This is a genomic window from Streptomyces sp. NPDC050145 (assembly GCF_044460245.1).
In the GTDB taxonomy this organism is placed as follows: domain Bacteria; phylum Actinomycetota; class Actinomycetes; order Streptomycetales; family Streptomycetaceae; genus Streptomyces.
This window is the reverse complement of record NZ_JBITJS010000004.1, coordinates 228,264-456,505: the sequence shown is the minus strand read 5'-3', so window position 1 is coordinate 456,505 and position 228,242 is coordinate 228,264. Positions and strand designations below refer to the sequence as shown.

The 228,242-nt window shown below is 71.7% G+C and carries 196 protein-coding genes, 5 tRNA genes and 2 pseudogenes (2 of these 203 cut by a window edge); 113 read left to right on the top strand and 90 right to left on the bottom strand.

The features are described from left to right. From ACIBTU_RS11355 to ACIBTU_RS11300, 12 genes are all read left to right on the top strand, one after another. Positions 1–1,271, top strand: partial view of an ABC transporter substrate-binding protein gene (locus tag ACIBTU_RS11355; RefSeq protein ID WP_399125762.1) — the 3' portion only. Its footprint begins 64 nt before the window's first position; the window shows 1,271 of its 1,335 coding nt (coding positions 65–1,335); its start codon lies off the left edge, out of view; the stop codon is at positions 1,269–1,271. A 5-nt stretch (positions 1,272–1,276) separates the two neighbouring features. Then, on the top strand, positions 1,277–2,224 hold the full coding sequence (locus ACIBTU_RS11350; protein WP_399125761.1) for a carbohydrate ABC transporter permease: 948 nt from the start codon (positions 1,277–1,279) through the stop codon (positions 2,222–2,224). A 6-nt stretch (positions 2,225–2,230) separates the two neighbouring features. Further along, a complete protein-coding gene (locus ACIBTU_RS11345; RefSeq protein WP_399125760.1) occupies positions 2,231–3,124 on the top strand; it encodes a carbohydrate ABC transporter permease in 894 nt (297 codons plus the stop codon). Positions 3,125–3,132: 8 nt separating this feature from the next. Continuing rightward, positions 3,133–4,398 (top strand): 6-phospho-beta-glucosidase, encoded by a 1,266-nt coding sequence (locus ACIBTU_RS11340; protein ID WP_399125759.1) that lies wholly within the window; start codon positions 3,133–3,135, stop codon positions 4,396–4,398. Next, positions 4,395–5,369, top strand: coding sequence for an N-acetylglucosamine kinase (locus ACIBTU_RS11335; protein WP_399125757.1), 975 nt, complete (start codon positions 4,395–4,397; stop codon positions 5,367–5,369). Before ACIBTU_RS11340 ends, ACIBTU_RS11335 begins: the two co-directional genes overlap by 4 nt. A 294-nt stretch (positions 5,370–5,663) precedes the next feature. After that, positions 5,664–7,070, top strand: a complete 1,407-nt coding sequence (locus ACIBTU_RS11330; protein WP_399125810.1) for a hypothetical protein — start codon at positions 5,664–5,666, stop codon at positions 7,068–7,070. Positions 7,071–7,084: 14 nt separating this feature from the next. Next, positions 7,085–8,122, top strand: coding sequence for a glutamate ABC transporter substrate-binding protein (locus tag ACIBTU_RS11325; protein ID WP_399125756.1), 1,038 nt, complete (start codon positions 7,085–7,087; stop codon positions 8,120–8,122). A gap of 46 nt (positions 8,123–8,168) precedes the next feature. After that, positions 8,169–9,491 carry a hypothetical protein gene (locus tag ACIBTU_RS11320; protein ID WP_399125755.1) on the top strand — a complete coding sequence of 441 codons (1,323 nt, stop codon included), beginning with the start codon at positions 8,169–8,171 and terminating at the stop codon, positions 9,489–9,491. Between the two features lie 44 nt (positions 9,492–9,535). Further along, positions 9,536–12,187, top strand: a complete 2,652-nt coding sequence (locus ACIBTU_RS11315; protein WP_399125809.1) for a tetratricopeptide repeat protein — start codon at positions 9,536–9,538, stop codon at positions 12,185–12,187. Between the two features lie 31 nt (positions 12,188–12,218). Further along, on the top strand, positions 12,219–13,520 hold the full coding sequence (locus ACIBTU_RS11310; protein ID WP_399125753.1) for a PP2C family serine/threonine-protein phosphatase: 1,302 nt from the start codon (positions 12,219–12,221) through the stop codon (positions 13,518–13,520). 56 nt (positions 13,521–13,576) lie between these two features. Continuing rightward, on the top strand, positions 13,577–14,944 hold the full coding sequence (locus ACIBTU_RS11305) for a VWA domain-containing protein (RefSeq protein WP_399125752.1): 1,368 nt from the start codon (positions 13,577–13,579) through the stop codon (positions 14,942–14,944). 76 nt (positions 14,945–15,020) lie between these two features. Then, on the top strand, positions 15,021–16,136 hold the full coding sequence (locus ACIBTU_RS11300) for an FHA domain-containing protein (RefSeq protein WP_399125751.1): 1,116 nt from the start codon (positions 15,021–15,023) through the stop codon (positions 16,134–16,136). 124 nt (positions 16,137–16,260) lie between these two features. Here ACIBTU_RS11300 and ACIBTU_RS11295 read toward each other — a convergent pair whose 3' ends face one another. After that, positions 16,261–17,280, bottom strand: coding sequence for a methyltransferase domain-containing protein (locus tag ACIBTU_RS11295; RefSeq protein ID WP_399125750.1), 1,020 nt, complete (start codon positions 17,278–17,280; stop codon positions 16,261–16,263). A gap of 93 nt (positions 17,281–17,373) precedes the next feature. Here ACIBTU_RS11295 and ACIBTU_RS11290 point away from each other — a divergent pair, with 93 nt between their 5' ends. From ACIBTU_RS11290 to ACIBTU_RS11275, 4 genes are all read left to right on the top strand, one after another. Continuing rightward, entirely contained in the window at positions 17,374–17,778 is a 405-nt protein-coding gene (locus ACIBTU_RS11290; protein WP_188338887.1) for a globin, read from the top strand. A gap of 185 nt (positions 17,779–17,963) precedes the next feature. Next, positions 17,964–21,245: an FtsX-like permease family protein gene (locus ACIBTU_RS11285; protein ID WP_399125748.1), complete on the top strand. Its 3,282-nt coding sequence runs from the start codon at positions 17,964–17,966 to the stop codon at positions 21,243–21,245. A 1-nt stretch (position 21,246) separates the two neighbouring features. Further along, complete coding sequence (locus tag ACIBTU_RS11280; protein WP_399125747.1) at positions 21,247–23,973, top strand: FtsX-like permease family protein; 2,727 nt, start codon at positions 21,247–21,249, stop codon at positions 23,971–23,973. A gap of 52 nt (positions 23,974–24,025) precedes the next feature. Further along, positions 24,026–24,997, top strand: coding sequence for an ABC transporter ATP-binding protein (locus tag ACIBTU_RS11275; RefSeq protein ID WP_399125746.1), 972 nt, complete (start codon positions 24,026–24,028; stop codon positions 24,995–24,997). A gap of 278 nt (positions 24,998–25,275) precedes the next feature. On the opposite strand, the gene ACIBTU_RS11270 is transcribed toward ACIBTU_RS11275, so the two are convergent. The 3 genes from ACIBTU_RS11270 to ettA are packed head-to-tail and all read right to left on the bottom strand — an operon-like array spanning position 25,276 to position 28,051. Next, positions 25,276–25,968, bottom strand: a complete 693-nt coding sequence (locus tag ACIBTU_RS11270; RefSeq protein ID WP_399125745.1) for a hypothetical protein — start codon at positions 25,966–25,968, stop codon at positions 25,276–25,278. Beyond that, positions 25,965–26,387, bottom strand: coding sequence for an acyl-CoA thioesterase (locus ACIBTU_RS11265; protein ID WP_399125744.1), 423 nt, complete (start codon positions 26,385–26,387; stop codon positions 25,965–25,967). Before ACIBTU_RS11265 ends, ACIBTU_RS11270 begins: the two co-directional genes overlap by 4 nt. Next, complete coding sequence (gene ettA / locus ACIBTU_RS11260) at positions 26,387–28,051, bottom strand: energy-dependent translational throttle protein EttA (RefSeq protein WP_399125743.1); 1,665 nt, start codon at positions 28,049–28,051, stop codon at positions 26,387–26,389. Before ettA ends, ACIBTU_RS11265 begins: the two co-directional genes overlap by 1 nt. Positions 28,052–28,252: 201 nt before the next feature. On the opposite strand from ettA, the gene ACIBTU_RS11255 reads away from it, so the two are divergent. Continuing rightward, positions 28,253–28,771: an HAD domain-containing protein gene (locus ACIBTU_RS11255; RefSeq protein ID WP_399125742.1), complete on the top strand. Its 519-nt coding sequence runs from the start codon at positions 28,253–28,255 to the stop codon at positions 28,769–28,771. Between the two features lie 6 nt (positions 28,772–28,777). Here ACIBTU_RS11255 and ACIBTU_RS11250 read toward each other — a convergent pair whose 3' ends face one another. Then, positions 28,778–29,374, bottom strand: coding sequence for a hypothetical protein (locus ACIBTU_RS11250; protein ID WP_399125741.1), 597 nt, complete (start codon positions 29,372–29,374; stop codon positions 28,778–28,780). Between the two features lie 122 nt (positions 29,375–29,496). On the opposite strand from ACIBTU_RS11250, the gene ACIBTU_RS11245 reads away from it, so the two are divergent. Next, positions 29,497–29,988 carry a hypothetical protein gene (locus ACIBTU_RS11245; protein ID WP_399125740.1) on the top strand — a complete coding sequence of 164 codons (492 nt, stop codon included), beginning with the start codon at positions 29,497–29,499 and terminating at the stop codon, positions 29,986–29,988. Then, a complete protein-coding gene (locus ACIBTU_RS11240) occupies positions 29,985–30,317 on the top strand; it encodes a transcriptional regulator (protein ID WP_399125739.1) in 333 nt (110 codons plus the stop codon). The genes ACIBTU_RS11245 and ACIBTU_RS11240 overlap by 4 nt, the downstream gene beginning before the upstream one ends. 12 nt (positions 30,318–30,329) lie before the next feature. Here ACIBTU_RS11240 and ACIBTU_RS11235 read toward each other — a convergent pair whose 3' ends face one another. From ACIBTU_RS11235 to ACIBTU_RS11220, 4 genes are all read right to left on the bottom strand, one after another. Next, complete coding sequence (locus ACIBTU_RS11235; RefSeq protein ID WP_399125808.1) at positions 30,330–31,766, bottom strand: Cys-Gln thioester bond-forming surface protein; 1,437 nt, start codon at positions 31,764–31,766, stop codon at positions 30,330–30,332. 380 nt (positions 31,767–32,146) lie between these two features. Further along, complete coding sequence (locus ACIBTU_RS11230) at positions 32,147–32,602, bottom strand: single-stranded DNA-binding protein (protein WP_399125738.1); 456 nt, start codon at positions 32,600–32,602, stop codon at positions 32,147–32,149. 121 nt (positions 32,603–32,723) lie between these two features. Next, positions 32,724–34,664, bottom strand: a complete 1,941-nt coding sequence (locus ACIBTU_RS11225) for a GTP-binding protein (RefSeq protein ID WP_399125737.1) — start codon at positions 34,662–34,664, stop codon at positions 32,724–32,726. Between the two features lie 5 nt (positions 34,665–34,669). Then, positions 34,670–36,319: a dynamin family protein gene (locus ACIBTU_RS11220; RefSeq protein ID WP_399125736.1), complete on the bottom strand. Its 1,650-nt coding sequence runs from the start codon at positions 36,317–36,319 to the stop codon at positions 34,670–34,672. 346 nt (positions 36,320–36,665) lie between these two features. On the opposite strand from ACIBTU_RS11220, the gene ACIBTU_RS11215 reads away from it, so the two are divergent. The 4 genes from ACIBTU_RS11215 (at position 36,666) to ACIBTU_RS11200 (ending at position 39,509) form a co-directional block, all read left to right on the top strand. Beyond that, positions 36,666–36,738 (top strand) — tRNA-Arg (locus ACIBTU_RS11215). A 190-nt stretch (positions 36,739–36,928) separates the two neighbouring features. Next, positions 36,929–38,605: a tetratricopeptide repeat protein gene (locus ACIBTU_RS11210; RefSeq protein ID WP_399125735.1), complete on the top strand. Its 1,677-nt coding sequence runs from the start codon at positions 36,929–36,931 to the stop codon at positions 38,603–38,605. A gap of 36 nt (positions 38,606–38,641) precedes the next feature. Then, entirely contained in the window at positions 38,642–39,157 is a 516-nt protein-coding gene (locus ACIBTU_RS11205; protein ID WP_399125734.1) for a putative immunity protein, read from the top strand. A 145-nt stretch (positions 39,158–39,302) separates the two neighbouring features. Further along, the gene (locus ACIBTU_RS11200; protein WP_399125733.1) at positions 39,303–39,509 is read left to right on the top strand and encodes a hypothetical protein; all 207 of its coding nucleotides are present in this window, start codon (positions 39,303–39,305) and stop codon (positions 39,507–39,509) included. 45 nt (positions 39,510–39,554) lie between these two features. Here the strand turns inward: ACIBTU_RS11200 and ACIBTU_RS11195 are convergent, their stop codons facing one another. After that, positions 39,555–40,457 (bottom strand): alpha/beta fold hydrolase, encoded by a 903-nt coding sequence (locus ACIBTU_RS11195; protein ID WP_399125732.1) that lies wholly within the window; start codon positions 40,455–40,457, stop codon positions 39,555–39,557. Between the two features lie 111 nt (positions 40,458–40,568). On the opposite strand from ACIBTU_RS11195, the gene ACIBTU_RS11190 reads away from it, so the two are divergent. Next, positions 40,569–41,087: a hypothetical protein gene (locus ACIBTU_RS11190; protein ID WP_399125731.1), complete on the top strand. Its 519-nt coding sequence runs from the start codon at positions 40,569–40,571 to the stop codon at positions 41,085–41,087. Here ACIBTU_RS11190 and ACIBTU_RS11185 read toward each other — a convergent pair. Beyond that, on the bottom strand, positions 41,064–41,630 hold the full coding sequence (locus ACIBTU_RS11185) for an RNA polymerase sigma factor (protein WP_399125729.1): 567 nt from the start codon (positions 41,628–41,630) through the stop codon (positions 41,064–41,066). The genes ACIBTU_RS11190 and ACIBTU_RS11185 overlap by 24 nt on opposite strands. Before the next feature lie 679 nt (positions 41,631–42,309). Between ACIBTU_RS11185 and ACIBTU_RS11180 the strand changes: the two genes are divergently transcribed. From ACIBTU_RS11180 to ACIBTU_RS11165, 4 genes are all read left to right on the top strand, one after another. Next, on the top strand, positions 42,310–42,831 hold the full coding sequence (locus ACIBTU_RS11180; protein ID WP_399125728.1) for a toxin-antitoxin system HicB family antitoxin: 522 nt from the start codon (positions 42,310–42,312) through the stop codon (positions 42,829–42,831). Between the two features lie 121 nt (positions 42,832–42,952). Further along, the gene (locus ACIBTU_RS11175) at positions 42,953–43,795 is read left to right on the top strand and encodes a DUF4097 family beta strand repeat-containing protein (protein ID WP_399125727.1); all 843 of its coding nucleotides are present in this window, start codon (positions 42,953–42,955) and stop codon (positions 43,793–43,795) included. Between the two features lie 176 nt (positions 43,796–43,971). After that, a complete protein-coding gene (locus ACIBTU_RS11170; RefSeq protein WP_399125807.1) occupies positions 43,972–44,979 on the top strand; it encodes an ATP-binding cassette domain-containing protein in 1,008 nt (335 codons plus the stop codon). Next, entirely contained in the window at positions 44,976–45,758 is a 783-nt protein-coding gene (locus ACIBTU_RS11165) for an ABC transporter permease (RefSeq protein WP_399125726.1), read from the top strand. Before ACIBTU_RS11170 ends, ACIBTU_RS11165 begins: the two co-directional genes overlap by 4 nt. A gap of 81 nt (positions 45,759–45,839) precedes the next feature. Here ACIBTU_RS11165 and ACIBTU_RS11160 read toward each other — a convergent pair whose 3' ends face one another. The 3 genes from ACIBTU_RS11160 to ACIBTU_RS11150 form a co-directional block, all read right to left on the bottom strand. Then, a complete protein-coding gene (locus ACIBTU_RS11160) occupies positions 45,840–47,588 on the bottom strand; it encodes a GMC family oxidoreductase N-terminal domain-containing protein (protein WP_399125806.1) in 1,749 nt (582 codons plus the stop codon). Positions 47,589–47,592: 4 nt separating this feature from the next. Beyond that, a complete protein-coding gene (locus ACIBTU_RS11155; protein WP_399125724.1) occupies positions 47,593–49,524 on the bottom strand; it encodes an AMP-dependent synthetase/ligase in 1,932 nt (643 codons plus the stop codon). Positions 49,525–49,660: 136 nt separating this feature from the next. Further along, on the bottom strand, positions 49,661–50,281 hold the full coding sequence (locus tag ACIBTU_RS11150; RefSeq protein WP_399125723.1) for a TetR/AcrR family transcriptional regulator: 621 nt from the start codon (positions 50,279–50,281) through the stop codon (positions 49,661–49,663). A 137-nt stretch (positions 50,282–50,418) separates the two neighbouring features. On the opposite strand from ACIBTU_RS11150, the gene ACIBTU_RS11145 reads away from it, so the two are divergent. The 4 genes from ACIBTU_RS11145 to ACIBTU_RS11130 all read left to right on the top strand — a co-directional run bounded on the left by ACIBTU_RS11145 (position 50,419) and on the right by ACIBTU_RS11130 (position 54,739). Next, positions 50,419–50,886: an SCP2 sterol-binding domain-containing protein gene (locus ACIBTU_RS11145; RefSeq protein ID WP_399125722.1), complete on the top strand. Its 468-nt coding sequence runs from the start codon at positions 50,419–50,421 to the stop codon at positions 50,884–50,886. A 14-nt stretch (positions 50,887–50,900) separates the two neighbouring features. Then, on the top strand, positions 50,901–52,115 hold the full coding sequence (locus ACIBTU_RS11140; RefSeq protein ID WP_399125720.1) for an acyl-CoA dehydrogenase family protein: 1,215 nt from the start codon (positions 50,901–50,903) through the stop codon (positions 52,113–52,115). Between the two features lie 308 nt (positions 52,116–52,423). Next, positions 52,424–53,656, top strand: a complete 1,233-nt coding sequence (locus tag ACIBTU_RS11135) for an LLM class flavin-dependent oxidoreductase (protein ID WP_399125719.1) — start codon at positions 52,424–52,426, stop codon at positions 53,654–53,656. Between the two features lie 3 nt (positions 53,657–53,659). Further along, on the top strand, positions 53,660–54,739 hold the full coding sequence (locus ACIBTU_RS11130) for an alcohol dehydrogenase catalytic domain-containing protein (protein WP_399125718.1): 1,080 nt from the start codon (positions 53,660–53,662) through the stop codon (positions 54,737–54,739). Between the two features lie 25 nt (positions 54,740–54,764). On the opposite strand, the gene ACIBTU_RS11125 is transcribed toward ACIBTU_RS11130, so the two are convergent. From ACIBTU_RS11125 to tnpB, 6 genes are all read right to left on the bottom strand, one after another. Then, the gene (locus tag ACIBTU_RS11125; protein ID WP_399125717.1) at positions 54,765–55,403 is read right to left on the bottom strand and encodes a TetR/AcrR family transcriptional regulator; all 639 of its coding nucleotides are present in this window, start codon (positions 55,401–55,403) and stop codon (positions 54,765–54,767) included. A 98-nt stretch (positions 55,404–55,501) separates the two neighbouring features. Beyond that, positions 55,502–57,049 carry a von Willebrand factor type A domain-containing protein gene (locus ACIBTU_RS11120; protein WP_399125716.1) on the bottom strand — a complete coding sequence of 516 codons (1,548 nt, stop codon included), beginning with the start codon at positions 57,047–57,049 and terminating at the stop codon, positions 55,502–55,504. A gap of 168 nt (positions 57,050–57,217) precedes the next feature. Continuing rightward, positions 57,218–58,087 carry an ABC transporter permease gene (locus ACIBTU_RS11115; RefSeq protein ID WP_399125715.1) on the bottom strand — a complete coding sequence of 290 codons (870 nt, stop codon included), beginning with the start codon at positions 58,085–58,087 and terminating at the stop codon, positions 57,218–57,220. Further along, positions 58,084–60,777: an alpha/beta fold hydrolase gene (locus ACIBTU_RS11110; protein WP_399125714.1), complete on the bottom strand. Its 2,694-nt coding sequence runs from the start codon at positions 60,775–60,777 to the stop codon at positions 58,084–58,086. The genes ACIBTU_RS11115 and ACIBTU_RS11110 overlap by 4 nt, the downstream gene beginning before the upstream one ends. 219 nt (positions 60,778–60,996) lie before the next feature. Further along, positions 60,997–61,362 (bottom strand): zinc ribbon domain-containing protein, encoded by a 366-nt coding sequence (locus ACIBTU_RS11105; protein WP_399125805.1) that lies wholly within the window; start codon positions 61,360–61,362, stop codon positions 60,997–60,999. Positions 61,363–61,368: 6 nt separating this feature from the next. Further along, positions 61,369–62,421, bottom strand: a complete 1,053-nt coding sequence (tnpB, locus tag ACIBTU_RS11100) for an IS607 family element RNA-guided endonuclease TnpB (protein WP_399125713.1) — start codon at positions 62,419–62,421, stop codon at positions 61,369–61,371. Positions 62,422–62,823: 402 nt separating this feature from the next. Between tnpB and ACIBTU_RS11095 the strand changes: the two genes are divergently transcribed. Beyond that, positions 62,824–63,249, top strand: coding sequence for a GNAT family N-acetyltransferase (locus ACIBTU_RS11095; protein WP_399125712.1), 426 nt, complete (start codon positions 62,824–62,826; stop codon positions 63,247–63,249). Here ACIBTU_RS11095 and ACIBTU_RS11090 read toward each other — a convergent pair. Both ACIBTU_RS11090 and ACIBTU_RS11085 read right to left on the bottom strand, forming a co-directional pair. Further along, positions 63,231–63,557, bottom strand: coding sequence for a cupin domain-containing protein (locus ACIBTU_RS11090; RefSeq protein WP_399125711.1), 327 nt, complete (start codon positions 63,555–63,557; stop codon positions 63,231–63,233). The genes ACIBTU_RS11095 and ACIBTU_RS11090 overlap by 19 nt on opposite strands. A 108-nt stretch (positions 63,558–63,665) precedes the next feature. After that, positions 63,666–65,081 carry an APC family permease gene (locus ACIBTU_RS11085; protein ID WP_399125710.1) on the bottom strand — a complete coding sequence of 472 codons (1,416 nt, stop codon included), beginning with the start codon at positions 65,079–65,081 and terminating at the stop codon, positions 63,666–63,668. Between the two features lie 502 nt (positions 65,082–65,583). On the opposite strand from ACIBTU_RS11085, the gene ACIBTU_RS11080 reads away from it, so the two are divergent. Then, positions 65,584–66,438 carry a hypothetical protein gene (locus ACIBTU_RS11080; RefSeq protein ID WP_399125709.1) on the top strand — a complete coding sequence of 285 codons (855 nt, stop codon included), beginning with the start codon at positions 65,584–65,586 and terminating at the stop codon, positions 66,436–66,438. Positions 66,439–66,466: 28 nt separating this feature from the next. Here ACIBTU_RS11080 and mmsA read toward each other — a convergent pair whose 3' ends face one another. The 5 genes and pseudogenes from mmsA to iolC all read right to left on the bottom strand — a co-directional run. Further along, complete coding sequence (gene mmsA / locus ACIBTU_RS11075; protein WP_399125708.1) at positions 66,467–67,990, bottom strand: CoA-acylating methylmalonate-semialdehyde dehydrogenase; 1,524 nt, start codon at positions 67,988–67,990, stop codon at positions 66,467–66,469. Positions 67,991–68,012: 22 nt separating this feature from the next. Continuing rightward, a complete protein-coding gene (gene iolD, locus ACIBTU_RS11070) occupies positions 68,013–69,926 on the bottom strand; it encodes a 3D-(3,5/4)-trihydroxycyclohexane-1,2-dione acylhydrolase (decyclizing) (protein ID WP_399125707.1) in 1,914 nt (637 codons plus the stop codon). After that, positions 69,923–70,729 carry a 5-deoxy-glucuronate isomerase gene (iolB, locus tag ACIBTU_RS11065; RefSeq protein ID WP_399125706.1) on the bottom strand — a complete coding sequence of 269 codons (807 nt, stop codon included), beginning with the start codon at positions 70,727–70,729 and terminating at the stop codon, positions 69,923–69,925. The genes iolD and iolB overlap by 4 nt, the downstream gene beginning before the upstream one ends. A 31-nt stretch (positions 70,730–70,760) precedes the next feature. After that, positions 70,761–71,540, bottom strand: coding sequence for a deoxyribose-phosphate aldolase (locus tag ACIBTU_RS11060; RefSeq protein ID WP_399125804.1), 780 nt, complete (start codon positions 71,538–71,540; stop codon positions 70,761–70,763). Positions 71,541–71,825: 285 nt separating this feature from the next. Continuing rightward, positions 71,826–72,788 (bottom strand): annotated as a pseudogene (iolC, locus tag ACIBTU_RS11055) (5-dehydro-2-deoxygluconokinase); the annotation flags it as partial. 140 nt (positions 72,789–72,928) lie between these two features. On the opposite strand from iolC, the gene ACIBTU_RS11050 reads away from it, so the two are divergent. The 6 genes from ACIBTU_RS11050 (at position 72,929) to ACIBTU_RS11025 (ending at position 79,445) form a co-directional block, all read left to right on the top strand. Next, positions 72,929–73,876 (top strand): sugar phosphate isomerase/epimerase family protein, encoded by a 948-nt coding sequence (locus tag ACIBTU_RS11050; RefSeq protein ID WP_399125705.1) that lies wholly within the window; start codon positions 72,929–72,931, stop codon positions 73,874–73,876. Between the two features lie 12 nt (positions 73,877–73,888). Then, positions 73,889–74,872: a helix-turn-helix domain-containing protein gene (locus ACIBTU_RS11045; protein WP_399125703.1), complete on the top strand. Its 984-nt coding sequence runs from the start codon at positions 73,889–73,891 to the stop codon at positions 74,870–74,872. A 618-nt stretch (positions 74,873–75,490) separates the two neighbouring features. Continuing rightward, a complete protein-coding gene (locus ACIBTU_RS11040) occupies positions 75,491–75,691 on the top strand; it encodes a helix-turn-helix transcriptional regulator (RefSeq protein WP_399125702.1) in 201 nt (66 codons plus the stop codon). A gap of 91 nt (positions 75,692–75,782) precedes the next feature. After that, complete coding sequence (locus ACIBTU_RS11035; RefSeq protein WP_399125701.1) at positions 75,783–76,727, top strand: PrsW family intramembrane metalloprotease; 945 nt, start codon at positions 75,783–75,785, stop codon at positions 76,725–76,727. A gap of 88 nt (positions 76,728–76,815) precedes the next feature. Further along, on the top strand, positions 76,816–77,121 hold the full coding sequence (locus ACIBTU_RS11030; RefSeq protein WP_399125700.1) for a heavy-metal-associated domain-containing protein: 306 nt from the start codon (positions 76,816–76,818) through the stop codon (positions 77,119–77,121). A gap of 62 nt (positions 77,122–77,183) precedes the next feature. Further along, positions 77,184–79,445 carry a heavy metal translocating P-type ATPase gene (locus ACIBTU_RS11025; protein WP_399125699.1) on the top strand — a complete coding sequence of 754 codons (2,262 nt, stop codon included), beginning with the start codon at positions 77,184–77,186 and terminating at the stop codon, positions 79,443–79,445. Positions 79,446–79,973: 528 nt separating this feature from the next. On the opposite strand, the gene ACIBTU_RS11020 is transcribed toward ACIBTU_RS11025, so the two are convergent. From ACIBTU_RS11020 to ACIBTU_RS10995, 6 genes are all read right to left on the bottom strand, one after another. Then, on the bottom strand, positions 79,974–81,263 hold the full coding sequence (locus ACIBTU_RS11020; protein ID WP_399125698.1) for a citrate synthase: 1,290 nt from the start codon (positions 81,261–81,263) through the stop codon (positions 79,974–79,976). 197 nt (positions 81,264–81,460) lie between these two features. Continuing rightward, on the bottom strand, positions 81,461–83,719 hold the full coding sequence (locus ACIBTU_RS11015; protein WP_399125697.1) for an ATP-dependent RecD-like DNA helicase: 2,259 nt from the start codon (positions 83,717–83,719) through the stop codon (positions 81,461–81,463). Positions 83,720–83,765: 46 nt separating this feature from the next. Continuing rightward, positions 83,766–84,230 (bottom strand): MaoC family dehydratase, encoded by a 465-nt coding sequence (locus ACIBTU_RS11010; protein WP_399125695.1) that lies wholly within the window; start codon positions 84,228–84,230, stop codon positions 83,766–83,768. Between the two features lie 13 nt (positions 84,231–84,243). Continuing rightward, positions 84,244–85,749: an o-succinylbenzoate--CoA ligase gene (gene menE, locus ACIBTU_RS11005; RefSeq protein ID WP_399125694.1), complete on the bottom strand. Its 1,506-nt coding sequence runs from the start codon at positions 85,747–85,749 to the stop codon at positions 84,244–84,246. Between the two features lie 52 nt (positions 85,750–85,801). Further along, positions 85,802–86,692: an amidohydrolase family protein gene (locus ACIBTU_RS11000; RefSeq protein ID WP_399125693.1), complete on the bottom strand. Its 891-nt coding sequence runs from the start codon at positions 86,690–86,692 to the stop codon at positions 85,802–85,804. 1 nt (position 86,693) lies between these two features. Continuing rightward, positions 86,694–87,608, bottom strand: coding sequence for an SDR family NAD(P)-dependent oxidoreductase (locus ACIBTU_RS10995; protein WP_399125692.1), 915 nt, complete (start codon positions 87,606–87,608; stop codon positions 86,694–86,696). Positions 87,609–87,779: 171 nt separating this feature from the next. Here ACIBTU_RS10995 and ACIBTU_RS10990 point away from each other — a divergent pair, with 171 nt between their 5' ends. The 5 genes and pseudogenes from ACIBTU_RS10990 (at position 87,780) to ACIBTU_RS10970 (ending at position 89,729) form a co-directional block, all read left to right on the top strand. Beyond that, the gene (locus ACIBTU_RS10990) at positions 87,780–88,205 is read left to right on the top strand and encodes a MarR family winged helix-turn-helix transcriptional regulator (RefSeq protein ID WP_399125691.1); all 426 of its coding nucleotides are present in this window, start codon (positions 87,780–87,782) and stop codon (positions 88,203–88,205) included. A 120-nt stretch (positions 88,206–88,325) separates the two neighbouring features. Then, positions 88,326–88,535 (top strand): annotated as a pseudogene (locus ACIBTU_RS10985) (SCO4225 family membrane protein); the annotation flags it as partial. A gap of 165 nt (positions 88,536–88,700) precedes the next feature. Further along, positions 88,701–88,910: a DUF4287 domain-containing protein gene (locus ACIBTU_RS10980; protein WP_399125803.1), complete on the top strand. Its 210-nt coding sequence runs from the start codon at positions 88,701–88,703 to the stop codon at positions 88,908–88,910. A gap of 31 nt (positions 88,911–88,941) precedes the next feature. Then, positions 88,942–89,232, top strand: a complete 291-nt coding sequence (locus ACIBTU_RS10975; RefSeq protein ID WP_399125690.1) for a hypothetical protein — start codon at positions 88,942–88,944, stop codon at positions 89,230–89,232. A 23-nt stretch (positions 89,233–89,255) separates the two neighbouring features. Further along, a complete protein-coding gene (locus tag ACIBTU_RS10970; RefSeq protein WP_399125689.1) occupies positions 89,256–89,729 on the top strand; it encodes an NUDIX hydrolase in 474 nt (157 codons plus the stop codon). 182 nt (positions 89,730–89,911) lie between these two features. Here the strand turns inward: ACIBTU_RS10970 and ACIBTU_RS10965 are convergent, their stop codons facing one another. Further along, entirely contained in the window at positions 89,912–90,487 is a 576-nt protein-coding gene (locus ACIBTU_RS10965) for a hypothetical protein (protein ID WP_399125688.1), read from the bottom strand. A gap of 313 nt (positions 90,488–90,800) precedes the next feature. Continuing rightward, positions 90,801–91,373 (bottom strand): hypothetical protein, encoded by a 573-nt coding sequence (locus ACIBTU_RS10960; RefSeq protein WP_188338834.1) that lies wholly within the window; start codon positions 91,371–91,373, stop codon positions 90,801–90,803. A gap of 317 nt (positions 91,374–91,690) precedes the next feature. On the opposite strand from ACIBTU_RS10960, the gene ACIBTU_RS10955 reads away from it, so the two are divergent. The 6 genes from ACIBTU_RS10955 (at position 91,691) to ACIBTU_RS10930 (ending at position 98,304) form a co-directional block, all read left to right on the top strand. Further along, positions 91,691–92,746, top strand: coding sequence for a LacI family DNA-binding transcriptional regulator (locus ACIBTU_RS10955; RefSeq protein ID WP_399125687.1), 1,056 nt, complete (start codon positions 91,691–91,693; stop codon positions 92,744–92,746). Further along, entirely contained in the window at positions 92,743–94,317 is a 1,575-nt protein-coding gene (locus tag ACIBTU_RS10950) for a sugar ABC transporter ATP-binding protein (protein ID WP_399125686.1), read from the top strand. Before ACIBTU_RS10955 ends, ACIBTU_RS10950 begins: the two co-directional genes overlap by 4 nt. Further along, a complete protein-coding gene (locus ACIBTU_RS10945; protein WP_399125685.1) occupies positions 94,307–96,259 on the top strand; it encodes a substrate-binding domain-containing protein in 1,953 nt (650 codons plus the stop codon). Before ACIBTU_RS10950 ends, ACIBTU_RS10945 begins: the two co-directional genes overlap by 11 nt. A gap of 76 nt (positions 96,260–96,335) precedes the next feature. Continuing rightward, the gene (locus ACIBTU_RS10940; protein WP_399125802.1) at positions 96,336–97,235 is read left to right on the top strand and encodes a ribokinase; all 900 of its coding nucleotides are present in this window, start codon (positions 96,336–96,338) and stop codon (positions 97,233–97,235) included. After that, positions 97,232–97,621: a D-ribose pyranase gene (gene rbsD / locus ACIBTU_RS10935; RefSeq protein WP_399125684.1), complete on the top strand. Its 390-nt coding sequence runs from the start codon at positions 97,232–97,234 to the stop codon at positions 97,619–97,621. The genes ACIBTU_RS10940 and rbsD overlap by 4 nt, the downstream gene beginning before the upstream one ends. Positions 97,622–97,866: 245 nt before the next feature. Continuing rightward, a complete protein-coding gene (locus ACIBTU_RS10930) occupies positions 97,867–98,304 on the top strand; it encodes a DUF937 domain-containing protein (RefSeq protein WP_399125683.1) in 438 nt (145 codons plus the stop codon). Positions 98,305–98,365: 61 nt separating this feature from the next. On the opposite strand, the gene ACIBTU_RS10925 is transcribed toward ACIBTU_RS10930, so the two are convergent. Genes ACIBTU_RS10925 through ACIBTU_RS10915 form a run of 3 tightly spaced genes read right to left on the bottom strand, consistent with a single transcriptional unit; the run spans position 98,366 to position 101,528 of the window. Beyond that, entirely contained in the window at positions 98,366–99,220 is an 855-nt protein-coding gene (locus ACIBTU_RS10925) for a sugar phosphate isomerase/epimerase family protein (protein WP_399125682.1), read from the bottom strand. After that, the gene (locus ACIBTU_RS10920; RefSeq protein ID WP_399125681.1) at positions 99,217–100,374 is read right to left on the bottom strand and encodes a dihydrodipicolinate synthase family protein; all 1,158 of its coding nucleotides are present in this window, start codon (positions 100,372–100,374) and stop codon (positions 99,217–99,219) included. Before ACIBTU_RS10920 ends, ACIBTU_RS10925 begins: the two co-directional genes overlap by 4 nt. Further along, positions 100,371–101,528, bottom strand: a complete 1,158-nt coding sequence (locus tag ACIBTU_RS10915; protein ID WP_399125680.1) for a Gfo/Idh/MocA family protein — start codon at positions 101,526–101,528, stop codon at positions 100,371–100,373. Before ACIBTU_RS10915 ends, ACIBTU_RS10920 begins: the two co-directional genes overlap by 4 nt. Before the next feature lie 235 nt (positions 101,529–101,763). Here ACIBTU_RS10915 and ACIBTU_RS10910 point away from each other — a divergent pair, with 235 nt between their 5' ends. After that, positions 101,764–102,810 (top strand): LacI family DNA-binding transcriptional regulator, encoded by a 1,047-nt coding sequence (locus ACIBTU_RS10910; protein ID WP_399125679.1) that lies wholly within the window; start codon positions 101,764–101,766, stop codon positions 102,808–102,810. Between the two features lie 31 nt (positions 102,811–102,841). Here the strand turns inward: ACIBTU_RS10910 and ACIBTU_RS10905 are convergent, their stop codons facing one another. The 3 genes from ACIBTU_RS10905 to ACIBTU_RS10895 form a co-directional block, all read right to left on the bottom strand. Next, complete coding sequence (locus ACIBTU_RS10905) at positions 102,842–103,900, bottom strand: VWA domain-containing protein (protein WP_399125678.1); 1,059 nt, start codon at positions 103,898–103,900, stop codon at positions 102,842–102,844. A 123-nt stretch (positions 103,901–104,023) separates the two neighbouring features. Then, positions 104,024–104,560, bottom strand: a complete 537-nt coding sequence (locus tag ACIBTU_RS10900; protein ID WP_399125677.1) for a GNAT family N-acetyltransferase — start codon at positions 104,558–104,560, stop codon at positions 104,024–104,026. Positions 104,561–104,569: 9 nt separating this feature from the next. Further along, positions 104,570–105,310, bottom strand: coding sequence for an SAM-dependent methyltransferase (locus tag ACIBTU_RS10895; protein WP_399125675.1), 741 nt, complete (start codon positions 105,308–105,310; stop codon positions 104,570–104,572). 75 nt (positions 105,311–105,385) lie between these two features. Here ACIBTU_RS10895 and ACIBTU_RS10890 point away from each other — a divergent pair, with 75 nt between their 5' ends. After that, complete coding sequence (locus ACIBTU_RS10890) at positions 105,386–106,036, top strand: M15 family metallopeptidase (RefSeq protein ID WP_399125673.1); 651 nt, start codon at positions 105,386–105,388, stop codon at positions 106,034–106,036. Between the two features lie 16 nt (positions 106,037–106,052). On the opposite strand, the gene ACIBTU_RS10885 is transcribed toward ACIBTU_RS10890, so the two are convergent. Further along, the gene (locus ACIBTU_RS10885; RefSeq protein WP_399125671.1) at positions 106,053–106,871 is read right to left on the bottom strand and encodes an alpha/beta fold hydrolase; all 819 of its coding nucleotides are present in this window, start codon (positions 106,869–106,871) and stop codon (positions 106,053–106,055) included. 31 nt (positions 106,872–106,902) lie between these two features. Further along, entirely contained in the window at positions 106,903–107,658 is a 756-nt protein-coding gene (locus ACIBTU_RS10880) for a VOC family protein (RefSeq protein ID WP_399125670.1), read from the bottom strand. 52 nt (positions 107,659–107,710) lie between these two features. On the opposite strand from ACIBTU_RS10880, the gene ACIBTU_RS10875 reads away from it, so the two are divergent. Next, positions 107,711–108,589, top strand: a complete 879-nt coding sequence (locus tag ACIBTU_RS10875; RefSeq protein WP_399125669.1) for an inositol monophosphatase family protein — start codon at positions 107,711–107,713, stop codon at positions 108,587–108,589. Here ACIBTU_RS10875 and ACIBTU_RS10870 read toward each other — a convergent pair. Further along, positions 108,579–111,785 (bottom strand): glycosyl hydrolase family 95 catalytic domain-containing protein, encoded by a 3,207-nt coding sequence (locus ACIBTU_RS10870; RefSeq protein ID WP_399125668.1) that lies wholly within the window; start codon positions 111,783–111,785, stop codon positions 108,579–108,581. The genes ACIBTU_RS10875 and ACIBTU_RS10870 overlap by 11 nt on opposite strands. 236 nt (positions 111,786–112,021) lie before the next feature. Here ACIBTU_RS10870 and ACIBTU_RS10865 point away from each other — a divergent pair, with 236 nt between their 5' ends. The 3 genes from ACIBTU_RS10865 to ACIBTU_RS10855 all read left to right on the top strand — a co-directional run bounded on the left by ACIBTU_RS10865 (position 112,022) and on the right by ACIBTU_RS10855 (position 115,933). Next, positions 112,022–112,960, top strand: a complete 939-nt coding sequence (locus ACIBTU_RS10865) for a GNAT family N-acetyltransferase (protein WP_399125667.1) — start codon at positions 112,022–112,024, stop codon at positions 112,958–112,960. A gap of 10 nt (positions 112,961–112,970) precedes the next feature. Then, complete coding sequence (locus ACIBTU_RS10860; RefSeq protein WP_399125666.1) at positions 112,971–113,771, top strand: sugar phosphate isomerase/epimerase family protein; 801 nt, start codon at positions 112,971–112,973, stop codon at positions 113,769–113,771. 332 nt (positions 113,772–114,103) lie between these two features. Then, positions 114,104–115,933 (top strand): glycoside hydrolase family 3 protein, encoded by a 1,830-nt coding sequence (locus ACIBTU_RS10855; RefSeq protein WP_399125665.1) that lies wholly within the window; start codon positions 114,104–114,106, stop codon positions 115,931–115,933. Positions 115,934–116,091: 158 nt separating this feature from the next. Here the strand turns inward: ACIBTU_RS10855 and ACIBTU_RS10850 are convergent, their stop codons facing one another. The 3 genes from ACIBTU_RS10850 to ACIBTU_RS10840 form a co-directional block, all read right to left on the bottom strand. After that, positions 116,092–117,504, bottom strand: a complete 1,413-nt coding sequence (locus tag ACIBTU_RS10850; RefSeq protein ID WP_399125664.1) for a S28 family serine protease — start codon at positions 117,502–117,504, stop codon at positions 116,092–116,094. Between the two features lie 115 nt (positions 117,505–117,619). Continuing rightward, positions 117,620–118,030 carry a hypothetical protein gene (locus tag ACIBTU_RS10845; protein WP_399125663.1) on the bottom strand — a complete coding sequence of 137 codons (411 nt, stop codon included), beginning with the start codon at positions 118,028–118,030 and terminating at the stop codon, positions 117,620–117,622. A gap of 127 nt (positions 118,031–118,157) precedes the next feature. After that, positions 118,158–121,895 (bottom strand): ABC transporter ATP-binding protein, encoded by a 3,738-nt coding sequence (locus tag ACIBTU_RS10840; protein WP_399125662.1) that lies wholly within the window; start codon positions 121,893–121,895, stop codon positions 118,158–118,160. 258 nt (positions 121,896–122,153) lie between these two features. On the opposite strand from ACIBTU_RS10840, the gene ACIBTU_RS10835 reads away from it, so the two are divergent. Further along, a complete protein-coding gene (locus ACIBTU_RS10835) occupies positions 122,154–122,945 on the top strand; it encodes an endonuclease I family protein (RefSeq protein WP_399125661.1) in 792 nt (263 codons plus the stop codon). Positions 122,946–123,236: 291 nt separating this feature from the next. Here the strand turns inward: ACIBTU_RS10835 and ACIBTU_RS10830 are convergent, their stop codons facing one another. Further along, on the bottom strand, positions 123,237–123,899 hold the full coding sequence (locus ACIBTU_RS10830) for an HAD family hydrolase (protein ID WP_399125660.1): 663 nt from the start codon (positions 123,897–123,899) through the stop codon (positions 123,237–123,239). 110 nt (positions 123,900–124,009) lie between these two features. Next, complete coding sequence (locus tag ACIBTU_RS10825; protein WP_399125659.1) at positions 124,010–124,360, bottom strand: hypothetical protein; 351 nt, start codon at positions 124,358–124,360, stop codon at positions 124,010–124,012. A gap of 527 nt (positions 124,361–124,887) precedes the next feature. Between ACIBTU_RS10825 and ACIBTU_RS10820 the strand changes: the two genes are divergently transcribed. The 9 genes from ACIBTU_RS10820 (at position 124,888) to ACIBTU_RS10780 (ending at position 131,146) form a co-directional block, all read left to right on the top strand. Further along, positions 124,888–125,682, top strand: coding sequence for a helix-turn-helix domain-containing protein (locus ACIBTU_RS10820; protein WP_399125658.1), 795 nt, complete (start codon positions 124,888–124,890; stop codon positions 125,680–125,682). After that, a complete protein-coding gene (locus tag ACIBTU_RS10815; RefSeq protein ID WP_399125657.1) occupies positions 125,675–125,902 on the top strand; it encodes a DUF397 domain-containing protein in 228 nt (75 codons plus the stop codon). The genes ACIBTU_RS10820 and ACIBTU_RS10815 overlap by 8 nt, the downstream gene beginning before the upstream one ends. Before the next feature lie 370 nt (positions 125,903–126,272). Continuing rightward, positions 126,273–126,680, top strand: coding sequence for a WXG100 family type VII secretion target (locus ACIBTU_RS10810; protein ID WP_399125656.1), 408 nt, complete (start codon positions 126,273–126,275; stop codon positions 126,678–126,680). A gap of 54 nt (positions 126,681–126,734) precedes the next feature. Next, positions 126,735–127,046 carry a WXG100 family type VII secretion target gene (locus tag ACIBTU_RS10805; protein ID WP_399125655.1) on the top strand — a complete coding sequence of 104 codons (312 nt, stop codon included), beginning with the start codon at positions 126,735–126,737 and terminating at the stop codon, positions 127,044–127,046. After that, complete coding sequence (locus ACIBTU_RS10800) at positions 127,046–128,782, top strand: RNase A-like domain-containing protein (RefSeq protein ID WP_399125654.1); 1,737 nt, start codon at positions 127,046–127,048, stop codon at positions 128,780–128,782. Before ACIBTU_RS10805 ends, ACIBTU_RS10800 begins: the two co-directional genes overlap by 1 nt. A 63-nt stretch (positions 128,783–128,845) precedes the next feature. Next, entirely contained in the window at positions 128,846–129,472 is a 627-nt protein-coding gene (locus ACIBTU_RS10795; RefSeq protein WP_399125653.1) for a hypothetical protein, read from the top strand. Further along, the gene (locus ACIBTU_RS10790) at positions 129,465–130,121 is read left to right on the top strand and encodes a Fic family protein (RefSeq protein ID WP_399125652.1); all 657 of its coding nucleotides are present in this window, start codon (positions 129,465–129,467) and stop codon (positions 130,119–130,121) included. Before ACIBTU_RS10795 ends, ACIBTU_RS10790 begins: the two co-directional genes overlap by 8 nt. A 2-nt stretch (positions 130,122–130,123) precedes the next feature. Next, a complete protein-coding gene (locus tag ACIBTU_RS10785; RefSeq protein WP_399125651.1) occupies positions 130,124–130,441 on the top strand; it encodes an RNase A-like domain-containing protein in 318 nt (105 codons plus the stop codon). Between the two features lie 18 nt (positions 130,442–130,459). Then, positions 130,460–131,146 carry a contact-dependent growth inhibition system immunity protein gene (locus ACIBTU_RS10780; protein WP_399125650.1) on the top strand — a complete coding sequence of 229 codons (687 nt, stop codon included), beginning with the start codon at positions 130,460–130,462 and terminating at the stop codon, positions 131,144–131,146. Between the two features lie 25 nt (positions 131,147–131,171). Here ACIBTU_RS10780 and ACIBTU_RS10775 read toward each other — a convergent pair whose 3' ends face one another. The 4 genes from ACIBTU_RS10775 to ACIBTU_RS10760 all read right to left on the bottom strand — a co-directional run bounded on the left by ACIBTU_RS10775 (position 131,172) and on the right by ACIBTU_RS10760 (position 136,426). Then, positions 131,172–131,993, bottom strand: a complete 822-nt coding sequence (locus ACIBTU_RS10775; RefSeq protein ID WP_399125649.1) for a nitrilase-related carbon-nitrogen hydrolase — start codon at positions 131,991–131,993, stop codon at positions 131,172–131,174. Positions 131,994–132,007: 14 nt separating this feature from the next. Next, positions 132,008–133,681, bottom strand: coding sequence for a thiamine pyrophosphate-binding protein (locus tag ACIBTU_RS10770; RefSeq protein ID WP_399125648.1), 1,674 nt, complete (start codon positions 133,679–133,681; stop codon positions 132,008–132,010). A 228-nt stretch (positions 133,682–133,909) separates the two neighbouring features. After that, entirely contained in the window at positions 133,910–134,905 is a 996-nt protein-coding gene (gene speB / locus ACIBTU_RS10765; RefSeq protein WP_384620787.1) for an agmatinase, read from the bottom strand. A 48-nt stretch (positions 134,906–134,953) separates the two neighbouring features. After that, positions 134,954–136,426 (bottom strand): sodium:solute symporter, encoded by a 1,473-nt coding sequence (locus ACIBTU_RS10760; RefSeq protein WP_399125647.1) that lies wholly within the window; start codon positions 136,424–136,426, stop codon positions 134,954–134,956. A gap of 208 nt (positions 136,427–136,634) precedes the next feature. Between ACIBTU_RS10760 and ACIBTU_RS10755 the strand changes: the two genes are divergently transcribed. Together ACIBTU_RS10755 and ACIBTU_RS10750 are read left to right on the top strand one after the other, a co-directional pair. After that, positions 136,635–138,047, top strand: a complete 1,413-nt coding sequence (locus tag ACIBTU_RS10755) for a PucR family transcriptional regulator (protein WP_399125646.1) — start codon at positions 136,635–136,637, stop codon at positions 138,045–138,047. Between the two features lie 226 nt (positions 138,048–138,273). After that, complete coding sequence (locus ACIBTU_RS10750) at positions 138,274–139,080, top strand: phosphatase (RefSeq protein ID WP_399125645.1); 807 nt, start codon at positions 138,274–138,276, stop codon at positions 139,078–139,080. Between the two features lie 10 nt (positions 139,081–139,090). On the opposite strand, the gene ACIBTU_RS10745 is transcribed toward ACIBTU_RS10750, so the two are convergent. The 6 genes from ACIBTU_RS10745 to ACIBTU_RS10720 all read right to left on the bottom strand — a co-directional run bounded on the left by ACIBTU_RS10745 (position 139,091) and on the right by ACIBTU_RS10720 (position 145,613). Further along, entirely contained in the window at positions 139,091–141,037 is a 1,947-nt protein-coding gene (locus ACIBTU_RS10745; RefSeq protein WP_399125644.1) for an FAD-dependent oxidoreductase, read from the bottom strand. Between the two features lie 113 nt (positions 141,038–141,150). After that, entirely contained in the window at positions 141,151–141,759 is a 609-nt protein-coding gene (locus ACIBTU_RS10740; RefSeq protein WP_399125643.1) for a TetR/AcrR family transcriptional regulator, read from the bottom strand. 66 nt (positions 141,760–141,825) lie between these two features. Next, entirely contained in the window at positions 141,826–142,815 is a 990-nt protein-coding gene (locus ACIBTU_RS10735) for a cation diffusion facilitator family transporter (protein WP_399125642.1), read from the bottom strand. Positions 142,816–142,835: 20 nt separating this feature from the next. After that, complete coding sequence (locus ACIBTU_RS10730) at positions 142,836–143,708, bottom strand: acyl-CoA thioesterase (RefSeq protein ID WP_399125641.1); 873 nt, start codon at positions 143,706–143,708, stop codon at positions 142,836–142,838. A 35-nt stretch (positions 143,709–143,743) separates the two neighbouring features. After that, positions 143,744–144,901 (bottom strand): acyl-CoA dehydrogenase family protein, encoded by a 1,158-nt coding sequence (locus ACIBTU_RS10725; protein ID WP_399125640.1) that lies wholly within the window; start codon positions 144,899–144,901, stop codon positions 143,744–143,746. A 121-nt stretch (positions 144,902–145,022) separates the two neighbouring features. After that, positions 145,023–145,613: a TetR/AcrR family transcriptional regulator gene (locus tag ACIBTU_RS10720; protein ID WP_399125639.1), complete on the bottom strand. Its 591-nt coding sequence runs from the start codon at positions 145,611–145,613 to the stop codon at positions 145,023–145,025. A 119-nt stretch (positions 145,614–145,732) separates the two neighbouring features. Here ACIBTU_RS10720 and ACIBTU_RS10715 point away from each other — a divergent pair, with 119 nt between their 5' ends. The 11 genes from ACIBTU_RS10715 to ACIBTU_RS10665 all read left to right on the top strand — a co-directional run bounded on the left by ACIBTU_RS10715 (position 145,733) and on the right by ACIBTU_RS10665 (position 159,280). Then, complete coding sequence (locus tag ACIBTU_RS10715) at positions 145,733–147,355, top strand: carboxyl transferase domain-containing protein (RefSeq protein ID WP_399125638.1); 1,623 nt, start codon at positions 145,733–145,735, stop codon at positions 147,353–147,355. Between the two features lie 77 nt (positions 147,356–147,432). Next, positions 147,433–149,370 (top strand): biotin carboxylase N-terminal domain-containing protein, encoded by a 1,938-nt coding sequence (locus tag ACIBTU_RS10710; protein ID WP_399125801.1) that lies wholly within the window; start codon positions 147,433–147,435, stop codon positions 149,368–149,370. Continuing rightward, complete coding sequence (locus ACIBTU_RS10705; RefSeq protein ID WP_399125637.1) at positions 149,370–150,323, top strand: hydroxymethylglutaryl-CoA lyase; 954 nt, start codon at positions 149,370–149,372, stop codon at positions 150,321–150,323. The genes ACIBTU_RS10710 and ACIBTU_RS10705 overlap by 1 nt, the downstream gene beginning before the upstream one ends. A gap of 5 nt (positions 150,324–150,328) precedes the next feature. Beyond that, positions 150,329–151,489, top strand: coding sequence for an acyl-CoA dehydrogenase family protein (locus ACIBTU_RS10700; RefSeq protein ID WP_399125636.1), 1,161 nt, complete (start codon positions 150,329–150,331; stop codon positions 151,487–151,489). Between the two features lie 91 nt (positions 151,490–151,580). Continuing rightward, positions 151,581–152,060 (top strand): SUKH-3 domain-containing protein, encoded by a 480-nt coding sequence (locus tag ACIBTU_RS10695; protein ID WP_399125635.1) that lies wholly within the window; start codon positions 151,581–151,583, stop codon positions 152,058–152,060. 126 nt (positions 152,061–152,186) lie between these two features. Next, entirely contained in the window at positions 152,187–153,230 is a 1,044-nt protein-coding gene (locus tag ACIBTU_RS10690) for an ABC transporter substrate-binding protein (protein ID WP_399125634.1), read from the top strand. Positions 153,231–153,234: 4 nt separating this feature from the next. Next, positions 153,235–154,104 (top strand): siderophore-interacting protein, encoded by an 870-nt coding sequence (locus tag ACIBTU_RS10685; protein WP_399125633.1) that lies wholly within the window; start codon positions 153,235–153,237, stop codon positions 154,102–154,104. 137 nt (positions 154,105–154,241) lie between these two features. Beyond that, positions 154,242–155,684 (top strand): lysine decarboxylase DesA, encoded by a 1,443-nt coding sequence (gene desA, locus ACIBTU_RS10680; protein ID WP_399125632.1) that lies wholly within the window; start codon positions 154,242–154,244, stop codon positions 155,682–155,684. After that, positions 155,668–156,942: a lysine N(6)-hydroxylase/L-ornithine N(5)-oxygenase family protein gene (locus ACIBTU_RS10675; RefSeq protein ID WP_399125631.1), complete on the top strand. Its 1,275-nt coding sequence runs from the start codon at positions 155,668–155,670 to the stop codon at positions 156,940–156,942. Before desA ends, ACIBTU_RS10675 begins: the two co-directional genes overlap by 17 nt. Next, positions 156,939–157,511, top strand: coding sequence for a GNAT family N-acetyltransferase (locus ACIBTU_RS10670; protein ID WP_399125630.1), 573 nt, complete (start codon positions 156,939–156,941; stop codon positions 157,509–157,511). The genes ACIBTU_RS10675 and ACIBTU_RS10670 overlap by 4 nt, the downstream gene beginning before the upstream one ends. Continuing rightward, complete coding sequence (locus ACIBTU_RS10665) at positions 157,508–159,280, top strand: IucA/IucC family protein (protein ID WP_399125629.1); 1,773 nt, start codon at positions 157,508–157,510, stop codon at positions 159,278–159,280. Before ACIBTU_RS10670 ends, ACIBTU_RS10665 begins: the two co-directional genes overlap by 4 nt. A gap of 84 nt (positions 159,281–159,364) precedes the next feature. Here ACIBTU_RS10665 and ACIBTU_RS10660 read toward each other — a convergent pair whose 3' ends face one another. Beyond that, a complete protein-coding gene (locus ACIBTU_RS10660; RefSeq protein WP_399125628.1) occupies positions 159,365–160,975 on the bottom strand; it encodes a beta-N-acetylhexosaminidase in 1,611 nt (536 codons plus the stop codon). A gap of 399 nt (positions 160,976–161,374) precedes the next feature. Here ACIBTU_RS10660 and ACIBTU_RS10655 point away from each other — a divergent pair, with 399 nt between their 5' ends. Together ACIBTU_RS10655 and uraD are read left to right on the top strand one after the other, a co-directional pair. Next, on the top strand, positions 161,375–162,730 hold the full coding sequence (locus ACIBTU_RS10655) for an MFS transporter (RefSeq protein WP_399125627.1): 1,356 nt from the start codon (positions 161,375–161,377) through the stop codon (positions 162,728–162,730). Further along, a complete protein-coding gene (gene uraD / locus ACIBTU_RS10650; RefSeq protein ID WP_399125626.1) occupies positions 162,727–163,254 on the top strand; it encodes a 2-oxo-4-hydroxy-4-carboxy-5-ureidoimidazoline decarboxylase in 528 nt (175 codons plus the stop codon). The genes ACIBTU_RS10655 and uraD overlap by 4 nt, the downstream gene beginning before the upstream one ends. Positions 163,255–163,416: 162 nt before the next feature. Here the strand turns inward: uraD and ACIBTU_RS10645 are convergent, their stop codons facing one another. Beyond that, positions 163,417–165,000: a purple acid phosphatase family protein gene (locus tag ACIBTU_RS10645; RefSeq protein ID WP_399125625.1), complete on the bottom strand. Its 1,584-nt coding sequence runs from the start codon at positions 164,998–165,000 to the stop codon at positions 163,417–163,419. A 207-nt stretch (positions 165,001–165,207) separates the two neighbouring features. Between ACIBTU_RS10645 and ACIBTU_RS10640 the strand changes: the two genes are divergently transcribed. After that, positions 165,208–165,465 carry a hypothetical protein gene (locus ACIBTU_RS10640; protein WP_188338785.1) on the top strand — a complete coding sequence of 86 codons (258 nt, stop codon included), beginning with the start codon at positions 165,208–165,210 and terminating at the stop codon, positions 165,463–165,465. A 31-nt stretch (positions 165,466–165,496) separates the two neighbouring features. Next, entirely contained in the window at positions 165,497–167,314 is a 1,818-nt protein-coding gene (glmS, locus tag ACIBTU_RS10635) for a glutamine--fructose-6-phosphate transaminase (isomerizing) (protein WP_399125624.1), read from the top strand. Positions 167,315–167,521: 207 nt separating this feature from the next. On the opposite strand, the gene ACIBTU_RS10630 is transcribed toward glmS, so the two are convergent. Beyond that, on the bottom strand, positions 167,522–168,112 hold the full coding sequence (locus tag ACIBTU_RS10630; protein WP_399125623.1) for a GPR1/FUN34/YaaH family transporter: 591 nt from the start codon (positions 168,110–168,112) through the stop codon (positions 167,522–167,524). A 182-nt stretch (positions 168,113–168,294) separates the two neighbouring features. Beyond that, entirely contained in the window at positions 168,295–168,819 is a 525-nt protein-coding gene (locus tag ACIBTU_RS10625) for a universal stress protein (protein ID WP_399125622.1), read from the bottom strand. A gap of 1,087 nt (positions 168,820–169,906) precedes the next feature. Between ACIBTU_RS10625 and ACIBTU_RS10620 the strand changes: the two genes are divergently transcribed. From ACIBTU_RS10620 to ACIBTU_RS10610, 3 genes are all read left to right on the top strand, one after another. Further along, positions 169,907–171,151: a helix-turn-helix domain-containing protein gene (locus ACIBTU_RS10620; RefSeq protein WP_399125621.1), complete on the top strand. Its 1,245-nt coding sequence runs from the start codon at positions 169,907–169,909 to the stop codon at positions 171,149–171,151. Positions 171,152–171,215: 64 nt separating this feature from the next. Then, positions 171,216–171,818: an oligoribonuclease gene (orn, locus tag ACIBTU_RS10615; RefSeq protein ID WP_399125620.1), complete on the top strand. Its 603-nt coding sequence runs from the start codon at positions 171,216–171,218 to the stop codon at positions 171,816–171,818. 122 nt (positions 171,819–171,940) lie between these two features. After that, positions 171,941–172,013, top strand: a tRNA-His gene (locus ACIBTU_RS10610). Positions 172,014–172,088: 75 nt separating this feature from the next. Here ACIBTU_RS10610 and ACIBTU_RS10605 read toward each other — a convergent pair. After that, on the bottom strand, positions 172,089–173,144 hold the full coding sequence (locus tag ACIBTU_RS10605) for a LacI family DNA-binding transcriptional regulator (protein WP_399125619.1): 1,056 nt from the start codon (positions 173,142–173,144) through the stop codon (positions 172,089–172,091). A 278-nt stretch (positions 173,145–173,422) separates the two neighbouring features. Here ACIBTU_RS10605 and ACIBTU_RS10600 point away from each other — a divergent pair, with 278 nt between their 5' ends. The 4 genes from ACIBTU_RS10600 to ACIBTU_RS10585 all read left to right on the top strand — a co-directional run bounded on the left by ACIBTU_RS10600 (position 173,423) and on the right by ACIBTU_RS10585 (position 178,502). Beyond that, complete coding sequence (locus ACIBTU_RS10600) at positions 173,423–174,754, top strand: ABC transporter substrate-binding protein (RefSeq protein WP_399125618.1); 1,332 nt, start codon at positions 173,423–173,425, stop codon at positions 174,752–174,754. Beyond that, on the top strand, positions 174,751–175,791 hold the full coding sequence (locus ACIBTU_RS10595; protein WP_399125617.1) for a carbohydrate ABC transporter permease: 1,041 nt from the start codon (positions 174,751–174,753) through the stop codon (positions 175,789–175,791). The genes ACIBTU_RS10600 and ACIBTU_RS10595 overlap by 4 nt, the downstream gene beginning before the upstream one ends. Next, complete coding sequence (locus ACIBTU_RS10590; protein ID WP_399125616.1) at positions 175,788–176,714, top strand: carbohydrate ABC transporter permease; 927 nt, start codon at positions 175,788–175,790, stop codon at positions 176,712–176,714. Before ACIBTU_RS10595 ends, ACIBTU_RS10590 begins: the two co-directional genes overlap by 4 nt. Positions 176,715–177,041: 327 nt before the next feature. Further along, on the top strand, positions 177,042–178,502 hold the full coding sequence (locus ACIBTU_RS10585) for a GH1 family beta-glucosidase (protein ID WP_399125614.1): 1,461 nt from the start codon (positions 177,042–177,044) through the stop codon (positions 178,500–178,502). 195 nt (positions 178,503–178,697) lie between these two features. Here ACIBTU_RS10585 and ACIBTU_RS10580 read toward each other — a convergent pair whose 3' ends face one another. From ACIBTU_RS10580 to ACIBTU_RS10570, 3 genes are all read right to left on the bottom strand, one after another. Further along, on the bottom strand, positions 178,698–180,185 hold the full coding sequence (locus ACIBTU_RS10580) for a cellulose binding domain-containing protein (protein WP_399125613.1): 1,488 nt from the start codon (positions 180,183–180,185) through the stop codon (positions 178,698–178,700). A gap of 121 nt (positions 180,186–180,306) precedes the next feature. Further along, positions 180,307–181,704, bottom strand: coding sequence for a sensor histidine kinase (locus ACIBTU_RS10575; RefSeq protein WP_399125612.1), 1,398 nt, complete (start codon positions 181,702–181,704; stop codon positions 180,307–180,309). Further along, complete coding sequence (locus ACIBTU_RS10570; RefSeq protein WP_399125611.1) at positions 181,701–182,405, bottom strand: response regulator transcription factor; 705 nt, start codon at positions 182,403–182,405, stop codon at positions 181,701–181,703. The genes ACIBTU_RS10575 and ACIBTU_RS10570 overlap by 4 nt, the downstream gene beginning before the upstream one ends. Before the next feature lie 180 nt (positions 182,406–182,585). On the opposite strand from ACIBTU_RS10570, the gene ACIBTU_RS10565 reads away from it, so the two are divergent. Beyond that, a complete protein-coding gene (locus ACIBTU_RS10565; protein WP_399125800.1) occupies positions 182,586–183,122 on the top strand; it encodes a hypothetical protein in 537 nt (178 codons plus the stop codon). A gap of 33 nt (positions 183,123–183,155) precedes the next feature. Here the strand turns inward: ACIBTU_RS10565 and ACIBTU_RS10560 are convergent, their stop codons facing one another. Together ACIBTU_RS10560 and ACIBTU_RS10555 are read right to left on the bottom strand one after the other, a co-directional pair. After that, the gene (locus ACIBTU_RS10560) at positions 183,156–184,052 is read right to left on the bottom strand and encodes a spermidine synthase (RefSeq protein ID WP_399125610.1); all 897 of its coding nucleotides are present in this window, start codon (positions 184,050–184,052) and stop codon (positions 183,156–183,158) included. 719 nt (positions 184,053–184,771) lie between these two features. Continuing rightward, entirely contained in the window at positions 184,772–185,245 is a 474-nt protein-coding gene (locus ACIBTU_RS10555) for a hypothetical protein (protein WP_399125609.1), read from the bottom strand. Between the two features lie 203 nt (positions 185,246–185,448). Here ACIBTU_RS10555 and ACIBTU_RS10550 point away from each other — a divergent pair, with 203 nt between their 5' ends. Continuing rightward, positions 185,449–186,954 carry a tetratricopeptide repeat protein gene (locus ACIBTU_RS10550; protein ID WP_399125608.1) on the top strand — a complete coding sequence of 502 codons (1,506 nt, stop codon included), beginning with the start codon at positions 185,449–185,451 and terminating at the stop codon, positions 186,952–186,954. A 196-nt stretch (positions 186,955–187,150) separates the two neighbouring features. Here ACIBTU_RS10550 and ACIBTU_RS10545 read toward each other — a convergent pair whose 3' ends face one another. Then, the gene (locus ACIBTU_RS10545; protein WP_399125607.1) at positions 187,151–187,750 is read right to left on the bottom strand and encodes a histidine phosphatase family protein; all 600 of its coding nucleotides are present in this window, start codon (positions 187,748–187,750) and stop codon (positions 187,151–187,153) included. Positions 187,751–187,952: 202 nt separating this feature from the next. Here ACIBTU_RS10545 and ACIBTU_RS10540 point away from each other — a divergent pair, with 202 nt between their 5' ends. The 7 genes from ACIBTU_RS10540 (at position 187,953) to ACIBTU_RS10510 (ending at position 194,168) form a co-directional block, all read left to right on the top strand. Further along, complete coding sequence (locus ACIBTU_RS10540) at positions 187,953–188,888, top strand: phosphatase PAP2 family protein (protein WP_399125606.1); 936 nt, start codon at positions 187,953–187,955, stop codon at positions 188,886–188,888. Continuing rightward, a complete protein-coding gene (locus ACIBTU_RS10535) occupies positions 188,839–189,984 on the top strand; it encodes a hypothetical protein (RefSeq protein WP_399125605.1) in 1,146 nt (381 codons plus the stop codon). The genes ACIBTU_RS10540 and ACIBTU_RS10535 overlap by 50 nt, the downstream gene beginning before the upstream one ends. Next, positions 189,981–191,561, top strand: coding sequence for a hypothetical protein (locus tag ACIBTU_RS10530; RefSeq protein WP_399125604.1), 1,581 nt, complete (start codon positions 189,981–189,983; stop codon positions 191,559–191,561). The genes ACIBTU_RS10535 and ACIBTU_RS10530 overlap by 4 nt, the downstream gene beginning before the upstream one ends. Next, a complete protein-coding gene (locus ACIBTU_RS10525; RefSeq protein ID WP_399125603.1) occupies positions 191,558–192,907 on the top strand; it encodes an AAA domain-containing protein in 1,350 nt (449 codons plus the stop codon). Before ACIBTU_RS10530 ends, ACIBTU_RS10525 begins: the two co-directional genes overlap by 4 nt. 115 nt (positions 192,908–193,022) lie before the next feature. Next, on the top strand, positions 193,023–193,379 hold the full coding sequence (locus ACIBTU_RS10520) for a hypothetical protein (protein WP_399125602.1): 357 nt from the start codon (positions 193,023–193,025) through the stop codon (positions 193,377–193,379). A 122-nt stretch (positions 193,380–193,501) separates the two neighbouring features. Then, on the top strand, positions 193,502–194,104 hold the full coding sequence (locus tag ACIBTU_RS10515) for a bifunctional DNA primase/polymerase (protein ID WP_399125601.1): 603 nt from the start codon (positions 193,502–193,504) through the stop codon (positions 194,102–194,104). Further along, positions 194,095–194,168: transfer RNA gene (locus tag ACIBTU_RS10510), tRNA-Lys, on the top strand. The genes ACIBTU_RS10515 and ACIBTU_RS10510 overlap by 10 nt, the downstream gene beginning before the upstream one ends. Positions 194,169–194,376: 208 nt before the next feature. Here ACIBTU_RS10510 and ACIBTU_RS10505 read toward each other — a convergent pair. Beyond that, positions 194,377–195,633, bottom strand: coding sequence for a M6 family metalloprotease domain-containing protein (locus ACIBTU_RS10505; RefSeq protein WP_399125600.1), 1,257 nt, complete (start codon positions 195,631–195,633; stop codon positions 194,377–194,379). A 336-nt stretch (positions 195,634–195,969) separates the two neighbouring features. Between ACIBTU_RS10505 and ACIBTU_RS10500 the strand changes: the two genes are divergently transcribed. Next, positions 195,970–197,850, top strand: a complete 1,881-nt coding sequence (locus ACIBTU_RS10500; protein WP_399125599.1) for a putative bifunctional diguanylate cyclase/phosphodiesterase — start codon at positions 195,970–195,972, stop codon at positions 197,848–197,850. A 28-nt stretch (positions 197,851–197,878) separates the two neighbouring features. On the opposite strand, the gene ACIBTU_RS10495 is transcribed toward ACIBTU_RS10500, so the two are convergent. From ACIBTU_RS10495 to ACIBTU_RS10485, 3 genes are all read right to left on the bottom strand, one after another. Further along, complete coding sequence (locus ACIBTU_RS10495; RefSeq protein WP_399125597.1) at positions 197,879–198,982, bottom strand: LLM class flavin-dependent oxidoreductase; 1,104 nt, start codon at positions 198,980–198,982, stop codon at positions 197,879–197,881. Between the two features lie 262 nt (positions 198,983–199,244). Further along, on the bottom strand, positions 199,245–199,976 hold the full coding sequence (locus ACIBTU_RS10490) for a decarboxylase (protein ID WP_399125596.1): 732 nt from the start codon (positions 199,974–199,976) through the stop codon (positions 199,245–199,247). Further along, a complete protein-coding gene (locus ACIBTU_RS10485) occupies positions 199,973–200,779 on the bottom strand; it encodes an aspartate/glutamate racemase family protein (protein WP_399125595.1) in 807 nt (268 codons plus the stop codon). The genes ACIBTU_RS10490 and ACIBTU_RS10485 overlap by 4 nt, the downstream gene beginning before the upstream one ends. Positions 200,780–201,050: 271 nt before the next feature. Here ACIBTU_RS10485 and ACIBTU_RS10480 point away from each other — a divergent pair, with 271 nt between their 5' ends. Further along, positions 201,051–202,028, top strand: coding sequence for a D-2-hydroxyacid dehydrogenase (locus ACIBTU_RS10480; RefSeq protein WP_399125594.1), 978 nt, complete (start codon positions 201,051–201,053; stop codon positions 202,026–202,028). 29 nt (positions 202,029–202,057) lie between these two features. After that, positions 202,058–203,455: an amidase gene (locus tag ACIBTU_RS10475; protein ID WP_399125593.1), complete on the top strand. Its 1,398-nt coding sequence runs from the start codon at positions 202,058–202,060 to the stop codon at positions 203,453–203,455. 228 nt (positions 203,456–203,683) lie between these two features. On the opposite strand, the gene ACIBTU_RS10470 is transcribed toward ACIBTU_RS10475, so the two are convergent. Beyond that, positions 203,684–204,217, bottom strand: a complete 534-nt coding sequence (locus ACIBTU_RS10470) for a DUF3830 family protein (RefSeq protein ID WP_399125592.1) — start codon at positions 204,215–204,217, stop codon at positions 203,684–203,686. A gap of 133 nt (positions 204,218–204,350) precedes the next feature. Here ACIBTU_RS10470 and ehuB point away from each other — a divergent pair, with 133 nt between their 5' ends. The 5 genes from ehuB (at position 204,351) to ACIBTU_RS10445 (ending at position 208,414) form a co-directional block, all read left to right on the top strand. Continuing rightward, positions 204,351–205,247, top strand: coding sequence for an ectoine/hydroxyectoine ABC transporter substrate-binding protein EhuB (gene ehuB, locus ACIBTU_RS10465; RefSeq protein WP_399125591.1), 897 nt, complete (start codon positions 204,351–204,353; stop codon positions 205,245–205,247). Continuing rightward, positions 205,244–205,990, top strand: coding sequence for an ectoine/hydroxyectoine ABC transporter permease subunit EhuC (gene ehuC / locus ACIBTU_RS10460; protein WP_399125590.1), 747 nt, complete (start codon positions 205,244–205,246; stop codon positions 205,988–205,990). The genes ehuB and ehuC overlap by 4 nt, the downstream gene beginning before the upstream one ends. A 47-nt stretch (positions 205,991–206,037) precedes the next feature. Continuing rightward, positions 206,038–206,655, top strand: coding sequence for an ectoine/hydroxyectoine ABC transporter permease subunit EhuD (ehuD, locus tag ACIBTU_RS10455; protein ID WP_399125798.1), 618 nt, complete (start codon positions 206,038–206,040; stop codon positions 206,653–206,655). A 34-nt stretch (positions 206,656–206,689) separates the two neighbouring features. After that, positions 206,690–207,460, top strand: a complete 771-nt coding sequence (ehuA, locus tag ACIBTU_RS10450) for an ectoine/hydroxyectoine ABC transporter ATP-binding protein EhuA (protein WP_399125797.1) — start codon at positions 206,690–206,692, stop codon at positions 207,458–207,460. A 183-nt stretch (positions 207,461–207,643) separates the two neighbouring features. Beyond that, a complete protein-coding gene (locus ACIBTU_RS10445) occupies positions 207,644–208,414 on the top strand; it encodes an IclR family transcriptional regulator (protein ID WP_399125589.1) in 771 nt (256 codons plus the stop codon). Between the two features lie 325 nt (positions 208,415–208,739). Here ACIBTU_RS10445 and ACIBTU_RS10440 read toward each other — a convergent pair. Then, a tRNA-Lys gene (locus tag ACIBTU_RS10440) sits at positions 208,740–208,813 on the bottom strand. Positions 208,814–208,959: 146 nt separating this feature from the next. Here ACIBTU_RS10440 and ACIBTU_RS10435 point away from each other — a divergent pair. Then, entirely contained in the window at positions 208,960–209,310 is a 351-nt protein-coding gene (locus tag ACIBTU_RS10435) for a YrdB family protein (protein WP_399125588.1), read from the top strand. A 16-nt stretch (positions 209,311–209,326) separates the two neighbouring features. On the opposite strand, the gene ACIBTU_RS10430 is transcribed toward ACIBTU_RS10435, so the two are convergent. The 6 genes from ACIBTU_RS10430 to ACIBTU_RS10405 form a co-directional block, all read right to left on the bottom strand. After that, positions 209,327–210,991: a long-chain-fatty-acid--CoA ligase gene (locus ACIBTU_RS10430; protein WP_399125587.1), complete on the bottom strand. Its 1,665-nt coding sequence runs from the start codon at positions 210,989–210,991 to the stop codon at positions 209,327–209,329. A gap of 94 nt (positions 210,992–211,085) precedes the next feature. Next, entirely contained in the window at positions 211,086–211,514 is a 429-nt protein-coding gene (locus ACIBTU_RS10425) for a DUF3592 domain-containing protein (RefSeq protein ID WP_399125586.1), read from the bottom strand. Between the two features lie 26 nt (positions 211,515–211,540). After that, entirely contained in the window at positions 211,541–211,987 is a 447-nt protein-coding gene (locus ACIBTU_RS10420) for a DUF3592 domain-containing protein (RefSeq protein ID WP_399125585.1), read from the bottom strand. Positions 211,988–212,098: 111 nt separating this feature from the next. Next, positions 212,099–212,695 (bottom strand): lytic polysaccharide monooxygenase, encoded by a 597-nt coding sequence (locus ACIBTU_RS10415; protein ID WP_399125584.1) that lies wholly within the window; start codon positions 212,693–212,695, stop codon positions 212,099–212,101. Positions 212,696–212,874: 179 nt separating this feature from the next. Beyond that, positions 212,875–214,095, bottom strand: coding sequence for an SPFH domain-containing protein (locus ACIBTU_RS10410; protein WP_399125583.1), 1,221 nt, complete (start codon positions 214,093–214,095; stop codon positions 212,875–212,877). Positions 214,096–214,171: 76 nt separating this feature from the next. Then, on the bottom strand, positions 214,172–215,470 hold the full coding sequence (locus tag ACIBTU_RS10405) for a peptidoglycan-binding protein (RefSeq protein WP_399125796.1): 1,299 nt from the start codon (positions 215,468–215,470) through the stop codon (positions 214,172–214,174). A 211-nt stretch (positions 215,471–215,681) separates the two neighbouring features. Here ACIBTU_RS10405 and ACIBTU_RS10400 point away from each other — a divergent pair. From ACIBTU_RS10400 to ACIBTU_RS10390, 3 genes are all read left to right on the top strand, one after another. Then, positions 215,682–215,755: transfer RNA gene (locus ACIBTU_RS10400), tRNA-Lys, on the top strand. 508 nt (positions 215,756–216,263) lie between these two features. After that, positions 216,264–218,225, top strand: coding sequence for a glycosyltransferase family 2 protein (locus ACIBTU_RS10395; RefSeq protein ID WP_399125582.1), 1,962 nt, complete (start codon positions 216,264–216,266; stop codon positions 218,223–218,225). Then, positions 218,222–220,159, top strand: a complete 1,938-nt coding sequence (locus tag ACIBTU_RS10390; protein WP_399125581.1) for a galactose oxidase-like domain-containing protein — start codon at positions 218,222–218,224, stop codon at positions 220,157–220,159. Before ACIBTU_RS10395 ends, ACIBTU_RS10390 begins: the two co-directional genes overlap by 4 nt. A 68-nt stretch (positions 220,160–220,227) precedes the next feature. On the opposite strand, the gene ACIBTU_RS10385 is transcribed toward ACIBTU_RS10390, so the two are convergent. Further along, on the bottom strand, positions 220,228–221,211 hold the full coding sequence (locus ACIBTU_RS10385) for a glycoside hydrolase family 6 protein (RefSeq protein WP_399125580.1): 984 nt from the start codon (positions 221,209–221,211) through the stop codon (positions 220,228–220,230). 178 nt (positions 221,212–221,389) lie between these two features. On the opposite strand from ACIBTU_RS10385, the gene ACIBTU_RS10380 reads away from it, so the two are divergent. After that, entirely contained in the window at positions 221,390–222,178 is a 789-nt protein-coding gene (locus ACIBTU_RS10380) for a GAF and ANTAR domain-containing protein (RefSeq protein WP_399125579.1), read from the top strand. Here ACIBTU_RS10380 and ACIBTU_RS10375 read toward each other — a convergent pair. The 7 genes from ACIBTU_RS10375 to ACIBTU_RS10345 form a co-directional block, all read right to left on the bottom strand. Then, positions 222,111–222,830 (bottom strand): class F sortase, encoded by a 720-nt coding sequence (locus ACIBTU_RS10375; RefSeq protein WP_399125578.1) that lies wholly within the window; start codon positions 222,828–222,830, stop codon positions 222,111–222,113. The genes ACIBTU_RS10380 and ACIBTU_RS10375 overlap by 68 nt on opposite strands. A gap of 6 nt (positions 222,831–222,836) precedes the next feature. Beyond that, entirely contained in the window at positions 222,837–223,415 is a 579-nt protein-coding gene (locus tag ACIBTU_RS10370) for a hypothetical protein (RefSeq protein WP_399125577.1), read from the bottom strand. Between the two features lie 101 nt (positions 223,416–223,516). Then, the gene (locus ACIBTU_RS10365; protein WP_384618671.1) at positions 223,517–224,296 is read right to left on the bottom strand and encodes an HAD-IIA family hydrolase; all 780 of its coding nucleotides are present in this window, start codon (positions 224,294–224,296) and stop codon (positions 223,517–223,519) included. A gap of 102 nt (positions 224,297–224,398) precedes the next feature. Further along, positions 224,399–225,910: an alkaline phosphatase family protein gene (locus ACIBTU_RS10360; protein WP_399125576.1), complete on the bottom strand. Its 1,512-nt coding sequence runs from the start codon at positions 225,908–225,910 to the stop codon at positions 224,399–224,401. 175 nt (positions 225,911–226,085) lie between these two features. After that, positions 226,086–227,159, bottom strand: a complete 1,074-nt coding sequence (locus ACIBTU_RS10355) for a 2-aminoethylphosphonate ABC transporter substrate-binding protein (protein WP_399125575.1) — start codon at positions 227,157–227,159, stop codon at positions 226,086–226,088. 40 nt (positions 227,160–227,199) lie between these two features. Next, positions 227,200–227,997 carry an ABC transporter permease gene (locus ACIBTU_RS10350; RefSeq protein ID WP_399125574.1) on the bottom strand — a complete coding sequence of 266 codons (798 nt, stop codon included), beginning with the start codon at positions 227,995–227,997 and terminating at the stop codon, positions 227,200–227,202. Next, on the bottom strand, positions 227,984–228,242 hold the final stretch of the coding sequence (locus tag ACIBTU_RS10345; RefSeq protein WP_399125573.1) for a 2-aminoethylphosphonate ABC transporter permease subunit. 617 nt of this gene lie beyond the right edge of the window; the window shows 259 of its 876 coding nt (coding positions 618–876); its start codon lies off the right edge, out of view; it ends in the stop codon at positions 227,984–227,986. Before ACIBTU_RS10345 ends, ACIBTU_RS10350 begins: the two co-directional genes overlap by 14 nt.

The following is a 228,242-nucleotide window of genomic DNA, read 5'->3' as shown; positions in this document are numbered from 1 at the left end:
CCGCCTGTACGGGCACCTCCTCGTCCGGCGCGGACGACGACGCGTCCGCGGAGACGACGATCAACTTCTGGCACGCATGGTCCGAGCCGTCCGAGCTGAAGGCCGTGAAGTCGATGGTCTCCGGGTTCGAGAAGGCGCACCCGAACATCCACGTCAACGTCGTCGGCGGGATGACCGACGACAAGATGAACCAGGCGCTGCGCGCCGGCGGCGACAAGGCCCCCGACGTCATCTCGTCGTTCACCACGAACAACGTCGGCAAGTTCTGCTCGTCCGGCGCGCTCGTCGACCTGAACCCGTTCTTCGAGAAGTCGGACATCGACCCGGCGACGACGTTCCCGAAGGCGATGAACGAGTACACCCAGTTCGACGGGAACCGCTGCGCCGCGCCGCTCCTCGGCGACGCGTACGGCCTCTACTACAACAAGGACGCCTTCAAGAAGGCCGGCATCAAGAACCCGCCGAAGACCTGGACCGAGTTCACCGAGGACGCCAAGAAGCTGACGATCGACGACGGCGACAGCTACAAGCAGCTCGGCTTCATGCCCAACTACCACGGCTGGGAGTCGACGACCGAGCACTACTTCGGCCAGTTCTCACCGACGTACTTCGACAAGAACGGCAAGTCGCATCTCGCCGAGGACCCCGCGTTCGAGGAGGGCTTCACGCTGCAGAAGAAGCTCGTCGACACGCTCGGCGGCTTCAAGAAGCTGGAGACGTACCGCTCCAAGCTGGGTGACGAGTGGGGCCCCAAGCACCCGTTCCACACCGGTCAGGTCGCCATGCAGCTCGACGGCGAGTGGCGGCTCGGCATGGCCGAGAACACCAAGCCGGAGTTCGAGATCGGCATCGCGCCGCTGCCGGTCCCCGACGACCAGGCGGACACGTACGGCAAGGGCTACATCACCGGCACCATCGCGGGCATCGCGGCCACCAGCAAGAAGCAGAACGCCGCCTGGGAGCTGCTGAAGCACATGACCACGGACACGGATGCGGTGGTCTCCTTCGCCAACGACATCCACAACGTGCCGTCCACGCTGGCCGCGCTCAAGTCGCCGAAGCTGAAGTACGACCCGCGCTACAAGACGTTCCTCGACATCGCCGCGAACCCCGGCTCCACGACGACGCCCGCCTCCGTCAACGGCGGCACCTACCTCGCGACCATCCAGCAGTTCGGCTACGACTACGAGTCCGGCAAGGTCACCGACCTCAAGGCGGGCCTGAAGAAGACGGCCGCCCAGATCGACACCGACATCGCACAGGCCAAGTAGGACAGATGAGCTCCCACACCCACGTGCTGCGTGCGAAACGGCGCCGCTCGGCGCTGACCACAGCCGCCTTCATGTCCCCGTGGCTGATCGGCTTCGCGGTCTTCTTCGCGTACCCGCTGATCTCGACCGTCTACTTCTCCTTCATGCACTACGACGGCTTCAGGCCGCCGACGTTCAGCGGCCTGAAGAACTGGAGTTACGTCTTCCAGCACTACCCGCTGTTCTGGCCCGCCCTGCGCAACACCCTGTGGCTCGTCGTCGTCATGGTGAGCCTGCGGGTGCTGTTCGGGCTCGGCATCGGCATGCTGATCACGAAGATCAAGACGGGCGTCGGGGTCTTCCGCACGCTCTTCTACCTGCCCTACCTCGCCCCGCCTGTGGCGGCGACGATGGCGTTCGCGTTCCTGCTCAACCCCGGGACCGGGCCGGCCAATTCGATCCTCGAATCGATCGGCCTCCCGGCGCCCGGCTGGTTCAACGACCCGTCCTGGTCCAAGCCGGCACTGACCATGCTCGCGCTGTGGGGCGTCGGCGACCTGATGGTCATCTTCATGGCCGCGCTGCTCGACGTCCCGAAGGAGCAGTACGAGGCGGCGGAGCTGGACGGGGCGTCGCCCTGGCAGCGGTTCCGCTTCGTGACGCTGCCGAACATCTCGCCGATCGTGCTGTTCGCCGTCGTCACCGGGGTGATCCAGACGATGCAGTACTACACGCAGCCACTGGTCGCCGGGAAGGTCGCCTCCGGTGTCATCCAGGGAGCGGGCACCCAGTTCGAGCCCGGCTATCCGGACAAGTCGACACTGACGCTGCCGCAGCTCGTCTACAACCTCGGGTTCCAGCGGTTCGACTACGGCTCGGCCTGCGTGGTCGCGCTGGTTCTCTTCGCCCTCTCCATGGCGTTCACGGCTCTGCTGATGCGCCGCAAGAGCGGCCTCATGCAGGCAGGTGACTGACCGATCATGACTCAACTACTCGACAAACCAGTGCGGTTGGAGACCCCGGTCACGCCCGCCGCGCGCAGCGCACGGCGCCGCGCTCTCCTCCAATGGATCGCCGTCCACGCGCTCGGCATCGCCGCCGCGCTCTTCTTCGTGCTTCCCTTCGTGTTCGTGGTGCTGACGTCGCTGATGAGCGACAGCCAGGCGCTCAGCCGCGACCTGATCCCGCACACCTGGGAGTGGGGCAACTACCGGAAGGTCTTCGACACCCCGGGCTTCCTGACCTGGTGGCGCAACACCTTGATCTACGCGGGTCTGGGCACCGTTCTCACGGTCGCGTCCTCGATCCCCGTGGCGTACGCGCTCGCCAAGTTCCGCTTCCGGGGCCGGAACCTGTCGCTGATGCTGGTCATCTCGATGATGATGCTGCCACCCCAGGTCATCGTCATCCCGATGTATCTGTTCTGGGCCAAGCAGCTGGGCCTGTCCGGCACGCTGTGGCCGCTGATCATCCCGATGGCCTTCGGTGACGCGTTCTCCATCTTCCTGCTGCGGCAGTTCCTGATGACGATCCCGAACGAATATCTCGACGCCGCGAAGGTCGACGGCTGCGGCGAGCTGAAGACCCTGGTGCGGGTGGTGCTGCCGATGGCGAAGCCCGGCATCGCCGCCGTGGCACTGTTCCAGTTCTTCTACGCCTGGAACGACTACTTCGGGCCGCAGATCTACGCGTCCGAGAACCCGGGTGCCTGGACGCTGAGTTACGGCCTGGAGTCCTTCAAGGGCGCGCACCACACCGACTGGAATCTGACGATGGCCGCGACCGTGCTGGTCATGGCTCCCGTGATCCTCGTCTTCTTTTTCGCACAGAAGGCCTTCGTCGAAGGCGTCACCCTCACCGGAGTAAAGGGCTGAGAACCGATATGAAGCTCGCTGTGGTCGGCGGAGGGTCGACCTACACCCCCGAACTCATCGACGGATTCGCGCGGCTGAGGGACACGCTGCCGATCGAGGAGCTCGTCCTCGTCGACCCCGCGGCGGACCGTCTGGAACTCGTCGGCGGCCTCGCCCGGCGCATCTTCGCCAGGCAGGGCCACCCCGGCGTCATCCGCACCACGTCGGACGTGGACGCGGGCATCGCCGGCGCCGACGCGGTGCTGCTGCAACTGCGCGTCGGCGGTCAGGCCGCACGCAACCAGGACGAGACCTGGCCGCTGGACTGCGGCTGCGTCGGCCAGGAGACGACCGGCGCGGGCGGCCTCGCCAAGGCGCTGCGCACGGTGCCGGTCGTCCTGGACATCGCCGAGCGCGTCCGGCGCGCCAACCCGGACGCCTGGATCATCGACTTCACCAACCCGGTCGGCATCGTCACAAGGGCATTGCTCCAGGCGGGACACAAGGCGGTCGGCCTGTGCAACGTGGCCATCGGCTTCCAGCGCAAGTTCGCGAAGCTCCTCGACGTGACGCCGGGCGAGGTCCACCTGGACCACGTCGGCCTCAACCACCTCACGTGGGAGCTCGGCGTACGGCTCGGCGGCCCGGACGGCGAGAACGTGCTGCCGCGCCTGATCGCCGAGCACGGTGACGCGATCGCCGAGGACCTGCACATGCCGCGCCCGCTGGTCGACCGGCTCGGCGTCGTCCCCTCGTACTACCTGCGCTACTACTACCAGCACGACGCGGTGGTCTCCGAGCTGCGCACCAAGCCGTCCCGCGCCGCGCAGGTCGCCGAGATGGAGCGCGAACTCCTCCAGATGTACGGGGACCCGACGCTCGACGAGAAGCCGGCGCTGCTCGCCAAGCGCGGCGGCGCGTTCTACAGCGAGGCCGCGGTCGACCTGGCCGCGTCGCTGCTCGGCGGGGGCGGCTCCCCGCACCAGGTCGTGAACACGTACAACAACGGCACGCTGCCGTTCCTGCCCGACGACGCCGTCGTCGAGGTGCAGGCCGCCGTCGACTCCAAGGGCGCGCGCCCGCTGCCCGTCCCGGCGCTCGACCCGCTGTACGCGGGGCTGATCGCCAGCGTCACCGCGTACGAGGACCTGGCCCTGGAGGCGGCCCTGCGCGGCGGCCGGGACCGGGTCTTCAGGGCGCTGCTCGCCCACCCGCTGATCGGCCAGATCGAGTACGCCGACCGGCTCACCGACCAGTTGATCGCGCACAACCGGGAGCACCTCGCGTGGGCATGAGCGTCCTTGCCATCGACGCGGGCAACAGCAAGACCGACGTCGCGGTGGTCGCGGCCGACGGCACCGTCGTCGCCGAGGCCCGCGGCGGCGGGTTCCAGCCGCCCCGGGTCGGCGTCCGCGAGGCCGTCGACGTGCTGGCGGAGGTGGTCGGGCGGGCCTTCGCGCAGGCCGGCGCCGACGCGGTCGAGCATGTCTCGGCGTGTCTGGCCAACGCGGACCTGCCCGTCGAGGAGCGGGAGTTGGCGGCCGAGGTGCGGCGGCGCGGCTGGTCGGCGGCGGACCGGGTGGAGGTGCGCAACGACACGTTCGCGGTGCTGCGGGCCGGGCTCCTGGAGGACGCGGAGCCGCGCGGCGTCGCGGTCGTCTGCGGGGCCGGCGTCAACTGTGTCGGCATGCTGCCCGACGGGCGCACCGCCCGCTTCCCCGCCATCGGCAAGATCTCCGGGGACTGGGGCGGCGGGGGCGGCCTCGCCGAGGAGGCCCTCTGGTTCGCGGCGCGGGCCGAGGACGGGCGCGGCGAGCCGACGGCCCTGATGCGGGCGCTGCCCGCGCACTTCGGGCTCGGGTCCATGTACGCGCTGATCGAGGCGATGCATCTGGGGCGGATCTCCGTGGCGCGGCGGCACGAGTGCACGCCCGTGCTGTTCGCGGTCGCCGCCGAGGGTGATCCGGTGGCCCGGAGCGTCGTGGAGCGGATGGCCGAGGAGATCGTGGCCATGTCGGTGGTGGCGCTGCGGCGGCTCGACCTGCTGGAGGCGGAGGTTCCGGTGCTGCTCGGGGGGTCGGTCCTCGCGGCGCGGCACGCGTTGCTGGATCGCCGGATCGGGGAGCTGCTGTCCGCGCAGGCCCCGAAGGCCCGCCCCCGCGTCGTGACGGAGCCGCCCGTTCTGGGGTCGGTGTTGTTGGGCCTGGACGCGGTGGGCTCCGCCCCGGACGCGTACACGAAGGTCCGGGGTCACTACGCCCGTTGAGCGATGCCCCGACGCCCGATGAGATCGCGCACGGAGTGCGCATCTCAGGGGCGCGGGGAACTGCGCGAGAAGCCCCACCGGGCCGCGGGCGGCGACGAACCGGTGGGGCTACGGCGCGCGGCCGGACGGAACCGCGGAGCGCCCGATCACGTGTTCCACAGCGGGGGGTTCACACAAGATCCAGGGAAGCCCTGTGCGGATACCCATCGCGGCAGCGATAATCGCGGCGACCGGACGACCATGGGGGAGGGGCGAGTGACACACCCGCCGAACGGGAGCGCGGCTCCGCCGACGATGCCGAGCGTGCCGCCACAGACCCGGGGCCCGGCCCCGGCCCCACCGACGAACGCCCCGGCACCCACACCTGCCCCGGCCCCGCCGAGACGTACGGCCTGGGCCGAGGGCGTCGACCGCCTGAAGGCGGCCGCGATCACGGAGCCGGGCCGGCTCCGCATCATCGGCGCCGTGCTCGCGCTGCTCGTCGTCGCGTTCGGCGCGACGACGGCCTGGCAGATGACGGACCGTTCGAGCGCCGCGGACGACGTGCTGCACTCCAGCCAGCCGCTGAGCGCCGACGCCGCCGACATCTACCGCTCGCTCGCGGACGCGAACACCGCCGCGTCCAGCGGCTTCCTGGCGGGGGGCCAGGAACCGGCGGCCGTGCGCGACCGGTACGAGAAGGACATCCGCCGGGCCGCCGACAAGCTGGTGCGGGCCGCGGCCAGCACCGATCCCGACACGCCCTCGGCCCGCACGATCGCGCGGCTGAACACGCTGCTGCCCCAGTACAAGGGCCTCATCGAGCGCGCCCGGGCCAACAACCGGCAGGGCTTCCCGCTGGGCGGCGCGTATCTGCGGTACGCGAACCAGAAGATGCAGACCGAGATGCTCCCGGCCGCCGAGGACCTGTACACGAAGGAGAACCAGCGGCTGCGGGACGACTACGACGCGGCGACCCCGTACCCGTGGATCGCGATCGCGCTCGGCGTCCTCGCGCTCGGCGCCCTCGGCTGGGCCCAGCACCGCAACTACCGCCGCACGAACCGGGTGTTCAACCAGGGCCTGCTCGGCGCGACCGCCGCGACGACGGTGGTGCTGCTGTGGCTGGTGGTGGGTCACACGGTGGCGCGCAGCGGGCTCGACTCCTCGTACGACCACGGGGTGCGCTCGCTGAACGTGCTGCACGACGCGAGCATCGCCTCCCTGAAGGCGCGGGGCAACGAGAACCTGACGCTGGTCAGCCGGGGCGCCGAGACGGTGTCGGTCAAGGGCGAGACCAAGGACAAGTACGACGTCGACTTCCAGAAGCAGATGGATCTGCTCGGCGGCCGGCTGAAGGACGCCGCGGCGCTCGCCGACGACACCTCGGGCCGCACCCCGGTCGGCACCGCGAACAGCGGTATGAAGGAATGGCTGAAGCGGCACGAGGACGCCCGGGCGCAGGACGACTCCGGCAACTACCAGGGCGCCCTCGACAAGATCATCGGTTCGAAGCAGGAGAAGCCGACGGGTGAGTGCTTCGACCAGGTCGACCAGAGCCTCGACAAGGCGCTGGCGCACGAGCAGCGGCAGTTCGACACGTACGCGAAGGACGGGCGCGGTGCGATGACGGGTCTCGTGGTCGGCTCGGCGGTCCTCGCGGTGCTCGCGGCGGCGGCCGCCGTGCTCGGCATCGGACGCCGGCTTTCGGAATACCGGTGAGAGGGGGTGCGGTGATGGACGAGCGGCGGGCACGGAAGGTGAGTCTGCGCGGCTGGGGCGGCGTGGCGGCGATGGCGGTGGTGTGCGCCCTGACGGCGGTGTTCGCGCTGCTGCTCCCCCTGACGCAGCGCACGGCGGCGAAGGACGACGGCGCGGGCGTGGGCTCGGCGGGTGTCGCCGACGGCACGCAGGTGCGGGCGACGGACTGCGAGGCGGGCGTGGACGGCAAGGAGCCGGAGCGCAGCCTGCGTCCCAGCGGCGACGAGTCCGGGGACGCGGTGCGGGAGATCAAGGACCGCGGCTATCTGTCGGTCGGCGTCGACCAGAACAGCTACCGCTGGGGCTACCGCGACCCCAACAACCAGGACAAGAAGAGCGAGCTGGAGGGCTTCGACATCGATCTCGCGCACGAGATCGCGGACGAGATCCTCGGCGACCCGAACGCGGTGCGTCTCAAGGCCATCCCGACGAACGAGCGGATCCCCGCGATCCAGCGCGGCGACGTCGACATGGTCGTGCGCACGATGACGATCAGCTGCACGCGCCTGGACGAGGTGGCGTTCTCCACCGCCTACTTCCAGACGGGTCAGCAGGTCCTCGCGCCGAAGACCGACCAGGACATCAAGGGCTTCGGTCCGTCGCTCGCGGACAAGCGGATCTGCACGGCGACCGGTTCGACCGCGTTCGAGACGCTGGACACCGCGAAGAAGTCCGGCAAGCTGCCCGGCAGCGCCGACATCTCGACGACGGTGCCGAACCAGCTGGACTGCCTGGTGCGCCTGCAGCTCGGTGAGGTCGACGCGGTGGTGACGGACGGCGCGCTCGCCGCGAGCCAGGCCGCGCAGGACCCGACGGTGGAGCTGAGGGGCGACCCGTTCACCGAGGAGTACTACGGCGTCGCGATGAAGAAGGACGCGGACGGTCTGGTGCGCCGGGTCAACAAGGTCCTGGAGGACTACCGCGAGGACGGCGGCTGGCAGAAGTCGTACGACTTCTGGCTCAAGCCGGCGCTCGGCGCGTCCGACGGGCCGCCCGCACCGAAGTACAAGTGACCCGCACACGGCAACGACGAGCACGACACACAGCGAGAGGTGATCGATGGGCGACGCGGGACCCCCTGGTCCGGTGATGGACCGGGACGAGGTGGACCGTGCTCTGGCCCGGCTCGGCGCCGAGCACGAGGCGGTCGAGACGTCGCTGCTCGCGCTCCAGGACCACGCGGGACGCCGCCTGCTCGAGGGCGCCGAGCTGACCGGGACGACCCGGGACCGCTGGGCGTCGGCCGAGCAGGCGATCACGCTGCTGTGGACGTACTTCGACGCGTACGCGGGCACGCTGCGCACGGCGCGGGAGATCCGTTCGCGGCGCCGCTGGTCCAGCCGGGACGACCTGGTGGAGCTGACCGAGCTGCTGCGCGGCGAGTGCGTGACCGTGGCCTCCGGCGCGGGCGGCTCCGCGCCGTCCTCGATCACCGGCCCGGCGAAGCTGTCGGAGCGGTTCACGCTGGCCGCGCTGGTGGAGCGGATGAACGCGCTGTACGCGTCGTCGCTCGACATGGTGGTGTCCGCGGACGCGGTCTGGTCGGCGCTGCCCGCCCGGATAGACCTGCTCGCGGCCGAGCTGGGGCGCACCCGGCAGCTGGCGCACTCGGTGGGGGTGCGCCCGGGTGAGCATCCGGCGGGCGACGACCTGGAGCGGATCACCGGCGCGCTGACCCGGCTGCGCGCCGAGGTCGTGTCGGACCCGCTCACGTACTGGCAGAAGGCGCCGGGGAGTTCGGCGCCGGGCGGCGGCCGTCCGGACACGGCCGCGTACGACCGGCAGGCGCGGGCGCTCGACGAGGTGCGGCGCGAGATCGAGGCCGTGCTGACGGTGCGGCAGGACGCGGAGGCGCGGCTCACCAAGCTGCGGGACGTGCTGTCACGGGCGGACCGGACGCTCTCGGAGGCCCGGTCGGCGCGCGGCGAGGTCCTCGCGAAGATCGCCGCGTCGGAGGTGCCCGCGGTGTCGGGTCCGCCGACGGCGCTGCAGGAGCAGCTGGCGGCCGCGGCCGACTACCGGCGGCACGGCCAGTGGCACCGCCTGTCGCCGCTCCTGGAGTCCCTGGAGTCGAAGGCCGAGGACGAACTGCTGCGCGCCCGCGAGTCGTTGACGGCGGTGACGGCGCCGCTGGCGGTGCGCGCGGAGCTGCGCGGCCGGCTGGACGCGTACAAGGCGAAGGTGGCGCGGCTCGGTTTCGCGGAGGATCCGTTCCTGGTGGAGCGGTACGACGCGGCGCGCCGCATGCTGTGGAGCGCGCCCTGCGATCTGCGGGCGGCCGAGGCGGCGGTGCTGCGCTATCAGCGGGCGGCGGCCGAGGCGCTGTCGTCACCGGGCGGGCCCGCGGGGGCCGCGCCCACGGACCGGAGGGGGGAGCCGTAGCCGTGAAGTGCACGCGGCCCGGTTGCACGGGCAGTTACGAGGACATGGGCGGGGAGCTGTACTGCGACACGTGCGGCCTCAAGCCGGCGGGGGCGCCCGCGGGGGCCCTGGCGGAGGGCTCGTCGCGCAGTGCGGCGACGCATGCCTCGGCCTCGCCCGCGCCCCGGCCTCCGGGCACCTGTCAGCGGCCCGGCTGCGGCGGCCGTTACGAGGACGTGGGCGGCGGCGAGCTGTACTGCGACACGTGCGGGCTGGCCCCGGTGGTGTCGCCGACGGGGATGGTGTCGTCGCCGCCGACCGGGATCGCGGGCGGTGGTTCGCGGGGATCGCAGAGTTCGGCGAGCGCGCGGGCGTCCTCGCGGACCTCGTCGCGGTCCTCGCAGTCGCGCCGCTCGGTGTCGGGCCGGCTGTCGCGTTCCCTGTCGGGTGCTTCGACGTCGCGGTCGGTGTCGGTGCGCAGTTCGGGCGCCTCGGCGAGCAGTTCGGGCCGGGCGCGGCTGGGTGCCGGTCTGGTGCGGGTGCCGGACGTGCCGCGGCCCGACCCGCGCGCGATGGTGCAGAAGCATCCGGAGGTGCCCGAGCGGAAGCGATTCTGCTCGCGTTCGGACTGCGGGGCGCCGGTGGGCCGGGCGCGCGGTGAGCGGCCGGGCCGGACGGAGGGGTTCTGCACCAAGTGCGGGCACCCGTACTCGTTCGTGCCGAAGCTGGACGCGGGCGACATCGTGCACGGCCAGTACGAGGTCGTGGGCTGTCTGGCGCACGGCGGGCTCGGCTGGGTGTACCTGGCGATCGACCGCGCGGTGTCGGACCGCTGGGTGGTCCTCAAGGGTCTGCTCGACACGGGCGACCAGGACGCGATGGCGGCGGCGATCTCGGAGCGCCGCTTCCTGGCGGAGATCGAGCACAGCAACATCGTGCGGATCTACAACTTCGTCGAGCACCTGGACCAGCGCACCGGCTCCATGGATGGCTACATCGTCATGGAGTACGTGGGCGGCAAGTCCCTCAAGGAGATCGCCAACGAGCGGCGCACCCCGGACGGCAAGCGGGATCCGCTGCCGGTGGAGCAGGCGTGCGCGTACGGGATCGAGGCGCTGGAGGCGCTCGGTCATCTGCACAGCCGCAATCTCCTGTACTGCGACTTCAAGGTCGACAACGCGATCCAGACCGAGGATCAGCTCAAGGTCATCGACATGGGCGCGGTCCGGCGGATGGACGACGACGAGTCGGCGATCTACGGGACGGTCGGCTACCAGGCGCCGGAGGTCGCCGAGCTCGGCCCGTCGGTCGCCTCCGACCTCTACACGGTGGCGCGCACCCTCGCGGTGCTGACCTTCGACTTCCAGGGCTACACGAACGTGTTCGTGGACTCCCTGCCGGACCCGGACAACATCGAGGTCTTCCGCCGTTACGAGTCGTTCTACCGGCTCCTCGTGCGGGCCACGGACCCGGACCCGGCGCGCCGGTTCGCGTCCGCGCAGGAGATGGCGGAGCAGCTGACGGGTGTGCTGCGCGAGGTCGTGGCGCTGCAGACGAACCGGCCGCGGCCCGCCCTGTCGACGCTGTTCGGTCCCGAGGTGAAGGTGACGGACACCGAGCTGTTCCGCGGTCTGGACGGTGACGTGTCCCAGCTCGGGGTGCGGACCGTGCCGCAGCGCGGACGGCGCGGGTCCGCGGCGGCGGCACTGCCCGCGGCCCCCGCGCGGCCTGCCCTGCCGCCCTCCCCCGCCGAGCTGGTCCGCCCCCTCGCGGCGGCCGCCACGGCGCTGGCCCTGCCGGTGCCGCGGGTCGACCCGGGCGATCCGAACGCCGGGTTCCTGGCGGGCCTGATGGCGTCGGCTCCGGCCGAGCTGATCGCGGCGCTGCACGCGGCCCCGACCGGCTCCCTGGAGCTGCGCCTGCGCGAGCTGCGGGCCCGCCTGGAGATGGGCGAGACGGACTCGGCGCACCGGGGCCTGACGGCCCTGGAGGCGGACCATCCGGACGACTGGCGGGTGGTCTGGTACCGGGGCGCGGCCTCGCTCGCGACGGGCGACCACGCGAACGCGGCGCTGTCGTTCGACGCGATCTACGACGCGTTCCCGGGCGAGCCGGCGCCGAAGCTGGCGCTCGGCGTGTGCGCGGAGGTGCTCGGCCAGTTGGACAACGCGGCGGAGTACTACCGCCTCGTGTGGGCGACGGACCCGAGTTATGTGAGCGCCGCGTTCGGTCTCGCCCGGGTGCAGTGGGCGGCCGGGGACCGGGGCGGCGCGGTGCGCACCCTGGAGTCGGTGCCGGAGGCGTCGATCCACTACACGGCGGCGCGGGTCGCGGCCGTACGGGCCCGGCTGCGCGGCCGGACGGCGGGGGGCGCCCCGCAGGGGGACCCGTTGCTCGGTGATCTGACGGCGGCGGCGGGGCAGGTGGAGGCGCTCGACGCGTTCGGCCTGGACGCCGTGCGCCGCGAGGAGTTGTCCACCGAGGTCCTCGGCACGGCGCTCGACTGGGTACTCTCCGGTAGGCAGGGTTCCGCTCCGCCGCAGGCCTCCGCCGGCGGCGCCGGTGCGGTGGTGCTCGGCAGCGACCTGGACGAGCGCGGCCTGCGCCTGGGCCTGGAGCGTTCGTACCGGACACTGGCCAGGCTCGCCCGGAGGGGCGAGGAGAGGATCGAACTGGTGGAGCGGGCCAACCGTTACCGCCCCCGGACGTGGGTGTGAGTTGATGTCGCAGACGCAGAAGGCGGCCGCCATGTCAGTGTGTCCCAGCTGCGCGGAACCGCTCGAGGAGAGCGACCGCTTCTGCGGCGCGTGCGGGTACGACCTGTCGGCGGGGCCGGACGACCGGCCGACGCTGACGATGGCCGCACCCGACCTCGGACCGGAGAGCGAGCCGGAGCCCGGCTCGGTCGCGTGGCCGGCCGCGCAGGAGGTGGACAGCTCGGACACGCCCGCGCCGGTGCACCTGCCGACCGATCTGGAGGGCACGGACTCGGCGGGCGGTGAACTGCCCACGGCGGTCCGCTTCGACGGGCCGGACGCGGCGGCGGACGACGCCGGTGAGGACTTCCCGCTCGCGGCGCCCGACCCGCGGACGGCGACGACGCAGGAGCTGGAGGCGGCGACCCCGCCGGCCGGCACCAAGCTGTGCGTGGCGTGCCGGTCCGGGCAGGTCGACCCGGACGGCTACTGCGAGAACTGCGGGCACGCCCAGCCGCGTGAACGCGACCACATGGAGCAGGAGTTGGGCGCGGTCGCCGCGGTCAGCGACCGGGGTCTGCGCCACCACCGCAACGAGGACGCGTTCGCGATCTCCTCGGCGGCGCTGCCCGACGGCTCCCCCGCGGTGGTCGCCGTGGTCTGCGACGGGGTGTCCTCGGCGACCCGGCCGGACGACGCGTCCCTGGCCGCGTCCCGGGCGGCCAACGAGGCGCTGCACGAGTCGCTGCCGCGCGGCACGCACCCGCAGCAGGCGCTGCACGAGGCGATCGTGGCGTCGGCCGACGCGGTGAACGCGCTGGCGGCGGAGCCGGAGACGGCCCGCGAGCACCAGCCGCACCAGAACGCGCCGGCCTGCACCTTCGTCGGCTCGGTCGTCACCAAGGAGCTGCTCGTCGTCGGCTGGGTCGGCGACTCGCGCGCCTACTGGGTGCCGGACGACCGGACCGCGCCCGCCGCCCGGCTCACCGAGGACGACTCGTGGGCGGCGCAGATGGTGGCGGCCGGACTGATGAACGAGGCGGAGGCGTACGCGGACGAGCGGGCGCACGCGATCACGGGCTGGCTCGGCGCGGACGCGTACGAACTGGAGCCGCACACCGCCTCGTTCAAGCCGGACCGGCCCGGGGTGGTCGTGGTGTGCACGGACGGGCTGTGGAACTACGCGGAGTCGGCGCAGGACATGGCGCGGGTCGTCCCGGCCGACGCCGCCGCGCGGCCGCTGCACGCGGCGCAGGTTCTGGTCGGTCACGCCCTGGACGGCGGCGGCCACGACAACGTAACAGTGGCGGTGCTGCCGTTCCCCGTCCCGCCGGCGGGGGCAGGATCGGCCTGACCCGGTCTGAACCGGTCTGCCACAGAAGGCCTGAAACAGCAGGGGGGACTTGTCACATGGCCAACTTCTCGAAATCGAACGCCCCGCAGTTCTCGGTGGAGGTCTACCAGAACGAGTACCTGCCGGAGGGGGGCCGTGAGGTCAACGCGATCGTCACGGTCACCTCCACCGGCGGCGGCACCGTCGGCGCGGCGAGCGGCGCGGTGGGGGCGCCGAACCAGTACAGCGCGGGCGGGGGCCCGGACGCGGCGGTCGCGCTGATGGTGGACTGCTCGGGCTCGATGGACTATCCGCCGACGAAGATGCGCGGCGCCCGGGAGGCGTCGGCTGCGGCGATCGACACGCTGCGCGACGGGGTGCGCTTCGCGGTGATCGACGGCACGCACGTGGCGCGGGAGGTGTATCCGGGCGGCGGGCGGCTCGCCGTGGCCGATCCGACGACCCGCGAGGCGGCCAAGCAGGCGCTGCGCAAGCTGTCGGCGGGCGGCGGCACCGCGATCGGCACCTGGCTGCGCCTCGCCGACCGCCTCCTGTCCTCGCCGGAGGTGTCCCCGACGGCGGTGCGGCACGGCATCCTGCTGACGGACGGGCGCAACGAGCACGAGTCGCCGGAGGACCTGAAGGCCGCGCTCGACCACTGCTCGGGCCGCTTCACGTGCGATGCGCGCGGGGTCGGCACCGACTGGGAGGTGAAAGAGGTCACAGGGATCGCCTCCGCGCTGCTCGGCACGGCCGACATCGTCGCGGATCCGGCGCATCTGGCCGGGGACTTCACGCAGATGATGGAGACGGCGATGGGCAAGGAGGTCGCGGACGTGGCGCTGCGCCTGTGGACCCCGCTCGGCTCCGAGATCAAGTTCGTCAAGCAGGTGGCGCCCGCGGTCGAGGAGCTGACCGACCGCCGCACGGAGGCGGGTCCGCGCGCCGGGGACTATCCGACGGGCTCGTGGGGCGACGAGTCCCGCGACTACCACGTGTGTGTGCAGGTGCCGAACGCGGAGCTGGGCCGGGAGATGCTCGCGGCCCGGGTCTCGCTGGTGATCCCGCAGCCCGACGGCACGGCGCAGACGCTGTCGCAGGGTCTGGTGCGGGCGGTGTGGACGGACGACATGGTGGCGTCCACGTCGATCAATCCGCAGGTCGCGCACTACACGGGCCAGGCCGAACTGGCGCAGGTCATCCAGCAGGGACTGGATGCCCGCAAGGCCGGTGACGTGGACGGGGCGACCGCGAAGCTGGGCCGCGCGGTGCAGCTGGCGGCGCTCTCCGGAAACGCGGACACCGCGAAACTGCTTTCGAAGGTGGTGGACGTGGTGGATGCCGCGGAAGGTACTGTTCGATTGAAGGCGAAGGTCGCGGAGGCCGACGAGATGACTCTCGAGACCCGGTCCACCAAGACGGTTCGCGTGAAGAAGCAAGCCTGAAGCAGCACGCCGAAGCAGTACGCCGAAGCAGTACGCCTGACAGCCAGGCACGTGAAGGAGAGGGGGAAGCGCCGACATGCCGACCTGCCCGAACGGACACCAGTCGGGTTCCGACGACTGGTGCGAGGTCTGCGGTCACCGCATGGCCGGTGCCGTGCCCCCGCCCCCGCCGCCGCCCCCGGCCGCCGGTTACGGATATCCCGGACCGTCGGTGCCGCAGGCGCCGCAGGGCGGCGGACCGGGCGCGCCCGAACTGTGCCCGCAGTGCCGTACCCCGCGTGAGGGCGGTGCGCCGTTCTGCGAGGAGTGCCGCTGGAACTTCCTCACGAACACGGCGACGTCGTACACGCCGGCCGCGCCGAACCCGCCGCTGCCGCACACCTCCGGTGGTCCGCAGGGGGCGCAGGGCGCCAATCCGGCGCTGCGTTTCCAGCAGCCGCCGCAGGGGCCCGACCCGTACGAGTACCAGGGTTCGCGGCCCTCTCAGATGAACCGGCCGGCCGAGCCGATCCCGCCGAACCCGTTCGGCGGCGAGCCGCAGGGTCCGCACGCGACCGGCGGCGGTGTCCCGCAGGCGTTCCAGCAGCAGCCGCCGCCTCCCCCGGCGCCGGTGCAGCCGGGTCCGCCCGGTCCGCCCGCGCCGCCCGCGCCGTCCTTCGGTGGCGGGGACGACTGGGTGATCTCGCCCCCGTCCTCGCAGCAGCCGGGCCCGCCCGCGCCGCCGCCGCACGGTTTCCAGCAGCAGCCGCCGCCGATGCAGATGCCTCCGGCGCCGCAGCCCGGTCCGGTGACCTGGTCGGCGACGATCGGTCCGGACCGCGAGTACTTCATGGCGATGATGCAGCGCAGCGGGCCCGAGGCCTCGGGTCTGAACCTGCCCGCGTACTCGCCGGAGCAGCGCCGTGAGCTGGTGGGCAACCAGATCTCGATCGGCCGCCGCCGGCACTCGACCGGGGACACCCCGGACGTCGACCTGTCGGTGCCGCCGGAGGATCCGGGGGTCTCGCACCAGCACGCGGTGCTCGTGCAGCAGCCGGACGGTTCGTGGGCGGTCGTCGACCAGAACTCGACGAACGGTACGACGGTCAACGGCGGCGACGAGCCCATCCAGCCCTTCGTCCCCATCCCCCTCCAGGACGGCGACCGCGTCCACGTCGGCGCATGGACGACGATCACGATCCATCGCGGCTGACCCCTTCTGGTCCCCCGAGCCCCCGAGATGCCACCCGAAGGGTGTGCATCTCAGGGGCGCGGGGAACTGCGCGACCAGCCACGACGAAAGCCGCACCCGCCGACGGCGAACAAGCGGCTCCCCCCTAGGCGGCCCCTCGCAGCGGCCACACATACGGCCCCGACGGATCGTCCAGCCACGCATAGGCCCGGCCCCGATCCAGGGTCACCCCGAACCGCTCGCGCCCGGGCCGCCCCTCCCGCTCCCACACCCGGAGCACCTCCCGCGCGTCCACACCCCCGTACTCGCCGACCAGCGTGAGCACGAACCGGAACAGCTCGTCCCGCACGAGACTCCGCGGCAGCCTCCCGGCCCACCCGGACCCGGCCTCCCCACCGCCGGCCCCCCGCAGCGCCACGAAGTACGCCGGGGTGTGCAGGAACCTCCCCTCCGCGAATCCCGCGTCCCGCACCGTGAGCACGACGATCCCGGTGGAGAGCGGCGCCAGGATCCGCGCCCCCGGCCGGCACTGCTCCAGCCACACGGACGGCACCCCCCGCAGCGCGCACGTCACGATGATCCGGTCGAACGGCGCCCGCTCGGGGCATCCGCGCGCCCCGTCCCCGGTGACGACGACCGCCCGGTACCCCGCGGCGGCGAGATGCGCCCGCGCCGTCTCGGTGATCTCGGGGTCGAGGTCGACGGTCGTGACGGCGTCGGGCCCGAGCCGGTGCGCGAGCAGCGCCGCGTTGTACCCGGTGCCGGCGCCGATCTCCAGGACCCGGTCCCCGTCCTCCACCCCGAGCTCGACGAGCATGGTCGCCATCAGGGAGGGCTGGCTGCTGGAGGAGATCAGCTCCCCGTCCCGCATCCGGGTGGCCAGCGGCTGGTCCGTGTAGGCCCCCTCGAGCCAGCGAAGGCGCCGTCGCGGGTCGGGATCCTGCCCCCACAGCCGCTCGTAGCCGCCGGGGACGCCGACGATGTAGGAGGGCACGAAGAGGTGGCGCGGCACGGCGGCGAACGCCTCCCGCCAGCGCGGGTCGGCGGCGAAGGCCCCGCTCAGCTCGATCTCGCGCACGAGTGCGGCCCGTGCCCGCTCCGCACGGACCGCGAGGTCACCGTCGCTGTCGCCACCGCCATCGGCATCGGCGTGCTCTGCACCCATATGTCCACCCTGCCCCGGCGGCCACGGTTCGGCGAGCCCCGGGCGAGTCCTAAGGCTCAGGTCCTCGGCCGGGGTGTCTGAGACGATGGACGGGTGACTGAGATCCCGCGCGACACGCTTCAGGAGCTGACGTTCTACGAGCAGGTGGGTGGCGAGGAGACGTTCCGCCGCCTGGTGCACCGCTTCTACGAGGGCGTGGCCGCGGACCCGCTGCTGCGTCCGATGTACCCGGAGGAGGACCTGGGCCCGGCCGAGGAGCGGCTCGTGCTGTTCCTGATGCAGTACTGGGGCGGCCCGCGCACGTACAGCGAGCACCGGGGTCATCCGCGGCTGCGGATGCGGCACGCCCCGTTCCAGGTGGACCGGGCGGCGCACGACGCGTGGCTGCGGCACATGCGGGACGCGGTGGACGAGCTCGGCCTGTCCGAGGAGCACGAGCGCACGCTGTGGAACTACCTGACGTACGCGGCGGCCTCGATGGTGAACACCGCGGGCTGAGCCCGGCACACCCCCCGCGCCCCGGGCGGAGGCACCGCCTCCGCCCGATCTCCGGCACACGGACTCCACATTCCGGTCACGATCCGGTCCAGACCTCTTCCGCAATGCGTACCGCCTCTGACAACATCCGGACAGACTTTCGGGGATGTACGGCGTAGAGCGCAGGGAATACGGGGGCGGCCGGCATGTGGGATTTTGTCCTCCTACGGGTGCGGGCACACCGCCTGCTGCTGACCGCGGCCGTCCTCGCCGTCCTGCTCACGACCTCCGTCCTCGCCATGCTCAGCGCGTTCTCCGGGGCGATCGGCGACGCCTCGCTGCGGCACATGCTGCGGACCCGGGACGCGACGACGACCGCGCTCGTGGTGAAGGCGGACGTGCTCGCGTCGGGCCGCGACGCCGCCGCGAGCGCCGTCCGCAAGGGCACGGACCGCGCCTTCGACGGACTTCCGGTGCGCTGGCAGTCGCTCACCTCCTCGGGCGCGTACGCGCTGCCGGGACCGGACCGGGACCGGCCGGATCTGACCAGGTTCGCCGTCCTCGACCGTTCCGAGGTGAAGCTGACCGACGGCCGGCTCCCCCGGGCCCGCGCCGGGAAGGTGGTCGAGGCGGCGCTGCCGCAGGCCGCCGCGCAGCAGCTCAAGCTCACGCCCGGTGACCGTCTCGTCCTCACCGACCGGCTCGCCGGCAGGAAGCTCACCGTCGAACTGACCGGCGTCTACCGCCCGGCCCGCCCGCAGTCCCCGTACTGGGCGCTCGACGAGCTCGGCGGGCACGGTGTGCAGAAGGTGAGCTTCACGACGTACGGGCCGCTGATGGCGGACCCGTCGCTGCTGTCCGGGGGCAGGGTCGGCGCGGGCGAGTCGGCGTGGCTGGCCGCCGCGGACTTCTCGGCGGTGACCACCGGGCGGATCGACGCGCTGCGCGACGCAGCGCGGGCGGGCACCCGGCAGCTGGAGCACGACCCCGCGCTGGCGGGTTCGGTGACCGTGACCGGTTCGCTGCCCGACGTGCTGACCCGGGCCGAGCGGGCGCTGCTCGTGTCGCGGTCCACGCTGCTGATCGTGGCGCTGCAACTGGTGCTGCTCGCCGGGTACGCGCTGCTGCTCGTGGCGCGGCTGCTGAGCGCCGAACGGGCCGGGGAGACCTGGACGTTGCGGGCCCGCGGCGGTTCCCGGGGGCGGATCGCCTCGCTCGCGGCCCGGGAGGCGCTGCTGCTCGCGCTGCCCGCCGCGGTGTGCGCGCCGCTGCTCGCGGGCCCGCTGACCCGGCTCGTCGCCGCGCAGGGCGCCCTGTCCCGGATCGGCCTGAAGCTCGACGTGGGGGTGAGCGCCGCCTCGGTGTGGCTGGTCGGCATCGGCGTCGCGGTGGGATGCGCGCTCGCCGTGACGCTGCCCGCGCTGACCTCACAGGGCCCCGGCGGCGGCCGGGCCAGGGCGCTGCCCGCGCCGCTGCGGGCCGGCGCCGACGTGGGTCTGCTCGTCGTCGCGGCCGTCGCCTACTGGCAGTTGGACCAGCAGACCTCGGGCACGGGCGCGCTGAGCAGCGACAGCAAGGGCAGTCTCGGCATCGATCCGCTGCTCGTGGTGGCGCCCGCGCTGGCGCTGCTCGCCGGCACGGTGCTCACGCTGCGGCTGCTGCCGCCGGTGGCGCGGCTCGCGGAGCGCGGCGCGGCCCGTGGCAAGGGGCTCTCGATGGCGCTCGCGGGCTGGCAGTTCAGCCGCCGCCCGATGCGCGGCGCGGGCCCGGTGCTGCTCCTCGTCCTCGCTTCCGCGATGGGCATGCTCGCGGTCGGCCAGGGCGCCTCGTGGGACCGTTCGCAGCGGGACCAGGCAGACTTCCGGGCGGGCGCGTCGGTGCGGGTGCAGGGCACGGAGCCCGGCATGGCGCAGGCGGCCGCGTATCCGGCGGTGCCCGGCGTCAAGGACGCGGCGCCCGCGCGGCGGATCGAGGTGCCGCTGCAGAGCGGCCGGACCAGTACCGCGCTGGCGCTGGACACGGCCCGCGTCCACGACGGGATGCTGATGCGCGGCGACCTCTCCGGCTCGACGCCCGAGAAGGTGCTCGGCGCGGTGCGTCCGGCGCGGGCCGGTGACCCGGGTGTGCCGGTGCCGAAGGACGCGCGCGGCCTGTCGTTCGCGCTCCGCGCGGTGAACGTCCGGGGCCAGAAGGGCGCGCCGCCGAACGAGACGACGTCGGTGGCGGCCACGGTCGTCGACCGGTTCGGCCTGCCGTACCGGCTCGCCCTCGGCGCGCTGCCCGTCGACGGCCGGGAGCACCGGCTCGACGCGGAGCTGGGACGGGCCGCGCATCCGCTGCGGCTGATGGGCCTGGAGTTCGTGACGGAGCGGCACATCGGCTCGGACGCCTCGCAGAAGGTCACCCTGGGGTCCGTGCGGGCCCGCTCGGCGGCGGGCGCCGACCGGCCGCTCGACCTGTCGGTCACGAAGTGGCGCACCCAGCTCCCGGACCCCGAGGGCACGACGAGCGGGGACGGTTCCGCTGCGGGGAGCGGCGCCCCGGCGACGGCGCCGCGCGTCGAGCGGGCCGGATCCGGGCTCACGTTCACGTACAACACCGGGTTCGTCCCCGCCGGCGACGCCGGGTTCTTCGTGACGGCGCCGAGCACGACGGTGCGGCTCACGGTGCGCCAGCGGGTGGCGCTCACCGTCCCGGCGGTGGCCACCGACCGGTTCCTGGCCTCGGCCGACCTGAAGAAGGGCGACACGATGGACCTGCCGGTGCCCACCGGCACCGTACGGATCCGGATCGCCGGATCGGTCCGTGCCCTGCCGACGACCGGCGCCGCCGACCCCGAGCGCGACGGCGGAGCCGTCCTCCTCGACCTGCACGCGGCGAACCGGGCCCTCACCGAGGTCGGTTACCCGGCGCTCGATCCCGACGAGTGGTGGCTGGCCACGAAGCCGGGCGGTGACGCGCGCGCCGCCGCGGCCGCGCGGGACCTGCCCGGCATCGACGCCTCGCAGGTGACCTCGCGCGCCGAGCTGGTCGACGCGCTGCGCGACGACCCGCTGGGCGCGGGCCCGCAGTCCGCGCTGTCGGCGGCGGCCCTGGTCGCGGCGGCGCTCGCGGCGGTCGGCTTCGCCGTCAACACGGTGGGCTCGCTGCGCGAACGCGGCGACGAGTTCGCGGTCCTCACCGCGCTCGGCGCGTCCCGCCGCCGGCTCACCCGGCTCGTCGCGGCCGAGCAGGGCGTGCTCGTCGCGATCGGCCTGCTGGTGGGCGCGGCGCTCGGCGCGTTCCTGACCCGGGCCGTGGTGCCGCTGATCGTGCTGACCGGCGACGCGACCCGGCCCGTCCCCGAGGTCGCGATCCAACTGCCGCCGTCACAGGTGGCGTTGCTGCTCGGCGGCGTCGCCCTGACCCCCGTACTGATCATCGCGGCGCTCGCGCTGCGCCGGCCGCCGCAGCTCGCGTCCGTGCTGCGCACGCAGGGAGGCGAGTGACATGAAGGCTCCCACCGCTCCTTGGGTGCGCACCCGGCTGCGCACCGCGCCCGGTACGGCCGCCGCGCTCGGCGTGCTCGTCCTGCTCGCCGCGTTCCTCGCCGCCGCGTTCCCGCGCGCCGTCGCGGGCTACGAGGACGACGGACTGCGCCGCACCGTCGCCGAACTCCCGCCGCACCGCGCCGTACTGGCCGTCACGACCGCCGAGCCCGGCATCGGCCGGCCCGACTCCGAGCGGGCCGGGCTGATGCGTGAGGACGTCGTCCGCGACGCGTTCGGCACGGTCCACGGCCTGCTGCCCGCACCGTTCGAGATCGACGCGCACGCCTCCTCGTACGGGGTGCGCTCGACGAACGCGCCGGCCGCCGACGAGCGGTGGCTGCCCCGGCCCGACCGGCGGCCCGCCCGCTTCCAGCTCTACGCGCAGGGCGCCCTCGCCGGCCACACCACCGAGGTGACGGGCCGGCTGCCGCGCAAGACCGCGACCGCCACCGAGGTGGAGGCCGCCGTGACCCGGCCGGTCGCCGAGCGGATGCGGCTCAAGCCGGGCTCGGTGCTGCACCTCCCGGCGGGCGGCGAGAAGCGGATCACCGTACGGATCACGGGCGTCGTCACGCCCGACGACCCGGCCGGCGGCTACTGGGGCATCGACACCCTGCTGCACACGCCCGAGCTCAAGCACGAGGACCCCCGCGACCCCGAGTCGCCCCGCTACTGGTTGGCCGGACTGATCCTGGCCCCGGACGCGGCCCCCGTCCTGCTGCAGATGGACGCCAAGCCCGAGCAGTACCTCCAGTACCTGCCGGACGGCTCGGACCTGACCGCGTCCGACCTACCCCGGCTGCGCGACATGCTCGCGAACATGACCGCGGGGCCGGGCCTGTTGAAGGCGCGCGAGGCGACGAACGCGCCCTACACGTTCATCGCGTCCGGCCTCGGCGACGCCCTCACCTCCTACGAGCGGCTGCGCTCCGGCATCTCGCCGGTCGTGTCGGTCGCCGCGTACGGGACGGCGACGGTCGCCTGCATCGTGCTGCTGATGGCGGGCGGCCTCGGCGCGGACCGGCGCCGGGGCGAGTTCGCCCTGCTGCGTTCGCGCGGCGCCTCCCTGAAGGGGATCGCCGGGCGGCTCGGCGCGGAGACCGCCGTGGTGGCGGTGCCCGCCGCGGCCCTCGGCTGCTACCTCGCCCTCCGCACGGTGGACCACGGCAGCCTGCCGCCCGCCGTGCTGGGAGCGGCGGCCTTCGCGGTGCTCGCGTGCGCGGCGCTGCCGGTGCGGGCCCTGTTCGCGCACCGCACGGTGCGGATGCAGGCCGAGCGCGACGACGTGGCCACCGCCCGCCCCTCGGCCCGCCGCACGGTCGCCGAACTGACCGTCCTCGTCCTGGCGATCGGCGCGATCGTGGCACTGCGCCGGCGCGGCACCGGCGAGGGCGACAGCCTGGTGGCGCTCGCCCCGGTCCTGGTGGGGATCGTCGCCGCGTTCCTCCTGGTCCGGCTCTACCCGCTGCCGCTGCGCCGGCTGACCGGCCCGATGTCCCGGCTGCGCGGCGCGGTCGGCTATCTGTCGCTGGCCCGCGCGGGCCGCGCGCAGGCGGGCGCGGGCACGGCGGTACTGCCGCTGCTGGCCCTCCTGACGGCGCTGACCACGGCGGCGTTCGGCGGCAGCGTGCTCGCCGGGATCGACGCGGCCCGGGACCGGGCCGCCCTCCTGGCGACCGGCGCGGACGCCCGGGTCGCCCTGTCCCAGCCGCTGCCCGAGGGAACCGCGGCCCGCGTGAAGGCGGTGCCCGGCGTCCGGGACGTCGCCCCGGTGGCGCTGCGCACCGACCTGCGCACCGGCGCGGGCCGCGCGGTGAGCGTGGCGGCGGTGGACCGCGCCGCGTACGCCCGGCTGTCCCGGCACACGGGCCTCGGCGCGTTCCCGGCGGACGCGCTGGCCCCGGCCGCGGGCGGCAAGGGCCCGGTCCCGGCGCTCGCCTCGTCCGCCCTGGCCCACCGCTTCCCGGACGGCCGCCTGACCCTCCAGGTCAACGGTCAGGAGCTGCCCGTCCGCATCACCGTCATCCGTTCCACGACGCCGGCCCTGGCGGACGACACACGCGACTTCCTCGTCATGGACGCCGCCGGGTTCGGCCGGGCGAGCGGCACGACCACCGCCCCGAGCACCCTGCTGCTGACCGGCGACGCCATCGACGGCGCCGCGCTGCGCAAGGCGGCGGGCAGCGGCGTCGTCGTCCAGACCCTCGCCGCGGAGCGCGCCCGGTACGTCGACTCGCCGCTGCAGTCCGGGGCGACCGGCGTGTACGTGTCGGCGGTCGCCGCGGGCGCCGGGTTCGCGGTGCTGGCGCTGATGCTGTCGCTGGCCCGGGCCACCCCGGAGCGGCTCGCGCTCCTGGCCCGGCTGCGCACCCTCGGCCTCACCCGCCGCCAGGGCCGCCGGCTGCTGATCCTGGAGGCGCTGCCGCAGGCGCTGCTCGCGGCGGCGGGCGGCACGCTCACCGGCTGGGCCGCGATCCGTCTGCTGGCCCCCGGCCTCGACCTGTCGACGCTGGCCCTGGCCGACGCCCGCGGCGCCGCCGCCTCCCGCCTCACCACCGACCCGCTCTCCCTCGCCGTACCGGCCGTGTGCGTGCTCGGCATCGCGATCGGGGTCGCGGCGCTGCAGGCCTGGTGGGCGGGGCGGCGCGGCTCGGTGAAGGAGCTGCGGGCGGGTGAGTCCGCATGACACACGACGACTCGAACGAGCTGACGTCGACGAACGGGGAGGCCGTACAGCCATGACGACAGAGAGCACCACGACCGGCGCCGGCCCCACCCTCGCCGACCTCGAACAGCGGGCCACCGCCCACCGGGACCGGCCGGCCTTCGGGCACGACGCGCTGATCAGCTGCGACCGTCTGGTCCGCATCTTCACGACGGACGGCGTCGAGGTCCAGGCCCTCCAGGGTCTCGATCTCCTGGTCCGCGAGGGCGAGTTGATGGCCCTGGTCGGCGCCTCGGGCAGCGGCAAGTCGACCCTGATGAACATCCTGGCCGGCCTCGACGAGCCCACGGCCGGGGCGGCCAAGGTCGCCGGGTACGACCTGCTCGCCATGACCGCGAAAGACCGCCTGCGTTACCGCCGTGAGGCCGTCGGCTTCGTCTGGCAGCAGACCGCCCGCAACCTGCTCCCGTACCTCACGGCCAGTCAGAACGTGGCCCTGCCCATGCAGTTGCGCGGCCGCACCAGCCGCTCGAAGAAGGCGGCCCGCGCGGCCGAACTCCTCGACCTGCTGGGCGTCGCCGACTGCCGCGACCGCCGCCCGCAGCAGATGTCCGGCGGTCAGCAGCAGCGCGTGGCGATCGCGGTGGCCCTCGCCAACGAGCCGAAGGTGCTCCTCGCCGACGAGCCGACCGGTGAGCTGGACTCGCACACGGGTGAGCAGATCTTCGCCGCGTTCCGCACGGCGAACGAGGAGCTGGGCACGACGGTCGTCATCGTCACGCACGACCAGACGGTGGCGACGGAGGTACGCCGTACGGTGGCCATCCGCGACGGCCGCACCTCGACGGAGGTGCTCCGCCACACCCAGGTCGACGCGACGACGGGCCAGGAATCCCTGATCTCCCGCGAATACGCCATGCTCGACCGCGCCGGCCGCCTCCAACTCCCCGCCGAATACACGGAGTCCCTGGAAATGCGGGACCGCGTGATGCTGGAACTGGAGTCGGACCACATCCAGATCTGGCCGGACGACCAGGAGAGATAACCGTCGTCCGCGGGCCCGGTGGGGGCTGGTCGCGCAGTTCCCCGCGCCCCTGAAATGCACGCCCTGCGGGCGGCATTTCCCCGATGAAGGCGCGGCAAAGCCGCAGGCCCTCAGGGGCGCGGGGCTGTATCCGATCAGCGACTCCGTCGCGGGGCGCGAGCAACAAGCCCCTGGGGCGCACGAAGTGTGCCCTTCAGGGGCGCGGGGAACTGCGCGAGAAGCCCCACCGGGCCGCACCCGCAGACGAACGCCCGAAGCTACGGCGCGCAGCGCGAGCCTCAGACGGGGCTGACGGTCAGACCGCCGAGCCCGGCCGACGGTCGCCGATAGACAACCGCCCCGTAAGCCGTCCGCATCCGAACCCACGCCCCGGCGACGAGCAGATCAACAGACTCTCCGCGCAGAAATCCCAGCGAAACCGCCGCGTGAGCGACCCGCACGGGAACCCCACTGGCCCCGATCTCCCGCGACCAGATCTCCCGCCCGACCCGATCGAGCGCACTCCGGGTCCGCGCCTCGGGATCGAGCCCCTCGACCCGCTCCCGGAACTCGACGACCGCGGCCCGCACGAGCCCCCGCAGCGCCTCCCCACCGGGAAAGTCCTCGACGACCCGCCACCCCCCACGAGGGGGAAGGACCCCGGCCCAGGGCGGCCCGGTCAACGCCGCCGGAACAAGCGCCGTCGCGGCCGCCTCGTCCACGGCCTCCAGGAGCTCCCCCGCGGAGACGGTGACGTCGAGCGCGTCCTCGACCCCGTTCTCGTACGGCTTGAGCAGCCGCACGGCCCGCACGGCCAGCACCTCGAAGGAGGGCGGCCGGCCGAACACGGCGAGCGCCTGCCCGCCGGCCTGCGCCTGGAGCCGTACCGCGGCGGCCTTGTCGTAGTGCAGCAGCCGGCCGAGGAAGGCGGCGAGGTCCGCCGCCTCCCCGGCATCGGCGAAGTGCAGCACAGGCGCTGCGGTCCCGCTCATGCGGCGAGCGCCCCCGCACGATCCACGTCGTCGTCCCGGTACTCCTCGAGGAACTCGCGCTCCTCGGCGGTGATCCGGCGCGGCCGCTGCGCCTCGAAGTCGAACGGCACGATGACCGTCGCGGCCCGGACGTACACCTGGTCCGGGTCCTTGACCTCGTAGGCGAGCGTGAACGACGCGGCCTTTATCTCGGTGACCCACAGCTCGATGCTGACCGGGGTGTGCCGGTGCACGAGCTGCCGCTTGTAGTCGATCTCATGGCGTGCCACGACAGACCCCTGCTGGAAGTCCTTGTCCGGGCGGAACAGGAAATCGATGCGCGCCTCCTCCAGGTACCGGAGGAACACGACGTTGTTGACGTGTCCGTACGCATCCATGTCCGCCCAGCGCAGGGGGCAGGCGTATACGTGGCGAGCCATCAGCCGCGGGTCAGCTTCTTGTAGGTGGCACGGTGCGGACGGGCCGCGTCCGGGCCGAGCCGCTCGATCTTGTTCTTCTCGTACGACTCGAAGTTGCCCTCGAACCAGAACCACTTGGACTCACCCTCGTAGGCGAGGATGTGCGTGGCGACCCGGTCCAGGAACCACCGGTCGTGGGAGACGACCACAGCGGCACCGGGGAACTCGAGCAGCGCGTTCTCCAGGGAGCTGAGGGTCTCGACGTCGAGGTCGTTCGTCGGCTCGTCGAGGAGCAGCAGGTTGCCGCCCTGCTTGAGGGTCAGCGCGAGGTTGAGGCGGTTGCGCTCACCACCGGAGAGCACGCCCGCGGGCTTCTGCTGGTCCGGGCCCTTGAAGCCGAAGGCGCTGACGTACGCGCGCGACGGCATCTCGACCTGCCCGACGTTGATGTAGTCGAGCTCGTCGCTCACCACGGCCCAAAGAGTCTTCTTCGGGTCGATGTTGGAGCGGTTCTGGTCGACGTACGAGATCTTGACGGTCTCGCCGACCTTGATGGAACCGGAGTCCGGGGTCTCCAGACCCTGGATCATCTTGAACAGGGTCGTCTTACCGGCACCGTTCGGACCGATGACACCCACGATGCCGTTGCGCGGCAGCGTGAAGCTGAGGTCGTCGATGAGGACCTTCTCGCCGAACGCCTTGCCGAGGTTCTGGACCTCGACGACGATGCTGCCCAGACGCGGGCCCGGCGGGATCTGGATCTCCTCGAAGTCCAGCTTCCGCATCTTCTCGGCCTCGGCGGCCATCTCCTCGTAGCGCGCGAGACGCGACTTGGACTTGGTCTGCCGCCCCTTGGCGTTGGACCGCACCCACTCCAGCTCTTCCTTGAGCCGCTTCTGCCGCTTCTCGTCCTTCTTGCCCTCGACCTTGAGGCGCTCGGACTTCTTCTCCAGGTACGTGGAGTAGTTGCCCTGGTACGGGATGGCGCGACCGCGGTCGAGCTCGAGGATCCACTCCGCGACGTTGTCGAGGAAGTACCGGTCGTGGGTGACGGCCACGACGGCGCCCTTGTACTGGGCCAGGTGCTGCTCCAGCCAGTTCACGGACTCGGCGTCGAGGTGGTTGGTGGGCTCGTCGAGGAGCAGCAGGTCGGGCGCCTCGATGAGCAGCTTGCAGAGCGCGACGCGGCGCTTCTCACCACCGGAGAGGTTGGTGACGGGCCAGTCGCCGGGCGGGCAGCCCAGGGCGTCCATGGCCTGCTCCAGCTGACCGTCGAGGTCCCACGCGTTGGCGTGGTCGAGGTCCTCCTGGAGCTTGCCCATCTCCTCCATCAGCTCGTCGCTGTAGTCGGTCGCCATGAGCTCGGCGACCTCGTTGAAGCGCTTGAGCTTGCCCATGATCTCGGCGGCGCCGTCCTGCACGTTCTCCAGGACGGTCTTCGACTCGTCGAGCTTCGGCTCCTGCATGAGGATGCCGACGCTGTAGCCGGGCGAGATGAACGCGTCACCGTTCGACGGCTGCTCGAGGCCCGCCATGATCTTCAGGACCGTCGACTTACCGGCACCGTTCGGGCCGACGACGCCGATCTTCGCTCCGGGAAGGAAGTTCAGGGTGACGTCGTCGAGGATCACCTTGTCGCCGTGCGCCTTGCGCGTCTTGCGCATGGTGTAGATGAACTCAGCCAAGAGAAACCGTCCGGCAGTCGATGTACGGGTCCGCATCAAGCGGCTCCACCGCGTGAGGGCAGATACACCCCATCTTGCCGCATCGCCAGTGCCGGGCGGAAACCCGTATCGGATCGGGCCCTTGAACTGGGCTCCTTCCCCGCACCCCAGGTAACCCGGGCATCACTGTGGGCGATCTCGCGGGTGCCCTATCGTGCGGCCGTGACCCACGCCACGGCCCACCCCCTCCCTCCCAGCCTCCCTTTCCCCCTCCCCTTCCTCTTTCTGGACATCGACGGTCCGCTGATCCCCTTCGGCGTCCGGTCCGGGCCTGCCGACCCCCTGGACCGGCTCGATCCCGCGGCCGGGGCACGGCTGCTGGAGCTGGACTGCCGGATGGTGTGGGCCACGACCTGGATGGAGGACGCCAACGAGATCGTCGGTCCGCGTCTCGGGCTCCCCCGGCTCCCGGTGCTGTCCGGGCCGGACAGCAATGCCGACTCCGTCCCGAGCCTGCGGGGTCTGCACTGGAAGACGCCGCTGATCGTCGAGTGGGCGGCGGCGGAGCCCTTCATCTGGGTCGACGACGAGATCGGGGCTCTCGACCGGGACTGGGTCGCCGCCGCGCACCCCGGGCCGTTCCTGCTGCACCGGGTGGACCCGGCTCGGGGACTGACCGACGCCGACTTCGCCGCGCTCGGCGACTGGCTGCGCGCCCTCGCCCGGCGCGGCCCGGCCTGATCGCTGTCACCACCCGCAGTCCAGTTCGGCCAGGCCGCCGTCGAGGACCGGGTCGGTGCCCGTGCCGGAGACGCGGAGCAGGCCGCTGTCCGCACCCCAGGTCAGTGCGTAGGTGCCGAACTCGACGGGCCGGTACGCGTCGTCCACGTGCCAGGACCCGGCCTTCCCCACAGCCCAGCCGCTACGCCCCACCGCGTACGCCTCCCCCGCACCGAGCACCAGGAACGCCGTCTCCCGCACCACGGCCCGGCAGCCGTCCCGCCCCTCGGGACGCAGCACGTGGTAGCGCGCCCCGTTCAGCACGTCCCCCGCCACGCCGGCCAACGTGCCGAGCACCGCGGCGCCGATCAGCGCCCGCTGCCCCCACCGCACCAGTGCGCTCCGCCTAGGCCGCCCCGCCACCCGCCGGAACCCGAGCGCCAGTACGAGCAGCACCGCACTCACGCCCCACCCCGGCACGACCCGCCCTCCCACGAGCACCAGCCCGCTCGTCCAGCCGGCGACCGCGGCCAGCGCGAGGGCCCCGGTGCCCGCCACCGTGATCGGGACGGGGGCCGGCGGCCGGTCTGCGGGCAGGGTCCGCGAAGCGGGGGAGGTGATCACGGGGACTACGACGATCCGGGCGCGTCCAGGGTTGCGGCACCGGCCAGCTGGCCCAGGCGCCACTTTCCATCACGGAAACCTGACTCTTTCCAGATGGGAAAGTGAGGGCTACTCTTTCCACCATGGAAACCAACGGGGTCCCTCTCACACCGGCACAGGCCCGCGCCGCTCTGGCCGACACCGAGCACGTCCGCGCGAGCACGGAAAGACGTTCGGCCACACCGTGGCCGACCTGGTTCTTCCTCACCCTGACGCTCTACATCGGCGCGTTCCCGTTCGTGTACGGCGGGGTCATGGCCGGCCGGGACTGGCTGCTACCCGGCCCCGCCTGGACCGGCATCGCCCTCGCGCTCACCGCGCTGTACCTGGCACTCTTCGCCGTCGCGGCCCGGTCCTGGCGCGCGCGGACGGGCGTGGCGCTGCGCTTCGACGTCCTGCCGAAGCGGGTCGTCGCGCCGGGCGCGATCGGCCTGCCGGCGGTGCTCGTGGGTTCGGCGTTCCTGTTCCGCTTCACCGAGCAACCGCTGTGGCTGGCCGCCGCTTCCCTGATCGGGGTCGCCGTGTCCGTCGCCTTCCACTTCACGTTCGTACGACTGCACCGGAAGGCCGCATGAGTGCGGGCGGCGCGCACGGCGCGGACCCCATGGCCGGCTTCGACAGCATCGTCCACGCCCCGAACCGGCTGCGGGTCTGCGCACTCCTCGACGCGGCGGAGGAGGCCGAGTTCGGCACGGTCCAGCAGGAACTGGGCTTGTCCGCCTCGGCGTTGAGCAAGCACGTGACGGTGCTGATGGAGGCCGGATACGTGGAACAGCGCAAGGCCGTCCGTGCCACCCGCCAGCGGGTGTGGCTCAGCCTGACCAAGGCGGGGCGGGAGGCGTACCGGGGGCATCTGGCAGCGCTCCGGGCGATCGTCGGGGGGACGGACGGCCCGGAACTCTGATCCTCCTCCGGTCTAGTCGTTCTGCTGGTCCGGCGTCTTCTTGCGGCGGGAGAGGAACAGGGCGCCGCCGCCGATGACCACGAAGGCGATGGCCGCTCCCGCGATGATCGGGGTCGTGTTCGAGCTGCCGGTCTCGGCGAGGTCCTGGCCGGGGGTGCCGGCGCCGCCGACGGAGGCGGGGCTCGGGCGGGTCGTGGCCTGCGGGCGCAGGCCGCCGTCGTCGGAGGTGACGGCGAGGGCCGCCGACGCGGTGCGGCAGTCCAGGACGCCGCGCATGCGCTTGGTGAAGCCGTGCGGGCCCCGGATCGTGAAGTCGTAGGCCTGGTCCTCCTGCAGCGGGATCGTCACCGTCTGCGTGGACTCGGCGGGGATGGAGTACTCGGTGTCCATCAGGGTGAAGGTGAAGGGCGCGTCGCCCTTGTTCACCGCGGTGATGTCGACGCCGCCCTTCGCGCAGTTCTCCCGGGCGGACAGTGCGGGCACGGGCCCCTTGGCGGCCCAGGTCGCGGTCGCGGTCGCGGAGACGGCGGACTCGCTGGAGCCGGCGAGGATCTGGGTCTGGCTGCGGCTGTCGGAGGTGAAGGCGCGGCCGACGGGCACGGTCGTCGAGCCCTGCACGGTCAGCGCGGCCGAGCCTGCGGCGGCGTCCTCGGGCACGTCGAAGTAGATCTTGCTGCCGTTGGAGGCCGAGACGACGGGCTTGCCCTTGGCGTCGACGAGCTTCACCCCGGCGGAGGCCGCCTCGGCGGGCGGGGTGACGGTGAGCGCGTCCGCGTTCGTCCGCACGGTGACCGGGCCGAGCCGCTCGCCCGGGTGCCCGGACACGGCGGACGGCACGAGGCTCAGCGAAGCGGTCGGCTCGGTGAGGTCACGGGCGCCGCGCTGCAGATAGTCGGCGAGCTTCTCGGCGGCGGGGCTCTCCGCGTCGACGTCCGCCCCGTCCGAGTACCGCCAGATCGCGACCTGGGTACCGGTCGCCGCGTCCTGCTCGGTGAGGCTGCCGGCGCCGGCCTTGCGGGCGAGCGCGGCCAGGTCGTTCACCTGCGGGTAGGAGTTCTGCAGGATCCAGCGGATACGGCCCGCGTCCTTGTTCTGGCTCAGGGACGTGCCGCTCCAGGGGGTCTCCTGGTACCTGGCGTCGGCCTGCGTCGGGTTGTGGAGGTCGATGCAGTACGTCTGCAGCATGCCGCCGCCATCGACGGTCATCCGGAACAGGCCCGCGGGGATCTTCTCGTCGCCACCGCTGTCGTGCAGCACGGCCGTTCCGTAGGTCTCGAGGCCGCCCAGGGTGGCCCCGGCGCCACCGTCCTGCTGGGTGCCGTCGTCGGCCTGGGCCGCTCCGGCGCCGGATATCGCCCCGGCGGCCAGGAGGCCGGACACGGCGACCGCCGCGGCGGCCCGGGCACAGGCCCGCCCGCGCCACGAGGCCCGCACGGCCCGCGAGAACACAGAAAACACGTAATCCCCTTCAGGCGGAACGCGTCGACACATGGGGGGTGGTGTCCCGCCGGCAGATCGAGGTCACTTCGTCGCCAACCACAGTGACCCGGGCGACATCTGAGGCTCCGTGAACCCGCTGAGCCGCCTCGATTCGCTCGAGCCACGCCCGGCATCCTAGGTAAGCGGCTGTTCACGATCCCCGCAGCGGCCGCCCGGCAACCGATCCGAATCGCAATCGTTATCGCCGACACGCGCCCCGAGCTGGACTTGTCGACAAATCACCGGCACGCAAGGCGCGATAGGCCGCACTTCGGGCATCCGGAGCGCGCGCATCCGGAAACTCCAGGTCAGCCGCCTGCGTCAGGGACCCACCCCCGCGACCGACCGCCTCAGCCGACCGGCTCCGGCTGAGGCTGCGGCTCCCGCTCCGGCTCGATCGCGAACGACGGTTCGTCCCGGGCCGGTTGCCCCTCCGCGGCCGCCTTGCGGGCCGTCGCCCGGCGGAAGGCGGCGGTGCCCCGCGCCAGGTCGTGCCCGACGGCCGTCGCCTGGATGTCGGCCGACGTCCAGTGCTGGCCGCCCCGCTCCTCGTCGCGCACCTTCAACCGGCCCTGCACGATGACCGGTTCACCGATCGACACCGACCCCTGCACGTTCGCCCCCAGATTCCCCCAGGCCCACACCGTGAAGAAGTTCGTGTGGCTGTCCACCCATGTCCCTTGCCCCGCGTCGAAACGGCGCGACGTCACCGCGAGCCGGAACCGGGCCACCGGCCCCGTCGGCAGCTCCCGGTACACCGGCGTCGTCGCCACGTTCCCCACGACCGTCAGCAGCGTCTCGTTCATGTCCGCTCCCCCTCCCGTCCCGCGCCGGTCCCTGCCCAGGCGCGCGATCGCGGCCCGAGCCCTTCCCGGACCGCGATCCCCAGACTGCCCCCGCCCCCGCTCCCCCGTTCCGGCCTGTGACCTACCGGCCGGTTGTGGAAAACCCCGTCACCCTTACGTACTGCTCCCTGACCTCGCGGTAGCGCAGCAGCTCCGCCGCGACGGGGTCCAGGACCCGGGCCCGGCCGCACGCCGACGCCGCGTCCCGCAGCCGCCGCTCCGCCTCCTGCCCGTACCGCCGCGCCGGGCCCTTCGCCGCGGCCCGGCAGGCCCATTCCACGCACGGCCCGCCGACGATCCCGGTCAGCATCATCAGCACCGGCACGCCCAGGTTCGGCGAGACGGCCCCGACGATCTGCGCCACCAGCCAGAGCCCGCCCAGGAGTTGGAGCAGCGTCATCGCGACCTGGACGAGCACGGCGAACGGCCACCACTTGGGTCGCGGCGGGCGCGCCCCCGGCGTGTACGCGGCGCGCTGCCTGCGCGAACCGCCCTGGGGCGAGGCGGCCGAGGCGGCCAGCTCGTCGAGCGCCTCCGGGAGGCCCTCGGCGCCCCGCGCGGCGGCGTCCCGTACGGACTGCGCCCAACTGGCAGGCAGGCCCGTGGCGGCCTCGTCGCCGACCTCACGTACGGCGTGCTCGACGCGCTGGCGGGCCGTGATCTCGTCGTCGGCCGGAGCCGAGGGCGTCGGGATCGCGGAGGCGAGGGAGCGCCGGGCGTCGTACCAGCGCCACAGGCGCAGCCACGGGGTGCCGCAGGCGCGGTTGGCGCCGCGGGCCCAGGCACGTTCGGCGGCCTGGCCCGCGGCCGCGGCACCGACGGCCTCGGCGAGCCGGTCGGTGAACTCCTCGCGGGCCAACTCGCTCAGCCCGACCTGCCGGCCCGCCGCGTACAGCGGCCGCAGCCGGTCGGCGGTCGCGTCGATGTCGGCGGCGATGCGGCGCTCGGCGGCCCGCCGGGTCGCGGTGAACTGGTCCAGGGCGTCGCGCAGTTCGCCCACACCCTCGCCGGTGAGGGCGGACAGCGGGAGCACGGTCGCGCCCGGTTCGCCGTACTCGCCGAGCGCGATGCCGTCCTCGTCGAGGAGGCGGCGCAGGTCGTCCAGGACCTGTTCGGCGGCCTCGTCGGGCAGCCGGTCGACCTGGTTGAGCACCACGAACATCACCTCGGCGTGCCCCGCCATGGGCCGCAGGTAGCGCTCGTGGAGCATCGCGTCGGCGTACTTCTCCGGGTCGACGACCCAGATCACGGCGTCGACGAGGTCGAGGACCCGGTCGACGGTGTGCCGGTGCTCGGGGGCGGCCGAGTCGTGGTCGGGCAGGTCGACGAGGACGAGCCCGTCGAGGGAGCCGGGGGCGCCCTGCTGGATCGGACGGCGGCGGGAGCGGCCCGGGATGCCGAGGCGGTCGAGGAGGGCGGCGGCCCCGTCGGTCCAGCTGCACGCGATGGGCGCGGAGGTGGTGGGCCGGCGCAGGCCGGTCTCCGAGAGGGGGACGCCGGCGAGGGCGTTGAACAGGGTCGACTTGCCGCTGCCGGTCGCTCCGGCGACGGCGACGACGGTGTGCCGGGACGACAGGCGGCGCCGGGCCGCGGCCTCGTCCAGGACCCGGCCCGCCTCGGCGAGGGTTCCGGCGTCGAGCCGGGCCCGGGACAGGCCGACGAGTTCGCGCAGGGCCTCCAGCCGGCCGCTGAGCGGGTCCGTCGTGTCCGGGGCGTGTGCCGGGGCCGTGGTCAGGGCGTCGGCCGGGCGGCCCTCGGCGCGCCGGGCGATGAGCCCGTCCCCCCAGGACCCACCCTTCTCGCCCCGCTGGCCCCGCTCGCCCTGCTCGTCTCGTTCTCCCCGTTCTCCCCGGGCGGCCTTCTTTCCTGCCCGGCCCGCCCGCGCCGAGCACTCGGGCTGCTCGGCCGGATCGGCCTGAGCGGTGTTCCCGGGGTGCCCGGCGCTCCCCGTGTGCTCGGCGTTCCCGGTGCGCTCTTCGGTCTTCTGTTCGGTCTTCTCGGTCGAATCCGTGACGGTGGTCACCGCCCTCACCTCTCCTTCTGCAGCAGCGACAGGGCCGCGATGAGTTCGGCCTGGGGCTCGGGGCCGACGCCGAGTGCGTCCATGGGGGCGAGCCGGCGCTCGCGTTCCGTGCCGAGCACGCTGTCGACGTACTCGGTGAGCAGCCGGCCGCCGCGGTCGCGCAGGCGCAGGGCTCCCTGGGCGCCGATCCGTTCGGCGAGGTGCTCGCCCGCGGCCTTGGCGCGGCGGCCGCCGAGCAGGGCGGTGGCGACGAGCGCGGCGACGGCCTCCGGGTCGGGCGGGGTGACGCCGGTCAGCTCGGCGACACCGCGCACCTGTTCCTCCGCGTACTCCTCCAGGACACGCCGCCAGCGCCGTACGGCCAGCCCGATGCGGTGCTCGGCGCTCTCCAGTCCCCGGTCGCGCCCGGTCAGTTCGGGCGCGTCGCCGCCCGGTTCGCGGCGCCAGGCCGCCTCCACGCGCGCGTCCGCGGCGGTCACGGCGCAGAGCAGGAGCGACCCCAGGCTCTCCACCAGAGCGTCGAGCAACTCCCCCGCCGAGCAGTCCAGCGGATAGCTGCGCCACCGCTTGAGCGCGTCCCCGGCGAGCACGGCGCCGCTCTGCAACCGCTCCTTCACGCGCGCGTGCTCGTCGTCGTACACCTCCTCGGCGGCGGTCGTGAGCCGTACGGTCGCGGAGTACTGGAGGGCGACGGCGGAGGCCAGTTCGGGCATCCGAACGCGCAGGGACTCCAGGACGCCGCGGGCGGTGCGGGCCAGGGCGAGGCCGCGGGCGGCCGGGTCCTGGGCGCGGTGGGCGAGCCAGGCGCGCAGCGGGGCGACGGCGGTGGCCGGCAGCAGTCCGCCGTCGCGGGTCGACTCGGGCAGCTCGGGCACGGTGTACATCGGGACCTCGCCGAGCCCCGCCTTGGTGAGCAGGGCGCCGTACTGCTGCGACACCTCGGCGAGCACCTGATGCGGCACCCGGTCGAGGACGGTGACGAGGCTGGCGTTGTACTCCTTCGCGGTACGGAGCATGCGCCAGGGCACGGCGTCGGCGTAGCGGGCGGCGGTGGTCACCATGACCCACACGTCGGCGGCGCTGATCAGGCGGGCGGCGAGCACGCGGTTCTCGGCGATCAGGGAGTCGACGTCGGGGGCGTCGAGGAGGGCGAGGCCGCGCGGCACGCTGCCGGCGGTCTCCACCCGCAGGGCGCGTTCGCCGTCCTCCACGAGCGGTACGAGCGCGTCCTCGTCCGGCTCCCGCTCCGCGCCGTCGCCCTCGCCCTCGGTCTGGCGGGGCATCCACACGCGGGTGAGGTCGGGCAGGACCCGCATCCCGGAGAACCAGTGGTGGTCGTCCGGATGGCAGACCAGCACAGGGGTGCGGGTCGTCGGGCGCAACACGCCCGCCTCGCTCACCACCCGTCCCACGAGCGAGTTCACGAGGGTCGACTTGCCCGAGCCCGTGGATCCGCCGATCACGGCGAGCAGGGGGGCTTCGGGCGCCCGCAGGCGGGGCACGAGATAGTCGTCGAGCTGGGCGAGCAACTCACCGCGGTTGGCGCGCGCGCGTGGCGCCCCCGGCAGGGGGAGCGGGAACCGCGCGGCGGCGACACGGTCGCGCAGCACGGTGAGAGCGTCGAGCAGCTGAGGCCGTACGTCCAAGGTCACCACATGCGAAGAATGCCCAATTTTGGTGGCTTTCTGAAGCATATGACCCCACCTGCGCGCCGATAAGTCGTGCGATACGACACAGGAAGCGCACAGCGGGCACGGAGGGACAAGTGGGGGCGCAGGCATAACGAGTGCACAACACCCGTGGCGCGAGGCACCAAAAGCACTGCAGGATTCGTACCCATCTGCGATTATCAGGTCCGCTTCACCGAACCTCCACATCGAGCCACAGCGACGAAACGGAGGCGAAGCAGCAGGGACAGGGACCAAGGAGCTCTATCCTTGTCCCCGGCAAGGTCACGGATCTCCCCCACATCCGTCCGTCCGAGCCACCGGCCACACACCGGCCCCCGTAGCTCAGTGGATAGAGCAGGCGCCTTCTAAGCGCTTGGCCGCAGGTTCGAGTCCTGCCGGGGGCGCCGTCCGATCCAAGTCGGCTCCGCTGCCGCGCCCTCCCTCCGGGAGGGCATTTTCTATGCCCCTCTCCCTCTTTGCCCCCCCTTTTCTTTGCCCCTCTTCCCGCAGGCACTCCCGAATGCTCTCGGATGCTCTCGGGGTGCAACATCCGCCTGTTCTCCGGCACTTGGCTGGTCCTGACACGATGTGATCATGACGACCACCACGCAGGACATACAGGCGCGCGGTGAGGCTCTGGTCGCCGCTGCCGTTTCCGGGGACGCTCAGGGTGCTCGGCGGGGGACCGACTTCTTCGTGCTCAATTCGTACGTGGACGAGGGCATCCCCTTCTGGGAGCAGGCCGTGGCGGCCGGGGACGCCTTCTCGCACTACACGCTGGCCCGGTACCGGAAGGTCCGGGGCGACCGGGCGGGGGCGGACGCGCTGTACCGGGCCGTCGCCGACCGGCACGCGCCGAGCGCGTACGGGCTCGGGATGCTGCTGCGGGAGAACGGGGATCCCGAGGCCGTCGAGTGGTTCCGGCGCGGGTGGGAGGACGGGCGGCATCTCGACTGCAAGATCGAGCTCGGCAAGCTGCTCGCGGCCGAGGGGAAGCCCGCCGAGGCCTCGAAGTTCCTGATGAGCGACATCGAGCTCGGCGACATCGCGGTCTTCCGCTGGTCGCAGCTCTTCGACTCGTTCCGCGCGGACCTCGACCGCGTCGCGGCGGACCTCGACGCCGCCGAGGCCGAGGAGGACGAGGACGCAGCGGTCGAGGCACTGCGCCCGCTCTTCGACCTGGAGAAGCACTTCCACACCTATCCGGGCCTGACCACCGAGGCCGCCGCCCTGTACCGGCGGGCGTCCGCGCTCTCCGCGTCCGCCCGGGTGGACCACGCCGTGTTCCTGACGGAGACGGGCGGCGACGCGGCCTGGCCCGAGGCGCTGGGGCTCTTGCACAGCGCGCACGAGTCGGGATACCAGGGGGCCTCGTACGCACTCGGGGTCCTGCACGAGCAGCGCGGCGATCTCGTCGGGGCCGAACGCTGGTACGAGGTCGCGACCGGGTACGGCCATCAGACGGCACAGTGGAACCTCGCCCTCCTGTGCAAGCGGCAGCGGCGCTACGAGGAGGCCGAGCGCTGGTTCCGGACCGTCGGCGCGGACGACGAGGACGTCGTCGAGCAGCTCGCGCACATCGCGGCGCTCCGCGCGGGCGAGGCCGGCGCCCCCGGCAAGGACCTGGACCGGCTGCCCGGGCTGCGCGAGCGGGCCGAGGCGGGCGACATCCAGGCCGGGTTCGCGTACGCGCGGATCGTCCGCGACTGGGGCGGCGCGGACGCGGCGCAGCTGTTCCGGCTGATCGAGCCCGCCGCGCTGGCCGGCGACCCGCAGGCGGCGCACGACCTCGCCGAGGTGTACGACAAGCGGCGCCGGCCCGTGCTGCGCGATCAGTGGTACCGGACGGCCGCCGAGGCGGGGCACCACGACGCGTGCCACCACATGGGCTGGCTCTCCGAGTACCACCGGGACTATCGGGAGGCCGAGCGCTGGTACGTGCGCGCCGCCGAGGACGGGTCCGCGCTCAACAGCATGCTCGCGGGCAAGCTGAAGGCCCAGCGCGGCGCACACCACGAGGCGGAGCCCTTCCTGCGCGCGGCCTGGGAGCAGGGCGGCGACGCCGTGTACCGCTGGGAGGCGGCCGGGTACTACGGGCTGGTGCTACACCGGCTCGGCCGGCTCGAGGAGGCCGTCGAACCCCTGCGGGCCGCCGCCGAGCACTGGGCCGACGTACGCGCCCGCTACGACCGTGACGACCTGGAGGTCCTGTCCCGGATGGCCAAACCGGCCGATGAACTGGCCGCGGTGGAGGAGAAGTTGGCTGCCTGATCCGCGCCGGCAGGCGTCGGCCGCTACCGTGCGGGCATGATCCTTCCCAAGGTCAGGGACCCTCGGTTCATCACGATCCGACGCGGCGGGACGCTCACCGACGACGATCACCATCTGCTCGCCCTGTGGGCGGCCGACTGCGCCGAGCACGTGCTGCCCCTGTTCGAGGCGGAGCGGCCCGACGATCCGCGCCCCCGGGAGGCGATCGCGTACGCGCGGGCCTGGGTGCGCGGGGAGTTCAAGATGATGGAGACCCGGGCGGCGGGCGGCCACGCGATGGGGGCGGCGCGGGATCTGAAGGGTGCCGCCCGGAACGCCGCGTACGCCGCCGGGCAGGCCGCCGTCGTCGCCCATGTCGCAGCCCACGAACTCGGCGCGGCCGCGTACGCGATCAAGGCCGCCCGAGCCGCCGCGCCGAAGAGCGAGGCGGAGGCTGCCGGACGCCGCGAATGCCGGTGGCAGCGGGACCGCCTGCCGGACGCGATCCGCGCCCTCGTGCTCGACGACCAGCGGCTGCGGAACGACATCTGCTGGTCCGTCTTCGAGTGCTGAGGCGGGGTGGGGTGCGGTGGCTTGGGGTTCTGTGGCTTGGGGTTCTGCGGCCTCCTCGTCCCCACCCTCGCCTTCGTACACATTTTCCAAACGTTCCCCCTGAATTCGACGTGGCTGGAAAGATCACCCCGACAACGACGTTGCTATGACGAGGGATCAGATGGAGCAGCCCAAGCCGACCACGCGCGCCAGATTCAACTGGTGGCTGCCGACCGTGTACGCCGCCGCCATCGTGCTCACGGGAGCGGTCGGCAGTGGGCGGGCCACCGGAATCGTCGCCGCTGTCGGGGGCGTGCTGCTCGGTCTCTACTACGGATTCGGAGCGCGTCTGCTGGGGCGGCAGCGCGACTGAGTTCTGGGCACGGCCCCACGCCCTCGCCGGCGACTCGGTCGGCGGTCAGCGCCCGAAGAGGGTCCGGGCCGCCTCTGCCACCGCGTCGGGGCGTTCCTCGTGCACGTAGTGGCCGGCGTCCGGCAGCACCTCTATGCGGAGGTCGCTCGCGCGAGCCGCGCCCGGAGGTGTGAGGACGGACGGGGGCAGCATGAAGTCCCGTTCGCCTCCGAGGATCACGGTGGGCGTGGTGAGGCGCAGCTTCTTGTAGCGGCCCAGGGCCAGGCGGGCGATGTCGCGCAGGGCGAAGGCCCGGTGGAGGGCCTCGCCGGCGCGGGCCCGGTCGGGCTCGGCGCTGGAGCGCGTGTACTCGTCGAGCTCGGCGGGCGCCCAGACCGCCTGATCCACCACTCCTCTGCGCAGGAGGTAGCGGGTGAACGCCGGGCGCTTGCGGAGCAACCAGCGGCCCAGGAGCGGCTGTTCGAGCAGGGCCGTGTACCAGAAGCGCCAGGCCTGCGGCAGCAGTCTGCGGTGGCGGGGCCAGGGATGCATCATGTTCAGCGCCAGGAAGCGCGTCACGCGCCGGGGTGCGCGCAGGCACAGATGGAAGCCCGTCCAGGCGCCCCAGTCGTGCCCTATGAGGTGGACCCGGTCGAGATCGAGCGCGTCGAGCAGGGCGATGACGTCGGCGACGCGGGTGTCCGTGTCGTAGCCGGTGCGCGGCGCGTCGGAGCGGCCGAAGCCTCGCTGGTCCACGCAGATCAGGCGGTACTGATCGCCGAGGAGCGGGATCAGGCGGCGCCAGGCGTGCCCGTCCTGCGGGAACCCGTGCAGGAGGAGCACGGGCTCGCCCTGTCCGGCCTCGGCGATGTGCAGGCGCAGGCCACCTCGTACGGTCACGTACCGGTGCCGCGTGCCCTGCGGCTCGTCCGGCTCGGTTGATTTCGGTCGGCTCTCGAAGGTCTCCATGGGGTCTCCCGGGGTGCGGTTGTCTGGTCTCATGGAGGAAGGGGCCGGCGGACGGCGAAGCACTCCCTCGGATTCCGAGAATTTCTGTGAGACAGGAAAGGGGCACCGGCGATGAGCGGTGGCGGCTGGCCCACGGCCGAGCTGGATCCGGTGCGCCGGTTGAAGGTCATCGCGGCCGCGTCGGGGCGACCCGTCTACGCGGAGCGCCGCTTCGCGTTCCCTGTCGAGCGAGTGTGGGCCGTCGCCTCTGACCTCGAGAACGAACTGCCCCTGCTCGTCTCCGGCTTGCGCTCCTTCGCCGTGGCGCCTGCGGGTGAGGGCGGACGTGCCGCTGCCGGGGACCGTTTCGAAGGGCGGGCGGTCAGCGCGCTGGGGCACCGGGAGCGGTTCGACATCGTGCTGCGGCCCGGCTGGTGCCTGATGCAGAGCGCCGTGCTGGGCAGCGGCATGGCGGCCAGGGCGGACGGTGACGACGGCTGCCTCTTCGCCTTCTACAGCAGCCTGCGGATTCCCGGCGGGCAGCTCGCGGACCGGGTCCGGGCCCCGTGGTCCGCGCGCCGCGCCGAACGGATGCTGGACCGGCTGGCCGAACGGGTCGCCTCCGGGTCAGTCCCACCCCGAGCGGAATGACCTACGGGCCCGGAAGAGCCGGGACCTGACCGTCCCGACGGGGACCTCGAGCAGCTCCGCGACCTCCTGCTCGCCGAGTCCTTCCACGTGCCGCAGCACCAGGACCGCGCGGTGCTCGGGGGCCAGGCGCCGCAGCACATCCGCGATGTCGGAGGCCAGTTCGGGATCTTCCCCGGTCGTCGTGGGCAGCTCGTCCCACTCCGCCCGCTCCACCGGCACGGTCTGGCGGCGACGGCGCCGCTCCGCCCATCTGATCGCCTCCCGCACCGCGATCGCCCGAACCCAACCGAACAGCGCGGCCGGCTCCTTGAGCCGGCCGATCCCCCGGAAGACCGCGATCAGCGCCTCCTGCGCCGCGTCCGGCCCGTCCTGCAGCGCGATCGGCCCGCAGATCCGGCCCACGTACGGAGCGAGAACGCCGAGCAGCTCGTCCATGGCCAGCGCGTCGCCGCTCTGCGCGCCCCGCACCAACTCCGCGACCGCCTCGGGCCCCGGCCCGGACCCAGGCCCTGGCCCCGCCCCACCCGTCCCGTCGAAAGGCATGGGGGTGACCCTAGTGCGGAGAGCGGGGGCCGGGTGGGGCTCGCCCTCGGCCGCCGCGTCACGCGGGCTTCGCCCCGGTCGGCATGGGGCCCTCGTCGGGACATGCCGCCGAGACCCGACGGAGTGTCCGGGACCGCTCCGATGCGAGGAGGTGGCACTCGTCAGTCCGACGACGGCTCCCTCCCGATGACAGCGGGCGCAGCCCTGCCCAACCCCTGCACGACTCCGGCACCAGCCGGCACCGTCCGACGTCGCGTGACCCCCATGTGCACCGTCCGACGTCGCGTGGCACCCGGTGGCACCACCTGGCATCACGTGGCACCAGAGGGTGCCACCAGTGACATCTCGCGCGCCCGTGGGCGCCGCCCACCCCCGGCCGCCGCCACCTCTCCCCACGTCTCCCTCCACGCTCCGACGCCACCCGTGACGACGACCGTCCCGCCCCATCAAGCCTCCCTCAGCCCATCAACTCCCGCCCGCCGTACGGGCATAACACCTGAACCGCACCGAATCCCGACCCGCAGCACCTCCCATCCAGCCCTGCCGGTCACACCCGCCCGAACCTCAACCTCCCCTCCAGATGCCACGCGGCACCGGATGGCACCACCGAGCGCCACCGTGGCACCAAATTTCCCCACACGGCTTGCGTATGGCGCCATAGTGGTGCCACTATGACGTCATGGACCTGAAGCCGTACGTCGAGTCGCTCCAACGGGAGCTCGCGGTGGCCGCCGAAGCCGGTGGCGACGAAGCCCGCGCCCTGGCCGAGCGCCTCACCGCCCCTCTGGAGTCGGCGACCCGACTGACCCTGCTCAACGCCCTGTCCGCCGCGATGGACGAGATCACCGTCGAGCTCGCCCCGGGTTCGGTCGACGTACGGCTGCGCGGGCTCGACCCCGACTTCGTGGTGACTCCACCCCCGAGCGACGCCCCGCGCGCCGAGCCCCCGGTGGCGGCCCCTGTCCTGCCCACGCCCGTGCCCGTCGCCGAGACGGACGAGGGCGGGACGGCCCGGGTCAATCTGCGACTGCCGGCGCACCTCAAGGCCCGCGCCGAGGAGGCGGCGAACCGTGAGGGACTGTCGGTCAACGCCTGGCTCGTCCGCGCCGTGTCGGGCGCCCTCGACGCCGGCGGCACCACCCCGCGCCCCCAGGAGAAGAGCCGCTCCGCAGGACAGAGCTTCACCGGCTGGGTGCGCTGACCGGGCCCGCTCCCGAACACACACACCTCACCTGACGCCACCCCGCCCGACTCCACCCCCCTCACTTCCACCACGTCCCACCAGCAGGGACGCCCACCCGACCCAGAAGGACGGAACAGCCATGCCTTCTTTCGACACTCCGGACCCGATCTCCGTCACCGCTCACGTGGGCGCCGGCTCCATCCGGTTCACCGCGAGCGACCGGCCCGACACCGTCGTCGAGGTCCGTCCCGCCGGTCCGAAGCGGGACAAGGACATCAAGGCCGCCGAGCAGACCGAGGTCTCGTACACGGGCGGCGTCCTGACCGTGCGGACGCGGGAGCGGCGCTTCATCGGCCCCAGCGGCGCCGTCGACGTGACGGTCGAACTGCCCACCGGCTCCCGCGTCGACGTGACCGGGTCCTGGACCCAGGTGCTCGGCGACGGGCGGCTCGGCGAGGTCCACGTGAAGACCTCCGGCGGGAACATCCGTCTCGACGAGACCGGGCCGCTCCAGGTCAGCGCCGCGCACGGCGCGATCCACGTCACCCGCGTCGAGGGTGCCGCCGACCTCTCCACAAGCTCCGGCAACGTGCGCGTCGGCGTCATCGACGGCACCGCCGTCCTCAAGAACTCCCACGGCAACATCACCGTCGGCACCGTGACCGGCGAGCTCCGGGCCAGCGGCGCGCACGGCGAGGTCGACATCACCCGCGCCGAGGACTCGGTCACCGCCACCACGGCGTACGGCACTCTGCGGCTCGGCGAAGTCGCCTCCGGGGTCGTCCAGCTGGACACCGGATACGGCAGCATCGACGTCGGGGTCCGCGAGGGCACCGCCGCCTGGCTCGACGTCAACTCGGCGCACGGGCAGGTGCACAACACCCTCGCCGACGCCGCCCCGCCCGCGGAGACGGAGGGCACCGTCAAGATCCACGCCCGCACCCGCGCGGGCAACATCGAGGTCCGCCGCGCCCGCCCCTGAGCCCCGCCACCCGCGAGCGGCCCCCGCACCAGCGCCCCGACCCCGGCTTTCACCTGCGCCACCCGGCGCACCATCACCTTCATCATCACGGCCACTTTCACCATCACGGCCACCTTCACCTTCACCCTCACCTTCACCCCGGCCCCCACCAGGAGGGCTCCATGCCTTCATCTGTCATGCCCACGTCCACAGCAGTCACCTCGGCCTCTACCGCCCCCGCCATCTCCGCCGTCGGCCTCCGCAAGTCCTACGGCGACAAGACCGTCCTCGACGGCATCGATCTGCGTATCCCCGCCGGCAGTGTCTTCGCCCTGCTCGGGCCGAACGGCGCCGGCAAGACCACCACCGTGGAGATCCTCTCCACCCTGGTCGGCGCGGACGGCGGCCACGCCCAGGTCGCGGGCCACGACATCGCCGCCGAACCCGACGCCGTACGTGCCGCGATCGGCGTCACCGGCCAGTTCGCCGCGCTCGACAATCTCCTCAGCGCCGAGGAGAACCTGCTGCTCATGGCCGACCTGCTGCGCCTCGGCCGACGCGAGGGCCGGGCCCGCACCCAGGCGCTCCTCGAACGGTTCGACATCGCGGACGTCGCCAAGAACCGCGCCGCGACCTTCTCCGGCGGCATGCGCCGCCGACTCGACCTTGCGATGACCCTGGTCGGCGACCCTCAGGTGATCTTCCTGGACGAGCCGACGACCGGGCTCGACCCGCGCAGCCGCCGCACCATGTGGGACACCGTGCGCGGGCTCGTAGCGAACGGCACCACCGTCTTCCTGACCACCCAATATCTTGAGGAGGCCGACCAGTTGGCCGACCGGATCGCCGTGCTCGACGGCGGCCGGATCGTCGCCGAGGGCACCGCCGACGAGCTCAAGGCGCAGATCCCCGGCAGTCACGTCCGCCTGCGCTTCGACGACCTCGCCGCCTACGAACAGGCGGGAGCCGCCTTCCCGAGCGCGGCCCGTGACGACGAGAACCTCGCCCTGCGGCTCGCGGGCGGCGGTGACCTCGACGCGCTGCGCGCCCTCTTCGACCGGCTCGACGCCGCCGGGGTCCATACCGCCGACTTCTCCGTGCACACCCCCGACCTGGACGACGTGTTCCTCGCCCTGACCGGCGAGGGCACGGGCACCACCGACCCCGCCGCCGCCCAGCTGCACATCAAGGAGACCCTGCGATGAGTTCACTCGCCTACGCCGTGCACGACTCCCGGATCATGCTGCGGCGCAACCTCAAGCACGCCGTCCGCTACCCGGCGGTGGGCTTCGGCAGCGCCCTGACGCCGATCCTGATGCTGCTGCTGTTCGCGTACGCCTTCGGTGACTCGATCGGCGCCGGCATGGGCGGCGGTCGCGACACCTACGTGAACTATCTGACGCCCGGCATCATCATCATGGGCGTCGCGTCCGGGTCGATGTCGACCTCGATCGCGGTCTGCCAGGACATGACCGAAGGCATCATCAACCGCTTCCGCACCATGCCCATCACCCGCTCCTCGTTCATGACCGGGCATGTGATCGGCAGCGTCGTACAGACGATGGCGTGTCTCGTGCCGGTCGTCGGTGTCGCGTTCGCCGTCGGCTTCCGCTCGGACGCGACCGCGCTGGAGTGGCTGGCGGCGGCCGGGCTCCTGGCCGCGATCGCGTTCGCCGTGACCTGGCTGTCGGCGGCGCTCGGTCTGATCTCCAAGACGGTCGAGTCCGCGAGCAACAAGCCGCTGCTCGTCCAGTTCCTCCCCTTCCTCGGCTCCGCCTTCGTGCCGGCCGACTCCATGTCACCGGGCCTGCGCTGGTTCGCCGAGAACCAGCCCTTCACCCCCATGACGGAGACGCTGCGCGGGCTGCTGTCGGGTACGGAGATCGGCAACAGCGGGTGGATCTCGCTGGCCTGGTGCACGGTCATCGCCTCCATCGGCTACGTCTGGTCCCGCTCGAGGTTCAACAGCACCACCAAGCGCTGACCGAACGCTGTCCATTCGCTGACCGTCCGCTGACCGGCCCCCCGCGCACCACCGGCCGAAGGCCGTCTCACCGCCGCCGGCTCACCACCTCAGCGCGCCGAACGCCCCCGCCGGAACGGTCGGGGCCTTCGGCATGACGGGGCTCAGGTCCGCGTACGCGGCCCCCGGTTCTGGCCGCGGGTCCTTCTCCCCTTTGTTCGGCCAGTACGACATGGCCCGCTCGGCCTGCGCCGTGATCGTCAGGGACGGATTGACCCCGAGGTTCGCGGAGACCGCCGAACCGTCCACCACCGAGATCCCCGGGTGCCCGTGCAGCCGGTGATAGGCGTCGACGACCCCGCGCTCCGGCGTCGCGCCGATCGGGCAGCCGCCGAGGAAGTGGGCGGTGAGCGGCTTGCCGAGCAGTTCACCGAGGTTCGTGCCGGCGAAGCCGTTGATGGACTCGGCGATCAGGCCCGCCGCCTCCCAGCCCTCCGGGATGTGCACGGGGTTGGGCGTGCCGTGGCCCTGTTCGGCGGTGAGCAGCCCGCGCCGGGTCAGGCTCGTGGTGAGGGAGTTGTCGTGGGTCTGCATGACGAGGCCGATGATGGTCCGCTCGGACCAGCGGCGCAGTACGACGGTGCGGGCGACGAGGACCGGGTGGGAGAGGAAGGCGAGGGCGGCGGCGAGCGGCTTGGGCAGGTTCTGGCGGTACTGCGGGACGCAGATGAGGGCCATGAGGTTGGAGCCCTTGCCGTAGCGGACGTTCTCGATGTGGGTGGTGGGGTTCGGGTGGACGGACGAGGTGATGGCGACGCCGCGGGTGAAGTCGATGTCCTTGCGGCCGAGCCGGCGTGGCCAGGTCAGGGCGCCGACCAGGGCCTCGGAGTTGGTGCGGGTGAGCACGCCGAGCCGGTCCGAGAGGCGGGGCAGGGTTCCGTCGGCTTTCATGCGGTGCAGCAGGGTCTGGGTGCCGTAGGTGCCGGCGGCGAGGACGACGCGGCGGGCGCGCAGCACGGTGCGGCGGCCGCGGCGCTGTCTGTTCGTGGGCACGGTGGTGATCTCGTGCGTGCCGTCGGTGAGTTCGCGGACGGAGGTGACCGTGGTCATGGGGCGGACCTCGGCGCCGGCCCGTTCGGCGAGGTGGAGGTAGTTCTCGGTGAGGGTGTTCTTGGCGCCGACGCGGCAGCCGGTCATGCAGGATCCGCACTCGGTGCAGGCGGTGCGGGCGGGTCCGGCACCGCCGAAGTAGGGATCGGGAACTTCCGTGCCGGGCCCGGCCGTTGTCGAACCGTCGGCGTCCTCACCGTCGCCGAAGAACACGCCCACGGGCGTGAGCCGGAAGGTGTCCCCCGCGCCCATCCGTCCGGCCGCGTCCCGCAGCAGTTCGTCGGCCTCGGTGGTGGTGGGGTTGGTGCGCACGCCGAGCATGCGGCGGGCCTGGTCGTAGTACGGAGCGAGTTCGCGCTGCCAGTCGGTGATGTCGGCCCACTGGCGGTCGCGGAAGAAGGGGGTCGGGGGTACGTAGAGAGTGTTGGCGTAGTTGAGGGATCCGCCGCCCACGCCGGCGCCGGCGAGCACCATGACGTTCTTCATCAGGTGGATGCGCTGGATGCCGTACATGCCGAGGCGGGGTGCCCAGAGGTAGTCGCGGAGGGTGAGGGAGGTGCGGGGCAGGGTGTCGCGGGTGTGGCGGCGGCCGGCTTCGAGGACGGCGACGCGGTAGCCCTTCTCGGTGAGCCGGAGGGCGGAGACGGAGCCGCCGAATCCGGAGCCCACGACGACGACGTCGTAGTCGGTGCCGGGCTCGCACTGAGACTCGGGCTCGCACTGAGACTCGGGCTCGGGCACAGACTCAGGCACCGTAGAGCTCCTCGATCTCGCGGGCGTACGCCGTCATGACCGCTGTTCGTTTGATCTTCAGGGAGGGGGTGAGCAGTCCGTTGTCCTCGGTGAACTCGCCGTCGACCAGGGTGAACTTGCGGATGGACTCGGCGCGGGAGACGGCCTCGTTGGCGTAGTCGACGGCCTTCTGGACGGCGGCGACGATGCGCGGGTCGGCGATCACCTCGGAGATGGGGGTGTCGGCGGGCAGTTTGCGCACGCTGAGCCAGTGGGCGACGGACTCGGGTTCCAGGGTGATGAGGGCGGCGATGTACGAGCGGTTGTCGCCGACGACGATGCACTGGCCGACGGGTGAGCGGCTGCGCAGGCGGTCCTCCAGGACGGCCGGGGAGACGTTCTTGCCGCCGCTGGTGACGAGGATGTCCTTCTTGCGGCCGGTGATGCGGAGGTAGCCGTCGGCGTCGAGTTCGCCGAGGTCGCCGGTGGCGAACCAGCCGTCGGAGTCGAGGACTTCGTCGGTCGCCGTGCGGTTCTGCCAGTAGGCGCCGAAGACGATGCCGCCCTTGACGAGCACCTCGCCGTCGTCGGCGATCCGGATCGTGGTGCCGGGCACGGGGAGGCCGACGGTGCCGGGGCGCGGGCGCAGGGGTGGGGTGATGGTGGCGGCGGCCGAGGTCTCGGTGAGGCCGTAGCCCTCGTAGACGACGATGCCGGCTGTGTAGAAGAAGAGGTTGAGATTGCGGTCGAGGGGGGAGCCGCCGCTGATGGCGTAGCGCAGGCGGCCGCCGAGTTCCTTGCGGACGCGGCGGTAGACGAGGAGGTCGTAGAGGCCGGTGGCGAGCCGGAGGGCGGGGGCCGGGCCCTGGCCGCCGTCCAGGAAGCGGGTGAGGTGGGCTTCGGCGAACCGGACGGCGATGCGGTCGGCCCGTTCGAAGGAGGCGCCGCGTCCGATCTTCTCTGCTGTGGCGCGTCCGGTCTCGTGGATCTTCTCGAAGAGGTAGGGGACGCCGACGACGAAGGTGGGGCGGAAGGAGCGGAGTTCCGGGCGGAGCTCGTCGGGCTTGATGCTCGGGCAGTGGCCGAGTTCGATGCGGGCGAGCTGGCAGGCGATCTGGATGGTGCGGCCGAGGATGTGGGCGAGGGGGAGGAAGAGGAGGGTGGAGGCGGTCTGGCCGGTGATGGCCTTGAAGATGGGGTGGAGGAGCTCGACGGTGTTGGCGGCCTCGGCGTGGAGGTTGCCGTGGGTGAGGACGCAGCCCTTGGGGCGTCCGGTGGTGCCGGAGGTGTAGCAGACGGTGGCGATGGTGTCGGGGGTGAGGGCGGTGCGCCTCTTGGTGACTTCCTCGTCGGGTATGTCGCGGCCCAGCGTGGCGAGTTCGAGCACGGCGCCGGCGTCGAGCTGCCGGACGGTGGGGCGGTCGGCTTCGGGGAGCGCGGCGAGGGCGGTCTCGGCGGCCGCGGCGTTCTCCGGGGTCTCGACGATGAGGTGGCGGGCGCCGGAGTCCCGCAGGATCCATTCGATCTGCTCGGGTGAGGAGGTGGCGTAGACGGGGACGGTCTGGCCGCCGGCGGCCCAGATCGCGAAGTCGAGGACGGACCACTCGTAGCGGGTGCGGGACATGAGGGCGACGCGGCCGCCGGGTTCGAGTCCGGTGGCGATCAGCCCCTTGGCGGCGGCGGTGATCTCGCGGGCGAAGGCGGCCGCGGTGACCGGCTTCCACTCCCCCGCCTCCTTGCGGCGCAGGACGACGGCGCCCGGGTCCTCGGCGGCGTTCGTGTACGGGATGTCGGCGGGGGTGGAGCCGTCGGCGGGTGGTGCGGCGAGCGGGGCGACGTGCGCCTGCCGGACGGTTCCGTTTTCGTCCCTGACGAGTTCGGGTCTGGCCCGTTCGGCGAGGTCGCCTCGCTTCCCGGCCCGCTTCAGATCCTTGCGTACGCCCATGACGGCTCCCGGTCGCGCGGCTGCTGGACTCCGGTGCTTGCTCGTACTTACTGGGAGGTCAACTTACCCACGCGTAAGGAAAATTCAACGGGTCACGCAGGAATCCGTACGGGAGGACGGGAAGACGGGAGGGGAGTCAGTCGCGGGGCAGCCAGGCCTCGCCGTCGAGCACGTCGCGCATGCCCACCCACACCATGTTCATGAGCCGCAGGGCGACGCCCTCGGGCGACTGGCCCGGGTTCTGCTCGGTCCAGTCGGTGAGCGAGTCGGCGGCGCCGACCAGGGCGTGGGCGACGAAGTCGGCGTCCTGGTCGCGCAGTCGCTCGCCGCGACCGCTGTCGCTGATGCCGTCGCTGATCAGCCCGGCCACCTCGGCCATCACCGCGCGGCGCGCCTCGGCGACGGTCGCGGCGATCGCCTCGCTGAGCTCGGAGGCCTGGCGGTGGAGTACGACCCAGCTGTCGCGGTGCTCGGCGACGAAGGCGAAGAACGCCGAGAGGCCCGCGTAGAGCCGCAGTTCGGGGGCGGCGCCGGCGCCCCGTGCCGCGTCCTGGAACGCGGTGACCAGACGGGCGGCCTCGCGCCGCAGGCAGGCCAGGAACAGGCCCTCTTTGGAATCGAGGTAGAGATAGACCATCGGCTTGGAGATCCCGGCGAGTTCGGCGATCTCGTCGACACTGGCCGCGTGATATCCGCGCTTGGCGAAGACGTGCACGGCCACGTCGATGATCTGCTGCTCGCGCACTTCGCGCGGCACGCGCTTGCGCCGTCCTGCCGTGCGCCCTTGAGTCGCTCCCCGTGTCCCCGTCACCCTTGTCAGCCTATCTACGTCGCCGTAACCTTACCAAGCAGTAATCTTACTGATTAGTAAGAACCTTAACGAGGGAGACTTCCATGAGCGGTGCCGACGAGATCGCGGGCCTCGACTTCGCGAGCGTCACACCCCAGGAGTTCGCACGGATCGTCAAGGGCCTGTCCGCGAAGGAGATCAACGAGATCGCGCAGGACGCCGAGCTGCGCGGCCGCGTCCTGAAGGAGGTCTTCGGGCGCATGGAGCGGCAGTTCAAGCCCGAGGTCGCCGGGCAGCTCGAGGCGCTGATCCGGTGGAAGGTCACGGGTCAGGGCGACCAGCCGGAGGCCGTCTACGAGACGCACGTCTCGAAGGGCACCTGCACGGTCACCGAGGGCCGTTCGGACGCGGAGCCGCGCGTCACGCTCATCATGGGCGACGCCGACTTCCTCAAGCTGGTCTCGGGCAACTCCTCGCCCGTCACCATGTTCATGATGCGCAAGGTCAAGATCGCGGGCGATGTCGCGCTCGCCTCCGGCCTGACCCGCTACTTCGACATCCCGAAGGCCTAGGGGGCGCGGCCGGCATGGTGTTCTCTCTCGAACTGGACGAGGAGCAGCGGGAGCTGCGGGACTGGGTGCACGGATTCGCGGCAGAGGTCGTGCGTCCCGCTGCCGCCGAGTGGGACGAGCGCGAGGAGACTCCCTGGCCGGTGATCCGGGAGGCCGCGAAGATCGGCCTGTACGGGTTCGAGTCGCTGGCCGAGCTGTTCGGCGACCCGACCGGGATCTCCTTGCAGATCGCCAACGAGGAGCTGTTCTGGGGCGACGCGGGCATCGGCATGTCACTGTTCGGCACCTCGCTCGCGGTGGCCGGGATCTTCTCGTCCGGGACGCCCGACCAGCTGGCCGAGTGGGTGCCGCAGTGCTTCGGCGACGAGGCGGACCCGAAGCTCGCCGCGTTCTGCGTGTCCGAGCCGCAGGCCGGTTCGGACGTGTCGGCGATGCGGACGCGCGCCCGCTACGACGAAGCCCGGGACGAGTGGGTTCTGAACGGCCAGAAGGCCTGGATCACCAACGGCGGCATCGCGAACGTGCACGTGGTCGTCGCCTCCGTCGACCCGGAACTGGGCTCGCGCGGCCAGGCCGCGTTCATCGTGCCGCCGGGCACCCCGGGCCTCGAAGGCGCCCGCAAGATCAAGAAGCTGGGCCTGCGCGCCTCGCACACCGCCGACGTCTTCCTCGACGACGTACGGGTCCCGGGCCACTGCCTGCTCGGCGGCAAGGAGAAGCTCGACGCCCGCCTCGCGCGGGCCCGCGAGGGCACCCGGGGCGGTCGCGGACAGGCCGCGATGTCCACGTTCGAGGTCAGCCGTCCGACGGTCGGCGCCCAGGCACTCGGCATCGCCCGCGCCGCGTACGAGTACGCCCTCGACTACGCGGGCGAGCGCGAGGCGTTCGGCCGCCCGATCATCGACAACCAGGCCATCGCCTTCGCCCTCGCGGACATCCGTACGGAGATCGAGGCCTGCCGCCTCCTCATCTGGCAGGCCGCGTGGATGGCCCGCAACAACAAGACCTTCGACGCGGGCCAGGGCTCGATGTCGAAGCTCCGCGCGGGCGAGCTGGCGGTCTCGGCGACGGAGAAGGCGATCCAGGTCCTCGGCGGCGCCGGCTACAGCCGCGAGCACCCGGTGGAGCGCATGTACCGGGACGCGAAGATCTACACCATTTTCGAGGGCACGAGCGAGATCCAGCGCCTGGTCATCGCCCGGGCGATCTCGGGGCGGCACATCCGGTAGACGCTCCACACGTCCGGTAGACCCACCGGGCGTCCCGCAGACCCACCACATCCGAGAGAAGTCGATTCAGGCCCGCGCTGGTTCCCCACGCAGCGCGGGCCTGAGGCATGCCCGGGGGGCGGTCCCGGTCAGCGGTAAAAGTTCTATCACGTGATTGAAATGCGTGATACACAACCAGGCGTCGGGCCCGCTTCGCCAGGGATGCCCGAGTGCTCCCGTGACCGCTCTGCCAGACGCACCCAGGCGCAACCAGGTGCAACCAGGTGCAACCAGGTGCAACGCAGCGTCAAGTGAGGGGAAGTTCAACGATGTGGACGGCCGAATCACTGAAGTTCGGGGCCTTCCTCGCCCCGTTCCACCCGCTGGACGCGGATCCCGCGCTCCAGTTGCGGCGGGACATCGATCTCATGACCCATCTGGACCACCTCGGGTTCGAGGAGGCGTGGATGGGTGAGCACCATTCGACGGGGGCCGAGATCGTGCCCGCGCCGGACCAGTTCATCGCGGCGGCGGCCGAGCGGACGTCCCGGATCCGGTTCGGCACGGGTGTGGTCTCGCTGCCGTACCACCATCCGCTGATCACCGTCGACCGCATCACGCAGCTCGATCTGCAGACCCGGGGCCGGGTGATCCTGGGGACCGGTCCGGGGAAGATCCCGCTGGACGCGCGCATGATGGGCATCGACCCGGCCGAGCAGCGGCGCATGCAGGGCGAGGCGCTGGAGGTCGTGCTGCCGCTGCTGCGCGGCGAGGTGGTGTCGCGGGAGACGGACTGGTTCACGCTGTGCGAGGCCCGCGCCCAGTTGCCGACGTACGATCCGGCCGGCATCGAGGTCGTCGCCGCCTCCACCGTCTCCCCGAACGGCTCGGTGCTCGCGGGGAGGCACGGCCTGTCGCTGCTGTCGCTCGCCGCGAGCTCGCCCGCCGGGTTCGACGCGCTCGACCGCAACTGGGAGATCTACGAGAAGGTCTCCGCCGAGCACGGACATGTCGCCGACCGCTCCCGCTGGCGCCTGGTCAACCCGATGTTCCTCGCCGAGACGCAGGCCGACGCCGAGCGCGCGGTCAGCCGCCGTATCCAGGCCATGGCCGCGTACGCGAACCGGCAGAACGGCCGCTACCCCGACTGGGCCGACACCCCGCAGGGCGTCATCGACTTCTGGCGCCACAACTCCCTCGGCGAGTTCGGACAGGCCGTCATCGGCACCCCGGACCAGGCCATCGCCCGGATCGAGGCGCTCATCGAGAAGACGGGCGGCTTCGGCACGATGCTGGTGCTGCACGTCGACATGGCCAACTGGGAGGACACCAAGCGCAGTTACGAGCTGTTCGCCTCCGAGGTCGTCCCGCACTTCCGCAACCGGAACCGGAACCGTCAGGCCAGCCTCCAGTTCGCCGAGGACCACCGCGAGCAGCTGATCGGGCAGCTGGCCGGGGCGATCACCAAGGCGCACACCGAGTACTACGGCGAGCCCAGGACATCCGGCGAGGCACCGGCCGGGGCCTCCACTGAGGCGCCGGTCGGCGTGAAGGAGGCCTGAGCCATGCGCGCGGTGCAGTTCCTCAAGGGCGAGTTCCGCCTCGCCGACGTGCCCGAACTCCCGCCTCTCGGCCCGCGTCAGCTCCGCGTCGAGGTCGCCGCGTGCGGCATCTGCGGCAGCGATCTGACGGTGTCGAAGGACGCGGACCGGTTCTGCGAGGTGATCGAGGGCGCCGACTATCCGCTCGCCCGGTTCGATCCGGAGCGCCCGATCGTGCTCGGCCACGAGTTTTCCGGCGTCGTCACGGAGGCGGGCGCCGAGGTGGGTGACTTCTCCGTCGGCGACCGCGTCGCGGGCCTCGGCATCGTCACCGATCCGGCCACCGGCGTCCCGACGATCATCGGCTACTCGAACACGTACCACGGGGCGTTTGGCGACTTCATCACCGTCGACGCGTTCTGGGCCCGTCACGTGCCCGACGGGCTCTCCCTGGAGCACGCGGCGCTCGCCGAACCGCTGCACGTCGGCGAGATGCACGTCCAGCGCTCCGGGCTCACCGCCGCGGACTCGGCACTGGTGATCGGCTGCGGCACGATCGGCCTCGGCGCGATCGTCGCGGCGAAGGCCCGCGGCGTCCGTACGGTCATCGCCTCCGAGCCCTCGCCCAAGCGCCGCGAACTCGCCGCGAGGATGGGCGCGGACCATGTCGTCGACCCCGCCGAGCAGGACCCGATCGAGCTCTACAACTCCCTTGTCCAGCAAGGCGAGGCAACGGGGACGGGCGGCGGGATCCTCATCGCGTACGAGTGCAGCGGGCGGGCCGGGATGCTGGGCGGGCTGCTGCACCGGCTCCCGTACGACTCACGGATCCAGGTCCTCGCGGCGCCGTTCGCCGACGAGACGATCATCCCCGTGGTCGGTCAACTGCGGCGCATCGCCGTGAACTTCGGCCACGGGCCCACCGAGAACGCGTACGAGACGGTGCTGCGGCGCCTGGCCGACGGCGAGATCGACGCCGAGGCGATCATCACGTCCCGCATTCCCCTCGACGAGGTCCCCGAGGCCTTCGCCGCTCTGCGCTCCCCCGCCGAACACGTGAAGATCCTCGTGCTCCCCCACGGCACAGGCCACCAGCAGGACTGATCCGGCAACGTCCCAACCGCGGGGCTCAGCCGAGCATGCGTTCGGCGCCGCCGATGACGAAGGTGACCAGGTCCTCGTAGAACTCGACGAGTTCGTCGCGGCCGAGGCGGGCGCCCCGGCCGCCGAGCCCGTCGGCGTGGCTGAGCATCTGGAGGAAGCCCATCACCACCAACGGCCAGCGCAGGTCGATCCGTTCGGCGTCGCAGTCGGGGAAGGCACGGCCCACCTGCTCGCGCAGGCTCGCGGCGACGGCGTCCTGGCCGGTGGACTCGATGGCCGGGCGGCCGTCGCGCGAGATCTGCACCACGATCTGCACCCAGCGCATGCCGCGCACCCGGTGGCGCAGCAGCAGGGCGAGGTACGGGTCGGTGAGGGCGCGCACCACCTCGGCGGGCGTGGGCGCCTCGCGCCGCTCGGCCAGGGCCTCGCAGTTCGCCGCGATCTCGTCGCGGACGGCGGCGCCGACGCCGAGGAGGACGGCCGCCACCAGGTTCTCCTTCGAACCGAAGTGGTAGTGCACGGAGGCCGGTCCCTGGCCCGCCGCGGCGTTGACCGCGCGGACCGAGACGGCGTCCACGCCCTGGGTGGCGAAGAGGCGCTCCGCCGCCTTGATCAACTGCTGCCGGGTGGCGTCACCCTGCCGGTTCGCTGCGCTGGAGGCCATGCCCGGCAGCATAGACCAGCGGCTTCCGACATCCATCGATCGATTGAATCAGTTGATCAAAAACTGATCAGCGACAGGAACGACCGGAATCTACCTGCCTAGGCCCGCCGTAGCCCATCCGCCTCCTCGATCGCCTGGGCCAGGTCCCGCACGTCCGGGTCCTCGGTGGACGCGCCCAACTCCCGTACGTGTGCGGCGAGTCGGTCGAGGGACGGCTCGCCGGGGAACGGGGTGCTGCCCGAGCCGCCGAGGCGGTGGGCGAAGTAGGCGGCGGCCGCGGACAGGCGCAGCCGGGGCGGGGTCTCCTCCGACCACAGGGGGCGGTCGAGGGCGGCGGCCGAGACGGTGCCGCTGCGCTCGCGCGGGGCCCGGCTGTCGGGGTCGAGCCAGCGGACGGTGGCCCGGGCGACGCGGCCCTCGGCGCCCTCGCGGAGCTTGACGGCGTAGAGAGCGGTCACGGTGTGGCCGGGGCCGACCTCGCCGCCGTCGACGGTGTCGTCGCGGAAGTCGTCGTCGGCGACGCGCCGGTCGTCGTAGCCGAGGAGCCGGAAGTCGGTGACGTTCTCGCGGTCGAAGACGACCTGGGCCTTGGCGTCGCGGGCGCGCAGCTGCACGGTGGCGGGCAGCTGGTCGACGAAGACCTTGCGGGCGTCGGCGGGGGTGGAGACGTAGGTGGTGTGGCCGTCGCCCTTGTCGGCGAGCCGCTCCATCAGGGCGTCGCCGTAGTCGCTGCCGACGCCGACGCCGAACAGGGTGATGCCGTGCTCGCGGCGGGCGTCCCCGATCCGTTCGAGGATGGCGTCGGCGGAGGTCTCGCCGGTGTTGGCGAGGGCGTCGGACAGCAGCACGACGCGGTTGGTGGCGCCGTGCCGCACGCCTTCGACGGCGGTGTCGTAGCCGGTGCGGATGCCCGCGTCGAGGTTGGTGGAGTCGGTGGGTTCGAGCCGGTCGACGGCCTGGTGGACGCGGTCGCGGGCGGAGCCGTCGCGGGCGCCGAGACGGGTCATCGGCAGGACGGTCTCGGCCTCGTCGCTGAAGGTGACGACGGCGATGGAGTCGTCGGCGCCGAGCTGGTCGGTGAGCGTGCCGAGGGACTCCTTGACGAGGTCGAGGCGTCCCGGTTCGGCCATGGAGCCGGAGATGTCGATGACGAACGTGAGGGCGGCGGGCGGGCGTTCGCCGGAGGCGGAGGCCTGGGCCGTGGCGAGGCCGACCCGCATGAGCCGCCAGCCGTCGGCGCCGGAGCGGGCGCCGTCCACGGTCACCGAGAAGCCGTTGCCGTCGGGGCGCCGGTAGCCCTGCCGGAAGCTGTTGACGAACTCCTCGGGGCGCACGGTGTGCGGCTCCGGCAGCCGGCCGTCGGCGAGGGTGCGCCGGGCGTAGCCGTAGGAGGCGGTGTCGACATCGAGGGCGAAGGTCGAGCGGTTGTCGCTCATGTCGCGGTGCTCGTCGTCGGGGGCGACGGAGGCGGCCGCGCCACCGGGGCCCGAGCCGACGGCCGGCATCCGCTTGCTCTCGTCGGAGGCCAGGTTGTCGCCCGACGCGCCGCAGCCGGTGAGCAGCAGCCCGCCGGCGAGCGCGGCCGCGGCCAGCGCGCCGCCGCGGCGCCTCCTCCGGCCGCGGGCCCTGTCCGTACGGTCTTCCATGCCGCTCCTCCCGTCGCGTCACACGCCGGCGTCACCGGCGTCCTTGTGACTGTGACGTGGGAGGCGGCCGGAATGTTCGTCCCGGGCGGTTGCGCCTTGGCCTCGAAGGGGTCACGGCGGGCGCCTGTCGTGACCGGTGGGTGATCCTCCGGAGACCGGACCGTCGTGTCAGGACACCACGTCCTTGCGGGCGAACCCCCGGAAGGCCAGGGCGAACAGGACCACCGCGTACGCCACCGACACGGCCGTGCCCTGGATCATTCCGCTCCATTCGGGCTGCGGCTGGATGACGTCCGCCCAGGCGAACTGCCAGTGCGCGGGCAGGAAGTCGCGCCAGTCGCCGAGGGCGGTGACGGCGTCCAGGACGTTCCCCACGATGGTGAGGAAGACCGCTCCGCCGACCGCGCCCAGCGGGTTGTCCGTCTTCGTCGACAGCCAGAACGCGAGCCCGGCGGTGACCAGTTGGGACACGAAGAGGTACGCGATGACGACGAGGAGGCGCTGTGCCGCGGTGCCGGCGTCGAGCGCGCCGCCGGTCGGGATCTCCAGCGGCCCCCAGCCGTAGGCGGCGGTGCCGACGCCGAGGGCGACGACGGGGAGCAGCACCATCGCGGCCAGGCTCATGCCGAGCGCGACGACGAGCTTGGACCACAGCAGCCGGGCGCGCGGCACGGGCGCGGCGAGGAGGTAGCGCAGGCTCGACCAGTTGGCCTCGGAGGCGACGGTGTCGCCGCAGAACAGGGCGACGGGGATGACGAGCAGGAATCCGGCGGACACGAACAGGCAGGTCGCGGCGAAGTTCGCGCCGGACGCGGTGGCCGTGTCCATCAGCGTCACCCGCCCGTTGCGCCCGCCCGGTTCGCCGCCGATGGCGAACGCGGCGACGAGCACGAACGGCAGCAGGGCGAGCACCGCGCCCATGACGAGGGTGCGGCGCCGCTTGACCTGCCGGACGAGCTCGACCCGCAGGGGCAGGGTGCGGCCGGGGCGGTAGCCGGCGGCCGTCGGGGTCGCGGGGGCGGGGGCGGTGGCGGTCATGCGGGGGTCCCTCCGATCAGCGTGAGGAACGCGTCCTCCAGGCGGCGGTGCGGGCCGACGGACGCCACGGGCACGTCGAGCCGGACGAGGTCCGCGACGAGCCCGGTGGCACTGCCGTCGCCGGTCAGCCGGACGAGCAGGCCGAGCCCGTCCTCGGCGCGGACCGCCGAGTCGACGCCGTCCAGCGCGGCGATCTTCTCCACCACCGGGTCGGCGATCTCGCCGCCCAGGCCGACGAGGAGGGTGTCGCCGGATCCGACGATCTCGGCGACGGGACCGGCCTGGACGAGCCGCCCGCGGTCCATGACGACGAGGTGCGTGCAGGACTGCTCGACCTCGGCGAGCAGATGGCTGGAGACGATCACGGTGCGGCCGCCGCGCGCGTACCGGATCATCACCTCGCGCATCTCGCGGATCTGCGGCGGGTCGAGCCCGTTGGTCGGCTCGTCGAGGATCAGCAGGTCGGGCAGGCCGAGCATGGCCTGGGCGAGGGCGAGGCGCTGGCGCATGCCCTGCGAGTAGGTGCGCACGGCGCGGGCCAGCGCGTCGCCGAGCCCGGCGATCTCCAGGGCCTCGTCGAGGTGCGCGTCCTCGGCGGGGCGGCCGGTGGCCCGCCAGTACAGCTCCAGGTTCTCCCGGCCCGACAGGTGCGGCAGGAATCCGGCGCCCTCGACGAAGGCGCCGACCCGGGACAGCACGGGGGCGCCGGGCCGGATCGCGTGCCCGAAGACGCGGATCTCGCCCGCGTCGGGGCGGATGAGCCCCATGAGCATGCGCAGGGTCGTGGTCTTGCCCGCGCCGTTGGGCCCGAGCAGGCCGAGGACCTGGCCCTGCTCGACGCGGAAGGACACGTCGCGCACGGCGTACCGGTCGGTGGACTTCGCGTACTTCTTGCTCAGGTCCGTGATGACGAGCGGGACGTCGGCGAGCTCCGGGTCCGGTGCGGGGGCGCTCGCGCGGCGGCGGGCGGTCAGCACGAGGGCGGCGGCGACGAGGGCGGCGCCGGCCGGCAGCCACCACACCCAGGAGGGCAGCGGCGCGGCGGCGGTCTCGACGCCGGGCGCGGTCGGCAGGCTCAGTGCGCCGCCGGACAGGCTCACCTCGTACGTGGCGGGCGCGGCCGGTGACGCGTACCCGAGGTCCGTCGAGGACAGGACGAGCCGCAGCCGGTGCCCCTTCTGCACCTCGTGGTCGATCGCGGGCAGGGTGATCGTGACGTCCTTGCCGGCGCCGCCCGCGCCGGTCACCTTCAGCGGGGTGACGAGCTGGGAGGGCAGCACCTCGCGCGCGCCGCCGGGCCCGGCGTCGTAGACCTTGGCGAACAGGACGGCTGTGCCGGTGGACGAGGTCACGTGCGCGGTGACGGTCGGTGAGCCGGTGACGTGCACGGAGCGGTCCAGGGGCGCCGAGTCGAAGCGGGCGAACTGGCCGGGGAAGTCGAGCGCGACGCTCAGCCCGAGCGAGGAGGACAGCGAGGAGACGCTGCCAAGTCCGGGGACGGCGGAGATCGAGGGCGGGCCGCCGCCCGGCGGGTTCTCGAAGGTCTCGGTGCCGGACTTCAGCGGTACCGACACGCGGCGCTCGCCGCGCAGTCCCGGGTACGTGGCTCCGCTCGCGCCGCGCAGGGTGGCGGCGCCGTCGGTGGAGTCGACGCCTCCGGTGCGGGTGACGCGGAAGGCGGGGCCGGTGCCGGCGCTCTTGTCGCCCTTCAGGTAGCGGTCGAACCACGCGGTGACGCGCCCGGTGACCCGGTCCACCTCCATGTCGCCGCCGTCGTGGCCGCCGGCGAGCCAGTCGACGTCGACGGGTGCGCCGTTGGCCTTGATCTGCCGGGCCATCGCGTCGGCCTGGCCGAGCGGGAACAGGGAGTCGGTCTGCCCCTGCGCGATGAGCGTGGGCACTTTGATGCGCTCCCCGACGGCCGACGGGCTGCGCTCCTCGAGCAGCTTGCGCGCGACGGCGTCCGGCTCCCCGGACACGGCCACCCGCCGGTACATGGCGCACAGGTCCTTCTCGAACCGCCCGCACCCGGTCCCGGCCGCACTCGTGCGCGCACCGAGGTCCGCGGACCCGGAGGTGAAGAAGATCCCGGTCCACAGCTTCTTGAACACCCCGTCGGGGAACAGGGCGTCGGCGAGGTTCCAGTACGTGATCTGCGGGGCGATCGCGTCGACCCGGTCGTCGTGGGCGGCGGCGAGCAGGGACACCGCGCCGCCGTACGAGGCGCCGGTCACGCCGACGCGCGGGTCGCCCGCCTTGTCGAGCCGTACCTCGGAGCGGCCGGCCAGCCAGTCGACGAGCCGGGACACGTCGGCGACCTCGGCGTCCGCGCTGTTGAGCCCGATCTTGCCGCCGGACCGGCCGAATCCGCGTGCCGACCAGGTCAGCACCGCGTACCCGCCGCGCGCGAGCCGCTCGGCCTCGCCGCGCACGTCGGCCTTGCTGCCGCCGAACCCGTGCGCGAGCAGCACGGCGGGCCGCTTCTCCCCGCCGTCGCCGGCGGTGAAGTACGAGGTGTCGACCCGTACCCCGCCGCCCATCGTCATCATGCGGTCCTGCCGGTGCACGGTGGGCTCCCCGTCGGAGGCCACCGCGGACCAGGTCCCCGCTCCCGCGAGCAGCACGGCGACGGCCGCGCCGGCGGCCCACCGCCGGCCGCGACGCCACGCACCGCCCAGTCGTAGATCCATGCGTCCACGCTAAAGCCCGCCTCCTCCTCCTACGTCCCACCGGGGGGCTGAACCGGGCGCCCTCCCCGGGGAGTACGCTCCGCGCCCCGTGTACGCCGACCGCAGTAGGCGCTGCGTAATCGCGATCGCTGGTGTCGGCGGCGGCTGCTAGAACTCCGTTGCCGAGGCCATAGTCAGGTCTCGGCATCCCGGGCATTTCGGCCCGGGAGGTCCGTTTCGTCACCAGAGCGTGAGGGCTTCGGTTTGAGTACGGTCTCTCGTTTCTGTCTGCCGCTGGTGCGGCAGGGTTGCGCCACCTGCCCGCCCCGGCCCTGCCTTGCGGCGGGGGCGGGTGGTGCGGGTCTTGTGGTCGGCTCCACGAGGCTTCGACACCGGCTGTGAGGTGTCCTGGTCTCCGGCCACTCCGGTACCAGTTACTGCGGTTGCCGCGAGTGCGGCGAGGTTGAGTGCGGCGTTGGCGTCCCGGTCGATGACCAGGCCGCAGGCGTCGCATTCAAACGTCCGGATGTGCAGCGGCAGTTTGGCTTTCACCGCGCCGCACCCGGAACATGTCTTGGAGGAGGGATACCAGCGGTCGGCGGCCAGGACGCTTCAGCCGTTGCGCCGGGATTTGTAGCCGAGCCGGCGGCGGATCTCGCCGAATCCGGCGTCTGCGATCCGGCGGGCCAGTCGCCGGTTGCGGAGCATTCCAGCGACGTTGAGGTCCTCGACCACGACCGTGCCGTACGTGCGGGTCACGGCGGTGGTGAGCTTGTGCAGGGCATCCGAGCGGAGCTGCGCCACCCGGTGGTGCACCTTGTTCCGGGCGGCGTTGGCCTTCTCCCACCGCTTCGACGGCTTCTGTCCGGTCCTGCGGTCGGGGCCCCGGCGCCGGGACACGGCGCGGGAGGCGTGGCGCAAGTGGGTCAGGGCCTTGTCGTAGTGCCGGGGGTTGGCGACGGTGCGGATCTCGCCGGTGCTGTCGGCCATCACCGCGAGGGTCTTCACGCCGAGATCGATCCCGACCACCACGTCTGGACGGGTGACGCGCTGGATGTCGCGCTTCACCTCGGTCTGGAAGGACACGAACCATCGGCCGCGTTCGTGGCGGACGGTCGCGGACAGGATCCGCGCCGTCCCGGCCTGGATGCGCGCGAGGAGCTTCACCGTGGGTTCGTGGGTGCGGATCGTGCCCAGACGGGGCAGTGTCACATGTCGGCCGTCGGCATCCACGCGGATGGTTCCGGTGGTGAACCGGCAGGCCAGGCGCGCCTTCCGCTTCGACTTGAACCGCGGCGCACCCATCCCCTTGCCACGCCGCTTGCCGTTCTTGGACTTGGCGTAGTTGTCGAACGCGGCCGACGCGTTCGCCAGACCCGTGTTGTAGGCCTCCTTGGAGTTGTCCTCCCACCAGTCTGCGAACCTGGGATCGGTGTGCTTGACCCGGTTGAACTCCTTGCGCAGCGCGGGCAGCGACCACGGTCGCCACCCGGTCAGTTCCGCGTCAGGGACGCCGTATGACGCTTCGGCCCGGCGCTGCCACCAGGAGGCGGTCACCCACGCGACCGCCCAGTTGTACGCGGCCCGCGCCGCACCGCAATGCGAACGCAGCGCACGTTCCTGACCCGCGCTCGGGTCCAGGGCGAACCGGTACGCCTGCACCACGAAACCGGACCGCGGCCGGAACCCCTTCACTCGCCCGCCCCGCCCCGGGCGTGGCGGTGCCTCTCCTCGAAGGGCGTCTCCCGACCGGGGAAGTGACCTGCGACCATGCCCCGACCGTAAGACGGGAACCGGCGGATGCCGAGGGACACCGGCCTCGCCCACCAGAACGAGTGGCGGAGTTATCCACAACCCGCCAGTAATCCGCAGCAGTTCGCCAGTCAAGCCGCATGCCGGACCTGCCCGACACACAGGGACCGGCACACGGCCCCCGCCGACCCACGACTACGCGGTCCGGAAGCGCACGCCAATGCACGCAACCCACTCGGAAAGCCTCACCCGACCAGAACAAAAGACGAGAAAGGATGAGATTCGCTCATGAACAGCGCAACAGTTGGCAGCCCCATGCAGATCGACCGAGCGACCACCGTGCCCGAAATCCTCGCCGCATCCCCCCTGTTCGACGCCCCGGCCCGCCCCGAGTGGGCCGCCGACTTCCTCGCGACACCGGGCCACCACCTCTTCCTCGCCTACGAGGACGCCACCCCCGTCGGCTTCGTCAGCGGCGTCGAGACGCTCCACCCGGACAAGGGCCGCGAGATGTTCCTCTACGAGCTGGCGGTCGCCGAGGGCCACCGCCGCCGGGGCACGGCCCGCGCCCTGATCCGCACCCTGGCCGATCTGGCCCGGGAGCGCGGCTGTTACGGGATGTGGGTGGGCGTCGACCCGGACAACGCTCCCGCGCTCGCGGCGTACCGGAGCGCGGGCGGCGTGTCCGAGGGGCCGTGCACGGTGATGGCCTGGAGTTTCTCTCAGCCTCGCGAGCCGTAGGCGGGGCCGAACACCACCAGCAGGGCCAGGTCCTCCGTCACCTCGACGAAGCGGTGCTGCTCGCCCGCCGGCACGAAGATCACCGCCCCCGGGCCGACCTCGGCGCTGCGGCCCGGTGTCTCGATCGTCGCGCGGCCCGCCGTGACCACGTAGATCTCGTCCTCCGTGTGCGGGCTCTGGGTGTCCTTGCCCCCGGCCGGGATGCAGTACGTCCCGACGGACAGGTCCGGCCTGCGCAGCTGCTCGACCCAGTCCGTGCCTTCGCTCCCGGGCTGCTTCCAGGCCCCGGCCCCCTCGATGATCTCCATGCGGCGAGCCTAGCGACGGCCGGCGGGGTCGCCGGGGGCTTCGGGGGAACACGACGGCGCCGGGCCCCCGCACTCGCGGGGGCCCGGCGCCGAAGTGGAAGGAGTGGCTTACGCCGGGGCCTCCTGGGTGTCCTCCGGGAGGGTCACCAGCCAGCGGGTCTCCTTGCGGGGGCGCAGGTAGATGGCCCAGTAGAGGGTGGCGGCGGCGGTGATGCCGCCGGTCCACAGGAGGTAGGTGACCTCCTGCTGGCTGAGGATGTAGGCCATGACCGCGATCAGGATCGCGGGGACGGCGGGCCACAGCGGCATGCGCCAGGCCGGCTGGTGGCGGTGGCTGCCGCGGCGGGACATCAGGGCGGCGACGGCGACGAGCAGGTACATGCCGGTCACGGAGACGCCGGTGACGCCGTAGAGGGTGTCGAGGTTGACGAAGCACAGGGCCGCGCCGGGGACGCCGACGACGAGGGTGGCGACCCAGGGGGAGCCGAAGCGGCCCAGCTTGGCGAGGGCGCGGTTGACCGGCGAGGGCCAGGCCTTGTCGCGGGCGGAGGCGAACAGGACGCGGGAGTTCTGGATCACCATGACGATGCCCGCGTTGATGATGGCGAGGGCGACGCACAGGGAGACGAAGGTGCCGACGGCCGAGTTCGACCAGGCCTCGACCATGCTGCTGATGTCGCCGGAGGTGAGCGCGGAGAGGTCCTTGGCGCCCATCGTGATCGCGATGACGGGGACAATGATGATGACCGTGGAGATGGCGAGGGTCGCGAGGACCGTGCGGGCCACGGACTTGCGGGGGTTCTCGAGTTCCTCGGAGAGGTAGACCGCGGTGGAGAAGCCCTGGGTGATGAAGAGGGCGATGGCGAGGCCGGAGACGACGAGCATCGCGGTGACCGTGTCGTGGTGGCCGCCCGAGCCCGCGACCTGCATGGAGACGAGGGAGCCCGCGCCGCGCTCGGAGTGGGCGAAGCCGAGGACGGCGACGACGGCCGCGGCGATGACCTCCAGGACGAGGAAGACGCCGGTGATCCAGGCGTTGGCACGCAGGTCGAGCAGGCCGGCGAGGGTCGCGAGGAGCATGACGCCGGCGCCCGCGATCGACGGGTTCAGGTGGACCAGCGGGGCCAGGTAGTCGGCCGTGCCCATGGCGATCACGGGCGGCACGATCATCACGACCAGGAGCGACAGGACGAAGACCAGCCAGCCGGCGAGGCGGCCGGAGAGCGTGGAGACCATGGCGTACTCGCCGCCCGCGCTGGGGATCAGGGTGCCCAGCTCCGAGTAGCAGAACGCGACGCCGATACAGAGCAGCGAGCCGATGGCGATGGTGAGCGCGGTGGCCGTGCCGAGCGAGCCGAAGAGGTCGGGGACGACGACGAAGAGCGTGGAGGCGGGCGTCACGCACGACAGCGTGAGCAAGGTGCCGCCGACGACGCCGATGGAACGCTTGAGCTTCTGGGGCGGTGCCGAGTTCGGCAGGGGCTCCACCGCGGGTGCGGCGGCAGGGCGAAGCGTGTCGGTCATGGAGGTTCCGATCGACTCGTGCGGCAGGTGGTTCGGCGGGGAGCGCTATCGCCTCCGAGGGCAGTGAGGTGCGCGTGGTGCAGTGACAAGGTTCGTGTCGCTCCCGGCGCGGTCATAGAACATCGCCGATATCCGGAACGTCAACGGCCGTTTCCCTGCGGATTCCGCAGTTCGCGCCGCGCCCGGTCCGCCTCTCTTCCTAAGGCTTCTGTAAAGTTCAGCGCCTTCTACGCAGCCCCGTCGAACTTCGACCTTGACTTCCAAGGCGTACCGCCGGGTACACCTACGTCGACCGGTTTGTCGCCTCCGTACGGGAACCGTTGCCCCGGCGCCGAACTTCTTCGGAAAAAGTCCGGAGTCCGGACGTCTCGCTCTCCGCTACCACATCCCAGCTCGTGCGGAACCCCGGGAACCGGACCGGCCCCTTTTCGCATCTTCGTACGATGCACAGCTGACGCACAGCGCGCACAGCGGCCATACACACAGGGGACAGGGGCGGGACATGAAGCACATACGGAGCGTGGCCTGGGCGGGGATCGCCGTAGCGGCGCTGGCCACGACCACGGCCTGCAGCGCCGAGACCGCGAAGAAGACGGCCGACGCCGTCGGCAACGCCGACACGATCATGGCGGCGCTGACCCGCGCCTCGGACAGAACGAAGGACCTCGGCTCGGCCGAGATCGAGTCCACGACGGACCTGGGCACGGGGGCGGGCCCGGTCTCGATGGACGGCACGTACTCGTGGGGCGACGGCGCCGCGTACGACGTCATGATGGACACGAAGGCCGCGCAGATGCAGTCGGTCCAGGACGACCCGACGCTGCGCGCCAAGATGGTCGACGGCGCCTACTTCTACAACGTGGACCCGCAGCCGAGCGGTCCGCTCGCGGGCAAGCACTGGATGCGCGTCGACGTCTCCGCGGTGCTCGGCGAGTCCGGCGCCGCCGCGGCCGACAAGAACGCCGACCCGACGGCGGGCCTGCGCTACATCGGCCTGTCGAAGAGCGTGAAGGACCTCGGCGAGGAGACGATCCGCGGCAAGAAGGCCACGCACTACCGCGGTTCGATCACCCCGGAGAGCGTGAACAAGTCCGGCTCCGGGCTGTCCCAGACGGACAAGGACGGCCTCATGGGGTCCTTCACCGGGGACGTCGACAAGGTCACGTACGACATCTGGGTCGACGGTGACGATCTGCCGGTGCGGATGAACCAGTCGATGGGCCGGGTGAGCATCTCGATGGACTTCGTGAAGTTCGGCTCCACCAAGCCGGTCACGGCGCCGCCGGTCTCCGACACGGCGGACCTGACGGAGCAGGTGAAGCAGCAGGGCGCGGGCGGCACCGCCCCGCAGGGCTGAGCCGGCCGCGCCCGTGTCATGACCCCGCTCAGTGGTTGCGCGGGAAGCCCAGGTCGACGCCCGCCGGGGCGTCGGCCGGGTCGGGCCAGCGGGTGGTGACGACCTTGCCGCGGGTGTAGAAGTGCGTGCCGTCGTTGCCGTAGATGTGGTGGTCGCCGAAGAGGCTGTCCTTCCAGCCACCGAAGGAGTGGTAGCCGACGGGGACCGGGATCGGCACGTTGACGCCGACCATGCCGGCCTCGATCTCCAGCTGGAAGCGGCGGGCCGCGCCGCCGTCCCGGGTGAAGATCGCGGTGCCGTTGCCGAACGGCGAGGCGTTCATGAGCGCCACGCCCTCCTCGTACGTGTCCACGCGCAGCACGCACAGGACCGGGCCGAAGATCTCGTCCTGGTAGGCCTTGGCGGAGGTCGGGACGCGGTCCAGGAGGGACAGGCCGATCCAGTGGCCGTTCTCGTGGCCCTCCACCGTGTAGCCGGTGCCGTCGAGGACGACCTCGCAGCCGTCGGCGGCGGCGCCCTCCACGTAGGAGGCGACCTTGTCGCGGTGGGCGGCCGTGATGAGCGGGCCCATCTCGGACGTCGGGTCGTTGCCCGGGCCGATCTTGATCTTCTCGGCGCGGTCCTTGATCTTCGCGACCAGCTCGTCGGCGATCGAGCCGACGGCCACGACGGCGGAGATCGCCATGCAGCGCTCACCGGCCGAGCCGTACGCGGCGGAGACCGCGGCGTCGGCGGCGGCGTCCAGGTCGGCGTCGGGCAGCACCAGCATGTGGTTCTTGGCGCCGCCGAGGGCCTGCACGCGCTTGCCGTTGGCGGCGGCGGTGGTGTGGATGTGACGGGCGATCGGGGTCGAGCCGACGAAGGAGACGGCGGCGACGTCCGGGTGCTCCAGGAGACGGTCGACGGCGACCTTGTCCCCGTGCAGGACGTTGAAGACGCCGTCGGGCAGACCGGCCTCGGCCAGCAGCTCGGCGATCTTGAGGGAGGCCGACGGGTCCTTCTCGGACGGCTTGAGCACGAACGTGTTGCCGCACGCGATGGCCATCGGGAACATCCACATCGGCACCATGGCCGGGAAGTTGAACGGCGTGATGCCGGCGACGACACCGAGCGGCTGGCGGATCGAGGCCACGTCGACGCGGGTCGCGACGGAGGTGGACAGCTCGCCCTTGAGCTGGACGTTGATCCCGCAGGCCAGGTCGACGATCTCCAGGCCGCGGGCGACCTCGCCGAGGGCGTCGGAGTGCACCTTGCCGTGCTCGGCGGTGATCAGCTCGGCGATCGCGTCACGGTTGGCGTCGAGCAGCGCGCGGAAGCGGAAGAGGATCTCGGTGCGCTTGGCGAGGGAGGACTGGCCCCACGTCGCGTACGCCTCCTTGGCGGCGGCGACGGCGGCGTCCACCTCCTCGACGGAGGCGAAGTCGACCCGGGTGGTGACGACGCCGGTCGCGGGGTCGGTCACCGGGCCGTGATTGCCCGACGTGCCCTCGACGGTCTTGCCGCCGATCCAGTGGTGGACCGACTTCGTCTCGGAGAGATTCGTGTCAGACATACGGTGCAACTCCTGTTACGTCTCAGAGGTGGCGGCGTCGAGCGGTGACGTGCCGGTCGTACTCCTCGCGGGCTCTGACCGCCGACGGACGGTCGGCTGTCTCGGCCACGGGCACATCCCACCACGCCTGCGCCGGGGGCGGGCCCGACACTGTGTCTGCCGTTTCGGTCTCGACGTAGACACATGTGGGACGCTCGGCGGCGCGGGCCGCGGCGAGCGCCTCGCGCAGGTCGCGGACGGTCTTGGCGCGGTGGACCTCCATGCCGAGGCTCGCCGCGTTGGCCGCGAGGTCGACGGGGAGCGGGGCGCCCGTGTAGGTGCCGACACGGTCCTTGTAGCGGTACGCGGTCGCGAAGCCCTCGGCGCCGACGGACGCGGAGAGCCCGCCGATGGACGCGTACCCGTGGTTCTGGAGGATGACGAGCTTGACCGGGATGTTCTCCTGCACGGCCGTGACGATCTCGGTCGGCATCATCAGGTACGTGCCGTCGCCGACCAGCGCCCACACGGGCCGGCCGGGCGCGGCGAGGCTGACGCCGAGCGAGGCCGGGATCTCGTAGCCCATGCAGGAGTAGCCGTACTCGACGTGGTACTGGTCGCGGGACCGGGTCCGCCACAGTTTGTGCAGGTCGCCGGGGAGCGAGCCCGCCGCGTTGATCAGGATGTCCTCGCCCGTGACCAGCGCGTCGAGGGCGCCGAGCACCTGGGCCTGTGTCGGGCGCACGAGGTCGTCCTCGGCGGTGAGGCAGGCGTCGACGCGCCGCTCCCAGCGCTCCTTGTCCTCGGTGTACGTGGTGACGTACGCGGTGTCGGCGCGCACCCCGCGCACGGCCTCGCGCAGTGCGGTCAGGCCGGCGCGGGCGTCGGCGACGAGTGGCAGCGCGGCCTGCTTGTGGGCGTCGAACGCCGCGATGTTCACGTTCAGGAAGCGGACGTCCGGCGCGGCGAAGAGGGTGCCGGAGGCGGTGGTGAAGTCGGTGTAGCGGGTGCCGACGCCGATGACCAGGTCGGCGGCGCGCGCCAGCTCGTTCGCCGGCGCGGTGCCGGTGTGGCCGATCCCGCCCACGTCGGCGGGGTGGTCGTACGGCAGGGCGCCCTTGCCGGCCTGCGTCGACGCGACGGGGATGCCGGTGGCCTCGGCGAACTCCCGCAGCGCGTCCTCGGCGGCGCTGTGCCGCACGCCGCCGCCCGCGATCAGCAGCGGGCGCCGCGCCTGGCGCAACGCCTGTGCGGCGGCCGCGAGTTCGCCCTCGTCCGGGCGGGGCCTGCGCACGGTCCACACGCGCTCGGCGAAGAACTCCTCCGGCCAGTCGTACGCCTCCGCCTGCACGTCCTGCGGCAGCGCGAGCGTCACCGCGCCCGTGTCGACGGGGTCGGCGAGCACCCGCATCGCCTCCAGGGCGGCGGGGATCAGCTGCTCGGGCCGGCCGATCCGGTCGAAGTACCGGGACACGGGCCGCAGGCAGTCGTTGACCGACATGTCTCCCGCGTACGGGACCTGCAGCTGCTGGAGCACGGGGTCGGCGGGCCGGGCCGCGAACACGTCTCCGGGGAGCAGCAGGACGGGCAGGTGGTTGATGGTGGCGAGGGCAGCGCCGGTGACCAGGTTGGTGGCGCCGGGGCCGATCGACGTGGTGACGGCGTGCGTGGCGAGCCGGCCGCTCTGGCGTGCGAAGCCGACGGCCGCGTGCACCATCGCCTGCTCGTTGCGCCCCTGGTGGAAGGGCATGGCGTCCGCGTACTGCACGAGCGCCTGGCCGATCCCCGCCACGTTCCCGTGCCCGAAGATGCCCCAGGTCGCCGGGATCAGCCGCTGCCGGACGCCGTCCCGCTCGGTGTGCTGGCGGGCGAGGAAGCGGACCAGGGCCTGCGCCGTGGTGAGCCGCCTCGTCCCGGCCGCCGGCCCCTTTCCTGTCTCCGTCCCCGTGCCCGTCATCGGTATCCCTCCGTCGCGTGGTCCGGGTGGAAGCGGATCCGCCACTCCCGCTCCGGGCCCGGTCCCGCCATCACGTTCAGGTAGTACATGGCGTGCCCCGGCTGGGCGATGGACGGCCCGTGCCAGCCGTCCGGCACCAGGACCGCGTCGCCGCTGCGGACCTCGGCGAGCAGCTCGGTGCCGCCGGGCCGCGAGGGCGACACCCGCTGGTACCCGTAGCCGCCGTCCCCGTCGATCTCGAAGTAGTAGATCTCCTCCAGCTCGGTCTCGACGCCGGGCCGGTGCTCGTCGTGCTTGTGCGGCGGGTACGAGGACCAGTGCCCGCCCGGGGTGATCACCTCGACGGCGATGAGCTGGTCGCAGTCGAAGGTGTCGGCGGCCGCGAAGTTCCGCACCTGACGGGCGGTCGAGCCGCTGCCGCGGGCCTCGACGGGAACCTCCGGCGCGGGACCGTGACGGACGGGGAGTCGTCGCCCGCATTTCGCTCCTGCCAGGGCGAACCGGCCTCCCGCGCCGGAGGAGAGCTCCGCGCGGGTCTCGCGCGGAAGATACGCGAAGTCGCTCGCGCCGCTGAACACGCTTTCCCTGCCCAGCAGTTCGATGATCCGCCCTGTCACCTCGACGGAGCAAGCACCCGACAGCGGCAGAACGATCCATTCACTCGCGCCGGTGTCGAACACGTGCCGCTGCCCGGCTCCCAGTTCGAGCACCTTGAGCGCGGCGCGGGACCAGCCCGCCTGGTCGGGGTCGACGACGAGCGCGTACGTCCCGTCGCCCGCGCTGCCGCTGGGAAGGTAGGTCATGCCCCCACTCTCCTCTCCCTCTCCCCCGCCGCTACAGCAGCCCGACGGCCGTGTCGACCGCCTGCTCGACATCGCCGTCCGCCGGGTACAGGAGCGAACGGCCCACCACCAGGCCCTGAACGGTGGGCAGTCGGAGCGCGGCCCGCCACTTCTCGAACGTGGCGTCCTGGTCGCCGTCCTTGATGTCGCCGCCGAGCAGGACGGTGGGCAGCGAGGAGGCCTCCATGACGCGGGCCATCCCGTCCGGGTCGTCAGTGACGGGCAGCTTCAGCCACGTGTACGCGGAGGTGCCGCCGAGCCCGGAGGCGACGGCGACGGACCGGATGACGGCGTCGGCGCTCAGATCCGCGCGGGGTGTCCCCGAGCCGGGGTCCCGCCGCATCACGAACGGCTCGACGAACACGGGCAGTCGCAGCGCCGCCATCGCGTCCACGGACCGCGCCGCCGCCTCCAGGGTCCGTACGGAACCGGAGCCCGGGTCGTCGTAGCCGATCCGCAGCAGCAGCTTCCCGGCGTCGAACCGCAGCCGGGCCAGGTCCTGCGGCCGGTGCCCGGTGAACCGGTCGTCGAGCTCGAACGAGGCTCCGGCGAGCCCTCCCCGGTTCAGCGACCCGATGACGACCTTGCCCTCCAGCGCCCCGAGCAGCAGCAGGTCGTCGAGCACGTCGGCCGAGCCCAGCACCCCGTCGACGCCCGGCCTGCTCAGCGCCCGGCACAAGCGCTCCAGCAACTCCCCCCGGTCCGCCATCGCCATCCCCTCCTCCCCGACCCCCAGCACTCCCCGCGCCGGATGATCGGCGGCCACGATCATCAACCGCCCGGACTCCCCCAACAGCCCGTCAGGCCGCCCCCGCCCAGCAGCCACCCGCCCCACAACCTCCGGCTCCCGAGCCCGCACCCGAGCCAGCCCAGCCAAAATTCCAGCCCCGCCCTGGGGCGCACGGGTCGCTCCTTCAGACGCGCGAGGATCTGCGCCCTGGGGCGCACGAAGTGCGCCTTCAGGGGCGCGGGGAACTGCGCGAGAACCCCCACGAACCCGCAGCCGCGATCCAGACCCCAATCCCCCCACCCCCCTAGGCGCCCCACCCGCACCAAAGACCCGCCCAGCCTCAAGAACCCGCTCAACCTCCGGAGGAAACGGCATGGCGGAGGAACACTCGAGCCGCCCCGCGACAATCGCCCCGGCCGCATTCGCAAACTCCACCACCCTCCGCACCCCCCACCCTCCGAGCAACCCGTGACACAAGCCGCCACCGAACGCGTCGCCCGCCCCCAGCCCGTTCACCACATCCACCGGCAACGGCGGCACCACCACACACTCCCCGTCCGAGGAAAGGGCCAGCACCCCACCCGGCCCCTGCTTCACGACGGCGAGCCGAACCCCGTACACAGAGACCAACTCCCGGGCGGCGCCCAAAGGTTCCCGCACACCCGTGGCGACTTCGACCTCGTCCAGATTCCCGACCGCAACGGTCGCGTACCGCAGCGCCTCCCGGTAGAACGGCCGCGCCTCCTCCGGGCCGCCGTCCCAGAACATCGGCCGCCAGTCCAGGTCGAAGACGGTCGGCCCGTCGGACCCGGCCCGCGCCGCGAGCGCCGCGAGCGTCGCGCTCCGGCTGGGCTCCGCGCTCAGCCCCGTCCCGGTCATCCAGAAGATTCGCGCGTCCGCGATCGCGCCGAGGTCCAGCTCGTCCGCCGCGATCTCCAGATCCGGCGCCTTGGGCCGCCGGTAGAAGTAGAGCGGGAAGTCGTCGGGCGGGAAGATCTCGCAGAAGGTGACGGGCGTCGGCGGTCCGTCCACGGCGCTCACCCACCGCGCGTCGACCCCGAACTCCGCCAACTGCCCCCGCAGCCAGTCACCGAACGGATCCCGTCCCGTACGGGTGATCGTCGCGACGCGCCGTCCGAGCCGGGCCGCCGCGACCGCGACGTTGGACGAGGACCCGCCGAGGAACTTCCCGAACGAGGTCACGTCGGCGAGTCCGACCCCGGTCTGCAGGGGGTACAGGTCGACGCCGATACGCCCCATCGTGATCAGGTCGAACTCGCTGCGGGCCATGCGGGGAGTCCCTCCGACGCCTTCGTCCTGCGCCCAGATCTAGTCCCGGCCCGCCCCTCTGTCAACATTTTGTCCTGACATTCGGACCAGATTCGGGCCCCGCCTTGACACCCCTCTCGCGGCACGCCAAGGCTGATTCCATGACGACGCCGGCACCTCGACCGTCCAGCCCGTCCCGACCCGCCGCGCCCTCCGGCCCCTCGCGCATCCGCGTCGGCTCGGCCCCCGACTCCTGGGGCGTCTGGTTCCCCGACGATCCCCGGCAGACCCCCTGGCGGCGCTTCCTCGACGAGGTCGCCGAGGCCGGTTACGCGTGGATCGAGCTGGGCCCGTACGGGTATCTGCCGACGGATCCGCGCGTGCTGGCCGAGGAGACCGGGCGGCGGGGGCTGCGGGTGTCGGCCGGGACCGTCTTCACCGGGCTGCACCACGGCCCCGCCGTGTGGGACCGCACCTGGGAGCACGTGGCGTCGGTCGCCGCGCTGGCCCGGGACACGGGCGCGCGCCATCTCGTCGTCATCCCCTCCTTCTGGCGCGACGACAAGACGGGCGAGATCCTGGAGGACGCGACGCTGACCGCCGAGCAGTGGGGTCATCTCGCCACGCAGACGGAGCGGCTGGCCCGCGAGGTCGGCGACCGGTTCGGGCTGCGGATCGTCGTCCACCCGCACGCGGACACCCACATCGACACCGAGGAGAACGTCACCCGCTTCCTCGACGCGACCGACCCCGACCTCGTGTCGCTGTGCCTGGACACGGGGCACTACGCGTACTGCGGCGGCGACAGCGTCGAGCTCATCAAGACGTACGGGGAACGCATCGGGTACCTGCACCTCAAGCAGGTCGACCCGGAGGTGCTCGCCTCGGTGCGGGCGCAGGGGACGCCGTTCGGTCCCGCCGTCGCGCAGGGGGTGATGTGCGAACCGCCGCGCGGGGTGCCGGAGTTGGCGCCGGTGCTCGCGGCGGCCGAGGCGCTCGGCGTGGACCTCTTCGCGATCGTCGAGCAGGACATGTACCCGTGCGACCCGGAGCGCCCGCTTCCGATCGCACGCCGTACGCGGGGCTATCTCCGGTCGTGCGGCGTGTAGCACTATCGGCGCATGAGACGGTCGAGCGCGCCGCGCCAGACGAGTCAGCCGCGCCGGGCGGGGCGCCCCGCCCGCGCCCCCGACGGGTCCTGGGAGACGGCCTCCGCGCTGCCGCATCCGCGACTGCGGCCGGGGGTCATCGGCTACCGCGGGTTCCGGCTGGCCTTCCCCGGGCCGCGGGCCCGCCTGGAGGCGCCGATCGGCGCGGTGACGCTGATGCTCGGTTTCGAGGGGGCGGTCCGGATCACGGAGGCGGGCGGCGGCTGGGTGGACGTGCGGTCGACGGGTGGCGGCGCGGTCGTCCCGCCGGCGCGGGCGCGCACGGTGGAGCTGCGGTCCGTGCTCTCGGGGCTCACGACGACGCCGGTGCTCGGGGAGCACGACGGGCGGCTCGCGGGGGTGGAGGTGCTGCTCACGCCGTGGGCGGCGTTCCGGATCCTCGACCTGCCGCTGCGCGAGCTGGCCGGGCGGCAACTGGATCCGGACACATTGGGAGCGCTCCCTTCCGCTGCCGTGGCCCGGCTCGCCCATGAACTGGCCGGTGCTCCCAGTTGGCCGGCCCGGTTCCGGCTGCTCGACGCGGCGCTGGGCCGTTGGCTGGAATCGGGCCCGCACTGCGCGGACGGTACGGTCCGCGCCTGGTACGCGCTGTGCCACAGCGGCGGGACGGTCCCGGTGACCGAGCTCGCGGAGGAGGCGGGGTGGAGCGTACGGCAGTTGGAGAACCGGTTCCGTGAGCAGATCGGGCTCAGCCCGAAGGCGGCCGCGCGGGTGCTGCGGTCGCAGCGGGCGCGGCGGTTGCTGTGTGCGGGGAGCAGTCAGGCCGAGGCGGCGGCGGTCTGCGGCTTCTACGACCAGGCGCATCTGAGCGGTGAGTTCAAGGCGATGACGGGGTGTACGCCGCGCGAGTTCGTACGGGCCCATGGGAGGCCTCCGGCGGTTGATCGGTTGACCGGCGAAGCCACGAGCCTCCTGCTGAGGCCGGGCCACCCGTAGCGGGCCCGCGGCTTTCATCGCCGCCCGGCCCATGCTCGCGCCGTAGCCGTTCTCGCCACCTCGCGCCTGCGGCCCCGGCGGATATCGCCGCCGCGCGCATCCTTTGCCGCCCGGGGCGAACGCCCGCGCCGTAGGCATGCGCGTTCGCCTCGCGCCTGCGGCCCGGTGGGGCTTCTCGCGCAGTTCCCCGCGCCCCTGAAGGCGCACTCCGTGCGCCCCAGGGGCGATTGGTCGTGCCCGGCGCGGGGCCGACGCCCCCGGAGGGGGCGGGTGGGTGGGATAGGGGTCAGGGCGAAGGCGGGGACGCCGGGTGCCAAGCGGCGTGGCCCCCTCGGCCAAGCCGGGCATCGCCCCAGGGCCGCACGATCACGTGCGGGCCGATACAGGCTCATGTCCCGGGACGGGACGGTTCATGCGGGCGCGGGGCGTCCTCTTTGCATCATTCGCGTCACAAACGCCCCCTTCGTGTCACACATGTCAGCCCTACGCGGGTTCTGCGTCACAGGCGTCACACAGGCCCTCCCTTCATCACGGGTCCCCTCGTTCACCGGGGACAGGGTGGGTGATCGTCGGCGGACACCCCCGCGCCGCCGCGTCGCCCGTCAGGGAGGAGCCACCATGAGCGACCACCGGCTCTGGTCGTACAAGGACATCGCCGCGCACATCCGGGTGCAGCCCGACACCGTCCGCTCGTACCGCAAACACGGACTGCTGCCGCCGCCCGACCATGTCGAGGGCGGCAAGCCCTACTGGTACGCCGACACCGTGCGGGCCTGGGTGGCCGCCCGCCCGAGGAACCGGGGCCGCTCCCTGGACTGAACGCCGCTGCGCCGGGCCGCCGTTCTGCGGCCCGGCGCACCCCTGCATAGGATTCGGGCAAATCACCCCATCCGGTGCGAGGGAGCCCGTCGTGACTCACCCCCAGCCCCCGGGATCCCCCCAGGCCCGCATCCCGCGGCAGCCACCCCCGCCGGGCCCTCAGGTCCGGGCGGGACTGTGGAGGCGCTGCCTGTGGGGCGGCCTGACCCTGTGGGTGCTGACCGCACTGGTCACGTACGCCACGAAGAACACCACGCTGCTCCCCACCCTCATCCTGCTCGGCAGCTTCCTCGTCCCGGCGGTCTTCGTCCTGTGGGCGTACGAGCGGCACGGCCGGGATCTCGGCGTGCACCTGATCCTGGGCTGCTTCCTGGTGGGCGGGGTCCTCGGCGTCCTGGGCGCGTCGGTCATGGAGTACTACCTGCTGCACCCCTCCCTCTGGATCTTCCTGGGCGTCGGCCTGATCGAGGAGGCGGTCAAGCTCCTCGCCCTCATGTACGTACTGCACCAGCACCCGCACATCCGGGGCCTGCGCGCGGGTCTCGTCCTGGGCGCGACGGTCGGCTTCGGCTTCGCGGCGTTCGAGAGCGCGGGATACGCGTTCAACGCGGCGGTCACCATGAAGGGCATCGACCTGCGCTCCCTCCTGGAGACGGAGGTGCTGCGCGGCCTGCTCGCCCCGTTCGGGCACGGGCTGTGGACGGCGATCGCCGGCGCCGCGCTGCTCGCCTTCCGCCGCCCGAGCGGCCGCTACCGCTTCGCCGCGCCCGTCGTCGCGACGTACCTCGGCGTGTCCCTGCTGCACGCGTTGTGGGACTCGATGCACGGGATCGCCCTCTGGCTCGTCGCCCGCGTCACGGGCACCGGCCTGGACCGCACGCTCTTCGCGGAGGGCTACCTGCCCGATCCCACCGCCACGCAGGAGCATCTCTTCACGCTCTTCTCGATCGGCGGCCTGGCCGCGGTCTCGCTCCTCGGCATCGGCTGGGCGCGTTCGCTCGCGCGCCGCGATCCCTCTTGGAGAAATACCCCCTAGGGGTATAGAGTCGGAGACGTCAGGAGGCGCCGGGGACATCCCGGCCCCCTTCCGACGCACACCCACGAGGCATTCCGAGGAGAACGACATGAGCGCCCAGACCGAGCTCCCCCAGATCGACTCCGAGACGTCCGGTTCCTGCTGCGGCGGAGCGTGCCACACGGACGCCTCGGCCCCCGCCGCCGAGGGCGCCGTCACCACCGTCTACCAGGTCAAGGGCATGACCTGCGGTCACTGCGAGGGCGCGGTCTCCAGTGAGATCTCCGAGATCGCCGGCGTCGCCTCCGTCACCGCGGTCGCCGCCACCGGCCAGGTGACCGTGGTCTCCGCGGCCCCGCTCGACGAGGCGGCCGTCCGCGCCGCCGTCGACGAGGCGGGCTACGAGCTGGTCTGACCGCTCACCACTTCGGGGGCCGGGGACATCCCCGGCCCCCGCGCCGTACGCTCGACAGCACCATGACGGACGTACCACCTCTCGACGCACCACCGCCGCTCACGGAGATCGGCCTCTCCATCGGCGGCATGACCTGCGCCTCCTGCTCCTCGCGCATCGAGCGCAAGCTCAACCGCATCGAGGGCGTCACCGCGACGGTCAACCTCGCGACCGAACGCGCGAAGATCTCCTACGCCCCCGAGGTCACCCCGGACCAGCTGATCGCCACGATCACCGGACTGGGCTACACGGCGACCCCGGAGATTCAGGAGACCCAGGAGATCCAGGGGGCTCAGGAGACCCACGGCGAGGTGACCTCCGAAGGCGCGGCGGACGACGCCGGGGCCCGGCCGCCCGCGGGGCGGGGCTCCCGTGCCGGTGACCTCCGGCGCCGCCTGATCACGGCCGCCGTCCTGACCGCCCCGGTGATCGCGCTCTCCATGATCCCGGCCCTCCGGTTCCCGGGCTGGGACTGGCCGGCCCTGATCCTGGCGACCCCCGTCGTCCTGGGCTGCGGCGCGGACTTCTACCGGGCCGCCTGGGCGAACGCCCGGCACGGCGCGGCCACGATGGACACCCTGGTGTCGCTCGGTGTCCTCGCCGCGTACGGCTGGTCCCTGTGGGCCCTGGCCTCCGGCACCTCGCACACGTACCTGGAAGTCGCCGCGGGCGTCGTCACCTTCATCCTCCTGGGCCGCTATCTGGAGGCCCGCGCCAAGCGGAGCGCGGGCGCCGCCCTGCGCAGCCTGCTCGAACTCGGCGCGAAGGACGTCGCCCTGATCGCCCCGGACGGCACCGAGACCCGCGTCCCCGCGCAGCGCCTGCGCCCCGGCGACCGGTTCGTCGTACGGCCCGGCGAGAAGATCGCGACGGACGGCACGGTCGTCGAGGGGCACTCGGCCGTCGACGCCTCCCTGCTCACAGGCGAGTCCGTGCCGATCGACGTGACCGTCGGCGACGCCGTCACCGGCGCCACGGTCAACGCGGGCGGCCGCATCGTCGTCGAGGCCACCCGGGTCGGCGCCGACACCCAGCTGGCCCGTATGGCGTGGCTCGTCGAGGACGCGCAGACCGGCAAGGCGAAGGTGCAGCGGCTCGCGGACCGGATCTCGGCGGTGTTCGTGCCCGCCGTGCTGGTCATCGCGCTCGGCACCCTGCTCGTACGGCTTCTCGTGACGGACGATGTCACCGGCGCGTTCACCGCGGCCGTCGCCGTACTGATCATCGCCTGTCCCTGCGCCCTGGGTCTCGCCACGCCGACCGCGCTCATGGTCGGTACGGGGCGCGGAGCCCAGCTCGGCATCCTGATCAAGGGGCCGGAGGCGCTGGAGTCGACGCGCACGGTCGACACGGTCGTCCTGGACAAGACCGGAACGGTCACCACCGGCCGGATGACGCTCGACGCCGTGCACACCGCCGAGGGTGTCGACGAGAAAGAGCTGCTGCGGTTCGCCGGGGCCGTGGAGCACGCCTCCGAGCATCCCGTCGGGCGCGCGGTCGCCGCCGGGGCCGCGGACCGCGCGGGCGAACTGCCGCGGGTCACGGGCTTCGCGAACGTGCCGGGGCTCGGCGTGCGCGGCACCGTCGAGGGGCACGCGGTGCTCGTCGGCCGCGAGGGGCTGCTCGCCGAAGCCGGGATCGCGGCGCCGGCCGCGCTCACCGAGGCACTGGATGCCGCGCGGGCGACGGGCGGCACGGCGGTCGTCGTCGCCTGGGACGGTGCGGCCCGCGGCGTGCTCGGTGTCACCGACGCGGTCAAGGAGACCAGCGCGGAGGCCGTCGAGCGGCTGCGTGCACTCGGGCTCACGCCGATGCTGCTGACCGGCGACGGCCGGGCCGCCGCCGAGTCCGTGGCCCGCGCCGTGGGCATCGCGCCGCAGGACGTGATCGCGGAGGTGCTGCCGCAGGACAAGGTCGCGGTGATCGAGCGGCTGCGGGCCGAGGGCCGTACGGTCGCGATGGTCGGCGACGGGGTCAACGACGCGGCCGCGCTGGCCACGGCGGATCTGGGGCTCGCGATGGGCACCGGGACGGACGCGGCGATCGAGGCCGGCGATCTGACGCTGGTCCGCGGCGATCTGCGGGTCGCGGCCGACGCGATCCGGCTCTCCCGCCGCACCCTCACCACGATCAAGGGCAACCTGTGCTGGGCCTTCGGCTACAACGTGGCCGCGCTGCCGCTGGCCGCCGCGGGGCTGCTCGACCCGATGATCGCCGGGGCGGCCATGGCCTGCTCGTCGGTTTTCGTGGTGACCAACAGCCTGCGACTGCGCCGATTCGGCTGACCGGGGCCCGATCCGTCAGTTCTGTCCCACACAGTCTGGACCTGCACACAATCCACACGGCACAATTGCAGCACCCTCACACTGGGGCTCGGGTTCGCATATCGGGTCCCTTGTGAACGCACGGGACAAATGCAAGAGACGTAGATCACATCGATCCCAACGTAACCCTTTGCAGGTCTCGTGAGTCTAAGGAGGCGATGCAGAAACGTCTTGGGGGGCGTTTCCGTATCGAGCGGGTTTGTCTTGGGGGACGAACCCGACTGCGTTGGCCGGGGCACGCGCACCGGGGAGCTTGAGCGGCCCACCCGTGCGTGCGTGTTCCCGGCAGCCGACGCGGACACCTGGACGCCCGGCCGGATCCCGTGGGGGGAATCCGCACCGGGACATGGAAAGCGCCCCGACTGCCGGCCCGTGGGGGGACCGACAGCGGGGCGCTTTCTGCTACCCGGGGCGCGAACGCGACGGAACGCGAAAGGCCGGCCGCCACGCCCAACGGCGAGACGAACCGGCCCCAGCTACAGCTCGGAATCAGCGCTGCTCGACGGGAATGAAGTCCCGCTCGACCACACCGGTGTAGATCTGGCGCGGACGGCCGATGCGCGACCCCGGCTCCTTGATCATCTCGTGCCACTGGGCGATCCAGCCCGGCAGCCGGCCGAGGGCGAACAGGACCGTGAACATCTCGGTCGGGAAGCCCATGGCCCGGTAGATCAGACCCGTGTAGAAGTCCACGTTCGGGTAGAGGTTGCGCGAGACGAAGTAGTCGTCGGAGAGCGCGTGCTCCTCCAGCTTGAGCGCGATGTCGAGCAGCGCGTCATCCTTGCCGAGGGCGGACAGCACGTCGTGCGCCGCGGCCTTGATGATCTTGGCGCGCGGGTCGAAGGACTTGTACACCCGGTGGCCGAAGCCCATCAGGCGGACGCCCTCTTCCTTGTTCTTCACCTTGCGGATGAAGGAGTCGACGTCGCCGCCGTTGGCCTGGATGCCCTCGAGCATCTCCAGGACCGACTGGTTGGCGCCGCCGTGCAGCGGACCCCACAGGGCGGAGATGCCCGCGGAGATCGACGCGAACATGTTGGCCTGCGAGGAGCCGACCAGGCGCACGGTGGACGTCGAACAGTTCTGCTCGTGGTCCGCGTGCAGGATCAGCAGCTTGTCCAGCGCCGAGACGACGACCGGGTCGAGGTCGTACTCCTGCGCGGGCACGGAGAACGTCATGCGCAGGAAGTTCTCGACGTAGCCGAGGTCGTTGCGCGGGTAGACGAACGGGTGGCCGACGGACTTCTTGTACGCGTAGGCCGCGATCGTCGGAAGCTTGGCGAGCAGGCGGACCGTCGAGAGGTGGCGCTGCTTCTCGTCGAAGGGGTTGTGGCTGTCCTGGTAGAACGTGGACAGCGCGGACACCACGGACGACAGCATGGCCATCGGGTGGGCGTCGCGCGGGAAGCCCTTGTAGAAGTTCTTGACGTCCTCGTGCAGCAGGGTGTGCTGCGTGATCTCGCTCTTGAAGGTCGCGAGCTCGTCGACGGTCGGAAGCTCGCCGTTGATCAGCAGGTACGCCACCTCGAGGAAGGTGGAGCGCTCGGCCAGCTGCTCGATCGGGTAGCCGCGGTAGCGCAGGATGCCCTGCTCGCCGTCCAGGTAGGTGATCGCGGATTTATAGGCGGCCGTGTTGCCGTATCCGCTGTCGAGGGTCACCAGTCCTGTCTGGGCCCGGAGCTTCCCGATGTCGAAGCCCTTGTCGCCGACGGTGCTGTCGATCACCGGGTAGGTGTACTCGCCATCGCCGTACCGCAGTACTACAGAGTTGTCGCTCACGTCATCCCTCACCGACGTAGTGCCTCTTCTTCGAGGTGCCCTGACTGCCTCTACCATCCCCCACTTGGCCCACCGGAGTGCACTCGGGGTCGACCATTGGGCCTAATGGCGGCACTGGGTGCCACCAACCTTCTCATCCTGCCCCCTTCGCCCCGGTTCCGGAAGGGGGCTGTGACCTTCCCGACGAATTTGATCGATCAAACTCTTTGAAGGTTCCCGCCCGAGAGCCGGAAATCCAACGCTGTGTACCGCTTTCCGGCAGAAACCGTGCGTACCGCCTGCCCGAGTGCCTTGCGCGACCCGACGAGCACGACCAGCCTCTTCGCGCGGGTCACCGCCGTGTAGAGGAGATTGCGCTGGAGCATCATCCATGCCCCGGTCGTGACCGGAATCACCACACACGGATACTCACTTCCCTGCGAACGGTGGATCGTCACGGCGTAGGCGTGCGCGAGTTCGTCGAGTTCGTCGAAGTCGTAGGGCACCTCCTCGTCCTCGTCGGTCAGGACGGTGAGGCGCTGCTCGTCCGCGTCGAGGGAGGTGACGACGCCGACCGTGCCGTTGAACACGCCGTTCGCCCCCTTCTCGTAGTTGTTCCTGATCTGGGTGACCTTGTCGCCCACCCGGAAGACGCGGCCGCCGAACCGCTTCTCGGGGAGCTCGGGGCGGCCCGGGGTGATCGCCTGCTGGAGCAGTCCGTTCAGCGTGCCCGCGCCGGCCGGGCCGCGGTGCATGGGGGCGAGGACCTGCACGTCGCGGCGCGGGTCGAGGCCGAACTTCGCCGGGATCCGGCGCGCCGCGACGTCCACCGTCAGCCGCCCGGCCTCCTCGGTGTCCTCCTCGACGAAGAGGAAGAAGTCCTTCAGGCCCTGGGTGAGCGGGGGCGTGCCCGCGTTGATCCGGTGGGCGTTCATGACCACGCCGGACTCCTGGGCCTGGCGGAACACCTGGGTCAGCCGGACGGCCGGCACCGGGCCGCCGTCGGCGAGCAGATCGCGCAGCACCTCGCCCGCGCCGACGCTCGGCAGCTGGTCCACGTCCCCCACGAACAGCAGATGAGCGCCGGGCGGGACGGCTTTCACCAGCTTGTTCGCCAGCAGCAGGTCGAGCATGGAGGCCTCGTCGACGACGACCAGGTCCGCGTCGAGCGGCCGGTCCTTGTCGTACGCGGCGTCGCCGCCGGGCTTCAGCTCAAGGAGCCGGTGCACGGTGGAGGCCTCGGCTCCGGTCAGTTCGGCGAGGCGCTTCGCGGCCCGTCCGGTCGGGGCGGCGAGCAGCACCTTGGCCTTCTTGGCGCGGGCCAGCTCGACGACGGACCGTACGGTGAAGGACTTGCCGCAGCCGGGGCCGCCGGTCAGCACGGCGACCTTCTGGGTCAGCGCGAGCCGCACCGCCTCCTGCTGCTCGGGCGCGAGGGTGGCCCCGGTCCGCTGCCCGAGCCAGGCCAGCGCCTTGTCCCAGACCACGTCACGGAACGCGGGCATCCGGTCCTCACCGGTCCGCAGCAGGCGCTGGACCTGGGCGGACAGCGACAGCTCGGCGCGGTGGAACGGGACGAGGTAGACGGCCGTGACCGGCTGCCCGCCCTCCCCCGGCACCCGCTCCCGAACGACGCCCGGCTCCTCGCCGCTCTCCTCGTCGGGCTCGGCGAGGGCGGCGAGGCACTCGATGACGAGGCCGGTGTCGACCTGGAGCAGCTTCACCGCGTCGGCGATCAGCCGCTCCTCGGGCAGGAAGCAGTGGCCCTGGTCGGTGGACTGCGACAGCGCGTACTGGAGTCCCGCCTTGACCCGCTCGGGGCTGTCGTGCGGGATGCCGACGGACTGGGCGATGCGGTCGGCGGTGAGGAAGCCGATGCCCCAGACGTCGGAGGCGAGCCGGTACGGCTGGTTCTTCACGACGCCGATCGAGGCGTCGCCGTACTTCTTGTAGATCCGCACGGCGATCGACGTGGACACCTCGACCGACTGGAGGAAGACCATCACTTCCTTGATGGCCTTCTGCTCCTCCCAGGCGTCGGCGATCTTCTTGGTGCGCTTGGGGCCGAGGCCCGGCACCTCGATCAGCCGCTTGGGGTCCTGCTCGATGATGTCGAGGGTGTCGAGCCCGAAGTGCTGGGTGATCCGGTCGGCGAAGACCGGCCCGATGCCCTTGACCAGGCCCGAGCCGAGATAGCGGCGGATGCCCTGGATGGTGGCGGGCAGGATCGTCGTGTAGTTCTCCACATGGAACTGCTTGCCGTACTGGGGATGCGAGCCCCAACGGCCCTCCATCCGCAGAGACTCGCCGGCCTGCGCGCCGAGCAGCGCCCCGACCACGGTCAGCAGATCGCCGCCGCCCCGGCCCGTGTCCACGCGCGCGACGGTGTACCCGGTCTCCTCGCTGGCGAACGTGATCCGCTCGAGCACGCCTTCCAGCACCGCCAGGGTGCGCGCCGCCGACACTTGGTTGGACATGCGTCGACGGTAGCGGGCGGCGCTGACAACGGTGCGGGGTCCTGCCTCAGGCGTAGTGGCGGTAGATGGCCTGGGCCGCGCAGGCGGGCTTGTCGGAGCCCTCGATCTCGAGGGTGAAGGCGAGCCGCATCTCGACGCCGTTGCCCCGGACCTCCTCGACGGACTCGACCGCGCCGTGCAGACGGATCTTGGCGCCGACCTTCACCGGGCTGGGGAAACGGACCTTGTCCAGGCCGTAGTTGATGCTCATCGAGGTGCCCTGGATGTCGAGCAGTTGGCCGAACAGCGGGATGATCAGGGACAGCGTGAGGTAGCCGTGGGCGATCGGGCCGCCGAAGGGGCCGTTCGCGGCGCGCTCCGGGTCGGTGTGGATCCACTGGTGGTCGCCGGTGGCGTCGGCGAAGGTGTCGACCCGGTCCTGGGCGATCTCCAGCCAGTCGGTGCGGCCCAGGTCGGCGCCGGCCAGCGCCTTGATCTCGTCGAGGCCGGTGGCGGTGCGCAGGGCGGTCATGGTGGTGCTCCTGTCAGTTGTCGGTGCTTTCGGTGACGGGCGTCGTGCCGAAGACTTCGCGGATGCGGGGCTTGAGCAGCTTCCCGGCGCCGCTGCGCGGCAGGGCGTCGGCGAAGACGAGCGACTTCGGGATCTTGTAGCGGGCGAGCCGGCCGTCCAGGGACGCGAGGATGTCGGCGGCGCTCGCGTCGGCGCCGGGCGCGCGGACCACGACGGCGCGCGGCACCTCGCCCCACCGGGTGTCCGGTACGCCGATGACGGCGCAGTCGGCGACGGCGGGATGGTCGTGCAGGACGTTCTCGATCTCGGCCGGGTAGACGTTCTCCCCGCCGGAGATGATCATGTCCTTGGCGCGGTCGACGAGCGTGACGTAGCCGTCCTCGTCGGTACGGGCGATGTCTCCGCTGTGGAACCAGCCCGCCCCCAGTACGGCCGCGGTGGCCTCGGGCCGGTTCCAGTACCCCTTCATCACGTTCGGTCCCTCGACGAGCAGTTCGCCGTACGCGGCGTCGGCGCCGGACGGGTCGACGAGGCGGACGTCGCTGAAGAAGTGCGGCACGCCCGTGCTGCCGGCCTTCTCCACCGCGTGCTCGGCGTCGAGCAGGCAGACGCCGGGCGAGGCCTCGGTCATGCCGTAGCCCTGGATGAATTCGATGCCCCGTTCCTGGTACGCGCGGATCAGGGCCACCGGCACCGGGGCGCCGCCGCACAGCAGCATCCGCAGCGAGGACAGGTCGGTGGCGGTGAACCGCGGTGCGGCGGCGACCTGTTGGAACATCGCGGGGACGCCGAACATCACGGTGACCCGGTGCCGCTCGACCAAGTCGAGGGTGCGGTCCGGGGCGAAGGTCTCCTCCAGGACGAGGGTGCCGCCCTTGAGGAGGGTCGGCAGGCACGTCATGTTGAGGGCGCCGGTGTGGAACAGCGGGGCGGAGAGCAGCGCGACGTCGGTCCCGGCGAAGTCGCTGTCGACCAGGGTGTTGACGCAGTTCCAGGTCAGGTTGCCGTGGGTCAGTACGGCGCCCTTGGCCCGGCCGGTCGTGCCCGAGGTGTACATGATGAGCGCGGCGTCCTCGTGGGTCACCGGCATGTCGAGCGGTTCGAGGGCGATCCCCGCGAGGTCCCGCTCCAGGTCCGGGCCTACGGCGACGGTCCGGGGCACGCCGCACCCCTCGGCGAACTCCGCGAAGTCGCCGGTGTGGACCAGGACCTCGGCCCCGCAGTCGTCGAGGCAGTGGTTCAGCTCGGGTGCGGCGAGGCGGGTGTTGAGCGGGACGAACAGCGCGCCGAGCCGCGCGGCGGCGAACAGGGTCTCCAGGAAGGCCGGGTGGTTCGGGCCCAGGTAGGCGACCCGGTCGCCGGGGCGGATGCCCAGGCGGCGCAGGTGCAGCGCGAAGCGGGTGGCACGGTCGTGGAGCTCGGCGTAGCTGGTCTCGCGGTCGCCGAAGACGACCGCGGTGCGCTCCGGAGAACTGCGGGCGCGGCGGGCGGTCCAGGAACCGATGCCGTGGTCACGCATGACGGGCCCTGCCTTTCGGACTGCTGGTGGATGCGGACTGCTGGTGGGTGGGTCAGGCCTGGTCGAGGCCGAGGACACGCAGCGCGTTCTCCTTGAGTATCAGCGGCCTGACCTCGGGCTTGATGTCGAGCTCGGCGAAGTCGGCGAGCCACCGGTCGGCGGTGATGACCGGGTGGTCGGACCCGAACAGCACCTTCTTCTTGAGCAGCGTGTTGGCGTACCGGACGAGCTGCGGCGGGAAGTACTTCGGGGACCAGCCGGACAGGTCGATGTACACGTTCGGCTTGTGCGTGGCCACCGCCAGCGCCTCGTCCTGCCAGGGGAACGAGGGGTGCGCCAGGATGATCCGCAGCCCGGGGAAGTCGGCGGCCACGTCGTCGACGAGCATCGGGTTCGAGTGCTTGAGCCGGATGCCGCCGCCGCCCGGGACGCCCGCGCCGATCCCGGTCTGGCCGGTGTGGAACAGGGCGGGGACGCCCAGCTCCTCGATGGCCTCGTACAGCGGGTAGGCGAGCCGGTCGTCGGGCGAGAAGCCCTGGAGGCTGGGGTGGAACTTGAACCCCCGCACCCCGTACTCCTCGACCAGCCGCCGCGCCTGCCGCACCGCCGCCCGGCCCCGCCAGGGGTCGAGGGAGGCGAACGGGATGAGGACGTCGGCGTGTTCGGCGCAGTCCTCGGCGATCTCCTCGTTCGGGATCGGCGGGTGGCCCAGGGCGTGCTCGGCGTCGACGGTGAAGACGACGGCCGCCATGTTCCGCTGCCGGTAGTGCTCGGCGGTCTCGGCGATGGTCGGCATCCGGTGGCCGTGCGCGGCGAAGTACTTCTCCGAGGCTGCCATCAGCTCGGGGCTGAGGGACGGGTGACCCGTCCGGGACACCTCGGCGTGGGTGTGCACGTCGATGGCGGTCAGCCGGGCCGGGTCGAGGCGGGGCGCGGGGGCCATGTCAGGCACCGGCCGGGGGGCGCGGGGCGGGGATGCCGAAGGTCTCGGGCTCGGCGCCGACACCGGCGGCCCAGGAGGCGGCGATGTCGTCGGCGCTCCAGCCGCCGTCCTGGAAGGCGTGCGCCTTCTCCTGCGGGTGGGCCCACAGGGCGAGGCGGTCGCCGCCGAGGCCGATGGCCTGGCCGGTGACTCCGGCGGAGGCGTCGGAGGCGAGGTAGGTGACGAGGCCGGTGACGTCGTCGACGGTGCCGAGGCCCTCGTCCCGGCGCATCCAGCGGGGCAGCGGTTCGCCGGTGCGCTCGGCCTCCTCGATGGCCGGGGCGAACGCGGGGATCGTCCGGGTCATCTCGGTGGCGGCGACGGGGATCACGGCGTTCACCGTGATGTCCGCGCGGGCCAGTTCCATGGCCCAGGTGCGGGCCATGGCGACGATGCCGGCCTTGGCCGCCGCGTAGTTGGTCTGGCCGAAGTTGCCGCGCTGTCCCGCGGGCGAGCCGACCAGGACGATCCGGCCGCCCTCGCCCTGCTCGCGCATCCGTACGGCGGCGGCGCGGGCGCAGGTGAAGGTGCCGCGCAGATGGACGCGGACCACGTCGTCGAAGTCGTCGTCGCTCATCTTCCAGAGGACCTTGTCGCGCAGGATGCCCGCGTTGGTGACCAGGACGTCGAGCCGGCCGAAGTGCTCGACGGCGGCGGCGATCAGCGCCTCGGCGCTCTCCGTGGACCCGACGGCCGCGGTGACGCCGACGGCCTTGCCTCCGGCGGCCTCCACGGTCCGCACCGCGTCGGCGACGGCCTGCTCGTCGACGTCGTTCACCACGACGGACGCCCCTGCGGCGCCGAGCGCACGGGCGTAGGCGAGCCCCAGCCCGCGTCCGCTGCCCGTGACGACGGCGACCTTGCCGCTCAGTTCCATGCGTGATCCCTCTTCTCCATGCCGGCCCCGCTTCGCTCTCCATCGACAGGATTCCTGGCGATGCGAGCCAGTCTCACGATCATCAGGATTCCTGTCAATGGGGTAGGGTCGGCCCATCGGTCCGCCCGCGGTGGCGGCCCCGCGCCAGGGCAGCAGCGATCCGGAGGTGCCATGCCCGAGAAGCCGTCCCCGTCCCTGCTCTACCTCGTCAAACGGGCCGAACTCGTGGTGCGCGCCCGCCTGGAGGAGGTCCTGAAGCCGGCCGGTGTCACGGCCCTGCAGTACACGGCGCTCACCGTCCTGGAGGTCCACGACGGTCTGACCGCGGCGCAGCTGGCCCGGGACTCCTTTGTCACCGCCCAGTCCATGGCCGACATGGTCCGCACGCTGGAGGGCCGCGGTTATGTGGCCCGGCACCCCAATCCGGCCAACCGCCGCGAGCTCCTCATCACCCTCACCCCGGCGGGCGGGGAGCTCCTGTCCGCGTACGCGGAGGCAGTGCGCGGCGTGGAGGACCGCATGACGGCCGGCCTGACCACGACGCAGGCCGACCAGTTGCGCGAGGCGCTGGACCATGCGTGGCGGCAGCTCAAGTAAGGGTTCCGGTCAAGTAAGGGTTTCGGCGCGGAGGTTGAGTACGCGTACTCACGCTCCCGCGCGGCGCCGGTCCGAGCATGGACGCGTCCGGTTCCATCGCCGCACGCCCAGGGGGCTTCCATGTCCGTCCACCCGCTCGTCCGCAGAACGTTCGCCAACCCGCTCTCGGCGGCCTATCTCGGCCTCGTCGGATCGGCCGTCGCCTTCGAGGTGATCGCCGCGACGGTCTCCGACCCGGGGATCGTCGGAGTGTGGCCCTTCCTCTTCACGGCCCCGACATCCCTCGGCGCGGCCGGCGTCGTCGGAGCGGTGTGGGGCATCGACGCGCCCTACTGGCTCCTGGGAGCCGGCGTGGCCGCCGGCGCCCTGCTCCAGTCCTTCGCCCTGGGGCACGGCCCTGGAGATCTTCCGCGGACGCCGCCGATGACTTTCCCGGACGGCCAGGGTCATACAGCTGACCGTGACCCGCCGCAACACGCTGCACCGAGGAGCGCCATGACCACCACCAAGGGCCCCGCCAGTTACTTCCCGTCGATCGAGAAGAAGTACGGCCAGCCGATATCCCACTGGCAGGACCTCATCGACGCCTCCCCGCTCACCCGCCACATGGAGCTGGTGAACTGGCTGAAGTCCGAACACGGCCTCGGCCACGGACACGCGAACGCGCTGGTCGCCCATACGCTGACCCAGGCCGGCCAGGACTGACCCGAACCACCGCGTGACCGCCAGGAGACCCATGAGCGCCGACACCGCCCGCCGCTCGACCGGCCCGTACACCGCGCTGTGCTTCTGGACCGGGGTGATCAGCCTGGGGCTGGAAGCGCTCGGCGTCGTCGGCACCCTCTACCTGCCCCCGGTCGCCCTGCCCGCCCTGCTGGGCCCGATCGGCGGCGGCATCGCGATCGCGTACGGGGTGGTGGGCTGCGCCAAGGAGGCCGCGAACTCCCGGTGTGTCATCGGCCTGACGACCGGCACCCTCGCCTTCCTGGCCCCGGTCGCGCTCCTGTTCGCCGTCGCTTCTCCGTAGGATCCGGTGGGAGGTTCGGACGCATGAATTTCCGGCTGGCGGCGTACGCCGTGTGCATCGAGGACGGGCGCGTGCTGCTCGCCCGTCACGTGCCGCGCGAGGGCGAGAGCACGTGGACCCTTCCGGGAGGCAAGGTCGAGCACGCGGAGGATCCGTTCGACGCGGTGATCCGGGAGGTCGCCGAAGAGACCGGCTGCGACGCGGTGGTCGAACGCCTCCTGGGCGTGGACTCGCGGGTGATCCCGGCGGCCGAGCGTGCCGTCCCCGGCGGAGCGGACCATCAGAACGTCGGCGTCTTCTACGGGGTACGCATCACCGGCGGCCAGCTGCGACCGGAGCCGGACGGTGACATCGCCGAGTCGGTCTGGACCCCGATCCCCGACGTCGCCCACCTGCGCCGCTCATCACTGGTCGACACCGGCCTGGCCCTGGCCCAAACACTCCCCCCGACCGGCCACGTAGCCACGATCCCGACCGGCGGCCTCCTCCAACACTGAGCCCGTCCGGGGGGCGCGGGCCTGTCTCCGCTCAGCAACTCCGCCGCGGGGCCTGGCCATCGGCCGCGGCCCAGCCCCGATGAATCGCGCACCACGGCCAGGCGGTGCCGATCTCTTCTCGGCACTGGGCCGGACTCCGCCTCACAACCCTCATGCTCCGGCTCCGCAAACCTGCCCGATGATCATGGCCAGCGGACTGCGCTCAGCCCGTTACCGAGATCCGTCACCTCTGCTTCAGACAGAACAGCCGGCACGGCGCTGAGCCGCTCCGTCCGAAACTGCACTTGGTCCGGACGCGGGCCCATCGGCAGTCGGCCGTACAGAACCAGCGCGTCATCGTCCTCGTCCGCCGTTTCGCCGCCCACATCGACGAGCAGTGCGACGGTCTTGTCCAGCTCTCGTCGGATCAGTCGTTGAACAGCGTCGGTGGCTTGCTCGCGCTCGTTCTCGGTCAACCCGCCGAGCTCGAAGGTGAGGACTTGGGTGTCCGGCGCCACGTACCTGACATCGCACACCACGTCCGTGTCGGCCGACAGCCAGAACTGCAGGCAGAGCGGGCCGACCGACAGGCCGACAAGCTCGTGGATGCGCCCGACAGGCAGCCTCACCTGTTCCCCCGCGACGTCCAGAAGCATCCCGCAGCCCAGCTTCGGGTGCTCGACGGTCAGCCCGGACTGCGCCAAGTGGTCGGTGACCGAGCGGAACTCGGACTCATCCATCCTGCACTCGCGGTACCAGGACAGGTAGGTCTTCAACACCGCTGACACTCCTGGTCGTCGTGACCCGACACGGAGGAGGCCTGGCACCCCATGACGCCGGCCGCCCTCCATCAGGAAGCATCCGGCATTCCGAGCCCACGGGTGATCATTCATCCGACAGGACTTGGGCGGGGGCGACTGAAGGGGCACCCGGCGCTGGGGCTGTGCCCAAGGCCAGGTGCCGGGCCGACGTCCCCGGAGGGGGCGGGTGGGTGGGAGAAGGGGGCGGGCCATAGGCCAGGGCAACCGGAACACGTGCGTGCCCAGGGCTGAGGCCCGGTAGAGAAAGCGCGCCGCACCAGAGGCGCCGGGGCTAAATACCCCCCATGGGCTCCGGGTCCACCCGAAGCGGCGTCCCCCACACCCGTACGACCTCGTAGTCCGTGAACTCGTGGACCAGCCGGTACGCCATCGCCGCGTCCGGGCGGCGGCGCTGGGCCGCCAGGTAGAGGTCCGCCTCGCGGCGGTCGTGGCGCGGGGTGCCGCACAGCTGCCAGACCTGGCCGGTCCACATCTCCGGGATCCAGCGCTGCTGGGGCTGCGGCCGCTCCTCGCGGGTGCCGTAGCGGGACACGACCGGCTGCTGGTCGGCACGGGCCGGGGCCGGCCCGCCGCCGTACTCCGCGCGGCGGGCCTGCCGCCGCCGCGTCTCGCAGAGCAGGCACAGGTCGGGCGCCGACTCGTCGACCGCCCCGTACGGGTGCTGGGCGCAGCGGGTCGTGGGCGCGGAGCCGGAGACCGTGTCGTCGAGCAGCTCCAGGGCGCGCTTCACATCGCCCCGCACCTCGTGGAGCTTGGCGTCCGAGGCCTCCGCGGTGAGGGTCTCGCCGTGCTCGCCCAGGACCCGCAGGGCGCGGCCGAGTGCGGTGAGCTGCGCGTGGTTCACGGTCGGCTCGCTCCTTCTGCGTCATCCATCAGATCCGCCCTCCACGATCGCACGCCGCACCGACAACACCCCCGCACCCTCGCGTCCGGGCCCGAGCCGTCCCACCTCGGCCCATCCCTCGGCCCACCCCTGGCCGCCCCTCAGCCCACCCCCCCCCATCCCGGCACCCCCCACATCACGATCCGGTCACGACAACCGGAACACCCCTTGCCAACAGCCCGTGTAATCGATTCCAATCCCTCATGTAATCGATTCCATGCACATGTGCGCCCACCACACCGCACATGAGCCCCGCAGCCACAAGGAGGTGGCCCGCGATGGCGAGCATCAAGGACGTCGCGGCCGCGGCCGGAGTCTCCGTCGCCACGGTCTCCCGCGTCCTGAACAGCCACCCGTCGGTCAGCCCGGACGCCAGGACGCGCGTGCTGGCCGCCGTGGAGTCGCTCGGCTACCGGCCCAACGCCGTGGCCCGCTCCCTGCGCACCGACCAGACCCGCACCCTCGGCCTGGTCATCAGCGACGTGCTGAACCCGTACTTCACCGAGCTGGCCCGCTCCGTGGAGGAGGAAGCCCGCGCCCTCGGCTACAGCGTGATCATCGGGAACGCCGACGAACGCCCCGACCTCCAGGACCACCACGTCCAGAACCTGCTGGACCGCCGCGTCGACGGCCTCCTCGTCTCCCCCACCGACGGCGGCTCCCCGCTGATGCTGGCCGCGGCCCGCGGCGGGACCCCGATGGTCTTCGTCGACCGCTGGATCCCGGGCGTGGACGTGCCGGTGGTGCGCTCCGACGGCCGCGCCGCCATCCGCGACCTGGTGGCCCATCTGCACGGCCTCGGCCACCGCCGCCTCGCGATCATCGCGGGCCCCGCCGCCACGACCACCGGCAGCGAGCGCATCGCCGCCTTCCGCGAGGCCCTCGCCCCGTACGACATCGAACTGCCCGACGCCTACACCGGGCAGGGCGACTTCCAGGCCGACAGCGGGCGCCGGGTGACGGAAGGGTTCCTCGACCTGGCCGAGCCGCCGGAGGTCGTGTTCGCCGCCGACAACCTGATGGCCCTCGGCGCGCTCGACGCGATCCGCGCGCGCGGGCTGCGCGTCCCGGACGACATCGCGCTCGCCGCGTTCGACGACATCCCCTGGTTCGTGCACACCGCGCCGCCGGTCACGGCGATCGCCCAGCCGACCAAGGAGCTGGGCCGGGCCGCCGTCCGCGCCCTGATCGACCGCATCGAGGGCCGGTCCCCGGAGTCGGTGACGCTGCCCGCCCACCTCGTCGTACGGGAGTCCTGCGGCGAATCCCCCCGGTCTCCCCGGTCCCCCCAGTCCCCCCACCCGCCGACCTCGATGGAGAGGAGCCCCAGGTGAACGAGCCCCCGGTGAACACGGAGAACAGTCCGGAGCGCAGTCCGGACGAGTTGCTGCGTATCGAGGGAATCCGCAAGACGTTCCCCGGCGTCGTCGCGCTCGACAGCGTCGACTTCGATCTGCGCCGCGGCGAGGTGCACGTCCTGCTCGGCGAGAACGGAGCCGGCAAGAGCACGCTGATCAAGATGCTCTCCGGCGCCTACACGCCGGACGCCGGCCGGATCACCGTGGGCGGCGAACAGGTCCGCGTCCACGGGGCGCAGGACGCCGAGAAGCTGGGCATCGCCACGATCTACCAGGAGTTCAACCTCGTCCCCGACCTGACGGTCGCCGAGAACATCTTCCTGGGCCGCCAGCCGCGCCGCTTCGGGATCATCGACCGCAAGAAGATGGAGCGCGACGCCGAGGCGCTCCTCGCGCGCGTGGGCGTGAACGTGTCGCCCCGCGCGCGCGTCCGCGAACTGGGCATCGCCCGCCTCCAGATGGTGGAGATCGCGAAGGCCCTCAGCCTCGACGCCCGCGTCCTGATCATGGACGAGCCGACGGCCGTGCTGACCTCCGAGGAGGTCGAGAAGCTGTTCACGATCGTGCGGGCGCTGCGCGAGGACGGCGTCGGGATCGTCTTCATCACGCACCACCTGGAGGAGATCGCCGCGCTCGGCGACCGCGTCACCGTCATCCGCGACGGCCGCAGCGTCGGCCAGGTCCCGGCGTCGACACCCGAGGACGAGCTGGTCCGGCTCATGGTGGGCCGCTCGATCGAGCAGCAGTACCCGCGGGAGCGGCCCGACACCGGCGGCGCGCTCCTGAAGGTGGAGGGGCTGACCCGGGACGGCGTCTTCCACGACGTGAGCTTCGAGGTGCGGGCCGGTGAGGTCGTCGGCATCGCCGGGCTCGTCGGCGCCGGGCGCACCGAGGTGGTCCGGGCCGTGTTCGGCGCGGACCCGTACGACGGCGGCTCGGTGGAGGTGGCCGGGTCCCGGCTGCCGCGCCACGACGTGAACGCGGCGATGGCCGCGGGCGTCGGCCTCGTCCCCGAGGACCGCAAGGGCCAGGGGCTCGTGCTCGACCAGTCGGTGGCGGAGAACCTCGGGCTCGTCACGCTGCGGTCCGCCTCGCGCGGCGGCTTCGTCGACCTCAAGGGGCAGCACACCGCCGCCGAGCGGATCGCCGGTCAGCTGGGTGTGCGGATGGCCGGGCTCGGCCAGCACGTGCGCACCCTGTCGGGCGGCAACCAGCAGAAGGTCGTCATCGGCAAGTGGCTGCTCGCCGACATCAGGGTGCTGATCCTCGACGAGCCGACCCGCGGCATCGACGTGGGCGCCAAGGTCGAGATCTACCAGCTGATCAACGAACTGACCGCCGCCGGGCACGCCGTGCTCATGATCTCCAGCGATCTGCCCGAGGTGCTCGGCATGAGCGACCGCGTGCTCGTGATGGCGCAGGGCCGCATCGCCGGTGAACTCGCCGCCGAAGACGCCACGCAGGACTCCGTGATGGCGCTCGCCGTCAGCACCCCGCACAGCTTCGATGACACCACCCTCGAGGAGGAGGGCACCCGTGACCACTGAAACGCTCAAGAAGAACCAGGGCTCGGCGACGAGCGGCGGGGGCCTGCTGCGGCTGCTCCTCGACAACGGCGCGCTGACCGCGCTCGTCGTCCTGGTCGTCGTGATGTCGCTGCTCTCCGGCGACTTCCTGACCACCACGAACCTGCTGAACGTCGGCGTCCAGGCCGCCGTCACCGCGATCCTCGCCTTCGGCGTCACCTTCGTCATCGTCTCGGCGGGCATCGACCTGTCGGTCGGTTCGGTCGCCGCGCTGTCCGCGACCGTCCTCGCCTGGGCGGCGACGAACGAGGGCGTCCCGGTGCCGATAGCGGTGCTCCTCGCCGTCGTCACCGGCCTGGCCTGCGGTTTCGTCAACGGCGCGCTCATCGCGTACGGGAAGCTGCCGCCGTTCATCGCGACGCTCGCGATGCTGTCGGTGGGCCGCGGTCTGTCGCTGGTGATCTCGCAGGGCTCCCCGATCCCGTTCCCGGACTCGGTCTCGCGGCTCGGTGACACGCTGGGCGGCTGGCTGCCCGTACCGGTCATCGTGATGGTCGTCGTCGGCATCGTCACCGCGGTCGTGCTCGGCCGCACCTTCATCGGCCGCTCGATGTACGCGATCGGCGGCAACGAGGAGGCGGCACGCCTCTCCGGGCTGCGCGTGAAGCGGCAGAAGCTCGTCATCTACGGCCTGTCCGGACTGTTCGCGGCCGTCGCCGGCATCGTCCTCGCCTCCCGGCTGTCCTCCGCGCAGCCGCAGGCCGCGCAGGGGTACGAGCTGGACGCGATCGCCGCCGTCGTCATCGGCGGCGCCTCGCTCGCCGGTGGTGTGGGCAAGGCGTCGGGCACGTTCATCGGCGCGCTGATCCTCGCGGTGCTGCGCAACGGCCTCAACCTCCTGTCGGTGTCCGCGTTCTGGCAGCAGGTCGTCATCGGTGTCGTCATCGCGCTGGCCGTCCTGCTCGACACGGTGCGCCGCAAGGCGGGCGCGACCCCGACCGCGGCCGGCACCGGCGCGGGCGGGCCGCGGCAGAAGATGCAGTACGTGATCGCGGCCGTCGTCGCGGCGGCGATCGTCGGCGGGCTCGCGCTGTGGAACAACGGCACGTCGTCCGGCGGCAAGAAGGACCTGCGGATCGGCATGGCCGTCTCCACGCTCAACAACCCGTTCTTCACGGAGATGCGGGCGGGCGCGCAGGCCGAGGCCAAGAAGCAGGGCGTGAAGCTGACCGTCACGGACGCGCAGAACGACGCCTCGCAGCAGGCCAACCAGCTGCAGAACTTCGCGAGCGGCGGCATGAGCGCGGTCATCGTGAACCCGGTCGACTCCGACGCGGTCGGCCCGGCCGTGCGCGGCGCCGACAAGGCGGACATCCCCGTCGTCGCCGCCGACCGAGGCGTGAACAAGGCGAAGACCGCGACGCTCGTCGCCTCCGACAACGTCGCGGGCGGCAAGCAGGCCGCGAAGGCGCTCGCCGACAAGCTCGGCGGCAAGGGCGAGATCGTCGTCCTCCAGGGCCAGGCCGGTACCTCCGCGAGCCGTGAGCGCGGCGCCGGATTCGCCGCGGGCATCAAGGAGTTCCCCGGTATCAAGGTCGTCGCGAAGCAGCCCGCGGACTTCGACCGCACCAAGGGCCTGGACGTCATGACGAACCTGCTCCAGTCGCACCCCGACATCGACGGCGTCTTCGCCGAGAACGACGAGATGGCGCTCGGCGCGGTCAAGGCGCTCGGTGCGAAGGCCGGAAAGTCCGTCGACGTCGTCGGCTTCGACGGCACCCCGGACGGCTTCAAGGCGGTCCAGGCGGGCACGCTGTACGCGTCGGTCGCCCAGCAGCCGCGCGAACTCGGCAAGATGGCGGTCCAGAACGCGATCAAGGCGGCGCAGGACGACAAGATCCCGTCCGCGGTGAAGGTCCCGGTGAAGGTCGTGACGTCGAAGAACGTCGCCTCCTTCAAGTGACAGCCTTCAAGCGCCGGCATTCAAGTGACGGCCTTCAAGTGACAGCCTTCACGTGACACGCCAGAAAGGGCTCAGCATGAACGCGTACGACCTCCTCGTCGTCGGCTCGGCCAACGCGGACCTCGTGGTCGGCGTCGAGCGGCGCCCCGGCGCCGGGGAGACCGTCCTCGGTTCCGACCTGGTCGTCCACCCGGGCGGCAAGGGCGCCAACCAGGCGGTCGCCGCGGCGAAGCTGGGCGCGCGCACGGCGCTGCTCGCGCGCGTCGGGGACGACGGGCACGGGCGGCTGCTGCGGGAGTCGATGGAGTCGGCGGGCGTGGACACGTCCGGCGTACTGGTCGGCGGGGCGCCCACCGGCGTCGCGCTGATCACCGTCGACCCCTCCGGCGACAACTCGATCGTGGTGTCGCCGGGTGCGAACGGGCGCCTGACGCCGGACGACGTACGGGCGGCCCGCGAGCTGTTCGCCGCCGCGCCCGTCGTGTCGACGCTGCTCGAGATCCCGCTCGACACGGTCGCCGAGGTCGCGCGGTCGCTGGCCGACGGGGCCCGCCTCGTCCTGAACCCGTCGCCGCCGGCGCCGCTGCCGGGCGAGGTCCTCGCGGTGTGCGACCCGCTGATCGTCAACGAGCACGAGGCCGCCGTCATCCTCGGTACGGAGCCGGGGGCGACGCCCGAGGAGTGGGCGACGGCGCTGCTCGCGCTCGGGCCGCGCTCGGTCGTCGTGACGCTGGGCTCCGAGGGCGCGCTGGTCGCGGACGCGTCGGGCGCGCGGCGGGTGGCGTCGGTGAAGGTCGAGGCGGTCGACACGACGGGCGCCGGTGACGCGTTCACGGCGGCGCTCGCGTGGCGGCTCGGCACCGGTGCCTCGCTCGCGGACGCGGCGGCCTACGCGGCGCGGGTCGGCGCGGCGGCCGTCACGAAGGAGGGCGCGCAGGCCTCGTACCCGACGGCGGACGAGGTGGCCTCCCTGTGAAGAGGGCCGGAATACTCAACCGCCATCTCGCGGGCGCCCTGGCCGAGCTCGGGCACGGGGACGGGGTTCTGGTGTGCGACGTCGGGATGCCGCTGCCGGAGGGACCGCGGATCGTCGATCTCGCGTTCCGCGCCGGGGTGCCGTCGTTCGCCGAGGTGCTCGACGGGCTGCTCGAGGAGCTGGTGGTGGAGTCGGGCACGGCGGCGCACGAGGTGCGCTCCGCGAACCCGGCGGCGGCCGAGCTGCTCCGCGAGCGGGTCCGGCCTCTGGCCTACGTCTCCCACGAGGAGCTGAAGGGGCTTTCGGCGGGCGCGCGGCTCATCGTGCGGACCGGGGAGGCGCGGCCGTACGCGAACGTGCTGCTGCGCTGCGGCGTCTTCTTCTGAGGCCCTGTGTGAGCGCTGAGGGGCCCGGTCCGCGGACCGGGCCCCTCGGGCTCTCCCCTCCCCCATGCCGGACTTTCCTGGAAGTCCCCCCCGGGTCCCCCTCCAAAAGTTCCGACGCACGCTAGACCCGCCGTCGGGGCGGATGGTTGTGCTCCGGGTACGGATTTCTTTGGCGGAGTTCTTTCAAACCTGTACCGCGCCCGCTCCGGGTGCCGACATGCCGGGGCGACCGTAGCGTTTGCGGCATGACCGAAGAATCGGGTGAGAAGCCGCTGGCCAGGGACGTCCTCGACGAGCTCGGCGACGATCGGCTGCAGGAGCTCGCGGGCCTGCTCGGCACGGACGCGTCGGGCGCGCACAAGGTCGTGGACGACACGGTGTCGGCGCTCTCCGGCGGCCTGCGGGAGCGGGCCGGGGAGGGTCCGGACGGGGCGGCTGAGGTGCAGGAGGCGCTCGCGGAGACCGAGCAGCCGCCGCTGCAAGGAGCCTTCACGCTCGGCGGGCTCGGCGGTCTCGCCTCGGGCGGCCTGCTGGCCGGGCTGCTCTCGAAGCTGAGCCGACCGGTGGCCGGCGCGATCTCCAAGAAGACGGGCCTGCCCGTGGCGAACGTGACCCGGGGCATCGAGCTCCTGATCCCGGTGATCCTCACGGTCCTGACGAAGCGGGCCGCCCGCAAGCGCTGAGGCGGGCTGGCGGGATAGCGGGACGGTGGGCGGCGCGGTCGGCCCCCGCACCGCCCTCCCCCTAGCGCCCTTCCGCCACCGCCCCGAAGCGGGACACCGTCTCCCTCAGGACGGACCGGCCCTCCCGCTCCCACAAGCCGTCGTTGAAGAGCTCCACCTCCACCGGTCCCGAGTAGCCGGCCTCCTCGACGTACCGCCACCACAGCCCCAGGTCCACGGCCCCGTCCCCGAGCTGCCCCCGCCCGTTCAGGACGCCGGCCGGCAACGGGGTCACCCAGTCCGCGAGCTGGAAACTCGCGATGCGGCCCGCCGCCCCCGCCCGTGCGATCTGCGCGGGCGCCGCGTCGTCCCACCACACGTGGTACGTGTCGACACACACCCCCACCTGCTCCGCGGGAAACCGTTCCGCGAGGTCGAGCGCCTGCCCGAGCGTGGAGACGACGCACCGGTCGGAGGCGAACATCGGGTGGAGCGGTTCGATGGCGAGCCGCACCCCGCGCTCACCGGCGTACGGCGCCAGCTCGGCGATCCCGTCGGCGATCCGCTCCCGCGCGGCCACGAGGTCGTAGGACCCCGCGGGCAGCCCGCCCGAAACCAGGACCAGGACATCGGTGCCGAGGACGGCGGCCTCGTCGACGGCCCGCTTGTTGTCGTCGACGGCGGCCCGCCGCTCCGCCGCGTCGATCGCGGTGAGGAAGCCGCCCCGGCAGTGCGTGGAGACGCTCAGACCGGCGTCGCGCAGCAGCCGGGCCGCCTTCTCGACCCCGTACGCCTGCACGGGCTCGCGCCACGTGCCGACGTGCCGCACCCCCGACTCGACGCAGGCGTCGACGAGTTCGGGCAGCCCGAGCTGCTTGACGGTCATCTGGTTGAGGGAGAAGAGGGGGTGGGCGACAGGGGCCCCGGGCGCGGTCATCGGGTCACTCCGTACAGGGCGAGCAGCTGCTTCATCCGGGCCTCGGCGAGCCCCGGGTCGGGGAACAGGCCGAGCCCGTCCGCGAGTTCGTACGCCTTCGCGAAGTGCGGGAGCGAGCGGGCGGACTGGAGCCCGCCGACCATCGCGAAGTGGTCCTGGTGCCCGGCGAGCCAGGCGAGGAACACGACACCGGTCTTGTAGAAGCGGGTCGGCGCCTGGAAGAGGTGCCGCGACAGTTCGACCGTCGGGTCGAGGAGCGCGCGGAACCCGTCCGTGTCCCCGCGGTCCAGCACCCGTACGGCGTGCGCGGCGAGCGGCCCGAGCGGGTCGAAGATGCCGAGCAGCGCGTGGCTGAAGCCGCGCGCGTCGCCGGCGATCAGCTCGGGGTAGTTGAAGTCGTCGCCGGTGTAGCAGCGCACGCCCTGGGGGAGTCTGCGGCGCAGTTCGATCTCGCGCCGCGCGTCGAGCAGCGAGACCTTGATGCCGTCGACCTTGTCCGGGTGCGCGGCGATGACCTCGAGGAACGTCTCGGTGGCGGCGTCGAGGTCGGCGGAGCCCCAGTACCCGTCGAGCGCGGGGTCGAACATGGGGCCGAGCCAGTGCAGGACGACCGGTTCGGCGGCCTGGCGCAGCAGGTGTCCGTAGACGTCGAGGTAGTCCTCGGGGCCGCGGGCGACGGCGGCGAGCGCCCTGGACGCCATGAGGATCGCCTGCGCGCCCGTCCCCTCCACGAGCGCGAGCTGCTCCTCGTACGCGGCCCTGACCTCGGCCAGGTCCTTCGGTACGGCGGTGAGCTGGTCGGTGCCGACGCCGCAGGCGATGCGGCCGCCGACGGCCTGAGCCTCGGCGGCGGACCGCTTGATCAGTTCGGCGGCGCCCGCCCAGTCCAGGCCCATGCCGCGCTGCGCGGTGTCCATGGCCTCGGCGACGCCGAGCCCGTGGGACCACAGGTGGCGGCGGAAGGCGAGGGTGGCGTCCCAGTCGACGGCGGCGGGCCCGTCGGGGCTGGTGTCGGCGAACGGGTCGGCGACGACGTGCGCCGCCGAGAAGACGACGCGGGAGGCGAGCGGGGCGCCGGTGTCGAGGGCGAGCGGGGTGGTGCGCGGCTCGTAGGCGCGCAACTCCCCCACGCTGTTGGGCAGATGGATCGTCACAGCGTGATCTCCGGTACGTCGACGCGGCGGCCCTCGGCGGAGGCCTTCAGGCCCAGCTCGGCGAGCTGCACGCCGCGGGCACCGGCCAGCAGGTCCCAACGGTAGGGCGCGTCGGCGTAGACGTGCCGGAGGAAGAGCTCCCACTGCGCCTTGAAGCCGTTGTCGAACTCCTGGTTGTCCGGGACCTCCTGCCACTGGTCGCGGAAGGAGTACGTGGCCGGGATGTCCGGGTTCCACACGGGCTTCGGGGTGGAACTGCGGTGCTGTGCCCGGCAGTTGCGCAGGCCCGCGACGGCCGAACCCTCCGTCCCGTCGACCTGGAACTCCACGAGTTCGTCGCGGTTGACGCGCACCGCCCAGGAGGAGTTGATCTGCGCGATCGCGCCGCCGTCGAGCTCGAAGATGCCGTAGGCGGCGTCGTCGGCGGTGGCGTCGTAGGGCTTGCCGTTCTCGTCCCAGCGCTGCGGGACATGGGTGGCGGTGAGCGCCTGCACGGAGGTGACGCGGCCGAACAACTCGTGCAGCACGTACTCCCAGTGCGGGAACATGTCGACGACGATGCCGCCGCCGTCCTCGGAGCGGTAGTTCCAGCTGGGGCGCTGGGCCTCCTGCCAGTCGCCCTCGAAGACCCAGTAGCCGAACTCGCCGCGCACGGACAGGATCTTGCCGAAGAAGCCGCCGTCGATGAGCCGCTTCAGCTTGAGCAGGCCCGGCAGGAAGATCTTGTCCTGGACGACGCCGGACTTCACGCCCGCGTCCTGGGCGAGCCGGGCCAGTTCGAGCGCGCCCCCGAGGCCGGTCGCGGTCGGCTTCTCGGTGTAGACGTGCTTGCCGGCGGCGATCGCCTTCTTGAGGACCTCCTCGCGGCCGGAGGTCATCGCGGCGTCGAAGAAGATGTCGACGCTGTCGTCGGCGAGGACGGCGTCCACGTCGGTGGAGATGTTCGCCTCGTCGAGGCCGTGCTTCTCGGCGAGCGCCTTGAGGGCGTACTCGCGGCGGCCGAGGAGCACGGGCTCGGGCCACAGCACCGTGCCGTCGCCGAGGTCGAGCCCGCCCTGCTCGCGCAGCGCGAGGATCGAACGGACGAGGTGCTGGCGGTAGCCCATGCGCCCCGTCACCCCGTTCATGGCGATGCGCACCGTCTTGCGTGTCACGTGAGTCCCTCCGTCGGACCTGCGGCGCCGCGGCGACCGCATCTAGCAAGCGCTTTCTACGTGAAGAGAAGCTAGCCTCTGCACAGCCGCTCGGACAAGAGCGGGCGCACGACCGATCCGGACGGGGCCGCGGACCGGCAGACCCGGACGGACCCGGACCCATCCCGGACCCACCCAGACCCACCTTGGACAAGCCGCAGGCCACAGGCCGAGGCCGACGGAGGCTGACTCGACGATGACCGTGACCCTGGCGGATGTGGCCGCCCGCGCACAGGTGTCCCCCGCCACCGTCTCGCGCGTCCTGAACGGCAACTATCCGGTGGCCGCCGCCACCCGCGAGCGCGTCCTGAAGGCCGTCGACGAACTGGACTACGTCCTGAACGGCCCGGCGAGCGCGCTCGCCGCCGCCACGTCCGACCTGGTCGGGGTCATGGTCAACGACATCGCCGACCCGTTCTTCGGGATCATGGCCTCCGCGGTGCAGTCGGAGATCGTGGGCCCCGGCGGCCGCGCGGGCGGCGAGCGCCTCGCCGTCGTCTGCAACACGGGCGGCTCCCCCGAGCGCGAGCTCACCTACCTGACCCTGCTGCAGCGCCAGCGTGCCGCCGCCGTCGTCCTGACCGGCGGCGCGATCGAGGACGAGGCGCATGTCGCGGCCGTCGCGGGCAAGCTGCGGCGCCTGTCGGAGGCGGGCACCCGTGTCGTCCTGTGCGGCCGCCCGCCGGTGCCCGGCACCGACGCGGTCTCCGTGACCTTCGACAACCGGGGCGGCGGCCGCGAACTGACCCGCCACCTCCTCGCCCTCGGCCACCGCCGCATCGGCTACGTCGCCGGCCCCGGGGAGCGCACGACGACCCGGCACCGTCTGGAGGGCCACCGCGAGGCGCTCGCCGACGCGGGCGTCACCGCGTCCGACGACCTGGTGGTGCACGGCACGTACGACCGCGCGACCGGCCGCGCGGCGACCGCGGAACTGCTGCGCGGCGCCCCGGACCTGACCGCGATCGTCGCCGCGAACGACACGGTGGCGCTCGGCGCGTGCGCGGCCCTGCGCGAGGCCGGCCTGCGCGTCCCCGAGGACGTGTCGGTCGCCGGCTTCGACGACCTCCCCTTCAGCGCGGACGCCGTCCCCGCCCTCACGACCGTCCGCCTCCCCCTCAGCGACACGGCGGCCCGCGCGGGCCGCATCGCGATGGGCCGCGAGGAGGCCCCCGAGGGCGGCGTCGACGTGGTCAGCGGCGAACTGATCGTCCGCGCCTCGACGGCACCGCCGCGGGCCTGAAAAGGACAGGACGCTCGGGTACGAAAAGAACTCAGAGCATGATGAGCAGCCGCGTATTCGCCTTCAGCTTTCGGTTGACCGAGCGGCTCTGCACATACACCTCCAGCTTCGGATTGTTTCCCGCCTTCACCGACACCGTGCCCTTGATTCCCGTACCGAAAAGAAGGCTGCGCGCCGCATCGCCCGTATAAGCGCGGTCGGTGTCCTTCTCCACGACGACGACTTCCTTGTCGGGCTGGACCTGGACGCGTGCGCCGAGCTGGTAATAGCAGGAGCCGCGCTCATAGGTAACACCCGGGTGCGAATTCACGAACGGGCGGATCTCGGACTCCTTGTCGACCTTCAGGAGGCGGTACTTGTCGGCCGGTATCGGCTCCAGGTTCGCCCGCACCTCGTCGACGGATATGTCCTGGCCGACCGCGAACAGGTTCTTCGTGCCGCGCACACCCTGCTCGCGCCCGCGCAGGAAGCTGGTGGCGGCGGCGCGCACCGTGCCGATGGCCTCCTCGACACCCTGCTTCGAGTCGGCGTCCCAGATCGCGATGTTCCCCGCGGGGAAGCCGTAGTTCTGCGCGGTGCGCTTGGCCAGGGAGTTCGGCACGAGGATCGCGGACGTCCAGTGGTCCGGCAGGCCGCCCATCTTGGCGGTGATCCGGTCGAGCCACGGGCCGAGGATCGACATGTCGCCGTCGTGCCGGCGGTCCCCGCCCGACGCGTTCTCCTCCCCGTCCGTCACCACGATCTGGAGGAAGCTGTGCTCCCCGTACTCCTCCCAGATGTGGTCCAGGTCGTCCAGGGACTTCAGGGAGGCCTCGATGAGCGCCGTCGCCCCGTTGTTCACCTTGTAGAGCCCGCGCATGGACGGAAGATGCTTCACGTCCATGTCCCACACCAGGTTCTCCACCCGGTGGTCGAAGGAATAGAGGCTGATCCGCGTCTCGTGACCGAGGCTGTCCGATTCCGCCTTCAGCCCGGCCACGAATTCGTCGACGACGCGCACGAGCTGATGCTGGTGCTGATACATGGAACCGGAACTGTCCACGACGAGTGCGACGTGATTCACCTTGTGCTGGATCTTGCGCACAGACATGCCTACGCTCCCCCTCCGACGGGAATTCCCCGTCCCCCGAGTGATGTATTCACTCTAGGGGCGACCACTGACAACGCCCGGGGTCGCGGAGTCGCCCCGCACCAGTGGCCTCGGCACCTCACCTCACCCGTGCTGCGAGGCCGGCCCGCCCACCCGCTTCTCCAGCAGCGTGAACGACTTCGGCTTCGCGCCCGGCTGCGGCTTGCCCTCCTTGTGGCCCACGACCCGGTAGCCGGCCTTGACGTAGTACGTCTTCAGGGCCGGGTTGGTGGCCACGCAGTCGAGCCGCGTCAAGGGCCGCCCCCGCTCGGCCACGCGGCGCTCCGCCGCGCGCAGCAGCTCACGCCCCGTGCCGGGCGGGATGCTGCCGTGCGCCACCATCAGACGGTGCACATATCCGGCCGTCGCCGGCTGCGGGCCCCACGCGGCCTCGTCCTCCCACCACAACTCCCAGGCGCCGACGGCCCGTTCACCGCTCTCCGCGAGCCACACCTCGTCCCCACGCTCCCGCGTCCGGCGGAAGTGGTCCACGCCGAGCTCGCCCGGCCGCCACTGACCGGTTATGCCCCGGCTCAGCATCCAGCGGGCGGCGTCGTCACGCAGCCCCACGACGGTGGCGAGGTCGGTGTCGTCGGCGAGGCGGAAGCGCAAGGTGTTCATGGGGCCGTTCTACAGGGAGGGCGTGCGGCGCAGGACGAGGGTCAGGAAGCCGAAGCTGTCCCGGTAGGCGTGCAGCCACTCGTCGCGGCGCGCCTGGGACCAGGCCAGGACCTCGGCGCTGTCCTCGTGGTCGGGGTGGTCGAGGGCCCACTCGGCGAGCATCCCCCACAGCGACCACTCGTAGGCGTCCAGCTCCTGGCGCGTGCTCGCGTGCCCCTCCACCGGCACCCAGCCGTCGCCCACGACCCGGTCCACCATCGACGCCAGATCCGTGAACTCGCCGAGCACCTCGACCGCTTCCGGGGTCGGCTCCCTCAGCCAGTAGCCGTCGCCGATCAGCACGCTGCCCGTCGGGGCGAGGCGGGCGCGGGCCCCTTCGAGCGTGGGCAGCAGCCCGCCGAACGCATGCGCCGAACCGACGCTCAGCACCGCGTCGAACGGCTCCTGCGAGGTGTACTCCTCGGCCTTCTGACAGTGCAGCTCCAGCCGGTCCGCCACTCCGCGCGCCTCGGCCGCCGCCCGCGCGATCTCCAGCGACTTCTCGGACAGGTCCACCCCCACGGCCCGCAGCCCCGGCCGCGTCTCCAGCGCCCGCAGCAGCCACTCCGCCGTCCCGCACCCCAGATCGAGCACCCGGCCGCCGTCCCCGGGCAGCACCCGGTCGAGCAGATGCCGTACGGAGTCGTCGCCCAGCGGCGACTTGATCGGGTGACGGGTGTGGGCGAGGTTCGAGATCATCTCAGGAGTCATCCGCGCAGCCTCCCAAGCCAACCGCCCGCGCGCACTCGCTTTTCCGGTGCTCCGGGCCCGGGGGATGATCACCGCATGGACGAGATCACCCTGATGTCCGACCCGAGGGTCGCCGCGATACCCGTGCAGGATTGCGGCGAGCCCCTCGTGGACGTACGGCTCGACGGATCGCTGCTGGTCGACCCGCGCAAGCAGGACCCGGCGGACGCCTTCGCTCACCTGCGACGGGGCGTGCTGGAGCGGCTGCTGAAGGCTCAGGCCGCGCTGCCGCCGGGCCTGCGCCTCCTCTTCGTCGAGGGTTACCGGCCTCCGGCCCTCCAGCGGAGTTACTTCGAGGAGTACGCCGACGAGCTGCGCGCCGAGCACCCCGACTGGCCCGAGGACCGCATCCGCACCGCCGCCAGCCGCTACGTGTCACCCCCCGAGATCGCCCCGCACAGCGCGGGCGCCGCCGTCGACCTCACCCTGGCCGACGCCGACGGACGCGAACTCGACCTGGGGACGCGTATGAACGCGAGCCCCGAGGAGAGCGCGGGCGCCTGCTACACCGAGGCCCCCGGCATCAGCCCCGAGGCCCGCGCCCACCGCCGCACCCTCGGCGCCGCGCTCACCGGAGCGGGCCTGGTCAACTACCCCACGGAGTGGTGGCACTGGTCGTACGGCGACCGCTACTGGGCCCTTCAGACCGGGAACCCGACGGCCCTGTACGGCCCGAAGGACCGCTGAGTCTCAGCCGGCCCGTTCAGCCGATCCCCTTGAGGAACCCGAGCAGCGCCTCGTCGAAGGCGGCGGGCTGTTCCGCGCTCGGGAGGTGGCCCGCCTTTTCCACGACCGTGAGGTGGGCGTGCGGGATCAGGGTCGCGATGGAGCGCGCGTCGGAGACCGGCGTGTAGACGTCGTCCGCGCCGACCACGATCAGGGTCGGGACCGTGACCGAGGCCAGCGTGTCGCCGTAGTCGGGGCGTTCGGCCCGGCCGCGCAGGGCCGCCGCCGCGCCGCGCGGGTCCGTGGCGCGCATCATGCCGAGGACCTGCGCGGCCACGTCGGAGAGCGCGGTCACGTTGTACGCGGCGAGCATCTTGTCGATGACCTCGTCCGCGTAGCCGGCCATGCCCTCGGCGAGGAGGCGGTCGGCCAGGGCGTTGCGGAAGGCCTTGCCCTCGGGGGTCTCGGCGCCGTAGGACGTGTCGGAGAGGACGAGGGCGCGGACCCGGTCCGGGTGGCGGCGGTGGAAGTCCATGCAGATCTGGCCGCCCATGGAGACGCCGCCGATCACGGTGCGATCGATGCCCAGGTGGTCGAGGAGCGCCGCGATGTCGTCGGCGAAGTCGGAGAGGAAGACCTGTCCGGGGGTCACGTCGCTGTCCCCGTAGCCGCGCAGGTCGGGGGTGATGACGCGGTGGCCGGCGGCGGCGAGGGCGTGGGCCTGCGGGGCCCAGAGTGTGTGGTTGAACGGGTGGCCGTGGACCAGGACGACGGGGGTGCCGTCGGCGGGGCCGAACTCGGCGCAGTTCAGGGTGATGTCGCGGTCGGTGAGGGTGATGCGGCGGGTGCTGCTCATCGCGGTTCCTTGGGTCGTTCCGGTGGCGGGTTCAGGTCAGGGACAGGACGCAGAACTCGTGGTCCTCGGGGTCGGCGAGCACGGTCCACGACGCGTCGGGGCCCTGGCCGAGGTCGAGGTCGGTGGCGCCGAGGGCGCGGAGCCGGTGCGTCTCGGCCGCCTGGTCGTCGCCGGGGTACGGCAGCAGGTCGAGGTGGATGCGGCGGGCGGGGACGGCGGTCGGCGGGCCTGGTGTGCGGAGGAGTTCGAGGTACGGGCCGGTTCCCTGCGGTGAGCGGAGGCGGGCCACGTCGTCGGTCGTCTCGACGACCGTCCAGTCGATCGCCTCGCCCCAGAAGCGGGACATGGCGTGCGGGTCCGCGCAGTCGACGACGACGGCCGCGAGGGGGCCGCTGTCGCGGTAGGTCTCGCGCGGCTCCAGCACACAGAACTCGTTGCCCTCCGGATCGGCGAGGACCGTCCAGGGGACGTCGTCGCCCTGGCCCACGTCGACGGGTGTCGCGCCGAGGGACTTCAGGCGGGCGATCAGGCCCGCCTGGTGGGCGGGCGAGGTGGTGGCGAGGTCGAGGTGCACGCGGTTCTTCGCGGCCTGCTTCGGGTCCGGTACGGCGATGACGTCGAGGGCCACGGCCGTGCCCGGGGCGCGCCAGTCGAATCCGGGCGGCTGTACGGCCGTCCCGCCGGGCCCGGCGCTCACGGCGTCCCAGCCCAGCGCCTGCGCCCAGAACCGGCCGACCGCGAGGTGATCGACGGCCTTGATGTTCACCTGCATCGGTCGCAACGGCATGTTCGTGATCTTACGGAGCCCGCTCCTCGGGCGTCGCCTCTATTCTCCCGTCATGCCGATCATGGACACGCCTGCTCCGAGCCCCTCGCACGACGCCCAACTCGCCGTCCAGGCCGCCCTGTCCGGCGCCGCCGTCGTCCGCGCGATGTACGGGACCTCGCTCGCCCGGGTCGACAAGGGCGGCGGCGACTTCGCCACCGCCGCGGATCTCGCGGCCGAGGAGGCCATCCTCGACGTGTTGCGGCGGGCCCGGCCCGGGGACGCCGTGACGGGCGAGGAGAGCGGGCGTGGCGGGGCCGAGGGCGCCGCGCGGCGCTGGCTGGTGGACCCCTTGTGCGGGACGCTCAACTACGCCGTCCGCACCATGCTGGTCGGCGTCAACGTCGCGCTCCAGGTGGATGGTTCGACGACCGCGGCCGCCACCGCCGACCCCTTCAACGAGGAGGTCTTCTGGACGGACGGCGACGGAAGCGGCGACGCAAGCGGGGCCTGGCTCCGGGACGCGGCCGGCGCCGACCACCTGCTCGCCCCCTCCGCCGCCTCCCGTCTCGTGGACGTCAACCTCGATCCGCCGTTCCCCAACGCCCCGGACTTCAGCGCGGCCCGCCTCCTCGCCGCCCCCGGTTTCGCCGAGCGCTTCCGCCCCCGCGTCGTCTCCACGACCCTCGCCGTCGCCTGGGTCGCGGCCGGGCGCCGGGCCGCGTACGTCACGGACGGCGACCTCCGCGGCAGCGTCCACTTCGCCGCCGGGATCGCCCTGTGCCGCGCGGCCGGCTGTGTCGTGACGGGCCTGCGCGGGGAGCCGGTCCTGAGCGGGCCGGACGGGCTGGTCGTGGCGGCCGACACGGAGACGCACGCCGTGCTGCTGGGGCTCGTTCGCGGGCAGCAGCACGGGCCCGGGTCGGGCGGAGACCGGTCGGTCAGGGCTTGACGGGCTTCACCTTCTTCTCGGTGCCGTTCACTCGGACCGTGACGGGGCCCTGGTCGCGGGCCCGGTCGGCGACGATCTCGTAGGACGTGACCTTCCCGTCGCGCCATGCGCAGCTGACCTCGTAGCCGCCCCGGGCCCGGAGCCCGGTGAAGGATCCCTCGGCCTTCCACGCGTCGGGGAGGGCGGGCAGCAGGTGGACGGTGCCGTCGTGGCTCTGGAGGAGCATCTCCGCGACGGCGCCCGCGATGCCGAAGTTGCCGTCCATCTGGAAGGGCGGGTGGTTGCAGAACAGGTTCGGCAGCGTGTTGTACGTGAGCAGGCCGCGCAGCATGATCCGGGCGCGGTGGCCGTCGCCGAGGCGGGCGAAGAGGGCCGCCCGCCAGGGCCAGGTCCAGGAGCGGCGGCTGTCGCCCGACACGGTCGCGGCGGTGAAGGGGACGCCTTCCTTCTCTCCGCACCGTGCCTTGAGCGAGACGAGGGCGGCGGCCGCGAGGTCGGCGTTCTTCGGGGTGATCTGGCGGCCCGGGTAGACGGCGAAGAGGTGTGAGGTGTGGCGGTGGATGTCGGTGGGGCTGTCGATGTCCTCCTGCCACTCCTGGAGTTGGCCCCATCGGCCGATCTTGTTCGGCGCGAGGCGTGCCTGCAGGTCCTTGATCCTCGCCCGGTAGGCGGGGTCCGCGTCGAGCGCCGCCTCGCAGTCCAGGTAGTTCTGGAACAGGTCCCAGATGATCTGCTGGTCGTACATGACGCCGTCCTCGCGCGGCCCGTGCTCGGGGGACCAGCCGTCCGGCGAGACGAGGAGGCCGTCCTCGCGCTCCTTGAGCCGGTCCTCCCAGAACGTGCAGATCTCCTTGATCATCGGGTAGGCGGTCCTGCGGAGGTAGGTCAGGTCCTGGGTGAACGCCCAGTGTTCGTAGAGGTGTTGGGCGTACCAGGCGCTCGCGACGGTGTTCCACTCCCACGCGTTGCCGCCGAAGACGCTCTGGCTGGTGCGGGCGGTCCAGCCGCGCGTGTCCTTGCCGAAGGCGTTCCGGGTCGCGACGCGGCTGGGCACGGCGACCTGCTTCACGAAGCCGACGAGTGCCTCGTGGCATTCGGGCAGGTTCGTCGTCTCGGCTCCCCAGTAGTTCATCTGGATGTTGATGTTGGTGTGGTAGTCGGAGGCCCAGGCCGGGGAGTTGCTGTCGTTCCACAGGCCCTGGAGGTTGGCGGGCAGGCCGCCGGGGCGCGAGGAGCTGATCAGCAGGTACCGGCTGAGGTGGAACATCGTCTGTTCGAGGGTGGGGTCCTCGCCGCCTGCCGCGTAGCGGGCGAGCCGGGCGTCGGTCGGCAGGGCGAGGACGGCGTCGCCCGTAGTGCCCCAGTCGACGGAGACACGGGACGTCAACGCCCGGGTGGCGGCGGTGTGTTCGTCGCGGAGTGCGTCGTAGGAGCGGGTGGCCGCCTTGTCGAGCGCCGCGGCGACGGCCGGCCCGGGGTCGGCTCCGCGCCATCCGGCGGCGGCGTCGAGCCGGTAGTCGGTGCGCGCGTCGAGCAGCAGGGTCAGACGCGTGCAGTTCTTGAACCGCAGGACGGTCCCGTCGGCGTCGAACTCGCCGTCGGTGTCGACGACCCGGACCGCGCAGGCGTGCCGGAGGCCGTTGCCCATGGCGCCGTGGAAGGCGATCCGGCGGGCGGCGCCGTCGGCGGTCGTCGGGGCGTCCTGCTGTGCCGAGGCCAGGGAGATCGTTCCGGCGAGTCCCCGGTCGTCGTCCGATGTGTACCGGAACACCATGACGTCCGCGGAGCGGCTCGCGAAGGCCTCGCGCAGGACGCGTCGTCCCGGGGCTCCGAAGCGGCTGACGTGGACGCCCCGGGAGAAGTCGAGGGCCCGCTCGTAGTCGACCACTGTGCGCCGTGTGCGGGTGTCGAATCCCTGGCCCTGCAGGGCGATCTCCGCGATCTGGAAGCCGGTGGCGGACGCGCCGGGGGTGAAGGCGATCCGGTAGGCGCGGTAGGCCGTGCCGTCGGTGAGGCGGAAGGTCCGGCTCTCGCCTCGGTCGGCGAAGGGGGCGCCGGGGTTCTGTGTGTCGAGGGTGACCCAGGCCTGCCCGTCCTTGGACCCCTGGAGTTCCCAGCGCCGCGGGTCGTCCTGGGGGCGGTCGGGGGCCGCGGTCAGGGTGTACGAGGTGACGGCGACGGCGGTGGGCAGGTCGGCCTGCCACACCACCCGCGCCGCGCCTGACTCGGCGCGCCAGACCGTGGCCGGGTCGCGGTCCACCGAGGCGGAGATGCCCGTGGTCGCGCCCGCCTCCCCGGACCCCTCGGAGTGTCCGCTCGGCGAGGACAGGTACACGCGGCTGTCGTTCGCGCCGAGGTCGACGCCGGACAGGCCGATCTCGCTGACCTGGAAGTGGCTGACGCCCGCCGTGGGCACGAAGTCGAAGCGGTAGAAGCGGTGGGCGGCGGTGGGGCCGGCGCAGGTGAACTCCTTGGTCTGCGCGCGGTTCTCGAAGGGGGACGGCAGCGTGCGGCGGTCGAGCACGGTCCAGGTGTCGCCGTCGCGGGAGCCGGAGAGCGTCCATTCGCGCGGGTCGCGCTCGGGCACGTCGTTCGCGCTCGTCAGCCGGTAGGAGGTGACCTCGACGGGCTCGGGGAGCTCCGCCTGCCACCGCACGATCGCGCCCGGCCCGTCGATGCACCACTTGGTGCCCGTCCTGCCGTCGTACGTCTTGTCGACACCCTCTGTCGCGGAGGTCCGGTACGGCCCGCCCGGGGCGGTGACCTTCGGCTTCGCGGGGCCGAAGGCGACGGTGAGGTCGCCGAAGTTCCGGTACGAGCCGAAGCCGGTCATGCTCGTGTCGAAGGAGTCGTCCGGCTCTCCGGCGAGGGCGTTGTCGTAGTCGTTGACGCCGCCCCACAGGCTCTGCTCGTTGAACTGGATCCGCTCCTCGTCGGGGTCGGCGAAGAGCATCGCGCCGAGCCGGCCGTTCCCGATCGGCAGGGCCTGCGACTGCCAGTCCGTGGCGGGGACCGCGTACGTCAGCGCCTCGCGCGACAGGGTCGGCCACCGGACGGGCGCGGGGGCGCCCGCGGGGGCGGCGGCGGCCGGTCCCGCCGGGGCACCCCCGGTGAGCTGAGTGATCAGCGGTGCGAGGGCGAGGGCCCCGCCGAGCTTGAGGACGCTGCGTCGGTGCGGGTCTAGTTCCTGGGGCACGGCGAGACCTCCCGGCCGATTGATCGGCTCATTCACGGGGCGTGGGGGTGGCGCTTCCCTGAAGTGTGGCGGCGTGCGCATCCTGCCCGCAGGAGAGATCGGATGTCTAGGGGTCGGTCGCGCCTCGACCGCACCGGACACAGGCCGGACACATGGACGCCCCGCACCCCTCGGCGTACGCTGGCAGAACCCTCGATCTCTGACTCAGTCAATGATTCACGTCGCGAGGTGGCGTCATGACCGTGCAGGACATCCGGTCCTTCAACCGCTTCTACACCAATGTCATCGGGGCGCTCGACTACGGCCGGCACCTGTACGCCCCGTACACGCTCACCGAGTCCCGCGTGCTGTACGAGCTGGCGCACACGGAGCACGTCGACGCCGCCGACCTGCGGGAGCGGCTGTCGCTCGACTCGGGGTATCTCAGCCGGATCCTCGGGAAGTTCGAGCGGGCGGGGCTCGTCGAGCGGGCCTCGTCGGGGGACGACGCGCGGCGGCGGCGGGTCACGCTCACCGCGCGCGGGCGCGGCGCCGCGGACCTGCTGGACGAGCGGTCCCGGGAGGCGGTCGGTTCACTGCTCGCGACCGTGCCGGCCGGCGACCGCGAGCGGCTCTCCGAGGCGCTGCGCACCGTGCGGGAGGTCCTCGGCGACGGGCGCGCCGCCCCACACCCGGACAACGTGCTGCTGCGCGAGCCCGGCCCCGGCGATCTCGGCTGGATCGTGGCGCGCAACGGGGCGGTGTACGCCGCCGAGTTCGGCTGGAACGCGGACTACGAGGGGCTCGTCGCCCGGATCGTCGCCGACTTCGCCCAGGACCACGACCCGCATCTGGAACGGGTGTGGATCGCCGAGCTGGACGGGCGGCCCGTGGGCTGCGTGATGTGCGTACGGGACGCGGCGCCCGGCACGGCCCGGTTGCGGCTGCTGCTCGTGGAGCCGGAGGCGCGGGGGCTCGGGATCGGGGACCGGCTGGTGCGGGCCGTCGTCGACTTCGCGCGCGGGGTCGGGTACCGGGAGCTCGTGCTGTGGACGAACGACGTGCTGGAGGCGGCCCGGTCGCTCTACCGCCGGCACGGGTTCGTGCTGTCCGGCGAGGAGCCGCACCGGTCGTTCGGGGCCGATCTGACCGGGCAGGACTGGCGGTTGCCGTTGCGCGACGGCGGCACTGGGTAAGGTCCGGCCCATGAAGCTGGCGTTCTCCACCCTCGGTGTCCCTGGTCTCCCGCTCCCGAACGTCCTCGCGCTCGCCACGGAGCACGGCTATCACGGGGTGGAGCTGCGCGCCCACCCCGAGGAGCCGGTGCATCTCGGGCTCACGCCCGGGGAACGGGCCGATGTGGCCGCGGCGTTCGGCGACGCGGGCGTGGAGGTGCTCGGGGTCGCCGGATACGCGCGCGTGGCGGCACCCGGGGAGGACGAGCCGGTGCTCGAGGAGATGCGGGAGCTGGTCGATCTCGCCGGGGACATCGGGGCCTCGTACGTGCGGGTCTTTCCCGGGGCCGGGGAGGAGCAGGACGCCGAGGTGGCCGACGCGGCCGCGGCGCGGCGGCTCGGGTCGGTGGCCGCGCATGCGGCGGACCGGGGGGTGAGCGTGCTCCTGGAGACGCACGACTCGCATCGGACCGGGGCGGACGCGTGCCGGGTCGTGGGGACCGCGGGGCACCGGAGTGTCGGGGTGCTGTGGGACGTCATGCACACGTGGCTGGGTGGGGAGCAGCCCGGCGAGACGTACGCGGCGATCTCGCCCTACCTGGGGTATGTGCAGGTCAAGGACATCGCGGGCGACGGCGACACGGTGCCGCTGCCGCTCGGGCGAGGGGGGTTGCCGCTCGGGGAGTGTGTGGAGGTGCTCAGTCGGGCCGGCTGGGACGGGTGGTTGTGCTGGGAGTACGAGGCCCGCTGGTACGACGGGATCCCGGCGCTCCCGGGACTGTTGGGCGCGGGGCGGGACTATGTGGGCCGCCTCCTGAACGAGTCGGCGTAGGGCCGGGGTTCGGATTCCCGTCTGCCGAGTGCGGATTCGTCGCCGGGTGCGGGTCCGTCGTGGCTGGTCGCGCAGTTCCCCGCGCCCCTGAAATGCAGACCCTTCGGGTCGCATTTCCCCGATGAGGCGCAGCCTCATCAGGGGCGCGGGGAACTGCGCGAGAAGCCCCACCGGCCCGCAGACCGCGACGGACCGGCACCCGGCAGACGCGGTCGAACACCCGCCTCCCCCCGGAGGGAACCGCCAAGTGCCTTGACTGGCAGAAACTTTCTCGATATCCGTGTCGCGCGGAAGTTTTCTTCACACCGCCCCTCCCTCCGGAAGGAGCGCACGTGCCCCAGCTGTCCAGACGTACGCTGATCGCCGCCGCGACCGCCACCGCCGGTGTCGCCGCCGCAGGCCTGAGCGCCGCACCCGCCCAGGCGTCCACCCCATCCGACGACGACCGGGCCCGTTCCGACCGGGCCCTCCGGCAGGTCATCTCCGGGATGTCCCTGGAGGAGAAGGTCGGCCAGCTCTTCGTGATGCGGGTCTACGGTCATTCGGCCACCGAACCCGACCAGGCCGACATCGACGCCAACCTCAAGGAGATCGGCGTCCGCACGGCCGCCGAGATGATCGACCGGTACAAGCTGGGCGGCATCATCTACTTCGCGTGGGCGCACAACGTCCGCGACCCGCACCAGATCGCCGATCTGAGCAACGGGATCCAGGCCGCGGGCCTCGCCCAGAACTCCCGCGTCCCGTTGCTGATCTCGACGGACCAGGAGCACGGGATAGTGGCCCGGGTCGGCAAGCCCGCCACCCTGTTCCCGGGCGCGATGGCGCTCGGCGCGGGCGGCTCGCGGGCCGACGCCCGCAAGGCGGGCCAGATCGCGGGCGCCGAGCTGCGCGCGGTCGGTATCCGGCAGGACTACGCGCCGGACGCCGACGTCAACATCAACCCGGCGAACCCGGTGATCGGCGTCCGCTCCTTCGGCGCCGACCCGAAGGCCGTCGCCGGGATGGTCGCCGCCCAGGTGAAGGGCTACCAGTCCTCGCACATCGCGTCGACGGCCAAGCACTTCCCCGGGCACGGCGACACGGTGGACGACTCGCACGCCAAGCTGCCGTACATCCATCACACGCGCGAGCAGTGGGAGAAGCTGGACAAGCCGTCGTTCGAGGCGGCGATCGCCGCCGGCATCGACTCGATCATGACGGCGCACATCGTGGTCCCGGCGCTCGACCCGGCCGAGGACCCGGCGACCCTCTCGCACCCGATCCTCACCGGCATCCTGCGCGAGCAGCTCGGCTACGACGGGGTCGTGGTCACGGACTCGCTCGGCATGCAGGGCGTACGGACCAAGTACGGCGACGAGCGGGTGCCGGTGCTCGCGCTGAAGGCGGGCGTGGACCAGCTGCTCAACCCGCCGTCCCTGTCCGTCGCGTGGAACGCGGTGCTGAACGCCGTGAAGGGCGGGGAGCTGACGGAGGCGCGGCTCGACGAGTCGATCCTGCGCATCCTGCGGCTCAAGGCCAAGCTGGGGCTCTTCGACGACCCGTACGTGTCCCAGGGCGCGGTCGACAAGACGGTCGGCACGCACCAGCATCTGGCGGAGGCCGACCGGATCGCCGAGCGCACGACGACGCTCCTGGTGAACAAGGACCGGCTGCTGCCGCTGAACCGGCGCACCCACAAGAAGGTCCTGGTGCTCGGTGCGAACCCGGCCTCGCCCTCGCTCAGCGACGGGCCGCCCACCACGGTGCTGGGCGCCGCCCTCACCGAACTCGGCTTCACCGCCACGGTCCTGGCCACCGGCACGGCTCCCAGCCAGGCCGCGATCGACCAGGCCGTCGCCGCGGCGGCGGGCCAGGACGCGGTGCTGATCGGCACGTACAACGTGACGGCGGGCAGCGCGCAGCAGAAGCTGGTGAAGGCGGTCGCCGCGACCGGTGTCCCGGTGATCACCCTGTCGACGCGCAACCCGTACGACGTCGCCCAACTGGACGTCTCGGCCGCGCATGTGGCCGCGTACTCCTGGATCGACGTCGAGCTGCGGGCGGCGGTGCGGGTGCTGACCGGCGCCGCCGAACCACAGGGCAAGCTGCCCGTGCCGGTGCAGCGAGCCGACGACCCGTCGAAGGAACTCTTCCCGATCGGGTTCGGGCTCACTTACTGACGGAGTTCGGCTGCGGGCCGGTGGGGGCCGTTCGCGCAGTTCCCCGCGCCCCTGGTGAGGCTGCGCCTCATCGGGGAAATGCGACCCGAAGGGTCCGCATTTCAGGGGCGCGGGGAACTGCGCGGCCCGCCCCCACCGGGCCGCGCTCGCCCGGTGACCTACGGCCGCAGGGACAGCCCGCGCTGAACACCGGGACGGTCGAGCTTCGTGTCATGCGCGGCCAGCGCGGTCGTGCCGGACAGGCCCGCCCAGTCGAGGATGCGCGCCGTGGCGAGCTCCTTGTCGGCCGGCTTGAGGGCCGCCACGTTCGCACCGTGGTTGGCGTGCGGGGCGTGCATCACGTAGGAGTCGCGCGCGCCCGTGCCGAGGCGGAACGGCTCGGCACCCCACGGGTCGTTGTCGCCGTACACGTACAACATGCGGGTGGCGTTGTGGCGCACCCAGCTGTCGACGTCACGCATCGCGGACGGCTCGAACTTCATGGAGATGTCGCGCGGCACGAAGTTCCGCGGCGGCTGGTAGCCGTAGCGGGACAGGTCGGCGACCCAGGGCTGCTTGATGTCGGGCGAGCCGAGCTGGGTGCCCGCCTGGTAGTAGTACGGCGTGTACTGGGTCAGGCCCTGGTCGGCGTAGGAGGACCAGCCGCCGACCTCGTCGACGTACGCGAACAGGTCGTCGTCGGAGACGGTCGCGGCGTCCGGGACGTCGGCGCAGGCGGACTCGGGCTGGTACTGCCAGAAGCCCCAGAACAGGTCGAGGACGGTCGCCTCGTACGCCTTGTCGAGCGAACCGACCGTGTTCACCGTGTAGTTGTTGGCGGCGAGGAAGTCCTTGTACTTCTTCTCGAGCGTGTCACGGCGCACCAGCGTCTCGCGCTGCACCTTCTGCAGGGCGACGCGGCAGTCCTTCGGGCCGACGTTCGCGAGGAAGGTGTCGTAGGCCGAGTCCTCCTTGTTCACGACGTCGTTCGGGGCGACGTAGGCGACGACGCCGTCCATGTCGCGCGGGTAGAAGCGCTCGTAGTAGGTGGCGGTCATGCCGCCCTTCGAGCCGCCGGTGGTCAGCCAGTTCTGGCCGTAGACCGTCTTGAGCGCCTTGTAGATGCGGTGCTGGTCGCTGGCGGCCTGCCAGATGTTCAGCTTCGACCAGTCGGCGGGCTGGGGCCGGGACGGCGTGAAGAAGCGGTACTCCACGGAGACCTGGTTGCCGTCGACGATCCGGGTCGGCTCGCTGCGCGACGGGTTCGTCGACACGTTGTAGCCGCTGGTGAACATGACCGTCGGGCGGCTGACGTCCTTGTGCAGCACGGTGATGCGCTGCTGGAAGGTGCCGGCCTTCGGGTTCCGGTGGTCGACCGGCTGCGTGTAGTTGAGGACGAAGTAGCGGTAGCCCGCGTACGGCTTCTCCTCGATCAGGCTCATGCCGGGTACGGCGAGAAGCCTGTCCTTGATGTCGGTGGCGGCGGCTGCTGCCGAGGATTCCTCGGCGGCGGTCGCCGTCGATATCCCGGCCGCGCTGGCGGTGCCGATGAGCACCACGAGCGACAGCAGCCATCTGAGCGCTGTGCGCATGCACCCTCCCCTGGAGATTCACAGATGCGCCCCGGAAACTATCGGAGCAATTCCTGCACCACCAGAGGTATTTGGTGTTCGCTCAGGATCATGTCATGACCGGATGAGGTACGACTCAGCACAGGATCCAGCCGGTTCGGGTGGATTTGCCGCCTACGTGTCCCGTCACGCGGACGCAGCGGTGACCGGCGTGGACGGTGACCGGACCGGCGTGGTGGGTGTAGTCGCCGCGGTCGACGACGGCCAGGCTGCCGCGCGCCTGGACGCCGACCGACATGCCGCGCCGGGGCCCTGCGGACTTGGCGAGGGTGACGGCGCAGACGTAGTCGCGGTTGCGGTAGACGACGGTCTTGCCGGTACCGAACGACAGGCTGCGCACCTGGTGCCCGGGGCACAGTGCGGCGGCCTGGGCGCTGCCCGCGAACGGCCCGCCGAGCAGCAGCATTCCGGCGCCCGCGAGCACGGTCAGCGCGTACGTACCCGCGCGGCGCGCCCCGCGTATGCCGTCTCCCTCACCTCTCGCCACCGCGGCCCCTCCCGTCGCGTCCGCACCAGGGTACTGATGTACGGACGCGGGACACAGGGGCGACGGTTGCGGAATCGCTCCTTCAGGACAGGCGGCTTCAGGACGCGCTCCCTCAGGACCCGCTCCTTCAGGACGCGCCGGCGACCGCCCCGTCGATGTCCTCGTCGACGTCCTCGCCGATGAACGTGCGCCACAGGCGGGCGTACTTGCCGCCCAGGCGCAGCAGCTCGTCGTGGGTGCCGTCCTCGGCGACGCGGCCGCCGTCCATCACCACGACGCGGTCCGCGCGGGCCGCCGTCGTCAGGCGGTGCGCGACGACGAGCGTGGTGCGCTTGCCGGCGAGGCGGTCGGTCGCCTGGTTGACCTGCGCCTCGGTGGCGAGGTCGAGGGCGGCGGTCGCCTCGTCGAGCAGCAGGATGTCGGGGTCGACGAGCTCGGCGCGGGCCAGGGCGATCAGCTGCCGCTGACCGGCCGACAGGTTGCGGCCGCGCTCGGCGACCTCGTGCAGATAGCCGCCTTCGAGCGTCGCGATCATCTCGTGCGCGCCGACCGCGCGGGCCGCCGCCTCGACGTCGGCGTCGCTCGCGCCGGGCCGCCCGTACGCGATGGCGTCGCGGATCGTGCCCTGGAACAGGTACGCCTCCTGCGGGACGACGCCGAGCCGGTGCCGGTACGCGGTCAGGTCCAGGTCGCGCAGGTCGGTGCCGTCGACGGTGACGCGGCCCGAGGTCGGGTCGTAGAACCGGGCGACGAGCTTGACCAGCGTGGACTTGCCCGCGCCGGTCTCGCCGACGAACGCGACGGTCTGTCCGGCGGGCACGCGCAGGTCGACGCCGGTGAGCGCCGCCTCGTCCGTGCCGTACGCGAAGTCGACGTCCTCGAAGGCGATCTCGCCGCGCAGCGACAGTACGTCGAGCGGCTCGTGGGCCGCCTTGGTGGAGGTCGGCTCGCGCAGCAGCTCCTGGATGCGGCCCAGCGAGACGGTCGCCTGCTGGTAGCCGTCGAAGACCTGGGAGAGCTGCTGGACCGGGGCGAAGAACAGGTCGATGTAGAGCAGGTACGCGACGAGCGCGCCGGTGGTGAGGGTCGTCGCGTCGACGCGGTGCGCGCCCACCACGAGGACGGCCGCGACCGCCACGGAGGAGAGCAGCTGCACGAACGGGAAGTAGACCGAGATCAGGAACTGGCCGCGGATGCGGGCCTCGCGGTAGCTCGCGCTGCCCGCCGCGTAGCGCTCGAAGCCGTCCCGCTCGCGCCGGAAGGCCTGCACGATGCGCAGTCCGGAGACAGACTCCTGGAGGTCCGCGTTGACCACCGAGACCCGCTCGCGGGCCAGCTCGTACGCCTTGACGCTGGCGCGGCGGAAGAAGAACGTGCCGACGATCAGCGGCGGCAGCGTCGCGAACACGACGAGGGCCAGCTGGACGTCGATGACGAGCAGCGCGGCCATGATGCCGAAGAAGGTGACGACGGAGACGAAGGCGGTGACCAGGCCGGTCTGCAGGAACGTGGACAGCGCGTCGACGTCCGTCGTCATGCGGGTCATGATCCGGCCGGTCAGCTCGCGCTCGTAGTAGTCGAGGCCGAGCCGCTGGAGCTGGGCGAAGATCTTCAGGCGCAGCGAGTAGAGGACGCGCTCGCCGGTGCGGCCCGTCATCCGGGTCTCGCCGATCTGCGCGACCCACTGGACGAGCACGGCGACCAGGCCGAGCGCGGCCGCCGCCCACACCGCGCCGATGGCGAGCTGCGTGACGCCCTCGTCGATGCCGTGCCGGATCAGGACGGGCAGCGCCAGGCCGACCCCGGCGTCGACCGCGACGAGGGCCAGGCTGATGAGCAGCGGGGCGCCGAAGCCGCGCAGCAGGCGGCGCAGGCCGTAGCTGTCCTCGGGGGTGACGGCGCGGGCCTCGTCGATGTCGGGGGTGTCGGCGGCCGGGGGCAGCGCCTCGACCTGCGCGAGCAGTTCGGGGGTGGCGGGCATCCCGGCGAGCGCCAGGTCCTTGGGCTCGCGGTCGCCCGTCCACAGCCTGGGGGTGACGCCGCGCTCGGCGTCGTACTCGGCGTCGAGCTCCGCGCGTACGGAGGTGTCCTCCGGCTCCTCCTCGGCCCGGTCGGCGAGGTGGCCGGGCGAGACGCCGCCCAGCTCGTCGGGGTCGGTGAGCAGGCGGCGGTAGAGCGCGGAGCCGGCCTCCAGCTCCTCGTGGGTGCCGATCGCGGCGAGCCGGCCGCCGTCGAGGACGGCGATGCGGTCGGCGAGGCCGAGGGTGGAGCAACGGTGCGCGATGAGCAGGGTGGTGCGGCCCGCCATGACCTGGCCGAGCGCCTCGTGGATCTCGTGCTCGACGCGGGCGTCCACGGCGGACGTGGCGTCGTCGAGGACCAGCAGGCGGGGGTCGGTGAGGATGGCGCGGGCGAGGGCGACGCGCTGGCGCTGGCCGCCGGAGAGGGTCAGGCCGTGCTCGCCGACCTTGGTGTCGTAGCCCTCGGGCAGTTCGGCGATGAACCGGTCGGCCTGCGCGGTGCGCGCCGCCGCCTCGATCTGCTCGTCGGTGGCGTCCGGCGCCCCGTACGCGATGTTGGCGCGGACGCTGTCGGAGAAGAGGAAGGAGTCCTCGGGGACGAGGCCGATCGCGGCGCGCAGCGAGGACTGGGTCAGCTCGCGCACGTCGTGGCCGCCGACGAGGACGGCGCCGCCGGAGACGTCGTAGAAGCGGGGCAGCAGCAGCGAGACGGTGGACTTGCCGGAGCCGGAGGAACCGACGACGGCGAGCGTCTCGCCGGCCCGGATCTCGAAGGAGAGTCCGTCGAGGACTTTACGCTCGGCGTCGGCGTACCCGAAGGACACGTCGTCGAACTCGACGGTCGCGGGCGCGTCGGCGGGCAGCTCCTTGTGGCCGTCCTCGATCGACGGCTCGGTGTCGATGAGCTCGAGGACGCGCTCCACGCCGGCGCGGGCCTGCTGGCCGACGGTGAGGACGACGGCGAGCATGCGGACCGGGCCGACGAGCTGGGCGAGGTAGCTGGAGAAGGCGACGAAGGTGCCGAGGGTGATCTGGCCGTGCACGGCGAGCCAGCCGCCGAGGGCCAGCATCGCGACCTGGCCGAGCGCGGGGACGGCCTGGAGGGCGGGGGTGAACTTCGCGTTCATCCGGATCGTGCGCAGCCGTCCGGCGAACAGCTTGCGGCCGACCTCGCGCAGCTTCCCGGTCTCCTGGTCCTCCTGCCCGAAGCCCTTCACGACGCGGACGCCGCTGACGGCGCCGTCGACGACCCCGGCGACGGCGGCGGCCTGCGCCTGCGCGTACCAGGTGGCGGGGTGGAGGCGGGAGCGGCTGCGCTTGGCGATGAACCACAGGGCGGGGGCGACGGCCAGGGCGATGAGGGTCAGCGGCAGCGACAGCGACGCCATGATCACGAGGGAGATCAGGAACAGCAGGACGTTCCCGATCGTCATCGGGAGCATGAACAGCAGGCCCTGGATGAGCTGGAGGTCGCTGGTGGCGCGGCCGACGACCTGACCGGTGGACAGCTCGTCCTGGCGCCGGCCGTCGAGCCGGGTGATCGTCCCGTACATCTCGGTGCGCAGGTCGTGCTGGACGTCGAGGGCGAGCCGGCCGCCGTAGTAGCGGCGGATGTAGGTGAGGACGTAGACGACGACGGCCGAGCCGATCAGCAGGCCGGCCCACACGCCCATGGAGCGGGTGTGGTCGCCGACCACGTCGTCGATGATGACCTTGGTGATCAGCGGGACCAGCGCCATGACGGCCATGCCGCCGAGCGACGCGCCGAGTGCGAGCACGACGTCCTTGGGATACCGCCACGCGTATCCCGCGAGTCTCCCCGCCCAGCCCCGTTCCTGCGCCACTGCGCGCCGCCTCCCACTGCCTCGGTCCTCGTCCTGATCTGCCGAAGGGCCAACAAGGGGGGCGGTCGATTTCATCCCGCCGCAACATTCGGCGCCCGAGCGGCACCGTGATCGCCGCCGTGATCGCCTCTGTGATCGCCGCGGACATGTGGTTTTGACTGCACACGATCACCCCGTCTCGTTCACCCATTCTCTACGTGTTCATGTCACCCTCCGGATGACCGCAGTCAACCCGCGTAGAACGGACGGACACCCCACATGCCCGGAACGCGCGTACGCACACTGGCGCTCGCGGCAGCCGCCGTGCTCGCCGCAGTGACCCTGCCGACGACCACCGCGGCCACGGCGAACGCCTCCACCGCCTACGACGACACCTACTACCAGGACGCGCTCGGCAAGACCGGCCCCCAGCTCGAGGCCGCCCTGCACACGATCATCAAGAACCAGACCAAGCTCTCCTACGACGGTGTCTGGAACGCCCTGAAGACCACCGACCAGGACCCGAACAACAGCAACAACGTGATCCTGATCTACAGCGGAGTCTCCCGCGCCAAGTCGCTCAGCGGCGGGAACACCGGCAACTGGAACCGGGAGCACGTCTGGGCCAAGTCCCACGGCGACTTCGGCACCACCATCGGCCCCGGCACCGACCTGCACCACCTGCGTCCCGAGGACGTGACGGTCAACTCCATCCGCGGGAACAAGGACTTCGACGAGGGCGGCAGCGCCGTGCCGAACGGCGGCGGCAGCCTCACCGACTCGGACTCCTTCGAGCCGCGCGACGCCGTCAAGGGCGACGTCGCCCGGATGATCCTCTACATGGCCGTGCGCTACGAGGGCGACGACGCCTTCGCCGACCTGGAGCCCAACGAGTCGGTGAACAACGGCAGCGCGCCCTACATCGGCAAGCTCGCCGTCCTGAAGAAGTGGAGCGCGGAGGACCCGCCGGACGCCTTCGAGAAGAACCGCAACGAGGTCATCTACACGACCTACCAGCACAACCGGAACCCGTTCATCGACCACCCGGAGTGGGTCGAGTCGATCTACTAGGCCCCCCGCGAGGCCGTCGGGCTCGCGCCGGACGGACGGTGTGCGGACCGCACCCGATCGTGGCATCGGAGACGATGGACGCGAACGACGGGTGCGACCGCACACCGCACGCACGACGAACGGACGGGGACGCGCGTCGATGGACGACAGGCACCCGCACGACGCCGAGCACGCCTGGGCCGCCATCGGACGTCGAGTTCGGCATCAACCGTCTTGAAAGGCACCGGGCTGTGGCCACGAGGTACGACAAGTTCGCGGTTCGTTACGAGGCGACTGTGTTGGTCGCAGCCATCACCGAGCGGCTGTGACCAGGCGGGTCAAGACGGGAAGCACGCCCCGCAGGTCGTTGTCGTCCACCGTGCAGGTCGCCGCCTCGCGCGCTCCTGCCGAGGCATTGAACGCCACGCTCAACCCGACAGATGCGAACAGTGGCAGGTCGGAGCGGCTGTCTCCGACTGCCCCGCACGAGTGGGGAGCCAGTCCCAGCTCTCGCGCCTGGGCAAGGGCGAAATCTCGTTTGTCGTACTCGTCGAAGTGACGGGCGACCCGGCCCGTGAACCGGCCGTCGGCGGTCTCCAGTCGAGGCCCGCTGAACGCGTGGAAGCCGAAGCGGTCAGTCAGGTAGCTGCCGACTGGCGACCAGGCGAGGGTTGCCAGCACGGGCACCAACCCGTTCTGCCGGCACCAGGCCACGGTCTCCGTGATGCCGGAGACCAAGGGAAGCCCATCGAGCCAGCCAGAGACCTGATCTTCGGGAACCCCCGCCCAGCCCTCGGCATCAAGCTCGGAGACCTGCCGGTTGTCCAGGACATCAGAGGCGTAGGCATCCTCGGCCTTGGTCAACTCGTCCCGATGGCCAAGGAAGCCAGCCAGAAAGACCGACGAACTCGTACCTGGGACGAGGGTGCCATCGACGTCGAAGAACACAGCGCCCACGTGATCGGATGAGAACACCGGCCAAGGATGCCACCATCACGCGAAACCGTCAGGTCGGGGGTGCGCCGTGTCGTCGACGTCCATCCAGGGCTGCCCGTCGCGGCCCCGGACGTCGGTCTGCCGCAGAGTCAGCGGTCGCCCTGCTCCTCGACGACTGCGTCGTCGTCATTGAATTCGGGGAGGCGCGCGCCGCGGCTCAGCGCGACTCGGTGTACGTCGCGCAGCGACTCGACCAGTCGGCGGGCCAGATAGCGGAGTTGGGGGTGTGTGGTGCGGGCGTCGTCGATGAGGTCGGCGGCGTGTTCGAGCAGCTCGCCGGCCATGTCGAGCTGGACCGACTCGGCGTCGTCGGCCATACGGGACAGGCGGCTGGTGCCGGACCGGTCGGTGACGAGGTAGCACGCGCGCCCGTCGAGGCCGGACCAGGGCAACAGCCGGGGCCGTTCGGTTGCCGTCGCGTGGCTGCTGTGGAAAATCACGCGGCCACCTCCACGCCGTGGATACGCCGTGGGCCCACGTCCACGCCGTGCGTGGCGAGCCAGAGGGCACGGCGCCGGGCACGCTGAATCCTGGCCGACTCCTGGAATTGGGCTCGGCTCCGTCGCTCATGGGCGAGCAGGTAGGGGCGGACGAGTCGGGAGTCCTCACCGCGGAGGGGGCCGGCGTGAGGTACTGGACGGCCGGCCGGCGGGGCAGGGACGCGTACGGCTGGCGCGTCAACGTCCTCCTGACACTGGCTCCGATGCCGCCCGGAGGCAGGCCACACGAGCCGGAGCAGCGGCTCGATCAGACAGGCGATAGCGTGCAACACGTCTTCAACTTTCTTGGGAGTTGAGGGCCACGCCCCCGGGCCGTCGCTAGCGGTCGCGGGGGTCTTCCATGCCCGAGGGCAGGTCGACGCGCATGGACATCGCTGTGTAGCGATCCACTCACAGAGTGAGACGGTCCGGGCTAGGCTCGCCAGGGGGCCAGAGGTGACAAGGCATTTGTCGCACGGGAGTTGACGATGAACAACGTCTACGGGGAATGGCTCAAGGCGCAGCGCGAAGCGGTGGGCATGACCCAGCAAGAGGTGGCCACAGCTGCGGTCATGACCCGTTCGCACATCTCGCACATCGAGGCGGGACGGCGCATCCCGTCGAAAGAGGACGCACGGCGGCTGGACAGGGCGCTGAACACGGGAAACGTGCTGAGCAGCTTCCTGCCGGACGGCGACAGGGCTGTCGCGGAGTACTTCGAGGCGGCCCTTCACCTCGAACAACAGGCGACGATGATCAGGGAGTTCGCCCTGTCGTTCATCCCCGGCATTCTTCAGACGGAACGGTACGCACGTGCGGTTCTGAGCACGTCGTTCCCTCCTGTGAGTGAAGCGGAATGTGACAGGCTCGTTGTCACACGCCTTGAGCGGGCCAAGATCCTCGGGGATCCGGTAACACCGGTGGTGTGGGCCGCGCTCGACGAGGCTGTGCTACGTCGAGTGGTAGGCGGGCCGAATGTCATGGCCGAACAACTGCTCCACGTCGTAAGGCTGGTGGAGTCAGGGCGCGTACGCGTCCACGTGCTGCCCTTCGGGCTGGGTGTCCACCCCTTGATGCAGAGCATGCTGACCCTGCTCAAGTTCGAGGATCAGCCACCTGTGGCGTACTCCGAAGGCATCCAGGTAGGCAAAATCCACGACTCCCCCGCCGTGGTCGACCGCCTTGAAGGCGTCTACGATCTCGCGCTGGGCGACGCGATGCCGCTCAAGGAGTCCTTGGCTCTGATGAGGGCAACAGCAAAGGAATTCGGACACCGTGACTGAACACACCATCCCCGACGCCTCTGCACTGCGCGGTTGGCGCAAATCGACCTACAGCGGCAACGAGGGCGGCAGTTGCGTCGAAGTCCTGGACGGATACGCGACGGGCGTCCCCGTACGTGACTCCAAGTCCCCCGCCGGCCCGGCCGTGCTCTTCGACTCCCCTAGTTGGTCGTCGTTCGTCTCGGCGATCAAGGCCGGAGGCCTCCGCTCCGGTCACTGATGGCCGTACAGCTCCGGCCGCCGGTCGCCGAACACGTCGTTGTGGTCGCCGAGGCGCTTGTCGCGGGACTGGGTAGGTCGCAGCACGCACACAGAACTCCATCGGCACTCCGCCTCCAGCCCTCCACGAACTCACGGACCGGATCCGCGCGGTGGGCGGAGGCAAGGCCGCGTAGAACCACACCGGAATTTCATTGCTTGCCTGGCTACGCCAACTCGAGCTGGCTGCAGTATGTCCGGGTTTTGCCAGATGGGAGCGGCTGAACCCCGTTACCTGAAGCCCCGACAAGGCCAGATAGGCTCAGGTGTGCGAGATCTGTACCGCACGACACAGAGATCACCACCGCAACGGGGAGGGGCGGGGACAGGCATTGACCAGCCAAAAGAACGCGAAGGACCTTCGGGCCAAACACGAGGACCTCACCAAACTGGCGAATGACCTCGATGGCATGCAGGAGTACCTGACTCGCCAGGTCCAGCGCATGGACGCGATCGTGGATGCCATAGAAGCGGGTTGGCAGAGCCCGGCCGGCGCCGCGTACCGGAAGTTCCATCGCGCCGCAGCCGAGGACGCGGTACGCATTCGCGAGGTCATGAAGCTCATCGAATCGGCAGTGCGCATGAGCCGGGACGGCTTTACCGAAAGAGAGCTGGACGTTCTGGCTCGGATGCGCAGCATCGAAGTTGACATCGGCGGCGCTGTCGACCGGCTGTCCACGCCGAACCCTGCTGGCGCAACACCCGAACTACGGCCGACGAGCAGTCTCGACGGCTTCTGATCGGTGCGGCCCGCGCCAAAAGTTCACGCCACGACCTAAATTCCGGGGGAACGCATGCCATCGAACTCCGACGACGACCACATAACCGTGAAACTGACCACTCTCCAGCAGCTGTCCGGCGACCTGGAGGACATCCTCAAGCAGCTCAACAAGAGGCTCGACGACCTGTACGAGCGCGTCGAGCCGGTCGTTCTGTCGTGGAGCGGCGAGGCCCGGGAAGCGTTCGTCGACAAGCTCGATGAATGGGACAGATCCGCTCAGGACCTACAGGCGTCGCAGAAGTGGCTCCACGAGGTCGCGACCACAGGCCACGTCAATTACGCGGCCGCACACCGTGCTGTGGTGCGCGGCTGGGGAGGCGTCTGATGGCTGGCCCGACCCCAGCGCAGCCACAGGGTGGCGGCACCATCGATGTCAAGCCGTCCACCCTGCACCAGGTGGCGGGTGGATTCTCGGGTCAGCAGACCAGCTTCGACAAGGGTGCCAAAGACCTGCTCACCGCGCTCAAGGAGTACCCGGACGCAGGTGGATACGGCACTGCTGCACGCGCCTTCGCAACCGAGTACGTGAAGGTCGGGAATCGCTTCACGGAGGTGTGGGCGAAGTCCGTCGCCAGTGTCGGAGGTGCAGCAGTCGGTTTCGCAACTACCGCGAACAACTATTCCAAAGCCGAAGCAGCGAACGACCCTTCTGGCCAGACCAGAGCCCAGATCCAGCCGCCCCCCGTGGTGATCGACAAGCCTCCAAAGTACGAGCCCGTACCTGACTTGCAGTGGGGGGACGACGACGGTGGCGACGACTTCATCCGTTCCATCCTGGAATGGATCCCGGACGTGGCCTGGCACGTCATCCGTCCGCTTCTTGAGCAAGTGTTCCGCTGGGGCAAGGTTGCCGAGGTCTATCCGTTCCCTCAGCAGCACTATCTGAACTCGCTCTCACAGGCTTGGTCAGACGTGACCAAGCCGCTGGGCATGACGATGGGCACCCTGGACGGGCTCGTCAGTGGCATCACTCAGCAGAGCAACAGTGAGTGGTACGACGCCATGCGGCAGTTCTGCAGTTCGCTGTGGGGCAGCACCGCTTGGGGAAAGTCCACAGCAGGCTACGAGTGGAAGCACGACAGCGGATCTAGTCAGACCGCCACTCACCCCGCCATGGCCGTACTCCACGACTCCGCCATGAAGGTCAGCGACCTGCTGCGCGATTACGCGGAGGCCGCCGTCGAACTGAACGGCAAGGTGTGGGACATCTACTTCAAGGCGGTGAAGCAGGCGCTCGGCGACGTCGACCTCAGTGACGGAGTCGACCTCAAGGACCTCAAGGAGGGCGCGAAGGGCGTCGGTCGATTCATCAAAGGCGTGGTGACGGGTGGCGCGGAGGTAGCCGCGGAAACCACTCTCAACATCGACACACCGGCTCTGAACGCGGTGGTCGAGGCGTACAACCGCCGAATGGATGCACTTACGCCACAACTCACGGCGCTCTTGGCTCCTTTGGACGAGGCGTTCCACAGTGCACCGAAGTACGCGGCCGAGCAGGCGCGAGCCGAGGCGTTCGGAGCGCGTGCGCTCAACGATTTCAAGCATGAACACAAATGGACGAACCCCGAAGACTCCAAGAACCATGTCTACCGCGTGGATCTGGCGAGCGATGAATGGCTCGACGGCGGTCACACTCTCGACAAGCACGTAGGAAAGACCGACCTCCAACTTGCTCAGCGCCTACGCGACCAGGGCGATCCACCCACCCCCTCATGGCCTCACGGCAAGCCTTCCATCGGAGGTGCGTCCACCTTCCCGACGATCGAGCGTGCGCAGGAGCTGACTCAGTACAACGTCGATCAGAACACCACAAAGATCAAAGACTGGTTGGCGGATCCGAATCGGGATTCCAAGCTGCCGCTCTCTGTGGATGCCCCGAACGGAGAAGACAGCGGACGGAGCGTCACGAAGCAGCCCAACAATGTGAACAATGAGGGCTTCAAGAACAAAGGGCTGGACGCCAAGGCAATCCCCGTCAAGGGAGTGAGAACGATCCTCAAGTACGACCCGTCGCTCGACCCTCCGTTCGTTGTGCTGACATCGATGCCCGCGCAGTCCTAGCCGCGCCGCTCACGAACCTGCAAGCCTGGAGTCAAGATCAATAGCCACTGGTACCCAGCGTCGATGACCTGGCAGGACGTCGATCCTGGTCGTCACCCCTTCGACCCGGATCAGGCACTAGAGACGGTCCGTGCCGTGATCGGCGCCCCCGATCCGGAGTCGGGCCGCCCTCGCGGCCTCTGGTCCGACAATTCGGTCGCACGCGGGCTCGCCGAGCACTACGGCACGTGGGCGTTCGGCTGGTTCACCGCGACGGACGAGTACCCGGATTCAGGGGCTGTCATCCGGCAGCTCCCGCCCAGCGGTCTCGGTTCCGGCGATCTCGACCAGCAGGCAGTCCGCTACACGGAGGCACTCCTGCAGTGGCGGGCCTGGCTGGAGGAACTGGCGGCGACCTTCGCTCCGTTCATCCCCGCCCCAGGGGCGGACTCCGGGACGGTTCGGCGACTGCGCGAGAGCGCGATCGCGCCCCTCGTGACGCTGGTCGTTCAACGGACAGATGCCGGAGAGACGTGGCGCGGCGCTTGTAACACCGCTCTCCTGTGGTTCCTGGAATCGACAGGAATGCCCTCGGCCGAGGCCGAGGAACTGGCGGACGACATCGTCGACGGCGAGTTCGAAAGCTGGACCGCACCCGACCAGACGGCCATCGACCACGCCCGCAACGCCATCGGAAATCACTGTGCGTGACGACCTTCAGGCCTGGTTGATGGTGCGCGAAGCCGTACCCTGGCATCGCGCCGCGCCGGAGCTGACCGGCCCTGTCCATCCTCTGCGCGACGGGATCGCGGCAGCAGCCGCACAGGGCCGAACCGAAGACTCCGGGCGCGCCGAAAGGGTGCGCAAAGCCTGGCACCTCGCACAGCAGCATGCGAAGGCGGGCCATACCCTCGACTTCGACCTCATGGCAGCGTGGCAACGCGTACTCCTGGACCGTGCTGATGTTCCGTTCCGTACCCTCCCCGCCTTCGCCAAGAGGGGGCAGGAGCGCTACGGGCTGTCCGACCGCACAGCGCAGGAGTTCTCTGTCCACATCGCGCAGGCTACGAACAGAAGCGCCGGCACCCCCCTTGCCTCCCGCGCCGCCCGCGCCTACCTGGACGTCTGCTTCTTTCATCCGTTCAACGACGGAAACGGTCGTGCAGCTCTGCTGGCTCTGGGCTTCGTCCTGGCCCAAGACGATGTCTTCCTCGACGAGGTCCGGCCCCTCCAGGTACGCCGGTTCCCTCACGATGCGGCCGGCGCCCAATCCCTGGCCAAGCTCGTCCACCTCCTGGCGACGGCCACTTTGAGCAGGAGCCGAACGCAACTGTCCTCTCCTCCTCCGACCAGGCGGTAGTCATGCCTCTTCCTCCACCTGTACGAACGGCCAGCTCGTCCTACCCCGATCGAGAGACCGCCCAGTGGGCTACCCAACAGGTCGTGACCGAGAACGAGCAGGCGATCCATCGATGGCTCGCCCAGTCGGCTCGGCCCCGGCTGACGATCGAGGCGGCGTGGCTCTCCCGACCGGATCCCGTCGGCCGCGTTCTGCTGCAAGCGATGATGCTTGCCGGGCGTGAACCCGTCGATGTGCGTGCTGCTCGGGTGATTCTCCGACGAGAGCCGTCAAGCCCGCACGGGTTCGTCGTGCACGCCACCTTCCCGATCTACGTCTAGGGACCAGAGCCGACCGTCATGCCGATGAATCCTCTTGAACACGACCAGCGCTACGGCGAGTTGGACCAGGTCATGCGCGCATACCTGGGGCAGCCTGCCGACGACACGGAGCAAGCTCCGAGTCTCGCGCTCACTGCCTACCTTCGCCACACCTGGAACACCCGTCCCTGGTCCCTGGCCATCGCCGAGTCCCAGGTACGCGACTACGCCCGCAATCCGCCTGGCCGACTCCGTCTCCGGCTCGGCGAGTTCTATCCGGTGCCCGACGTCGGCCTGCCAGAACCGGACATCCAGGCATGGCTCTTCCTCGTCGCCGACCACATCAAGCGCAGCATCGAAGAGGGAGCGGTGCCGCCACCGTCCCAGCCTGCCACCCGCTGGGAGTGGCACGCTCGGTTTCCTGAACTGGCGCAGCTTCTCGGCGGCTGGTTCTCACAGGACATGCCTGACGAGTTCGACAGCCACGGGGCCGCAGTGGCTGACTACGTCACCGGGACCGAGGCCCAGCTCGTGGCCCGACTCACAGGGGAAATCCACGAGCTGCTGGCACTCGACCTGGACGAGGCCGACTGTGCGTCCGCTCTGGCCGAGCTCGGCATGGAGGTCGATCCACCGGCACCGTACGCCCCGAGTGCCTGGCTCGCCGACGTCGCCGAGCAGCTGGTCAGGGCCGCGCCGGAGTACGGGCCCGGGCACACTCGCTGACCCTGACATGGGCAGCCCCGCGGCATCAGCCGTACAGCTCCGGCCTCCGGTCCCCGAACACGTCGTTGTGGTCGCCGAGGCGCTTGTCGCGGGCCTCGGGGAGGTCGCAGGGGGCGAGGAGGAGGGTGGGGCCGTCGGTCGGGGTGCGGCCGGCCAGGGGGAAGCCGTCGGGGTCGGTGATGATCGAGCCGCCGGTCCAGGAGACGCCTCGCTCGTCGCCGGTGCGGTCGCAGGCGGCCACGTACATGCGGTTCACGGCGGCGTCGGCCTGGACGCGGACGGCCTCGGCGGGGCGCTCGCCCTCGGGGCGGGGGAACAGGGGCCAGTTGACCGGGGCGCAGAGGAGGTCCGTGCCGGCCAGGGCGGCGAGGCGGACCCACTCGGGGAACTCGAGGTCGTAGCAGACCATGACGCCGACGCGGCCGACGCCGTCGATGTCGACGACGGGCGGGCGCTCGTCGCCGGGGACGAAGAACTCCTTCTCCGTGCCGAAGAGATGGGCCTTGCGGTAGACGGCGCGGACGGTTCCGGTCGGGTCGATGACCACCGCGGAGTTGCGGACCTGGTCCGCCTCGTCGAGCTCGGCGAGGCCCGCGACCAGGGTCACGCCGTGCCGGCGGGCGGCGGCGGACCAGGCGGCGACGGTCGGGCCGTCCACGGGCTCGGCGAGGGCGCGGGCCTCGGCCGGGGACTCGAAGACGTAGCCGCTGTTGGTGAGTTCGGGGAGGACGACGACGCGGGCGCCCGCGTTCGCGGCGGCCTCGATCGCCTCCTCGGCGGCGGCGAGGTTCGCCGCCACATCGCCCACGTGGAGGGCGAGCTGGGCGCAGGCCACGGTCGTCGTCATCACAGAGTTCTCCATCATCCCAGGTGCGTCGGGGCGAACATGCGGAGCAGGGCCGGGAGCACCACCACGTGCGGGCCCGGTGCGGACAGGGCCTTCGCCAGGTCGTCGCGGAGCGCCTCGGGGCTCGTACGGACGGCCGGGACGCCGAAGGACTCGGCGAGGGCCACGTAGTCGGGGCGGCTCAGCTCGGTGGCGGTGGCCTGGCCGAAGGCGTCGGTCATGTACTCGCGCAGGATGCCGTAGCCGCCGTCGTCGACGATCAGCCAGGTGACGTCGAGGTCGTGCTGGCGGGCGGTGGCGAGCTCGGCGATCGAGTACAGGGCGCCGCCGTCGCCGGAGACGGCGAGGACGGGCCGGGTGGGGTCGGCGACGGCCGCGCCGAGCGCCGCCGGGAAGCCGTAGCCGAGGCCGCCCGCGCCCTGTGCGGAGTGCATGGCTCCGGGCCAGGCGGACCAGGCCCAGTAGGCCAGGATCGTCATGTCCCAGAAGGAGGGCGAGCCGGCCGGGAGCGCTTCCCGGACCGACCTCAACACCTGCTGTTCCAGGGTCAGTTCCTGTGCGTCGATTCGTTCGCGTACGGCGCTCAGGACCGCCGCGACCCGGGCGGGCGCCGTGGCGTCGGTGCGCTCGGGGACCGTCTCGGCGAGGGCCTGGAGGGCGAGGCGGGCGTCGGCGTGGATGCCGAGCGCGGGGTGGTTGGACTCCAGCTTGCCCGCGTCGGCCTCGATCTGGATCACGCGGCCGCGCGGGGCGAACGTGTGGTAGTTCGAGGAGAGTTCGCCGAGTCCGGACCCGACGACGAGCAGGACGTCGGCGTCCTCCAGGAAGTCGGTGGTGTGGCGGTCCTCCAGCCAGGACTGGAGAGACAGGGGGTGCTCCCAGGGGAAGGCGCCCTTGCCGCCGAAGGTGGTGACGACGGGGGCGTCGATCCGCTCGGCGAGCGCGCGCAGCTTGCCCGCGGCGTCGGAGCGCACGACGCCGCCGCCCGCGATGATCGCCGGGCGCTCGGCCTTCGCGAGGAGGTCGGCGGCGACGGCGGTCAGCTCGGGGCGGGGCACGAGGTCGCGGGGCGTGGCGTCCATCGCGGTGACGACGGGCAGCGTCGTCGGGGCGAGGAGCACGTCCTGCGGGATCTCGACCCAGACCGGGCCGTGCGGGGCGGTCAGCGCCGACTCCCAGGCCGCGGCGATCGCCGACGGGATCTGGGAGGCGGTGCGGACGGTGTGGACGGACTTGACCACGTCCCGGAAGGAGGCCTGCTGGTCGCGCAGCTCGTGCAGATAGCCGTGCCGGCCGCCGCCGAGCCCGGCGACGGGCACCTGGCTGCCGATGGCGAGCACGGGCGCGGAGGCGGCGGCCGCCTCCTGCAGCGCGGCGAGCGACATGAGCGCGCCGGGGCCGGTCGAGAGCAGCAGCGGGGCCACCTCGCCGGTGATCCGGCCGTACGCGTCGGCCGCGAACCCCGCGTTGTTCTCGATGCGGAGTCCGACGTAGCGCAGGTCGGAGCGGCGCAGCGCGTCGAACATGCCGAGGGCGTGCTGTCCCGGCAGGCCGAACACGGTGGACGCGCCGAGGCCGTGCAGCGTCTCGACGACCAGGTCGCCGCCGTTGCGTCCCGCGGGTGGGTTGAGCGCGGCCTCGGTCTGCGCGGCGGTCGGCGTCAGTTCCAGGTCGTGGTCGTGCGTCATGCGGTTCCGCCTCCGCGGGTGGGTCGGGTCTGCGCGGGCTCGCCGTAGGGGGTTCGGTCGAGTCGCGGCTGCGGGCCGGTGGGGGCTGGTCGCGCAGTTCCCCGCGCCCCTGGAGGCGAACGGCTTCGCCGTTCAGCCTCTATCGGGGAAATGCGACGCGAAGCGCCTGCATTTCAGGGGCGCGGGGAACTGCGCGACCAGCCACGACGCACCCGCACCCGTCAAGTGTTACTCACCGCGCGCGGAGGCGATCTGGCGGGACATGATCGTCGTCAGCTCGTACGCGGTGTGCGAGGCGGCGACGGCCGTGATCTCGGCGTGGTCGTACGCGGGCGCCACCTCGACGACGTCGGCGGAGACCAGGTTGCAGGAGGAGAGGCCGCGGAGGATCTCCAGGAGCTCGCGGGAGGTCATGCCGCCGGCCTCGGGGGTGCCGGTGCCGGGGGCGTGGGCCGGGTCGAGGCAGTCGATGTCGATGGAGATGTACAGCGGGCGGTCGCCGATGCGCTGGCGCAGCTGGTCGGCGACCTCGTCGGCGCCGCGGCGGTAGACGTCCGCCGAGGTGACGATGCCGAAGCCGAGCTTCTCGTCGTCGGTGAGGTCCTGCTTGCCGTAGAGCGGGCCGCGGGTGCCGACGTGGGAGAGCGCGGAGGTGTCGAGGATGCCCTCCTCGACGGCGCGGCGGAACGGGGTGCCGTGGGTGTACTCGGCGCCGAAGTACGTGTCCCAGGTGTCGAGGTGCGCGTCGAAGTGGAGCAGCGCGACCGGGCCGTGCTTCTTGGCGACGGAGCGCAGCAGCGGCAGCGCGATGGTGTGGTCGCCGCCGAGGGTCATCATGCGGGCGCCGGAGCCGAGCAGGTCGTCGGCGGCGGCCTCGATGCTCTCGACGGCCTCGTTGATGTTGAACGGGTTGGCCGCGATGTCACCGGCGTCGGCGACCTGGGCGAGCGCGAAGGGGGACGCGTCCTGCGCCGGGTTGTAGGGGCGCAGGAGGCGGGAGGCCTCGCGGATGGCGTTGCCGCCGAAGCGGGCGCCGGGCCGGTAGGAGACGCCGGTGTCGAAGGGGACACCGACGACGGCGACATCGGCGGTGCCGACCTCGTCGAGGCGGGGCAGGCGGGCGAACGTGGCCGGGCCCGCGTACCGCGGGATACGGGAGGAGTCGACCGGGCCGACGGCGCCGGTGGGGCCGTTGGGAACGCGGGGCGTCTCGTTGCTGTTCATGGCGCGCATGCCTTCTTTCGAACGCGGGTCAGCGGATTGCGGAGTGGGTTACTGGGACACGGCCACGGAGGCCGCCTCCGGGGTCTCGCTCTCGCCGCCGCGGCCGGCGAGCCGGTCGCGCCAGTTGGCGAGGACGGCGGCGTCGGTGGCCTTCGTGGCCAGGGAGACGACCACATAGGTGACGAGGGACGCGGCCAGGCCGTAGTAGACGGCCTCGTTGGCGAGGATGCCGTAGTGCCACATCAGGCCGACGACGGCGAGACCGCCGACGGCGATGGAGGCGAGGGCGCCCTCGGCCGTGCCGCGCTTCCACAGCAGGCCGCCGAGGATGGGCACGAGGAGGCCGCCGACGAGCAGGTTGTAGGCGACGGTGAGCGCCTCGACGACGTTGTTCAGGGCGATCGCGGTGACGATCGTGGCGGCGCCCATGACGAGGATGAACAGGCGGTTGCCCCTGACCTCGTCATGGCCGTCGCCGCTGTCGGCGGGCAGCCCGCGCAGTCGCTTCCAGATGTCGTTGTTGGCGACGGTGGCGCAGGCGATGAGGGCACCGGACGAGGTCGACATGACGGCGGCGAGCGCGGCGGCCAGGACCAGGCCGCGGACGCCGACGGGCAGCTCGTCCTTGACGATGCGGGCGAAGGCCTCGTCGGCGGTGCCGAGCCCGGTCGGGTACATGACCTTGGCCGCGGTGCCGATGACGGCGCCGCCGATCGCGTAGGCGAGGCAGTAGACGCCGGAGACGGTGCCGCCCCAGCGGGCCACCTTGTCGTTGCGGGCGGTGAACACGCGCTGCCAGATGTCCTGGCCGATGAGCATGCCGAACGTGTAGATCAGCACGTACGTGAAGATCGTCTCGCCGCCGATGCCCAGCGGGTCGAAGTACGAGGTGGGCAGCGCTTCCTTCATCTCGCTGAAGCCGCCCGCCTTCACGACGGCGACGGGCAGCAGGATGATCAGCACGCCGATGGTCTTCACGACGAACTGCACCATGTCGGTGATCGTGATGGACCACATGCCGCCGAGCGTCGAGTACGCGACGACGATGGTGCCGCCGATGACGATCGCGAGGGTGCGCGGCACGTCGAAGAGGACGTCGAAGATCGTGGCGTACGCGATGGTCGAGGTGACCGCGAGCATCAGTGTGTACGCCCACATGACGATGCCGGAGATGAGGCCGGCACGGCCGCCGTAGCGCAGGTCGAGCATCTCGGAGACGGTGTAGACCTTCAGCCGGGCGATGCGCGCGGAGAAGAACAGCGACAGGGCGAGGATGCCGAGGCCGATGGTGAAGACCATCCAGGCGCCGGACAGGCCGTACTGGTAGCCGAGGCCGACGCCGCCGATGGTGGAGGCGCCGCCGAGGACGATCGCGGCCATCGTGCCGGAGTACATGGCGGGGCCGAGCCTGCGGCCCGCGACCAGGAAGTCGCTCTTGGACTTGGCGCGGCGCATGCCCCACCAGCCCATGGCCAGCATGCCGGCCAGATAGGCGACGATCACTACGTAGTCGACGGCCATGGACGACCTCCTTTGCACACCTCGGTGGCGTGTCGTGCTGGGTTGGTCCGGCTCACGGGCCCTGAGAGAGGGCCACCTCGGCAGCGGGGACATCCGCCCGTACCCGCACCCACCGGTTCATTGCCTCATGAATGTAAGTGGCCGAAAAGCAACACTGAAGTGTAAGTTTCATCTACTTCACCCGGTACGAGTAGAGGAATCATCCACCGTGACGGTGCCCGCTCCCCCCACCTCGGGCGTTCCGCTCGCCGCGCTGCTCGCCCGCGCCGACCTGGGACTTCGCCAGATCGCGGGGCCCGACGCGGCCGACGTCCCGGTGCACGGCGCGCACACCTCCGAGCTGCCCGACCCGCGGCCCTATCTGCTCGGCGGTGAGCTGCTTCTCACAGCCGGAGTGCAGGCGGGCGAGGACGCCTTCGACGCCGGCACGAGCTTCGACACGTACGCGGCGCGGGTCGTCGCCGGCGGGGCCGTCGCCCTCGGCTTCGGTGTCGCGCCGGTCCACGACACGGTGCCGCGCGCGCTCGTCGCGGCCTGCGACGCGCACGGGCTGCCGCTGGTGGAGGTGCCACCGGACATCACGTTCAGCGGGATCGCGCGGGCCGTGTGGGAACTGATGGCGCAGGCCCGGCACGCCGAGCTGCGCCGGGTCACCGAGGCGCAGCAGGCGCTGGCCTCCGCGGCCGCGCGGCCCGATCCGGTACGGGCGGTGCTGAGCCGGCTCGCGCAGCGGACCGGGGGCTACGCGGTGGCCGTCACCGCGGACGGGGCCGAGCTGGAGAGTGCCGGGCCGCGGCCGCCCATGCGCGCGGCCGCCGCGCTGTCCGCCCTGACCGATGTGGTGCGGCCGCGCACCAGCCGGCTGCTGCCCGCGCCCGCGTCCGCCGCGGACACCGTCGGGGAGCTGCATCTTTCGGCGTACGCGCTGAGCGGGGGCGGGGCCCTCGGGCTCGCGGCGCCCTCGCGCGCGTCCGGCGACCACACGATCGCCGGGGCGGCGGTCGTGCTCCTCTCCCTCCTCGCCGGGGCCCACCGCTCCGCCGACGACACGCAGCGCACGGCCGCGCTCGTGGGGCTGCTGCTCGGGACGGAGCGGGACGTCACCGCCGCGGGGCTGCTCGGGCCCGGACGCTGGAAGGTCGTCCACGCCTGGGTGAACGGGGCGTCCTCCCCCGCCCCCGATCTCGGTACTCCGCTCGTCGCCACGGACGGGGCCCTGACCCGCGCCCTCGTCCCGGCCGACCAGGAGGTCTCCCCGTACGAAGGCTGCGCGCTCGGCGTCAGCGCCGCCGTGTCACCGGGCGACCTCCCCCTCGCCGACGCGCAGGCCGCGAACGCGCTGGCCCGCGCCCGGGCGACCCGCTCCTCCCTCGCCGAACACCGCCCCGACGGCGCCGCGCCCCCCGCCCTGGCCCCGCTCCTCCCCCACCCCGCGCTCCTGGAGACCCTGCGCACATGGCTCTCCGTGCACGGCAGCTGGGAGACCACGGCGCTGACCCTCGACATCCACCGCAACACGGTCCGCCAGCGCATCACCCGCTGCGCGGACCTCCTGAACGCGGACCTGAACGACCCGGACATCCGCATGGAACTGTGGTTCGCGCTGCGGCATCTGTCATAGGCACAGCGCCGCGCCCCTGAAAAGCTGCGGCTTCGCCGCGCCTTGACCGGGAATGCGACCCGAAGGGTCTGCATTTCAGGGGCGCGGGGAACTGCGCGAGACGCCCCACCGGCCCGCGGCCCGCGACGCGACCTGAGCGCCCCTCCCGTGGCCGCATCCCGCCCGCCCGAAGCCCACCCTGCGAAATCGATCAACGCCCCACAGCGACCACCGGCACAATGGACCCATGCCGATACCCGGGATCCCCAGCGATACACCCAGCCGCGCCGCCCTGACCGCCCACCTCGTCCGCACCCGCATCGCCGGCGACGTGGCCACGCCCCGGGAGAACAACCTCTCCCACTACCGCAAGCTGGCGAACGGTGACCGCCACTTCTGGCTGGGGCTGGAGCTCGGTGACCGCTGGAGCGACGAGCAGGACGTCCTCGCGGTGATGGCGGAGCGCTGCGGCGTCGTGGACGACCCGGAGCACCGGTACGGCCAGGACACGATCGACCCGGAGCTGACGGTCGACGCGCTGGAGCGCATGGCGGCCCGCCTGCACAAGGCGGCCGAGGACCGCCAGCGCGTCCTGTTCGCGACGGGCCACCCCGGCGGTCTCCTCGACGTGCACCGCGCGACGGCCGCGGCCCTGCGCGCGGCGGGCTGCGAGATCATGGTGATCCCCGAGGGCCTGGCCACGGAGGAGGGCATGGTCTTCCAGTTCGCGGACGTCGCGGTGCTCGAGCGCGGCGCGACGCTGTGGCACACCCACTCCCCCGACCCGATGACCCGCATCCTGGACGGCCTGGAGCGCGAGGGCCGCCCGCTGCCCGACCTGGTCGTCGCCGACCACGGCTGGGCGGGCTGCGCGGCCCAGCGCGGCCTGGACTCGGTGGGCTACGCGGACTCCAACGACCCGGCGCTGTTCGTCGGCGAGGCCGAGGGCACGATGCAGGTGACGGTCCCGCTGGACGACCACGTGACGAGCCCGCGCCACTACGACCCGATGACGGCGTACCTGCTGAACGCGGCGGGCCTGCTCGGGGACTGACGGCACCGGATCACAGCGCCGCGCCCACGGTCAGCCCGTCGAGGACCGCCTCCTCGACGGTGCGCGGCGCGACCCGGTCCCCGACGGCGAAAACGTGCTCCCCTTCGGGCGCGAACTCGTCGACCGGTTCGTGCCCCTGGGCGAGCACCACCCCGGCGACCCCTTCGACGAGCACGGGTTCCTCCGTGAGCGTGTGCTGGAGGTACACGGTGTCGCTGTCGGCCCCGTAGAGGCGCACGTTGGGCACGATGTCGATCCGGGCCCGCACGGCGCGCGCGAGCAGTGCCGAGCGTACGTACTGCTGCAGGTGCTCCCCGGCGGCGAAGCCGGTGACGCACAGGGTCACCTTCCGCCCCTGGCCCGCGAGTTGGAGGGCCACGCCGAGCCCGATCCAGTCGCCGCGCCAGTCCGCGACGACGATCCGCCCGCGCGGCACGACGGCCCCCTGGATCACCTGCCAGGCGTCCAACACCACGGGATCGTCGAGCAGTTCGAGGCGCGGTCGGCGTGGCCGGGCCCCGGTGGCGAGCACGACGGCGTCGGGCGCGAGCGCGTCGAGAACGGCGGCGTCGACGGGCGCGTCGACCGTGATCCGTACGCCGGCTCGCCGCGCCTCCCCCTCCAGATTGGTGACGGCCCCGCCGAACTCGGCTCGCTCGGGCAGGAGTTGGGCGAGCAGCACCTGTCCGCCGACCCGTCGCGCGGCCTCGTACAGCTCCACGTCGTGTCCGCGCGCGGCGGCGACCGCGGCGGCCTTGAGTCCGCCGGGCCCGCCGCCGACGACGAGGACCCGCTTGCGCCGGGTGAGCAACGGCAGGGTGCCGAAGCGGAGTTCGCGCCCGGTCTCGGGGTGCTGGATGCAGGAGATCGGGTAGCCGAGCTGGAAGTGGCCGATGCAGGCCTGGTTGCAGCCGATGCAGGCGCGGATCTCCTCGGCGCGGCCCTGTTCGGCCTTGGCGGGGAGTTCGGGGTCGCAGATCAGGGCGCGGGTCATGGCGCAGGCGTCGGCCTGGCCGCCGGCCACGATCTGCTCGGCCTCCTGCGGCTGGTTGACCCGCCCGGCGACCATCACGGGCACGCCGACGACGGCCTTCACCTTCGCGGCGAGCGGCGCCACGTACCCGGCCTCGTGGAACATGGGCGGCGCGATGTGCTGGGCGCCCGACAGGCTGGCCGAACTGCCCGCGCACACGGACACGTAGTCGACGAGCCCCTCGGCGTCGAGCGCGGCGACGGTCTCCAGGACGAGTTCGGTGCCGAGTCCGTCGTGGCTCAGCTCGTCCCCCGATATGCGCAGGCCGACGACGAAGTCCGGGCCCGCCGCCGCCCGCGCCCGGCGCAGCGCCTCGCGCAGGAACCGCAGCCGGCCCGCGCCGTCGCCGCCCCAGCCGTCGGTGCGTACGTTCACCTCGGGGTTGAGGAACTGCGCCGGGAGGTAGCCGTGGCTGGCGACGACCTCGGCCCCGTCGAGCCCGGCCTCGCGCAGCCGCCGGGCCGCCTGCCCGTACCCGTCGAGGACCTCCTCGATCTCGGCCCCGGTCATGGCGCGCGGCATGACGTGGAAGCGCTCGCTGGGCGTCGCCGAGGGCGCCCACGCGACGGGCGCGCTGCCGTCGGCGGACTCCAGGATCTCGCGCCCGGGGTGGAAGAGCTGCCCGAAGATCTTCGTGCCGTGTGCGTGGACGGCGTCGGCGAGCCGCGCGTACCCGGGGACGCAGGCGTCGTCGGTGGCCATCAGGACATGGGTGGTGTAGCGGGCGGAGGGGTGCACTCCGGAGACCTGGAGGACGATGAGCCCGGCGCCGCCCGCGGCCCGCGCCTCGTGGTAGGCGACCAGCGCGTCGGTGACGGCCCCGTCCTCGACGAGCACGGTGTCGTGCCCCGAGGACAGGATGCGGTTGCGTACGGTCACCGGACCGATCCGCAGTGGACTGAACAGGTGCGGGAACTCTGCCATGACGGCCCCTCCCCGGGAACGGGTCGATGCAGGGACTGGATTGGTACAGGTCGTTACAGGTCAGCCAGGTCGTTACAGGTCAGCCAGGTCGGCCAGGTCGGTACAAAAACAGGTCAGTCGGAGACGCCGAGCACGGCGCGCGCGGTGCCGACGAGCAGCTCGGCGTACCGCTCGGCGGTGAGCCCGGTGCCCGCCGCGACGGCCATGTCGAGCCCGTCGACGAGGACCACGAGCGAGCCGATGGCGGTGTCCTCGGGCACGGGCGGGCGGAACTCGCCGTCGCGGACGCCGTCCCGGACGATCCCGGAGATCAGCCCCCGCCACTCGTCGTGCACCCGGCGCACGCCCTCGCGCAGCTCCTCGCGGCGCGCGGCGCTGGCGCAGAACTCGGTCCAGGTGGCGCAGCGCCGGGTGAGCCCGGGGTCGGTGGTGAGGGCCTGGACGAGCAGCTCGAAGCGGCGCCAGGCGGTCGGGGCGTCGACGGACGCGGCCCGCCAGCGGGCGACGAGCTCGTCGATGGACCAGGCGAACGCCTCGCGGAAGAGGGCGTCCCGGGTCTCGAAGTAGTGCTGGAGCGAGCCGATGGACAGCCCGGCGACGCCGGCCACGTCCCGCAGCCGCCCGGCGTCGAAACCCCGCTCGGCGAGGACCTCGGCGGCCGCCCGCAGAATCCGCTCACGTCGCTCGTCCGTGCCCGCACCGGCACCCGTACCCATGACCATGGCGGAAATAATAAAGCATTATTGTGATGCGTGACACAGGTCTGCGCGGTCGATCTCGGCCTGGGATCACCAGGGATTGAGCCCCTCGGAGCGGCGCTGGGCGAACCCCGGCGTCGGGTCGAGGTACACCCGCCGCACCGACGGGAAGCGCTCGCGCAGCCGCCGGGCCGCGTCCTCGCAGGCCCACTCGATCTGGGCGGCGGTGGACGCGTCGCGGAAGTCGACCTTCGCCGCGACGAGGGCCTCGCGGGGCCCCTGGACCAGCGTGGTCAGTTCGAGGACGGCCTCGACGTGCTCGACGTCGAGCAGCAGTTCACGGATCTCGGCGCGGACCTGCTGGGGCAGCGGCCGGCCGACGAGCAGCTCCGCGTTGGACCGGCCGAGCACCCAGGCCACCCACAGCAGCAGTCCGCCGATGCACAGCGAGGCGATGCCGTCCCACACGCCCGATCCGGTGAGCTGCCCGCCGAGCAGACCGCCCGCCGCAAACAGCAGACCGGCGAGGGCCGCGCTGTCCTCCAGGACGACGGCCTTCACGGCGGTGTCCGGCGTGCGCCGCAGGTACCGGCGGAACGGCGCCCCGACCCGGGCCGCCTCGCCCCGCGCCTGCCGCACCGCGGTCCGCAGCGAGAAGCCCTCCAGGACGAAGGCGACGGCGAGGACGATGTAGGAGACGAGCGGGTCGCCGAGGTCCTCGCCCGCGACCAGGGTGTGGATGCCGTCGTAGAGGGAGAAGACGGCGCCGCCGACGAACGTGGCGACGGCGGCGAGCATCGCCCACACGTAGCGCTCCCCGCCGTAGCCGAGCGGGTGCTCCTCGTCGGCGGGCTTCTCGCTGCGCTTGAGCGAGGTGAGCAGGAGCAGCTCGGTGACGGTGTCGGCGAAGGAGTGCGCGGCCTCGGAGAGCATCGCGCTGGATCCGCTGATGACGCCGGCCACGGCCTTGGCGAGGGCGATGCCCAGGTTGGCGGCCGCGGCGACGATCACGGTGAAGACGCTCTCGCCGCCGGCCGGTTCCTCGGTGCTGCTCGCCTGCTCCGCCCGTACGTCGCTCATGTACGAAACGGTATGTCCGTTCAGCGCGGGACGCGAACGACGCCTTCCTGGATGACGGTGATCGCGAGGTCCCCGTCCTGGGTGTAGATCCGGGCCTGGCCGAGGCCGCGCCCGCCGGAAGCGGAGGGCGACTCCTGGTCGTAGAGGAGCCACTCGTCGGCGCGGAAGGGCCGGTGGAACCACATCGCGTGGTCGAGCGAGGCGCCCACGACGTCCCCGACGGCCCAGCCGCCGCGCCCGTGCGCGAGGAGCACGGAGTCGAGCAGCGTCATGTCCGACACGTACGTGGCGAGGCAGACGTGGAGCAGCGGGTCGTCGGCGAGCTTGCCGCCGGCCTTGAACCAGACCTGGGAGCGCGGCGGCTGCGGCTTGCCGACGAAGGCGAACGGCGGCGCGTCGACGTAACGCAGGTCGACGGCCTCGCGGGCCTCCAGCATCCGGGCGACCACGTCGGGCGAGAGCACGGAGTCCGCGTAGCGCGGGAGCAGCTCGGCGGCCGTGGGCAGCGACTCGGGGTCCGGCGCGGGCGGCATCGGCGCCTGGTGGTCGAGTCCCTCCTCGTACGTCTGGAAGGACGCGGAGAGGTGGAAGATCGGCCGGCCGTGCTGGACGGCGACGACGCGGCGCGTGGTGAAGGAGCGGCCGTCGCGGATCCGGTCGACCGTGTAGACGATCGGGGCGCCCGGGTCGCCCGCCACGAGGAAGTAGGCGTGCAGAGAGTGGGCGTGCCGGTCGGCCGGAACGGTGCGCCCGGCGGCGACCAGCGCCTGGGCCGCCACCTGTCCGCCGAAGACGCGCGGGACGACGGCGGACCGGGACTGGCCGCGGAACATGTCCTCCTCGATCTGCTCGAGATCGAGCAGATCGAGGAGGTCCTTGAGTGCCTGATGCATGTGATCAGTTGTATCGGGCAGCTGTGTGCGGCTGGTTACAGACCCATGTTCTTCGCGATGATCATCTTCATGACCTCGCTGGTGCCGCCGTAGATGCGGTTCACACGGTTGTCCGCGTACAGGCGGGCGATCGGGTACTCGTTCATGAACCCGTAGCCGCCGTGCAGCTGGAGGCAGCGGTCGATGACGCGGTGGGCGACCTCGGTGCAGAAGAGCTTCGCGGACGCGGCCTCGGCGGCGGTCAGCTCACCGGCGTCGAGGGCCTCCAGGGCGCGGTCGGCGACGGCCTGCGCGGCGTCCACCTCGGCCTGGCAGGCGGCCAGCTCGAACTTGGTGTTCTGGAAGGTCGCGACCGGCTTGCCGAAGACGGTGCGCTCCTGCACGTACTGCTTGGCGAAGTTCACGGCGGCCTGGGCCTGCGCGTACGCGCCGTAGGCGATGCCCCAGCGCTCGGAGGCGAGGTTCGTGCCGAGGTAGCCGAAGCCCTTGTTCTCCTCGCCCAGGAGGTCCTCGGCGGGGACCTTCACGTCGACGAACGCCAGTTCGGCGGTGTCGGAGGTGCGCAGGCCGAGCTTGTCGAGCTTGCGGCCGATCGAGTAGCCCTCGGACTTGGTGTCGACGGCGAAGAGGGAGATGCCGAAGCGGCGGTCCTCGGCGGTCGGAGCGGCGGTGCGGGCGCAGACGATGACGCGGTCGGCGTGGACGCCGCCGGTGATGAAGGTCTTCGAGCCGTTGAGGACGTAGTGCGTGCCGTCCTCGGAGAGCTTGGCGGTGGTCTTCATGCCCGCGACGTCGGAGCCGGTGCCCGGCTCGGTCATCGCGAGGGCCCACATCTCCTCGCCGGAGACGAAGTTCGGCAGGTAGCGCTTCTTCTGCTCGTCGGTGGCGAGCATCTTGATGTACGGCAGGGCGAGCAGCACGTGCACGCCGGAGCCGCCGAAGGAGACGCCCGCGCGGGCGGTCTCCTCGTACTGGATGGCCTCGAACTTGTGGGTGGCCATGCCCGCGCCGTCGTACTCCTCCGGCACGTTGATCCCGAAGAGGCCGAGCTCGGCCATCTTGCCGTAGAGCTCGCGCGGGACGATGCCGTCCTGGAACCACTCGTCGTAGTGGGGGACGACCTCGGCCTCGATGAAGGCGCGCAGGGTCTCCCGGAACGCCTCGTGGTCCTCATTGAAAACGGTACGGCGCACGGGAACTCCCTTTACGGCCTCAGACGGCCCTCATACGACGACTAAGCGCTTGCTCAGAGAACGTTACCGGCCAGTCACCGGAGCGTCCAGAGATGCGCGTCACTCTGCGGCGCACCTCACCTCACTGTGCGGCAGCGGCGAACGCTCCGCGCGCCAGCTTGTGCAGCATCGCGGCCGTGGCGTCGCGGCCCGGCAGCGAACCGGGGCGGCTCAGGTGCGGCGTCGAGTTCAGCAGCCCGAAGACCGCGTGCACCGCCACGCGCGCGTGAGGCTCGGCGAGCTCCGGGTAGACCTTGCGCACCGCCTCCACCCACAGCTCCACGTACTGGCGCTGGAGCTGGCGCACCAGCTTGCGGTCGGTGTCGCGCAGCCGGTCGAGCTCGCGGTCGTGCAGCGTGATCAGGTCGCGGTCGTCGAGCGCGAAGTCGATGTGCCCCTCGATCAGCGAGTCGAGCAGCGCGTCGGGCCCCTGGCCCGCCTCGGCGACCCGGTGCCTGCCGCCGGTGAGCAGCTGTCCGCTGATGCCGACGAGCAGCTCGGCGAGCATCGCGTCCTTGCCCGCGAAGTGCCGGTACAGGCCCGGTCCGCTGATGCCGACGGCGGCGCCTATCTCATCGACCCCCACGCCGTGGAAACCCCGCTCGGCGAAGAGCCGCGCGGCCTCCTTGAGGATCTGCTCACGCCGCGTGGGGGCGTCGGTTCTGGTGGCCATGGAAGTAATTCTAGACAGGGAGGTTAGCGAGCGTTAACCTGAAGGAAACAGGTTAACGCTCATTAACTTTCGCAGGACTGGCCCAGAGCTTGCTCAGGACTTGGTGAGGGGACCGCAGGATGCACGAGGCACCGGAGCTGACGAGCGCGGCGGACCCCGCGTCGGAGGCGTGGCGGGCCAACGAGGCGGCGCACCGGGCGCTCGGCGAGGAGCTGCGCGCCAAGCTCGCCGCGGCCCGGCTCGGCGGCGGCGAGAAGGCCCGGGCGCGGCACACCGCGCGCGGCAAGCTACTGCCGCGCGACCGGGTGGACACGCTGCTCGACCCGGGCTCCCCGTTCCTGGAGCTGGCCCCGCTGGCGGCCGAGGGGATGTACGGGGACCAGGCGCCGGCGGCCGGAGTGATCGCCGGCATCGGCCGGGTCAGCGGCCGCGAGTGCGTGATCGTGGCCAACGACGCGACCGTCAAGGGCGGCACGTACTACCCGATGACGGTCAAGAAGCACCTGCGCGCCCAGGAGGTCGCGCTGGAGAACAGGCTGCCGTGCGTCTATCTGGTGGACTCCGGCGGCGCCTTCCTGCCGATGCAGGACGAGGTCTTCCCCGACCGCGAGCACTTCGGCCGGATCTTCTACAACCAGGCGCGGATGTCCGGCGCGGGCATCCCGCAGATCGCGGCGGTGCTCGGCTCGTGCACGGCCGGCGGCGCGTACGTCCCGGCGATGAGCGACGAGGCGGTGATCGTGCGGAACCAGGGCACGATCTTCCTCGGCGGCCCGCCCCTGGTGAAGGCCGCCACCGGTGAGGTCGTCACCGCCGAGGAGCTGGGCGGCGGCGAGGTCCACTCCCGCGTCTCCGGCGTCACCGACCACCTCGCGGAGGACGACGCGCACGCGCTGCGCATCGTCCGCTCCATCGTCTCCACGCTGCCCGAGCGCGGCCCGCTGCCGTGGTCGGCGCAGGCCGCGATCGAGCCGAAGGTCGACCCGGCGGGCCTGTACGGGGCGGTGCCGGTCGACTCGCGCACCCCGTACGACGTCCGTGAGGTCATCGCGCGCGTCGTGGACGGCTCGCGGTTCCACGAGTTCAAGTCCGAGTACGGGCAGACGCTGGTCACCGGCTTCGCCCGGATCCACGGCCACCCGGTCGGCATCGTGGCGAACAACGGCATCCTGTTCTCCGAGTCCGCCCAGAAGGGCGCCCACTTCATCGAGCTGTGCGACCAGCGCGGCATCCCGCTGGTCTTCCTGCAGAACATCTCGGGCTTCATGGTCGGCCGGGACTACGAGGCGGGCGGCATCGCCAAGCACGGCGCCAAGATGGTCACCGCGGTGGCCTGCACGCGCGTGCCGAAGCTGACCGTCGTGATCGGCGGCTCGTACGGCGCGGGCAACTACTCGATGTGCGGCCGGGCGTACTCCCCCCGCTTCCTGTGGATGTGGCCCGGCGCCAAGATCTCCGTCATGGGCGGCGAGCAGGCCGCGTCCGTCCTCGCGACCGTCAAGCGGGACCAGTTGGAGGCGCGCGGCGAGGAGTGGCCCGCCGAGGACGAGGACGCCTTCAAGGCCCCGATCCGCGCCCAGTACGAGACGCAGGGCAGCGCGTACTACGCGACGGCCCGGCTCTGGGACGACGGCGTGATCGACCCGATGGAGACCCGCCAGGTCCTCGGCCTGGCCCTGACCGCGTGCGCCAACGCACCGCTGCCGGAGAAGTCCCCCGGCTTCGGCGTCTTCCGGATGTGACGGCGATGACGACCGCGACGATCCCGTCGACCACGACGACCACGTCGACGAACAGTGGTGTGGAGAGGCGAACAATGATGTTCGAGACCGTGCTGGTGGCCAACCGCGGCGAGATCGCCGTCCGCGTCATCCGTACGCTGCGGGCGCTCGGCGTCCGCTCGGTGGCCGTGTACAGCGACGCGGACGCCGACGCGCGGCACGTGCGCGAGGCCGACGAGGCCGTTCGGATCGGCCCGCCGCCGGCCGCCGAGAGCTATCTGTCGGCCGAGCGCATCGTCGAGGCGGCGCGTGCCACGGGCGCCCAGGCGGTGCACCCGGGCTACGGCTTCCTGGCGGAGAACGCGGCGTTCGCGCGGGCCTGCGAGGAGGCGGGCCTGGCCTTCATCGGCCCGTCCGCCGACGCGATCGCGCTGATGGGCGACAAGATCCGCGCGAAGGAGACGGTGCAGGCCGCGGGCGTCCCGGTGGTCCCGGGCGGCCGCGATCCCGAACTGGCGGACGCGGCCCGCGAGCTGGGCGCTCCCGTGCTGCTCAAGCCGTCGGCGGGCGGTGGCGGCAAGGGCATGCGCCTGGTGCGCGACCTGACGGTCCTGGAGGACGAGATCGCGGCGGCGCGGCGCGAGGCCCGGGCCTCGTTCGGCGACGACACGCTGCTCGTCGAGCGCTGGATCGACCGCCCCCGGCACATCGAGATCCAGATCCTCGCGGACGCGCACGGGAACGTGGTGCACCTGGGCGAGCGCGAGTGCTCGCTCCAGCGCCGCCACCAGAAGGTCATCGAGGAGGCGCCCAGCGTCCTGCTCGACGAGAAGACCCGCGCGGCGATGGGCGCGGCGGCCGTCGAGGCGGCCCGCTCGTGCGGGTACCGGGGCGCGGGCACGGTCGAGTTCATCGTCCCCGGCGACGACCCGTCCGCGTACTGCTTCATGGAGATGAACACCCGCCTCCAGGTGGAGCACCCGGTGACCGAGCTGGTCACGGGCCTGGACCTGGTGGAGTGGCAGCTGCGGGTCGCCGCGGGCGAGCCGCTCGGCTTCGCCCAGGACGACATCACGCTGACCGGCCACGCGGTCGAGGCCCGCCTCTGCGCGGAAGACCCCGCCCGCGGCTTCCTGCCGTCCGGCGGCACGGTCCTCGCCCTGAGCGAGCCCGCGGGCGACGGGGTGCGCACGGACTCCGGGCTCAGCGAGGGCACGGAGGTCAGCTCCCTCTACGACCCGATGCTGGCGAAGGTCATCGCGTACGGCCCCGACCGGGACACGGCGCTGCGCCGGCTGCGGGCGGCGCTGGCCCGCACGGTGACGCTGGGCGTGCCGACGAACGCGGGCTTCCTGCGCCGGCTGCTCGCCCACCCGGCGGTCGTCACGGGCGAGTTGGACACGGGCCTCGTGGAGCGCGAGGTCGACGGCCTGGTCTCGGCGGAGGTCCCCGCGGGCGTCTACGCGGCGGCGGGCGCCCTGCGCCAGGAGCGGCTGGCACCGGCCGGCGGCGACGGCTGGGCCGACCCGTTCGGGCGGCCCGACGGCTGGCGGCTCGGCGGCGCCCCGGCGTGGACGGTGCACCACCTGCGGGCCGCCGGGCACGACCCGGTCGAGGTCCGCGTCCGCACCACGGCCTCCGGCCCGGAGATCCTCGTCGACGGCGAGCCGACGGCCCCGGTGCGCCCCACGGCGGTGGCCGCCGACTGGCTGGCCCTGGACGGCGACGCCTGGCACGTCCAGGACCACGACCCGGTCGCGGCGAGCTTGACGGGCGCCGGGGCCGGTGGCGCGGGCTCCCTGACGGCGCCGATGCCCGGCACGGTGACGGTCGTCAAGGTGGCGGTCGGCGACGAGGTCGCGGCGGGTCAGAGCCTGCTGGTGGTCGAGGCGATGAAGATGGAGCACGTCATCGCGGCACCGCACGCGGGCGTGGTCAGGGAGCTGGACGTCCGCCCGGGCACGACGGTGGCGATGGACCAGATCCTGGCGGTCGTGCAGGAGATCGCCGAGTCGAAGCCGGAGGAGGCCGCGTGATGACCGCACTGCCGATGACGATCCCGGCGCCGGACCTCCCCGCGAGGGTCCGCATCCACGAAGTGGGCGCGCGGGACGGCCTTCAGAACGAGAAGACGACGGTCCCCACGGAGGTCAAGGCCGAGTTCGTGCACCGCCTGGCGGACGCAGGCCTGACGACGATCGAGGCGACGAGCTTCGTCCACCCCAAGTGGGTTCCCCAACTGGCGGACGCCGAGGCCCTGTTCCCCCAGGTCCAGGACATCGACGGCGTCCACCTCCCCGTACTCGTCCCGAACGAACGGGGCCTGGACCGGGCCCTCGCCCTGGGCGCGAGCCGCATCGCCGTGTTCGCCAGCGCGACGGAGTCCTTCGCGAAGGCCAATCTGAACCGGACGGTGGCCGAGTCCCTGGCCATGTTCGAACCGGTCGTGACCCGCGCGAAGGAGGCGCGGGCCCACGTCCGCGGCTACCTCTCCATGTGCTTCGGCGACCCCTGGGAGGGCGCGGTCCCCGTCCACCAGGTCGTGCGGGTCGCCAAGTCCCTGATGGACATGGGCTGCGACGAGCTGAGCCTGGGCGACACGATCGGCGTGGCCACACCGGGTCATGTCCAGGCGCTGCTGTCCGCGCTCAACGAGGCGGGCGTACCGACGAACGTGATCGGGGTGCACTTCCACGACACGTACGGCCAGGCCCTCTCCAACACGCTGGCCGCGCTCCAGCACGGCGTCACCACCGTCGACGCGTCCGCCGGCGGCCTCGGCGGCTGCCCGTACGCGAAGAGCGCCACCGGCAATCTCGCCACCGAAGACCTCGTCTGGATGCTGAACGGCCTCGGCATCGAGACCGGGGTCGACCTCGGCCGTCTCAGCGCCACCAGCGCGTGGATGGCCGGCCACCTGGGCCGACCCAGCCCGTCCCGCACCGTTCGCGCCCTCGTACCCGAGGCACAGTCCCCGCAGGAGCAGTGAGTCGCATGGATCACCACCTCTCCCCCGAGCACGAGGAACTCCGCCGTACCGTCGAGGAGTTCGCCCACGACGTGGTCGCGCCGAAGATCGGCGACTTCTACGAGCGGCACGAGTTCCCGTACGAGATCGTGCGCGAGATGGGACGCATGGGCCTGTTCGGGCTGCCGTTCCCCGAGGAGTACGGCGGCATGGGCGGCGACTACCTGGCGCTCGGCATCGCCCTGGAGGAGCTGGCCCGGGTCGACTCGTCCGTGGCGATCACCCTGGAGGCGGGCGTCTCGCTGGGCGCGATGCCGCTGCATCTGTTCGGCACGGAGGAGCAGAAGCGGGAGTGGCTGCCGCGGCTGTGCTCCGGCGAGCTGCTCGGCGCGTTCGGCCTGACCGAGCCGGAGGCCGGGTCCGACGCGGGCGGCACGCGCACGACGGCCGTGCGGGACGAGACCACGGGCGACTGGGTCATCAACGGCACGAAGTGCTTCATCACCAACTCCGGTACGGACATCACGGGTCTGGTGACGGTCACCGCGGTGACGGGGCGCACGGCGGACGGCAAGCCGCAGATCTCCTCGATCATCGTGCCGTCGGGCACGCCGGGCTTCACGGTCGCGGCGCCCTACTCGAAGGTGGGGTGGAACGCGTCGGACACCCGCGAGCTCCACTTCGACGACGTCCGGGTCCCGGCGGCGAACCTGCTGGGCACGGAGGGCCGCGGTTTCGCGCAGTTCCTGCGGATCCTCGACGAGGGGCGCATCGCGATCGCGGCGCTCGCGACGGGGCTCGCGCAGGGCTGTGTCGACGAGTCGGTGAAGTACGCCAAGGAGCGCAAGGCGTTCGGGCGGGCCATCGGCGGGTACCAGGCGATCCAGTTCAAGATCGCCGACATGGAGATGAAGGCGCACACCGCGCGGCTCGGCTGGCGGGACGCGGCGTCGCGGCTGGTCGCCGGGGAGCCGTTCAAGAAGGAAGCGGCGATGGCGAAGCTGTACTCGTCGACGGTGGCGGTGGACAACGCGCGCGAGGCGACCCAGATCCACGGCGGGTACGGGTTCATGAACGAGTACCCCGTGGCCCGCATGTGGCGTGACTCCAAGATCCTGGAGATCGGCGAGGGCACGAGCGAGGTCCAGCGCATGCTGATCGCCCGCGAGCTCGGCCTGCCTTCCTGAGCGCGGGGTTTCGTGGTGGCCACCCGCACCGTCACCGGTGCGGGTGGCTATCGTGCGCGGGAACGTCGCCAGGACCGGAGGGACGACACCCGTGCCCCTACTGAAGTCGCCCGAGGCGGTGGACACTTGGCTGGCGGGCGCCGGGTGGCATCCGGGGCGGCGATGTGACGAGCTCGCCGCCGCCGAAGCGGCGAGGACCGTGGAGGAGTTCCGTCTCGACGGGGGCGGCACCCTGGAGATCATCGAGCCCGCCATGGCGTTCCTGCGCGAGCACGTCGGACTCGAGGCCCAACTGGGGACCAACCCCCGGCGCATCGTCTATTTCTCGCCGCTCCTCACCCATGAGGGGGCGTCGGAAGACATTCAGGAACTCGCCGACGCCCTGGGCAAGAGGGTCTTCCCGGTGGCGTTCGACGGGGACGACGGCGCGATGTTCCTCGTCGACGAGACGGGCCGCTTCTTCTATCAGCACTGGAGCGGCGAGTACTTCCTCGGGTACGACAAGCACGCGGCGTTCGTCGCCTACTCGGGACACCCGCTCCCCTACGCGGACGACCACTACACCTGGTGAAGGCCGCGGCGGGCGGGGCCCCGCGCTCCCCCCGCCCCCTGGACATGTCGAGAACTTAGGTTAACCTTCCCTTAGTTCCGCGACCCCGCCCGGCCGTAGATCCGGCATGTCCGAAAGCAGCCCGTGATGACCGATGTCCGTCTGTCCCGCCCCACCCGCCGCGGCATCCTCGCCGTCGGCGGCGCCCTCGGCCTCGGTGCCGTGCTCGCCGCCTGCGGGGACGAGAAAGGCTCCGCGGGCGGTGGTTCGAGTGCCGGGAAGAAGGGCTCCGGGCCGTGGTCGTTCAAGGACGACCGCGGCACGACCGTGAAGCTCGACAAGATTCCGGCGAACATCGTCGCGTTCACCGGCGTCGGCGCCGCCCTCTACGACTACGGGATCCAGGTCAAGGGCGTCTTCGGCCCGACCACCGTCAAGGGCGGCAAGCCCGACGTGCAGGCCGGTGACATGGACGTCTCCAAGGTGACCGTCATCGGCAACGAGTGGGGCAAGTTCAACATCGAGAAGTACGCGAGCCTCGCGCCCGACGTGCTGATCACCACGATGTTCGACGCCGCCGGCACCCTCTGGTACGTCCCCGAGGAGTCCGCGAAGAAGATCGCCAAGCTCGCCCCGAGCGCCGGCATCTCCGTGTTCGACCGCAAGCTGGACCAGCCGCTCCAGCGCATGTACGCGCTGGCCGAGTCGCTGGGCGCCGACCTGAAGGCCGCCAAGGTCGTCGCGGCGAAGAAGCGTTTCGAGGACGCCGCCGCCCGCCTGCGCAAGGCCGCGAAGGCGCACCCCGACATCAAGGTCCTGGCCGGTTCGGCGAGCCCCGACATCTTCTACGTGTCCGGCACCGACCTCTCCATCGACCTGGAGTACTTCAAGTCCCTCGGCGTGAACTTCGTGGAGCCCACGGCGGCCGCCAAGAAGGCGTCCGGCGGCTGGTTCGAGAACCTGAGCTGGGAGAACGTCGACCAGCACAAGGCCGACATCATCATGATGGACGACCGCGCCCAGGCCATCCAGCCCGACGCCATCGAAGAGGCGACCTGGAAGAAGCTGCCCGCGGTCAAGGCCGGCCAGGTCATCCCCCGCTCCCCCGAGCCGATCCTGTCCTACGACAAGTGCGCCCCGCTCCTGGAGAACCTCGCGAAGGCCATCGAGACGGCGAAGAAGGTGTCCTGATCCCATGACCACGACGGCCGAGACGCCCACCGTGACCCCTTTCCGATTCTTCGATCTGGAGGTGACACGGACGCGGCGGCTCGGTCCGTCGCTGCTCCGGGTCACCTTCACGGGCCCCGAGCTCGACGCCTTCCACGGCGGCGGCCGGGACCAGTCCCTCTCCCTCTTCCTGCCGCACCCGGGCCAGGACGCCCCGGTGCTGCCGGTCCCCGAGCCCGGTGACGACGGCCGCGCCTGGCACGCCGCGTTCCGCGCGCTGCGGGACGACGTACGGGCCGTCATGCGCTCGTACACGCTCAGCGGTCAGCGCCGCGAGCCGCGGCAGGAGGTCGACATCGACTTCGTGCTGCACGGCGGGGATCCCTCCACGGTCGGCCCCGCCTGCGCCTGGGCCGAGACCGCGGGCCCCGGCGACAAGGTCGTCGTGCTCGGCCCGGCGGTCACCGACAACACCGCCGTGCGCTGCCGCCCGCACGAGGATTTCGACCACATCGTCATGTGGGGCGACGAGACCGCCGTACCGGCCGCGCTCGGCGTCCTCGCCTGGCTGCCCGCCTCGGTCACCGCACACGTGTGGCTGGAGGTCCCGCACCGCGGCGACATCCAGCCCGTCACCACGGCCGCCGACGCGCACGTGACCTGGCTCGTGCGCGACGAGGACTCCCCCATGGCCCTCGACGCCGTCCGCACGGCCGAACTCCCGGACGCCGCACGGCCGTACGCCTGGCTGGCCGGTGAGTCAGGGACCATGCGGGAGCTGCGCCGCCATCTCGTACGCGAACGCGGGTACGACAAGCGGGCGGTGACGTTCGTCGGGTACTGGAAGCGCGGGCTGAGCGAGGACGCCCTGCGGGAGCAGCCGGCCGACGCGTAGGAACGATCGCGCCAAAACAGAGGGCGGGGTCGCGAGCTCAACTTAGGTTAGGCTAACCTAAGTGTGAGTGAGCGGCCCCGCCCTCTTCGTCGCCCTCGCTCCACCTCCCACTCCTTCCCCACCCGGAGGAACCGTCCATGCGCTCGCACCTGCTCAATGACACGACCGCGGAGCTGTACCGCAGCTCCGTGACCGAGGGAGTCGAGCGGGTGGCGGCCCAACTCGCCACCACCACCCGGCCGTTCACCGGCGTCACGCCCGACGCCCTCGCCCCGGCCATCGACGCCGTCGACCTCGACGCCCCGCTGCACGACACCCTCGCGGTGCTCGACGAGCTCCAGGACGTCTACCTGCGCGACGCCGTCTACTTCCACCACCCCCGCTACCTCGCCCACCTCAACTGCCCGGTCGTCATCCCGGCCGTGCTCGGCGAGGCGATCCTGTCGGCGGTCAACTCCTCCCTCGACACCTGGGACCAGTCGGCCGGCGGCACCCTCATCGAACGCAAACTCATCGACTGGACCGCCGCCCGGATCGGCCTCGGCCCCACCGCCGACGGCGTCTTCACCTCCGGCGGCTCGCAGTCCAACCTCCAGGCGCTGCTGATGGCACGGCAGGAGGCCAAGACCGACTCCCTGGACCGGCTGCGCGTCTTCGCCTCCGAGGCCGCCCACTTCAGCGTCCAGAAGTCCGCGTCGCTGCTGGGCCTGTCCCCGCAGGCCGTCGTCCCGATCCCCGTGGACCGCACCAAGCGGATGCAGACCCTGGCGCTCGCCGCCGAACTGGAGCGCTGCCGCCGGGACGGCCTCGTCCCCATGGCCGTCGTCGCGACCGGCGGCACCACCGACTTCGGCTCCATCGACCCGCTGCCCGAGATCGCCGAACTGTGCGACCGGTACGGCACCTGGATGCACGTCGACGCCGCCTACGGCTGCGGACTGCTCGTGTCGCCGAAGCGCCGCGACCGGCTCGACGGCATCGAGCGCGCCGACTCCGTCACCGTCGACTACCACAAGTCCTTCTTCCAGCCGGTGAGTTCGAGCGCGATCCTGGTCCGCGACCGGGCCACCCTGCGGCACGCGACCTACCACGCGGAGTACCTCAACCCGCGCCGCACCGTCGCCGAGCGCATCCCCAACCAGGTCGACAAGTCCCTGCAGACCACCCGCCGCTTCGACGCGCTCAAGCTGTGGATGACGCTGCGCGTGATGGGCGCCGACGGCATCGGCGGCCTCTTCGACGAGGTCTGCGACCTGGCCCACCGCGGCTGGGAGCTGCTCGCCGCCGACCCCCGCTTCGACGTGGTCGTCGAGCCGCAGCTGTCCACGCTCGTCTACCGCTACGTCCCGGCCGCCGTCACCGGCCCGGCAGAGATCGACCGCGCCAACCTCTACGCCCGCAAGGCCCTGTTCGCCTCCGGCGACGCCGTCGTCGCGGGCACCAAGGTGGGCGACCGCCAGTACCTGAAGTTCACCCTGCTCAACCCCGAGACGACCCTCGACGACCTGAAGGCCGTCCTCGACCTCATCGCCGGCCACGCCGAGCAGTACCTGGGAGACACCCTTGACCGCGCCTCTTGAGACCTACGACTTCATCGGGATCGGGCTCGGCCCCTTCAATCTCGGCCTCGCCTGCCTGACCGAGCCGATAGCCGAGCTGAACGGGGTCTTCCTGGAGTCCAAGCCGGACTTCGAGTGGCACTCGGGCATGTTCCTCGACGGCGCCCACCTCCAGACCCCGTTCATGTCGGACCTGGTGACCCTCGCCGACCCGACCTCCCCCTACTCCTTCCTCAACTACCTGAAGGAATCGGGGCGGTTGTACTCCTTCTACATCCGCGAGAACTTCTACCCGCTGCGCGTCGAGTACAACGACTACTGCCGCTGGGCCGCCGCGAAACTCCGCTCGATCCGCTTCTCGACGACCGTCACCGAGGTCACGTACGACGAGGGCGACGGCCTCTACACGGCCCGCACCGAGAACGGCGAGACGTACCGCGCCCCGCGCCTGGTCCTCGGCACCGGCACCCCGCCGCACCTCCCCGAGGCCTGCCGGGACCTCGGCGGCGACGGGGTCGTCCACAACTCCCGCTACATGCAGCACAAGAGTGAGCTCCAGAAGAAGGACTCGATCACCCTGGTCGGCAGCGGGCAGTCCGCCGCCGAGATCTACTACGACCTGCTCGGCGAGATCGACGTCCACGGCTACCGGCTGAACTGGGTCACCAGATCGCCGCGCTTCTTCCCGCTCGAGTACACGAAGCTCACGCTGGAGATGACGTCCCCGGACTACATCGACTACTTCCACGCGCTGCCCGAGCAGAAGCGGTACGCGCTGGAGGAGCGGCAGAAGGGCCTGTTCAAGGGCATCGACGGCGAGCTGATCGACGCCATCTTCGACCTGCTCTACCAGAAGGGCCTGGACGGGCCCGTGCCGACGCGCCTCCTCACCAACTCGGCGCTGACCACGGCGAGTCACGACAACGGCACGTACACCCTGGGCCTGCACCAGGAGGAGCAGGACAAGGACTTCGAGCTGCGCACCGAGGGCCTCATCCTCGCCACCGGCTACAAGTACGAGACGCCCGCCTTCCTCGCCCCCGTCGAGCACCGCATCCGGCGCGACGGCCGCGGCCGCTTCGACGTCGCCCGCAACTACGCGATCGACACCACCGGGCGCGGCATCTTCCTGCAGAACGCGGGCGTGCACAGCCACTCGATCACCAGCCCCGACCTGGGCATGGGCGCCTACCGCAACAGCTACATCATCGGCGAGCTGCTCGGCACCGAGTACTACCCCGTCGAGAAGACCATCGCCTTCCAGGAGTTCGCCGTATGAGCCCGAGCACCACGACCACCAGGACCGCCGTCGGCCCGCTGACCCTGCGCCCGCTCGACCCGCGGACCGACAGCGAGCTGCTGCACCGCTGGGTCACCGACCCGAAGGCCGCGTTCTGGATGATGCAGGACGCGAAACTGCAGGACGTCGAGCGCGAGTACATGGCGATCGCGGCGGCCGAGCACCACGACGCGTTCCTCGGCCTGCACGACGGGGAGCCGGCGTTCCTGATGGAGCGCTACGAGCCGGCGCACGTCGAGCTCGTCGGTCTGTACGAGCCGCTGCCCGGCGACATCGGCATGCACTTCCTGACCGCGCCCTCCGAGATACGGATACCGGGCTTCACCCGCGCCGTGATCACCGCGGTCATGGCCTTCCTGTTCGAGGACCCCGCCGTCGAGCGCGTCGTCGTCGAGCCGGACGTGCGCAACACGGCGGTGCACGCCCTGAACGAGGCCGTCGGTTTCGTGCCGGAGCGCGAGATCGACAAGCCGGAGAAGAAGGCACTGCTCAGCTTCTGCACGCGGGAGCGGTTCGAGCGGGCCACGGGAAGGAGCACCCGCGCATGACGATCGCCGACACGGTCGCCCACCTGACCCCCGAGCGCTGGGCCGAGGCCAACCGCCTCCTGGTCCGCAAAGCCCTCGCCGAGTTCAGCCACGAGCGCCTGCTGACCCCCGACCCGCTGGACGCCGGCCGCTTCTCGGTGTGCTCCGACGACGGCGCCACCGAGTACCGGTTCGCCGCGCGCCGGCTGCGTCTGGACCACTGGCAGGTGGCCGCCGAGAGCATCACCCGCCACCGTCACGGCACCGAACTGCCGCTGGACGCCTTGCAGTTCTTTACCGAGTTCAAGGACGCGCTCGGCCTGTCCGACGCGATCCTGCCGGTCTACCTGGAGGAGGTCTCCTCCACGCTGTCCGGCACCTGCTTCAAACTGACGAAGCCGGACGTGCCCGCGGGCGAGCTGGCCGCGTCCGGCTCGTTCCAGGACATCGAGACGGGCATGACCGAGGGCCACCCGTGCTTCGTCGCGAACAACGGGCGGCTCGGCTTCGGCGTCCACGAGTACCTCTCGTACGCGCCGGAGGCGGCGAGCCCCGTACGGCTCGTGTGGCTGGCCGCGACCCGCGAGCGGGCGGCCTTCACGGCGGGCGCGGGCATCGACCACGAGGAGTTCCTCCGCGCCGAGCTGGGCGAGCGGACGCTGGCCCGCTTCGACGCGACCCTGCGCGGGCAGGGCCTGGACCCGGCCGACTACCTGCTGATGCCGGTGCACCCGTGGCAGTGGTGGAACAAGCTGTCGGTCACCTTCGCCGCCGAGGTCGCGCAGCAGCGCCTGGTGTGTCTGGGCGAGGGTGACGACGAGTACCTCGCGCAGCAGTCGATCCGTACGTTCTTCAACACGACGTCCCCCGAGAAGCACTACGTGAAGACGGCGCTCTCGGTGATCAACATGGGCTTCATGCGGGGCCTGTCGGCGGCGTACATGGAGGCGACCCCGGCGATCAACGACTGGCTGGCGCAGCTGATCGAGAACGACGAGGTGCTCAAGGGCACAGGGCTGACGATCATCCGCGAGCGCGCGGCCGTCGGCTACCGGCATCTGGAGTACGAGGGCGCCACCGACCGCTACTCGCCGTACCGCAAGATGCTGGCCGCGCTGTGGCGCGAGTCCCCCGTGGACGCGCTCGGCGAGGGCGAGCGGCTCGCCACGATGGCGTCGCTGCTGCACACGGACCGCGCGGGCCGCTCGTTCGCGGGCGCCCTGATCGAGGGTTCGGGGCTGACCCCGCGGGAGTGGCTGAAGCCGTACCTGAAGGCGTACCTGACCCCGCTGCTGCACAGCTTCTACGCCTACGACCTGGTGTTCATGCCGCACGGCGAGAACACGATCCTGGTCCTGGACGAGCGGGGCGTGGTCGTGCGGGCGATCTTCAAGGACATCGCCGAGGAGATCGCGGTGATGGACCCGGACGCGGTGCTGCCGCCGGCGGTGGAGCGGGTCCGGGCCGAGGTCCCGGACGACATGAAACTGCTGTCGATCTTCACGGACGTCTTCGACTGCTTCTTCCGCTTCCTCGCGGCGAACCTGGTCACGGACGGCGTCCTGGACGAGGACACGTTCTGGGCGGCGGTCGCCGAGTGTGTGCGCGAGTACCAGGAGTCGACGCCCCAACTGGCGGAGAAGTTCGCCCGGTTCGACCTGTTCGCGCCGACGTTCGCGCTGTCCTGCCTGAACCGGCTCCAGCTGCGGAACAACGAGCAGATGGTGGATCTGGCGGACCCGTCGGGCGCGCTCCAGCTGGTCGGCGATCTGGCGAACCCGATCGCCTGACCCCCTGGCAGTCGGCCTCACGGACCAGGGGCCCGGGAGACGGTCCTCCCGGGCCCCTTTCGCACCCTCGCTCTCAGGCCCGGGTCAGCTCGCGGGCCACGGGACCTGGGGCGACCTGTAGTACCCGATGCCGAGGGCCTCCCAGCGGGGAGCCTGCTCGGCGAGCCGCGCCTTGTACGTGTTCCAGTCGTGCGTGGCGGCCGGGGACCAGCCGAGTTCGGCGACGCCGGGCAGCCGCGGGAACGCCATGTAGTCGAGGTGCGCGGACGTGGACAGGGTCTCCGACCACATCGGCGCCTCGACGCCCCGGATCGCGGAACTCGGGGCGCCGGGCAGGTAGTTGGCGGGGTCCCAGTCGTAGGAGCGCTGCGCCTCGACGTAGCCGGCCCAGTGCAGGCCGAGCGGGGTGTCCTTCGTGTACTGCATGTCGAGGTAGGTCCGGTCGGCGGGCGACAGGATGATCCCGGTGCCGTTCTTCGCCGCGTTCGCGACCTGCGCCTTCTCGGCGTCGCTCGTGCGGTCCAGGCCCCAGTACTGGGCGAGTGCGCCCGCGGCCGGGGTGGCGCCGGTCAGCTGGTGCCAGCCGACCACGGTCTTCCCGTACTTGGCGACGATCGGCTGGACCCGCTCCATGAACTTCACGTAGTCCGCGTGGCTCGTCGAGTGCGCCTCGTCGCCGCCGATGTGGAGGTACTTCCCGGGTGTGATCGCGGCGAGCTCCCGGATCACGTCGTCGACGAAGTCGTACGTGACCTCCTTGTTGACGCACAGGGAGCTGAAGCCGACGTTCGTGCCGGTGTACAGCGGGGGCGCCACTCCGTCGCAGTTGAGGTCGGCGTAGGAGGCGAGGGCCGCGTTCGTGTGGCCCGGCATGTCGATCTCGGGCACGACCTCCAGGTAGCGGTCGGAGGCGTACCGGACGATGTCCTTGTACTGCGCCTTCGTGTAGTGGCCGCCCGCACCGCCGCCCACCTGGGTGGAGCCGCCGTACTCGGCGAGCTTCGGCCAGGAGTCGACGGCGATGCGCCAGCCCTGGTCGTCGCTCAGGTGCAGATGCAGCTTGTTGACCTTGTAGAGGGCGAGCTGGTCGATGTACCGCTTGACCTGTTCGACGGTGAAGAAGTGCCGGGACACGTCGAGCATGGCGCCGCGCCACGCGTAGCGCGGGGTGTCCTCGACGGTGCCGCCGGCGACGAGCCAGGGGCCGGGCTGCGGGCTGTCGGCCTCGACCTTCGCGGGCAGTTGCTGACGGAGCGTCTGCACGCCGTGGAAGAGTCCGGCGGCCTCGTGGGCGACGACCGTGACGGACCGGCCGTCGCTCGTCAACCGGTAGCCCTCGGCGCCCAGTTCGGTGTCCTGCTCGCTCACTTCGAGCCGGATGCCGTCACCGGCGGCGGTGTCCGTGACGGGCAGCGGGTACCCGGTGGCGGGCCGCAGCAGCCCGGCGAGGTACCCGCCGATCCGGCGCGCGTCGGCCGAGCGCTCGTCCACCCGGATCCGCGTCCTCGCCGTGATCTCGTACGGGGTGCTGCCCGGTGTCACCGAAGCGGGCGCGGGCACGACGCGGCCGAGCGGCGTGGGCGCGGCGGCGCTCGGCGCCGCGGCGGCGGGCCCCGCGCCGAGCGCACCGGCCCCGGCGGCGACCAGGAGCAGCGAGCCCAGCAGGGCGCGAGTCGATCTGTGGCGCTTCCTCACGAGACGATCCCTTTCGACGGATGCGATGGCGGTGTTCGTCGTGCGGTGGAGCGACCGGCAGGTCACCCTGCGTACCCTCCCGCTCACCACTGAACCGGTCAAGGTGTAGACCACTCGCCGTCATCCGGATGGACGCGTTCCGGCCGCCCCCCGGACACGAACGCATAACTGCATCCAACACGCATGTTTCCAGGCGGCATTGAGGTTCATCTCCGCTGATCACGGCCGTCCCGGTGACCGGAAAGCGAAGCCTTGACAGCGGTATACCAACACTCCATTCTTAGGCCACTCAGCGGAAGTCACTTTCCGCAATACGAAAGTGAGACCTCGTCAGACCACCGAGGCCGCTGCGATTCGCTGCGATGCGAGACCCCCCTGTTCACGATCAAGGGAGACGTCATGGGGAGCACGCAAGACATTTCGGGCGCGAAGGCGCCACTGGACCCCATCTACCGCAAGGTCTTCCTGCGGCTGCTGCCGTTCCTGATGATCCTGTGGACGCTCGCCTGGATCGACCGCGTCAACATCGGCTTCGTGAAGCTGACGATGACGGAGGATCTGGGCTGGAGCGAGGCCGTCTACGGCCTCGGCGCCGGAATCTTCTTCATCGGCTACTTCCTCTTCGAAGTGCCGAGCAACCTGCTGCTCCAGAAGATCGGGGCGAAGAAGACCCTGATGCGGATCACGATCGGCTGGGGCCTTACCAGTATCGCGATGGTCTTCGCGACGACCCCGGCGATCTTCTACTCCCTCAGGTTCCTGCTGGGCGTGTTCGAGGCCGGCTTCTACCCCGGCATCATCCTGTACCTGACCTACTGGTTCCCGGCCAAGCGCCGTGCGAAGGCCTTCGGCACCTTCATGTCCGCCTCCGCGTTCGCCGGGGTCCTCGGCGGCCCGCTCGCCGGCTGGATCATGAACACCTTCGACGGGGTCAGCGGCCTGAACGGCTGGCAGTGGGTCTTCATCGTGGAGGGCACCCCGTCGGTGCTGGCCGGCTTCGTCGTCTGGTTCTACCTGACGGACCGTCCGCACCAGGCCAAGTGGCTCACGGTCGAGGAGCGCGAGGCGATCGCCGAGGACCTCGCCGCCGACGACAACGCGGTCGAGGGCCGCGAGCACAGCATGCTCCAGTCCCTGAAGTCGGGCCGGATGTGGCAGTTCATCGCCATCTTCTTCTGCATCATCTCGGCGAACTCCGCACTGACCTTCTTCGGCCCGACCCTGGTCCAGGAGGTCGGCTTCAAGGACCCGCTGGCCATCGGCTGGATCATGGCGGCCGTCAACCTGTGCGGCGGCATCGGCATGATCCTCAACGGGCTGCACTGCGACCGGTCCGGCGAGTCCCGATGGCACACCGCCACCGCCGTCACCCTCGGCGCGATCTCGCTGGCCGCGGCGGGCCTGCTCCTGAACGTCAGCGCCATCGGCACCCTGATCGCCCTCGGCCTCGCCGTCGTCGGCACGATGAGCGCCATCCCCGTCTTCTGGCAGATGCCCAACTGGTTCCTCGCCGGCGGCGCGGCGGCGGGCGGCGTCGCCCTCATCAACTCCATGGCGAACCTCGCCGGGTTCGGTGCCCCGTACCTGCTTGGCGCCGTCAAGGACAGCACCGGCAACCTCAGCCTCGGCCTGTTCATCGTGGCGGCGGTCGAGATCTGCGCCGCCCTCCTGATCCTGAAGTTCGTCCCGCCCTTCCGGACGAACGCGACGACCCCGGCCCCCACCTCGAACGACCTCACGGAGCAGACCGTATGACCCCGCAGGACGCCCCCCGCCTCACCCTGACCGACATCGACGCGATGACGCGCGACGCGTTCGTCGCGGCCCTCGGCGGCATCTTCGAGCACGCCGCCTGGGTCGCCGAGGAGGCCCACGCCCGGCTCCCGCTCGCCGACGCCGAGGCCCTGCACGCGGCGATGATGGACGTCGTCCGCGCGGCCCCCGACGAACGCGTCCTCGCCTTCCTCAACGGCCACCCGGAGCTGGCCGGTTCCGAGGCACGGGCCGGCACGATGACGGACGACTCGACGGGCGAGCAGCGGAGCGCGGGACTCGACGCGCTGACGGCGGCCGAGGTAGAGGAACTGACGACCCTCAACCGCGCCTACCGCGAGGCCCACGGCTTCCCCTTCATCCTCGCGGTCCGCGGCCGCGACAAGGAAACGGTCCTCAAGGAACTCCGCACCCGAACCTCCCGCCCCACCCCCGCCGAACGGGAAGAGGCCCTGACCCAGATCACCCACATAACCCACCAACGCCTGACCAGGTTGGTGAAGTAGCCGATCGCGCCCTGTGCCCTTGGGGACATAGGGCGCGAGCAATCTGCCCCTGGGGCGCACGAAGTGTGCCTTCAGGGGCGCGGGGAACTGCGCGAGAAGCCCCACCGGGCCGCACCCGGCGACGATCCCAAGCCCCTACGGCGAGTCACCGCACACCCGGTCTCAGCGGACGCGCCGAGCCACCACGAACCGGTCGATCTCGGCCCCCGACTCCGCGATACCCCGAACCGTGAGCGTGGCCGTCCGGCCAACCGCCGCGGGCCGCACATCGACCCGCAGGAACGAGTAATTGGTATACCGCACCCGGGACCAGTCCACGGTCACGGCCCGCTTCACCCCGTCGGCCTCCCCGACGTACGAGGCGAACGGATCGACGTCCACCTCGTGCCCCGCGTACGTGTCGGCCACCGGGAACGCGTACAGGCTCTTCCCGGCCGCCCCCGCGGTCACGTACACGACCCCCTCCGTCTCCGGATACACGGTCCCCCCGATCGGCAGCTCCTTGGTGACCTTGTCCCCCTTGAGCACGTCGGACCGCTCGTACACGTGGTTGTGCCCGTTGATCACCAGATCGACGGTGTACTTGTCGAACAGCGGCACCCACTCCTTGCGCACCCCGCCCTCCGAGGCGTGCGCGCTCGCGGTGCAGTAGGCGCAGTGGTGGAAGAACACGACGATGAAGTCGATGCCCGACCCGGCGGCCCGGAACTTCTTCAACTGGCCCTCGAACCAGGTGGTCTGCGTGCCGCCGGAGAGCCCGAGGTTGGCCGGGATCTCCCAGGAGACGTCGTTGGCGTCGAGGGAGATGACGGCCGTGTTGCCGTGCACGAAGGAGTAGACGCCGGGCAGGTTCTCGGGGTCCGGCCCGTTGCCGGGCGGCGAGAACCGGGCCTGCTGGCTGCCGTAGCCGTGCGGCGCGTACCAGGCCTCCATGTCGTGGTTGCCGTAGGAGACCATCCACGGCACGGACTTGGCGACGGTCTCGGTCTGCGCGAGGAACTGGTCCCAGGTGCGCGCGTCGAAGGTGTCCGTGGTCTTCCCCTGCCCGGACGGGTCCGCGTAGGCGATGTCCCCGGCGTGGAGGTGGAAGGAGGGGCCCTGGGCGAGGATCAGGTTGTCGTTGGCGAGGGCGTGGTAGCTGACGCCCTGGTCACCGAACGCGGTGAAGGTGAAGGCCTCCGCGCGGGCGGGCGCGGTGGTGAAGGTCCCGATCGTGCCGGCGAACCGCGGCGAGGCCGGGTCGAAGCCCTGATGGCCGACACCGTAGTAGTAGGTGCGGCCGGGCTTGAGGTGGGTCAGCTTGGCGTGGACGTAGTACTGGGTGTGGTCGGCGCTCGTGCCGACGCCCGCCGGGGTGTACAGCGCGCGCACCTCGGCGGGGATCTTCCGGGACAGCTCGCCCGCGTGCGCGCCGACGCGGATGTACGGGTCGCGGACGGCGGCCGGGACCTGCCAGGAGACGGTCATCTCGGTGCGCGGGTCGTCGCCGTAGGAGAGGTGACGGCCGAAGGGGGCGACCAGGGCGCCGTCCACGTGCTCGGCGGCGGGCCGGTCGGCGCGGGAGACGGCCGGGGTCGCGGCCTGTGCGGGACCCGGGACGAAGACGCCGCCGGCGACCGCGCCGAGGGTGACCGCGCCGCCGCGGATCATCGTGCGGCGCGAGAAGCGGGAGCGCAGGTACTCGTGCTGCTCGGCGAGGGACCGGTCGGCGAGCTCGGCGGGTACGCCCATACGGGGAATGTCCATGCCGAGAAAGTTGCTGGGGGCGACTTTCCCGGCCGGATACGCCGGATGAACGCGGGCCGAACAGGCGGCATGCCGTCCTTCAAAGCTTGACCACTTCCACCCCAAGCGCCCCGGAAGGGATGATTCCGGACCGGATCCGGTGTGACATCTGCCCGAAAGCGGGCAGAATTCTTGCGAAAGCCTCCACCGTCCCCCAGGATCTGTCGAGTGCACGAGGAACTTGTCGATCATCTGACACGCAGCACGCCCCTCAGCCGGGGCGAGGCACTGCGGGTGATCCAGGACGTGCTCGCCTACTTCGACGAGTCGGCGGAGGACTACGTCCGCCGCCGCCACCGCGAACTCCAGGCCCAGGGCCAGGTGAACGCGGCGATCTTCGAACAGATCCTGGCCGATCTGCCGTACCGGGCGGTCGCACCGCCGGAGCTCTCGCTCCGTCAGCTGCGCCGCATCGTCTACGGCTGAACCGGCCGACCAGAGGGGATTCTCAGAACTTATGTGCGGAATTGTCGGCTACATCGGCAAGCGTGACGTCGCCCCGCTCCTCCTCGAGGGGCTGCAGCGCCTGGAGTACCGCGGCTACGACTCCGCGGGCCTGGTCATCACCAGCCCGAAGGCGACCGGTCTGAAGATGGTCAAGGCGAAGGGCCGCGTCCGCGACCTGGAGGCCAAGGTCCCCAAGCGCTTCACCGGCACCACCGGCATCGCCCACACCCGCTGGGCCACCCACGGCGCCCCGAGCGACGTCAACTCGCACCCGCACCTGGACCCCGAGAACAAGGTCGCCGTCGTCCACAACGGCATCGTCGACAACGCCCAGGAGCTCCGCGCCAAGCTGGAGGCCGAGGGCGTCGTCTTCGCCTCCGAGACCGACACCGAGGTCATCACCCACCTCATCGCCCGCTCCCAGGCCGCCACCCTGGAGGAGAAGGTCCGCGAGGCGCTCAAGGTCATCGAGGGCACCTACGGCATCGCCGTCATGCACGCCGACTTCAACGACCGCATCGTGGTGGCCCGCAACGGCTCCCCGGTCATCCTCGGCATCGGCGAGAAGGAGATGCTGGTCGCCTCCGACGTCGCCGCCCTCATCGCCCACACCCGCCAGGTCGTCACCCTGAACGACGGCGAGATGGCCACCCTGAAGGCCGACGACTTCCGCACCTACACGACCTCCGGCACGACCACGACGGCCACCCCGGAGACCGTGGAGTGGGAGGCCGCCTCCTACGACATGGGCGGCCACGACACGTACATGCACAAGGAGATCTCCGAGCAGCCCGACGCGGTCGACCGCGTGCTGCGCGGCCGGATCGACGACCGCTTCTCCACGGTCCACCTGGGCGGCCTGAACCTCGACGCCCGCGAGGCCCGCACCATCCGCCGCATCAAGATCCTCGGCTGCGGCACCTCGTACCACGCCGGCCTCATCGGCGCCGGGCTCATCGAGTCCATGGCCCGCATCCCCGCCGACGCCGAGCCGGCCTCGGAGTTCCGCTACCGCAACCCGGTCGTGGACCCCGACACCCTCTACATCGCCGTCTCCCAGTCCGGTGAGACGTACGACGTGCTGGCCGCCGTCCAGGAGCTCAAGCGCAAGGGCGCCCGCGTCCTCGGCGTCGTCAACGTCGTGGGCTCCGCGATCGCCCGCGAGGCCGACGGCGGCATGTACGTGCACGCCGGCCCCGAGGTCTGCGTCGTCTCCACCAAGTGCTTCACCAACACGGTGACCGCCTTCGCGCTGCTCGCCCTGCACCTCGGCCGCATCCGCGACCTGTCGGTGACCGACGGCAAGCGGATCATCGAGGGCCTGCGCAAGCTGCCCGCGCAGATCAGCGAGATCCTCGAGTCCGAGGACGAGATCAAGAAGATCGCCGAGCAGTACGCGGGCGCCCAGTCGATGATGTTCATCGGCCGCGTCCGGGGCTATCCCGTCGCCCTGGAGGCCTCCCTCAAGCTGAAGGAGATCTCCTACATCCACGCCGAGGCGTACCCGGCCTCCGAGCTGAAGCACGGCCCGCTCGCCCTCATCGAGCCGGCGCTGCCGACGGTCGCGATCGTCCCCGACGACGACCTGCTGGAGAAGAACCGCGCCGCCCTGGAGGAGATCAAGGCCCGCAGCGGCCGCATCCTCGCGGTCGCGCACCAGCCGCAGGCGAAGGCCGACCACACGATCGTCGTCCCGAAGAACGAGGACGAGCTGGACCCGATCCTCATGGGCATCCCCCTCCAGCTCCTCGCCTACCACACGGCTCTCGCCATGGGCCGCGACATCGACAAGCCCCGCAACCTGGCGAAGTCCGTGACGGTCGAGTAATCCGACTGCCGCCGGGTGAGGGCCGATGAAGGCTGCGCGCAGCGCATGCCTTCAGGGGCGCGGGGAACTGCGCGACCAGCCCCCACCGGGCCGGCAGCCGGGCACGAGAGCCCGACCACGACGAACGGGCCCCTCCCAGCCCAACCCGGAGGGACCCGTTCGACCGGCGGAGCCGAGGCGTGCCCAGCGCCCCGGCTCCGCCCGCTGTCAGCCGGCGGCCGTCACCCCCCGGCCGGCAGCACGTCCACGCCCGGGCCACGCCATCCGCAGCCCCGCCACCGGCGCCGTCGCCCCGTACCAGGCGAGCACCCCGGCAACGACGGCGACCCAGCCGCCCGCCTTCGCGAGCCCCGCGGAGTCACCGAACTCCGCGACGGCCAGCAGCACGAGCGCCACGAACATCGCCCCGTACGTGCCCCGCACGAACGTCCCGGCCCCACCGGCGGCAAGCGTCAGCGTGAGCGCGAGGAGGGCGAACAGGAGCAGGAAGAGCCCCACGGCGTTGGCGGAGACGGCGTCACCGGCGCCGACCCCCCAGGTGAACCAGAACGCGCCGAGCCCGGCGAACGCCGTGCCCGTGAGGCCGTCGTCGCGCCGCAGCGCGAACAGGCCGGCGACGAACAGGGCGATGCCGCCCACGTACGTCGCGATCGACACGGCGTCGGCAGCCGTGACACCGTCGATCACCCGGGTGTGACCGATTCCGAACGCCAACAGGGTGATACCCAGGGCGAGTTGACCGAGCGTCGACACGGACGGGGTGGCCGCCGTGCTTCCCGCGGAGACGTCATTGTCCACAGCGGGCTCCCTTCGAACAGACACAGAAGTCCAGCGACCGGTATGTACCCTTCACAAGGGCACAAAGCACCTCTACGCGTCAGTAGGTTCGCTGCATGTCGCCATGCGACAAGGGCAGTTGGCGAGCGGGAGCCGGCGAGGGAAGTTGACGCGAGGTCAGACACCCTGAGGCCGTGGCCGGTTCAGGGGATGACGACGACGGGCCGCTGTGCGCGCCGCGCGAGCCGTCCGGCGACCGAGCCGAAGATCCGCCCCACGAGCCCGTGGGTGGAGCCCACGACGATCGCGTCGGCGGAGTACTCGTGCCCGACCTCCTCCAGCTCGTGGCAGATGTCGCCACCGCGCTCGACAAGGATCCAGGGCACCTCGGAGAGATAGTCCGCACAGGCCAGCTCGAGCCCGAGGACCTCGGTGCGGTGATCGGGGACGTCCACGAACACCGGCGGCTCGCACCCCGCCCACACGGTCGTCGGCAGCCGGTTCGCCACATGCACGATGATCAGGCCGGAGCCGGAACGATGGGCCATGCCGATCGCGTACGAGAGGGCCCGCTCGCTGGACGTCGAGCCGTCGAACCCGACGACGACCCCGTGCTTGAACGCGGGATCACAGGGATGACGTGTCTCTTCCGCCGCACGCGGGGTCGTCGTGGGATCGGCGACCTGGCGCTTGCGGCCTTCGGGTTCGGAAAATTCGTGACCGGCCATGAGTGTCTCGGCGTGTACCTCGTGGGCCTCTGTAGAGGGGACGACAACGATCGGCGGAGCTGTGTCCGGGAATCATCTTCCCAACCCCATACCCCCAAGGGTACGGCGACACTCCTCCTCTGCCCAGACTCCGGCCCGCGCCCAGGCCGGCCCTTGTCCACGCTCCGTGGCGTGTTCCAGGGAGCATGCACGAGCCCTCGCCCGTATGGCAATGGTTGCTGCCCCGTACAGGCGGTTTGCGCACCCTTGTGGCCCCCGTGACGGCCGGATCAAGTGACCGGGACCCCGGCCGCGCGTTGGAACTCGCGGACCGCACGCCCCGCACAAGACCCCACACAGACCCGACACAAGAGCCCATACAAGACCGGACAGACAGGACAGGGAGGACTCCGTGCCCGGACCGACCACACGCGCCCGCTGGGCGGCGTTCAGCTGCGTCCTGGTGCCGCTCGCACTCATCGCGTACGGCGGCCGGCACGCGGGCTCGGTCGGCGCCGCGGTCGGTCTGGCCGCCGTGACGGCGGCCTGCCGGGTGCTCCTCGGGCGCACCGAGCGACGGGTGGCGGAAAGCGGTGCCGCACAGTTGCACAGTGAACAACACTGTTCGTTCCGGCACCCCTCCCGCCGACCCCGGGCGGGGGCGTGCGGGGGCGCTCCGCGAGCGGGCCGGTGCACGCCGGGGGACTGACTGGATTCAGTACGCGACCCCGTAGATTTTCAGCCAACTTCGGCCGGGCCCTCACCCCTTGCCGGAGGCCCGTTCCAACCCCCGTTCCACCAGGGCCGACAGGGCCGTGGGCACCCCATGCGCCCTACAGGGACCGGCCACTGGACGGAGGCGCACTTCCCAGCGGCGCCCCTGAGTGCGACGCTTCGTGATCGAATGCTTCACGCCAAGTTGCCATGTCGACAATCTGCCAGGTCTTTAACTGGTCACGACGGCACCACCGGACACAGTAGATTCGATCATGACTGTCTGATCAGTAGGCGGCGGGGGACTTCGTGCAGGACCGAGGGGAAACGTGCAGGAGCGAACAGCCCGTCAGAGTATTGAGGGAGCCGCGATCACCGAGGGGGGCTTAGCAGGATGAGCCACGACTCCACCACCGCGCTCGAGGCGACGGCCCGCAAGCTGTCGGGGCGGCGGCGACGCGAGATCGTCGCGGTGCTGCTGTTCAGCGGCGGACCCATCTTCGAAAGTTCCATTCCGCTCTCCGTGTTCGGGATCGACCGCCAGGACGCCGGAGTTCCGCGGTACCGGTTGCTCGTGTGCGCCGGCGAAGACGGGCCCCTGCGGACCACGGGCGGACTCGAACTCACCGCGCCGCACGGCCTCGAGGCGATCGCGCGGGCGGGCACGGTCGTCGTGCCGGCCTGGCGCTCCATCACCTCGCCGCCGCCGGAGGAAGCGCTGGACGCGCTGCGCCGCGCCCACGAGGAGGGCGCCCGCATCGTCGGCCTGTGCACCGGTGCGTTCGTGCTGGCCGCGGCGGGTCTGCTCGACGGCCGTCCGGCCACCACGCACTGGATGTACGCGCCGACGCTCGCCAAGCGCTATCCGTCGGTCCACGTGGACCCGCGCGAGCTCTTCGTCGACGACGGCGACGTGCTCACCAGCGCCGGGACCGCGGCCGGAATCGACCTGTGTCTGCACATCGTGCGCACGGACCACGGCAACGAGGCGGCCGGAGCGCTCGCCCGCCGCCTGGTGGTCCCACCGCGCCGCAGCGGCGGCCAGGAGCGCTATCTGGACAGGTCTTTACCAGAGGAGATCGGCGCGGACCCGCTGGCCGAGGTCGTCGCCTGGGCCCTGGAGCACCTCCACGAGCAGTTCGACGTGGAGACGCTGGCCGCCCGCGCCTATATGAGCCGTCGTACCTTCGACCGGCGTTTCCGCTCGCTGACCGGGAGCGCTCCCCTGCAGTGGCTGATCACCCAGCGGGTGCTGCAGGCGCAGCGGCTCCTGGAGACCTCCGACTACTCGGTCGACGAGGTCGCCGGGCGCTGCGGTTTCCGGTCGCCGGTCGCGCTGCGCGGGCATTTCCGGCGCCAGCTTGGCTCGTCGCCGGCCGCGTACCGGGCGGCGTACCGGGCGCGCAGGCCGCAGCCGGGCGACAGCCCGGTCGGGGCCGGCGCCAAGGCCGAGCCGGTGATGGAGGCCGCCGCGGTGCCGGGTGCGGAGGGTGCGGGCCCGGGGCCCGTGCCCAGCCAGTCCCGGCGGGGCGCCCCGGCGTCCTCGGCGCTCGGCGCGGCCGCGGCCTCGCTGCCGCCGGGCCCTGAGGCCTTCGCCGGTTCGCGCGCGAGCCTGCCGGGGCCGAGGTCCGCGCCGTAGGGAGAAAGCACGAGGAGGAGCCGTCGTCTGCCGGTGAGGAGATCCGGGCCGTAGGGTTGTCCGCATGAACGATCGCATGGTGTGGATCGACTGCGAGATGACCGGACTCTCGCTGGCGAACGACGCGCTCATCGAGGTGGCCGCACTGGTCACCGACTCTGAGCTGAATGTACTGGGCGACGGTGTGGACATCGTGATCCGCCCGCCGGACGAGGCCCTGGAGCAGATGCCCGAGGTGGTGCGGAACATGCACACCGCCTCGGGTCTCCTCGACGAGCTGGCGGGCGGCACGACGCTCGCGGACGCCGAGGAGCAGGTCCTGGCGTACGTACGTGAACACGTCAAGGACGCGGGCAAGGCCCCGCTGTGCGGGAACTCGGTCGGTACCGACCGCGGCTTCCTGCTGCGTGACATGGCGACGCTGGAGGAGTACCTCCACTACCGGATCGTCGATGTGTCCTCGGTCAAGGAGCTGGCCCGCCGCTGGTACCCGAGGGCGTACTTCAACAGTCCGGAGAAGAACGGCAACCACCGGGCGCTCGCCGACATCCGTGAATCCATCGCGGAGCTGCGCTACTACCGCGAGGCGATCTTCGTCCCGCAGCCCGGCCCGGACTCGGAGACCGCGAAGACGATCGCGGCCAAGCATGTCCTGCCCGCTGAATAGTCCCTCGTAAGCCCCTGTGTACGGGGTCCGGAGGCCCGCCGGAAAACGTGGGCGCGAGCACCCCTTCGGACCCTGTACACTTTTTCTCGGCCGGTCGGAAGAACGACAGAAGACCGGACATGGTGGGTGTAGCTCAGTTGGTAGAGCACCTGGTTGTGGTCCAGGTGGCCGCGGGTTCAAGTCCCGTCACTCACCCTGAAGGGTCGAAGGCCCCGGTTCGAAAGAACCGGGGCCTTCGGCGTTCCCCCGGTTCTTCCTCCGGGCCTGCCTTCACGACGACGCCCGGACGACCAGTTCCGTCGGGAGCACCAGATGGCGCTCGGCCCGCCGCCGGGTCGAGGAGCGCAGGCCCTCGGCGGCCAGGGCGATCTCGTCGAGGAGCAGCTCCGTCATCGCGCGGCCCATGTCGCGGGTGGGCTGGCGCACGCTGGTGAGGCCGGGCTCCATGTGGCGGGCGATCACCGAGTCGTCGAAGCCGACGAGGGCGACGTCGTCGGGAATCCGGCGGCCGGCCTCGCGCAGCACCTGGCGGGCGCCGGAGGCCATGAGGTCGGAGCAGGCGAAGACCGCGTCGAGGTCGGGGCGGCGCTCGAGCAGCTCCGTCATGCAGCGGCGGCCGCCCTCCTCCGTGAAGTCCCCGTACGCGACCAGTTCCTCCGTGTACTCGAGGCCGGAGTCGCCGAGCTGGTCCGCGTAGCCGGCCAGACGCCGCTGGGCGCCGTAGACGTCGAGCGGTCCGGTGATGATCGCGACGGCGCGGCGGCCGCGTCCGGCGAGGTGGTCGACGGCGGAGCGGGCGCCCGCGTAGTTGTCGGTGTCGACGGAGGGCAGCGGCTCGTCCGCCGAGCGGGGGCCGCTGATCACGGTCGGGATGTCCATCTGGAGGAGCCGGTCGGCGAGCGGGTCGTCCGAGTGGACCGAGACGAGGAGCACGCCGTCGACCCGGTGGGCGGCCAGATAGGCGGCGAGCCGGTCCTGCTCGCGCTCGCCGCGGGCGAAGGTCAGCAGGAGCTGGAGGTTCGTCTCGGCGAGGGCCACGCCGACGCCGCCGACCATGCCGGAGAAGTACGGCTCGGAGAAGAAGCGGGACTCGGCCTCGGGGACGACGACGGCGATGGAGTCGGTGCGGTTGGCGGCGAGGGCGCGGGCCGCCGTGTTCGGCACGTAGCCGAGTTCGGCGACGGCCTCCTCGACCGCGGCGCGGGTGCGGTCGCTGACGCGCGGCGAGCCGTTGATGACGCGGGAGACCGTGCCCCGGCCGACGCCGGCCCGGACCGCGACCTCCTCGAGGGTCGGACGCCTGCCGTGAGTGCCGCGAGCCACCATGACTCCCACCTCCCCAAGTCTCACGCGGAATCTAACAGCCCGATAACCGCGCGAACGTCGTGCTGCACAGTCTCTTGACACTCCGTGGCCGGAGCGCGACCCTTCAACACATCACTCGTGGGAGCGCTCCCACACCACCGGTCGCGTACAAGAGCCGCACATTCTCCGCCCGGGTGCCACGCAGGGAGAGCACCGGCACCGCATGCTGAGGGGCAACCGGCCGGGATCGGCACGTCAGAGCACTTGAGCACGTGAATCTGAGCATCTTGGAGGACGCAATGCGCACGACTGCCCGTACGTCCCGACGCGCGATGACCTTCTCGGTCGTCGCCGCCCTGGCCACAGGGCTGCTGGCCGGATGCGCGACCGACGCGGACGACGGCGGCTCCGGCGGGGGTTCGGGCGGAGGCGCCGGCGGCAAGGGCGGGACGACCGTCACCATCGGCACCTTCGGCGTCTTCGGCTACAAGCAGGCCGGTCTCTACGACGAGTACATGAAGCTGCACCCGGACATCACCATCAAGGAGAACGTCACCACCCGCACCGACGTCTACTGGCCCAAGACCCTGACCCGGCTGCAGGCCGGATCCGGCACCGACGACATCCAGGCGATCGAGATCGGCAACATCACCGAGGCCGTCCAGACGCAGGGCGACCGGTTCGTCGACCTCGGCAAGGAGGTCGACGCCTCGCAGTGGCTGGACTGGAAGAACGCGCAGGCCACCACCGCGGACGGCAAGCTCATCGGGCTCGGCACCGACATCGGCCCGATGGCGATCTGCTACCGCAAGGACCTCTTCGAGAAGGCCGGCCTGGAGACCGACCGCACGAAGCTCGGCGCGATGTGGAAGGGCGACTGGAACAAGTACGTCGACGTCGGCAAGCAGTACATGAAGAAGGCCCCCGACGGCACGAAGTTCGTCGACTCGGCGTCCTCCGTCTACAACGCGGCGCTGGGCGGCGAGAAGGAGCGCTACTACGACAAGGACGGCAAGGTCATCTGGGACAAGTCCAGTGGCGTGAAGACGTCCTGGAACGCGGCCATGGAAGTCGCGACGAGCGACATGTCGGCCAAGCTGAAGCAGTTCGACAAGCCGTGGGACCAGGGCTTCGCCAACGCCAAGTTCGCCACCGTCGCCTGCCCCGCCTGGATGCTCGGCTACATCCAGGAGAAGTCCGGCAAGAGCGCCGAGGGCAAGTGGGACGTGGCGGCCGCGCCGACCGCGGCCAACTGGGGCGGCTCCTTCATCGGCGTGCCGAAGGCGGGCAAGCACCAGAAGGAGGCCATCGCCCTGGCCAAGTGGCTGACCGCGCCCGAGCAGCAGGCCAAGGTCTTCGGCAAGCAGGCCAGCTTCCCGTCCACGCCGAGCGCCTACGACTCCCTGGAACCGCAGGCCGCGACCACGAAGTTCTTCTCCGACGCCCCGCTGACCCAGACCTTCTCCGACTCGGCGAAGACCATCCCGGTGCAGGTCTTCGGCGTGAAGGACCAGCCGATCAACACCGCGATCACCGACACCGGCATCCTCCAGGTCGAGCAGAAGGGCAAGTCGCCCGCGCAGGGCTGGGAGGCCGCCACCAAGGAGGTCAAGGACGTGCTCGGCCAGTGAACAGCTCCGACCAGGCTCTCGCGCGGTCCGCGTCGAGCGCCGACGCCGCGCCCGGTGACCAGCCGGGCGCGGCGCGGGACGCTCACGGTCGCGGTACGGCACCCCGGAAGAACGGCGGCGCCTCCGCATGGCGCCGCCGGCTGTACCGCTGGGACATGAAGGCGTCGCCGTACGCGTTCATCGCCCCCTTCTTCATCGTCTTCGGCGCCTTCTCGCTGGTGCCGCTCCTCTACACCGCCTGGTACTCGCTGCACCATGTGCAGCTGTCCGCCCTGGACCAGCAGACCTGGGCCGGCCTGGACAACTACCGGAACCTGTTCTCCTCGGAGTTCTTCTGGAACGCCCTGAAGAACACCTTCACCATCGGCCTCCTGTCGACCGTGCCGCAGCTGGCCGCCGCGCTCTGGCTCGCGCACATGCTCAACTACCGGCTGCGCGGCTCCACCGTCTGGCGCGTCGTCATGCTCACCCCGTACGCCACCTCGGCCGGGGCGGCGACGCTCGTCTTCGTCCTGCTCTTCGCACCGGAGAGCGGCATGGTCAACTGGGCGCTGGACCTCGTCGGCCTCGACCCAGTCAACTGGCGCGAGTCCGGCTGGGGTTCGCAGGCGGCCGTCTCCTCCATCGTGGTCTGGCGGTGGACCGGTTACAACGCGCTGATCTACCTCGCCGCGATGCAGGCCATCCCCAAGGACCTGTACGAGTCGGCGGCGCTCGACGGCGCCGGGCGGTGGCAGCAGTTCCGCCACGTCACCGTCCCGATGCTGCGCCCGACCATCCTCTTCACGGTCGTCGTCTCCACGATCGGCGCCACCCAACTCTTCGCCGAACCCCTGCTCTTCGGCGGGGTCAGCGGCACCAAGGGCGGCTCCGAGCACCAGTACCAGACGCTCGGCCTCTACATGTACGACCAGGGCTGGATGGTCGGGAACCTGGGCAAGGCCTCCGCCATCGCCTGGTCGATGTTCCTGATCCTCCTGGTCGTCGCCGCGCTCAACCTGCTGATCTCCCGACGCCTCAAGAGGTCCTCCCGATGACCATCAGTGACGTGACACCCCCTCGGGCGGGAGCCGCGAAGGAGCGCGCCGGCGCCCCCGACCCGGCCGCGCGGGCCCCGCGCCGGCGGGTCATGGGCGCGGGCAAGCAGCTCCACGCCGGCCCGCTCACCTACACCGTCCTCGTCCTCTTCGCCCTGGTCTCCCTCGCGCCGCTGGTGTGGACGGCCGTCGCCGCGTCCCGCACCAACACCCGGCTCGCGCAGACCCCGCCGCCCTTCTGGTTCGGCGGGAACCTCTTCAAGAACCTGGAAACCGCCTGGGACCAGGCCGGTCTGGGCACCGCGATGCTCAACTCGATCTTCGTCTCGTCGATGATCACCGTCGGCACGGTGCTCTTCTCCACGCTCGCCGGTTTCGCCTTCGCCAAGCTCCGCTTCCGCTTCTCCACCACGCTGCTGCTGCTCACCATCGGCACGATGATGGTGCCGCCGCAGCTCGCCGTCGTGCCGCTGTACCTGTGGATGACGGACCTCGGCTGGGCCAACCACCTCCAGACCGTCATCCTCCCCACCCTCGTCAGCGCCTTCGGCACGTTCTTCATGCGGCAGTACCTCGTGCAGGCCCTCCCCACCGAACTCATCGAGGCCGCACGGGTCGACGGCGCGAGCAGTCTCCGGGTCGTCTGGCACGTCGTCTTTCCCGCGGCGCGGCCGGCCATGGCGGTGCTCGGACTGCTCACGTTCGTCATGGCCTGGAACGACTTCCTCTGGCCGATCATCGCGCTCAACTCCGAGAACCCGACGGTGCAGGTCGCTCTGAACCAGCTGGGTACGGGTTACATCCCGGACGACTCGGTGATCATGGCCGGCGCGTTGCTCGGGACCTTGCCCCTGTTGCTGGCGTTCCTGTTGTTCGGCAAGCAGATCGTGGGCGGCATCATGCAGGGCGCGATCAAGGGGTGACCTTGAGCTCCGCTCGGAGCGGGATCCGGCTCCGGGGTGGGTGGTTGCGGCCTGCTGACCGGCTGCCGGCCGGTGGGGGCTGGTCGCGCAGTTCCCCGCGCCCCTGAAATGCATGCCCTTCGGGCGCATTTCCCCGATGCCCCGACCCCGACGAGAAGGCGCAGCCTTCAAGGGGAAGGCTGCGCGCAGCGCATGCCTTCAGGGGGCGCGGGGAACTGCGCGACCAGCCCCCACCGGCCCGCACCCGGTGACCCACCCCCCTACGACGACACCACACCCGCCCCCAACCCCCAGAACACCCTCGACCCCCTATGGGAGCGCTCCCCGATGACGACCACTGATCACAACACTCGGCCCACCACCACTCCCGCCCCCCACACCCGATTCCCCGAGTCGTTCCTCTGGGGGTCGGCCACCGCCGCGTACCAGATCGAGGGGGCCGTGCGGGAGGACGGGCGGACGGCCTCGATCTGGGACACGTTCAGCCACACGCCCGGAAAAGTGCTGGGCGGGGACACGGGGGACGTCGCCGTGGACCACTACCACCGGTGGCGGGACGACGTACGGCTCATGGCCGACCTCGGCCTGACCGCATACCGCTTCTCGGTGGCGTGGCCGCGCGTGCAGCCCACCGGGCGCGGGCCCGCCGTGCAGCGCGGGCTCGACTTCTACCGGGCCCTCGTCGACGAGCTCCTCACGCACGGGATCACGCCCATGGCGACCCTGTACCACTGGGACCTGCCCCAGGAGCTGGAGAACGCCGGCGGCTGGCCCGAGCGTGACACCGCGTACCGGTTCGCGGAGTACGCCGGGCTGGTCGGGGAGGCGCTCGGGGACCGCGTCGAGCGCTGGGTGACGCTCAACGAGCCCTGGTGCAGCGCGTTCCTGGGCTACGGCTCGGGTGTGCACGCCCCGGGCCGCACCGATCCCGCCGCCGCGCTGCGCGCCGCCCATCACCTCAACCTCGGGCACGGGCTCGCCACCTCGGCGCTGCGCTCGGTCCTGCCGGCCCGCGCGGGCATCGGGATCAGCCTCAACCCGAGCGTGGTCCGGCCCCTCACCGACTCCCCCGCCGACCTCGACGCCCGGCGCCGGATCGACGCGCTCGCGAATCGCGTCTTCACCGGGCCGCTCATCGATGGCGCCTACCCGCAGGACCTGATCTCCGACACCGCGCGCGTGACGGACTGGTCCTTCGTGCAGGACGCTGATCTCGCCTCCATCCACCACCCCCTCGACTTCATCGGCATCAACTACTACACACCGGCCGTCGTCTCCGGCCCCCGCGGTGACCAGGACGGCGACGCCGCCAGGCTCGACGGTCACGGCGCCAGTGACCACTCCCCCTGGCCGGGCTCCGACGACGTCGTCTTCCATCGGGCGCCCGGTGAACTGACCGCGATGAACTGGTCGGTGGATCCGACCGGCCTCACGGACCTTCTCCTTGAATACACCGCTCAGGCCCCCGGGGTTCCGCTCTACGTGACAGAGAACGGAGCGGCCTACGAGGACACCGTCGACGCCGACGGCCGCGTCCACGACCCCGACCGCATCCGCTACCTCCACGCCCACCTCTCCGCCGTCCACGAGGCCGTCCGCCGGGGCGCCGACGTCCGCGGCTACTTCCTCTGGTCGCTGCTCGACAACTTCGAGTGGGCGTACGGGTACAGCAAGCGCTTCGGCGCGGTCTACGTCGACTACGCGACCCAGGCCCGCATCCCCAAGTCCAGCGCGGACTGGTACGCCCGGGTCGCCCGCGCCGGCACCCTGCCCGCGCTCGACGACTGATCCCCGCGAGGCACGAAAGCAAGGAGCAAGGAGCAAGGAGCAAAAACAAGAACAGGACAAGCGTGAGCCCCGGCCGGGTGGGGGGTGTCTCCGGCCGGGGCTCGTCCCCCGTAGGGCAGTGGCTCAGTAGGGCAATGACTCAGTAGGGCAGTGGCTCAGTAGGGCGATGGCTCAGCAGGCAGGGCAGGCCGGTCGTCAGTTGAAGGCGGCGAATGCCTTCTGGAAGGCGTTCGCGCCCTGCTCGATCGAGCTGCAGGTCGGGTCCGCGGAGTTCTTGGCGCCGCCCGCGCACTGCTTGTCGCGGGTCGCCGACCACATCGACAGGCCGCCCAGGCCCTTGGACTTGGCGAAGGAGACGAGCTGGCCGGCGTCCTCGACCTTGAAGATCTCGGTGTTCACGTCGTTGACGCCGATCATCGGGGTGACGGCGACGGCCTTCCAGGCGGCCGCGTCGGACAGCCCGAGCGCCGTCTTGATCTGCGCCTGCGTGGCGGTGGCCGCCTGCTCGGCGTAGGTGCCCATGTCGCCGCTGTACGAGGCCCCGTAGTCCATCGCCATGATGTTGACGAGGTCGGTGCGCACGCCGTTGGACTTGGCGTTCTTCAGGAAGTTCACGCCGTCCGAGGTGAGGCCCTCGGGCATGACGGGGAGCGTGAAGGAGACGTTCAGCTTCGGGTTGTTCTTCTGGAGCGTCGCGATGGCCTGGGCCCGCTTGGTGTTGGCGGCGGTGTCGGGCAGCGCGCCGCCCTCGATGTCGAAGTCGACCTTGGTGAGCTTGAACTGGTCGACGACCTTCTGGTACGCGGTGGCGAGGTCGCCGGACGAGGAGCAGGCGAGGGCCAGTTCGGTGCCGGAGGCGCCGCCGAAGGAGACGCGGACGTCGCCGCCCGCCGCGCGCAGGGAGCCGATCTGGGCGGCGACCTCGTCGCTGCCGAGGTCGGTCACGCCGCCCCACTTCGGGGTACAGGAGCCGCCGGAGGTGATGAAGGCGAGGTTGTACTCCTTGACGCCGGTCGCCTTGGAGGAGGCCACGAGGTCGAACTTGGGGTACAGCGAGGTGTCCACGTACGGCGCGAATCCGGCGCTCCCGGCCGAGCCGGAACCGGAGTCGGGCGCGGAGGTGGACGGGGACGGGCTCGGCGGCGTGGACGTGGACGCGGAGGGCGAGGCGGGCGAGGACGTGGAGGCGCTCGGGGCCGGGCTGCTCGGGGTGGCGGAGCCGGTCGGGCGGCCGGAGGGCTCGGGCGTGGCCCCGCCGTCCACGGAGCACGTGGCGTCGTTGATGAGGCAGGACGCGGGGGCGGCGTCGCCGGAGACGACGAAGCCGACGGTGACGGACTTGCCGGCGGCGAGTCCGCCCTTGTCCCAGGCAGCGGGCTTCACGGTGACGTGCTGACCGGAGACGGTGGACTCGGCGTTCCACAGCGAGCCGAGCTTGGTGCCGGAGGGCAGGTCGAACTCCAGCGTCCAGTCGGACTGCGCCTGGTCCGTGCTGTTGGTGATCACGTACTGGCCGGTGTAACCGCCCTCCCAGCTGCTCGTCCTGGTGAACGCGGCGCCCACAGAGGCCGCCGACGCGCTGGAGGCGAAGAGGAACGCGCCGCCGCCCACGACGGCCGCGGCGACGACGCCGCCTATCGCCTTGTTCCTGCCGCTGATCCTGCGCCGGTGCGTGCTGCTCATGGCGTGCCTGCCTTACCTGTACGGGAGGGGAGGGGGGTTGTGGTGACGCGGCAGCACGCTAGCGATCCGGAATCGCTCAATTCGGGCAACAGGGAACGGCGTTGAGGATCTTAAACTTGGCTTAAGGGAGGGATCGGGACCGGTTAAAGGTAGAGACCAACCCTTTACGTTCCCGTCCGCGATGTCCGCGCCGGGGACGCGGGACCCCGCCCCGCTGACCGGTCTGCACCCAGATCCGCACCTCGGTGCCGCCGAGCACGGACGCGCCGATGCGCACGTCGCCGCCCGTCGACTCGGCGAGCCGGCGCACGATGTCCAGGCCGAGCCCGGTCGACCCGTCGCTGCCCGAGCCCGCGCCGCGCGCCATCGCGGCCTCCGGGTCGGCGATGCCCGGGCCCGCGTCCGACACGAGCACGATCACGGCGTCCTCGCCGCTGTGCACGTCGACGGCGAACGCGGTGCCCTCGGCGGTGTGCCGGAAGACGTTGCCGAGCAGCGCGTCCATCGCCGCGGCCAGCTCGCCGCGCGCCACGGGGATCCGTACGGGCCGCTCGACGCCCGCGACCCGCACCTTGCGGCCCTCGTCCTCGGCCAGCGCCGACCAGAAGTCCATGCGCTCCCGGATCACCTCGGCGGCGTCGCAGCCCGCTCCGGGCCCGGCCGCGGCGGTCTGCGGCTTGGCGTCGCGGGCCGTACGGATGATGGTGTCGACCTCGCGCTCCAGCTGCTCGACGGCGACCCGGGTCTGTTCGGCGGCGGGCCCGTCGCCGAGCGAGGCGGCGTTGAGCCGGAGCACGGTCAGCGGGGTGCGCAGCCGGTGGGACAGGTCGGCGGCCAGCTCACGCTCGTTGGCGAGGAGCTGGACGACCTGGTCGGCCATGGAGTTGAACGCGACGGCGGCGAGCCGCAGTTCGGTCGGTCCGTCCTCGGGCACCCGCGCCCCGAGCCGCCCCTCGCCGAGGTCGTGCGCGGCGCCTACGAGCCGCTGTGCGGGCTGCACCATACGTACCCCGAGCCGGTCGGCGACGGCCACGGACCCGATGATCAGGGCGATGCCGACGCCCGCGAGGACGACCCAGGCGGTCGTCACGCCGTTGGTGACCTCGCCCTGGGGCACGTACACCTCGACGACGGCGATCTTGCCGGTGCTCACGGCGATCGGCTGGAGCCAGACCGAACCGCCGGGCACGTCGACCGTGCGGGCCTGCCGGATGTCCTCCAGGCGGCCGGTGTCCACGCGCAGCCGGCCGAGCCGGATCTCCGGGTTGCCGCCGCCGGCCGGGACGTACACCGACATGCGGTCCCCACCACCGGTCTGCGCGGTGGCGAGGGCGCGGACCAGCTGGTCGCGGTCGGAGGTGATGGAGAGGGTGGTGCCCATGGCGGCGGCGGTGCGCTCCGCGTTCGAGAACGCCCGGTCGCGCGCCATCTCCTTGATGACGAGCCCGAGCGGCACGGCGAACGCGACGACGACCATCGTCGTCACGGCCAGGCACACCCGGACCAGCGCCCACCTCACGGGGCGGGCTCCGCCGCCGGGGGTTCGAGCTTCACGCCGACGCCGCGCAGCGTGTGCAGATAGCGCGGCCGGGCCGCCGTCTCGCCCAGCTTGCGGCGCAGCCACGACAGATGCACGTCGATGGTCTGGTCGTCCCCGTACGACTGCTGCCACACCTCGGCGAGCAGCTCCTTGCGGGGGACGACGACGCCGGGCCGGCCCGCGAGGAAGGCGAGGAGGTCGAACTCGCGGCGGGTGAGGTCGAGGCGGGTGCCGTCCAGCTCGGCCTGACGGCGCAGCGGGTCGACGGACAGGCCGCCGACGCGGATGACCCGCGAGGGCGGCTCGGCGTGGGCGCTGCCGCGGGCCCGGCGCAGCACGGCGGCCATCCGCGCGGACAGGTGCTCGGGCGAGAAGGGCTTGGTGAGGTAGTCGTCCGCGCCGTCGTTGAGCAGCCGGACGATCTCGGACTCGTCGTCGCGGGCGGTGGCGATGATGACCGGTACGTCCGTGATGCCGCGCAGCATCTTGAGCGCCTCGGCGCCGTCCAGGTCGGGGAGGCCGAGGTCGAGGATCACGACGTCGAAGCGGTGATGGGCGACCTCGCGCAGCGCCTCCAGGGCCGTGCCGACACTGCGCACCGTGTGGGCGGCGTCGGTCAGATGCCGGATGAGGGCCGAGCGCACGAACTGGTCGTCCTCGACCACGAGCACACTTGCCATGGGCGGCACCGTACGCCATCCGTACTCCGTACGGGCGATGCCGGTCGTCCCCGGGTACGGGCTCCGGGGGCGCGGGACAGGGGTGGCGGGTGTGGTGCAGTATGGCCCGCGATGCCGACGAACCCGCCCCCGCCGCCCGCCCCGGCGCGCGCCCAGGACCCGCCCGGGGAGCCGCGCGCCGTGCGGCGCGGCCTGGTGCACTCGGTGGCCTGGCTGCTCGCGACGGGCGCCGCGGTGACGCTGTCCTGGTGGGGCGTGCACACGGTGATGGCCGGCACGGTGTACGACCCGCCGCGGGCGCTCCCGGTCGTCGGCGCCGTCGCATCGGAGTCGGCGCCTCCGGTCTCCTCCTCGACGCACCGCCCGGACCCGTCACCGTCCGGGTCCGCCGCCTCGTCCTCCGCTCCCGGGAAGTCCGGCCGGCCCACGCCGAAGCCGTCCACGGTGTCGCCGAAGCCCAGCCGGTCGATCCCCTCGGGGAACGCGGGGAACTCCGGGAACGTGAAGAGTTACGAGACGACCGGCGGCCGGGCCGTGTTCGACCTCGGCGAGCGGTCGGCGACGCTGGTGTCGGCGACGCCGGGGGCGGGGTGGTCGGTGCAGGTGTGGAAGCAGACCACGTGGATCCGGGTCGAGTTCACGTCCGGCACGGACCGGGTGTCGGTGTTCTGCACGTGGCACGACCACGCGCCGTCGGTCGAGATCGCGACGTACTGACCCTGACGCCCCGTGCCGAACGGGGCGCCGCCGCTACCGGAACACGGAGGCGGGCGGCGCCGGGGACGCCTTGGCCGAGGCGTCCGTCACCGCCGGCGCGCCGCCCGCGAAGTCGAGCAGTCCCCGCCCGTGCTCGACCCGCCCCGGATGCGGGTCGCCCGCCGCCCGCCGGGTCAGCTCGGCGATCGGCAGCGGCAGCGCGGACGCGACGAGGACCGCGTTCCCGAACCGTTTGCCCCGCAGGACCGTCGGGTCGGCGACCAGGGCCAGCTCGGGGAAGACGGCGGCGGCGGTGGCGATCTGCCCGCGCAGATGGGCCAGCGGCGGCCCGTCGGCAAGGTTGGCGACGTACGTCCCGGAGGGCCGCAGCACGCGCCGCACCTCGGTCAGGAACTCCGTACTGGTGAGGTGCGCGGGGGTACGCGCCCCGCTGAACACGTCGGCGACCAGCACGTCGGCCCAGTCGTCGGGCAGCTTGGCGAGGGCCTCGCGGGCGTCGGCGGTCCGTACGCGGATCCGGGCGCCGGGGTCCAACGGCAGGGCCGTACGCACCAGTTGGACGAGGGGGCCGTCGCGCTCCACGACCTGCTGGGTGGAGCGGGGCCGGGTCGCGGCGACGTAGCGGGCCAGGGTGAAGGCGCCGCCGCCCAGGTGCACGGCCTGGACCGGGCGGCCCGGGTCGGCGGCCAGGTCGATGACGTGGCCGATGCGGCGCTGGTACTCGAACGAGAGGTGGGCGGGGTCGTCCAGGTCCACGTGCGACTGCGGGGCGCCGTCCAGAAGCAGGGTCCAGCCCGCCGGCCGGTCCCGGTCGGGTATCAGCTCGGCGAGCCCCCCGTCGACACTCTCGACCACCGACTCCCGAGCCCCACGCCCTCCCCCGCCGCCACCACTCCTGCTCCCCTGCTGCTTCCCGCGCGACCTCGCCATTCGCCCATTATCCGCCGCACACGACAGCCCGGCTCGCCGACACCTGAGCTCCGCCGGGGTGGTGATTCAGGTGCCGCCGGGGTGGTGGTTCAGGTGCCGCCAGGGCGGGGTGGCTCGGGTGCCGCCGCGGAGGGGTGGCGTGGGTGAGCCGCCCGCCGGGTGGGGCGGCTCGGGTGCCGCCGGGGCGGGCGCTTCAGGCTCCGCCGGGGCGGGTGGCCCGGGCACCGCCGCGCGGGCGCCGTCGGGGCGGAGTGGTACGGGTGCCGCCGCGCGGAGTGACTCGGGTGCCACCGGACCGGGGTGGCCTGGGTGTGCCGCCCTCGGGGGGAGGTGGCTCTAGTGCCGCCCGCCAGGCGGGGTGGCTCGGGTGCCGCCGGGGAGGGTGTACGGGCGCCGCCGCGCGGAGAGACTGGGATCCACCGGGCCGGGGTGGCCTGGGCGTGCCGCCCGCCGGGCAGGGTGGCTTGGGCGCGCCCGGCGCCGAGGCGGATGCGGCTTGGCGGGGGTGTGGGGCCGTAGCCGACGGGGCAAGCGCCTGGGGGCGCACGGAGTGTGCACCTCAGGGGCGCGGGGAACTGCGCGACCAGCCACGACGGCGCGGCACCCGGCGACGTCCCTCGCCCCCTACGCCGGAGACGCTTTAGCGCAGCTGAGTCGCGCGCCCGGCACCGAGGCCGGAGAGACCCGGGCCACCCGTACCCGCTCCCCCCGGCAGGGGCTCAGCGGCAGTTGTCGGCGGCTTCGATGAGGCGGGCCGCCTCGTCGAGGGCCGCCCGCAGCACCGCCGGGTCGGTCGTCAGCTCGGAGGCCTCGTTCTCCGGCGGGAGGAGCCAGTCCGTACCGTCACCGCCCCCGTCGGCATCGGCGGGCGGCACGAGCACCATGCCGCGCCCCGCCGTCTGCGTACAGGCGCTGCCGGGCACGTCCCAGCCGTCCGCGGTACCGGGCGGAACGAGGAAGCCGAGCGTGTCGCAGCCCCCGTCGTGCAGCACGGGGCCGACGGTCTCTGCGCAACCGCGACGCAGGATGTCGACGGCCTCCAGACCCTGCCGGGCCGGGACCGTGACCAGGTCGCATCCCCCGGGCGGTCGCTCGCTGTACTCCTCGACCGGCCTGTGCCGTGCCGTCGACGTCGTGGGCTGTGCCGCGTCCAACACCTCGGCCCCTCCTGGTTCGTGGGGATTTCGCCGCATGGTTCAACGCCCGGCAGCGTCAACGGCTACGGCGCCATGCCGCCGCAAAGGATGGCAGTTCATGGCAGATCTCGGGTGAGATATCCGGTTTGTAGCCAAACACTGCGTGTCGCCGTCGTGACGGACGGTACCTTCGAGCCTCGCCGGGACGAGGGAGGCAACTCCCGCGGTGCCCGGCACGGTTCGCACGGGAGGACCCTCTCATGAGCTCGTCGCCGTATCTCTCGAACGCCCCGGCGCCGCAGACCCCGCGGCCGAACCTCGCCTTCCGGGAACTGCGCGGTCAGCGCTCTCCGGGCGAGTTCGCGGCCGCGGTGCGCCGCGCGGCGCGCGAGATCGGCGAGCGGGTCAGCTGCGACGCGCGCTACATCGGACGCGTGGAGGCCGGCGAGATCCGCTGCCCCAACTACGCGTACGAGCGGGTGTTCCTGCACATGTTCCCGGGCCGGTCGCTGGCGGACCTGGGGTTCGCCCCGCGTTCGGCGGTCCGCGGCCGGGCGGTGCGCCCACTCGCGGCCGAACCCGCCCGGCACGACCACCCACCCCACGCACCCCACGCACCCCGCACAGACCACGACTCCGCATCACACGACGAACACGTCCACCCACCACGCGAAGAAACAGACCCACCACACGAGTACACGCACCACGCGTACACGCACCACGAGGAGAGCGACGTGCGGCGTCGCGCATTCATGACCGGCATGACCGGCTCGACGGCCACCGTCGCGGTGGCCGCCCTGACGCCCTTCGGCGTCCCGATCGGCGCCGCGGCCCAGGACCCGGCACAGGACACCCCACTGGAGCGGCATCCTGCCAGAGCGGGTGTCGGCGCCGTGGAAGAAGCGATCCGCCGGATCCGGTTGCTGGACGACCGGCACGGCGCCGACGGGCTGTACGAGCGGGCGGCGGCGCCCCTGCGCACCGCGTTCGAACTCCTGGACGCGGGCGCCGCGCCACCGGAGGACATCCAGCGACTCCAGACGGGCGCCGGTGAACTGGCGATCTCCGTCGGCTGGTTGGCCCACGACTCGGGCCGCTTCGACGACGCCCGCTCGCACTACGCGGAGGCGCTGGCCACCGCGCGGATGGCGGGGGACGAGGCGCTGGAGGCGCACGCCTTCTGCAACACGGCGTTCCTCGCGCGGGACGCGGGACGCCCGCGCGAGGCGGTACGGGCGGCGCAGGCGGCGGCCCGGATCGCGGCGCATCTGGGCTCACCGCGACTGCTCTCGCTGCTCGCGCTGCGGGAGGCCGGGGGCTGGGCGGGGCTCGGCGACCGGCGCGCCTGCGAACGGTCGCTGGCGCGGGCGCAGGCGTTGTTCGCGCGGGGCACGACGGAGGCGGATCCGGAGTGGATGTCGTTCTACGGAGAGGCGGAGCTGGAGGGGCTCGAGTCGCAGTGCTGGTCGGCGCTGGGCGACTGGGTGCGGGCGGCCCGGCACGCGCGGCGTTCCGTCGCGCTGCAGGATCCTCACTTCACGCGGAACATCGCGCTGTACACGGCGGAGATGGCGGACGACCTCGCGCGGTCGGGGCGGCCGGACGAAGCGGCGGCCGCGGGGGCGCGGGCGTTGGCCCTGCTCCGTGACGTCCGGTCGTCGCGGATCGAGGCGATGCTGGCGACGACCGCGCGCGTTCTGCTGCCGCACCAGCGGGACTCGGGGGTGGCGGCGTTCCTGGAGGCCCGGACCACGACCCGGGTCTGACCGTCTCATCGCCGGGTGCCGCCCGGTGGGGGCTGGTCGCGCAGTTCCCCGCGCCCCTGAAATGCGGACCCTTCGGGTCGCATTTCCCCGATGAGGCACAGCCTCATCAGGGGCGCGGGGTACTGCGCGGCCAGCCACGACGAGACCCGCAGTCGCCCGCGACGAGCAACCCGGCAGACGAGAAGGCGCTGTCCGCTCAGCCCACCGCGAGGTGCCCCGTCTCGTTCCAGGACTCGATCGCCGGTTCCCCGTACGCCCAGCCCAGTACGGACAACGACGTCGGGTTCAACCGGATCCGCGCCGCGAATTCGAGGGGCAGCCCGAGCCACCGCGCCCCGATCGACCGCAGGATGTGCCCGTGGGCGAACACCAGCACGTCCCGGTCCGCGGAACGGGCCCAGGCGACGACCTCGTCCGCCCGCGCCGAGACCTCCGCCAGTGACTCCCCCTCGGGCACCCCGTCGCGCCAGATGAACCAGCCGGGCCGCAGCTCCTGGATCTGGGCCGGGGTCAGACCCTCGTACGCCCCGTAGTCCCACTCCATGAGCGCGTCCCACGCGGTGGCCCGCTCCCCGAACCCGGCCAGCGCGCACGTCTCGCTCGCCCGCACCAGCGGCGAGGTCCGCACCTCGACGCCGGGCAGCCCGTCGTAGGGCGCGCGGTGCAGTCGCTCGCCGAGCAGCTTCGCGCCGCGCCGGCCCTCCTCCAGGAGCGGGATGTCCGTCCTGCCGGTGTGCCGTCCGGACAGGGACCATTCCGTCTGTCCGTGCCGGGCCAGCAGGATGCGCGGTGCCATTGGGGGGCCTTTCGCAGTTCAACGGTTCGGGAGGGGCCCGTTCATCATCGCGCAACCTCGCCGGGGTCCGCCCGCCGGGCAACCCGGCCGTCGATCTCCGCGTCTACGAGGGTCAGAGGTCACCCACCAAGGACCTCATTCACGCCGTAGGGTGACGAAGTGGCCGGAGGCCGCCGACGAGGGAAGAGGGGGAGCGGCCCGCATGTCGCAGACCGTCGACGATGCAGCGCACGCCGGGGACATACCCGGAGCGAGGCTGCGCTGGTGGACCGAGCTCCCGCTGATCTTCCTCGTGTACGGCGTGTACACCGCGGGCCGGCTGCTCGCCCGCGGCGACGTCGGCACGGCCGTCGACCACGGTCTGGCGATACTCCGGGCCGAGAAGGCGTTCCGTCTCAATCTCGAGCATCCGCTGAACCGGCTGTTCACCCGCGAGGCCTGGATCGGCGTCCCCGCCGACTTCTGGTACGCCTCGCTGCACTACCTGGTCACGCCGGCGATCCTCGTCTGGCTGTTCCGCCGCCGCGCCCACGTGTACCGCGCGGCTCGCACCTGGCTGATGACCTCGACGCTGATCGGCCTGATCGGCTTCACCCTGCTCCCGACCTGCCCGCCCCGCCTGCTCACGGCCGGCTACGGCTTCGTCGACACCATGGCCCAGTACAGCTCGTACGGCTGGTGGGGCGGCGCGGCGAGCGCGCCCAAGGGCATGGGCGGGATGACGAACCAGTACGCGGCGATGCCCAGCCTGCACGTCGGATGGGCCCTGTGGTGCGGGGTGATGCTGTGGCGTCACGGGCGCGGCCCGCTCGCGAAGGCCGGCGCCGTCGGCTATCCGCTGATCACCACGATCGTCGTCATGGGCACGGCCAACCACTACTTCTTCGACGCGCTCGCGGGCGCCGCCGTGATGGGCGTGGGCCTGCTGCTCACGAAGCCGGTCCAGCGGGTCGCCGGGCGGCTGAGGGACCGGGTCGACGCGGTGCTGGCGAACGGCTCGTGGGCCGCCCCTTCCGCCACACGTTCCTCGATTGTCAGTGGAGAGTGCCAGACTTCGCCGGGTGAGCGAATTCCCCGACAGCGCAAGGGTGCCCCGACCCACGACACCGGTGACGGGGCTGCGGCACCAGCTCGCTGAGCTGCGCGGCCCGGACCGTCCCCCGCGCCCGCTGGACGCCCGCGCCCTGGCCGCCCTCGCGGCGAACCCGGGGTGCAGTCGGCGCGCGCTCCTGGACGGGGCGGGCGTCGACAAGGCGCGGCTCGCGGACGCGCTGGGGGCGCCCTCGACGTTCGGCCAGTCCCAGTTCGCGCTGGCGCGGGGGAACGTGTTCGAGGCGCGGGTGAAGGCGGACGGCGGCGCGCAGCTGCTGCGCCTGGTGCACGAGCGGGTCGGTCCGGCGGGCGCGCCGGAGCCGGTGGGCGAGCTGGTCTCGGCGCCCGATCTGTCGGCGGCCGGTCCGCAGGGCCGTACGGCACGGACCGCGCTGGCGCTGCGCGAGGCCGCGCAGTCGCCGGGCACGTGGACGTTCCTGGACCATCCGATGCTGGCGCTCGACGTGGCGGGCAGCCCGGCCTTCCTGGAGCCGGACGCCGTGGTGGTGCATCCGGACGGGAGCTGGACGGTCGTCGAGATCAAGTCGTTCCCGATGATCGACGGCGCGGCGGACGCGGCGAAGGTGGGGGCGGCGGCCCGCCAGTCGGCCGTTTACGTACTGGCCCTGGAGCAGGTCGCGCAGCGGCTGACCGGCCTCGAGGCCGAGGTCAGGGTCCGGGACCGGATCGTGCTGGTGTGCCCGAAGGACTTCTCGAACCTGCCGGCGGCGTCCGCGGTCGACGTGCGCAAGCAGCTAGCGGTGACGCGCAGGCAGCTGGCCCGGCTGACCCGGATCGAGGACATCGCGGCGGCGCTCCCGCCGGGCACGGCCTTCGACCCGGAGCTGCCCGCGGCCGAGCTGGCGGCGGCGGTCGAGGCGGTGCCGGCGACGTACGCGCCGGAGTGCCTGGCCGCGTGCGAGCTGGCGTTCCACTGCCGGGACCGGTCCCGGGCGGCGGGCGCGGTGACGGTGCTCGGCCGGCCGCTCCGCGCCGAGCTGGGCGGTCTGACGACGGTGGACGCGGTGCTCGCGGCGGCGCACGGCGAGGGCGGCGATCCCGCGGACCCGACGGTGGCGGCGCTGCGCCGGGCCGCCGCGCTGCGGGCCGAGGCACTGAGCAGCGAGGAGCGGCAGCGGTGAGTCTGATCAACCATCTGGCCCGGCTGGAGGCCACGAGCACGGGGCGCGCGCAGCCGGCCGCCACGGTGCGGCACCGGCATCTGTCCCAGCGCCCGCTGGTGCTCGTACCGCTGACGACCGCGGGCGAGACGGGCGCCCCGCTCGGCGCGCTCGTCGGCACGGAGCGGACGTCGCCGCGGCTGCTCGTCGTGCCGCAGCCGCGCGACCGCGACCTGCGCTTCGCGTTCCTCACCCGGCTCTCGGACGAGGTGCTGCCGTACCTGGACGGGTTCGCGGCGGACGTCGAGCTGACCGAGCGCAGCGAGACGGACGCGGAGACCGGCAAGAAGGTCAAGGTCGAGGTGGAGCTGTGCGCGGACGCGCCGCAGCTGATCGTGCCGAGCCGGGCGGGCGTCGAGTTCGTCCGGCTGCTCGGCCGGTCGATGCGGTTCCGGCGCACCGCCGAGCAGGATCCGGAGGCGCCGCATCCGGCGCCGCCGCACGTGCCGCTGCTGGGGCGCTGGCTGACGCACTTCGGGGAGCGGGCGCGCGTGCCGGGCTCCGCGCTGCTCCTGGCGATGACGGACCTGCTGTCGCGGCACTGGGCGACGGGCCAGTCCAGCCTGGAGGACCAGCACCTGGGCGCGCTGCTCGCCTGGATCGACGCCCCGCGGGGCACGTCGGGCGCGGCGGCGGCCGAGCGCGCGGAGCGGGGCCGGGACGAGCGGGGCCAGCTTCTGTGCCCGCCGGCCGGCCCGGCCACGGACCCGGCGTTCGACAACAAGCTGCTCGCACCGGCGATCGAGCGCTACGACCGGGCGCGTACGCGCATGGCGGCGGCCGAGGACGCGATCGAGGCGGACAGCCGGCTCGCCGAACTGACGGCGGCCGAGCGGGAGATCCACGCCCTGGTCGAGTCCCGCACCCGGCCCACCTGGGACGCGGTGTGGCGCGGTCTCGACGTGCTGTGCACGCTGCCCGAGGGCGCGCACGCGGCGGACCGCTGGACGCGGGACCGCTGGTCGTTCACGATGCACCGCGACCGGGTGGCGGCGGGCGAGCCCCCGCAGCCGCGCCGCGACGACGCGGTGACGGCGGCGAACAAGCTGGCGACGCGGGAGCGCGAGCAGGCCCGGCTCGACGCGCAGGAGGCGCTCGACGACCCGCTGGTGATGGCCGGACGGCGGCTGGCCGGGGAGGCGTTCGCGGGCGAGGTGACGGAGGTCGTGGCGGCGTACAACGACAAGAAGCGTCCGCGCCCGCTCGTCACCGTGCGCACGGACGACCGGCCGCACCTCGCGGAGCGCGTGAAGGTGTACCGCTCGCTCGAAGGCAAGCCGCAGAGCGCCGAGTTCGTGGCGTACGAGGGCGAGGACGCGGTGGTGCTGCGGATCCTGGACAAGATGGGGCGCGGCAAGGAGCCGGAGGAGGGTTCCGTGCCGCGGAAGGGCGACCGGGTGTGCTGGACGCTGTTCGAGCACGAGCAGCGCGGCGGGCCGAAGCTGCCGGATCCGGAGGCGACGCCGTGGACGCACGGCGGGCCGCCCGGGGCGGGCGCGGAGGCGCCGGACGCGACGACTTCGGAGGACATCCTGTGAGCACGGTGGGCACGCCGACCACGTTCGACCCGGGGGCCGAGGCGTCCCGGGCCACCGAGGGCATCCTGCGCGACACGCTGCACGGGGACGCGCGCGGTGTCGTCGTCGACTCCCCGCCGGGCGCCGGGAAGTCGACCCTCGTCGTGCGGGCCGCGCTCGAACTCGCGGACGCGGGCCGCCCGTTGATGATCGTCGCGCAGACGAACGCGCAGGTGGACGACCTCGTCGTACGGCTCCACGACAAGAGCCCCGAGCTGCCCGTGGGCCGCCTGCACAGCAGCGACGCCGACGCGTACGACAAGGCCCTGGACGACCTGCCGAACGTCCGCACCTCGGCGAAGGCCGGCGACCTCGCGCCGCTCCCGGTCGTCATCTCGACGGCCGCGAAGTGGGCGCACGTGAAGGTCGACGATCCGTGGCGGCACGCGATCGTCGACGAGGCGTACCAGATGCGGTCGGACGCGCTGCTCGCCGTGGCGGGGCTGTTCGAGCGGGCGCTGTTCGTGGGCGACCCGGGGCAGTTGGACCCGTTCTCGATCGTCGGCTCCGAGCAGTGGGCGGGCCTGTCCTACGACCCGTCGGCCTCTGCGGTGTCGACCCTGCTCGCGCACAATCCCGAACTGCCGCAGCACCGCCTCCCGGTGTCGTGGCGGCTCCCCGCGACGGCGGCGCCGCTGGTCTCGAAGGCCTTCTATCCCTTCACCGAGTTCCGCAGCGGCACGGACGAGGGCGACCGGGCGCTGGACTTCCGCGTCCCGTCGGACGGTTCGGGCCCGGACCGGGTGATCGACGAGGCGGCCCGCTCCGGCTGGGGCCTGCTCGAACTGCCCGCGGCGCACACCCCGCGCACGGACCCGGAGGCGGTGCGGGCGGTGGCTCTCGTCGTACGGCGTCTGCTCGACCGGGGCGGGGTGACGTACTCCGAGCGGGAGCCGCGGGAGGGGGCGCTGACCGCGGACCGGATCTGTGTGGGCACCGCGCACCGTGACCAGGCGGCCGCCGTACGGGCCGCGCTCGCGGAGCTGGACGTCACGGGGGTGACGGTCGACACGGCGAACCGGCTGCAGGGCATGGAGTTCGACGTGACCGTGGTCCTGCACCCGCTGTCGGGCCGCCCCGACGCGACGGCGTTCCACCTGGAGACGGGCCGCCTGTGCGTCCTGGCGTCCCGGCACCGCCACGCCTGCATCGTGATCAGCCGCGCCGGCATCCCCGACCTCCTCGACGCCCACCCTGCGACGGACCCGGTCCAGCTGGGCGTCACGGTGAAGTTCCCTGATGGCTGGGAGGCGAATCACGCGGTGCTGGAGCGACTGTCGCGGCACCGGGTGACCTGGAGACCCTGAGCTCCCGAAACACGGACCGGCTCGCGTGGGCCCCGGCCTGGAGACCCTGAGGCCAGAGGGTGGTCTTGCGCCGTGCCGGACAATGAAGACGTAGCCGGAAGCAAGGAGGACCACCATGGCGGAGCCCGAGCGGCCCCGTAGCCCGCAGCCACGGTTGCGGCCCGCCCCGCTGATCTTCGAGCCCGCGGAGGCCACCGCGGACCCGGAGCACTTCTTCGACCTGGAGTCCATCGCGGACCCCCGCGAGCTGCTCGGCCGGGCGACCGAGCTGACCCATGCCTTCCGCGCGGCGGCGGACCGGTCCATGGAGTTCCAGGCGATCGCGGCCGCGCAGCTCGCCGATCCGCGCCGGTTCGACCGGCTGACCACGGCGGACATCGCGGAGCGCGCGGAGTGGACCGAGGACTATGCGAAGAAGATGGTCGAGTTCGGCCGTGACCTGCTGCGCGGTGCCCGGGACGCCACCGACTGACCCGTCCGTAATGACCTTGTGGCATATGCCGAGGGGGCAAGATACTCCGCCCCGCCCCCTCCTGTCCTGAATTCCCGCAACTCTCGGGAAGCGGGCTCTCACAGCCCGTAGATGTAGAGGACATGAGCACCGCACACCCGCACCTCGTGCCGCCGGCCACCGCGTTCCCGGACCACCTCGACGCCTCGGGGCTCACCCCTGAAGGCGCCGCGTGGCTCGCCTCGGCGGGGACGTATCCGCGTTCGACGCTGGCCGACTGGGAGTCCCGCCCCGACGCCCCCGTGGTGCTGCCCTGCGGCTCCGTCTTCGACGTGGTGAACGTGCCGGCGATCTTCGGCCGGCGGATGCTGGACCGGTTGTGGGACCAGGGGCCCGGTTCGGGGCCGGTCGCCGCGCACCGGGGGCGCATGCTCCTCTTCACGGCGCCCGGTACGGCTCAGCGGCTGCCGTCGCTGCTGGAGTGGGAGGAGTGGGGTCCCGCGGTGCCGCCGCTGCTGTGTCACGGACCCGGCGACGCGGTGACCGTGCCCGCGCCACTGTCGCCCGCGGCGCCGCACGCGCGGTCCCGCTGGGTGGTGGCTCCGGACACGCGTCGTCCCTGGTTGCCGGGGCCCGAGGTGCTGCTCTGGGCGTGCGTCCGGGCGGCCCGGGCGACGGTGCGCATATCGATTTCTCGGTCCGCCGATCGCGATGCTAATGTCTACGACGTCAGCCGGCGCCATTAGCTCAGTTGGTTAGAGCAGCGGACTCTTAATCCGCGTGTCCGGGGTTCGAGTCCCTGATGGCGCACCGACAGCAAGGCCCCTCGCAGCAGCGGGGGGCCTTCGCTTTTGGCTCTGGGTCTGCCCGGCGTGGCACCCCGGCCGGGGGTCCGGGGGTTGCCCCCGGGGGATGCAGCATCCGCGTGTCCGGGGTTCGAGTCCCTGATGGCGCACCGACAGCAAGGCCCCTCGCAGCAGCGGGGGGCCTTCGCTTTTGGCCTGGCACCGGGGTGTCGTCAGCCCGTCGTGATCTTCAGGTTCCAGGAGCCTGAGGGAGTGCGGTCCTCCGCTTCGATGCGGATGTGTTCGCCGGGGACGGTGAAGCTCTCGCCCACCTCCAGGGGGGCGTCCGCCAGGGGCGGGTAGACGGATTCGCCGTAGCAGGCACCCGTGCGCGGGTGCGCGTCGAGGACCTGGACCGGACCCTCGCCGGAGGTGGAGTCGCTGCGGACCCGGTAGACGAGGATGCCCCGCGTGCAGGTGCCGGTGTCGTTGCCCGTGCCTCCGCGCGCCTCGACGGCGATCGCACTGGACGGCCCGGTACGGACGACGGCGAGCTTCGTCCCGTCCCCCGTGCCGAACGCCGCGCCCCGCGCATCCGGCCCGGTGCTCAGCGGTTCCAGGGTGAGCCGCGTCGGCCCGGTCCGGCTGACGCAGCGGACCTGCCCCGGGTCCAGCCACCCCAGCTTCCACTTGTGCCAGCCGAACAGGTCCGGCGCGAGCCCGAACTGGCTGCCCATGACGTCCCAGTCCCCCACGTACGTGTCCCAGTCCCCCTTGCCGTCGGAGGGCCGGTGGTAGAGGTCGGGGAGGTCGAAGACGTGCCCGGTCTCGTGGGCGAGGACGTTGCGGTCCGGCGGGTGCCGTTCGAAGACCGTGACGACGCGCTGGATGTCCGTGCCGTCGGCCCGCATCGGCCGGTCAAAGTTGACGACCTTCGTGGCGTCCGAGTCGACCCCGGGCGCGTCCGGGTCGGCGACGAAATAGACGACGTCGTACTTGCTGAAGTCGGTCTCGGGGTCGGCGGCGGCGAGCGCGTCGCGCAGGTAGTCGCTGCGGTGCGCCGCGCTCCAGTCCCGCTTTATGGCGTACGAGGTCGAGGCGTGCGGCATCTGGATCCAGCGGGTCTGCGGATGCGGCACGAGTACGAAGCGCCCGTAGGAGGCCTGCTCGAAGAACCGGGTGGTGGCCGGGAAGTGGTCGGCGGCCAGTTCCTGCGGGCTGGTCTGCGGCGGCGCGTCGGGGAAGGAGAGGAAGACCATCACGGCGTCGAGCCGCTTGCCGGGGCGCGGATACGCCTCGTTCCACGTGTCGAGGCCCTCGGAGTGGTGGGCGGCGGTGCGCTCCAGGGCGCAGGGGCCGCCGTAGGGGGCGGCGGACGCGGGGCCCGCGACCAGACCTGTGGCGGCCAGGGCGGTGAGAGCGGTGAGCGCCGCCGCGACAGCGCGCGGCCGGGGCTTCTCCACTCCCCCGGGTGGCTGCGGACGCGGCAAGTCGACCTCCGGGTGGGGAAAGCGGGACACCCCACCCAGACTGTGGGTGTTTGTAGTACTGCGCCCTCTTTATCTGGCCCGGACGAGTGACGGGGTGACACGCCGGGCGGTCACAGAACGTCACAGCCGGTCGGGCAGCGCACGGACCTCGGCACGACCACGACCCACCTTGAGCAGAAACGATCTGGCGCGGGGTCACCCGGCAGGCGTACGGCGGTCCGCGGGCCTGCGCAGGCTGGATGGGCCGTCCGGCCTCCCTCTATGATCGGCACACTTTCTGCCGGGACCCGGCCGCACCAGATCACGCATCCAGACGACGCACAGCGGGAGCGAGCGGTGAGCGCACAGCCAGAAGGGCCCACGACCGCGACGGAAACCTGCCCGCCCGGCCCGCGCCCCGGCCACACCCTCACGGAGAGTGCCGAGCGGACGCGGGAAGCACAGGCCGCGCAGGAAGCACAGGCGGCACAGGAGGCCCCGGAGGCGCAGGCCAGGAACCCGCTGCGGTCCGCGTTCCTCGCCTCGCCGCTGGCGATGGTCGTCGTCGACCCGGCGGGCCGGATCGTGGCGGCCAACACGGCGGCCCGCGTCCTGCTCGACGGGGCCGACCGCGACGCGCTGACCGGCCGGGACGCCGCGGAGCTGCTCGACCTCGGTTCGGACCCGCGCACCTGGAGCGCGTACCGCGAGGTGCTGCGCGGCCGGCAGGCCCGGCTGACCCGCACCCGCCGGCTCAAGCACGCCTCGGGGCACTCGGTGTGGGCGCAGATCACGGTCGGCCCCGTGCCGGGCACCGAGACCACGCTGATCTCGCTCACCGACATCAGCGCCCGCCGCGAACTCGCGGCGCGGCTGCGGCACTTGGAGATGCACGACCCGGTGACCCGGCTGCCCAACCGGGCGCTGTTCTTCGAGCGGGTCACGGCCGCGCTGGAGGCGGGCGCGTACGAGGGGACGGGCGCGACCGGGCGGGTGGGCCTGTGCTATCTCGACCTCGACGGGTTCAAGGCGGTCAACGACACGCTCGGCCACCACGTCGGCGACCGGCTGCTGGCCGCGGTCGCCGACCGGCTCACGCGCTGTGCGGCGCTGGCCGCCACGGCGACCGGGACGCCGCTGGTGGCCCGGCTCGGCGGTGACGAGTTCGCGCTGCTCGTGGAGGACTCGACCGGCACCGAGCAGCTCGCGGATCTGGCGGAGTCGGTGCTCGCCGCGCTCCAGGAGCCGTTCGACCTGTCGGGGCAGCGGCTGTCGGTGTCGGCCTCGATCGGGGTCGTGGAGCGGCATGTCGCGGGGACCACGACGACGGGTCTGATGCAGGCCGCGGACACGACGCTGTACTGGGCGAAGGCGGACGGCAAGGCGCGCTGGACCCTGTTCGACCCGGAGCGCAACGCGCACCGGATGACAAGGCAAGCGCTCTCCTCGGGGCTGCGGCCCGCGGTGGAGCGCGGGGAGTTCGTGCTCGAGTACCAGCCGCTGGTGCGGATGGCCGACGGCGGACTGTCCGGGGTGGAGGCGCTGGTGCGCTGGCGGCACCCGCAGTTCGGCCTGCTCACGCCGAATCGGTTCATCGGTCTGGCCGAGGAGGACGGGTCGATCGTGCAGCTGGGGCGGTGGGTGCTGCGGACCGCCTGCCGGCAGGCGCGGGCCTGGCAGGTGGCGCATCCGGAGGCCGAACCGGTCGTCGTGAGCGTGAACGTGGCGGTGCGTCAGGTCTGGGACTCGGATCTCGTGGCCGACGTGGCGCAGATCCTGAGGGAGACACAACTCCCGCCGAGTCTGCTCCAGTTGGAGCTGACCGAGTCGGCCGTGATGGGGTCGGCGGGGCGGCCGTTGCAGGCGCTCCAGGCGCTCAGTGACATGGGGGTCGCGATCGCCATCGACGACTTCGGCACCGGGTACTCGAACCTCGCCTATCTGAGCCGGCTGCCGGTGTCGGTGCTGAAGCTCGACGGATCGTTCGTGCGCGGCTTCCAGGACGGCGGCGGTCACGGTGGCGCGGCGGCGTCCGACCCGGCCGACGCGATGATCGTCGAGGCGCTGGTGCAGCTGGCCCACCGGCTCGGGCTCTCCGTGATCGCGGAGTGCGTCGAGACGTCGGAGCAGGCGGAGCGGCTGCGCCGGATCGGGTGCGACACGGGGCAGGGCTGGCTGTACTCGCGGGCGGTCGCCGCGGAGGGGATCTCCGCGCTGCTGGCCGGGAGCGCCGCCTAGGCAGGCTCCCGACCGGCAGGGGCGGGCATCAGGCTCCGGTGCCCGGGAGTCCGTAGGCGTCGGCGATGAGTTCGTACGAGCGCAGGCGGACGTCTCCGCTGTGGGCGTTGGCCGTCAGCATGAGTTCGTCGGCGCCGGTGCGCTTCTGAAGGTCGTCGAGTCCGGAGCGGACCTCGTCGGGGGTGCCGTGGATGACGTTCGCGTTCCAGGTGCGGATGAAGTCGCGCTCCATCTCGTTGAACGCGTACGCCTCCGCCTCCTCCGGGGTGGGGACCAGGCCGGGGCGGCCGGTGCGCAGCCGGACCATGTTCAGGGCCGCGGCCATCACCTGGCGGCGGGCCTCGGTGCCGTCGTCGTCGGTGGCGAGCGCGGAGACGCCGATGAGGGCGTACGGCTCGTCGAGGACGGCGGAGGGCCGGAACGAGGCGCGGTAGAGGTCCAGGGCCGGGATCGTGTTCTGCGCGGAGAAGTGGTGCGCGAAGGCGAACGGCAGGCCGAGGCTGCCGGCCAGGCGGGCGCTGAAGCCGGAGGAGCCGAGCAGCCAGACCGGCGGGCGGTGCGGGTCCTGGACGCCGCCGGGGGACGTGGCCTGGACCGGGCCGGGGACGGCGTGGATCTTGGCGTACGGGTGCCCGTCGGGGAAGTCGTCGTCGAGGAAGCGGAGCAGCTCGGCGAGCTGCTGCGGGAAGTCGTCGGCGCCTTCGTTCAGCCGGTCGCTGCGGCGCAGGGCGGCGGCGGTGGCGCCGTCGGTGCCCGGGGCGCGGCCGAGGCCGAGGTCGACTCGGCCCGGGGCCATCGCCTCCAGCGTGCCGAACTGCTCCGCGATGACCAGCGGGGCGTGGTTGGGAAGCATGACGCCGCCGGAGCCGAGGCGGATGCGGTCCGTGTGGGCGGCCAGGTGGGCCAGGATCACGGCGGGGCTGCTGGAGGCGACGCCGGGCATGGAGTGGTGCTCGGCGACCCAGTAGCGGTGGAAGCCGCGGCGCTCCGCGAGGCGGGCGATGTCGACGCTCGTGCGGAGGGCGTCGGTGGCGGTGCGGCCCGCGCCGACCGTCACCAGGTCCAGGACCGAGAGGGGGGTGGGGGCGGTGCCGGTGGCTGCGCCGCGGATGTCGTCTGGGGTGGGCGGCACGGATCCTCCTGCTACGGGTGCCTGTACTCAACGCCCGCTTTAACGGAGGCGGTCTCCGGTTTATTCCCCGGTTCTCCGGCTGCGGCCCGGTGGGGGCTGGTCGCGCAGTTCCCCGCGCCCCTGAAATGCAGACCCTTCGGGTCGCATTTCCCCGATCAAGGCGCGGGGCGCCTTTCATCTGGGGAAGGCGCGGCGAAGCCGCATGCCTTTCAGGGGCGCGGGGAACTGCGCGATCAGCCCCCACCGGCCCGCGGACGAAGGTCTACGCCTGGATCAGCGGCGCCTTCTTGAAGAGGGCCCCCAAGGACGGAGCGTTCACTCGGCGGTCGGCCAGGCGGAGGGCCTCCCAGACGGTGACCTGGTTGGCGGTGAGGACCGGCTTGTCGAGGTCCCGTTCCAGGGCGGCGATGTGGGACGCCGTATGGAGTGCCGTGTCCGGGAGGAGGATCGCCTCCGCCTCGGGGTGGTCGCCCGCGCGGGCCATGGCCAGGACCTCGTCCCAGCCCCACGTGCCGACCTCCGCCGCGGTGATGATCCCGCTCCCCCGCACGGAGAGCACCTCCGCCCCGGACGCCGTGAGGAACTCCGCGAAGTACGCGGCGACGTCCTCCGGGTACGTCGCCGCGACCGCGACCCGCCGCACCCCGAGCTCCCGCAGCGCGTACGCGAAGGCGAAGGACGTGCTGGACGCGGGCAGCCCCGCTGCCCGCGCGAGCCCCCGCACCTGCTCGTGCGCCCCCTCCCAGCCGAAGACGAAGCTCGCGGACGTGCACGCCCAGACCACCGCCTCCGCCCCGGCGAGCCGCAGCTCCTCGACCCCCGCCGCGAGCCGCTCGGGCGCCCCCATCCGCAGCAGCGCGTCGACCCGGTGCGCGTCCTCGCCGATGTCGGTGTGCACGACGGGCAGCCGTACGTCGCTGTCGATCAGCATCTCGATGCGCGGGTAGTCGTCCTCGGCGGAGTGTCCGGGGTAGAGGAATCCGAGCGCCGTCATGCGAAGCCGCCTTCCTGTTGTCCTTCGGGCAGTTGCCGGTCCTGTTCGGGCAGGGGCCACTGGCGGCGCGCGGCCGGGTCGAGCAGCGCCTGATAGGGGCCTACCGCGCGGGTGCCGAGCCGTTTCAGCGCGGACCACATCGTGACCTGGTTGGCGGAGATCACCGGCATCCGCAGTTCGGCCTCCAGCTGCGGGATGACGTCGTACGTGGGCAGGTTCGTGCAGCTGATGAACAGGGCGTCGGTCCCCGGGCCCACCGCCTCCCGCGCCATCGCCGCGACGTCCCGGTACGGGACCTTCCAGATGTGCCGGGTCAGTCCGAGATAGGCCCGCCCGGTGACGGTCGTACCGGCCTCGCCGAGAAACGCCTCCAGGGACTCGGTCACCGACGCCGTGTACGGGGTGACCAGGGCGACGCGCCGGGCGCCGAGCTCGGCGAGCGCTTCGAGCAGCGCGCCCGAGGTGGTCACCGAGGGGAGCTCGCCGGCCCGGCGCATGGCCTCGCACATCGCCCGCTCACCGGCGATGCCGCCGACGAAACTGCCCGAGGTGCAGGCGTACGCCACGACCTCCGGCTCGGCCGCCGCCAGGGCCCGTACCGCCTCGTCGAGCGTCTCGTGCTCGCTGACCAGGCGGGCCAGGTCGAGGCTGACCTCGACCGGCACGAACGGCGTACGGGTGAGGTGGAGGGAGATCTCGTCGGGCACCCAGCGCCACAGCTCGCGGTCGAGGGCGAAGTCGAAGGGCGCGACGACGCCCACGCCGCGTTGCGGCTGCGGTCCCCCCAGGAATGAGACGTCCATGAGCTGGCCCCACATTCAGCTGTCGTGATGCGTGATGGATGCCGGGTGCCGGAATGTGCCGGGGTGTTCCCGGGTGGTGCTGAGGCCGGCGGACCGCCGGGACGTCGGAGCGGTGGAGAGGGCGGGTATCCGCTTACGGAGTACCCCTGTTGACGACGTTAGATTCAGGTGCCAGCGTGGTCAATCCGCCCAAGTCAGGCGGATGCCCGAAGCCCGCAGAATCTGTTTCCCGGGGGACCCGGGGAACCGTCCTCCAGGAAGCGGAACCTCGTTGCGCAACGATCTCCGGACCCCGACCGTGCTGGTCCTGGACGCCCCGTCACCGGCCCCGGCGCCCCGTCTCGGCAGCCTCACGGGGCGGGCCCGGGTGGAGCACGCCCGGGACGCCGACGAGCTGCGCGAGCGGCTGCCCGACGCCGATGTGCTGCTCGTCTGGGACTTCCTCTCGGACGCCGTACGGGAGGCCTGGCCGGCCGCCGCGCCCGGAGCCCGGCCCGGCTGGGTGCACACCGCGAGCGCGGGCGTGGACCGGCTGATGTTCCCCGAGCTGGTCGATTCGGACACCGTGCTGACGAACGCCCGGGGCGTCTTCGACCGGCCGATCGCCGAGTACGTCGCCGCGCTGGTCCTGGCGATGGCCAAGGACCTCCCCCGCACCCTCGCGCTCCAGGCGGAGCGGACCTGGCGGCACCGGGAGTCGCAGCGGGTCGCGCGGACGCGGGCCTGTGTCGTCGGCTCGGGGCCGATCGGGCGCGCGATCGTGAAGCAGCTGAAGGCGATCGGGATGATCACGGCGCTGGTGGGGCGGGAGGCGCGGGCCGGGGTCCACGGGCAGGACGAGCTGGACCGGCTGCTCGCTCGGGCCGACTGGGTGGTGTGCGCGGCGCCGCTGACGGACGCGACGCGCGGCATGTTCGACGCCCGGCGCTTCGGGGTGATGCAGCCTTCGGCGCGGTTCATCAACGTGGGGCGCGGTCAGCTCGTCGTCGAGGACGAGCTGCTGGACGCGCTGAACAAGCGGTGGATCTCGGGCGCCGCGCTCGACGTCTTCGAGCACGAGCCGCTGCCGCCGGACAGCCCCCTGTGGACGACCCCCGGGCTGATCGTGTCCCCGCACATGAGCGGGGACACGGTGGGCTGGCGGGACGAACTGGGTGCCCAGTTCGTCGAGTTGTACGAGGCGTGGGCCGCCGGCCGGCCGCTGACGAATGTAGTCGACAAGAAACGTGGGTATGTCCCCGGGAACTGATCGCTGACTGTGTCGCTGCTGGAGGGTGGATGACGACCGTGCTCACCGGACTGACCGCGCAGGAACTCGTCGACGGCTACCGCAAGGGCGAGTTCGGCCCGGTCGACGCCACCCGGGCGGTCCTCGCCCGGATCGAGGAGACCCAGCCCGCGCTGAACGCGTTCACGCGGGTCGACGCCGAGGGCGCCCTCGCGGCGGCGGAGGCGAGCGCGCAGCGGTGGCGGCGCGGGGAGCCACAGGGGCTGGTGGACGGGGTGCCGGTAACGGTCAAGGACATCCTGCTGCAGCGCGGGGTGCCGACGCTGCGCGGGTCGCGGACCGTGCGGGCCGAGGGGCGCTGGGACGAGGACGCGCCGTCGGTGGCCCGGCTGCGGGAGCACGGGGCCGTCTTCGTGGGCCGGACGACGACCCCCGAGTTCGGCTGGAAGGGCGTCACCGACTCGCCGCTGACGGGCGTCACGCGCAATCCGTACGACACCTCGCGCACCGCCGGCGGGTCCAGCGGCGGCAGCGCGGCGGCGGTCGCGATCGGCGCGGGGCCGCTGTCGCTCGGCACGGACGGCGGGGGGTCGGTGCGGATCCCGGCCTCGTTCTGCGGGATCTTCGGGCTGAAGCCGACGTACGGGCGGGTGCCGCTGTATCCGGCCTCGGCGTTCGGGACGCTGTCGCACGTCGGGCCGATGACGCGGGACGCGGCGGACGCGGCGCTGATGATGGACGTGATCTCGGGGCCCGATCCGCGGGACTGGTCGGGGCTCGGGCCGGTCGCGGGGAGCTTCCGGGACGGGCTCGAGGACGGCGTGCGCGGGCTGCGGGTGGCGTTCTCGCCGTCGCTGGGCGGGCAGGTCGCGGTGCGGCCGGAGGTGGCGGCGGCGGTGCGGGGCGCGGTGACGCGGCTGGCCGGGCTCGGGGCGTACGTGGAGGAGGTCGACCCGGACTTCACGGATCCGGTCGAGGCGTTCCATGTGCTGTGGTTCAGCGGGGCGGCCCGGGTGGTGCAGCAACTGTCGCCCGCGCAGCGGGAGTTGCTGGATCCGGGACTCAAGGAGGTGTGTGCGCGGGGGGCCCGGTACAGCGCGCTGGAGTATCTGGCGGCGGTCGACGCGCGGATGGCGCTCGGGCGGCGGATGGGGGCGTTCCACTCCACGTACGACCTGTTGGTGACGCCGACGATGCCGCTGACCGCGTTCGAGGCGGGGGTGGAGGTTCCCCGGGGTTCGGGTCTTCGGCACTGGACGGGCTGGACGCCCTTCACGTATCCGTTCAACCTGACGCAGCAGCCGGCGGCGACCGTGCCCGTGGGGCGCGACGCGGAGGGCCTCCCCATCGGCCTCCAACTCGTGGCGGCCCGCCACGCCGACACCCTGGTCCTACGGGCGGCCCACGCGCTGTATGCCTCGGGGGCGGCGGGGGTCAGCGGGCCTTAGGTTCTGCCGGGGGGCCGACTGGCCGGCCCCTGGGGCACGTGGAGCGTGTCTTCCAGGGGCGCGGGGAACTGCGCGACCAGCCACGACGGCGACGCACCCGGCGACCACGGTCGCCCCTACGGCGGCGCTGGAGCGGGCGACCGCTGAAGTGCTGTCCGAGGCCGGGCCGGACGAGTGGGTGAAGGACCGGGGCGAGCGATGCCGGCGAGGTGCCGCACGGCGGATCGCTCAGGCGCGGCGGAAGGACAGGGTCTCGCCCGAGGCCCCGTTGCGCCAGAGGCCCTGGCAGGCCTCGGCCATGTCGTCGAGGCCTTCCACGATCCGCCCCCAGACGATGCCGGGGATCCAGCCCACGTCCCCGTTGAGGAGAAGGTTGTTGCGCTCGTAGAACAGGGCCAGGTCGATCACGGGGGTGCCCGCCTGGAGGGAGGCGCCCGACCCGTACCCGTAGGACTGCGACCCCAACTGCGTCCCGTTGAAGGAGAAATAGCAGAGGTCGCCGGGGATGGGCGTGACGGTCGGGTTCTCGAGCGGCGGCTCCTGCTCGGCGAAGGCGGGGAACAGGGCGTAGATCTCGTTGCGGGCGTATTTGGCGTGGTAGACGTCGGAGCCGAGCGGCAGTGCGTCCCACACCGCCGCGCAGGTGAGCGGCGCCCGGTCGTCGAGGAGCTTCGCCCGGCAGGTGACGCCCCGTTTGACCAGCGAGACCTCGAGGTGACGGGCGGCGGCGGTGCTGTCCTTTGCGTCCTGTGTCGTAGCCATACGTCCCATGGTCGGCCCCGTCCACCCCCGTGGGTCAAGTACGCCTCCCCCCGGCCCAAGCTCGTGTCGCTCTCGTGAGCGAAGGCGGGAATTGATCGGCATAGGTTGAGTCGAGTCGGGTAGCCGCGCGCCCATGGCTCCACCTACAGAGAAACGAACGCACGGGAAACGGATCATCCGCAGACGATCACTGCTCGCCGGCGCGGGAGCGCTCGGCGCGATCGGCGCGATCGGTGCCGCCGGCTGCAGCCGGGTGCCGAACGGCGACACGCTCGCACGGCTCCAGGGGGCGGGCACCGTCCGCCTGGGCATCGCCGGTGAGGTGCCGTACGGGTACATCAACGACGCGGGCGAGTTCACGGGCGAGGCGGTGGAGCTGGCCAAGGTCATCTTCAAACGGCTCGGCGTGGACAGCGTGCAGCCGGTGGCGACGGACTTCGCCTCGCTGATCCCCGGTCTGAACACCCAGCAGTTCGACGTCGTGTCGGCCGGGATGTACATCAACAAGGAGCGCTGCCAGCAGGTCATCTTCGCGGACCCCGAGTACCAGATGCTGGACTCGTTCATCGTCCGCAAGGGCAATCCGATGAACCTGCACGACTACGCCGACGTCGTGAAGGCCAAGGCCAAGTTCGGTACGGGCACCGGGTACGCGGAGATCCAGTACGCGGTCGACGCGGGCTACAAGGAGTCCGACATCGTGATCCTCCAGGATCAGGTGGCGGGTCTGAACGCCGTGGAGGCGGGCCGGATCGACGTGTTCGCCGGGACCGCCCTGACCACCCGCGAGGTCACGAAGAAGAGCGCCAAGGCGGAGCACACCGAGCCGTTCGCTCCGCTGGTGGACGGGAAGAAGCACGTCGACGGCGGCGGCTTCACCTTCCGGCCCACCGACACGAAACTGCGGGACGCCTTCAACGTCGAGATCCACAAGATGAAGCAGAGCGGCGAACTGTTCAGGATTCTCCAGCCGTTCGGCTTCACGAAGGCGGAGATGACGAACCTGACCGCCGAGGAGCTGTGCCGATGACCAGCGGACTGTGGGAACACTGGGTACTTCCCGGGATCTGGATCACGATCCAGCTGACCGTGTACAGCGCCCTGCTCGCGGCCGTCGTCGCGTTCGGCGTCGGCATGGCGCGTACGCACCGGCTGTGGATCGTGCGGTTCGTCGCCGGCTTCTACACCGAGGTCTTCCGGGGCACGTCCGCCCTGATCCTCATGTTCTGGATCTTCTTCGTGCTGCCGCAGCTGGCGGGCTGGTCGCTGGTCCCGATGTGGGCCGCCGTCCTGGCGCTGTCCCTGTCCTACGGCGCCTACGGCTCCGAGGTCGTGCGCGGCGCGCTGAACGCGGTGGCGCCCGCGCAGCGTGAGGCGGGCATCGCCCTGAGCTTCACGCCCTGGCAGCGGATGCGCCTGATCCTGCTGCCGCAGGCGGTGCCGGAGATGATCCCGCCGTTCTCGAACCTGCTGGTCGAGCTGATGAAGGGCACCGCCCTGGTGTCGCTGCTCGGCATCGGCGACGTGTCGTTCGCCGCGAACCTGGTGCGGCTCGCGACGACGGAGAGCGCGGAGATCTACCTGCTGACGCTCGTCATCTACTTCGTCATCGCGTTCCTGCTCACGCGGGTGATGCGCGCCGTGGAGCGCAAGGCCAAGGCCGGTGTCGGCCAGCGCCCGGCGCCCGGGATCGGAATCATGAGCAAGCTCAACATCCGTCAGACGACGGACATGTCGCAGGTCCCGGCCAGTGCGGGAGGTGGTGGCGCGTGATCGTCACCGCCGCGTCCTCCTGGGACTGGTCGGCCGTCGCCGACTTCATGCCGACCTTCTGGGACGGCGTCCTCGTCACGCTGCAGGCCCTCGTGCTCGGCTCGCTGATCTCGTTCAGCCTGGGTCTCGTGTGGGCGCTCGCCTTCCGCGCGCCCACCCGGTTCGTCCGCTGGCCGGTCGGGGTCCTCACGGAGTTCATCCGCAACACCCCGCTCCTGGTCCAGCTGTTCTTCTTCTTTTTCGTGCTGCCGGAGTGGGGGGTGCAGGCGTCCGCGCTGACCACCGGTGTGCTCGCGCTCGGCCTGCACTACTCGACGTACACCGCGCAGGTGTACCGGGCGGGCATCGAGGCCGTGCCGGCGGGCCAGTGGGAGGCGGCGCGGGCGCTGAGCCTGCCGTACCGCCGGACGTGGACCGCGGTGATCCTGCCGCAGGCCATCCGCCGGGTGGTGCCCGCGCTCGGCAACTACGTCATCGCGATGCTGAAGGACACCCCGCTGCTCGCGGCGATCGGCGTCCTGGAGATGCTGCAGCGCTCGCGGCTCGAAGCCGCGCAGACGTTCCAGTACACGGAGGCCCTGACCGTCGTCGGCGTCGCCTTCATCCTCATCGCCTATCCGTCCTCTCTTCTTCTCCGAGCTCTGGAGCGCCGTCTTGTCCGCTGACCCGAACCTCCCCAAGGACCAGCCCAATCCCAAGGTGGACGGCAGCGAGCTGATCCGCTTCGACAAGGTCGTGAAGCGGTTCGGCGGCAACACCGTCCTCGACGAGCTGGACTTCTCGGTGGCGTCCGGCAAGCACGTGACGCTGATCGGCCCGTCCGGCTCCGGCAAGACGACGATCCTCAGACTCCTGATGACCCTGATCAAGCCCGACGAGGGCACGATCAAGGTGGGCGGCGAGTACCTCACGCACGAGCAGAAGAACGGCAAGCTCGTGCCGGCGGGCGAGAAGCACGTCCGTGAGGTCCGCAAGAACATCGGCATGGTCTTCCAGCAGTTCAACCTGTTCCCGAACATGAAGGTGCTCAGGAACGTCACGGAGGCGCCCGTCACCGTGCTCGGCCTGTCCAAGGACGAGGCGGAGGAGCGGGCCCGCGAGCTGCTCGACCTGGTGGGGCTCGGCGACCGCTGCGACGCGTACCCGACGCAGCTGTCGGGCGGTCAGCAGCAGCGCGTCGCGATCGCGCGGGCGCTGGCCATGCGGCCGCAGGTGCTGCTGCTCGACGAGGTGACGTCGGCGCTCGACCCGGAGCTGGTCGCGGGCGTCCTCGACGTGCTCAGGGACATCGCGCACACCACCGACATCACGATGCTGTGCGTGACCCACGAGATGAGTTTCGCCCGGGACATCTCGGACCAGGTACTGATGTTCGACGCAGGGCGGGTCATCGAGTCCGGTTCCCCGGAGAAGATCTTCAGCGAGCCCGAGCACGAGCGCACCCGGGAGTTTCTGAGCGCGGTGCTGTGACCAGCCGCGCAGTGCGCGGGGCATGACATGGGCATATGCCAGGGTGGCGCGTTCCTGCTGAGAGGCTCGGAACGCGCCGCCCTTCTGCCATCTATCTCCCCAACAGCCGCCCCGTTCGGGGTGTTTGACGGCTATCGTGGACGGAGCCCAGCTGTCCGGAACGGTTCCATACAGGGGGATGCCGTGGCGCTGAAGCACGAGCAGGACGCGTCGTCGTACCAGCCGCACCGGTCGGTGCAGCGTGCGCTGCGTGTCCTGGACACGGTCGCCCGGCGCGGGGTCGGCATCACCGACACCGAGCTGGGGCGCCTCACCGGACTGCCCGCGGACCAGCTGACCGTGCTGCTGCGGATGCTGCGCCGCGAGGGGTACGTGCAGCAGACCGCCGACGGGGCGTACGTCACGGGCGCCACGCTGGACCGGCTGTCCGGCGCCGAGGACCGCGAGGACGCCCTCACCGCCAAGCTCCAGCACACGCTCGACGAGCTGCGGGACTGTGTCGGCGCGGCCGTCTACCTCAGCCGGTACATCGACGGCGAGGTCCGGGTCACCCAGTACGCGGCCGGCCCCGAGGCCCCCGCGGTCAACGAGTGGGTGGACTTCCGGGTCTCCGCGCACGCCAGCGCGGTCGGCAAGAGCCTGCTGGGCCAGCTCGACCTCAACGGCCGGCGCGACCACCTTTCCCGGCACAAGATGGCCCGCCTCACCTCCCGCACCATCACCAACGAGAAGGTGCTGCTCTCCCGCCTCGCCGCCCAGCCCCCGACCGTCCCGGTCCTGGACCTCCAGGAGTACGCGGTCGGCACGGTCTGCGCCGCGGTGCCGATCACGGCGGGCTCGGCGGTCGGCTGCCTGGCCCTCTCCCTCCCGGTCGAGCACGCCCACCGCCTGCACAGCGCGGCGGACCAGCTCAACAAGGGCGCGGCCCCGCTCCTGCTCTCCCTCGCGATCTGACCCACCCGGCCACCCAACACAAAAGCGAAGGCCCCCCGCTGCTGCGAGGGGCCTCAGCCGGGGTTCCGGCTCGGGGGTGTGGGTGGCGGAGCCCCCACAGGGCGCGGCGAAGCCGCGCGGAAAACGACGATGGCGGGACGCTTCGCGCTTTCCGCGAAGACATCCCGCCACCGACAACGTGCGCCATCAGGGACTCGAACCCCGGACACGCGGATGCTGCATCCCCCGGGGGCAACCCCCGGACCCCCGGCCGGGGTGCCGCGCCGGGCAGACCCAGAGCCAAAAGCGAAAGCCCCCCGCTGTTCGCGAGGGGCCTTGCTGTCTGTGCGCCATCAGGGACTCGAACCCCGGACACGCGGATTAAGAGTCCGCTGCTCTAACCAACTGAGCTAATGGCGCCGGTTGACGAGGTAAATACTACATGGCTGAAACGGGTGGTCGTGACCAGCTCCTGGCGAGCATGATCGCCGTAGGTGCGTTTGACCGTGCACCCTCAATAGAGAGGCAGGACGCGGATGGCGACGGGGCTCGGCTACCGCCCGGCGATGCTCGGACTCAGATTCGTGCTGGAGGTGACGGCGCTGGTCTGCTTCGGGTACGGGGCCTGGCACCTCACCCCCGGCGGGCTGCGGTACGTCACGGTGGTCGCGGCGCCGCTCCTGGTGGCGGTCGCCTGGGGCGTCTTCGCGACGCCGGGGGACGCGTCCCGCAGCGGCGACGCGGTCGTCGCCACCGCGGGCGGACTGCGGCTCCTCCTCGAGCTCGCCGTGTTCTTCGGCGGCGCCGCCGTCCTGTACGCGGCCGGCGCCCACGTGCCCGCCCTGGTGCTCGCCGCGGTCCTGATCGCCTACCACGCGGCGTCCCTCGACCGGGTCGCCTGGCTGCTGCGGCACTGAGGCGCGCCCCCGGGCCTCAGGCCCCCAGAAGCCCCTTCCTGCCCGTCCGCTCGTAGGTGTCGAGCAGCTCGTCGCGGTCCTTCTCGCCGAGCGGCCGGTACGTGGCCTCGGCGGGCGGCCGCCACCAGATCTCGCCGCCGCTCCAGAAGCCCTCGCGGCGCAGTTCACCCCGGCGCACCTTGTTGGTGGCGGTCACCGGCATCCGCTCCACGACGCGGACGAAGCGGGGGGCCATCTTCGTGCCGAGGTCGCCCTGGGCGAGCAGGAACTCGCCGAAGCCCAGGGGATCGAAGGCGATGCCGTCGCGGGGGGCCACGGTCGCCATCACCTGGTCGCCGGTGGCGGGGTCCGGGACGCCGTAGACCGCGACGGCGGCGGCGTCGGACCAGCGGGCCAGGATGTTCTCGATCATGGCAGGGGCGAGGTTCTCGCTGTCGACGCGGATCTTGTCGTCGTCGCGTCCGGCGAAGTAGAGGAAGCCGTCGGCGTCCCGGTAGAAGAGGTCGCCGGTCCAGTACCAGCCGTTCTCGCGCACCCGCTCCGCGTTCGCCCGGTCGTTGCGCCAGTAGCCCTCGAACGGCGAGCGCCCGCGGTTGACCAGCTCGCCGATCGCCTGCGTGCCGTTCACGAGCCGGCCGCCCGCGTCGAACTCGGCCGGCGGGCACTCCGCCTTCGTCGCCGGGTCGAGCACCACGAGGTCGTCGCCCGGGGACGCCCGGCCGATCGCGCCGGGCGGGGTGTCGGGTGTACGGGACACGGAGGCGCCGCCCTCGGAGGAGCCGTAGCCCTCGACGAGCCGCACCCCGAAGCGTTCCTCGAAGCGGGCGGCGTCCACCGCCCCGGCCTCGGTGCCGAAGCCGACGCGGAGCGGGTTGTCCCGGTCGTCGGGGCGTTCCTCCGTGGCCAGGAGGTACTGCACGGCCCGTCCGACGTAGGTGAAGTAGGTGGCGCCGAAGCGGCGTACGTCGTCCAGGAAGCCGGAGGCGGAGAAGCGGCGGGTCAGCGCGACGCCCGCGCCCGCGGCCATGGCGGGGGCCCAGTCGGCGATGACCGCGTTGCCGTGGAAGAGGGGCATGCAGATGTAGTGCACGTCGTCGCGGCGTACGCCGAAGTGGCCGACGAGGGAGCGGCCCGCGGCGGCGAGCCGGCCCTGGGAGCAGATGGCGGCCTTGGGGGCGCCGGTCGAGCCGGAGGTGAAGTAGAGCAGCATGCGCGCGTCCGGCCCCACCCGGCGGGCGGCGACGGGCTCGGCGCCCCGGTACGGGGCGAGCATCTCCTCGTAGGCGCCGGTGTCGGTGACCAGGACGCGGACGCCGGGCAGTTTCAGGCCGTCGAGCAGGGGCAGCCGGGAGCGGTCGGTGACCAGGACCCGGCAGTCGGTGTGGGTGATGTCGCGGGCGAGTTCGGCGCCGCGCCGGGTGGGGTTGATGCCGGCGACGGCCGCTCCGGCGAGGGCGGCCGCGCCGAGCCACTGCGGGAACTCGGGGGTGTTGTCGAGCAGCACGCCCACGTGCGGCTCGGCGCCCCGGGGCAGCAGGTCGCCCAGGAGCGCGGCGCGGGCCGCGGCGCCCGCGGCCACCTGGTGATGACTGAGCACCTGGTCCTCGTAGGCGAGGCCGGGCCGGTGGTCCTCCCACCGCTCCTGGACGAGTTCCGCGAAGGTGTTCCTCAGGGATCCCATGCGGGCGAACGGTAATTGACGCTACGTCAGATGTGGAGAGGTCCGACGCCCCGGACCGGAGGGGCGCCGACCGTTTCTCACCGGTACTCGACGGTCACCAGTACTCGATGGTCACGTTGAGCAGGATCACGGCTCCGACGCCGAACACCCCGAGCCCGAAGACCAGGCCGGCCATGTCCTTGCCGGGGCTCGGCTCGGACGCGGTGGCCCGCTCCGGCTCCTCGGCCGCGTAGTACACCAGCGTGCTGTCGCCCGCGACCCGGCTCGCGGGGCCGCCCGTCTCCTTGAACTGCACGGCCCGTCCGCCCGCGTCGGTGAACTCGTACTCGTGCCACTGGATGCGCCGGGCCACGTCGTTGACCATCTGCACCCGCTGGTACGCGTCGACCACCCGCGCCTGCGCGGTGAGCCCGCTCTCCCACGCGGCCCGCCGCTCCCGCGTCCGCCGCACCAGGGCCAAGCCGGCCCAGACCGCCAGGGCGATGAGCAGCGGGAAGAGTACGTGGAACACAAAGCCGTCCATGACCGCGGGCCCCCGGTTCGGAAGTGTCAGAAGTCGTCAGTGGGCAGTTCGGCCACGAAGAATACGCAGAAGCCGATCACCACAGCCACGAACAGCAGCATCCCCAGCGTCTGCGCGGCCAGCCGCACGGGGCGGCGCGGGCGCGCGGTCGCCTGCTCGGGGTGACTGTCCCGGTAGTGGACGATCACCACGTCGCCCTCGAGGGTCGTCGCCGGGCCGCCCTTCTCCTCGAAGCGGAGAGTGCGTCCGTCCCGGGTCGTGAACTCGTAGACGTGGTGCCGGGTGGTGGTCGTGCGGCTGTCGCCGTCCATGTGCGGGTCCACCGTCGTGTGCGTGCTCAGGCAGCGCGCCTCGGCCGTGCGCCCGCCCCGCCAGGCGGCGCCGATCCGGAACGTGCTGCGTACCTCGGCAGCGGCGGCGAACAGGGCGACAAGAGCGATGAACGCCGGCACCGCGTAGAACATCACGTGCATGAGCTCCCCCGAACTCCCCTGCCGCGCACGGTTCCTGTGCACGGCGCCGTGCACAGGAACCTACCCGCGCCGCAGCGCGGGGCGCCTCAGGGAAAGCTCAGAACCCGCCCTTCAGAACGTGACGTCCGAGCAGGCGTAGAACGCGTTGGCCGTGTCGGCGATCGTCCAGACCGCGAGGATCACGTGGTGGCCCGACTTGCCGGACGGCAGGACGCCCGAGTGGGACAGGGTGGCCGGGGGCTGGCCGCTGTAGGGGACGGTGAGGAACGGGGTGGTGTTCAGAGCCGCCCGGGTGAGCGGCTTGCTGTCGTCCCAGCCGTCCTTGGTGACGTAGTAGCGGAAGTCCGTGGTGGAGTGCCGTGCGGTGAACTGCCAGCGGAAGGTGTAGCTCTGACCGCCCGTCACCTTGGTGGTGGGCCAGGCCTGGCCGTTCGGCTGCTTCGAGCCGTTGAGCGCGGCGAACTCGCCGTGGCCCGCCGAACAGATCTGGCCGTCGGCGGGGCCCGCGGCCGGGAAGCCCTTGGGGCCCTCGACGCTCTGCGGTTCCCACTGGATGTTGCCGCAGCCGGTGACGGTGCCGTTGGCGCAGAGCTTCTGCCGGCTGATGGGGAGGTCCGTGTAGCCGTGGCCGCTGGCGCCGCCGGCCGAGAGCGCGAAGGCCCCGGCGGTGGTCAGGCCGAGCAGGGCCGCGTAGATCTTCTTTCGCATGCTGCCGCTCCTGGGGGGTGTGGGGAGTTCCGGTAGCCGTGCACAGCGGTCGTCCGATGCTTGGATCGTCCAGGTCTAGACCAACGCCCAATGTAGGGGCGGTAGTTGAACATGTCCATACCAATCGAAGAGCCGCCCATGACCGCCGGAACCCCCGCCTCCAGGGCCCGGTGCCCCTGCTACTCCCCCCTTCCTGTGTAGAACGCGACGGTCAGGTCCTTCACCAGCGCCTTGCGCTCGTAGTCGTCCAGCTCGACCAGACCGCGCGTGGTCAGCCGCGTCACCGTGTCCTCCACCGAGTCCACGACCGAGGACAGCACCGTGTCCCGGTGCTTGGCGTCCAGCGCCGCGACCCGGCGGCGGCGCATCGCCGCGGCCACCTCGGGGGCGTACTCGATCCGGGTCGGCTGCGCCGAGAAGACCTCGATGCCGACCGGCCCGGCGTCCGTCGCCAGCCGGCGCGTGAGCAGGTCGCCGACGGCCTCGGCGTTGCGCAGCGTCGGGGCGTCCTCGTGGAAGGCGTCGGCGGGCAGCTGCGACAGGACGCGGGCCAGGCCCGCCTCCACGCACTCGCGCAGGTACTCCTCGTGGTCCTCGACGCCGAGGGCCGCCTTCGCGGTGTCCCTGATCCGCCAGACGACGAGACAGACGACGCGCAGCGCGGTGCCGTTCGCGTCGACCACCGGCATCGGCTCGCTGCGCCAGTGCCGCAGCCGTACGTCGATCCGGCGCCGCAGCAGCAACGGGTTGACCCACATCAGACCGGTCCGGCGCACACTGCCCCGGTACCGGCCGCACAGGCTGAGCACCCAGGCGCACCCGGCCCGCCCGCGCGCGAGCCCGCCGAACCCGAACAGGGCGAGCGCCCCGGACCCGGCCACCGCCGCCCACTGCACCGGGCCGAGCCCGACCCCCTCGTAGCCGGGCAGTCCGGCGACCTCCGTCATGATGCGCGGCAGCGCCCCGGCCCAGCCGAGCGACACCGCGGTCCCGGCCGCGCCGAGCGCCCCGCCGAACACCCCGAGCGCGCCGGGCAGCGTACGGCCCGCCCGTTCGGCGAGCTCCGGGTCGACGGCCGGCACCGGCCGCACGGGGGTCCGCAGATGCGGCCGCACCGGCGAGGGCCGCCCGCCTCCGGTCCCGCTCCCCACCACGGCGGTGTGCACCGCCACGGGCGCCGCCTCCGGGTCGGGGTCGTCCCGGAACAGCAGATGAACGGGAATCTCGGTGGTCGCCTCGTTGTGGATCACCCGGGTCCCCCGTGTCTCCCCGGCGCCCCCTCGGGCACCCCTGCCCGCTTCCCCCGTCGCCCCGCGCAGCAGCTGCGCGCCGGGGTCGTCGTCCGTGATCGGCGCCGGGTGGCCCAGCGCCCTCTCCGGCTGTTCCGCGGTCGTACTCATCCTCGCCTCCGCACTGACTCGCCTCCGCACTGAGTTGCCGCCGCCCGTCCGCGCCGCTTTGTCCGCACCGGGCCGCTCACGAGAAGATCCGCCGCCAGGTCTCGGGCCCCGGATAGCCGTCCGCCTCCTTGCCGCTCCAGCCCTGGGCCCGCTGGAACGCCTCGACGGCCCGCCGGTCGGCCTCGCCCCAGCGCGGGCCCGGACCCTGCGCGTAGTACTTGCCGAATCCTTTCTTCACGAGCTGCCGGCCCATCCGCGTCACCGCGTCGCTGCTCGCGCCGGGCCGGAACGCGGACGCTCCCGGGTACGCCGGCACCTTGTCCGCCTCCGGGCCGCCCGCGCCGCTCGCGGGGATGTCCTTGCCCTTGCCGGTGACCAGGTACGACCAGGTCGTGGGGCCCGGGATGCCGTCCGCGTCGGCGCCGCTCCAGCCCTGCGCCTTCTGGAACGCCTGCGTCGCCTTGCGGTCGGCCTCGCCCCAGCGCGGGCCCGGTCCCTCGGTGTAGAACCGCTTGCCGCCGCGCTCCACGAGCAGCCGCCCGAGCTGGGTGACGTACGCGTTGTTCGCCCCCGGACCGAAGGCCTCGGCGCCCGGGAACTTCGTCGTCGAGGAGGAGCCCGAGGTGCTGCCCGCCTTGACGCCCTTGTAGCGGTAGGCGATGTAGCGGCTGGAGTACGACCAGTACTTGTACGGGGTCGCCTGCCGGCGGGTGGCGGGGCGGGTCTGCTCGTACGCCATGTAGTAGCTGCGCGTGTAGTCCGTCCAGCCGCCGAAGATGACGACGTGCGAGCCCTTCTCCGGGTCGTCCGGGTTGTGGAAGAGCAGGATGTCGCCGGGCTGGAGGTCCGCCTTGGAGATCTTCGTGCCGTAGCGGGCGAGGCTGCCCGTCCACTCGTTGCCGGGCAGGTCCCAGGCCATGGAGACGAAGCCCGAGCAGTCCTGCCGGTACCCGTCCTTCCAGTACCGGTTCATGTCGTACGGGACCCCGGCCGCGACCCAGGTCTTGGCGCGGTTGATGATCGCGGCCCGGGTCGTGGCGCGGGGGGCGGCGCCCGGGGCGAGATCCACGGCGGACGCGGCGGAACCGGGGGCGCCGTGCAGCGGACTGGTGCCGCCCTGCGGGGTCGACACGGCGCCCTCGCCGGGCGGGGCCGGGTCGCCCGGTCTCACCTCGTGGTGGTCGGCACGCTGGGCGCTGGCCGGAACGGCCTGCAACCCGCCGATGACGGTGCCGGCGGTGGCGGCGACGACCAGTGCGTGGCGGGCGCCGATGCCGGTGGGTGCCGGGGGCGGGGCCGCGAGGCGGCCCTGGACGCAGCCGGCGCAGTCGCAGTCGCCCGACGGGGCCACGTCCTCGAACGCCGGGGTCGCCATGCGCTCCGTGTCCTGAATGCCGTCCATGCGATTCCCCTCACTGATGTGCCTCGTGTTCGCACGCAGGAAGCGTCTCAACTGTCTGCACATATCGCATGTTGACGGTGCAAAAGATGGAAATCACCACAATTCGCCCACCCATCGGCGCGTCGCCCACCCCCGATGGTCGGGCCCACCCCAGGACATCGGGTAGAGTTACGCAGGTCAGCAGGCGCCGCTAGCTCAGTTGGTTAGAGCAGCTGACTCTTAATCAGCGGGTCCGGGGTTCGAGTCCCTGGCGGCGCACCGACACCGAAGACCCTCCGTGAGAACGGGGGGTCTTCGTCGTACGCACAGAGCATTCAGCGCGCCGCCCCCGGCTGGGGGTCTGGGGGTTATCCCCCAGAAGACACAGCATCAGCGGGTCCGGGGTTCGAGTCCCTGGCGGCGCACCGACACCGAAAGCCCTCCGTGAGAACGGGGGGCTTTCGTCGTGTGCGGATCAGGCCCATACCGCACAAGCGAGCTGGAGCCTTTCACCCTTGCGATCATGGCGCCGGGCCCAGCACCCTGTTCTGGAGCCAGCGGCTCCCATGAGGCTTGCGGGGCGGGACAGTTGCGGGGCGGGGACGGGGGTCCCGTTCATGAAGCGATGCCGAGGGGGGCATCATGCAACCGGAAGGTCGTCGTTCCAGTCTTAGCAGGGGTGGGACGGTGGCCTGCCACTGATACACCCGGGGGCGGTCAAGGGGGACCGGATCCGGGTGAGGACCGACAACCACGCGGTGACTCGCGTGCGGGGGGATGACTCATCATGACGTCGACGCCGACGGGTGCCCGCGAGGGCTTCGACCCGTCCGAGACGACCCAGCTGCGGGTGCCACCGCACCGCACCGGCGGCTTCCGGCGCATCAAGAAATCGCTGCCGCGGTACGACTACGAGCACTACAGCCGGCTCGCCGGGCCCCTCACCCAGCCCGATCCGAACAAGCCGTACACGGTGCAGTACCGCTCCCTGCTCAGCCAGGAGCCGCACCGCATCCGCGCGGCCCTCATGCTGGGCGCGGCCCCGCTGCTCTCGCTCGTCCTGCTCTTCTGGCTGCTCCAGCCCGAGCACTGGACCGAGCGCGACTACGTGAAGTACGACTTCCTGCCGGCCCTCGACATCGTCATGCTCGTCTCGATCGGCCTGATCGAGTTCTTCCGCTGCATGAACGTGCTGTCGAACGCGCACGCGACCCTGGTCGCCCGCGACCCCATCCCGGTGGTCCCCGAGACCGGCACCAGAGTCGCCTTCCTGACCTCGTTCGTGCCCGGCAAGGAGCCGATCGAGATGGTGACGAAGACCCTGGAGGCGGCGGTCAAGCTGCGCCACCGGGGCCTGCTGCACGTCTGGCTGCTCGACGAGGGCGACGACCCGGAGGTCAAGGAGGTCTGCGCCCGCCTGGGCGTGCACCACTTCTCCCGCAAGGGCGTCGCGAAGTGGAACCAGGCGAAGGGCCCGCACCGCGCCAAGACCAAGCACGGCAACTACAACGCCTGGCTGGACGCGCACGGCGACGCCTACGACTACTTCGCCTCGGTCGACACCGACCACGTGCCGATGCCGAACTACCTGGAGCGCATGCTCGGCTTCTTCCGCGACCCGAACGTGGGCTTCGTGATCGGCCCCCAGGTCTACGGCAACTACGACAACTTCGTCACCAAGGCCGCCGAGTCCCAGCAGTTCCTCTTCCACGCGCTGATCCAGCGCGCGGGCAACCGCTACGGCGCCCCCATGTTCGTCGGCACGTCGAACGCGGTACGGATCTCGGCGCTGAAGCAGATCGGCGGCCTGTACGACTCGATCACCGAGGACATGGCGACGGGCTTCGAGATCCACCGCGCCAAGAACCCGGCGACCGGCAAGAAGTGGCGCTCCGTGTACACCCCGGACGTGCTCGCCGTCGGTGAGGGCCCGAGCGCCTGGACGGACTTCTTCACCCAGCAGATGCGCTGGTCGCGCGGCACCTACGAGACGATCCTCAAGCAGTACTGGAAGGGCTGGTACTCGCTCCCGCCGAGCAAGCTCTTCAACTACACGATGATGATCATCTTCTACCCGATGTCGGCCATGAACTGGATCCTCGCGGCGCTCAGCTGCGCCCTGTTCCTGGGCCTCGGCGCCTCGGGTGTGAACATCGACCCGACGATCTGGCTGATGCTGTACGGCAACGCGTCGGCGCTGCAGATCGGCCTCTACATCTGGAACCGCCGGCACAACGTGTCGCCGCACGAGCCCGAGGGATCCGGCGGCGTGGCCGGCATGGTGATGTCCGCGCTGTCGGCCCCGCTGTACGCGAAGGCGCTGTTCGACTCGCTGCTGCGCCGCAAGAGCAAGTTCGTGGTCACGCCCAAGGGCGACTCGGCCAGCCCCGACCGCTGGTTCGGCACCTTCCGGTACCACTGGTACTTCATCCTGATCTTCGCCGGTTCGATGACCGCCGGGTTCGTCCTCGGTCACGCCCACCCGGCGATGATCACCTGGGCCTGCTTCGCCCTGCTGATCACGGCCACGCCGATGTTCGCCTGGCGGTACATGCTGCGCCAGGACCGGAAGAAGCCGAAGCCGCCCGTGCCGGACGCGGCGGCGCCGGAGCAGACCGTGCCGCCGCAGGCGACCGGCCCCCGGCACGCCGCGGGCCCGCACGGGGCCCCGCAGCAGAAGCCCACCTGGGCCGCCGGCGGGGGCAACGACGAGACCATGCAGATCTCCCTGGGGGGACGTAACAAGTGAAAGACGGTGCGAGCCGCCGCCGGGCCCGACGCATAGCCATCGGCTCGGTGGTGGTACTGGCGCTGGCCGGTATGAACGGGCCCTGGCTGTATCGCTTCGGGTCGGCCAAGTACCACGAGTACAAGATCAACAAGCCGGAGTACAAGGCCGACAACGGCAAGTGGGACGTCGTCGACTTCCCGCAGAACATGCGCCTCAACACGATCCACGCGGCGCTGCTCCACACCGGCAAGATCCTGCTGGTGGCCGGCTCGGGCAACAACCAGAAGAACTTCGACGCGAAGAAGTTCGACACCCGGCTCTACGACCCGGTGAAGGGCACGATCAAGAAGATCCCGACGCCGAGCGACCTGTTCTGCACGGGCCACACCCAGCTGGCCAACGGCAACCTGCTGATCGCGGGCGGCACCAAGCGCTACGAGAAGCTCAAGGGTGACGTCAACAAGGCCGGCGGCCTGATGATCGTGCACAACGAGGACCCGGACGCGCCGAAGACCATCAAGGCGGGCACCCGGTTCACCGGCAAGGAGAACGGCAAGACCTTCGTCGCCAAGGACAACATCACGGTCGAGCGCGCGAAGAAGGTCTTCGACCCGGTCACCGGCCGGTTCGTGCGCAACGACCCGGGGCTCGGCCGCGTCTACGTCGAGGCCCAGCGCGCGGGCGCCAAGTACGAGACCGGCACCCAGGACAACTACCGGGTGCAGGGCCTCGCCGGCGCCGACGCGCGCAACGTGTACGGCATCGCGCAGAAGCTCGCCCTGGACAAGAAGGACTTCCAGGGGATCCGCGACTCCTACGAGTTCGACCCGGTCGCCGAGAAGTACATCAAGGTCGACCCGATGAACGAGGCGCGCTGGTACCCCACGCTGACCACGCTCTCGGACGGCAAGGTCCTCTCCGTGTCCGGCCTCGACGAGATCGGGCAGCTGGTGCCCGGCAAGAACGAGGTCTACGACCCGAAGACCAGGAAGTGGACCTACCTGAAGAAGCAGCGGCAGTTCCCGACGTACCCGGCGCTGTTCCAGATGGAGAACGGCAAGATCTTCTACTCGGGCGCCAACGCGGGCTACGGCCCGGACAACGTGGGCCGCAAGCCCGGCATCTGGGACCTTCAGACCAACAAGTTCCAGAAGATCCCCGGCCTGTCCGACGCGAACATGATGGAGACGGCCGGCACGGTCGAGCTGCCGCCCGCGCAGGACCAGCGGTACATGGTGGTCGGCGGCGGTGGCGTCGGCGAGTCCAAGCTGTCCAGCAACAAGACGCGGATCGTCGACCTCAAGGACGCGAACCCGAAGTTCACGGACGGCCCGACGCTGGAGAAGGGCACCCGCTACCCGCAGTCCTCGATCCTGCCGGACGACTCGATCCTCGTCTCCGGCGGCTCGGAGGACTACCGCGGCCGCGGTGACACCAACATCCTCCAGGCCCGGATCTACGACACGAAGGCCAACAGCTTCCGCAGCGTCGCCGACCCGCTGGTCGGCCGCAACTACCACTCGGGCTCGATCCTGCTGCCCGACGGCCGGGTGCTGTTCTTCGGCTCGGACTCGCTGTACGCGGACAAGGCCAACACGAAGCCCGGCGTGTTCGAGCAGCGCATCGAGATCTACACGCCGCCGTACCTGTACCGGGACTCGCGGCCCACCCTGGAGGGCGGCCAGAAGACGATCGCGCGGGGCGCCTCGGCGACGTACCAGACGAACCACGCGTCGTCGATCAAGACGGCCCGGCTGATCCGGCCCAGCGCGTCCACGCACGTCACGGACGTGGACCAGACGTCCATCGCGCTCGATCTGAAGAAGTCGGCGGACTCGGTGACGGTGACCGTCCCGGAGAGCCGGTCGCTGGTCGAGTCGGGCTGGTACATGCTGTTCGTCACCGACGAGCAGGGCACCCCGAGCAAGGCGCAGTGGGTGCGCGTGCCGTAGAGCACAGCGCACAGCGCGCATGAAGGTCAGAAGGGGTACGGGACTCGGTCCCGTACCCCTTCTGACCTTTACGAGGAAGCAGCGAGCTTCAGGGCGTACTCGCTCCACCATTCGCCGGCCCGCGGGCCGCCCTTGCAGGTGCCGTCGGACTCGCCGGGGCGCTTGACCCACAGGTAGGCCTTCACGAGCGGGTCACCCGTCTTCGTGGTCGGGGTCTCGCCGAGGGCGCGGCCGGGCGGATTGCACCAGCGCTCGTCCGGACTTCCGCCCGTGTACGGCCCGTTCCCGTTCCGGCTCGTGTCGACGACGAAGGGCTTGCCGCCGACCTTCCCGGAGAGTTCCTTGCCGTACTTCACCGACTCCTCGGTGGAGTAGAAGTTCGACACGTTCACCGAGAAGCCGTCGGCCTGGTCGACGCCGGACCACTTCAGGGGCTCGAAGATCTGGTCCGGCTTGCCCCAGCCCGCGTTGCCCGCGTCCAGGTAGACCGTCGTGTGCTTCAGCGACTTGAGCTTGCCGATGGCGCCCTTGAGGAGGTCGTAGCGCTCCTCGTGGAACTGCTCCGGGGTGCAGTTGTCCACCATGTGCTGGACCGCGTCCGGTTCGAGGATGACCGTCGCCGGGCGGTCCCCGATACCGGCCGCGACCTGGTCGATCCACGCCCGGTACGCGTTGCCGTCCGCGGCGCCGCCCTTCGAGTAGTTCCCGCAGTCGCGGTGCGGGATGTTGTAGAGGACGAGCAGGGCGTCCCGGTCGGCCTTCTGCGCGGCCTCCGTGTAACCACGGGCCTGGTCCGTCGCGTTCTCCGGAGTGATCCACTCGCCGCTGGGCTGCTCGGCGATCCTGCGGACGGTCTTCGCCTCCTGGTCCTTGCCGTCCTCCTCCAGGCCCGCGACGGCCCGCGCGGCCTTGCTGTCCGGGTTGACCCAGAACGGGTCGGCGCTCTTGGGCTGCTGCTTCACGGGAGGCAGAGCATCGCCCTCGTCCTTGCCTCCGGAGGAACACGCGGACACGAGCAGCGCCGCCCCCACGACGACCGCTCCAGCCGTCATCTTCCGGTACATCCACTCCCCCTTGGGTGCACTGTCTGGTCCTCAATCGTGACATACGCCCCGGCCGCGCTTCGAGGCCGAGCGGACCTTGTCCACGACCTGTTACAGCCGGTCCGGGCCGGGGTAGGCCGCGATGACCAGGACTCGTACGGGCGGTGGTGGAAGGGGTGAGCGCGACATGACGGACCCGGCCCGCGCGCTGCGTCTCGCCGACGCGGTGCTGGAGCTGTCGGACCCGCTCGACGACGACTTCGACCCCGCCGCGCACCTGGCCCGCCTCGCCACCCGCTGCGCGGAGCTGCTCGACGCGCACGCGGCGGGCGTCACCCTCGCCGAACCCGACGGCCTCCCCCACCCGTTGCCCGCCTGCGCCCCCGAACAAGAGGATGCTGTACGGGAGTTGCTGGGCGCCGACGCGCTCGCCGGGCCCGCGCGCGAGGCGCTGGCGACCGGGCGGGCGGTGGCCGGGGTGCGGCTGACGGGCACGGTGGCGGCCGCGCGCTGGCCCGCGTTCACCGCGCTGGCCCGGCGGCACGGCATCACGACCGCGCACGCGGTGCCGCTGCGCCGGAGCGGGACGCCGGTCGGCGCGCTCAGCGTCCTGACCCGGTCCGCGCCGGCCGACAACGATGCCGCGTTCGCCGGGGCGCTCGCCGACGCGGCGGGCGCCGGCCTGGACCGGCACCGCGCCTTTGCCGAACAGCAGGATCTGGCGCGGCAGTTGGAGCGGGCCCTCACGAGCCGGGTGCGGATCGAGCAGGCGAAGGGGATGCTCGCGGAGCGCTGGGGCGCCTCCCCCGACACCGCGTTCACGGTCCTGCGCCGGTACGCGCGCAGCAGGCGGATGCCGCTCGACCGGGTCGCCGGGGCCGTCCTGGCCCGGGAGCTCACCGACGACCTCACCCCGCCCGAACCACCTCCTGCTCCTGCTCCTGCTTCTTCTCCGGCTCCTTCGGCGGGTCCGTGATTCCCGACAGGTAGGCGGAGACGACGACGTTCGCCGTATAGGTGCGGGAGGCCTTGTCGAAGGTGCCGCCGCAGGTGATGAGGCGCAGTTCGGCCCGGCCGGGGCGGCGCGGCCCGTACGCGGTGGCCGGATCGAAGCGGTCGCGGGACAGGACCTGGACGTCGTCGACGGTGAACGTGGCGACGGAGCCGTCGTCGCGCACCACCTTCACCGTGTCGCCGGGCTTCGCCTCGCTGAGGTGGAAGAACACGGCGGGCCTGGTCTCGGTGTCGACGTGCCCGACGAACAGGGCCGTGCCCCGCTCCCCCGGCTGCGCGCCCGCGCCGTACCAGCCGACGACGCCCGCCTGGTCGTAGGGCGGCGGGTCGACGGCGCCGCTGCCGTCGAGGCCGCGCGCGACGACGGGTGCCTGCACGTGGAGCGCGGGCGCGTCGATGCGCTGGGGTTTCGCCGCGCGGACGGGGCTGTGCGCGGCGGGCAGCGAGACGCCGAGGGGGCGGCCCACGGCGGCCGCGTCGCCCGTGGTCGGCGAGGACAGGTTCAGGTCGGTGACGCCCCGGCCCCACACCCACAGGCCGAGCAGCAGGACCGCCCAGGCCACGCCGGTGAGCAGCCGGCCGCCGCCCGGGCCCTGCTTGTCGCGGTCCTTCATGGCGGCCTACCGGGGGCCCTCGGACGGGTTCCGGCGGCGCCGGACGCTGCGGCAGGCGACGGCCACGGCGGCGATCGCGGCGAGCACCAGGCCGATGACGGCGTGCCGGGTGCCGGGCCCTTCGGCGGACTGCTCGGCGGCGGCCAGCTGTGCCGCGGCCCCGCCGCCGCCCGCGTGCACGGGCGCGGTCGGGCTCGGGGCGGGCGAGGCGCCGCGCTCCAGGACCTGAACGGTGCCCCTGGCCTTGATCTTCGTCTGGTTCTTGGACTCGGCGCCGTCGCAGGTCACCGTGATCTCGTGCGGACCGGGCTTCGCGGAGGACGCGACCCGGGCCTCGGCGGAGAGCGCGGAGCGGCCCGCGGCGGGCGCGAGGACGGCGTCGGACACGAACGCGTCGGACACGGCGCGCGCGGCCGTCCCCGGGCACCCGCTGACGGCGAGCTCGACGTCCGTACCCGGTGGCGCGGCCTCCGGTCCGACGGTGACCGATCCGCCGTCCTGCGCGCCGTGCGCGGCGCAGGCCGGGAGCGTCACCAGTACGGCGGCCGCCCCTGCGGCACGGAGAGCGAGCAGTCCTGTACGCATCGTGAACCTCCTGGTACTGGCAGGTTCACGCGCGCGGCGGCATTCCGCATCTCGGGGACGAGGGACCCCAGGTCAGACCGGGTCCGACGGAGTCAGACGGGTCAGACGAGGTCGACGAGGTCCGCGATGGAGTCGACGACGGTGGACGGCCGGAACGGGTACTTCTCGATGTCGGCGTCGCTGGTGAGCCCGGTCCGCACGAGGAACGTCTGCATCCCGGCCTCGAGCCCGGCCAGCACGTCGGTGTCCATCCGGTCGCCGATCATGGCGGCGGTCTCGGAGTGCGCCCCGATCGCGTTGAGCCCCGTGCGCATCATCAGCGGGTTGGGCTTGCCCGCGAAGTAGGGCTGCTTGCCGGTGGCCTTGGTGATGAGCGCGGCGACGGCCCCGGTGGCGGGCAGCGGGCCTTCCGTGGAGGGGCCGGTCTCGTCCGGGTTGGTGCAGATGAAGCGGGCGCCGCCGTTGATGAGGCGCACGGCCTTCGTCATGGCCTCGAACGAATAGGTTCGCGTCTCGCCCAGCACCACGTAATCGGGGTCGTGGTCGGTGAGGACGTAGCCGATGTCGTGCAGGGCCGTGGTCAGACCGGCCTCGCCGATGACGTAGGCGGTGCCGCCGGGGCGCTGGGCGTCGAGGAACTTGGCGGTGGCCAGGGCGGACGTCCAGATGTTGCCGACGGGGACGTCGAGGCCCATGCGGTTGAGGCGGGCCTGGAGGTCGCGGGCGGTGTAGATCGAGTTGTTCGTCAGCACCAGGAAGGGCTTGCCGGACTCGCGCAGCTTCTTGATGAACGCGTCGGCGCCGGGGATCGGCACCCCCTCGTGGATCAGCACGCCGTCCATGTCGGTGAGCCACGATGCGATGGGCTTGCGCTCTGCCATGGGGTGCACTCCTGCGGTCCGCGGTCGACACAACCGTGCCGGCTGTGTCGACCGTGCTGTCTGGGGCGCCGGGACGACACTGTGCCGACGCCCTCAGCCTAGTCAAGACCCGCTGATCTTGACCCCGTCGATCGTCCAGAACCAGTTGTTGGCGCCCGTGTAGCGGAAGTGGGCCTTCGCGCTGGTCGCGCCCGCGGGGACGGTCAGCGCGACGGTCTCCGTGCGGGAGGGGACGTCGGCCGTGTAGGTGCGGACGGGGACCGGGGCGGCGCCGTCGTAGGAGACGAGGACCTCGCCCTTCTGCGGGGCCTCCTGCCGGTAGAAGGTGGTGTACGTGAGGGTGGCCGGGCGGCCGCCGGTGACCGGGAAGGCGGGGCTGGTCAGGGTCGAGTCGAAGGTGCCGGTGACGGTCTTGTCGGACCATTCGTCGCCGTCGGCCACGGCGAAGACGCCGCGGGCCCGCACGTTGCACTCGCGCTGCTGGTCGCGTTCGGCCTTGGTCCAGAACTCGTCGGTGGTGAAGGACCAGCCGCGCCATTCGGTGACGCCGCCGGTGCCCATCCGGGAGTTGTCGACGCTCCAGCCGCTCGGCGGGGTGTGCGTGAAGCCGATGACGCCGGATCCGATGCCGCTCTCGTCGACGGGCCCGCCGAGCTTCGCGTGCAGGGTGTCGAAGTCGTCCGGCAGCGGCTGCTGGATCGGGCGGCCGTCCAGGCCCCAGGCGGGGTCGAGGGCGATGCCGAGGTGGGCGAGGGCGCTGGCCGCGATGTCGGGCATCTTGACGTCGTAGCGGGTGGAGCCGGGTGCGGCGGTGCCGCCGACGGCGATCATGAAGGTCTGGCGTTCGGGCCAGGTGGAGCCGCCGTGGCCGCCCGCGTCGGTGTGCCCGTGGTCGGCGGTGACGAGGATCAGCCAGTCCTCGTTCCCGTACGTGGCGCGGGAGGTGACGGCGTCGACCATCGCGCCGACCTGGCCGTCGACGCCGTGGATCGCGTCCAGGTACTGCTGACTGGCGGCGCCGTAGGAGTGGCCCGCGTGGTCGACGTTGTCGAGCTGGACGAAGACGGCGTCCGGGTTCGCGCCCTTGAGCCGTTCGACGGCGCGGGCGGTGGTGCCGGTGTCGTACTCGGCGCTCGGGGTGGAGACGCGGGTGTCGACCTTCGCCGAGAGGACGATGTCGGTGATCGGGGCCCAGGAGGAGACGGCGTACGTCGACAGTGACGGCTTCGCGGTCTCGATCCGGGTGAGGAAGTCGGGGTACTGGGCGAACTTGTGGCCGGTGAAGTTGTTGTCCTTCACGTTGTGCTTGTCGGGCCAGACGCCGGTGATGAGGGTGGACCAGCCGGGGCCGGACATGGTGGGCGCCATCGGGTTGGCGTAGATCGGGCTGGGCGCGGTGAGGCCTGCCGCCATCAGGGCCTTGAGGCGGGGTGCGTCGGCGTCCTTGATGCGGTTCAGGAGGGCGCCGTCGAGGCCGATGACGAGGACCTTCGGGGTCCGGGCGGCGCGGGCGCGGGCGACGGCGCTCGTCGCGGGGACGGTGAGGGCGAGAGCTGCGGTGGCGGAGCCGAGGAGCATCGAGCGGCGGGAGAGGCCGGACGGGGTGCGCGGCATGCGGGGTCCTCCGGAGCGGGGGCACGAGTGGGCACGAACAGGCACGGGCCGGTCCAACACCCCTGACCATCCAAGGGTGTTGGACCAGACCCGTTATCTTCTGGTGATGCGGGCGGGGAGCGCCATGGACATTCGTCGCCGCCCGATGGACTGAACTGCCGGGGCCGGGTGGGGCTCAGCTGCCGGTGGCGGTCTTCCAGTCGTCGACGTACGTCTGGAGGTTCTTGTCGATGTCGTTCCAGTCCGGCTCGAAGATCTCGACGCCGTCCATGATCTTGGCGAGGGCGATGGCGTTCTCGTCGGTGGCGCGGATGTCGCCGCGGGCGGAGAAGCCGCCGCCGATGGCGCTGACCTCCTGCTGCTGCTTGGTGGCGAGCATGAAGTCGAGGAGCTTCTTGCCGTTGGCGGTGTGCGGGGCGTTCTTCACGAGGCCGGCCGCGTAGGGCAGGGCGAAGGAGGTGGGCTTGCCGCCCTCGGTCTTCGGGAACCAGATGCCGAGGTTCGGCATGTCCTTGGCCTGGGCGTAGTTCATCTGCACGTCGCCGTTGGCGACGAGGAGTTCGCCCTTGTCCACCTTGGGGGCGAGCTTGCCGGTGGAGGCGGACGGGCCGACGTTGTTGGCCTGGAGCTTCTTCAGGTAGTCCATGGCGGGCTGCTTGCCGCCGAGGTCGTGCATGGCCTTGACGACGACGGCGGTGCCGTCGCCGGCGACGCCCGGGGTGGAGTACTGGAGCTTGTTCTTGTACTTGCCGTCGAGCAGTTCCTGCCAGGTCTGCGGCGGGGTCTTCAGCTCCTTCTTGTTGTAGACGAAGCCGAAGTAGTTGTTGACGACGGAGGTCCAGGTGCCGTCGGCGCCCTTGTCGGCACCGTCGACCTGGTCGGCGCCCTCGGGCGCGTACTTGGCGAGCAGGCCCTTGCCGCCGGCCTGCTGGATGAACGGGGGCAGGGTGACGAGGACGTCGGCCTGGGTGTTGGCCTTCTCGCGGACGGCGCGCTGCACGACCTCCCCGGAGCCGCCCTCGACGTACTCGACCTTGATGCCGGTCTTCGCGGTGAAGTCCTTGAAGACCTTGTCGTACCAGCCGTCGCCGTTCTCGCCCTTGAGGCCGTCGGCGCTGTAGACGGTGACGACCTTCTCGTCGGAGGCGGCGGAGCTGCCGCCGCAGCCGGTGAGCGTGACGGCGAGGGCGAGGGAGCCGGTGACGGCGCCTATGGCGGTGAGGGTGTGCTTGCGCTGGTTCGCGGACATGGCGAGGTGAACTCCTGGAGAGCTGGAAAGTACGGGGGTGTCAGCGGTACGAGGCCTTGGTGCGGATGCGGGACACGGCGAGCAGCACGAGCAGGGTGGCGCCCATCAGGACCACGGCGATCGCGGAGCCGGTGAAGAGGGAGCCGCGGTCGGTGGTCGCGTAGATCTGTACCGGCAGCGGCATCCAGTCCGGCGGGTAGAGCATCATCGTGGCGCTCAACTCGCCCATGGACAGGGCGAAGCAGAGGCCCGCGGCCGCGTTGAGCGACGGCAGCAGCAGGGGCAGCTTCACCTTCCACAGGACGTACGCGGGCCGGGCGCCGAGCGACGCCGCGGCCTGCTCGTACGCCGGGTCGAGACGCACGATGGCGGCCGAGACCGACTGGTAGGCGAACGCGGTGACAAGAATGGTGTGCGCGAGGATGACGATCCAGCGGGTGCCGTTGAGGAGCATCGGCGGCTTGCTGAAGGCGACGAGGACGGCGAGGCCGACGACGACGGACGGCACGGCGACCGGCAGCATGAACAGGGTGTCCATGGCCTGCCTGCCTCGCTTCTTCAGCGCGGCGGCGGCGAGCGCGGCCCAGCCTCCGACGACGAGCGCGAGCACGCTGGCGGTGACGGCGGTGACGAGGCTGGTGGTGAGGGCGGTGAGCGAGTCGCCGCTGGTGGCGGCGTCGTAGTGGCCGGTGGTGAACCCGGAGGGCAGGGCCCCGGACCAGTTGCCGGCGAAGGACGCGGCGAGGATCACCAGGAGCGGCACCGCGAAGAGCGGCAGGAAGAGCGCGAGGAAGACGGCCCAGACGGCCCACTTCCCGGCCCGGCTATGCACCAGCACGACGGCTCACCACCCGGTAGATCCCGTAGAGCCCGACAGAGATCAGTACGTTGATGACGGCGACGACGCACGCTCCGGGGTAGTCCGACTCCAGGATCGCCTTGCCGTAGACGAGCATCGGCAGGGTCGTGACGCCCTTGGCGCCGGTGAAGAGCACGATCCCGAACTCGTTCAGGCACATGACCAGGACGAGGGAGCCGCCGGCGGCCAGCGCCGGCAGCGCCTCCGGGAGGACGACCTGCCGG

Coding starts and splice junctions, on each gene's coding strand:
- ACIBTU_RS11240 (WP_399125739.1), top strand. CDS start 29,985: ATGAGTGCGGGCGGCGCGCACGGCGCGGACCCCATGGCCGGCTTCGAC.
- ACIBTU_RS11350 (WP_399125761.1), top strand. CDS start 1,277: ATGAGCTCCCACACCCACGTGCTGCGTGCGAAACGGCGCCGCTCGGCG.
- ACIBTU_RS10590 (WP_399125616.1), top strand. CDS start 175,788: ATGACCATCAGTGACGTGACACCCCCTCGGGCGGGAGCCGCGAAGGAG.
- ACIBTU_RS10860 (WP_399125666.1), top strand. CDS start 112,971: ATGAAGCTGGCGTTCTCCACCCTCGGTGTCCCTGGTCTCCCGCTCCCG.
- ACIBTU_RS11330 (WP_399125810.1), top strand. CDS start 5,664: ATGCCGAGCGTGCCGCCACAGACCCGGGGCCCGGCCCCGGCCCCACCG.
- ACIBTU_RS10620 (WP_399125621.1), top strand. CDS start 169,907: ATGAGCCACGACTCCACCACCGCGCTCGAGGCGACGGCCCGCAAGCTG.
- ACIBTU_RS10605 (WP_399125619.1), bottom strand. CDS start 173,144: ATGGTGGCTCGCGGCACTCACGGCAGGCGTCCGACCCTCGAGGAGGTC.
- ACIBTU_RS11300 (WP_399125751.1), top strand. CDS start 15,021: ATGCCGACCTGCCCGAACGGACACCAGTCGGGTTCCGACGACTGGTGC.
- ACIBTU_RS11015 (WP_399125697.1), bottom strand. CDS start 83,719: ATGTCCAACCAAGTGTCGGCGGCGCGCACCCTGGCGGTGCTGGAAGGC.
- ACIBTU_RS11185 (WP_399125729.1), bottom strand. CDS start 41,630: ATGCCTTTCGACGGGACGGGTGGGGCGGGGCCAGGGCCTGGGTCCGGG.
- ACIBTU_RS10560 (WP_399125610.1), bottom strand. CDS start 184,052: ATGGCGAGGTCGCGCGGGAAGCAGCAGGGGAGCAGGAGTGGTGGCGGC.
- ACIBTU_RS10885 (WP_399125671.1), bottom strand. CDS start 106,871: ATGAGCAGCACCCGCCGCATCACCCTCACCGACCGCGACATCACCCTG.
- ACIBTU_RS11180 (WP_399125728.1), top strand. CDS start 42,310: ATGGACCTGAAGCCGTACGTCGAGTCGCTCCAACGGGAGCTCGCGGTG.
- speB (WP_384620787.1), bottom strand. CDS start 134,905: ATGAACAGCAACGAGACGCCCCGCGTTCCCAACGGCCCCACCGGCGCC.
- ACIBTU_RS10900 (WP_399125677.1), bottom strand. CDS start 104,560: ATGAACACCTTGCGCTTCCGCCTCGCCGACGACACCGACCTCGCCACC.
- ACIBTU_RS10970 (WP_399125689.1), top strand. CDS start 89,256: ATGAATTTCCGGCTGGCGGCGTACGCCGTGTGCATCGAGGACGGGCGC.
- ACIBTU_RS10370 (WP_399125577.1), bottom strand. CDS start 223,415: ATGCGTACAGGACTGCTCGCTCTCCGTGCCGCAGGGGCGGCCGCCGTA.
- ACIBTU_RS11050 (WP_399125705.1), top strand. CDS start 72,929: ATGACGACGCCGGCACCTCGACCGTCCAGCCCGTCCCGACCCGCCGCG.
- ACIBTU_RS10975 (WP_399125690.1), top strand. CDS start 88,942: ATGAGCGCCGACACCGCCCGCCGCTCGACCGGCCCGTACACCGCGCTG.
- ACIBTU_RS10955 (WP_399125687.1), top strand. CDS start 91,691: ATGGCGAGCATCAAGGACGTCGCGGCCGCGGCCGGAGTCTCCGTCGCC.
- ACIBTU_RS11115 (WP_399125715.1), bottom strand. CDS start 58,087: ATGACCGCCACCGCCCCCGCCCCCGCGACCCCGACGGCCGCCGGCTAC.
- ACIBTU_RS11040 (WP_399125702.1), top strand. CDS start 75,491: ATGAGCGACCACCGGCTCTGGTCGTACAAGGACATCGCCGCGCACATC.
- ACIBTU_RS11025 (WP_399125699.1), top strand. CDS start 77,184: ATGACGGACGTACCACCTCTCGACGCACCACCGCCGCTCACGGAGATC.
- ACIBTU_RS10655 (WP_399125627.1), top strand. CDS start 161,375: ATGGGGAGCACGCAAGACATTTCGGGCGCGAAGGCGCCACTGGACCCC.
- ACIBTU_RS11170 (WP_399125807.1), top strand. CDS start 43,972: ATGCCCACGTCCACAGCAGTCACCTCGGCCTCTACCGCCCCCGCCATC.
- ACIBTU_RS10485 (WP_399125595.1), bottom strand. CDS start 200,779: ATGGACGTCTCATTCCTGGGGGGACCGCAGCCGCAACGCGGCGTGGGC.
- ACIBTU_RS11325 (WP_399125756.1), top strand. CDS start 7,085: ATGGACGAGCGGCGGGCACGGAAGGTGAGTCTGCGCGGCTGGGGCGGC.
- ACIBTU_RS10670 (WP_399125630.1), top strand. CDS start 156,939: ATGAGCCCGAGCACCACGACCACCAGGACCGCCGTCGGCCCGCTGACC.
- ACIBTU_RS10515 (WP_399125601.1), top strand. CDS start 193,502: ATGAGCACCGCACACCCGCACCTCGTGCCGCCGGCCACCGCGTTCCCG.
- ACIBTU_RS11320 (WP_399125755.1), top strand. CDS start 8,169: ATGGGCGACGCGGGACCCCCTGGTCCGGTGATGGACCGGGACGAGGTG.
- ACIBTU_RS10600 (WP_399125618.1), top strand. CDS start 173,423: ATGCGCACGACTGCCCGTACGTCCCGACGCGCGATGACCTTCTCGGTC.
- ACIBTU_RS10990 (WP_399125691.1), top strand. CDS start 87,780: ATGCCCGAGAAGCCGTCCCCGTCCCTGCTCTACCTCGTCAAACGGGCC.
- ACIBTU_RS10405 (WP_399125796.1), bottom strand. CDS start 215,470: ATGGCGACCCCGGCGTTCGAGGACGTGGCCCCGTCGGGCGACTGCGAC.
- ehuC (WP_399125590.1), top strand. CDS start 205,244: ATGACCAGCGGACTGTGGGAACACTGGGTACTTCCCGGGATCTGGATC.
- ACIBTU_RS11245 (WP_399125740.1), top strand. CDS start 29,497: ATGGAAACCAACGGGGTCCCTCTCACACCGGCACAGGCCCGCGCCGCT.
- ACIBTU_RS10395 (WP_399125582.1), top strand. CDS start 216,264: ATGACGTCGACGCCGACGGGTGCCCGCGAGGGCTTCGACCCGTCCGAG.
- ACIBTU_RS10700 (WP_399125636.1), top strand. CDS start 150,329: ATGGATCACCACCTCTCCCCCGAGCACGAGGAACTCCGCCGTACCGTC.
- ACIBTU_RS11315 (WP_399125809.1), top strand. CDS start 9,536: ATGGGCGGGGAGCTGTACTGCGACACGTGCGGCCTCAAGCCGGCGGGG.
- ACIBTU_RS10930 (WP_399125683.1), top strand. CDS start 97,867: ATGACCGAAGAATCGGGTGAGAAGCCGCTGGCCAGGGACGTCCTCGAC.
- ACIBTU_RS11280 (WP_399125747.1), top strand. CDS start 21,247: ATGAAGGCTCCCACCGCTCCTTGGGTGCGCACCCGGCTGCGCACCGCG.
- ACIBTU_RS10475 (WP_399125593.1), top strand. CDS start 202,058: ATGACGACCGTGCTCACCGGACTGACCGCGCAGGAACTCGTCGACGGC.
- ACIBTU_RS10665 (WP_399125629.1), top strand. CDS start 157,508: ATGACGATCGCCGACACGGTCGCCCACCTGACCCCCGAGCGCTGGGCC.
- iolD (WP_399125707.1), bottom strand. CDS start 69,926: ATGACGGGCACGGGGACGGAGACAGGAAAGGGGCCGGCGGCCGGGACG.
- ACIBTU_RS10520 (WP_399125602.1), top strand. CDS start 193,023: ATGGCGGAGCCCGAGCGGCCCCGTAGCCCGCAGCCACGGTTGCGGCCC.
- glmS (WP_399125624.1), top strand. CDS start 165,497: ATGTGCGGAATTGTCGGCTACATCGGCAAGCGTGACGTCGCCCCGCTC.
- ACIBTU_RS11175 (WP_399125727.1), top strand. CDS start 42,953: ATGCCTTCTTTCGACACTCCGGACCCGATCTCCGTCACCGCTCACGTG.
- ACIBTU_RS10880 (WP_399125670.1), bottom strand. CDS start 107,658: ATGCCGTTGCGACCGATGCAGGTGAACATCAAGGCCGTCGATCACCTC.
- ACIBTU_RS11295 (WP_399125750.1), bottom strand. CDS start 17,280: ATGGGTGCAGAGCACGCCGATGCCGATGGCGGTGGCGACAGCGACGGT.
- ACIBTU_RS10365 (WP_384618671.1), bottom strand. CDS start 224,296: ATGGCAGAGCGCAAGCCCATCGCATCGTGGCTCACCGACATGGACGGC.
- ACIBTU_RS10750 (WP_399125645.1), top strand. CDS start 138,274: ATGCCGATACCCGGGATCCCCAGCGATACACCCAGCCGCGCCGCCCTG.
- iolB (WP_399125706.1), bottom strand. CDS start 70,729: ATGACCTACCTTCCCAGCGGCAGCGCGGGCGACGGGACGTACGCGCTC.
- ACIBTU_RS10780 (WP_399125650.1), top strand. CDS start 130,460: ATGCCGATGAATCCTCTTGAACACGACCAGCGCTACGGCGAGTTGGAC.
- ACIBTU_RS11230 (WP_399125738.1), bottom strand. CDS start 32,602: ATGAACGAGACGCTGCTGACGGTCGTGGGGAACGTGGCGACGACGCCG.
- ACIBTU_RS10995 (WP_399125692.1), bottom strand. CDS start 87,608: ATGGAACTGAGCGGCAAGGTCGCCGTCGTCACGGGCAGCGGACGCGGG.
- ACIBTU_RS10850 (WP_399125664.1), bottom strand. CDS start 117,504: ATGCGCACAGCGCTCAGATGGCTGCTGTCGCTCGTGGTGCTCATCGGC.
- ACIBTU_RS11145 (WP_399125722.1), top strand. CDS start 50,419: ATGAGCGGTGCCGACGAGATCGCGGGCCTCGACTTCGCGAGCGTCACA.
- ACIBTU_RS11135 (WP_399125719.1), top strand. CDS start 52,424: ATGTGGACGGCCGAATCACTGAAGTTCGGGGCCTTCCTCGCCCCGTTC.
- ACIBTU_RS11130 (WP_399125718.1), top strand. CDS start 53,660: ATGCGCGCGGTGCAGTTCCTCAAGGGCGAGTTCCGCCTCGCCGACGTG.
- ACIBTU_RS11110 (WP_399125714.1), bottom strand. CDS start 60,777: ATGGATCTACGACTGGGCGGTGCGTGGCGTCGCGGCCGGCGGTGGGCC.
- ACIBTU_RS10730 (WP_399125641.1), bottom strand. CDS start 143,708: ATGCATCAGGCACTCAAGGACCTCCTCGATCTGCTCGATCTCGAGCAG.
- ACIBTU_RS10570 (WP_399125611.1), bottom strand. CDS start 182,405: ATGGCAAGTGTGCTCGTGGTCGAGGACGACCAGTTCGTGCGCTCGGCC.
- ACIBTU_RS10555 (WP_399125609.1), bottom strand. CDS start 185,245: ATGCGGCGAAATCCCCACGAACCAGGAGGGGCCGAGGTGTTGGACGCG.
- ACIBTU_RS11140 (WP_399125720.1), top strand. CDS start 50,901: ATGGTGTTCTCTCTCGAACTGGACGAGGAGCAGCGGGAGCTGCGGGAC.
- ACIBTU_RS10890 (WP_399125673.1), top strand. CDS start 105,386: ATGGACGAGATCACCCTGATGTCCGACCCGAGGGTCGCCGCGATACCC.
- ACIBTU_RS10895 (WP_399125675.1), bottom strand. CDS start 105,310: ATGACTCCTGAGATGATCTCGAACCTCGCCCACACCCGTCACCCGATC.
- ACIBTU_RS10415 (WP_399125584.1), bottom strand. CDS start 212,695: ATGCGAAAGAAGATCTACGCGGCCCTGCTCGGCCTGACCACCGCCGGG.
- ACIBTU_RS10435 (WP_399125588.1), top strand. CDS start 208,960: ATGCTCGGACTCAGATTCGTGCTGGAGGTGACGGCGCTGGTCTGCTTC.
- ACIBTU_RS11305 (WP_399125752.1), top strand. CDS start 13,577: ATGGCCAACTTCTCGAAATCGAACGCCCCGCAGTTCTCGGTGGAGGTC.
- ACIBTU_RS11090 (WP_399125711.1), bottom strand. CDS start 63,557: ATGGAGATCATCGAGGGGGCCGGGGCCTGGAAGCAGCCCGGGAGCGAA.
- ACIBTU_RS10380 (WP_399125579.1), top strand. CDS start 221,390: ATGACGGACCCGGCCCGCGCGCTGCGTCTCGCCGACGCGGTGCTGGAG.
- ACIBTU_RS11010 (WP_399125695.1), bottom strand. CDS start 84,230: ATGACCGCCCTGCGCACCGCCACCGGCCTCGACGAGATCAAGGCGCTG.
- ACIBTU_RS10940 (WP_399125802.1), top strand. CDS start 96,336: ATGAACGCGTACGACCTCCTCGTCGTCGGCTCGGCCAACGCGGACCTC.
- ACIBTU_RS10360 (WP_399125576.1), bottom strand. CDS start 225,910: ATGCCGCGCACCCCGTCCGGCCTCTCCCGCCGCTCGATGCTCCTCGGC.
- mmsA (WP_399125708.1), bottom strand. CDS start 67,990: ATGTCTGACACGAATCTCTCCGAGACGAAGTCGGTCCACCACTGGATC.
- ACIBTU_RS11335 (WP_399125757.1), top strand. CDS start 4,395: ATGAGCGTCCTTGCCATCGACGCGGGCAACAGCAAGACCGACGTCGCG.
- ACIBTU_RS10805 (WP_399125655.1), top strand. CDS start 126,735: ATGCCATCGAACTCCGACGACGACCACATAACCGTGAAACTGACCACT.
- ACIBTU_RS10875 (WP_399125669.1), top strand. CDS start 107,711: ATGCCGATCATGGACACGCCTGCTCCGAGCCCCTCGCACGACGCCCAA.
- ACIBTU_RS10425 (WP_399125586.1), bottom strand. CDS start 211,514: ATGGACGGCTTTGTGTTCCACGTACTCTTCCCGCTGCTCATCGCCCTG.
- ACIBTU_RS11190 (WP_399125731.1), top strand. CDS start 40,569: ATGAGCGGTGGCGGCTGGCCCACGGCCGAGCTGGATCCGGTGCGCCGG.
- ACIBTU_RS10925 (WP_399125682.1), bottom strand. CDS start 99,220: ATGACCGCGCCCGGGGCCCCTGTCGCCCACCCCCTCTTCTCCCTCAAC.
- ACIBTU_RS10685 (WP_399125633.1), top strand. CDS start 153,235: ATGACCACGACGGCCGAGACGCCCACCGTGACCCCTTTCCGATTCTTC.
- ACIBTU_RS10410 (WP_399125583.1), bottom strand. CDS start 214,095: ATGAGTACGACCGCGGAACAGCCGGAGAGGGCGCTGGGCCACCCGGCG.
- ACIBTU_RS10385 (WP_399125580.1), bottom strand. CDS start 221,211: ATGACGGCTGGAGCGGTCGTCGTGGGGGCGGCGCTGCTCGTGTCCGCG.
- ACIBTU_RS10785 (WP_399125651.1), top strand. CDS start 130,124: ATGCCTCTTCCTCCACCTGTACGAACGGCCAGCTCGTCCTACCCCGAT.
- ACIBTU_RS11205 (WP_399125734.1), top strand. CDS start 38,642: ATGATCCTTCCCAAGGTCAGGGACCCTCGGTTCATCACGATCCGACGC.
- ACIBTU_RS10715 (WP_399125638.1), top strand. CDS start 145,733: ATGCACGAGGCACCGGAGCTGACGAGCGCGGCGGACCCCGCGTCGGAG.
- ACIBTU_RS10865 (WP_399125667.1), top strand. CDS start 112,022: ATGACCGTGCAGGACATCCGGTCCTTCAACCGCTTCTACACCAATGTC.
- ACIBTU_RS10645 (WP_399125625.1), bottom strand. CDS start 165,000: ATGGACATTCCCCGTATGGGCGTACCCGCCGAGCTCGCCGACCGGTCC.
- ACIBTU_RS11265 (WP_399125744.1), bottom strand. CDS start 26,387: ATGGCTCGCCACGTATACGCCTGCCCCCTGCGCTGGGCGGACATGGAT.
- ehuB (WP_399125591.1), top strand. CDS start 204,351: ATGGCTCCACCTACAGAGAAACGAACGCACGGGAAACGGATCATCCGC.
- ACIBTU_RS11155 (WP_399125724.1), bottom strand. CDS start 49,524: ATGGGCGTACGCAAGGATCTGAAGCGGGCCGGGAAGCGAGGCGACCTC.
- ACIBTU_RS11125 (WP_399125717.1), bottom strand. CDS start 55,403: ATGGCCTCCAGCGCAGCGAACCGGCAGGGTGACGCCACCCGGCAGCAG.
- ACIBTU_RS11120 (WP_399125716.1), bottom strand. CDS start 57,049: ATGGAAGACCGTACGGACAGGGCCCGCGGCCGGAGGAGGCGCCGCGGC.
- ACIBTU_RS11200 (WP_399125733.1), top strand. CDS start 39,303: ATGACGAGGGATCAGATGGAGCAGCCCAAGCCGACCACGCGCGCCAGA.
- ACIBTU_RS11095 (WP_399125712.1), top strand. CDS start 62,824: ATGCAGATCGACCGAGCGACCACCGTGCCCGAAATCCTCGCCGCATCC.
- ACIBTU_RS10490 (WP_399125596.1), bottom strand. CDS start 199,976: ATGACGGCGCTCGGATTCCTCTACCCCGGACACTCCGCCGAGGACGAC.
- ACIBTU_RS10430 (WP_399125587.1), bottom strand. CDS start 210,991: ATGGGATCCCTGAGGAACACCTTCGCGGAACTCGTCCAGGAGCGGTGG.
- ACIBTU_RS10800 (WP_399125654.1), top strand. CDS start 127,046: ATGGCTGGCCCGACCCCAGCGCAGCCACAGGGTGGCGGCACCATCGAT.
- ACIBTU_RS10470 (WP_399125592.1), bottom strand. CDS start 204,217: ATGGCTACGACACAGGACGCAAAGGACAGCACCGCCGCCGCCCGTCAC.
- ACIBTU_RS10740 (WP_399125643.1), bottom strand. CDS start 141,759: ATGGTCATGGGTACGGGTGCCGGTGCGGGCACGGACGAGCGACGTGAG.
- ACIBTU_RS10775 (WP_399125649.1), bottom strand. CDS start 131,993: ATGACGACGACCGTGGCCTGCGCCCAGCTCGCCCTCCACGTGGGCGAT.
- ACIBTU_RS11060 (WP_399125804.1), bottom strand. CDS start 71,540: ATGATCGTGGCCGCCGATCATCCGGCGCGGGGAGTGCTGGGGGTCGGG.
- ACIBTU_RS10795 (WP_399125653.1), top strand. CDS start 128,846: ATGACCTGGCAGGACGTCGATCCTGGTCGTCACCCCTTCGACCCGGAT.
- ACIBTU_RS10770 (WP_399125648.1), bottom strand. CDS start 133,681: ATGACGCACGACCACGACCTGGAACTGACGCCGACCGCCGCGCAGACC.
- ACIBTU_RS11195 (WP_399125732.1), bottom strand. CDS start 40,457: ATGGAGACCTTCGAGAGCCGACCGAAATCAACCGAGCCGGACGAGCCG.
- ACIBTU_RS11210 (WP_399125735.1), top strand. CDS start 36,929: ATGACGACCACCACGCAGGACATACAGGCGCGCGGTGAGGCTCTGGTC.
- ACIBTU_RS11165 (WP_399125726.1), top strand. CDS start 44,976: ATGAGTTCACTCGCCTACGCCGTGCACGACTCCCGGATCATGCTGCGG.
- ACIBTU_RS10625 (WP_399125622.1), bottom strand. CDS start 168,819: ATGGCCGGTCACGAATTTTCCGAACCCGAAGGCCGCAAGCGCCAGGTC.
- ACIBTU_RS10820 (WP_399125658.1), top strand. CDS start 124,888: ATGAACAACGTCTACGGGGAATGGCTCAAGGCGCAGCGCGAAGCGGTG.
- ACIBTU_RS10905 (WP_399125678.1), bottom strand. CDS start 103,900: ATGTCTGTGCGCAAGATCCAGCACAAGGTGAATCACGTCGCACTCGTC.
- ACIBTU_RS10375 (WP_399125578.1), bottom strand. CDS start 222,830: ATGAAGGACCGCGACAAGCAGGGCCCGGGCGGCGGCCGGCTGCTCACC.
- ACIBTU_RS11000 (WP_399125693.1), bottom strand. CDS start 86,692: ATGGCCCCCGCGCCCCGCCTCGACCCGGCCCGGCTGACCGCCATCGAC.
- ACIBTU_RS11345 (WP_399125760.1), top strand. CDS start 2,231: ATGACTCAACTACTCGACAAACCAGTGCGGTTGGAGACCCCGGTCACG.
- ACIBTU_RS11275 (WP_399125746.1), top strand. CDS start 24,026: ATGACGACAGAGAGCACCACGACCGGCGCCGGCCCCACCCTCGCCGAC.
- ACIBTU_RS10735 (WP_399125642.1), bottom strand. CDS start 142,815: ATGAGCGACGTACGGGCGGAGCAGGCGAGCAGCACCGAGGAACCGGCC.
- ACIBTU_RS10760 (WP_399125647.1), bottom strand. CDS start 136,426: ATGGCCGTCGACTACGTAGTGATCGTCGCCTATCTGGCCGGCATGCTG.
- ACIBTU_RS11270 (WP_399125745.1), bottom strand. CDS start 25,968: ATGAGCGGGACCGCAGCGCCTGTGCTGCACTTCGCCGATGCCGGGGAG.
- ACIBTU_RS10910 (WP_399125679.1), top strand. CDS start 101,764: ATGACCGTGACCCTGGCGGATGTGGCCGCCCGCGCACAGGTGTCCCCC.
- ACIBTU_RS11045 (WP_399125703.1), top strand. CDS start 73,889: ATGAGACGGTCGAGCGCGCCGCGCCAGACGAGTCAGCCGCGCCGGGCG.
- ACIBTU_RS10705 (WP_399125637.1), top strand. CDS start 149,370: ATGACCGCACTGCCGATGACGATCCCGGCGCCGGACCTCCCCGCGAGG.
- ACIBTU_RS10550 (WP_399125608.1), top strand. CDS start 185,449: ATGAGCTCGTCGCCGTATCTCTCGAACGCCCCGGCGCCGCAGACCCCG.
- menE (WP_399125694.1), bottom strand. CDS start 85,749: ATGCGTGACCACGGCATCGGTTCCTGGACCGCCCGCCGCGCCCGCAGT.
- ACIBTU_RS10710 (WP_399125801.1), top strand. CDS start 147,433: ATGTTCGAGACCGTGCTGGTGGCCAACCGCGGCGAGATCGCCGTCCGC.
- ACIBTU_RS10545 (WP_399125607.1), bottom strand. CDS start 187,750: ATGGCACCGCGCATCCTGCTGGCCCGGCACGGACAGACGGAATGGTCC.
- ACIBTU_RS10540 (WP_399125606.1), top strand. CDS start 187,953: ATGTCGCAGACCGTCGACGATGCAGCGCACGCCGGGGACATACCCGGA.
- ACIBTU_RS10745 (WP_399125644.1), bottom strand. CDS start 141,037: ATGGCAGAGTTCCCGCACCTGTTCAGTCCACTGCGGATCGGTCCGGTG.
- ACIBTU_RS11340 (WP_399125759.1), top strand. CDS start 3,133: ATGAAGCTCGCTGTGGTCGGCGGAGGGTCGACCTACACCCCCGAACTC.
- ACIBTU_RS10980 (WP_399125803.1), top strand. CDS start 88,701: ATGACCACCACCAAGGGCCCCGCCAGTTACTTCCCGTCGATCGAGAAG.
- uraD (WP_399125626.1), top strand. CDS start 162,727: ATGACCCCGCAGGACGCCCCCCGCCTCACCCTGACCGACATCGACGCG.
- ACIBTU_RS10580 (WP_399125613.1), bottom strand. CDS start 180,185: ATGAGCAGCACGCACCGGCGCAGGATCAGCGGCAGGAACAAGGCGATA.
- ACIBTU_RS10720 (WP_399125639.1), bottom strand. CDS start 145,613: ATGGCCACCAGAACCGACGCCCCCACGCGGCGTGAGCAGATCCTCAAG.
- ACIBTU_RS11285 (WP_399125748.1), top strand. CDS start 17,964: ATGTGGGATTTTGTCCTCCTACGGGTGCGGGCACACCGCCTGCTGCTG.
- ACIBTU_RS10420 (WP_399125585.1), bottom strand. CDS start 211,987: ATGCACGTGATGTTCTACGCGGTGCCGGCGTTCATCGCTCTTGTCGCC.
- orn (WP_399125620.1), top strand. CDS start 171,216: ATGAACGATCGCATGGTGTGGATCGACTGCGAGATGACCGGACTCTCG.
- ACIBTU_RS10355 (WP_399125575.1), bottom strand. CDS start 227,159: ATGTCCGCGAACCAGCGCAAGCACACCCTCACCGCCATAGGCGCCGTC.
- ACIBTU_RS10835 (WP_399125661.1), top strand. CDS start 122,154: ATGCCCGGAACGCGCGTACGCACACTGGCGCTCGCGGCAGCCGCCGTG.
- ACIBTU_RS11080 (WP_399125709.1), top strand. CDS start 65,584: ATGAAGCACATACGGAGCGTGGCCTGGGCGGGGATCGCCGTAGCGGCG.
- ACIBTU_RS11310 (WP_399125753.1), top strand. CDS start 12,219: ATGTCAGTGTGTCCCAGCTGCGCGGAACCGCTCGAGGAGAGCGACCGC.
- ACIBTU_RS11085 (WP_399125710.1), bottom strand. CDS start 65,081: ATGACCGACACGCTTCGCCCTGCCGCCGCACCCGCGGTGGAGCCCCTG.
- ACIBTU_RS10690 (WP_399125634.1), top strand. CDS start 152,187: ATGACCGATGTCCGTCTGTCCCGCCCCACCCGCCGCGGCATCCTCGCC.
- ACIBTU_RS10585 (WP_399125614.1), top strand. CDS start 177,042: ATGACGACCACTGATCACAACACTCGGCCCACCACCACTCCCGCCCCC.
- ACIBTU_RS11030 (WP_399125700.1), top strand. CDS start 76,816: ATGAGCGCCCAGACCGAGCTCCCCCAGATCGACTCCGAGACGTCCGGT.
- desA (WP_399125632.1), top strand. CDS start 154,242: ATGCGCTCGCACCTGCTCAATGACACGACCGCGGAGCTGTACCGCAGC.
- ehuD (WP_399125798.1), top strand. CDS start 206,038: ATGCCGACCTTCTGGGACGGCGTCCTCGTCACGCTGCAGGCCCTCGTG.